We start from the raw sequence: 227,163 nt of genomic DNA on the forward strand, positions 1-227,163 counted from the left end.
CCAATCATTGGGGACGCCGACCATGGATTCGGAAACGCGCTCAATGTGATGCGGACAGTTACGGAGTTACAGAAGGCAGGCGTTGCCGCCCTGACGCTGGAAGATACGCATCTGCCCGCCAAGTACGACGAACAATCGCACGTCCTCATCAACATGGAAGAGGCCGCGAGCAAGATCTACGCCGCACGATTTGCCCGATCAGATGATGCCCTTAGCATCATCGCCAGGACGAACGTGGCCGTTACCACTTTGGAAGATTCGATTGCTCGGACTACGGCTTATGAAAAGGCTGGCGCAGACGCTATTTGCTTCGTTGGAGTAAAGGACTTGCAGCATCTGGAAGCACTCACAGCGCATCTCACCGTTCCGATCATGCTCATCAATTACGGCAATCCTGCACTGGGCGATGTTGAGAAACTGAGCGCGGCGAATGTACGGATAGTGGTCAATGGACATGCCCCGTATTTGTCCGCACTTAATGCGACCTACGAGGCGCTGCGCGAACAAAGTGGCGCAGGGGGGCGCGAGCTTTCGCTCCCGGAGCTGCTTTCAAAATACACACTTTCGGACAATTACCGCGAATGGGCAAAAACCTATTTGAAGTCGGATAACGGCTCCAATTGAACTTGAGACAGGTGGAATAAAGCGTCATGAAAAAGACAATCCTGGCCTTCAGCCGAGTCTCGCCCAGCATGCTAGAGCCTTACATAGATAAGTACGACATCGTCATCATGAGCCCTAAACTTGGTGATATGGATGTTCAGTTCGAGGCAGCCCTTCCCAACGCTCATGGACTGATCGGCGGGAATCGTCGCCTGGGCGAGGTTGAGCTGGCATCGGCTAAAAACCTTGAGATCATTTCCAGCATTTCGGTTGGTTATGACAACTATGACCTCAGCTATATCAATAGCAGGGGGATCATGTTGACCAATACACCAGATGTGCTGAACGAAACCACTGCTGATCTCGCTTTTGCCTTGATTCTAGCCACAGCGAGACGTATCCCGGAGCTTGATGCCTGGACAAAAAATGGGAATTGGTCAACGACAATCGACACCTCCTATTTTGGATGTGATGTGCACGGAAAAACCTTGGGTATTATCGGTCTGGGCAAAATCGGAGAAGCCATCGCACGCAGGGGATTTTTCGGCTTCGGCATGAATATTTTGTACAGCGGCAAAAGTCGTAAACCTCAGCTGGAACAAGAACTCGGTGCAAGATTTGTCCCGCAGGAACAGCTGTTAATTGAGTCTGATTTTGTCTGTCCGGTCGTACCATTGACAGCAGAAACCAGAAACCTCATTGGCCAAAAAGAGCTGGCACTAATCGGCGCAGAGGGCATTTTGATTAACGTTTCTCGGGGCCCGGTGGTTGATCAGGACGCGCTCATCCAAGCGCTTGAGGAAAAGACGATTCGGGGGGCCGGCCTGGATGTATACGTGGAAGAGCCGTTGACTGACTCCAGGCTTTTCAAGCTGAAAAATGTCGTGACGGTACCTCACATTGGCTCGGCAACAAATGACACTCGCGATGCGATGGCCAAGCGTGCCTTGGACAACTTGCTGATGGGGCTCGAAGGTCAGTGGCCTCGGGATCTCGTTAATTCGCATGCACTACGTCAGTCAGAATTGACTCGCTGACTGCTTGTGGATCGTCGGACACCCAGTCCCAGCCACTCTGCTGAATCGAAGGAAACCAATATGCCGCAAGTCATCGTCTACGCCGCTGCAGGTAAGACTGTTGAACAGCAACATCTGCTTTTGAAAAGGATTACCGAGGCCGTGGTGGAAAGCTACGAAATACCGGCGGAAATCGTAACTGTGCAGATCGTCGAGGCTCCAAGCCACTTGAAGGCCAAGGGCGGTATTCGCTTCTGTGATCGCTGAGTGGTACGACATCGATACGGGTACGTCAGCCCCCCTACATTCGTCATCACAGCTTAGAAGGAGAAGGCAGTAATATTTCCGTTTATGATCAGGAGCAGATCGGTCAAGTCAGTACCCTCGTTGTGCCAGTTTCATAGGTGCTAACAGTCAATTGAATCGCAGATCGGTTCTAAAAAGTATCCATGGCGAAATGCGAAAGAGTGCTGAATGACCGCAATTGGGCTGTTTTCAGCCGGCCGCCAAAGGCAGAAAACGGCCAGAGGCGGACAATCCTGGGCTGAAATTCAAGGGCAACAGGCTCCTATCGAGCAATATACATACGCCACCCACCTTGACGTCGCCGCAGCGGTTGCAGCAACGGTTGATCAACCGGTTCTTACAATAATTGCGCCTCAGAGCGTTTCCTGACCGAGGCGCAAGTACCTTTATTACTAGTCACTTTTCAATCGATGAGTTCTTTAGCAGTGGTTGCCAGCTCACTGCCAACCTGATGTTTTAACACATCAATAAAGCGAGTTATCTTTGCGTCGACAAACTGTCGAGAGGTATAGACGGCATAAACGTTGCGCTCGTACGTGTGATAGTCAGGCAAGACCCGCACCAGCTTCCCAGAGCGCAAGTCGTCGATGGCCGTGAATCCAGCCAGCAAGCCGATCCCAGCGCCCTCCCGTATGGCAACCGCCATCGCGTCCATATCATTCACGCTGAAACTTGGCCCCGTGGGCGCAAATTTCGCGTCACCCGCCTTGCTCTTCAACTGCCACTCATCCCTCACATAGTCCACAGTGCCCAGCAGCAGGCATTGGTGATCGCTGAGATCCTCTGGGGTCAGCGGGGCCGCATGCCTCTTCAGATAGTCTGGAGACGCTACCAAGACACAATGGCTGATTCCAATCTTCTGACTGACATACGCGGAATCCGGCAGCGTTCGGGCAATCAGGATCGAGACATCCAGTTGGTCTTCCAGCAGGTTGGGCATTCGTTGGGAAAGCATTAAATCCACGGTCACATCCGGAAATTCCTTGCGGTACTCCAGCACGGCGCCGGTGACCAGTTGCCTCGCCAGTCCGGGTACGCAATGCACACGTAGAGTTCCCCTGGGATTCAAGGCTGCATTGCTCGCTTCGGCTTCCGCACTCTCAAGGTCTGCCAAAATTTTCGTGCACCGCTCATAAAACCGTCGGCCCGCATCGGTCACCGAGAGACGCCGAGTCGAGCGTTGCAACAGACGGGCGTCGAGTACGTTTTCAAGTGCGGACACAGCACGCGATACGTTACCTACTGTGGAGTCCAGATGGTTTGCCACGGCAGTGAAACTGCCCATCTCGACAACCTTTACGTACACCGACATGTTCGAAAGTTTATCCATCCCGACCTTCCTGTAGATCTGACAATTACCCGTGAGAACGAGCGATTGCCCCAGATGCTACACGCTCCTCCCTGTGCTCGATATTACTTCTGGGTACAACAATGATTCCCTTTTGGCCGACTAAATCAAATGGCTCACCTTCCATAGACTTGGTTGCACAGGCCGCCTGAACAGGCCCTGCGGCACAGCCACTCAGGCGCCGATTTTCATACGAATCCCTGACAACCAACTGAAGGCCAAATCATGAACAGTTCATACGATCCGCTTTATCTTTTCATCGGTGGTGAATGGATCAGTGCCGAAGGGCGCGATACAGCCTCTGTCGTTAACCCGGCAACCGGACGTGAAATCGGACGCGTCCCCCTCGCCACCGCAGTCGACCTTGATCACGCCCTTGAAGTGGCTCGACTGAGCTTCGAAGAATGGCGCCAGACCGTACCTGACAAACGCGCAAAAATCCTGAAACGGGCCGCCGATCTGATCCTGGAACGAGCACCTCACATCGCAGCGCAGATGACACTGGAAGAAGGCAAGCCGCTGGGTGAAAGCATGGATGAGGTTACCCGTGCATCTGAGTACTTTGAGTGGTTCGCCGAAAGCGCCCGTCGTATCGATGGCCGTGTTGTACCGGCCAACCGTCCAGGCGTACTGCAACTGGTAAAACGCCAGGCCATCGGACCTGTGGCGGCATTCACACCCTGGAATTTCCCGGCCATTACTCCCGCTCGCAAACTCTCGGCAGCTTTGGCCGCCGGTTGCAGTGTCATTCTCAAGCCAGGCGAAGAAAGCCCCTCCACGGCGCTGGCCCTGGCTCGCGCCCTCGACGATGCAGGATTGCCTAAAGGTGTACTGCAAGTGGTCTTTGGCGTCCCGGATCAAGTGTCCCGTCACCTGATCGCCTCACCGATCATTCGCAAGGTGACATTTACCGGCTCAGTGCCCATCGGCAGACTCCTGTCAGCCCGAGCAGCCGAGGGCGTCAAGCCAATCACCCTTGAACTGGGTGGCCACGGACCCGTGCTGGTCTTTGAAGACGCAGACATTGAAAAGGCCGCTGTTGAGGGTGTCGCGAACCGGTTTCGAGGGACTGGCCAGGTCTGTATCTCCTCCACCCGTTTTCTGATCCAGCGTGGCGCATATGAGAGGTTTGTCGATCATTTTGTCGCTGCAACCAAAGCCCTGAGAATCGGTAATGGCCTGCATCCGCAGACGCAGGTCGGTCCGCTCGCCAACCCAAGGCAGCTGGCAAAGATGGAAGAGCTGATAGCCGATGCCGTGGAGAAAGGTGCACGAGTATTGGTCGGTGGCGAGGCCTTACCAGGTGAAGGCTTTTTCTTCCAACCCACGGTTCTGGCAAATGTCCCCATGAACGCCCGCGTCATGCACGAAGAACCCTTCGGGCCCATCGCCGTGTTGATGCCTTTCGATGACCTGACTGATGGCCTGAAAGAAGCCAACCGCTTGCCCTACGGACTTTCAGCCTACGCGTTCACCTCCAGCGCTCGAACTGCAATTGACGTCGCTGACGGCTTGGAGGCCGGGATGATCGGGATCAACCAATACCGCATCGTCGCCACCGAGCTGCCTTTCGGCGGAATGAAAGAAAGCGGTCACGGCTCGGAAGGCGGCATTGAGGGAATTGAGCACTATCTCACCAACAAATTTATCAGCCAAGTTTAAGGAAACTGTCCCATGTCCAATATCAATTTCAGCAGTCCTCGCGAAGCGGCCCGAGCGTTTACACCGAAACTGTCGCAATTCGTCGACTCAACGCTCTACCCGCAGATCTGGAGCGATCCCGCGTTGTCCCCCCGTGACCGCAGTCTGATCACCGTGGCCGCATTGATTGCCGGTGGTCACTCAGAAGAGTTGCCTGCACACCTACGGCGGGCGGTCAGCAATGGGGTGACTCATGACGAAATTGCGGCGGCGATTACCCACCTGGCGTTTTACGTGGGCTTCCCTGGCGCAATCACCGCGTCTGCTATTGCCAATGCAACGTTTACCGAATCGGAGCAAAGCTAAGATGAAAGCCATCAACATCAGAGAATTCGGCGCGGCGGACGTCCTGGAACTCGCAGATGCTCCCAATCCTGAAGTACGCCCTACCGACCTGCTAGTACGTGTCTATGCAGCGGGCGTGAACCGTGCGGATCTGACTCATCGAACCGGTGGATATGGCCATCCGAATTTCGGCGACTCGCTGATTATCGGGTTGGAAATCGCTGGTGAGGTGATTGACAAAGGTAGCGCGGTAACGGGGTTCGAGGTGGGAGATCGAGTGATGGGCGTCGTCGGAGGCGGCGCCTATGCCGAACTGGCACGCATCGACTACCGCATGGCCATGCACATCCCTGCGCAGCTCGACTATGTGCACGCGGCGGCAATTCCCGAGGTCTTCGTCACCGCCCATGAAGCGATGATGCACCTGGCCCGGCTGAAATCCGGCGACTCAGTATTGATTCACGCTGCCGCTGGAGGCGTAGGGTCTGCCGCAGTGCAATTGGCATACGCCACAGGCGCCACGGTGTATGCGACAACCGAAGGCAGCAAGTTATCGCGTGTGGAGCACTTGGGGGCCGATATCGCTATTGACTACAAGAAACAGGATTTCGCCGAAGTCATTGCCGATAAAACCGATGGTCGAGGCGTCGATGTCGTTATCGACTTTGTTGGCGAGCCCTACTTCGCACGCAACGTCGCGTCTCTTGCTCACGGTGGCCGCATGATCCAGATCGGTATCCTTGGCGGTGGCGGCAAAGTGACTGTGGAGCTGGAGCACATCCTCTACCGTCACTTGCAAATCATCGGTACGGTCATGAAGTCCCGCACGCAGCCAGAGAAACACGCCATGATCAAGCGCTTTCGCGAGCATTGGCTTGATCGCTTCGATGGCGCTGGAAGCCTGGAGCCGGTCGTTGATAGCACTTTCCCGCTGTCACAGGCTGCCGATGCCCATCGCCGGATGGAGTCATCCGAGAACGTTGGGAAAATTATCTTGACGATGCAGCCTGAAGACTTGGTTTAAGTTTGGTCGACTCGTCGATAGACATGAAAACGGTGTCATTGGAGGACACCGTTTTCGGGTGGACAACTGCCTTGCTGGGCGTTCCTGAACGGATTCAGAGCCAGAACTGCTTCTCACGAGCGGACTGAATCAAAACGCCTCTCGCTGCACAGCTCCGCCGTCGACCCTGCTCACGGAACAGGGTCGGGGGAATCGACGGCCAGTCAGGCATTGATGTCTCTGGATAGCATCGATTTTGGAATCAGCAGGATCAACACACAGCTGACGAGCAGGCAACCACCCAGGACATAGGTGCCGTTGTTCATGTCGCCGGTCAGTGTCTCGGCCATGGCTGTAATCATGGAACCGGTGAACCCGGAGAGGTTGCCGATTGCGTTGATCATGCCAATACCCGCTGCTGCAGCCACACCCGATAAAACCGTGCCGGGCAATGTCCAGAAAATTGGCATCAGGCTCAGCAACCCTGATGCGGAGATGCTGAGGAAGAAAATCGACACCGGCAGGTTATGGGCGAAGAAGGCGCTGCCAATCAGGCCCATCCCGCCAATGAATGCCGGGATGGCCGCGTGCAATCGGCGCTCACCGGTTTTATTGGAGTGCCAGGCGTTGAGGGTCATGGCGACGATGGCGGTGGCGTAGGGAATCGCGGTCAGCAAACCGATGTGCAGGGTGTTGGAAATACCGGTGGACTTGATGATCGTCGGCATCCAGAACGCCAGTCCGTAAAAACCGGTGTTGAACGTCAGCAGAATCAACACCAGTAACCACACGCGACCGTTGAAGATCACATCCCGAAGGCTGGAAGCCTTCGCCGTGTTGTCTCGGTCGAGGTTGTTTTTGAGCATGTTCTTTTCTGCCGTGCTCAACCACTTGGCATTGTCGATTTTATCGACCAGCAACGTCACCACGACAACGGCCATGATCAACGACGGGATGCCTTCGATGATCAGCATCCACTGCCAGCCGGCCATGCCATGGACACCCTGCATCGCGTCCATCAACCACCCGGAAAGAATCCCGCCCAATGTCAGGCTGATCGGCATGGCCATCAAAAAGCCCGCCATTACACGGCTTTGGCGATGCGTCGGAAACCAGTAGTTGAGGTAAAGAATCACCCCTGGGAAGAAACCGGCTTCGCAGATTCCCAGCAGGAAGCGCAGCACGTAGAACATGGTTTCCGATTCAATGTGAAAGAACTTGGCCAGCGGCACGGTAAAGGCTACCGCCATGGAGACAATGCTCCAGCTAATCATGATGCGGGCGATCCAGAGGCGTGCACCGAAGCGATGGAGGAACAGATTGCTAGGGACTTCGAAGAGGAAATAACCCCAGAAGAAAATGCTCGCGCCCAGGGCGTAGACCGTGTTGCTGAATTGCAGATCGTTGAGCATGTCCAGCTTGGCAAAGCCGATATTCACCCGATCCAGGTACGCCGCCATGTAGCAGAACAGCAGGATCGGCAGGATGCGCAGGATGACTTTGCGGTAGGTACGATCCTCGGAGGTAAGCTCCGCCGAGCCCTCTCCTTCGAGAGGACGCTGAGATACTGATTCCATGTGTTGACCTCAAGGCATGTCGTCATGCCGATTGTTTTTGTTTTTGGCTTGCGACCTTGAGTTCCTTGGGCTGACCTAGGCCAATCCACAGGGAAAAAAGACGCTGCAAGTTAGTCTGTTACCGGTAACATTTTTAATCTAGCAATTAAATTCGACGCAAAGCAAGCGCGCCCGGTTAAAAAAATTCAGGTGCTTTCGCGCGCCATGATTTTGAATTCGACGACATCGGACGCCTTCGGACGAGGCAGTCCAAGACGCTGGGCAGCGGCACTGGCAACCAGCAACTCACCTGCGCGGCGGCCAATTCCGTAGGGGTCGACCGAAACCGTGGTGATCGTCGGCGTGCAGTACCGTGAGACTTCGAAATCGCCAAAACCGGCGATCGCAATGTCCCCGGGCACCCGTCGACCTTGCCGATGGCATTCCATGATCGCGCCGAACGCTGACAGGTCACTGACGCACATGACCGCGTCTGTGTCCGGCCACTTCTCCAGCAGTCTCTTCACGGACTCTCCGCCATGGCTCATGGTGATAGGCGACTCGCCATATTCCATCACCCGGGGCTCACCTGCCCCCAACGCCGCGACAGCCTGAAGGTAGCCTTGCTGACGTTGCTGTCCTCGATGGTCGAGAACCGACGCGCCACCGATGTAACCAATTCGCCGATAGCCTTGCTGATACAGATATTCGTACAACGCCGCGGCGGCGGACACGTTACAAAATCCAACTGATTGCTCGATAGGATCGGTTGGAATATCCCAAGTCTCTACAACGGGAACCTGTGCTTGGCGTAGAAGTTTACGGGTTTCGTCCAAATGCGCGCTGCCCGTCAACATCACCCCTACCGGCCGGTGGCGTAGCAATGTGCGTACCAGCAATGCCTCCTGCTCCAAGTGGTAATCCGTGTCACCCAACAGCAGACAGAGCCCATGTTCGCTAACGGCATCATTCAGGCCGCGGACGGTGTCGGCAAAGTTCGAACTCGCCAAAGACGGCACCAGCGCAACGATAAATTCCGAACGTCCGGTGGCCAGGGTTCCTGCAGAGGCATCAGGCAGATAGCCGAGCGTTTCAATCGCCTCGTGGACCAGCTTCTGCGTGCGCTCTGAGACGTCGCGACCGGCCAGGACCCGGGAAACCGTCATTTTCGAAACACCGGCCAGTTTGGCGACGTCGGCCATTCGCGGCGGCGTGGTGGGTTTGCCTGAATCCTCGTAACTCATGAACGTCCTGTTTTCCTGAAAATGACCGGGCGGGCCCTGGAAATCAACGCCGCCAACACAGATGGTCGCTGATTATACATGGCCGTTGGCAGGCCGACCTCTGCTCCTTGCAAAGGCGTCCAGCGCCCATTCGAACATCGAGATTGGGTCTTTACAAATAAAATGTTACCGGTAACATCAAGCCATTCGAACGCCGACGGCGGTGATGATTCGCCTGTTTGTCGTCTCCTGCGGTGGTTCACTTTCCGCTGATATGCCTCTAACAAGAGATAAAAACCATGCCCGAAAACACTCCTCTGCCTCTGCGAAGTCAACAATGGTTTGACGATCCCAGTCATGCTGACATGACCGCGCTCTACGTCGAACGCTTCATGAATTACGGTATGACGCGCGAGGAGTTGCAATCGGGCCGTCCCATCATCGGCATCGCTCAAACCGGTAGCGATCTCGCGCCGTGCAACCGTCATCACCTCGAACTCGCGCAACGCACCAAAGCAGGTATTCGCGATGCCGGCGGCATTCCGATGGAGTTCCCGGTGCACCCGATGGCCGAACAAACCCGGCGTCCAACTGCCGCACTGGATCGCAACCTGGCGTACCTGGGCCTGGTCGAGATTCTTCATGGGTACCCGCTGGATGGCGTGGTGCTGACCACTGGCTGCGACAAGACCACCCCTGCCTGTCTCATGGCGGCCGCGACGGTTGATATCCCGGCGATCGTCTTGTCGGGCGGTCCAATGCTTGATGGGCACCACAAAGGCAAATTGATCGGCTCCGGCACGGTGCTGTGGCATGCGCGCAACCTGCTCTCCAGTGGAGAGATCGATTATGAAGGCTTCATGGAGATGACCACGGCGGCCTCTCCTTCGATCGGTCACTGCAACACGATGGGCACCGCGTTGTCGATGAACGCGCTGGCCGAAGCGCTGGGTATGTCCCTGCCCGGCTGTGCGAGCATTCCGGCCGCCTATCGTGAACGCGGCCAGATGGCGTATGCGACTGGCAAGCGCATCGTCGACATGGTCCGTCAGGATATTCGTCCTAGCCAAATCATGACCCGCGAAGCCTTTGAAAATGCCATTGCCGTGGCGTCGGCTTTGGGGGCGTCGACCAATTGCCCGCCGCACCTCATCGCTATCGCGCGGCACACCGGAATCGATCTCAGCCTGGAAGACTGGCAACGGATTGGCGAAGACGTGCCCCTGCTGGTCAATTGCATGCCCGCCGGGAAATACCTTGGCGAGGGTTTCCACCGCGCGGGCGGCGTTCCGGCAGTCATGCACGAACTGCAGAAAGCCGGGCGACTGCATGAAGGCTGCGACACGGTCTCAGGCAAGACCGTTGGCGAGATCGTCAGCCATACGGCCGCCAGCGATACCGATGTGATCCACGCGTACGAAAATCCCTTGATTCAACGGGCCGGGTTCATCGTGCTGAGCGGTAATTTCTTCGACAGCGCCATCATGAAGATGTCGGTGGTGGGCGAAGCATTCCGCAAAACCTACCTGTCCGAGCCGGGCGCGGAAAACAGTTTCGAAGCCAGAGCCATTGTTTTCGATGGCCCCGAGGACTATCAGGCGCGCATCAACGACCCGGCTCTGGACATCGACGAGCGTTGCATTCTGGTGATTCGGGGCTGCGGCACCGTGGGTTATCCAGGCAGCGCCGAAGTGGTCAACATGGCCCCACCCGCAGCACTGATCAAACGAGGCATTGACTCCCTGCCCTGCCTGGGTGATGGACGCCAGAGCGGGACCTCGGCCAGCCCGTCGATACTCAACATGTCCCCTGAAGCCGCGGTGGGGGGCGGCATCGGTTTGCTGGAAACTAATGATCGCCTTCGCGTCGACCTCAACGCTCGCCGCGTCGATCTACTGGTGGATGAGAGCGAAATGGCACGCCGCCAGGCGGCGTTCAAACCGTCCTTTCCAGCCTCGCAAACGCCATGGCAGGAACTCTACCGACAGCAGGTTGGCCAACTCTCGACCGGTGGTTGCCTGGAGCCCGCGACCTTGCACCTGCGGGTCATCGCACGCAGCGGCGACCCACGTCATTCCCACTGATTCGCCACTTCTGCCGAGGTTTTTTTCATGCCCCAAACAAACGTTGCCATCACATTGTCGGATTTGAACACTCCAGCCCAGGACCTCACGCAAGGCACCTGGATCGGTCGCGTGTGGATTCCTGGCGCCACGGCAGGGCCTGCCATCGTCCTGCTTAAAGACCGCGAGGTCTATGACATCAGCGTTCGGGTGGCGACCGTTTCGGCCCTGCTTGAACTCGATGACCCCGTTGCTTACCTGCGCAGCCTGCCATTGGAGCAAGCGCTAATCAGCGTCGACGCGTTACTGCGCAACAGCGATGTCTCGATGCGCGACGAAACACTGCCGTGGCTGCTGGCGCCGATTGACCTGCAAGCGATAAAAGCCGCCGGGGTGACCTTCGCAACCAGCATGCTTGAGCGGGTGGTCGAAGAGCAGGCCAAGGGCGACCCGGCCAAGGCCGATAGCATTCGCGCAACTCTGGTAGCGAGCATCGGTACTGACCTTGGGGACATCGTGCCGGGCTCTTCCCAGGCCGCCGCGCTCAAGGAAGTGCTGATCAGCCAGGGCATGTGGTCGCAGTACCTCGAAGTGGGCATCGGCCCGGACGCCGAGATATTCACCAAAGCTCAGCCGTTGTCAGCGGTGGGTTACGGATCGGACATTGGTATCCATCCGAAGTCCAGCTGGAACAATCCAGAGCCCGAAGTGGTATTGGCCGTTTCCAGTCGTGGCAAGGTGCAGGGCGCTACGTTGGGCAATGACGTCAACCTGCGCGACTTCGAAGGGCGCAGTGCGTTGTTGCTTTCCAAAGCCAAAGACAACAATGCGTCAACCGCGCTTGGGCCATTTATCCGACTGTTCGATGAAACCTTCAGCATCGAGGAGGTGCGCTCGGCAGAAGTCGCACTGCGTGTCGTAGGCGACGATGGTTTCATCATGGATGGCAGCAGCTCCATGAACCAGATCAGTCGTGACCCGCTGGATCTGGTCGCCCAGACACTCAATGAGAACCATCAGTACCCGGACGGCTTTGTGCTGTTCCTCGGCACGCTGTTTGCCCCCAAGCAAGACCGCGATATACCCGGCGGAGGCTTCACCCATAAAGAGGGTGATCTGGTCGCCATCAGCAGCGCCAGGTTCGGCACGCTGGTCAACCGCGTGACGACAAGCGATCGCGCGCCGGCCTGGCAGATGGGTTATCGCGCCCTGCTCGACAACCTACACAGCCGTGGCTTGGTTTCTGCCGCCATCAAGCCACGCTAGCCAACACGAGAATCCCTATGAACGCTTACACCGGACACAACTTTATCAACGGCGGACGCAGTGCCAAGGGGCACTCTCGCCTGCAGAGTTTCGACGCCACCACTGGGCAGGAACTGCCGGGCTACTTTACTGAAGCCACGCGAGAGGAAGTGGATGCTGCCGCCCATGCGGCGGCAGCGGCCTACCCGCAGTACCGCACCCTGCCGCCCCTTCGACGCGCGGCGTTTCTCGACGCCATCGCGGATGAACTCGACGCCCTGGGTGACGAATTCATCGCGACGGTCTGCCGCGAAACGGCGCTGCCGGCCGCACGTATTCAGAGTGAACGTGCCCGTACCAGTGGTCAGATGAGACTGTTTGCCAAGGTGTTGCGACGTGGGGATTTCTTTGGTGCACGTATCGATCGTGCCTTGCCTGACCGTCAACCGCTGCCCCGTCCCGATCTGCGCCAATACCACATCGGTATCGGCCCGGTCGCCGTATTCGGCGCCAGCAATTTCCCCCTGGCCTTCTCTACGGCGGGCGGTGATACCGCCGCTGCGCTGGCGGCGGGTTGCCCGGTGGTATTCAAGGCCCACCCCGGGCACATGGCTACGGCGGAATGGGTCGCTCTGGCAATCATTCGCGCCGCCGAACAGACCGGAATGCCGCCCGGTGTCTTCAACATGATTTACGGCGGGACGGTCGGTGCCTGGCTGGTGCAACACCCGGCAATCAAAGCCGTAGGCTTCACCGGATCGCTCAAGGGCGGCCGGGCGCTGTGTGACATGGCAGCGGCAAGACCAGAACCCATCCCGGTGTTCGCCGAGATGTCGAGTGTCAATCCGGTACTGGTGCTGCCGGAGGCCCTCAAGACCCGTGGTGCAAACATTGCGGCCGAGGTCAGCGCCTCTGTGGTTCAAGGGGCAGGACAGTTCTGCACAAAACCTGGAATGGTGATCGGAATACGCTCTCCCGAGTTCGATGCGTTTCTCGATGACCTGACCTGGCAGATCAACGCTCAGCCTGCACATACCCTGCTCAACGCCGGCGGGCTGTGCAATTACTCCGATGGCCTGACCCGCCTGCATGATCACCCGCAGATCCACCATCGAGCGGGGAATCCTCAAGCAGGTATCCAGGCTCACCCACAGCTGTTCGAAGCGGACGCCGAACTGCTGATCAACCATGACGAACTGCTGCAGCACGAGGTGTTTGGCCCGGTTGTAGTCGTCGTTGCGGTCAATGACCGGCAACAGCTGCAGCACGCGCTGCACGGTTTGCAGGGACAACTGACCGCGACCTTGATTGCCGAACCCGCGGATCTGGAGATGTTTGCCGAATTGATTCCAGTGTTGGAACTGAAGGCGGGTCGCCTTTTGCTCAATGGTTACCCGACCGGTGTGGAGGTCTGCGATGCGATGGTTCATGGCGGCCCCTACCCCGCCACCTCGGATGCCCGAGGCTCGTCCGTGGGAACGCTGTCGATCAACCGCTTCCTGCGGCCGATCTGCTTCCAGAACTACCCGGACAGTTTGCTTCCCGACGCGTTGAAAAACGCCAACCCGCTCGGCATTCAACGCCTGGTAGACGGCGCCAGCACAAATGAGCGTTTGCGTTGATGCGCCAGTTAGATCCCGCACTACGGTGATGTTAAATCGACTGTCTCCAGTGTCGAATGACTACTTCTGGCCAAACCAACCCTTCTCACCCTAAAACAATCAACCAATTGCACCCGGCACCACTATAGCGCCCTGCTGGTATTCACGGGGCGTACAGCCAAACTCGCGACGAAACACCGTGTGCAGATACTGTGCGGATTTGAATCCGCACGAGCGGGCAACGTCCGCAATCGCTGTCTCGGTATTTTCCAACTCGCTCGTCGCCGCCGCCAGTTTGAAATGCAGAATCTCATCATGCACGCTGCAGCCCCTCACAGTGCGAAAGTGCGACTCCAGCGATGAGCGCGAGACCCCGACATAAGCCGCCACTTGCGCGGTCTTGATGCCCTGGCAGGCATATTGGCGGATAAACAGCAGCGCTTGCATGACGTAGGGGTTGCCCAACGGTTGGTGCAAACTCGACACCTGCACGTTGATCGCATCCGGCGGGATCAGGATGTGCGTGCCGGTGGACGGCATGCCGTGCAGCATCTGGTGGAGCAGTTGCGCGGCAGTGCGGCCCATGGTTTCGGTGCCCTGAATGACTGAGCTCAAGGGGACCCGGGTCAGGCTGCGTGTCAGCGGATCGTTGTCGATGCCGATCAACGCTACCTGTTCCGGTACGGCGATTCCGGCGGTCAGGCAGGCCTGCAGCAACTGCCTTGCACGGGCGTCACTGACGGCGATGATACCTATGGGTTTAGGCAGGCTTTGCAGCCAGGCGATCAGTTGTTCGACGGCGCTGTCCCAGAGAGGTGCACTGGTGCCCATGCCGCGGTAGACCTCGGCATGCAAGCCGTCACGTTGCATCAGCCGTCGAAAGGCTTTTTCCCGCTCCTGCGCCCAACGATTGGCCTGCGCTTCAGGCAGGCTGAAGCAGGCAAAACGCTGCAGCCCCGCCTCGATCAAGTGCGCATAAGCCAGGGTAATCAATGCGTTATTGTCGGTGGCGACATAAGGGATTCCTTTCGGGTAGGCGCGCTCATCCTGATAAGAACCACCCACCGCGACCACCGGCAACTTGATGTCGGCCAGCGCCTCGCCAATCAGCGGATCGTCGAAGTCGGCAATGATCCCGTCACCCTGCCAGCGCTCGATCCCTTTCAACCGGCAGAGAAAGTCCTCTTCCAGGAACAGGTCCCAGGACGCGCGGGTGCTGCTCAGGTAGTTGCCGATGCCACTGATGATGCCCCGGTCATAGATCTTGCTACCGTTGAACAACAGTGCGATGCGGTGAACAGGCGGTACTGTTTTCATTTTTTTCAGGCTTGTTCCGGGGCCCCTTCTCACGGAGGCGGTTTGCACAGACTAGGCGCGCAGACCACGAATCTCAATACGCAAAATCGCACCCAGTGTTGGTGATTTTCATAATCAGCAGGCATGGCGCCGTTGCTAGTATCGAGACACCGCCAAGAACAACAAGGACATTGCCAATGCTGTACTTCCCCGATGTCGACAAGATTCGCTACGAAGGCCCTGCCAGCGATTCTGCCCTCGCCTTCCGTCACTACGACGCCGACAAAATCATCCTCGGCAAACCCATGCGCGAACACCTGCGCATGGCCGCCTGTTATTGGCACACCTTTGTCTGGCCGGGCTCCGATGTGTTCGGTGCAGGTACTTTCAAGCGCCCGTGGCAACACGCCGGCGACCCGATGGAGCTGGCGATTGGCAAGGCGGAAGCCGCGTTCGAGTTCTTCTCCAAACTGGGTTTAGACTATTACTGCTTCCACGACACGGATGTCGCCCCGGAAGGCAATTCGCTGAAGGACTACCGCAACCACTTCGCGCAAATGATTGATCATCTGGAGCGACATCAGGAGGAAAGCGGGATCAAGCTGCTTTGGGGCACCGCCAACTGCTTCAGCAATCCGCGTTTTGCCGCCGGCGCCGCCAGCAACCCGGACCCCGAAGTGTTTGCCTTCGCCGCTGCCCAGGTCTTCAGCGCCATGAACGCGACCCAACGCCTGAAAGGGTCCAACTACGTGTTGTGGGGCGGTCGCGAAGGCTACGAAACCCTGCTCAATACCGACTTGAAACGTGAACGCGAACAACTGGGCCGCTTCATGCGCATGGTGGTCGAGCACAAGTACAAGATCGGTTTCAAAGGTGACCTGCTGATCGAACCCAAGCCGCAGGAGCCGACCAAGCACCAATACGATTACGACAGCGCCACCGTGTTTGGCTTTCTCCAGCAGTTCGGCCTGGAAAAGGAAATCAAGGTCAACATCGAAGCCAACCACGCGACCCTGGCCGGTCATAGCTTTCATCACGAGATTGCGACCGCCATCTCGCTGGGGATTTTCGGCAGCATCGACGCCAACCGCGGTGATCCGCAGAACGGCTGGGACACCGATCAGTTCCCCAACAGCGTCGAAGAAATGACCCTGGCCACCTATGAAATCCTCAAGGCCGGCGGGTTTAAGAATGGCGGGTACAACTTCGACTCCAAGGTTCGCCGCCAGAGCCTCGGTGAGATCGATCTGTTCCATGGTCACGTCGGCGCAATGGATGTCCTCGCCCTGTCCCTGGAGCGGGCAGCCGCCATGGTGCAGAACGATCAGCTTCAACTGCTCAAGGATCAACGCTACGCCGGCTGGCAGCAGCCGTTCGGGCAGGCGGTGCTGACGGGTGAGTTCAACCTCCAGTCATTGGCCGAACATGCCTTCGCCAACGAACTGAATCCGCAGGCCGTCAGCGGCAGGCAGGAGATGCTCGAAAACGTCGTCAACCGGTTCATCTATCGCTGATCGCCCCGGCGTCTGCGGACGCATTAACGCTGTGACATTCGCACGACAAATCTGTGTCCGCGGCGTCTGCCGATTCTCTACAGTTCTACCAGCCCGAGACTCATCGTCAGGCAGTGTCTTTCAAACAAAAACAAAAGGACGCACCACTATGAAGAATGTGAAACGCGCGCTACTGGCCAGCGCCCTGGCGCTGCTGTCGCTACCGGTGATGGCCGATGCTGCCCACCCGAAAATCGGTTTCTCCATTGATGATCTGCGGCTGGAACGCTGGTCGCGTGACCGCGATTACTTCGTCGCGGCGGCGGAGAAAATGGACGCCAAGGTCTTTGTACAGTCGGCCGATGCCAACGAGCAAAAGCAAATTTCGCAAATCGAAAATCTCATTTCCCGTGGCGTCGATGTGATCGTCATCGTGCCCTTCAACGCCACGGTCCTGACCAATGTAGTGGCCGAAGCGAAGAAAGCCGGGATCAAAGTCGTGTCCTATGACCGCCTGATACTCAACGCGGATGTCGACGCCTACATTTCCTTCGATAACGAAAAGGTCGGCGAGATGCAGGCCAGCGGCGTGCTGCACGCAGCGCCCAAGGGCAATTACTTCCTGCTCGGTGGTGCGCCTACCGACAACAACGCAAAAGTCCTGCGCGAAGGTCAGATGAAAGTGCTGCAACCGGCCATCGACAAGGGGGATATCAAGATCGTAGGCCAACAATGGGTGAAGGAATGGAACCCGACCGAAGCGCTGAGCATTGTTGAAAACGCCTTGACCCGCAACAACAACAAAATCGACGGCATCGTCGCTTCCAACGACGCCACGGCAGGTGGCGCCATCCAGGCATTGGCCTCTCAGCAACTGGCCGGCAAGGTGCCGATTTCGGGGCAGGACGCAGACCTCGCAGCGGTCAAGCGAGTGATCTCCGGCACGCAAACCATGACCGTGTACAAACCGCTCAAACTCATCGCCTCCGAAGCCGCCAAGCTCTCGGTGCAACTGGCGCGTAACGAGAAACCCGCCTACAGCTCGCAATACGACAACGGCAGCAAAAAAGTCGACACCATCCTGCTCACCCCGACTCCGTTGACCAAGGACAACATCGACTTGCTGGAACAGGACGGGTTTTACACCAAGGCGCAGATTGCCGGGCAGTGATCATCGCCCCGTAATGCCACCTGCAGGAGCGAACTTGCTCCTGCGGGACCGGCCTCGTACCTGCCGCTTATGAGTCTCTGCCATGTCCGACTATCTGCTGCAAATGAACGGTATCGTCAAAACCTTCGGCGGTGTCACAGCGCTCAATGGCATCGACATCAAGGTTAAGCCGGGGGAATGCGTCGGGTTGTGCGGCGAGAACGGCGCAGGCAAATCCACGCTGATGAAGATCCTTTCCGCGGTCTACCCCCATGGCACCTGGGACGGTGAAATCCTCTGGGACGGTCAACCACTCAAGGCGCAATCGATCAGCGAAACGGAAGCCGCGGGCATCGTCATCATTCACCAGGAACTGACCCTGGTTCCCGACCTGTCGGTGGCCGAGAACATTTTCATGGGCCATGAACTAACGCTGCCCGGTGGACGGATGAATTACCCGGCGATGATCCACCGCGCCGAAGCCCTGATGCGTGAATTGAAAGTGCCGGACATGAACGTATCGCTGCCGGTTTCGCAGTACGGCGGCGGCTATCAGCAACTGGTGGAAATCGCCAAGGCACTGAACAAGCACGCGCGCCTACTGATCCTTGACGAGCCTTCATCGGCCCTGACCCGTTCGGAAATCGAGGTGCTGCTGGACATCATCCGCGACCTCAAGGCCAAGGGTGTTGCCTGTGTCTACATCTCCCACAAGCTCGATGAAGTGGCCGCCGTGTGCGACACCATTTCGGTGATCCGCGATGGCAAACACATCGCCACGACTGCCATGGTGGACATGGATATTCCACAGATCATCACCCAGATGGTCGGACGGGAAATGAGCAACCTCTACCCCACCGAACCACACGATATTGGCGAGGTGATTTTCGAGGCCCGCCACATCACCTGCTACGACGTCGACAACCCCCAGCGCAAACGAGTCGACGATATTTCCTTCAGCCTCAAACGCGGGGAAATCCTCGGCATCGCCGGACTGGTCGGCGCAGGCCGCACCGAACTGGTGACAGCGCTGTTCGGCGCCTACCCCGGCCGCCAGGAAGGCGAAGTCTGGCTGGACGGCCAACTCATCGACACCCGCACGCCGCTCAAGTCAATCCGTGCTGGCCTGTGCCTGGTGCCCGAAGACCGCAAGCGCCAGGGCATCATTCCAGACCTGGGCGTCGGCCAGAACATCACCCTGGCCGTGCTGGACAGCTACTCGAAACTGACCCGTATCGATGCCGAAGCCGAACTGGGCAGCATCGATCGAGAAATTTCACGCCTGCACCTCAAGACCGCGAGCCCGTTCCTGCCAATCATCAGTCTGTCCGGCGGCAATCAACAAAAAGCCGTATTGGCGAAGATGCTACTGACCAAGCCCCGGGTGCTGATTCTCGATGAGCCCACCCGAGGTGTGGATGTCGGCGCCAAGTACGAGATCTACAAGCTGATGGGGGCGCTGGCGGCCGAAGGCGTGTCGATCATCATGGTGTCGTCAGAGCTGGCCGAAGTGCTCGGCGTTTCCGACCGCGTTCTTGTGATTGGCGAAGGCCAGTTGCGGGGTGACTTCATCAACCACGGACTCACCCAGGAACAGCTGCTCGCCGCCGCACTCAGCCAGCCTGATGGCCATAACAATAATGATCGGAAATCCGCGTAAATGAACCAGGTCAAACAGCTCTTCACTCGCTACAAGATGCTCGCGCTGGTGTTTGCCGTGGCGTTTATCTGGCTGTACTTCAGTTGGCAGACCGAGGGCGGATTCCTGACACCGCGCAACCTTTCCAACCTGCTGCGCCAGATGTCCATTACCGGGATTCTCGCCTGCGGCATGGTGCTGGTCATCATCAGCGGAGAGATCGATTTGTCGGTTGGCTCATTGCTGGGCCTGCTCGGAGGCGTCGCAGCTATTCTCGACGTGGTCTACCACGTACCGTTGCTGGCGAACCTGGGCCTTGTGGCCCTGTGCGGGCTGCTGATCGGCCTCGCCAACGGCTACATGGCCGCCTACCTGCGTATTCCGTCATTCATCGTCGGGCTGGGAGGCATGCTGGCTTTCCGCGGCATTTTGCTGGGGATTACCGGCGGCACGACCATCGCCCCGGTATCGCCGGAACTCGTCTACATCGGTCAGGGTTATTTGCCCCACATAATCGGCACGGGCCTGGGCGTTCTGCTGTTCGCACTGACGTTGTTCCTGACTTGGAAACAACGACGCAATCGCGCCCTTCATGGCCTTGCGGCACATTCACTGGTGCGTGACGTCGTGCGTGTGCTGTTGATCGGCGCGGTGCTAGCCGGATTCGTCCAGACCCTCAACAGCTATGACGGCATTCCCGTGCCGGTCCTGCTTCTGCTGGTTCTGCTGGGCGGTTTCAGCTACGTGACCAGCCAGACCGTGTTCGGCCGGCGCGTATATTCCGTGGGCAGCAACATGGAAGCGACACGTCTGTCCGGTATCAATGTGCAGGCCGTGAAGCTGTGGATTTTCGGAATCATGGGCGTCATGTGCGCCCTCGCCGGCGTGGTCAACACCGCTCGCCTGGCCGCCGGTTCACCCTCGGCCGGAAGCATGGGCGAACTCGACGCCATCGCCGCCTGCTTCATCGGCGGCACCTCCATGCGCGGCGGGTCCGGCACCGTTTACGGCGCCCTCCTCGGCGCACTGGTCATTACCAGCCTGGACAACGGCATGTCCATGCTCGACGTCGACAGTTACTGGCAGATGATCGTCAAGGGCAGCATTCTGGTGTTGGCCGTGTGGGTGGATGTGAGCACTCGGACTGGGCGACGTTGATCTGCTGTGTATGAAGTGATCCGCGGCAGTCTGCGTCTAGGGAGAGCCGATTTTTCGCGACGGTTGTCATGCGGCCACCGATGGTCAGCCACCCGCCGGAGTAAGTGCGGAGATGAGCTTGAATGTTCTCGCCTGCAACTTGAAACGGGTCATGAAAATCATTGGTGCCAACGGTTTCATGAAAGCGCTGACGGCCTGAAAAAAGCTGATTTTGGCCCATTCCAGAGGCTGTAAAAACAGCGTTGGCGTGTTCCAGGCTACGACTGATATGGCCCGTGACATGACCGTGCGATCGCTCAGTCAACGAACGTCACTGTTCCACTTATTGAGGTGTCCGAAAATCATATTGCTTGGTTTCGAATTTTTGAAAAGTATGAGATTCCGCAACCCACCGGCTGTGTACTCAATTAAGTGAATGGAGCCAACCCTAATCTTAGCTTTGCGCCTGGAACCGCCTCTCAACGAGCGTTAGTGCCGACCCGATGCGACTCGGAACCGGCAGCTGCTCACAATGATCGAGTCAAGTCAGACTTCTGTGTCATTTGCTCAGGTACTCGTCAAGCTTTAAAGCACTGGTTTGTCACTGCGCGCCTTGAGATTGGCTTTGAGCTGTTCGCTCATCGGCATATTCAGATTCATTCCTTTTGGAGGAATCGGTGATTGAAACCACTTGGTGTATAGCCTTACGAATTCGCCCGACTCCATGAGACGGGTAATGGTGCCATCGACCAATTGCTTGAACTCAGGATCATCTTTGCGAAGCATGCAGCCGTAGGGTTCGACTTGCAGCGCATCACCCACGACTTCGAGCGAATCGGGATTTTTGGAGTTCGCCATGAGGCCAAAAAGCAGAATATCGTCCATGGCAAACGCCACGGCACGATCATTTTCAACCAGCGCCAAGGAGTCGTCATAGTCTTTGCCCAAGACAACCTGTACGTCTAGATTGTTGTCGGTACTGTATTGGCGGAGGACCTTCTCGTTCGTGCTGCCGACGGTGCTGGCGACAGTCTTCTTTGCGAGATCGGCGTAGTTCTTTATGCCGGAGGTCTTCTTGGTCAATAGGCGCGTGCCGGTGTAGAAATGGCTAATTGCAAAAGCCACGTCCTTGCCACGCGCAGCGTTGTTGGTTGTGGATCCGCACTCCAGATCGTATGTGCCGTTGACCAGCAACGGAATGCGGGTTTGCGAAGATACAGGAATGTAAGCCACTTCTAAGTTCGGCTTGTTGAGCTTCCTGCGCACATCATCAACGATGGCATCGGTTAAATCGACTGAGAAACCCACGGCTTCGGTAGGACTGATCAAGTAGCTGAAAGGTACCGATGCCTCCCGGTAAGACACGGTGATTTTGTTTTTATCGGCAACTTTTTCGAGTGTCTGCGAGTTGGCGGGTGCCATGGCAGACAAGCCTGCGGCGAGGATTGTCGTTGCTACGAAATATGAAGTTTTCATCGGACACCCTTTAAAGTATGAAAAAGGCAAAAACATCTCAAAAACACACTGAGAAACGTAAAGGACGTGAGCACTAATATCCGGCATGTCTACGAAACGTTATTGCAAACACTACGCCCAGGGACGGTAGATACTTTGAGCCAGATCAGAAAACCGAGTCATGTGCGAAGTCGCACAAACTCCATCGCGACGGATCGCGGGCGCTTCAGCTTAAGACGCCACGCTGCCGATTGGAGTATTTGGGGGTGCGGAAATGAGGGAAGATATTTCGCTGACACTTAGGCGCATCTAAAGCCTGCGGCTTAACGTATCGATCGATATGGGCGCCGGACGAAGAAGCCCCATCGCGAGGGGTTAGGCCAGACCTTGAATGTCTGCTCCCCACGCTGGCTACTTCAGCTTTTGGCCGACTGCTGTAACTTACCAGTGTCAGCTTTGGGTTGTTTTCTTCCTTTCGCCACCGTCAGCTAAGGGTCGATTGCTGCGCCTGGGCAGAGGCAGAAATCGGCCAAGAGGTTCCACCTCGCCAGCCACCTCAGGGACGAGCTGGTTGGGCGGCAACTGGCGAGGCGAACACATAGACAATAGCTTCCCTTGCTGAACACGCCTCACGCCGCTCATCAAATACCCCTGCTCGTCCGCCGCCTCCCTCCGCAGCTTTCGTTTAGACGTAAGCTCAACTACGGTGATTCCAAGACTGCTGTCCAACCGAGGAGCCCAGTGCATGTCCAGAATCTTCTCTCTGATGCTCGCCGGCCTGTTTCTGTACACCAGCCAGGCGATGGCAGACACCCTCAAGATCGGCGTGATCGGCGCCGGCAAACTGGACGGCAAAGTGATATTCAGCACCAGTAATCCATTCGGCGGCCGTGACGCAGGTGTCGGGCGCAAGGCGCTGGACATGGGCGTGGCCCTGGCGGATCAGCCGTATCTGCCCGGCGTGCACCTGGTGCGGGCGTTCAACGCATGGCCTGGCTTGGGGCTCCACCTTGAGCATGGCGCGCAAAAAAACCTTGGATAATTGCATCCGCTATGCCGGCCGATCCGGTGGCACGCCGACTACTTGCCAAGTGGTGTTGGCGGAGTGCAGGCATTGAAACCTATGCAAAGCCGAGGAACGACAGGATAACCACGACGACCACCACTAACCCGACGATGTAGATGATGTTGTTCATGAAACCCACCTCTCAACCAGAATAGGACTGCGGCACGAGGGCTTGCACCTTCACGGTAGTGCAGCTTTGCTCGCAATGCCATTCAGCAAGAGACGATCGGGCAAGACAGTTTCCCTTGCTCACGGACTAGAGCCGAAAATGCTGTTGCATGGCTTGGGAGAGCAAATCCACCGCTTCATCCCCATCTGAAGACGGCGATCGGATAAACACGACCTCATGCTCCGGTATGACGGGCAAACCGTCGAGAATCTGCATACTTTCCGTCACCCTGGCGCGGTCTATCAGACTGATCGCCAACCCGGCCTCCACGCAGGCGCTGACGGCCTGGTTGGACGGACTGTCCAGCACCGCGCGCCACCGGCGGCCGCTTTGTTTGAGTGATGCCACCATGGCTTGCCGATAAGGGCATTGCGCCGCATGTACGGCCAGTGGCAGCGGATCCATCGAGGCCAGCGACTTGTTTGCCGGCCCCACCCAGATCGGCGTGGTGGCGACGAGAAATTGCGCCTGCATGGTCAACTGCCCCCTGGCTTGGGCAATCACCGCGGCCTGAAGCTTTCCACGCTGGACCTGCTCACGCAGCGAATCACTGGGGGCTGTCTTCAACTCCAGCACCACGTTGGGCCAGGCAGCGGCGAATGTCGGCAGGATGTCGCGGATGACGTGGGCGGCGTATTCGTCGGGGACACCCAGGGTAATGCGTCCTGCCAGGTGGCTTCCATGCAGGTCGGCCAGCACCCGGTCATGGGTGCTCAGCAGTTCTGTCGTCGACAAAAGCAAACGCTTGCCCAGTGCGGTCAGGGAGACGGACTGATTATCGCGATTCAGCAAGCGCCCCCCGGCGACTGCCTCAAGCCGCTGGATATGCACGCTCACCGCCGCCGGGCTTTTATGCAGCTGCTCGGCCGCCGCACTGAATTTGCCAATCCGCGCCACCGCATGAAATGTACGTACCAGCTCGATATCGAGGATCGCCGTCATGATTTAATCTTCGTGAATGACTGCTGCACTTTATTTTGATTTATTAGATTAGGCCGATTTCGTAGCCTGTGGCAATGAACCAGCCCACACCGATCTCCTGTCAGCAGCAAGTCATCCCCCACTGGCGCCAGAAGGTACCGCTGCCGCTGCTCGAGGCGGCTTTGATTCTGACCTGGAGTTCCGGATTCGTCGGCGCGCGATTCTCGATGGACTATGCGTCCCCCTTGTTGGTGGTGTTTTGGCGCTGCGTCGTGGTCACGCTGATCCTGTTTCCTTTCGTCGACAGGCAATTGCGGCAAACCTCCCCTGCCGTGTTGCTGAAAAACGCCGGCATCGGTCTTCTGGCCATGGCCGGCTATCTGGCCGGCGTCATACAAGGCATAGCCCTGGGTGTACCGGCGGGCCTTGCCGCGGTGTTCGCCAACCTGCTGCCGATGGCGGTCGCATTGCTGGCCGCTGGCGTGCTGGGGCAAAGACTGGCCTGGCAAGTCTGGGCAGGGCTGGGCATCGGCCTGGTTGGGGTTGTGGTGGTGACGCTTGGCGCACTGGCCTGGGGTAGCGCGCCCCTCTGGGCGTATGGCCTGCCGGTGCTCGGTACGCTTTCGCTCGCCATCGCGACACTCTGGCAGAAGCATTTGCACGCCTCTGAATCGCTGGACCTCCTGCCCAACCTGTGGCTGCAATGTTGCGTGTCGAGTTTTGCATTCGCCCTGATCGAGGGCACGCAAGGTAGCCTGGCGCCGATACCCGGCATGGGGTTTGCGCTGAGCGTACTGTGGACGGTGGGATTGTCTACGTTAGGCGGCTACGGGCTTTATTGGGTCTGCCTGCGCCGGGCGACAGCCACACGAGTGGCCAGCGTCTTGTACCTGAGCCCGCCCGTCACGATGCTTTGGGCCTGGGCCATGTTCAACGAACCGTTGTCATGGCAAATGGTGTCAGGCATGGCAGTGTCCGGGGTCGGCATCTGGATGGTGGTTCGGTCGGAGGCTCGGCAGGCCTGGCGGTAAAGCTGATGGATGTTGCGGGGCAGAAGATGCTCTTGCCGACAGACTGCAATCGGCTGTGGATTCAACCGATCGATGCAACACATCTAAATTCTGTGTAAGCAGAAGGAGTGTTGCAGATGGCCACGCTGGTTTACCAGCCCGGTATGACATGAAAATCCCGGTCTAGCACTGGTTATTAGATTATGTGCGCGACTCGGAAGAAATGAGGAGGACCAGATCAGTATCGCCTACGTCGACACCAGCTTGTGACAGCAAAGTAGTAACTTGGCCTCGGTGATGAGTCTGGTGGTTGAAGAAATGCATGACCAAGCCATAAAAGCTCCTGTCAGCGGGGGTTCCTTTCATGCTTGTGTAATTGAGGGTGTGATCTAAATCCGCCTCTGTAATCGAGCGAGACCACTCGACAATCACCTGATCGAGCCAAACGCGATGTGCCGAAAGTGCTCGGATATTTGAGAGCTGTAACTGGTCGAGACTTGTGGGGGCCGGGAGCTGTCGAATCGGCTCCAGAGCCAAGTGATTCGCCGGGTGCCTGGCAAATCGCTTTAGCCAGATAGTGTCCCCGGCCACCAGGTGATTCAACGTCCCGAGAATAGAACCAAAGAATGCTTTCCTATCCACTGACAGCTCTTCGTCTGTCAGACTTCTGGCCGCCTCATAAACCTTTGCGTTCATCCAATCGTTATAGATAGCCATCAGGCAGATATGGTCGGTGCGGCCCATCGTGTTCATCCTTTGAGTGAATACTGGACAAGCGTTCCACGCTCATCTGGGGCCATTCTAGAGCAAGGCTTTTTGAATCACCCTTGATTTCGTAGACACGTGACCGGCTATATCGGGTCGGCTGCTGCTCTTCGCGACAGGCAACAATCGGCCAGGAGCGGCCATTGGCGTTCGTGCAAACTCCTCCGTACGCACTTTTCAAACTGCCAACGTTCGTGCAGCATGCATTGACTTTTAAGCAGAGGCTGAGCACCAGTTCAGTCACTCTCGAAGCTAACCCTACACATGGAAGCGAGACGGGAAATGAAGTTAATCGCTGCGCAGATCCTCCCTGTACCCGGGGAATATGAGAAAAACATCACCAGACACATTGATGTCATCCACCTGGCTGCAAGCCAAGGCGCCAATCTCGTGCTTTTTCCCGAGCTTTCCCTCACCGGTTACGAACCGAGGCTGGCTGAGGTCTTGGCGGTGCATCCGAGTGACGGCCGTTTTGACGAGTTCCAGAGGTTAAGCGACCTATATGGGATGACCATCGCTGTTGGCGCGCCAACGAAGGGAACTAAAGGCACCGAGATCAGCATGATCACCTTCCAACCCGGCCTGGAGCGCACGAGCTATTCAAAACAGCATCTACATTTCGACGAATTACCTTTTTTCACTCCGGGCACCGAGAAGCTTGTGCTGAGTCAGGCAAATTTTGTCCTTGCACCCGCCATTTGCTACGAGTCACTGCAACCAAGCCACGCCGCACAAGCCGCAGAGTCAGGCGCTCAGGTGTATTTGGCAAGCGTGGCCAAGTCTGAGAGAAGTATTGCATCGGCAAACAGTCATTATCCGATGATTGCTAAAAAGCATTCCATGACGGTGATGATGGCGAACTGTATAGGCACCGCCGACGACTTTGTAGCAGCAGGTTGTTCTGCCATCTGGAACAGTCACGGTGAACTCGTTTGCAGCGCCAACGCCTTTCAAGAGGCATTAGTTGCGTACGATGTACAGACTGGAGAAGCGAGCATTTTCAGCCTGGTTTGAAATCCCGCTCATGCTCACCCTCGCTGACAGCTACCTACCAACCGTTACCAGTATCGGTGAAGGTGGGACGGACTATCTATATTGGGTCGTTTTCTGCGCTCTCGCGATAGGCAGAAATCGGCCAGAAGCGGACGGTCGTCCCCGCCAATAAGCCCGTACTTGGGAAGATATTTTTTTGGTAGATGTCAGGCTTTTTCACCAACTCACAGCAGTTTGTCCTTCAGCAGCTGCTTGATCAGTCGTTCCGTCTCACACATTTCACCGAGAAATTTCTGATCATAATGACTGGTGGTTTCCAGGTAGCCTCGCGTGCAGTTCAAGAGCCCCTTCAAGCTCGCCTCCAGCTTTTGTTTTGAGCCAGTACCGATTAGCGCCAAGCTTGCCTCGTACCGCTTTAAGTAATCAGCTACGACGACTTCATCAGACGCGATGCATTTGTCTCGAATTGCAGCGATAGTTTTTTCGATTTGCTGGTTCACATTCCGCAAGCTGTCTGAAAGCACCTTTTACTCCCGCTACTATTCGCCGAATGGTCCCTGGATTTTATAGACACAAATGAACGACAGCTTTGGGTCGCTTTCTGCCTCGCGCGACTGGCAGAAAACGGCCAAAAACAGTCGTTGGAAAACTCTATGGGTCCAACAGTTTTTCCCACCATTGCTAGGTTTTCCAACTGTTCCGCGTTAGCCGTCTTCGTGCTGGCTATGCTCCATGGTAAAGCGATTCAAGCCAAGTCGGGCTTCAGTCGCGATACCCTGGACGCGGTAGTCGACCAAGCCTTGTAGCCTTGTCCATCAAAATCGACCGTTCCGTTTCGCTTAGCTCCATTGTCACGCTTCTGGATAGTTGCCAGCAAAATAAGGAACCACGTACTCACCCAGCTCCTGAACAACCTCGTGCGCAGGGCGGCGACCATATTTGAGATTCAAGCCGACATGGTTGACCCCTATCTCTCTCAACGTTTGCAGGTAATGGATCAGGAAACGATGGCCTGACCTGAATCCGAGATGAATAGGCGTGGCTGCTTCTTCCGGATCTGGCGAGAGATCAACATAAAGTGACTGCGAGAATGGCTTGAAACCTTGAGTCAACGACCGCCATTTTTTTATCGTCACTGCCTGTTGCACCACGTCCTGCGGATAGTAGAGCCAACCGTCGGCATGATTGGCGATCCACTCCAGCGATTGACGCGAGTGTCCCGTAACCATAACAGGGATGGCGCCCAGTAGAGGCTTGGGTAGCAGGTCTGCGACGGAAAGTTCTACCCTAGACGTGGAGATCCTTGGCGACTCTTCGCTCCATACACGGCGCATCACCGTCAATGCTTCCTGAAACAATTCCTGGCGTTTTTCGAGAGAGGCGTTGAAGGCCGAGAACTCGGTTGGCCGGTCCCCTGTCGCAAGACCAAGCACGAGGCGCTGTCCCGACAGTCTGTCTACCGAAGCTGCTGCCTTGGCGAGATGCAAGGGATGACGCAAGGTCGAAACGATGCTGCCCGTCGCGAGCGCGATACGGGTCGTCTGCGCCGCCACATAGCCCATGAATACCCATGGGTCATAAATGTGGCCCACATCACCGAACGAAGGAACATTCAGAGGAACATCCCTGAAATACACGGCCGAAAATCCGTAGCGTTCCGCCATTTGTGCGGTACTGATCTGTCGCGCTAAATCCATCTCCGGGATAGCCCCTGCGTAGGATTCAATCGCGAAGTAAAGCCCAAGAGTCAGGTGCCCCTCGCGGTACATGGCCGAGTATCCGCGGTGATCTTTGAAGTCATGCATGTTTGACGATTGATCCAAGTGAAGAAGTGCCGCATGCATCATCCTGGCCAAGCCTGGTTGGGCAGAAGCTTGCTACATACGCAATGTATGCAGAGCAAAATACAACATACAACCCGTATGTCAATCGACAGATTTGCCCCTTCACCACAAAAAATCCCCTGCTGCTCAATCGATTTCTACGACAACCCAGCCTTCCATCGCTCCAGGTTTTACGAAAAAGCATTCGGTATGCATGCCGCTTGACATGCGTAGCGTATGTTAAATAGCATTACTAACATACGCCACGTATGAAAAATTCCGCCGCACGGACGCCATACCTTCATCACCCGCAGAAAAGTTCCAACACCACGTAAGCCAACAGGGAGTATTCATGATCGACAGTCTCGTTGGGTACCAGTCGCCCTCCATGATTTCCGACACCGCGACCCGGGAGTCACTCAATGCCTTTATCACGAAAGTCCTGCAGGGTTTTTCCACGCCTAGCTCGGACGTCGCCAAGTACTTCACCGATCCGGACGTCGCGATCGCCGGCTCAGGCCTGGACGAGTTCTTCATGGGGACCGAAGCGGTACAAAATGGCGTGACGTGGGTGACCACCCTGAACATCCGATGGGAACCACGACTGGTGGTGTCCTGGATACGCGGTGACATTGCCTGGGCGCAGATCCGAATCGACGGCCACACGTTTGAAAACGCTGAGCCAACGGTCGTCCAGTACGTTACGACCGGGGTATTCCAGCGCAAGGGCGACGGCTGGATCTGGTTGTACTGGGGTGGCAGCGAACCGCAAAAAGTAGCTCGGCTGTAATCAGATACTGCCGCAAGTTCGACCAGATCCGAGGCCGTTAACTCCTAGCATTCCTTTACAGATGGACGACAACGGTGGTCAACAAACGAGTGGATTGCCGCCTACGGCCAAGGTTCGTAATCCCCCAACCCAGCCTGTTTACCCAACCTCGATTTCCCGTCCCCTGCCCACCATCGGTATTGCACCGGAGGCCCAGATGCCTTTTTTCAGAACCTATGCCTTCCATCTCGACAATGCTTCGCTTGAGAAGTATTGCCGACCCGCTGATTTTTTTGCCTGCGATACGTTGATGCAGGAAGAGGTCGGCGAGCTTGGCGTCCCCCACGCCAATAAAACCTGCGAACAGGATCTGCAAACGCTGAAGCCTTCAGCCAACCATCAGCCTTCTCCATTTAAACTGGAGAGAGGCTGATAGCCTTTGCCGGCTACTCCAGCTAACGCGCTCTAAACTTGGGCACTCTTTTCAGAGTGCCTTGGCCCAATCGCGCAACAAGTACTTCTGGATCTTGCCTGTCGATGTTTTCGGCAACTCGATGAACACCACGGTTTTCGGCAATTTGAAGCCCGCCAGATGTTCACGACAGAACAGGATGATATCGGCTTCCCGGGTGTTCTGATAATCGACTTTGAGCTTGATGAAGGCGCAAGGAGTTTCGCCCCACTTTTCGTCCGGACGGGCGACCACTGCGGCCTCCAGTACTGCCGGGTGACGATAGAGAACGTCTTCGACCTCGATGGTGGAAATGTTCTCGCCGCCCGAGATAATGATGTCCTTTAGGCGATCCTTGATTTCGACATAACCGTCAGGGTGACGTACCGCCAGGTCGCCGGTATGGAACCAGCCGCCTTCGAACGCTTCACTTGTCGCTTCGGTGTTCTTCAAATAGCCCTTCATGATCGTGTTCCCGCGCATGAAGATTTCGCCGACACTTGTGCCGTCCAAGGGGACCGGTTCAAGGGTTTTCGGATCGGCAACCATCAGCCCTTCCAGGGTCGGATAGCGCACGCCCTGGCGCGACTTGATCCTTGCGCGCTCATTCAGCGGTTGCTCGTCCCACTGGTCATGCCAGGCGCAAACGGTCACCGGGCCGTAAACCTCAGTCAGCCCATAAACGTGTGTGACCTTGATGCCCATCTCCTCGACCGCACCGATGACTTTGGCCGGCGGTGCGGCGCCCGCCAGCATGGCGTCGACCGGATGATCGAAGGCAGCCTTGGACGAGTCTGGCAGATTGACCAACGCATTGAGGACAATCGGCGCACCACACAAATGGCTGACCCGATGTTGATGAATCAAAGTGAGGATTTTCTGCGGATCGACCCGACGCAGGAATACATGAGTCCCAGCCAACGCAGTCACCGTCCATGGATAGCACCAGCCGTTGCAATGAAACATCGGCAAGGTCCACAAATACACCGGGTGGTGCCCCATGGCCCAAGTCATCTGATTTCCCAGTGAGTTGAGATACGCCCCGCGGTGGTGGTAAATGACCCCCTTGGGATTCCCCGTGGTGCCGGATGTGTAGTTGAGCGAGATGGCTTGCCATTCATCCTCAGGCCATTGCCAGGCGAACTGTGGATCACCTTCAGCGAGGAAGGCTTCATAGTCCAGCGTGCTAACCGCGCTGCCTTCGCCGTACTCCGGGTCGTCCACATCGACAACCAGTGGCGGATGAGAGAGCAGGCTCAAGGCTTCACGAATAACAGCGTGGAACTCCCGATCGGTGATCAACACCTTGGCTTCGCCGTGCTCAAGCATGAAGGCAATAGCTTGCGCATCCAGCCGCACGTTCAGGGTATTGAGTACAGCGCCGATCATCGGCACGCCAAAGTGGGCTTCGAGCATGGCCGGGATGTTGGGGAGCATCACTGCCACGGTATCGCCCTTGCCGATACCCCTCTGGCTTAGTGCGCCAGCCAGGCGCCGGCAACGTTCATAGGTCTCTTGCCAGTTGCGGCGAATGGCGCCGTGGATCACGGCGGGATACTCACCGTAGACAGAGGCTGTGCGCTCGATGAAGCTCAGCGGAGAAAGGGCGATATGGTTGACTGCCGAGGGCGCCAGGCCCGTTTCGAAAATCGACATGAGGTTATCCTGTGGGGGAAATCACCAGCCTGTTTTACTGTGCTGGAAACCTCCGATGGCTGATTGTTAGCTCTGATCAGGTTTCAAAACGGCCCCGCCTGATCAACGGGGCCGCTGCGTGCAAACGCCAGGTTCAAGCAGTCTGTTGCTTGGTTTTGCGCAGGTGCGCACGCCAGGTCATGGCCCAATGAGCCGGGTCTTCCAGCGGTGCGCTCTTCAACCGGTGAATAGCCTGGTTGTGCGGCGAGGTCTTGACGATCACCGGATTCGAGTAAGCCTCGTCGGATATGTGCGCAAGCACCGCAATCCAGGTGTCCAGCGCCTCTTTACCGTACATCTCGCCTGCCTCGGGGGTGAACGGCTCCGGTACCAGCCACGGGTGGTGACTGCTCCACATCGGATCAATACCGAAATCGCTCATGCGGTTTTGCACGTCATGGACGTCGACTCCGGTTTCCTCCTTGAGTTGCTCAAGGCTGTAGCGCGTCATCTCCATCCGGTGGCTTTTAGCCTCAGGGTGTGAACGAGTCACGCCACGAATCGCCAGCAAGCCTTTTTCCATGTAGTTGTTGGCCAGTACCGAAATGTCCGACGCCTCAGCCATCCCTTTTGCGCCCATGGCGCGGGACCAAGCGTAGGCCTTGAGGATGACCGGAACGTTGCCCCAGAACTCGCGGATCTTGCCGGCACTCTGCGGACGGTCGTAATCCAGGCTGTATCGTTCACCGTCAAAGGCCACCACCGGTGCCGGCAGGAACGGTGCAAGTTCTGCCGAACAACCATAGGCGCCCACTGCCGGGCCTCCCACTCCACTTTTCGGTGCGCCGAACGTCTTGTGGAGCATGAACATGCACGCGTCGAAACCGAGCTCTCGCGCACGAATCTTAGTCATCGCGCCGTTGAAGTTTGCATGGTCGTAGAAGCACAGACCGCCCGCTTCATGCACCACGCGCACCCACTCACGAATTTCCGGGTTGTACACGCCCATGTCGTCGGGGTTGTTCACCATCAGCGCTGCCGTGCGGTTGGACACGGCGGCCTTCAGGGATTCGAGCGACGGGTAACCGTTCTCTTCGATCATCAGGGTGATGACCTTGAACCCGGCGGCAGCTGCCGTCGCGGCGCTGCTGGGGTGCGTCTGGATGGTGGTGATGATCTCGTCACGCTGCTCCAGTTCGCCACGGGAAGCATGGTAGGCACGGGTCACCGCGCAACTGGTGTACGCCGCGTCAGCACCGCCGCCTGCCTGGAAGATGAACTGGTCCATCCCGGACAACTCGCGCAGAATCGTGTCCATGCCATGCACGACTTCGAGCGCGCCTTGCAGGGTGTCCTCGTCCTGATGTGGATGCACGTGAGTAATTTCGGGGCGCCATGCCATCGCCTCGTTGATCTGCGCGTTGTACTTCATGGTGCAGGTGCCGAACAGGCTGATGTTCATCATGCCCAGGGTCTGCTGCGACAGGCGCAAGTAGTGATACAACACCTCGGGCTCGGACAGTTCCGGCAACGCCGGTTTGCTGGAGCGCCGCATGTTCGCGGGAATCAAATCGACGGCGCTGCCGACAGCTGCTTGCACGTCAGCCTCAACGTCGGAAAAGATCACACCGCGACGGCCGGGATAGCCCATCTCCAGAATGACGGGTTCGCTCCAGACGGGAGCATGGTATTCCTTGAGTGGAGTGCTCATTGTGCGATTACCTCTTTAAGTGCAGCAGTCAGGCGCTGAATATCGGCTTGTGTGTGAATCTCGGTGACGCAGTACAGGGCGCTGGCCCCAAGCGCCGGAAAGTCGTGAGTCAGATCTTTGCCGCCGAAGATTCCGAGCGCGAGCAACTGCTTGTTGATGTCCTTCACGCTCAGCCCGGTGGCGTCGAAATTCACCACGAACTCCTTGAAGAAACCAGAAGGGAATGTCACTGCCAGGCCCGGAACTTCACTCAGCAACTTCGCCGCGTAGTGAGCACGTTGCAGGATGAGATTGCCTACATCCTCGAAGCCCTTTGGTCCCATCATCGCCATGTAGACGGCATTGGCGATGGCCCACATGTAGACCGAATGACCGGTCCAGTCATTGCCCTTGTCACGCAAGCCGTAGGACGATTGTTCGAACAAGCTCAGGCCAAAACCATATTCGCCGGGCTTGGTGGTTTCGGCGATGCTGATGAACAGCGTCGGGTATTGGTGGGCGTACAGTTCTTCGTCGCGGGTTGCAATGAAGCCGCTGACCCCGCCACCACAGTTCATATGCACGCCGAGCGGCTGAGTGGTACCCACCACGATGTCGGCGCCGAAATCAATCGGTGCGGCCAGCACGCCGAGGGAGATCGGATCGACCCCAACGATGACTTCGGCACCCGCTGCATGGGCAATGGCGGCGATTTCGGCCCCTTGCTGTTCGATCACACCGAAATAAGACGGTGTTTCGAAATAGACCGCAGCCGTTTGCGCACCGATCGAGGCACGGAGGTGATCAATATCGAGCAAGCCGGTTTTCGGGTCAAAGTCGACGAGTCGCACGACGATGTGGCCCGGCATTTCCACGGGTTCGCAGTAGTTGCGGATGATGGAAAGCCGCTCAGGATCGATGGCACGGACCACCGCCACTTCGCTGCGCCCGGTAATTCGGGTTGCCATGCGAATGGCGTGACCCGCAGCGCAACCCCAGCTGCGCACCGGCAGGCCGACCAGATCCATGTTCAGCAGCTCGCCGAGCTGGCTGCAGAACTCGAACCAGGCTTGATTGCGACCGTGGTCGGAGCTCGGCTCACCAAACACCGAGGTCAGCCATTCATTACGGCGCACGACTTCGTCGCACGCTGCCGGAACGTGATGCTGCCAACAGCCGGCGCCCAGGAAGTTAAGGTTTTGCTCGCAGGTCTTGTTTTTCGACAACGTGCTGAGCAGATGCCGACGCAGCTCGCTCTCGTTGAGCGCCGGCGGCAAATCAATCGGACGTTGCAGGCGGTGTTCATTGGGAATTTGCTGGAACAACTCCTCAATGCTGTCTACACCGATCGAGTCGAGCATCTCCTGTTTGAGTGCAGGAACAGAGTTCGCCATGTAGGGGTGGGCGACATGATTACTCATGGGGTTATCCTCGTTTTTATCGGATGAAACAATTGATCAGGATCGAACCCTGAAGAAGACGGACCGGTCAGGCCCTGTGTGCACGCGTATGTGGCCGCTGAGCATGGCATCGACTTCGGCGTCACCCGTGTCGACGCGCAAGCAGCCGGTATCGAGGGAAAGGAGCTTGTCCATCGAGGTGATCACGATGATGTGTTCGCGCCCTGCCCGGCGGATGACCTCGGCGCTGATCTGCTGGTTGCCACGGCCGAACAAGCTGCCGTGACCGCCCAGAACGCCAACGATGATGCGTGTCTCGTACCCTTCCATCAGACGGATCAACGCGTGTTCATTGAGGTCGGCACCCACCAGCGCACCGTCCATGACCGCGTCTACGCCCAACAGCGTCGACGGCAGGCCGAGCTCGGTCATAATGCGTCGCGTGGTGGTGCCTGGCCCCAGCAGGTATAGGCAACCGGGTTTCATGTCCCTGACAACCTGTCGGGACACGGCGTCGAGCGCCATGTTTTCGTTGGCCAAGGAACCGGCCTTGGCGTTTTGCGTCAGGTGACGTTGGTGCGGGCTGCGGGCGTAGCCATACAGCCGCGCCGACACCTGATCGTTGCGCATGGCAGCCTCGTCGATGTCCATGACCTCGGCTTCGCGAAAGCGCACCGACGAGTCGCCGGCAACGAAGCGTGCCGCAAGATGTCCAGCGTTCTGCGGATTAGTGCCGAACACGGCGGAATACATCTTCACACCCGTAGGGATACCGAGGATCGGTACGCGATCACTGACCTTTTCCAGCACATCGCGCGCGGTGCCATCTCCGCCGGCGAACAAAAGCAGATCGACCGAGGCATGCGCCATGACGAGCGCGGCATTTCGGGTGTCATCGGGCCGGCTCGCTCCCGGCGACGACGTATAGACGACAATCGGGTCGAGACCGGCGGCGCGCGCGACATCTTCGCCCAGCTCACCCGAGCCGGTGATCAGCCGGAATGGCGTCGTCGAAGCCGCCAGACGCTTGAGCGCGATCAAGGCCCGATCGCTTGAAACGGGTTGCGCACCGCGGCGCCTTGCTTCCTGCAAAACCTCGACACCGTCGGTGCCCTTTAGCCCCACGCGTCCGCCCATTCCGGCGACCGGGTTGAGGATAAATCCCAGGGTTTTCCCCTGACCTGCGGGGTGCAGTGAAATATCGGAATCGCGCTGTTCACGCATTGCTCGGTATCCTGTGCGAAATGGCGGGGCTCCCGAGGCTGAGAGCACACAGCTCAGACTCATTGCATACGCCTCGTATGTGATACACAATACGACATACGCGAAGTATGTCAACTTACATACGCAACGAATGTTAAATTCTTTATAGGGAACACGACCGATGGCGCAGAAGCGTGCGGACATGATTGCGGAGACTCGCGGCAAACTGATCAAGGCGGCGCGAGACGCATTTGCTGCGAAGGGATATGCGGAAAGTTCGATGGACGATTTCACCGCTCAAGCGGGTCTGACCCGGGGTGCGCTGTACCATCACTTTGGCGACAAAAAGGGCTTGCTACAGGCCGTCATCGCCCAGATAGATGGAGAAATGATGGAACGGTTGTCGGTCATTATCGAAGAGGCCAGCACAACCTGGGACGGCTTCATCGATGAGTCCATCGCCTACATCAAGATGTCCCTGGAACCTGAAATCCAGCGCATTCTCTTCCTCGACGGGCCAGCGGTACTGGGCGACCCGTCGCAATGGCCGAGCCAGAACGCGTGCATCCGAAGCACCCAACGCAGCATTCAAAAGCTGATTGACGAAGGAACGATCCGCGTGGTCGACACCGAAGCGACGGCGCGCCTGATCATGGGTGCCCTGCTCGGCGCTTCCTTGTGGATTGCACATGCTGAGGATCCCCAGACCGCCTCTGAAAAAGCCGTCGAAAGTTTCCGGGCATTGGCGTCCGGATTGCTGCTGTAAGGACAAGCGACAGGCGTAACGGTGCCGCACGATGCACAGGCAGACTCAACACTTCGACGAAATCATCGAACACGCCGCATCACTGGCGCACTGGTCGCAACACTACGACAAGCTGACGCCCGGTGCTTTTCACGGTGCCCTGCAGGACGTGCAACTGAACGGCGTCCGATTGTTCCGTGAAACCCTGAGCAGCGCTGTTGCCCAGCACACGCACACGCCTGCCCAGTGCATAAACCTGCTGCTGCCGGTGAACCTGCCGAGTCAGCCCGACGTGGCGCCGAATCGAAGCCTTCTTGCCGACGGGCTGAACTTCCTGCCCTACGACGACGATTTTTTCTTCGTCACACCGCCGGACACTGACTACATTGTGGTTTCGTTAAATTGCCAGGTGCTTGAACAACTGTTGGTCGCTGAGGACGTTGAACTGTTCTACCGTCGACCCAGGGGTTACGGGATGAAGCTGTGTGCCGGGGGTCTACAAGGTGCCCAGGTTGCCATGACCGGCCTGCTTGATCAGCTCCAAACCCTTGACGACCTCAATGATCAAACCCTTCAGAACTGCGTACTCGATACGCTGCTCGACTTGCTGGAGCCGCAAAACCCGGTGCGCTTACAGGGACTGGGCGGCAGCCACCAGCACATTGTCAAATACTGCCATGAGCGCGTGCTGCAAAGCCCTGCAGGGGAGTCGCTGTCGATCCTGGACTTGTGCAGGGAGTTGAAGATCCCCCGCCGCACGCTGCATTACAGCTTCGAAAAAATCGCCGGCAGCTCGCCTCTGACGTATCTGCGCGCCGTCCGTTTGAACGCCGCCCAGCGCAGCCTTACCGAGCACCCGGCCCCCAGCGTCGCCGATGTGGCGTACCGCTGGGGGTTCACCCATCAAAGCTATTTCAGCCAGGAGTACAAACGCCTGTTTGGCCATTCACCCTCGGCCCAACGGCGTTGATAGTCGGCACAGGTTTGCGATGCATAACACGATCGACCCACAGCAGAAGCAACGCCGACAGGCACATCAGCGCGCCCCCCAAAAACTGATCCAGTTGAGCACTCATGTTCCCGACACCGTGCATGTGCATCATCGAGTGACCGTGCATGGGATACAGAGGTGGACTGAGCAGCAGCATCAAACCGACCAGCACTTGCGGTAGCGCCACCCCCAGGCTGAAGCTCCACTGCTTGCGCAAGGGAACATCCGCGCGCTGGCAATAACGCCCCATTACCCGGCACAACCACAACCCACTCACGGCCATGGCCCATTTCATCAGCGCATACAGCGTGGCATCGTCCATCAATCGTTGATGCAATTGCGGCAGCATCCATACGCCGCTCATTGCACCAAACGCGATCACCACCCAAATTCGCACCGCCCTCCCTCCCTTTGTGAAACCCGCTTCACTGGCCGGCTCCCGGGCGACGGCAAACAGTAAAAGGATCGGCGCCAGGTGATGAATCAAGGCACTTTGCAGGCAGTGCAGCCAGACGCTGTGGCGCGCAGCGGCGTCCAGCGCCGGCTGCATGCCCAGCAAAAACACCAGCGCAGCACCGCCCAGCAACAACGGTTGACGCTTCCAACCCTTAGGCCCTCCGCTCACCCAGCAAACAAACACGGCTATCGGCAATAACTCCAGCCAGGCCCAACTCGAAAATCCAGACATGACAACCACCCTCGACCCAAGCGCAGAGCGCTTGGGCATTCATCGAAAGAGACCTGATCAGGCGTTGTGTTTGCAGCAACTGGCCGGCTGACCGTCCTGGACACTGGCGTGGTCCCTGCTCGCCGGCAAGTCCATGGCCGGGTTGCCGTTGAAGAAGTTATTGGGCTTGAGTTTGAACCCGACGTATTCCACCGGCATCACCGGGAAATCCTCCGGTTTGCAGATGTGGGTATGGCCAAAGGTGTGCCATACCACCAGATCCTGGTTCTGGATCTCGCGGTTGTTCTGCGTGTACAGCGGGAGGCCGTCACCCCGATGCTGGTTGGGGTAATCGCCGGAGCCGTAACGCTCGCCGGGCGCGTAAGGCGTCACCCACAGGTGCTTGCTGGCAAACCCTGCACGTCGACCAAACGAGCTGTCGGGTTGGGCGAGCATGACCGGATTGTGCTCGGCCATCAGCTTGTAGCCGGGGTGATTGCCGACGGCGTTCTTGACGTTCGGATTGATGATTTTCCAGAAGCGCCCGGTCTGGCCGTTGGCCTCACGGGCGGCGTCCAGCTCATGGGTAAACGTGGTGGTCACACTGTCGAAGACGTTGCCCCAGGTATTTCCCTCGCCTTGCGGGCGCGACTGGAAATTGGTTTCGGTCACAGAGTTGTGCTCGCCATCCACCATCATGTGCAAACGCGCACTGAAAAAATGCTGGTGGGTCGGGCCATAGAACTCGGGCGTGACCATGCCGCCCCCGCTGGCGGGGCGTTGACCGGGAGCCAACGCGGCGGTCTGGATGATCCCGGTCAGCTTGGCTTCGAGTTGAATCGTACCGTCCTGATAGAGGTACCAGAAAAACCCGTAGTCGTAGTTGGCCACGGTGCAGAAGAAGCTGATCACCAGGCGCCGGGAGCGACGCATTTCGAACACACCGGTACGAAACTCATAGTGTTTCCACAACGTGCCGTAATCTTCCTCGTGCATGCAGATAGCGTTCTTCATGACAAAAGGTTCGCCCTGATCATTGACCGAAGGCACATCGAAATAACGAATCGCCCCCAGGCAATCACAGCCCAGCTCCAGTTGGTTGGCCAGACGACCGAGCCCGTATTCGCCGCCATCGAACGCGCATTTCCAGTAATGATTGAGCTCGTTGTCCGAATAGGGAACGCCCATGTCGGTGACACTGGCGCGATAGAGGATCGGGCGCACGACGTCACCGTCCTTGTAGCCCAGTTGGTGCAGAACCAGACCTTCGCGCGGCGTGAAGCCGACGCGGAACTCCCAGTTCTGCCAACTCACTTTCCAGTCATCGACGGTGAAGCTCACGCCCTCGGGCTGCGTGATGTGCAACGGTTTGAGTCCGTCACGCGGCTGGCCCAGGGACGCGGAATCGTAGTTGATCGTGGCTTTGGGAATCGGCGTCAGACGACCGTCGTCCAACAGCTCGATGACCTCGCCTTTGTTCAGGTCGATGATAGCAACCAGTCCTTCGATCGGGTGGGCGTAACCGTTGTCGGTCAGCTTGTCACGGTAGAACGCGACACCGCGCATCAACCGCTTGCCCTGATAACGTTCATCATCGCCGAAATGCCCGAATGACCAGGGATCGATCTGTACGTTTTCAATATCGGCATCGGTGAGGCCCCGGCGCTTGACAGCCGCACGCCACGCGGGGTCGTTTTGCACAGCTTCCACGCACAGGTCGAACTCCTCAATCATGATCGGTGCATGACCCTGGGTTTCAATGTCGACCGCTTGCCAATCGACAAGGGTTTGGCTGTTCAAATCAACCAGCGCTTCGAAGGTGTTGCCCGTCAATTTGTCCAGCACCAAGGCAAATGCACGCCTGGAAAATGCCTGGTCTGGCACATGGGCCAATACCTCACGCTTATCCGGCTCGGCGAGATGCAGGTACGGGAAGCGGCATTTGTCGTGAAGGTTTTTTTCCCGTTTCAGGATGCTGCTCGCCAAAGCAAGCTCCTCTAGCGAAAGCGGGTCAAGCGGGTGGGTCGCGGTGGTTATTTTAAGATTAACGTTCATGCTTCGTACTCTTCCAGTCAAATGTACTTTTGGGTTTAAAGGCATTCAGACGATGAAGAAACTGCAGCACTGCGGTAAGTCGGCCTATAAAGACTACGACCAACTACCGCAGGCGCATTAACACAAATTGGCAGAAACATAGCGGGCACTCGCCAAACTAAAAGAGCTGGCATGTTTCTGGCTTTTTAATCGCTCAAGGCACAGCGGATAAATGATCCGGCAACGCTGCGGTCAGGTCGGCAACCCTCCTGCGCGTTCCAGTTATCCAGACTTTAGTCATCACTTCGCACTATCAAAGAGCAACCTGCACTAATGCGGTGCTTACAGCGTCCGACGGACTGTTGAATTAATTGTTCTTTGAACGGCCTTTAATCACGCCGTAAAAGAACAGCACCACCAGAAGTAATGGCGTTCCGTTCACCCAAGCGGATTCACTGCCGGTCAGCAGCCCGTAGTTCTCATAGATCAAGTAAACCGCCACGCTAAGCCCCGCCAGTGCAACCAGTGGGCTGACCAAGACTTTGAGATACTTGCGAGAGCTGACTTTCTTGAAATGGGCAACCACTGCCAGCGAAATGAATGCCTGAAGCCCGATGAGCCCAATCGTTCCCAAAGCCAGCGTCACCGGGAAAAGGAAGACAAACGCGTCGTAACCCAGCGACGATGGGACGGCGATGCAGACAGCAACCACCACCGTTACTAGAAGGCTCGCATTGGCCGGGGAGTTTTTTTGCGGATGAATGTTCGATAGCACACGCGGCAAATGTTTATCTTTGGCCAGCACATGCACGTAGCGAGTGGCCGCGTTGTGCAGCGACAACAAACAGGCAAAATTGCTGGTGCACAGCATGATCGAAACAAGGGTGGCCGTTGTGCCTCCCAGGCGTGTCGAGAACAGGTTGATGATCAGTTCGCCTTGCGCCGATGCCGCTTCGCCCTTGATCGCTTCTACCCCGATGCCACCTACAATCAGCCAGATAATCACAAAGTAAGCGACAGCCACCAAGGCTACTGCGAGACGCGTGGCACCCGGAATGGATTTTTCCGGCCGCTTGGCTTCCATCGCATACAGCGCTGCGGACTCGACACCGAGGAACGCTGCCAGCGCGACCATCATTCCGACCCCGAGGCCGGGCGACGTTATTGCATCAATCGATACCGCTTCAACTGGAAACGCAGCGAGGCCTTTATCCATGAAAATGGAGATACCGAGCAGAAACAGCATGAAGAACTCAGCAAGCACCAATGGCACCAGGATCTTCGCGGCAAAATCAATGTTCGCCCGGCCGAGATAAGATGTCAGCGCCATGAGCAACAATGTCCATGACGTCCAGCCAATATCCACGCCAAATGTTTGCAAGGTCAAATTGGTGTAGTAGCCCGACACAATGGCCAGGGCAATGGTAATTGCCAGGTAGGACGCCAATGCTACCCATGCCGCGCCCGCGCCAACTCGCGGGCCAAACACCACCGATAGATACTTGTAAAACGCGCCTGCACCCGGGATCGCGCGAATTAACTCGCCATAGCCGACCGAGAAACAAACCATCAAGAATCCGGCCACCAAAAATGTTCCGGCCAGCCCCGGACCGTTGCCGAGTTGAAAGCCGATGGGCGCGGCTGTGAGAACAGCGCCCAAAGGTGCGGCGGCGGCAATCACCAACAATGCGATCTGATAAGTACCCAGGTTGCCCTTCAGCTTTTCACTGACTATAGGCGCCTCTTCATGCAGGGATTCGGTTAGCTCTGTCATCACAAAAGCTCCACTCTTTTATTGTTATGGATCACGCCAATGGGTCGATGCAGTAGCGTCCTTGCTGAAAACCCAACGTGGGTTACATCCCGATGCTGACTGTCTCAGGCAGCGTGCTGGCACCATCGATCACGATTTGCGCACCGTTGATGTAACTGGACTCGTCGGACGCGAGGAATGCCGACAACTCACCGACTTCATCGGGCCTGCCCAGGCGTTTCATGGGAATGGCTGTGGCCAGTTCATCAAGAACCGACTTCGGATCGTCCGGATTGACTTGCCTGGCGACCTGCTCCGCCATCGGTGTCCATATGAAGCCCGGGCAAATGGCATTGACCCGAATGTGATGGGGAGCCATTTCCACCGCCAGCGCCTTGGTGAAGCCAATCAGCGCGGACTTGGACAAGGCATAGGCCACCTCACCCGGATCGGCCGTCAGGTCACCGGTGACGGACGACATGACGACCACCGCACCGCCGCCGGAGTTGATCATGTGCGGCAGAACCGCCCGGGCGGTATGCCATGCACCTTTGACGTTAACGTTGATGTGCAAGTCGAGATCGGCATCGCTGGAATCCAGAAACTTCGCCAGTCGGCAAACGCCGGCATTGCAGACCAGCGCATTCAAGCGGCCAAAACGCTGCATGCCTTTTTCGGCAATCAGGCGCATGGCCTGCGGATCGGTCACATCACCGACGTGCGCAAGTACTTCCACGCCGTAGGTATTTTGAATCTCTGCTGCCACTTCATGGATAGACTCATCAAGATCAACCAGGATCAAGCTGGCCCCATATTTTGCGTAGATGCTGGCATGAGATTTCCCCATTCCTTTTGAAGCCCCGGTAATCAAGGCCACTTTCCCGTTCAACTTACTCATGATGTCCTCCGGTTTTTTTGAACAAAAAAATCCCGTCATGCCCGGGTCGTGTCCCCGGGCATGCTGTTTCACAATCAGGTATTAAGTAATTACCGTCGAACGATGGTTCTTAAGTGTTTCGGACGGCCGTTCGCCAAACAGATGTTTGTAGTAGACGCTGAACATGCCCATATGCCAGAAGCCCCAATTGGCGGCCACTTCACTAATCAATGTTGGCTTATCGCTGGAGACAAGTTCTGCCCTGACGCCGTTCAAACGTATGTAGCGCAGATAAGTCACGGGGCTGATACCCAAGACTTTGTTGAAGGCATAATGCAGCGAACGATGACTGGTTCGCAGCCCCTCACACAAATCGGTCACCGTTAACGCTTCACTTTTTCTTGAAAGAATATAATTGCGTGCACTGTCTACAACATGGCGATGAATGAACTGCTCTGCGTGAGATTTCTTCGATACGGGCAAGTCTGCTGTCATGCCAAGGAGCAATTGCATGATGTCGAAGGTGAGTTGTTTTTTGGCTGACGCCGACTCGAGAATTGAAGGATTGTCCTCGACGGCACGGAAAAAGTTATCAAAGCCTTGCCGGAAGGCTGCACATTTTTCGGGCGCCAGTGCACTGACTTCCTTGGTCAGCGCGATGACACTCTTGTCATCAAACTCATCATCCAGCGAGTATTTCCTGAAGGCTTCAACATCGACGGATGCACCATAAATATCCGAATAGCCGGGGGTCTTGAATTTGAGTTCGGAATCCGGCCGGAGAAAGAACACGGAATCAATGCAATCGAGCTCTTTACCGCACCAGTAACCGTGGCCGCGCAACGCGATGGGAATGCCCAAGGCAAACTTGCCAGGCAGGGTTTGCCCATGTTGATCCACCGCTTGATTCATCACCTCACGGAAAATCTGCACCACACCCACGGAAATTTCAGTGACCGAACCTGCGAATTGCCCCGGGCTTATCTGCAGGTACTCTTGCTGCCACTCCGACAAAGAGTTCGCCAGCACATTGGCGTCGGTGACAGAAACGCTCTGTAATCCTGCTTGCTGAGATTTTTGCTGGACCGGTTGCGATCTCATGGCATATCTCCTGGGCGCATCAGTGTTCTTTTTATTATTCGAATGGCGGCTTTACCGACTATCGAGCCTGTGCCTCGCGTCCTATGCTCAATGGCTACAGTTTCAAATTTACACGATGCTTATTGAGCCGGGGGGCAAGGGGCCCGAGATTGCGCATTTTTTTGATAGCCGCGTCATCCGGTTGCAACGGCGGCACCACTCACTGCCCCCTCGTTCTCCCAATCCGCCAGATCAACCGGATGACTCTGCACATACCTGCCAACGGCATCGTCTAGCGTGGGAAAATCCGTGCCTCCCCCAGTAACGTGTAAACCCCGAATCGCTTGAACTCACCTTGACTGGGGTCTTTCATCTCGGTCACGCACAATGTGATGCCCGCTGCGCGCTGGGTTTCTTCCACTTCGACCAGAATGTCGGCCAAGCTCACATCCACGTAGGTTCTGGTCCGCGCCGCGTAGACGCGAGACAGTAGGTCGGTGTCGGCGAAAGAAACCAGCGCCACGGCGCAACCGACAATCAGCATGGGAACGATATTGGCGTTGGTAATCCAAGGGATGGTAAATCCCGGCATCCCTTGTGGGAGAGAGTCGAGGACCGACAGCCCGGAGCTTGCTGCAAGGTCCGGCACAGCCAAGCCAGACTTCTTTCTCCCGAGGCATCTCTTGGCTGAATTTTGCAGTTGCTGAACGTCAACTATGGGTCGATGGCTGTCCTTGGTGTCAGACAACAATCGCCCAAAAACACTCACTCACCCATGCCGCCACTAATCATAAAACGGCTCAACCGACATCCGGCTCCCGACAAAAAAGCTGTCTGCAACCAAGCGCAGCGGCTGGAGATCCAGGTCGCTGGCCTTGTCGCCAATCAACTGCTGAAAATGTCGATACACCGCCGCGTACTCGCCCTCCTCCGATACAGCCTGGCGCACGCCGTCGATACTCAACAGTGCGCCGCCGTTGTCCAGTCGCAGGATGCCTTCGGTGCAGCGAATCTCGATGCTCCAGAGTTCGTCATGACCGTGGTCGAAATCGAACTCCGCGCGGACATCGAGGTGGCGCGCGTCGGACATTTTGATGGACGCGGCGATTGGCGACTGGCAGTTGCTCGGGACGCGCAGTTCGGCAGACTCGACAAACAGCGGCAGCGCCAGCAAATGGGTGGCAATCGACAAGGCGTTGATGCCGGGATCGAAGACGCCCAGGCCGCCGGGTTGCCAGATCCATGCCTGGCCGGGGTGCCACTTGCGCACGTCTTCCTTCCAGTCGATCTGTACGCTTTGCAGGGTGCGGGTGGCCAGCCAGTCACGGGCGGCTTCGATGCCGGGCGCGTAGCGTGAATGCCAGGCAAACAGACCGCTGACGCCTTGCTCACCGACCAGATTCACCAACGCCATCGCTTCGCCCAAGGTGGCGCACGGCGGTTTTTCGACCAGCACGTGTTTGCCGGCGGCCAGCGCTTGTCGCACCAGCGCGAATCGTCCTTGCGGCGGTGTGCAAAACGCAATTGCATCCACCGGCGGGCCATTTTCGAGCAGCTCACCCAGAGACTGAAAGTTCTCTACCCCGGCGCAGGGCTGCCCTTGCGTTGCGACAGCGACCAACTGGAAGGCCGGGTTGGCGTTGATAGCGGGAACGTGTTGATCCTGGGCAATCTTGCCGTAGCCCACCAGACCGAGACGGATTGGTTGCATCAATGACTCCTGGTTTTATTCTTGTCTTGAGAAGCGGATCAGCAAGAGTACGTTTGTCTGCCGGGGAAGTCATCGAGGATGTGCCGGGTTTTCGTGATCATTCCCTTCGCGCACAAAACGTCTGACTTCAGCCTGTATGGCATAAGCCGGCGCCTCCACCGCATTGAAATCCTGTGTATAGCGCTGGGCAAAACCTTCTACTCCCCATTCCTGAAACTGCTGCACATGCTTGAGTTCATGAGCCCAGAGCACGACGTTCTGTTCTGCGGTCTGGGCATCCCGAAAAAGGATGATGTCGATCAGCGTCACGGCACCCACATCGGGGTTTTGCAGCATGGCAGTGGCGGCGCTGAACTGGCCGTTGTCGCTGACTTTGTAGTACGCGGTATCGAGAATGCCGGGGGCGTACCAGCGCAGCAGTTGCTCGCGGATGTGCGGTGGCATGGGTTGAAGGCCGGCGTTGGCTGCCTCAGCGCGGGCCTGGGTCAGCCACAGCGCCAGGGCAGGTGCCGCGATCTGATAGATGCCATCAGGCACGGGGCCGAGCACCTGCCCGAGGTCTGGCAGGCAGATGCAGCCGTCCAGGCACACTTGTTTCTCGCCAGCCGGACAGGCGTTGTTCTGGGCTGGCACTTCAAGCGCCAGGCAAAGAACCAATAGCGCCGCCAGGCGCGTGGTGATAGACGGCATTCGGACCTCCAGGGACGGAAGCAGCGCGATCAGTGGATCACAAGTGATCGACGCCACGCACCCATTGGCGCCCCCTCCTAAACAACAGCCTGCAGATGCAAATGTATCCAGACCGCCATCGCCGCCACGGCCATCAGAACCAGGATGCCTTCACGCTTGAGCATGTGCCAGGGCAGCCGCCCGACCTTCAGCTTGATTGCTCGCAATGCCCGAGCGCCCAGCGAGACCTTTCCGCCACTCAGCGCTGAATTCGTGAAATAAATCGTGCCGAGGAACACCACCACCGGGCTGAACCACCGCAGCCACGGCACATTACCGGACCAGGCGCACGCCAAGGCTGCGGGCACTGCACTGGGCAGTATGTGTCGAAGCACCAGGAGCCCGGCGCCTTGCCGGTACCAACGGCGCGGGAGTAACCATCGGCTAAGCAGCACATCCAGCCGCCCCGCCGCCACGGCCACCATGGCCCAAAACTGGTAGGCCTTCATGCCGAACCACATCAATACCGGCATCATCAGCGGCAGTATAACCACGGAGGCCAGCCCATTCCTTTTCGCCGGCACAGCAAGCAAGGAAGAAACAACCAAAGCGGACAGCGTCAGCCACAGGAAAAGATAGACCCCTCGATAGCTTGAGGCCGGCAACCAGTCCCGCCAGTTGTCGAGTGGTTGCAGCCCAAGACGTTGGGGCACCTCGGGGTATTGGCATTCGATGGTTTGAGCGAGCTGCGTAAAGCGTTGCCAGTCGAGGCCGGTAAAGTAGTCGGCCATTCCACGACGGCGGTGGTCACTCATGGGTTTGAGCAGCAAGGCGGCCGCCTGCCCATGGATTTTATCGGCGTCGAATCTGGCCAGATCGCCGCGTACGGTCTCCTCCATGGCTTGCACCTCGCACCGTCGGATCAGTCTGTCCCAACGCCAATACTCGCAAGGAAGGGTGCCCTGGGCCTCGTCCCACCCCATGACCTTGCACACGCCATCGAAGAAGGCTGGCGACCATTGCGGGGCGGATTCGAGCCAATCCAGTACGCTCTGCTCGAATTGCTGGCGGCGCTCGAAAGGTATTAGCCAGTCGCTGGCCATCCAAACGCGCAGCGCGTCCACGAGCTGACGGTCTTTACCCTCGGCCAACCACTGCTGCATTTGCCCCATGGACGGTTCCGGTGGGCTGATGGCCGGTGTGATATCGAGGCGTTCCAGGGGGATGGCTAGCGGGGAGACTTCCGCTGGCTGGGGGCATTCAGGGGTTGGCGCGCTGACGGCGATCGGGGCCTCAACGACTTCCTCATCCGCCTGCGCGCGCCAGCGAGCCTCGGCCAGCGAGGCTTCATAGGCTTCACGCAGGCGCTGGAACTCATCGGGGTTTTCGTCCGGGCGGTGGGTTTTGAGCAGCCGCGCATAGGCGCGCTTGATGCTGCGTTCGTCCGCATCCGGGGTAAGGCTGAGCAATTGCCAGTGGTTCATGGTCGCTTAACCCTCTCGCTCGAAATGAGCAAGGCGTTGAGTAATGTCGCTGCGGGCTTCGCGTATCTGGCGTTCGTCCTGAGTGTCGAGCATTTGCTGGAAATGGTTCGCCAGCCCGGCAATAAGCTGCCGGCCATCGCCGAGGCTTTCCTGATACAAGCGGTCCAGTCGGGCCAGCAGCAGGGTGTTGATCTGCTGATCGCGGGGGTGCACTTTCAGCGCTTCGAGGGCAGCCAGACGCTGGGCGACTTCTTCTGGAGCCAGTACACCCGGGTTGTTCTCGATGACCAGCCGGCGGGTTTCGCCGTTGATCGGCAGGTGCACCTGGGCTTCGAGCAAACCGTTGTTGTCGTAGGTGAAGCGGACATCCAGGGTGACTTCACCGGCCTTGCGCGGCGGCACGGAGATTTCCAGCTCACCGAGGAAAATATTGTGACTCACCAAGCGGTTTTCGCCCTGATAGATACCGAGGTTGACCACCTTCTGGTTGTCACTGAGGGTCGATACCGTACGGGAGCGGCTCACCGGCACCACGGTGTTGCGCTCGATGATCGGCAAGTAGTGGCCGCTTTGGAAACCGGCACCTGCCTGCACCGACGTCTCGATTCCCAAGGTATAAGGGCACACATCGGTGAGCACCACTTCTTCAAGGGAGGCATGGCGCGCCAGTAGCGCCGCCTGAATGGCCGCACCCTGCGCGACCACTTCGTCCGGGTTGAGCTGCATCGCCGGGATTCGCCCGAACAGCGCCGCGACCAGCTTGCGCACCAGCGGCATGCGCGTTGTGCCACCGACCAGCAATATTTCGTTCAGGTCCGCGACCTTGATCCGGGCGTCGCGGAGCGCGCGTTCGATCGGGGCGCGCAAGCGGTCCAGCAAGGGACGGAAGATGTCCGCAAGGTCGGCCTGGGTCAGTTCAATGCTCCACTCACGCGCTTGCTCGCGAAGGGTAAAGCGTGCGATCTGCGCCTGCCCCAGAGCGTGGCGAACTCGCTGCGCTTCTCGCCGCAACCGCTGTGCGGTGGCAGGGAGGGCCGTGTCTGGCAGGTCAGCGGCGCCGATTTTAGCGATGAAAAACTCCACGAGCAGGTCATCGAAGTCTTCACCGCCAAGGAAGTTGTCCCCCGCGCTGGCGCGAACTTCCATGACGCCTTCGAACAGCTCCATGACGGACACGTCAAAGGTGCCACCGCCGAGGTCGAACACCAGGAAGGTCGCCTCGTTTCGCTGTTGAAGCCCATAAGCCAGGGCTGCGGCGGTGGGTTCGTTGACCAGTTTTTCGACTTTCAGCCCCGCCAGTTCGCCGGCAATACGCGTAGCCTTGCGCTGAGCATCGCTGAAATACGCAGGCACGCTGATCACCGCTTCGTGAACAGGCTCGCCCAAGGCACGCTCGGCGTCGGCCTTGAGACTGCGCAGCAGCATCGCCGAGAGTTCTTCAGCGCGGTAGGCGCGCCCGCCGAGTAGGGTTTCACGGGCGCTGCCCATGTAGCGCTTGAACAAAGACGCGGTGAGGTGCGGGTGGGTGTGCAACCGCTCGCGGGCGATATCCCCGACCACCAGTTGGCCATGGTCGTCGAGGCCAACGACGCTCGGCGTGAGAAGGTTGCCCACGGCATTGGGGAGTATTCGGGCACGTTCGCCATCCCAGGCAGCCACGAGGCTGTTGGTGGTGCCCAGGTCGATACCAATGATCACAGTCACTTTTCCTTAAATGACGCGGCCGGGCAGCAGAGCGCATGGGTCGCAAGGTCAGTCATTACAGTCGTACCGGTGGTACGCAAGTCTATGGCTGGGGATATCGGCAACGCTGGCGCTAGCTTTAACATGCTCGAAGACGCGACGAAGCCCTCTCACTCCCTGGGCCTCGCACGCAAACCTCTGTCATCATTGAAGAACTGACAAGCCGGGTACAAACATGAATCGTCAAAAAAAAATAAAGCAGTTATTAAAGGCTCACGCCAAAAAGGCCAGCGCCAAACTGGCACCGAAAAGCAAGTCGAAATACATCAGCAAGGCTGACCGGTTGAAACTGGATGCTGAACCCAGTCAAGACTCAGACACTTCCCCTGAGAACTGATCTGCCTGGCTTGAACACCACCAACGCTATGGCAATGCTTTACCGCTCTCTGCAAGCGTGTGCCGCCGGCAGGATCGAGGTCGCCAATGCGACACCGGAACGCCAGGCGAAGCTCGATGCTGCGGGAGCGTTGATGTCTCTGTGTAGGTTCAATCAGCCGTGTCAATAACCAACACCGCGAACACCACCGGCAGCCCTGATGGATTCGCCTGTCACCCAGTGCGAGTCGTCGGACGCCAAAAACACGGCCAACGGTGCGATATCTTCGGGCTCGCCGAAGCGACCCAACGGAGTTCCCGCGAGAAGTTTTACGCCCAACTCACCGGCAAAATTTCCGTCTGTCGCGGGTGTGTTCGTGTGCCCGGGCCGGATGGCGTTGACCCGGATGCCACGCGGTCCCAGCTCCCTGGCCAATGCGAGGGTCAAGGTATCGACGGCGCCCTTGGTCGCCGAGTACACACTCGAAGCCAGGTAGGGGTCGGTGCTGAGAATTGAGCTGATATTGATAATGCTCCCCTTGGCTCCCAGCAGTTTGACAGCCTCTCGCACCGAGAGAAGGTAACCCAGCACATTCAGATTGAATTGCTTATGGAAGGCTTCCTCTGTCAGGTCATCGATCATCTGGAACACCGCGACACCTGCGTTGTTGACCAGGACATCCAAGGTCCCGAACTTCGTCCGGACCGTGTCAAACAGGCGCACAACATCGGCCGCCTGGCTCATATCAGCCTGTAGGGCGAAGGCTGAGCCGCCACGCTCCGCAATGTGAGCAACCACCGCATCGGCGTCGCCCTTACTCGAGGCATAGTTGACGATGACTGTTGCGCCCTGCGCACCCAGTGCCTTGGCAATACCGGCACCTATGCCTTTGGACGCACCAGTGACAACCGCTATTTTTCCTACGAGCTTCATAAAGTGACCTTCTTTAAGTTAAGTGATATCGCATCGAGCGTTCGCTGCTATCGCGTCAACAACGGGAATGCAACGAACCTTGTGTCATCAGTATTCCGGCAACGAAGGGGCCGACGTTTGCCGGTTACTCGCGCATCCTTGCCTATTCTTCTCAGCTGGCTTGCTATGCCCCGGCATTTAGCCCACGGTGGGCCGCATGGAAAAGTCGATGGCAGAACTGCGCAGTATCGTGATGCGCGCGCAAGACAAGTGGACGGAAACCGGATTGCCCCGGGTGGCGATGGTCCGGGCCGAGGCTTGTGCATCTCAGGTTTATCAGCCGATGTTGCATCTGGTGCTCCAGGGCACCAAGACCCTGTCCATAGGGGAAGAGATTTCCCGGTACACGGCCGGCAGCTATTTTCTGGTGCCTGTCGATATACCCGCTACGGGCCAGATTCACTCCAGCGCCGTGGATCAGCCCTATCTCGCGATCAGCCTGACCCTGAACCCCGACGTGATCGCTACACTGCTGATGGACGAAGGCAAAGCGCCAAGGGCAGCGCAAAATTCGTGTTTTGAAGCCGTGCTCGCGCCTGCTGAAATGATTGACGCGTGGCTACGCATGATGCGGCTGATGGATCGACCGCACGAGGCTGCACTACTCGCCCCGATGATTGAACGTGAGATCTTGTTCCGCGCCTTGCAGGGCCCCCTGGGGGGTATTCTCCGTGACGTTGCACGGCCAGATGGCCGGATGACGCAGATCCGCCGTACCACCCAGTGGATACGTGAGCACTACACCGAGCCTTTTCGCGTCGAACCCCTCGCGGTCATGACCGACATGAGCGTTGCAGCCTTCTACAGGCATTTCAAATCCGTGACGGCCATGACCCCGATTCAATACCAGAAGCGCTTGCGCTTGCTGAGGGCGCGCTGGTTGCTGCTGTTCGATACGCTGGATGCCACGTCCATCGCCTACCAGGTGGGTTATGAAAGCGCCTCGCAATTCAATCGCGAATACGCGCGACTGTTCGGGCTGCCGCCTGTGCGGGACGCGGCGAGATTCAGGTCTCCCCAGCCCGTAAAGAGCCCTGCCAGTGAGCTGACGACAGCCTCTTGAGCAACAGTTATCGGTCCTGGAGATCGGTAATCACCGTCCCGGCAATACTCTGGGCAAATCCACCACCGAAGACCTGCGCCGGGGTTGCAAAACCCGGCCGCCGTTCGCCATTCAAAACCCGGCGCGCTGCTTCGACGGCGGCCAGTGGCGTGAAGGAATAGCCATTCATCGTTTCAATGACCGAACGTGCGATGACGCCGTCTGCTCCCGTAACCTCCACCGCCGCACGTGCCCGATGGCCATCCCTTTCCTCTGCGGTGGGGCCATCAGGAAGTAGCGACAGGTCGCCTTCGGGGAACGCATCGCCAGAGAGATGCACGAACATCGCAATATCAGGGATACCAGTCGAATGCCAGCCCGTCACCAGGTCACCGAAAGACAGCGGCGCGCAGAGGACCGGTCCCTCACCAAAATCAAAGTGACGTGGCTGGGCCTCAGGCGTTGCAACGAGTTCGCCATCGACCCTTGCGAGCACGCCGGCACCGATGATTTCACTGACGCTCCTGGCCGAGCCACGGGACATCGACCCTGGGACCTGAAGCGCGATGTTCAGAGCGCGAGGCTGTTGGACCCGCTGAGCGACGTGCACCGCCAGCGAGTCAGTAGGGACGACGTCCCAGCCGACGCCTGGCAACAACAGGGTCTGTGCCCTGGCCGCTTCAACGTGCAGCGTTTCGGCCAGCCGGTAAACGTTGATCTCGGCGGTAATGTCCAGATAGTCGATCCCGGCCTTGATGCAGGCGCGCATCAACGCCTCTGCCGTTTGCGCAAATGGCCCCGCGAAGTTCAGCAATACCGTGATGCCAGACAAGGCATTCTCGGCATCCGGGCCCGCATCAAATACGCGAAAAGGCACGTCCAGATACGCGGCGAGTGTCGCGAGTGGCGAGTGACTGCGCCCGCCGATTTCGAAGTTCAGACCCAGCGCTTTCGCGTGTTCTGCTGCCATGCGACCGGTATAACCTGTCGCTCCGTAGATCAGAAGTGTGCTCATTGGACGTGCTGCCCTTTTTTGTAGACAAATTCCAGGCTATTCCCATCCGGGTCCAGCACATTGGCGGCGTAGTAATCGGGGTCATACTGCAAGCGTGCGGTGATACCCAATGACACCAGGGCAGCCTCGTAGAAATTCATGGAACGTGCGATGGCGCTCACCGACAGGAAAATATGATCCAGCATGTCAAACCCTCGCTTGTTCAGATGTTGTAGCCGCCTGCGACTTCGATGGTCTGGGCATTGATCCAGGCGCCCTCCTCGGACAGCAACATGGCGATCACTCGCGCGACGTCTTCCGGCTCGCCGACCCTGCCGAGCGCCGTTTGCGCCGCCAACATTGCCTCGAATTCATCATTCAGACCGCCACCCAATTCGGTGCGGATAGCGCCGGGGGACACGGCATTGGCACGGATGCGTCGTTCGCCAAACTCTTTGGCCATGTAACGGGTCAGTACTTCGAGCCCGCCCTTGAACGCCGCATAGGGTGCCACTCCGGCAGTGGCTACGCGGGTGGTGGCACTGCTCAGATTGACGATACTGGCGTGCTCCGCCAGCAAGGGCAGCAAAGCCTGGGTGAGAAAAAACGGGCCTTTGAGGTGGACATTGAACAGGCCATCGAACTGCGCTTCGCTGACGGTTGCCAAGGGGTTGAACAGGCCGTAGCCCGCGTTATTGACCAGGCCGCTCAGCGTGGTGGAGCCCCAGGTTTCCCCCAGGGCCAGGCGCACTGACTCCCGAAATGCCTCGAAGCTGCCGACATCAGACACATCGAGCTTGAGCGCAACAGCCTTGCCACCGTGTCGCTCGATGCGCCCCACGACCGTAGCGGCCGCCTGGGGGTCAGAGTTGTAGGTCAGGATGACCCCCATACCTCGTTGAGCCGCGTGTTCGGCTGTACTCGCACCGATGCCACGGCTGCCGCCAGTAATGACGATTACGCCCATATCAAATTTCCCCTGTGGTTCAAACGTGCCTCCACAGTACTCATCGTTCTCGCCAGGGACGTACCCGTTCCTGCTCGAAACCTGCCTGTTTCTGCTTTTTGCTTGCACGGCTTCGTGCTCCGCCCGCAACATGCTGCGCATGGACAATCAATTGAATGAACTCAGGTCGCTAGCGGCCAAGGCTGAAAATCGCCGCACTGAAACGGGCATCCCGCGAGTGGCCATGGTCCAGGGCAAAATCCCCGAGCACATGCTGGCGGCGGTCTATGACCCGATGATCAACCTGATCCTGCAAGGCAGCAAAAGCATGACGGTGGGCGACCGGACGCTGCGGTATGACCCGGCGACCTATTTCGTCATGTCCATTGGCTTGCCAGCGGTGGGGTCGGTGCACCCAGCGGTGTCAGGAGAGCCGTATCTGGCGGTCAGCCTGACGCTTGATCCTGCAGTGTTGTCCACGCTGTTCGCCGACCTGCCCAAACCTGCCGCACGCTACGAAAACAATGCCGGGTTTTCAGTGGCGTCGGTCACGACCGAGCTGATGGATGCGTGGGTGCGCATGCTGCGGCTGATGGGCGACCAGGATGCCATAGCCGCCCTCGCCCCGGTATACGAACGTGAAATTCTGTTCCGTGTCCTCAAGGGGCCCCATGGCTGGATGCTGCGGGATATAGCAGCGCCGGATACCGCCATGGCCCGAGTGAATATGGCTATCCAATGGATCCGCCGTGACTTTGCTGAACCCATCGGGATCGAGCGCCTGGCGGAACGCGCGTCGATGAGTGTCTCGGCGTTTCATCGCCACTTCAAGGCGGTCACCAACTTGAGCCCTTTGCAGTACCAGAAAAGGGTTCGCCTGCTCCAGGCCAGAACCCTGATGGTGGCCAGCGCGAAGAGCGTCATGGCTGCGGCCTTCGAGGTCGGCTATGAAAGCGCGACGCAATTCAGCCGAGATTACGTTCGGGTGTTCGGGCTTCCTCCCGCACAAGATGCCGGCAGAATCCTCAGGGAGACCCGAGCTTTCAGAAGTTAGTCCCGGCCTGTGACAGGCGGAACAAAACCAGGCGTGGTATTTCGACACGAGTGCCTCATACCCCGCCATCCGGAATCGACAATCAGGCTGCGGCCAGCCCTCCATCAATCAGGTAGATCGCGAAAGAAAAAGTCACGATCGACAGCACCGTACTGACCAGAATGGAGGTCGCGGCTTCACTCTGATAGGCGCCCGTCTGGTTCGCAAACATCGCCGGGATCGTCGCCGACGGCAGCGCGCAAAGCAGGATCATCTGTTGGGCGTAAAGTCCATGTGTGCCCAGCAATACAGTGGCGGCGAACATCAACACCGGGTGAATAAACAGCTTGAGCCCGAGGTTGCCCCACACTTCACCCGACATTTTCAGTTTCTCGGACGACATGATCAGTCCGAGGCACAACAGGGAGACGCCAGGCGTCGCCTTGCCGAGAAGGTTGAGTGACTCCACAGCAATGGGCGGCATTTTGACCTGCAGCAGTGAGATCAATATGCCAAGGGCCGGCGCCCACATCAGCGGACGGCGTACCGCTCCCGACAGGCTCGACACGAACGCCTGGGTGCCACTGCCCTTTCCATCGGCGATGGTCAGCAACATGGTCGTCAGCGGGATCATGACCAGGCTCGCAACCAGATTCAGCACAAGCACTGAATAGATGCTGCCGGCCCCGTACATCGTCGCGAGAATAGGGATGCCCATGAAGGCCGCGTCCGGGTAACCGTTGACGAAGCCCTTGAGCGTTGCAACCTTGAGATTGCGCGTGGTGAACCAGCCGATCGCCAGCGCTATCGTGTACATGCCCATGATGCCGATGAACGTGGCCACGACGAACTTGAAGTCGAACAACTGCTCACGGGGCGTACTCGCCATCCCGACAAACAGCAGCGCCGGGAATATCCAGCCGAGTACCAACCGGCTGATCAGCAGGCTGTCCGAATGGGTAAGCCGTCCGCGCTTGCCGGCGATATAGCCAAGCGCAATCACAAAGGCGACGGGCAAGATTGGCCCTACGATCCTGTCTAACATGTGCTCAATCCTCGTATTTATTTTTATCAAGAATGTCGTCGTGGCTGATCGAGGCCGACACGGCGGCGGCCGCATTGGCGTCGATCAAACGAGGCAATGACCTGGCGGTCTTTGCGATCAGGGTTTGAAGCGGTAGTCCTGAATGACGTCCTGGTCCGGCTCGATGCCAAGCCCCGGCCCTTGCGGTACGTCGATACGGCCATTGCGCGGAATGATGGCGTCGCCATAGAGCTGCGCTTCGAGATCGAAGTAACGCCATTCGACCAGTGACTTCGCACCGCCGAGGGCGGCACTTCCATGCACGGCGGCCAGCAGGCCTGGACCGTCATAAAAGGCGTGGACCATCACGGTGACGCCGTGGGCATTGGCCAGCGCGTAGACTTTTTGCAGTTCGGTGATGCCGCCCATTTTTGCCGGGCTGGGTTGAACGAAGTCGACTGCACCGGCTTCAAGCAGATGCTGGAAGTCCATCAGCGTCGACGCATTCTCACCGGCCGCAACCGGAATACCGCCTTGCTGACGTACCCTCGCCAGACCCGAATAGTCTTCCGGCGGCCACACCGGTTCTTCGATCCAGCGCAGGTTCAACGGGCGAAGTTTCTCGGTCATATCGAGCGCTTCGCGCACCGTCCACGGGGCGTTGACGTCGAGCGTGATTTCCACGCCAGGACCCGCGGCTTCGCACGCGGCACGGATGACATCGACATCAACCTCATGCAGCTTCAAGTGTCGAAAACCGCTGTTGACCGCGCGCTGCACATTGATGCGAATGAGCTCGGGGTCGGCATAGCGGATCAAGCTTGCATACGCCGCGAGTGAAGTAGCCTCGCTGCCGCCCAGCAGTTGGTAGACCGGTTTACCGGCCGCTTTGCCAGCGATATCCCAGAGCGCGATATCAATCGCCGACAGACCATAAATGAACGCACCGCTGCGACCGAAGACGTGGAACTTCTTCTGCAGATCGCCCTGCAATTTCTCGCGACGCGTGACATCACTGCCGATCAGCTCGGGCGCAAGGATCGTGTCGATCACGACTTTCACTGCAGGGATCGCGGTGAAACCGAAGGTCTCGCCCCAACCGACGATACCGTCATCCGTGGTGACTTTAACCACGAGGGAATCGACCATCTGAAGGTCTTCGGCCCCCAGACTCCGCCGGCCGACCGCCCGCCCGTGGTGAAGGGAATCCGAAGCGGAATGGTTTCAATGCTGGCAATTTTCATAAGGCTGCGCCTCAAGCAGGTTGCGAAGGTGATGCGGCGTTTTGGGGGGTTCGCCTACATCAGACTGAGGACAACGTACATGACGTTCTGTTGTCCTTCAACTGAACAACTGCTGCCTTACGTCGGACCTTGGCCTAGGTCAAACTTAACTTATTGTTATTAAAGTGTTTTTTATTTTATGCAGTTAATGAAATTCAGTTTTAACTGACGGGAACAAGTCGGCTGATGTAGATTAAGAAGACAAGTGAAACGGATGAACACGCATGAGTGAAATGAATGTACAACCCGTAGCGCGGCGACCTCATCTTGCCGAGCACATCGCCCGCTCGTTGAGCGACGAGATTGCATCGGGACGTCTGCGGCCGGGCGACCGTTTGCCCACCGAGCAGTTTCTGTCGCAAAACTTCGGCGTCAGCAGGAACGTCGTACGGGAAGGGATCGCGACGCTTCGAGCGCAGGGGCTGATCCAGTCTCGCCAGGGCGTTGGCGTATTCGTCTCGGCCGCGACCCAATCGCCGGAGCCTTCCCCCCAGCGCGAGAACGTGCCGTTGCTTGACGGTGACAATACGATGCGCAACATGTTCGAAGTGCGGGCCGTACTGGAAAGCCAGGCTGCCGCGCTGGCGGCGTCGCACATGACGCCCCAAAAGCTGAAAATGATCCAGGCTGCGGTCCTGCGAATGCAGTACGTAGGCGAACCGACGCTGGACACTGTCAATGCCGACCTCGACTTCCATCGGGCTGTGGCCGCAGCGTCTGGCAACGACTATCTCGAGACGATGATTCGCACGGTGCTCGAGCCGATGCGGGCACTGATCACCATGAACTTTGCGCGGCGCGGCCCGGTGTTCAGCAACATTCCGCATGCGGCACGCGGTGAGCATGAAGACCTCGTGCAGGCTTTGACCGACCGGAACGCGACGGCGGCACGTCAGATCATGGGGCAGCACATCGTCAATGCAGCCTCACGATTCGGCTACGAAATCAATTTCTTCTGACGTGCACTGCCGACGGCGGTTGTTTCGTTGTCCTACAAGAAAGACAGGGGATGACACGCCGCTATCGCGGTATCCCTAGAATGCCTTCTGCGCATCTTGCGACGCGTAAGCAGGATAATCGATGTAGCCTTGAGCGCCGCCGCCATAAAACGCTTCACGACCTGCTTCGGCCAATGGCCAGCCATGCTGCAAGCGATCGACCAGATCCGGGTTGGCAATGAACGGTCGACCGAAAACCGCCAGGTCTGCCAACCCGTCATCGATGGCTTGTTGCGCGGTTACGTGGGTGAACCCGCCCGACAGGATCAAGGTGCCGCAGTAAGCCGCGCGGATGGCTTTCTGAAAGTCTGGCGTGCCCAAGTGGCTGGCGTGCAGATGAGCGATCTCGCGTTGGGACAGGGCTCCAGCCAGTGCAAGCCACGTTGCCTCTTCTTCATCGAACGCGTGCAGATCGGCCAGCCGCGCAAAAGGCGATATGCGCACGCCCACCTTCGATCGGCCGATCTGCGCACTCACCGCGTCGACCGTTTCAAGTAACAAACGCAAGCGATTGGCAATTGTGGCGCCACCGTAACGGTCTTCACGGGTGTTGAAGCCGCCGTTGATGAACTGTTCAAACAGGTAGCCGTTACCCGCATGAATTTCGACGCCGTCAAAACCCGCGGTCATGGCATTTTTTGCGGCCAGTCGAAAGTCTGCGATGACCTGCCGAATACCCTCGGCATCCAAAGCAACGGGCGCGCTCACCGGCACCTGCGCAGGCTGACCTTCATTGTCATAAGCGTGTACCAACGTTTGCGCGGCAGTTACCGCCACAGGTGCGACCGGCGCCCTCCCCTCCAGCAAGGATGAGTGCGAGACCCGCCCCACATGCCAGAGCTGAATGACAATGCGCCCCCCGGCAAGGTGAACCGCGTCAGTGACGCGTTTCCAGCCTTCAATCTGCGCGGGTGTGTGGATCCCCGGGGTGTACAGGTAGCCACGCCCCTGCGCCGACACTTGGGCGCTTTCGGTGATGATCAGACCTGCACCCGCGCGCTGGGCATAGTAGATCGCCATATCCGCAGACGGCACGGTGTCCTTGACGCGGGCGCGGGTCATCGGCGCCATGACGATGCGATTGGGCAGTCGCTGACCCGCCAGATCGTAAGACTCAAAAAGAGATGACATGTATCGATCCTCCGAGGGTGGGCCAAACCTCAAACATGCGACGGGAAGAACGGCAAGATGTGCTCAGCGAGCTCGTCAAGAATCTCGCCGTAGGGTTGCCGGCTGACCTTGGGGTTGAGCGCGATATGCGAAATCCCGGCAGCCTGCGCTTGCTCCAGGTAATTGCGCAGACCGTTACGCCCCGCCCGGAAGCCTCCCTGGATGCGCTGGAATGGCTGGTCCGGGTTGTCGCTGAGGTCGAAATAGCCGCCTAGCCCTAACGGCTTGAAAGCATTTCGGCCTTCGATTTCACGCACTCTGGCGTGCCAGCTCTCGCCCAACGATGCCAACCGCTCGGGGCTTTGCACGCCGGCCAGATAGCCATCAAGGTGTTCAGCCAGCCACTCAATGCTCTGCTGCGCCTGGCCGACAGCAATTGAAGGGACGCGTCCAAACGGCGCTTTCGGCACCAGGTCGAGGTTTCCAGGCGAGCCGCCGAATCGCTCAGAGCGAAAGCGCGGAAAGTCCTGCTCAATCAAAGTGCGAAACACCGAGAAGGCATCACGGTAGCGATCACCACGGGTTTCATAATCGATACCCAGCATCGGGTAGTCGCTGTATCGATCGCCCGAGGACAACCCCAACACCAGGCGCCCTTCGCTCAACTGATCGAGGGACGTCGCTTGCTTGGCCAGATACATAGGCTCATGGGTAGGCAGCACGATGCCGGTGGTTCCCAGGACTATGCTGCGTGTAGCTGCGGCCAGGAAGCCGATGTAAACCAGGGGCTCAAAGATGTGCGCCACATCGTTGTAATCCGGATCGTAGAAAGGAATGTCACGCATCCACAGCGCCCCAAAACCAAGCGCCTCCGCGCGTTGCGCCATTTCCACGTGACCACGCATGGTGGGTGCCGCTCGGCCAGCATGGGTTTCGAGGGGCAAAATCAGGCCAACCGTCAGCGTCTGTGGTTGAAACAGGCGTTGAAAACCAGGGTGACGCTCAAGCGAAGGATCGGCGGTCGGTAAGGCGGCAGGTTGCACTTGTGGCGAGAGTTGGGTGGCGATAGTCATGATGGCAGTCTCGGTGAGTGACGATGACTGACATATTTATTGAATCCTCAAACCGGATAAACAACACCGGCAGACCATCACACGGTCCAATGAGTCCCCAATATGCTCAGGTTTCCCAAGGCACTCCTGATTCCCAACGCTCGATCAACAGATCGATAAATGCGCGGACACGCGGCGACAACTGACGCTTGCTCGGGTAGACAACCCGGATGGGGTCGGGCGCTGCTCGATAAGGCTTGAGTACTTCCACCAACGTTCCGTCGCGCAAGTCGTTACCGGTGATATAGGTCGGCAAGTGAATCAGGCCAATGCCCGTCAGCGCCGCTTCGCGCATGGCTTCAGAACTGTCGATGTTCAGCCGCCCGGGTTGTTCATATAAATAAAGGCCGGTGGGCGTCTGGTAACGCCAGACACTGGCCTGGCCACTGATGAACGCGATGGTGTCATGCCCTACAAGATCTGCAGGCGTTTGCGGTACACCGCAACGGGCCAGATACGAGGGCGAGGCACATGTTGCGAACTGCTGCCAACCCACGGTTCTGGTCAACAGTTGTGAATCGTCTTTGGGCGTGCCAATGCGGATGGCGATGTCGACACCCTCTTCGACGAGGTCGACAAAGCGATCGGTAAACCAGACGTCCGCACGCAGTTCAGGCCACTGTTTCAGATAAGCATCCAGAATCGGCAGGATATGGCGCTGACCGAAGGAAAGGGGCGCTGTGAGTTTAAAAGTGCCGGTCGGCCGTCCACGGCGCAAGGCCATGGTTGCATCCACCTCATCAAGATCCTCGAGAATCTGCTTCCAGCGTTCGTAGGCGACCTGCCCCTCGTCAGTCAGGCTCAGTTTGCGCGTCGTGCGATTCAGAAGCCGTGCTCCCATCCGGCCTTCAAGACGAACGATACTTTTACCGACAGCAGATCGGGTCAGACCCAGTGAAGCGGCCGCGGAGGTAAAACTTCCAGCCTTCACAGCGCAGACAAACGCGGCGATGTCACCGAATCGGTTGGCTTCCATGGGTAGCTTGACTCCAGTGCATGGATACGTTGTAGCGGGACATAAAGCCCGAAAGAGTGGTCTTTGCTGCCAGGCCGGGATCACAAATTATTACCCTGCCAAGGAGGTAATGTCACAGAATCACAAGCGGTGTCGAATCAAGACCTGTCTTGTGCTGATTGGCCATTGAGCGGTCCCTGGTGTCAGAATCCCTGAACTTGATCGTTTCGGTGACCACCATGCTTCGCGTATTTGAACAAAGACTCGACCCCTTCCCGCCCGACGAGGTACCGCCACCACCCGACGGCCTGGCTCGGTTCTTGTGGGCATGCACCCGGGGTGCGCGCGGCTACATTCTTGCGTTTGCGCTGCTCAGTGCCGCGGTATCGATCTACGAAGCCTGGCTGTTTTCTTTCCTCGGTCAGGTCGTGGACCTGCTCTCGACCTGGCAGGCCGGCGGTGAGGCGGCTGCGCAGGAAAGTCGCGTGTTGTGGGGCATGGGCATCGTGATGCTGACCAGCATCGGGCTGGTGGCGTTGCGTACCATGGTGCAACACCAGATATTGGCGATCAATCTGCCATTGCGGCTGCGGTGGGACTTCCACCGCCTGATGCTGCGGCAAAGCCTTTCGTTCTTTTCCGATGAGTTCTCCGGCCGGGTCACCACCAAGGTGATGCAGACCGCCCTGGCCGTGCGCGACGTGCTGTTCACCCTGATCGAGATCGCACCCGGAATCGGGGTGTACTTCATCGCGATCATCGCACTGGCCGGCGGCTTCGCACTGAAACTGATGCTGCCCTTCGTTGCCTGGATCGTGTTGTTCGGGCTGGCCATGCTCTACTTCGTCCCCCGCTTGGGGAAGGTCGGTCAGGAACAGGCCAACGCGCGCTCCTCGATGACCGGACGCATCTCCGATGCCTACACCAACATCACGACCGTGAAGCTGTTCTCCCATTCCAATCGTGAAGCGCACTTCGCGCGCGCGGCCATGGAGGACTTCAAGCAAACCGGCTTTCGCCAGATGCGTCTGGTCAGCCAATTCGAGATCGTCAACCAGGCGTTGGTGGTGGCGTTGATCATGGCCGCTGGCGGTTATGCCCTGTGGCTATGGCACCAAGGCGATGTCGGCGCAGGTGCCGTGGCGGCAATCACTGCCATGGCGTTGCGTATCAACGGCATGTCGCACTGGATCATGTGGCAGATGACCTCGCTGTTCGAGGGTATCGGCACGGTGCAGGATGGCATGGCCACCCTGACCCGCGGCCCCAAGGTGCAGGACGCGCCGGACGCAGGCGTGCTGGTGACCTCGGGCGGAGCAGTGACCTTCGACAACGTGAGCTTCAACTACAATGGCGAACGCCAGGTGCTCGATGGCCTGAGCCTGAACATTCGTCCGGGCGAAAAAATCGGCCTGGTGGGCCGCTCCGGCGCAGGCAAATCCACGCTCATCAACTTGCTGCTGCGCTTCTATGACGTCGACAGCGGGCAGATTCGCATTGACGGGCAAGACATTGCGCACGTGACACAAGACAGCCTGCGCAGCGCGATCGGCATGGTCACCCAGGATACGTCCCTGCTCCACCGCTCCATTCGCGACAACATTGCCTACGGTCGCCCCGATGCGACCGACGCGCAAATCCACAGTGCCGCGGCCAATGCCCAGGCCGATGAGTTCATCAGCCAACTGAGCGACCGCCAGGGACACACCGGCTACGACACCTTGGTCGGCGAGCGCGGCATCAAACTGTCGGGCGGTCAGCGTCAGCGCGTCGCCATTGCCCGAGTGATGCTCAAGAACGCCCCGATCCTGCTACTTGACGAGGCGACCAGCGCGCTGGATTCGGAAGTCGAAGTGGCCATTCAGGAAAGCCTCGATGAAATGATGAAGGGCAAAACCGTCATCGCCATCGCCCATCGGCTGTCCACGATTGCGGCGATGGATCGACTCATTGTCATGGACGATGGACGCATCATCGAACAGGGCACCCACACCGAATTGCTCGCCAGGAACGGCCTCTATGCGCGGCTGTGGCACCATCAGAGTGGCGGGTTCCTGGGAGAGGATCGGGGGGTGCCCGAGGCGATGGATCAGGTATGAGCGTGAATGCTCGGGGATGAGACCGCTCCTCGTGCTGCGGACAATGGATGTTATGGTGTTTTGGCTGTATCACGCACGACGATGCCGCGGCGATTCTCTTCCGAAGGCTCACCATTTTTTTCAACAAACGGAGTCACCTGCATGGAAGTCATCAATCAGTTGCAACCCGCAGACTGTGCGGGCATGGAGGACATCCGACGCGAAATCGACGCCCTTGATCAGGTCGTTATCAAGCTGTTAGGCAAGCGTTTTCACTACGTGCTGGCTGCCTCGAAGTTCAAGACCTCGGCGACTTCGGTGCGTGCTCCGGAGCGTTTCAAGGCCATGCTGGCGACACGTCGCGAGTGGGCCGAGGTCGAGGGACTGAACCCGGATGCAATCGAAAAGATGTACAGCGACCTGGTAAACCACTTCATTGCCGAAGAGATGAAACACTGGGTGACTCATCAATCCGAGACCTGATTCTGGTGTCCGGACTTTCCGCTTTGGGTGATGGATTTCACTCCGTCGCGACATGCAGAAAACGGCCAAAAGCGGGTGTTGGTTACCAACACTGGCAATGACCCAGAAGCGTTTCGATGGCTCACTCAGCGCAGAGGGGATCTGCTTAAAGTTTTCCGCAGGTAGCTTGCTGACGAAGGACACAAATGCTGGAACTGAGCTGTCTGGGCAATTGCGACAGGCGCTTTACCCCTATCAAGCAGTTCGTACCCGTTGGCCGTGAAAAAATCAACAGCGCTTTGGGTCAACAAATGCAGTCGGGCTGCGCCTCGGGAGACCGCGTGTTGTTCCAGTTCCGACAACACCGCTGTACCCAGTCCCGCTCCACGATGCTCCTCGCAAACGACCATAGAGCGCAGCAGGAGATCGGGGCCACTACCCTCCAACCCTCCATAAGCAACCAGTTTCCCATCCACGTCGAATCGGTAGAACTGCCGCCCGGGTTCGCTCACATCATCGCAGGGCAATCCAGCTTGACTCAAAGACGCACGGAGCTGATTCAAACCGCTCGCTCCAACTTTAATCATCTGCATCATCAGTGCTCTTATAGGCTCTCTGACACTCAATGCTAGCAGGCTCAATCCTTGTCGCCGATCAATCGACAACGGCACTTAAATTCGTCCGTTTTAGGTCGGATAGCGACGGTCGCATACTAGCAATAGTGTTCATGGCTCGTCCTCCACGTTGAGGGGAGAACAGGGGTGGATCAGTCACAATTGCTGGTGGTCGCTATTCGACCCAAAGCCGACGTCGAGGACTCTTGTTTTATGCCATTCAGAAACGGTTTAAATGGTGCCGCCAGGGAGCATGGCGAACGCTTTAGACCTGAATGAGTCGAGACGATCTGCACCGAACGCAATACGTTCAGACGCCACGAGCGTGCGGACAAAGGCAACACTGTATCGACTCCCAACGCACACCGCGCAGGGATGCTGATTAGCGTTCCTCACCACACTCTTGGAAGCATTGATCATGAAAACCTTCAGAATCGAGAACTACGAAACCAACAGCGCACAAAACCCTTCAACGCTCGGGTTCAAAACCATGGCGCTTGGCATCTACGGGGCCTATTTTGCGCTCGCCGTCATTTACTTCTGGTTCGGCGGAATGAAGTTCACACACTACGAAGCGGTCGGGCTGGTTCCGCTGGTGAGCAACAGCCCTTTCCTGGGTTGGGTTTATGAGATTTTCAGTGTCGACACCTTCTCCAATCTGCTTGGCGTTCTGGAGGTCTCGATCGGAATACTGATTGCAGGTCGCTTGCTGTCACCGAAGCTTTCTTTGGTAGGTGGCGTGCTCTCTGCCGGACTCTTTTTCACCACCTTGAGCTTCATGTTCTCGACCCCCGGCGTGATCGAACCCGGCCTCGGTTTTCCCGCTATTACGGTCGCTCCAGGTCAGTTTCTACTTAAAGACATCGGGTTACTTGCCGCTTCGATTTTCGTGGCCGGCCATTCTCTGACGGAGCTGGAACGCCGTTGAGCCGATGATCGACCACCCGGGATGGCCCGGAGCAGTTAGATGTTTCAGGCCATCGCTCCATCATCTGAACCTGCCAGGTCTTTAATCCAGTCCCGAGGACTGTAGCCCGTCTTGCGTCGAAACGCGCGCGCAAGTGCCGAAGGACTTTCATAACCGACTTCGGAGGCGATCAGTGTAATCGACCGTCCTTCACGAAGTCGCTTCTGCGCCAGGCTGATACGCCAACTCAGCAGATAATCGGCGGGCGTCTGCCCGATAACGGCCCGGAAATGCACCGCGTAGGCCGCGCGAGACATGTTCGATTCGCTCGCCAGTTCCGCAATTGACCAAGCACGATGAGGTGCGTTGTGAATCTGCACCAAAGAGCGCGACAACCGCGGGTCAGCCAGTCCAGCCATCATTCCAGTACGCAACTGGTTGTGATCAAGCAGATGTCGAAACAACAGGATGACCAGCAGTTCGAATAACCGTCCCAGCGCTGCCTCCCGGCCACAATGTGCACCCGCCGCCTCGCCGAACATCCATTTCAACGTATCGGCCAGCATTGGCAGTTCATCCAGGGACAACACCAGACAATCGGGTAACGAAGCCGACAGCGGGTTATCGACCCCACCCTCAAACTCCATTGACGCACACAACAACTGAGCTCCCTCGGACTCACCGGCAAACAATTGATGCCGGCTGGGGCGCGGCATAAAAATCAGGCTGGGCCGGATCAGCAGCAATTCCTTACGATCGGCTCCCAGTAACGTAACACTGCCAGCCTGTAGCAGATGGATATACCCACGACCGTCAGCGCCGTCGTAAGACGACAAGCCGCACAGTTTGCCACTGTAAAACAGGTTTGCGCGCACGCCGAACTGTGACAACAAGGTAGACAAGCGATCCATGGGCAATCTCTTGGCAGAAATAGACGCCCAGATCATAACACCGCCGGATTGCGCCCCATCGTGACTCAAATGCTGTATTACCTGATGGGCTAAGTTCGATCAATCTTTGCCTGAAGTGACGGCCGCTTAGCGTCGATTACTACCCGTCACGACATGCAGTAATCGGCCAGGAGCTGACACTTAAAAAGCGTCCTGAACGATCAGGTTCTCATGTCATGAAATCATCCTGCTGTCGTACCATCGGCACATCGACAGAACGGAGGTTGATATGGGAAATGGTCAGGGCAAACGAGTCGTTGTCATTGGTGCAGGCATCGTGGGCGCGTCATTGGCGTATCACTTGGCAGGTAAAGGCGCGAATGTCACCTTGGTCGAGGCTGAAGGTATAGCTTCCGGAGTGACTGGCAGCTCATTCGCCTGGATCAATACCGCACACCCCGAACCTGACCCAATTGCGCAACTGCGCGGTTCTGCCATCAAGGAGTACCGCCGGCTCGAAACGCAGCTGCCTGGTCTGAAGATACGATGGACAGGTGCCTTGTCTTACAGCGTGATGGCGAGTGGAGCGCTGCCAATCTCAGGTCACCAGGCTTCGGCAAACCTGGTGTCTCGATCGCAGATTCTCGACCTTGAACCAAATCTCAAGAACCCTCCCCAGTCTGCTCTATATGCGGCTGAAGAAGGAGCGCTGGACGCAGTACCAGCTACGCATGCGTTGATCGCAGGTGCCCAGGCGTATGGGGCGAATATTCTCACTCAGACGCGAGTGCTCGGTTTTGTAACCCAGAGTGCAACGGTGACCGGAGTCGAAACAACAATAGGCATTATCGATGCCGATATTGTCGTATTGGCAGCCGGGACAGGCATCACGAAGCTGACAGACATGCTTGGAGTGTCCCTGCCTATAGAAGCCTCGCCTGCCATTTTCATCCGTTACAAGTCACAACCCAACCTCGTGCACACCCTCATCTCCAGCCCTGAAATAGAAGTGAGGCAAAGTTCGGATGGTGCATTGCTGGCGGCAGAAGATTACCTGGACGACGCCATGGACAATCAGCCGGCAGCGATAGCGCTTCGAACTGCCAAGACAATACAGAACGAACTCCATGGTGTTGTTTCCATAGATCCGGAAAGGGCTTGTATCGGACTTAGGCCGATGCCTACCGATGGCATCCCCATCATCGGTTATCTACCCAAAGTGGGTGGCGTCTACGTTTGTGCAATGCACCCTGGAATTACTTTGGCGGCGGCAGTGGGACGTCTAGCCAGCGAGGAGATCATCGATGGCAAGACGTCCAGTGCCCTTTGGCCATGCCGGCCCGACCGATTCTTCCAAGCGTAGGGTGATCCTCTTCAGACCGCTTAGCGACTGTTAGGAGTTAACGGAGTTGATTTTTCTTATCGCGCAGGATGGGTTACCGATTGAAGTCAGGATGATACGAACAGCCATAATCACACCTACTAGAATGGCAGCAAGACCTGACGCTTCTAAAGGTGTTGGCAGCCGGCTATGAAACAACAGGCCGAGTAATGTAGCGAACAGCGATTCAAGGGAGATCAGTTGTCCAGAAAGCACCATGGGAAGGCGACGGGACGCTGCGTTCCAGGCCCAGGCCCCGACGAGTGAGGACATCATCGCAATAACGAGGCCCCAGACGTACAAATGTCCTGCCGGGGAAACACTGAAACCAAGGATTGGCAGCTTGAGAAGGTCGAGCGCCTGCACAACCGGTAACAAGCACACGGTGCCCATTCCGGCACCGGCCATCATGAGGCCTGTCCAGACACCTGACGAATTGGCCGGGAGTTTCTCCAGTGCACTCTGGTTCAGCAAGCTGAATGCGAGCCACAAGACCACGGCGCAGACAGAAAAAATCAACCCCATCAACCACGACCCATGGCCCGCAACGGGTTGATTGATACTGCTGATGTTCGTCAGCACAAGCCCGCCAGTCAAGAATGTCAGCGGTATCATCAGTCTGCGCCATGGAAGCGTTTTTTTCGTGGCGTTGCTGAGCAGTGCCAACAAGACTGGCACCATGCCAATGAACGCTGGAGTCAGCACGGGGCCGCCAAAAATAACACCGGCGGCAATGCAGGTGCTGTACCCGAGATATCCGATCACGCCCAGACCGGCGGCGAGAAATTGCTGATTGCGACGCAGGCACCGTAGCTGGGCGCGACAGAGCACCATGACAACCACGCCCAGCGCACCCGAGATCAGAAACCGGATAACCATCAAGTCATAGATGCTGTAGGCGCCAGTGACGTAAGGGGCTATGAAATTCAGAGCCCAGCTCAGGGTCGCGACCACGGCAAGGATCACTCCGGCGATGATGTTTGAGTGAGCAATGGTCATCAGGCATATCCGCGAGGTATTCAGCTCATGTTGCACAGCGCCAGGGGTATGCTACAAACGAGTTCTCGGTCTTGGATGCATAACGTCTGATTATGAATACGCTTGGGAAGTCATTGCCGCCGCTTGCCAGTTTGCTGCCCTTTGAAGCGGCTGCTCGACTGGAAAGCTTTTCGAAGGCTGCCGATGAATTGCACATCACTCAAGCGGCGATCAGCCGCCAGATCCGTGGGCTTGAAGAAAATCTTGGGTTGAAGCTTTTTTGCCGCCGCAACCGTGCAGTCTTCCTGACGCAGGAGGGGCGTGAGCTAGGGCGCGTGGTGAGCACCGCATTGCAAAGTATCAGCGACAGTGCCGTCACCCTTCGTGAATCACCCCGTAAAAACCGCGTCGTTTTACTGTGTCAGTTGTGCGAAGCGTTCTATTGGTTGATGCCGCGCCTTTCGACGTTCCACCAGCAACACCCGGAAATCGAGATCCAGGTCGCGACATCCACCAGACCGTTGACTGAATTCAATGACCATTTTGACGTGGCCTTACAAAGCACCGGACGCCCCAGCGGCTTGCATGTTCTGGCGTTTACCGCCGCTGATGAAGTGTTTCCAGTGTGCAGTCCTCATTACCTGACTGCCCGACAGTCACTCGGGATCAGTGAACTTCGCCTCCACACGCTTTTACACCATCGCGCCACGCCACCGCACTTGATGGAATGGGATAGCTGGCTGCAGGCATTTGGGCAGACATTGGAGGGTTGTTCTCAGGGCACTTTGTTTGACAGTTACCCCTTGATGCTTCAGGCCGCCGTTGAAGGGCATGGAATTGCAATGGGGTGGCGTCGAACCGCCGGGAGGCTTATTGAAAACGGTACGCTGGTGAGACCTTGCGCAGAAAGTGTCCCTTTACCTAATGCGATATCGGTTTTCAGACTGCAGGGTGGGGAAGACCGAATTGAGGTGCGCGCTCTGATTGAGTGGCTTGCAGAGGAATTACGTAATGAAAGCTAACAGATCAATTCCCCTGTTTATGACGTTTGAGTAACGACCGCTTTTGGCCGAGGCTGTGTAAAAACGTTTTTCAGTGCGACAGGTACTCAAAACCGGATTGAAAATCGCGCTTCTACGCGAAATCTACATCTGCTGACGTGCCGATAAATTTCAGATTTAACGTAGACGCGCACACTTCAATTTTGGCGAAGCTTTTTTACACACTCTGGGCCGATTGTTGCCTGTCGCGAAGAGCAGCAATCGACCCACAGCGGCCTTTCTTAAACACTGACACCACGGTCGTCACACCGCCCATTTTCCCTTATGCACTGCTCAACGTCAGAAGTTCTCGAGACTGACTTTAATGCCCGCACGGCCGGCCAACTCAATGGTCTCTTCCACCCGGTCAGCGTCAACAATAAAACCATCGTAATTTTCACCACCGGAGTCCAAGTGAAGATAACGTTTACCAAACCGAACCAACCATCGGTCGAATTCATCAAGCACCTCTGGCATTGATGAGGCACCGTTTCGCACGTAGACGTAGGGCTCTTTCAATTGGTTGGCGCTAACCAGATAAGGAGCCTGATATTCAAACACATCAAAACCTTTCCAATCCAGGCTCATTAAAACGAGGTGTTCAAGTTTTTGCGCCTTTGAACCATCCAACAATCCATCTGTGAAAGCACTACATGCGTCATCTCCCATCGCGTATCTACGCATGACGCGCCTGACAAGTCTGGCGCCTTCTTTTTCCGGAACCACCGCCAACAGCGCCTGGGCAAAAGTCTCGAGTGCCTTTTTTTGTGCGGGATCGGGTGGGCCGGGCCGTAATTCTTTCATGATCGCTGAAGCGCTGAGGTTAGTTTCCTCGGGTGGAGGCATGGTAAAGCGCCCACCAAACAACCGATCCAAAATGCCCATACCACTCCTTGGAATACCTTGGGGCAAGCGACTTTTCTTTTACCGGCGACAGTCGCTGCTTGTTTTGAGATTTGTGTTGTAGTTGAGCCTAAGGCTCCAAGTGAGGTTTGTCGATCGACCGCCTTTTTTACTGCCAAATTGGACCTGATCCGACCGTCCGCTTTTGGCCCAGAGTGTGTAAAAACGCCTTCGTGAACCCTTGCTATCAGAAATCATAGCAAGGGCTCTCGACAATGTTTTGTTCACGATTTCAGCCAAAAATAGATCCTACACTTGACCTACTCCGAATCGTGACAACAGACGCAAAGCTTGTTTCCTTCAGGGTCTCGAAAATACGCCCCATAAAAATTCGGGTGGTATTCGGGTCGCAAGCCCGGAGCGCCTTCACATGTTCCATCCAATGCCAACGCCAAGGTATGGGCGTTGTGTACGATCTGTCGATTAGGTGCCAGCAGAGCAATCATTTGCCCATTTCCTAGCGTCGCAGATTCGCCGTCGAACGGTTTGCCCACCACGAAAAGAGGGCGTGCAGTGTCGGGGTGTTTCCAGCCCGCCCATGGGCGTTCAAGTTCTGTGAACTTGAGATCAAGTCCGAGTATCTGCATGACCCCTTGATAAAACACAAATGCTCGATTGAAGTCATTCACTCCGATGAATACATGTGAAATCATTTTTTGTCCTAAAAAGAGGAAGCCTTCTCGCACCATACCAAGAATTTTTCAGGCTGTTTTCAACTCCTAGCCCGAAACATACTCCGTCGGTCTTGGAAGCTGTTTTTACACACTCTGGGGCCGAAAGCGGACGACCATGAATGCTCGCTTGTGACCAAAGCTGACGGTTGACTTGGTTAGGATTCAACTTGAGCAGGCTGGTCGCTCGCCTAACCGCTCTACCAACCTTACGAGATAACCGTCGACATCCTGAACGATGAACTCGCGCTGCCCTACTTCTACATTTTCAGCCCGATACCAGGTGTCTTTGCATTCTCGATAGAGTGGAAATCCAGCCTGATCAAGTTTTTGGATGATGGGTGCAACGGCCTCGACATCAATCTGCAGGTTGATGCCTCTTCCAAACGGTTTAGTCAACGGCGCAGTCAGCCATTGCCCGGCATTCGAATCAATCTGCTCAAGCATTACTTGAGCGCCATTTAAATCAAGGTATGCGAATCCATCTTCCGGACGTTGATAAGCTATTTTGAACCCCAGGCAAGAAACCCAAAAAGCCATACTGCTACCCAGATCGGTGACCATCAGCTCCGGCACCAGTTTGTTACGTTCGAACATGAGATGACTTCCATTTCAAAAGGCTTACATGGCGGGCTGCGGCTTTCAGCTGGCGTCCCTTCAGAATCTGGGTGCCGATACCCTTGGCTTGAAATTCGTGTGAAACCGCGATGTTCTGAATATGGATTCAGATCGTCTTTGTCCAGAACTTGAAAGTAGCCAACAGTCTGGCCGTCGACTTCAATAACCGACGTGATTGCATATGCGAATTAGGTTGCAAAATTAGAGCGCTGCCAACTTTCACCCCAGCCCCAAATTTTCTCGATGTGCCCGTGGAAAACTGCTCGATGCAAGTCAAACAGGGCTGTTCGATCACTGTCAGTTGCGGGGCGTACCGTCATATCGCTTATCAATCCCTGATAACGCATGCCCTCCAGTGCTGCGCTATATCGGCATAACTTTGATTTGTGCTGAAGTCCGGAGAGGCTAGCGCCTGTAAAAACAAACAGCAACACCACTCAATAAACCGACTGCTGAAAACACCTTTTTTGCGCGCAGCTACGCGAAATCCGAGCCCGGAATGCTCTGCTCAAAGTGAAGGTGTCAATCTCAAGCGCGTACTTCTCTACCGTCGAAACCAAGGCCGATTTTTTTCAACAGGACCCAAAGCTGCTCTTTGACCCATGCAGCCTGACTGATTGCTCATAGAAATTTTACGGAGAATTTACGGAGCCTTTAGGGTGGGCATCCGATACTGCGCGGTGCTAATTTGGAACGCTACTGTGATGTCCCTCGCAGCAATTCGGCTTATCGGCTTCATCTTAGGTATTTTTTTGATCACGCTGGCCGTGAGCATGGCTATTCCCATGATCACACTGGTGATCTATGAGCGTAGCGACGATCTCTCGGCCTTCCTCTGGTCGAGTTTGATTACCTTCATCTGTGGTCTCCTGTTGATCGTGCGGGGGCGCCCGAATACTGGCGATCTTCGGCCGAGGGACATGTACTTGCTGACTACCGCAAGCTGGGTAGTTGTGTGCACCTTCGCAGCTTTACCCATGGTGTTCATCAGCGATATCAGCTACACCGACGCATTCTTTGAAACGATGTCTGGCATCACGACCACTGGCTCGACTGTACTCACCGGTCTGGATAGCTCATCTCCCGGCTTGCTGATCTGGCGCTCCATGCTCCACTGGTTGGGTGGCATCGGCTTTATCGGCATGGCTGTGGCGATTCTTCCACTGTTGCGAGTCGGCGGCATGCGTCTGTTCCAGACAGAGTCCTCAGATTGGTCGGAGAAAGTGACACCGCGCTCCCATGTGGCAGCCAAGTACATTCTTTTGCTCTATCTGTGGCTGACGGGCATCGGAGCTCTAGCGCTCTGGCTCGCGGGAATGACGCCATTTGAAGCGGTCAACCACGCGATGTCGCTAATCTCTACCGGAGGGTTCTCAACTTCGGATTCCTCTCTCGGGCATTGGACTCAACCAGCGATTCACTGGGTGGCGGTAGTCATCATGATTCTGGGCAGCCTGCCATTCACCTTGTATGTCGCGACATTGCGGGGTAATCGGCGTGCGCTGATCAAGGATCACCAGGTACGCGGATTTATTGGATTCTTGCTCGTCACATCGCTGGCTGTTGGTACCTGGCTGTATTTTCACAGCGATTACGGATGGTGGGATGCGTTTCGTATCGTGGCTGTCAATGTGACCTCGGTCGTCACGACCACCGGAATTGCGGTTGGCGACTACACCTTGTGGGGCAGTTTCGCTGTTTTGCTGTTTTTCTATTTGACCTTCGTCGGTGGCTGTTCCGGCTCAACGGCAGGCGGTCTTAAAATCTTCCGTTTTCAGGTGGCTGCCGCTCTGCTGGTCAGCAGCTTGAAGCAGTTGATCCATCCTCGAGCCGTGATTCAGAAAAAATACAACGGTCACCCCATCGACGAGGAGATCGTGCGCTCGCTTTTGACCTTCTCGTTTTTCTTCACCATCACGATTGCCGCCATCGCTTTGGGCCTGGCTTTCATTGGGCTTGATTGGATAACCGCGTTGAGCGGTGCCGCTACGGCGGTGTGTAACGTCGGGCCAGGCCTGGGCACGATCATTGGGCCGGCAGGTAATTTCTCGTCATTACCGGATGCCGCCAAATGGCTACTCACCGTTGGAATGCTTCTGGGAAGGTTGGAAATCCTGACTGTGTTGGTGCTCGTAACTCCAGTTTTCTGGAGATATTGACCCCGCTAGTCGAGGGCAGGTTTTGGCCGATTTCATCAATGGGGCCGATGAGGTACAGGCCGTACTCGCTCGTGAAGGTCAGGAAACCGCGATAAGGGCGCAATACCTCAACAACCCCTAACCCTCAATCAACGAACTCGTCAACAACGCCTCCAACCCCATCGGCTTGGCAAAGTAATAACCCTGGGCCTGCCCTGCGCCCATTTCGCGCAGCAGGTCCAGCGTCGCTTGATCCTCGACGCCTTCGGCCACCACACTCAGGTCCAGCGATTCGGCCATCCGCACAATCGCCCGGACAATCGCGCGACTGCGAGGGCTGGCGGTCAATTCGAGGATGAACGACTTGTCGATCTTCAGGCCGCTGAAACGGTATTGATGCACATAGCTCAGGGATGAAAACCCGGCACCGAAGTCATCAAGCACCACCGACATGCCGTTGTCGGCCAATTGCTGCATGGTCAGTCGGGCAATCGCCGGTTCGGCGACCAACGCCCCTTCGGTCAACTCCAGGCAGATCCGCGACGGCTCGACCCGGTGCCGCGCCAGCAAGGCAAGCACATCACTGGCGAAGTCCGGACGCGTCATGCTGTAGCTGGAGCAATTGACGTGCACCGGCGGCCAGTTCGCGTGCTCGGGTTGCGCGAGGATCATTGCGATGCTGGTCAGCATGTACAGGTCCAGGCGACCGATCAGGCGCAAACCCTCGACGTCCGGCAAAAACTCGCCCGGCGCGATCACCCGGCCGCCCGGCTGGTGCCAGCGAATCAGCGCTTCGAGGGCAACCAGTTCGCCGCTTTCGACGCTGACGATCGGCTGGAAATACGGCAGCAATTCGTCGGTACGCTTGAGCGCGTTGCGCAAGGCCCCTTCCCGCTCGACCTGGTCCGAGACTTCACGGCGCACTTCCTGATTGAACACCGCGTAGCTGTCGCGTCCGGCACTCTTGACCCGGTACATCGCCGCATCGGCATCGCGCAGCAAGTCGGCGGGCTCCATATGAAACTGGCTGTCGGCGCTGACGATACCGATGCTGCAGGACGAAAAAACCTCATAGCCATTGATCAAAAACGGCAGGTCAAACGCCACCAGAATCCGTTCGGCGATTTCGATCACCACGTCCAGCGGCGCGTCGGGTGCCAGCACGGAAAACTCATCGCCGCCCAGGCGTGCGAGCATGTCGGTGTCGCGCAGGCAACCGCGTAAACGGTGGGCGGCCTGCCTCAACAGCAGGTCGCCAAAATGGTGGCCGAGGCTGTCGTTGACCAGTTTGAAACGGTCGAGGTCGATGAACATCACCGCCAGGTGCCCGCCTTCGCTGCCGAACTGCGACCAGGCCAGATTGAGGCGCTGTTGCAGGTAGGTACGATTCGGCAGCCCGGTCAGCGCATCGTGGGAGTTCTCGTGCTGCAACTTGGCATTGGCGTGATCGAGCTCGCGAGTGCGGTTCTGCACCCGGGCTTCCAGCTTGAGGTTGGCGGCATGGATCGCTTCGGCGGCCGTGCGGCGCGATAACGCGGTGTCGATGTGCCGCGACACGAACGTCAGCAATTCCTGGTCACGCAGGGTATAGCGCACCTGCGAGGTATAGCTTTGCACTGCCAGCACGCCACGCACCACATCGCCATCGAACAAGGGAATGCCCAGCCAGGAATAGGATTGGAAATACGCATCGGCCACTTCGATTTCACCGTGCGCAGTCAATCGCTCGGCTTCGTCGGCGTCAATCAGGCAAGGTCGGCGCTGACGGATCACGTACTCGGTCAAGCCCCGGCTCCCACGCCGTGCCACCGGGCAGGTCGTCTGCCGCTCATCAACGTAATAGGGAAAGGTCACTTCACTGGTCGCGTCGTCGAACAGCGCAATGTAGAAGTTCCGCGCGAACAACAGATCACCGACGATGCCATGCAGGGTTTGAAACAACTCAGCCATGTCGCCAGGCTGGCTGGACAGTTCAGCGATCTGGAACAGCGCGCTCTGCAGATGCTCGGCGCGCTCTCGTTCTGCCACTTCCTGCCGCAATGCGTCGTTGAGTGCCGACAGCTCCAGGGTACGACGTATCACCGTCGCTTCCAGGTCCTCTCGGTGCAGGATCCGGTCCAGCGCCATGGCCACGTGGCGTGCCACCACCAGAAACAGCGCGCGGTCCTCGGCGCTGTAGGTTCGGGAAACCTCGTAGACCTGCATCGCGAGCATGCCGAACACGTCATCCGAGGCATTTTTCAACGGTGCCCCCATCCAGAACTCGGGACGATCACCCACGCAGTAAAAACGCTCCTCGGCCTGAGCCGCGAGAATGCCTGCGGCGTCGATCAGCAACGGCTGGCCCGTGGTCAACACTTGCCCGGTCAAGGACAGGTGTGACGGGTCAAGGTATTCGTAGTGCTGGGACTCGACGGCATCAACGTCGATGATGTCGACGTAATACGGATAGTCGATCTTGCCACTGTGCGGGTCATACAACGCGAGATAAAAGTTCTCGGCATCGATCAGGCTCGCCAATAGTTGGTGAACCCCCACCAGAAACACTGACCGGTCGCGGGTCGAACTGGCCAGGTAGGTAATTTCATACAGCACACGCTGAGTAATCTGCGCACGGGCAAGCGTATTGGTCTGTACCTCAATGCCCAGGCGCTGGGCAAATTCGGCGAGCGCCGGTTCAGCGGCATCGTCGACTGGCGCAAGCAGCCAACCCAGTTCACTCTCGCCCTTGCCGGTCGGCCAGCGGTGCAATCGCCAGGTCAGGCAAAAGGCTTCGAACTCGTCATTCGCAACACTTGAAGGCCACCGCGCACGTGGATCGCCCTGCCCGACCAAATGCATTTGTTCACCGGCGCGGTAAACCACCCACGCGGTGGTGTGCCCCCAGTTGCGCGCTGAATCCAGCAATTGTTCGATCGTATTTTCGTTGCCAGCGTACGCCATGCCGACAGTCTCCGAATTTCCTTTTCGTTGAGATGCAACCACGTGGCAATCGTTCGATTGCCGCGCAGAGTCGTTGCATGGACGAACACTCATCAGCGCTCCCTGAGCCAGTAACTGGCGATACTTACTGAGTGATTGCTAGCATTGCGCCAGTGAGCATCCCGTTTAAAGCTTATAGAGCTTTTATTCAATAGATTTTTTCGGTTTGCTACACACGTTAGTCCAGGACCTGTATCTGCGTCAGCCCTACCCGCTCGGCCTGCTCTGAAATCTCCGCTGGCGTCGCATCCGCATTGGGCATGATCAGGCTGTTCTCTCCATCCCCAAAATGCAGTTGCAACAGATGCATCGCCGCCTCATGGACAGGAAGCAGAGGCTGATTGAACTCGAACACGTGAGTGCGGGGCTCGCCGTTGAACAGGTATTGCACAGTGTAGTGGCGCATGCCGGGATCCTCGTAATGGGAGAAGTGCGCACGGTTGAACTAACCTTCAATTTCCAATGATGTCCAGCATGCCCTCATTCGAGGAAGTGAATATGAAATTCGCATTCGTCGCTGCCGCAGTCGCCGTCATGCTCACCTCATCGCTTCCCGCCAATGCGGTCGCCACTGAAGAGACCGAAGCCATCCGCCCTTTTCAGATCCACGTTCCTGACCGCGATCTGGCGGATCTGCGTGAGCGCATTGCGGCGACCCGCTGGCCGGATAAAGAGACGGTTTCCGATCGGTCCCAGGGCGCTCAACTGGAACAATTGAAGGCGCTGGTTCACTACTGGGGCACGAGTTACGACTGGCGCAAAGTGGAGGCCCGGCTCAACGCCTTGCCGCAGTACGTCACGACGATCGATGGCGTGGACATCCATTTCATCTGGGTGCGCTCTCCCCGTCCGAACGCTTTGCCGTTGATCATGACCCACGGTTGGCCAGGCTCCATTCTCGAGTTTATTGATGTCGTCGGCCCGCTCTCCGACCCCGTCGCTCACGGGGGCAACGCGGCGGATGCATTTGATGTGGTGATTCCGTCGATCCCTGGCTATGGCTTCTCCGGAAAACCGACGGGGATTGGCTGGGACCCGGATCATATTGCACGGGCATGGGCGCAGTTGATGAAACGCCTCGAGTACACGCGGTACGTCGCCCAGGGTGGCGACTGGGGTGGCCCGATCACCAGCGCGATGGCGCGCCAGGCACCGGCCGGATTGCTCGGCATTCACCTCAACCTGCCGGCCACAATTCCGCCGGAAGCGACTGCGGCACTCGCTGCGGGCGGGCCGGCACCGGAGAACTTCTCCGCGCAGGAACGCGCCACCTTCGACGCCGTTGCCACACTGATCAAGCAGGGCAACCTGGCGTACAGCGCAATGATGGCCGCAAGACCGCAGATGATGGGCTACGGCGTAGCGGATTCACCGAGCTTTCTCGCGGCGCTCCTGCTCGTTCACCCGGGATTTTCAAAATGGATGTACGGCGCCGACGCTCAACAGCTGCCGACAAAGGATCAAGTGCTGGATAACTTCACGTTGTACTGGCTCACGAACAGCGCCGCTTCGGCAGGACGGCTGTATTGGGAAAACAAAGGGCGCAGCCCCCTTTCCTCTGCGGCACAGAAGACCACCGAGATTTCCCTGCCAGTGGCGGTCACAGTGTTTCCAGATGACGTTTATTTCCCTCCGGAAACCTGGGCCCGACGCGCCTACAGCCGTCTGATCTACTTCCATCAAGCCGACAAAGGCGGTCACTTTGCAGCCTGGGAACAGCCCCGCCTCTTTACTGAAGAACTTCGCACAGCGTTCAAGTCTCTGCGTTAGCGGTGCCTGGTATGTGTGAGAGGATGCTGGCGGCCAGGAGCGGACCGGTGTCCCACTGCACAATGATCCAGGTTGTTTACCAAGGAGGGAGCGTACTTATGAAGCCCGTCAGAATCAGGACTCTGGAAAGCACGGATGCTGAAGCGTTGCTGACATTTGAATTGGACAATCGCGAGTGGTTCGAGCGCCACATTGACGCGCGTGACGCTGCTTTCTACTCGACGCGGGGTGTCACCGAGCACATCACGGCTTATTTGTCCGATTATGCCGCCGGAACCTGGCACCCTTTTGTCATCGAAGACGCTGGCAGGAAAATAGTGGGTCGGGCGAACCTGAAAGGCATCGATACGGCAGAACGGTCGGCAGAAGTCGGCTATCGAATTGCTCAAAGTGCGTGTGGTCAAGGACTGGCCACGCAGGCGGTGGAGCATCTGATCCAGGAGGCGCGGTTGCGTTGGAACCTTAAACAACTGGTTGCCAATGTCTACGCCGCAAATATCGGCTCGGCAAAGGTACTTGCGCGCTGTGGCTTCTTGATCGAGCATCCATCCGGGCAAGAAGGGACAGCCCAGGAATATCGATTTGGCCTGTCGATTTAGACGAGTGGAAAAACAGCTATCGTTTATTCGCAGACAAAAAAAGCCCCGCCACCGAATGCGGTGCGGGGCAAAAAATTGGTTGGTTGCGGCCAACCAAAGGAGCTCTGTAGAAAACGTTTACGTACCGGGGTTAGATGCAGTCCTGTGCGGCGCGTTCAAAACTGGAAGGCAACAAGTTCGAGGCCAACAGATGCCGCTCGTAGATGAACACCTTGCCGCCGTTGCCGGCCTTGTAGGCTTCCAGCACGTTGTCCGCCGAGACTTTGCTCGGCACCACGATCCGGTAGCTGCGCTGGGTCTGCGAGACGGTCGGGTTGCCCTGCAATTTCGGTACGACGCATTCAGCGTATTGGGCCGGGGTCTTGCTGGTCTGCAAGGTCAGGGTCGGGTCGTTCGGCGCGGAGGCACAACCGGCGAGCAACAAGGCGCCGAAGGCCATGGCAGGCACACTTAAAAGACGCATCGGTCTCATCCTGAAAGGTTCGTTCATCAAATCACGCAAATTTTCGTGAGTGGTGTGTCGTTGGAGGTGATTTTCCGGGTATTGCGAACAAAGTAGAACTTGCGTTTCTTGATGGTCACTATTACCTCTAACAATAGTTGCGCGCCGTGCCGGCGGATGAATACTCAATCGCCACTGGAAACGATGGATGAGGAACTCTCCTTGAGAACGTTTGACTTGATTCGTGACGCTGTTTTGCCCGATTTCCGTGATCGGGTGGCCGAGTACCTGGTGCAGTACGAAACCGTACTACTGGGCAAACCGGCGCCCGACCTGAAGCTGGAGCAGGCCACCGCCAATCAGTTGCGCGGGTATTTGCGCGGGCTGAATACCACGCGGGTGCTGGGTATGGCGGATTGGGAGGAGCTGGATCGGCGGGTGGTGAATACGTGGCTTTTAACGATCGACCAATGACAGAAGCAGCACACAAAACCAAAAAGGAGTTTGCGTCATGACCGACGATTCAAAACTAAAAGGACCAGCGTCGTACTTCCCCTCTATTGAAAAAAAGTATGGGCAGCCGATCACCCACTGGCTAACCCTGCTCACAACAGTCAGCGGCAAGAAGCATATGGAAATGGTGGCCTTGCTCAAGACTGAACACGGCATGGGCCATGGCCATGCCAACGCATTGGTTGCGTACTTTTTAGCGAGCGCTAAAACCGACTGACGAGAGGGGTCGCATCGATATCGCAGCATTCGATACCAAGCCTTTGAAATGACTGTCAGGCCCTGCGCGCAGAGCAATACGCCACAATAAGCTGAGTGAACGCTGCCACTATCGCCTGGTCCGCTTCAGGTGAGGTAAACAACCGAAACTCCGCATCAGGCAACTCCGGCAACCCTTGTTCCGCCCCAAGAACCACCAGTCCTTGCCTCAACTGGCTGAGTGGCATGGGCGCTACCGCGAAGCCTGCAAGCGCCGCTGCCTGCAACCCGGCCGTGCTGCTGCATAACATGGCCGTGCGTTGGGCGATGCCCGCCTGAGCCAGTCGCTTCAGCGCTGCTTCGCGATAAGGGCACGGCTCGGGGAACAGGGCCAGCGGCAACGGCGTCGGTAGCTGCGTGACGGGTTGCGCCGACCAGGCCCACACCAGCGGTTCTTGCCATAGCAAAAGACCCGCTTCGCTGGTTTCGCACAGCGAACCGATGACCAACTCCAGATGCCCTTGCTTCATCAGCGCCAGTAACGTGCCAGGAATGCTCACTTGCACGTCGATCTCCATCCCTGGGTACTGCGCGGCGAAATCCTGAAAAGTGCGCAGCAGGCGAGATTCGACAAAATCCTCGGACACCCCGATCCGCAGTCGCCCGTGAAATGGCGTACGCGTCAGTTCTGCCCAGGCATCACGATTCAACACAAGGATCGTGCGCGCATAAGACAGCAGGCGCTCGCCATCGGGCGTCAGTTGCTGGGAGCGGGTGGTCCGCGTCAACAGCGGTTTACCAATCTGCTCTTCCAGTCGCCGCACATGGCCACTGACCGCAGATTGAGTAAGGTGCAGCTTTTCAGCTGCGCGACTGAAGCCTTCTTCATCGACGACAGCGACAAATGTTTTGAGCAGCAGGGTATCGAACATAGTTTTATACGTGATCAATCGAGTACTAATTTACGATTTATATTTCAAATACAACTATGTTGCAATGCCTCCCTACCCCACCACTCGAGGCGCGCCATGACTACTCTTCTGCATATTGAATGTTCTCCACGCAAGCAGCGTTCGGCGTCCCTTGAAGTCGCCCGCCGCTTCATCTCGCGTTATCAAGAACACATCCCGAACACCGAAATCCTCACGCTCGACCTCTGGAACATGGCGTTGCCGGAATTCGATGACCTGGCCATGGAGGCCAAATACGCAGGACTCAATGGCACCGCCTTGACCCCGGCGCAACAGGAGGCCTGGAACACTTTGAAAGACCTGGCTGCGCACTTGCACCGCGCGGATGTGCTGGTGATGTCCGTACCGCTTTGGAATTTCAGTATCCCGTACAAACTCAAGCACTTCATCGACCTGGTTTCGCAGAAAGACATCCTGTTCAGCTTCGACCCGGAACGCGGCCTGGAAGGCATGCTGCACAACAAAACCGCCGTGGTGGCGTACGCCCGCGGCCTGGATTTTTCGGCGCAGTCGATCACGCCGGCGGAGCGTTTCGACTTTCAGAAGCCTTATGTGGAAGCCTGGCTGCAATTCATCGGCGTGACCGATGTGCATTCGGTGATTGTGGAAAAAACCATTTTGGGGGAAGACGTTGATCGTGGCGCGCGCGAGGCTGCGACTCGGCAGGCCAGGAAACTGGCAGATGAGATCTGTCGCTGACGCTTCAGCATCAAGGCCCCCATCGCGACTGCATGCCCAACCCCATTCGCCCATCAACATTTGACCTATCCTTTATCCAACCCAGAACGCCGGTATCCGCCATGTCCGCCCCCGAATCCACCCTCCTCCAAAGTTGGCACCTTAATGCCCGGTCCTGGATCGAAGCCATCCGCGCCGGCACCATAGAAAGCCGCCACACGGTCACAGACCAGGCCATCCTGCTGGCGGTGCTGGGCCGTCAGCCCGAGCGCGTGCTCGACCTGGGCTGCGGTGAGGGCTGGCTGTTGCGTGCGTTGACGGAACGTTCCATCGAGGCGGTCGGTGTGGATGGCGATGCGACGCTGGTCGAAGCGGCCCGTGCGGCGGGAACTTCTGTGGTGCATTTGGCGAGTTATGAAGCGTTGGCGGAGGCAAAAGTCGATATCGGTCGTGACTACAACCTGATCTGCGCCAACTTCGCCTTGCTGCACCAGGACATCATCCCTCTGCTCGCCGCCATGCCTCCCCTGCTCGCCCCAGACGGTGCGCTGGTGATCCAGACACTGCATCCGTGGGCCGCAGCGGCGGGGGATTATCAGGATGGCTGGCGCACAGAGACCTTTGCCGGGTTCAAGGGGCAGTGGCAACCCATGCCCTGGTATTTCCGCACCTTGTCCAGCTGGCTCAATGCCTTGGACATGGCCGGTTTTCGGTTGGCCGGCCTGCAAGAGCCGCAGCACCCACAAAGTCCCGTGCCGCAGTCGTTGCTACTGATCGCCGAGCCTTCAGGCCGAGAGTAAGCGATGGCGCCCGGCATCACTTTCGCTTTTGCCGCGCCTGTTCCTCCTCCGCCAGCGCCTGACGAACCAGCGCCCTCGCCGCCCAGGCAGCGGCATCGAGTGATTCTTCAACGCTCGCGCCACTGATATCGCGCACGGCGATCAACGCTTCAGTGCCGATGACGATCGACAGCGCCTGCTTCAGACGTTTGCGCGCACGGGGTGTGAGCACGTCCTTCAGCGAGTCGACGATCGGCTCGATGTAGCTCATCCGTCGGCCCGGCCGCAGGGGTTCGTGGGTCTCGCTTTCCAGCCACACCGACATGAACGAACGTTCCATCACGTGCAGGCCGATCTCGTCGTCGATCAAGAGTGTGTTCAACGCGTTCGCGGCCAGGCCAATGCCTTTTACCGGATCGTCTCCCGGCCGCCAGAAGCTTTCCAGCGGCTTCATTTCGCGATCGGCGGCCAGCTCGCTGATCAACGCCTCGGTCGAGGGAAAGTAGCGATAGGCCGTGGCGCGCGAAACCATTGCGCGCTCGGCCACTTGCGCAACCGTCGGGTGAAGGCCCTCGTCGCGCAAGGCGACGGCGGCATCGATCAGCGCCTGGCGAGTTCGCAGCTTCTGGTTGGTGCGACCTTGCGTACCGCCGTTGGGGTTCGACGGGCTTGACTTCGGTATGGACATGGAATATATGAGACTCTGTCTTTTCGTGAGATATAGTCTCACAATAGACGTACAGCAACCAACCTGCAAGGTTGCCCATTATGTTTCAGCAACTGAACGCGCCTCAGGGCGCATGAGGTGTATGCCATGAATCACAACCTCCGTTCGCGGACCTGGTTTCGGCTCGCTGCGATCTACTTTGCGCTTGGCGTGATGCTGGGCGTGGCGATGGGCGCTTCCGGCGACCACTCGCTGTTCGCGGTACATGCCCATGTCAATCTGTTGGGATGGGTGTCGATGGCCCTGTTCGGCATCATCGGCTCCGCGCACCCGTCAATCACCGAAGGGCGCTTGGCGGCTGCTCAGTTCTGGACGTACAACGTGGGCGTCCCGGTGATGCTCGGCGCGCTGACGCTGCGCCTCAAGGGCTTTGCGTCGGTCGAGCCATTGATTGCTGGCGCATCCGTCCTGATTGGCTGCAGTGTGCTGCTGTTTGTGTGGCTGGTGTTTTCGCGCATCGGTGTCACGGCGGAGCACTTGAACAGCGCGACACGGGAATCGCGCCTGTCATAACGCGAAGGACCCGCAGGCGTTTTTGGGCAGCGTATCGGTGCGAGGGAGATTGACCTCGAATTGGCTGCTGCCCTTCTCACTTCGCCGACATCTTGCACAAAAGGTTCGAAGATAAAGGGCAGCGCGTTGGCGGAAATACCGATGCCGTTATCGCTGGGGCGCCCCTCTGAAACACTATCGAAGCTCCGCCCTCTTACTCCCTGTCTTTCGTCGAACGGATGAGATTGCCCCGCAATTTCACAATCGCCTTCTGCATTTTCACGAAGTCGTCGGGGTCAAGACCGGTTTGCGGGAAGCCCTCTTCCGAGAGCCCTTCACGCAGCTTTCGCCCCTCTTTCGTGAGGCTGATCCGCACCTGGCGTTCGTCTTCCGGGTCGCGCTGGCGCAGCACATAACCCATCGCTTCCAGCTTCTTCAGGATCGGCGTGAGGGTGTTGGACTCCAGGAACAGCTTTTCGCCGAGGCTGCCAACGGTCTGGTTGTCTTCCTCCCACAGTGCAACGAGGGTGATGTATTGCGTATAGGTCAGCCCGAGCCGTTCGAGCATTGGCTTATAAGCCTTGCCGAAGGCGAGATTGGAGGAATAGACCGCAAAACACAGGAATTCGGAGAGCTTCAGGTCGAGGGCGGCTGGCTTGTCGGTGGTTTTCATGGGGCGTTCTCTTTGGCCAATCTTGCAAGGCTGAAACTCTACATCGTATGCGATGGTATCGGAAGTGCGTCAACCATCGACGGGTGCGGCGCGGGCGTTCCAGGCCTGTAGCAGCCGACGGCCGGTTGACCGGGATGAACCGGGTGAACCGGGTGAACCGGCCGTGACTAGCATGCTGACTACTTACTCGCGCTTGCGTCACCGGGCCAAGGGGTAAGCCACGAGTCGGCACTCACCCTTCCATATCCGTCCCTTAAAGACCTGCAGCACGCCCAACCGCCGCTTCAATCGCCGCAACATCAATCTTCCCCATCGTCATCATCGCGTCGAATGCGCGCTTGGCTGTCGCTCGATCGGGATGTTTGATCGCCGCTGTCAGCACACGCGGGGTGATCTGCCATGACAGTCCCCACTTGTCCTGGCACCAGCCGCAGACGTTTTCCTGGCCGCCGTTTCCGACAATCGCGTTCCACAAGCGGTCCGTTTCGGCCTGGTCGTCGGTCGCCACCTGGAACGAGAACGCCTCGTTGTGCTTGACCCCCGACCCGCCGTTCAGCCCCAGGCACGGGATGCCCATCACCGTGAATTCGACGGTCAGGACATCGCCCTGCTTGCCCGCCGGGTAGTCGCCGGGTGCGCGAAGGACAGTGCCCACCGCGCTGTCGGGGAACGTCTTGGCGTAGAAGGTCGCGGCGTCCAGTGCGTCGCCGTCGTACCAGAGACAAATGGTGTTTTTACTGGTCATTTTGCTTCTCCAACAATGGGCTGACATTTCATTCTAGCCAAGCAGTCAGCCAGGCAAATGAAGGCGGCCAATACTGGCGCCTGTTGCTACTCAACGTCTTCGAACGTTCCGGTGCGCACCTCGCCGCTGCGCAGGTATCGGGTGATCAGTACTCCCGTCGGCGTGGTGCTCGAATGCACCAATGTGAAGGCCGATGCCACTGCAGTGTCGTCAAACAGGCGCTTGCCACGCCCCGGCACGACGGGAAAAATCATCAGCCGAAGTTCGTCCACCAACCCGGCTGCCAGCCGCCGCGAAGATGTCATAGGTGCGACGCCCCAGCAGCAACTCGAACGGCTGCGAGACTGATGAACGCGGCAACGATGAGTGTGCGCATGGGTCTTCTCCCAGTTCGTCTTCGTAAACGTTTGTGTACAGGGAACGCCGACAGGCGCAGTGACCGTGCAATGCATTCCCTGCCCCATAGTCGAACGGGAAACTGCGGGATCGACAGTGCGATATCCAGATAACGAGCCACTGCGAAAAAGAGTCTCGAACGCTACAATCACAGCCCTTAACCGCAAATCAGGCAAACCCGTCAGGCTATGGCGCTCGACCCTCCAACGATGTTGACCCTCTCGATCGCCCTGGCAGCGGCGGCCGCGCTGTATCTGGCGGTGGAGTGGCGCAGCATTCGTGAGCCCTCGCTGATGTTCTGGAGTGCGGGGTTTGCGACGATCACCGTGGGCTCGACACTTGCGTTGCTGCGCGGCAGCGGGCTTTTGCTGATCGGCATCTGGTTCGCCAACGGCCTGTTGGTGACGGCCCACTGGCTTTTTCTGCTCGGCGTGGCGCGCTTCACGCAGGTGCGTCTTTCTCGCGCCTGGTACCTGATCTTTGTCGCCTGGCTTGCCATGCTGTTGCTGCCCGACGAACCGTCCTGGTCGAAGATCATGCTGGTGGCCAACTCGCTGCTGGTCGCCCTGCCCACGCTCAGGGCCAGCTTCCTCCTGCGCCCCCACGGCAAGTCGTTGAGCGTGGGGGCGGTGCAGCTGCGTTATGTGCTGCTGACTCACGGGCTGTTCTACTTCATCAAGGCGATATCGGTTGTCGTTCCGGGCACGCTGATCGACCTGGCGGCCTTTCGTGGCGAGATCATCCAGATTTCTTTGGTCGAGGGTGCGATGGCGATCATGTTGATCGCGCTCTCGATGACCGGCACCGAGCGCTATCGGCGGGAGAAACGGATCGCCCGACTGGCCGCGCGTGATCCGTTGACCGCCCTGTACAACCGCCGTGCCCTCGAGGTACGGGCGTCGCGTCTGCTGGACGACGTCTCGAACACTCGACCGGGCGCCCTGCTGCTGATCGATATCGATAACTTCAAACTGGTCAACGACCTCTACGGCCATACCGCCGGCGACCAGTTGCTCATCGCGCTGAGCGAGATGATTCGTTCGGTGCTGCCAGAAGGCGCGCTGGCCGCGCGGTTGGGGGGTGACGAGTTCGTCATTCTGTTGAATAACACATCAAGCGAACAGATCGTGGGGCTGGGCAACGCACTGCGTGAGCAGTTTCACCACACGGCCTCACAGACATTCGCCACGCCTGAACGGGTCACCTTGAGCATCGGTGCCAACCTGTTTGACCAGTCGCCAACGAGTCTGGCGGCATTGATCGAGCAAGGCGATACCGCGCTGTATGAATCCAAGCGTGGCGGACGCGACCGCATCCGCCTGGTGGATCGGACCCTCGCGAGCAGCGAGCCGCAGCAGGCCCGTTGATTGGCCATTTGTTGCATTGCTGATACATGGAAATGCCAGATTCACACTTTCAGCGTACCTTGTCCCCCATTGAGCATCTCAACGCGGCCGCCTGGGCCTCCTCGTCAAGGAAGAACAATGATCATTGCTTCAACTTCAACGAATGCGGCGATGTCTGCCTACACCTCTGCCGTCGATGCAAAGGCTGCGGCCGATGCGCAAAAACGCGTCACGCAAGATGATCAGGCCAAGCCGCAGAACGATGATTCAGTGAGTCTGTCCAGCACCTCTACCGAGTACAGCAACTCGATCGCGGGCAACGCGCCGTTCTTCCCGGTGCGTTCGGGGATGAACGCCGATGCACTTGTCCTGGGCGCCTCCAAGCCTGGTGCGATCTCCAGTTCCAAGGACAAGACCTTTGCCGAAGTGGCCGCTGATGCCCGCAAGCGCATGGACGAAAAATACGCACTGATGACCGCCAGCGGCAAACCGTACACCGGCAGCGATGAAGACCGTAATGCGTTGATGGGCGATCTGGACCGACGTTCGCTGAACGCCGTCGCCACCAATCAGGGCGGGAAATTCACCGCGCAGGAACAAGCCTCGGCGCAAGCCTTGATGCGCCAGCAAGCCCGGCTCGCCACCGGTTATTACAGCGGCCCGGCGGATCAGCAAAAAAACTGGAAAGACCCGTTCATCAATGATCCTTTCGGTCGAGCCACAGCGGCGCTGGCTTTTATGGACAACATGAGTCCTGAAGAAAAAGCCACCCCTGAGTGGCTCTCCCAGCATTTGTCGCTGGAAGCGGCATTGAATCAGAGCGGTGGCACGGACCCTGCCGAGAAAAAGACCGGGCACTTTCACAACCTGGCTGAAATTCTTGCGGGCATCGTGACGGACGGATCTGACAGCGAAAAATCCAGTGCAGCCAAGCATGCAGATCCAAGCGTCGAGATTCTGAAGAAGCTGCAGTCGTTGACGTCGTGACACTGGTGGAACGCGGGCTTGCTGGCTGAGCGTTCCGGACATTGGCGTGACGCCCTCGCGCCTTTCGTTGCGCCCTACTCCTCAAAACGCCCCGTGCCCTCACGGTCGCGCGCGTATTTCCTCCTGAGCGGAAACGACGGCAACCAGGACTCGCGACGGGTGATCCAGCTTTCGTAAGTGGGCGTCAGTTGGTCGGGAGCATCCAGGGATCCCAGGCTCACTTCGATTTCGTCGTCGCTGCGGGCGAAAACCGAAGAGCCGCAGCGCGGACAGAAACACCGCCCGGCGTAGTCGCGAGTTTCACCGGTGATCGTCACCGCGTCCTGCGGGAATATCGCGCAAGCGTGAAACAGCGCGCCATGGTGCTTGCGGCAGTCGAGACAGTGGCACAGGCCAACCCGGTAAGGGCGTCCCGACGCTTCAATTCGAACGTTGCCGCACAGGCAACCGCCGGTAAAACGGTCCATGTTGCGCCTCCTCTCATTCGTACGGTCGCTAGGTTTATAACGATAGCAGCCTCCACTGGTCGCGATGAACTTGCTCTATAGACGCTTTTTACCTAACTTTGAATCCATGGATTCAAAAAGAGGTATTGGATATGGCCGTTGCCCTCCAGCAACAAGCCTTCAGCAAGCGCCAGTGTGTAACGGGCCTGCGGGCCGCTGTTGGCATCCTCGAAAAGTGGGGAGCGTCCAGCGATCAGGCCTGCCGTATCCTGCGCATTTCCCGCAGCACCTACACCCGCGCACGGCAGCTCGATCCCGACTGGGCCGTGGCGCTGGACGCGGACCAGATGCAACGCATCAGTTTTGTGCTCAACATCCACGCCGCCTTGCGCCTGGTGTTCGATAACCCGGAGAACGTCTACGGTTTCCCGTCGATGGCCAACGATAACGAATTCTTCAACGGTCGCTCGCCGCTCGAGATCATGGCTCAGGGCGATATGATTTCGCTGTATGAAACCTTTCGGCGCATCGACGTGCTGCGTGGTGCGCAATGGTGAGGCTGAGCGAACTGGCAGAACTTGCCGGTGAGCCATTGCAGGCCTATCGACTGGTCAATTCCAAGTTCCCGCCGGTGGCGTTGTTTGATGATGTCGCCGACGCCGACGAGTTCGAGGTGCTGTATCAGATACAGGAACTCACCAACCCCAGGTTGAAAAATGAAGTGGGTCGCCTTGAGCTGATTCGCCGCAGTGAAATCCCGTTCGGTATTCCAGGCTGCTCTTACGCCACAGCACCATTCACCCACGTCAACCCCGCGGGTTCGCGGTTCAGCGATGGCCGTTTCGGGGTGCTGTACCTGGCGGACACACTGGAAACGGCATTGGCCGAAGTGAAGCATCACCAGAGTCTGTACTGGTCGAACGTGCCGGGCCTGAACTATGAGCGGTTCGTTTTCCGGGGGTTGTCCTGCTCTTTTGTGGATGCAGGGATGAAGGATGCGACGTCCATTGCGATGACCGACCCTGTTTATGATCCGGACGATTACACGCATTCCCGGCATTTGGGGAAGTTGGTCAAAGAGGCGGGTTGTCCCGGGCTTCGTTACAACTCAGTGCGAATGCACGGCAGTCATTGCTGGGCACTGATGACGCCGAAGCCGGTTTTATCGGTTGTTCAGGCGGCGCATTACGAGATGATCTGGAATGGGCAGGTGACGAGTGTCAGTCAGATCAGTGAAGCATGACGGCGTAATGCGGGAATGAAAACGGGCGCCTTGATAGGCGCCCGTTTTTTTTGTGCGGTGATGATTACCAGCTGCCGTAGGGGATGCCGAATTGTTCGACGTAGCGTTTCGCCTTTTCACTGACTGGATAGGCGTACTGCCCCTGACTTTTTCCTTGGTCTGGGCCCAACGGTTCTATTTCTGCTTGAGCATGAGCGACCTTGATTGCCTTCATACATTTGTCCGCGACCCACACCTGAACGACGCCCCCCGGCGCTACACCGACATACACCAGCGCGACATTGCCTGCTGGTTCATCCGGCGTTGAAGGACAAGGCTCATTCAGCGTATCGCGCATGATTTGTCGGGCTTGCTCTGGAATGTCGACCCAGGCGCGGTACGTTTGTGGCTCCACGATGGACTGCCAACGGACGAAGATTCGTTTCGGTAAGTCTGCACCGACAACTTCGCGAATCCCCCCCGTAATCTCACCCCACCCTCTTGCGGACTCCGTACCATTTTCTGGCTCGCCCCCCGCTGCCGTACCGCCACCCGTGCGACGGAACAATTTGCCGTTAACGTCTTCGACCGCACTGTCTTCAACCCAGGCTTTCATGTAATACGGTTCGTTGAAACTGAGGCTCCACCATTTTCTGGTGAGCTCCGTTTCGGGCGTTGCGAGATTTGTGGCCTGGCAGCCAGAAACCAGTAACAGTCCTACAAGCAATCCCAACAAACGCATTAAAATGTTCTCCAGCTTGAATCCGGTACATGAGGGTGACGTACGCGCACACCACTTTCGGTCGGTGCATTCGTGTAGCGGAGATTCACCCCGCGCTCACGAGTCGATCCCACTGGATTGCTCCAATTGGCAGACATATGGATGTAGCGCAATCTGAGCAGTTTCTCCTCCGCAGGCATAACCTGGTAATTGCCCCCGAGGAACCTGTCGCAGAGTGGTTGAAGCTCTGATGGAACGGAATACTGAGAGGTTTTCGGAACATCCTTGAACTGCACCCCCTTCTCCTTGGCCAGTTTATGCATCAAGTGCAGATACACCACTGACAGCTTCCCACTAACCGGACGCTTGAGTTGCAAACCTGCGTACACCCGCACCTGCCTGAACCCGGATGTCTGCTCTTCCCTCGACAATGAACTCGGTTTCGGAGTCACGATTTCCAGCATTGCTTCTGGCCAGCCATTGGCGACCCAACTCGCTTTCTGCTGCTGGGCATCACGATAAATCGAAGTGGTTTGAATGTCGGTTCCCTGTCGCACCGTCATGGCCTGCATTGGGCTGACCAGTACGCACTCTTCCACTTCCTCTCGATAACCTCCACCGATATCCGAATGCACACCGGGAACGGGTATTTCCGTATGCGCGGGAATGACTGTGCTTAACGCAAAGTTGGCCCGATGCTCGTCCCGCGCAGTCAATTGAATGACATCGGTAAAGTACTTGCGGTCAAGGTACAGTTTGATCCCCGGTGCTACCGGACTTTGGATGTTACCTATGTTTGTGACCCCCGCGACCGAGGGCACGGTATCGAACAGGCCGATGAACCCCATGATGATTTCGCTGTTGTACCGGGCATCGAAACTGGAGCTGAACCCCTTGGGGTTGCTGCGGAGCACTTCGCCCAGAGGCCCTAGTTTGCAACGTACGATTTCATTGGCGAAATGTCGGGCAGCGGCGGCGCCTCGACTGAACCCGAAGGTGTCGAATGTGAGCGATGTAATCTCACCGTCAGGATTGCGATCGATTGCTTCCTTGATCAGTGCTTTCATGGCGACAAACGCTTTTTGTACCTTCCCCGCTACGCCTGCGTCTCCTCGCCCGGTCGCCGCGGCACCCATGCTGTCTTCAGCGCCCGCATCGGTGCCGATCCCGTCTACGTAGAGACTGCGCTGTACGAGTTTGGATGACGCATCGTTTCCGGCTACTTCCGCTGTCGGATAGAGCTCATACAGCTTGAAAACATTACTCACATCATTCCCATAACTCCCCTCCGGATCCGCCATATACGGCTTGCAGCTCGCATCGACGTCTTCCGGGCGAATCGGGTGATGGGCGCCGCACAATAATCCTGACGCAGAGTTACCCGCATTGTTCAGCGTTCCGTCAAAGAACACGCCAATGCGCAACGCAACTCTGAATGCGCCTTGATAGGCGCCCGTTTTTTTTGTGCGGTGATGATTACCAGCTGCCGTAGGGGATGCCGAATTGTTCGACGTAGCGTTTGGACTCGTCGGACAACGGGTAATAGTTGCCACCGGATTTTCCGAGGTGGGGTCCCAAGGGTTCTATTTCTGCTTGGGCACGAGCAACCTTGACTGACTTCAAGCATTTATCAGTCACCCACACCTGTACGATGCCGCCGGGGGCAAGTCCGAGGTAAACCATGGTTATGTAGTTGGCTGGCTCGTCGGGCGTCGCCGGGCATCGCTCATTGACCGAGGCGTGCATGATCTGCCGTGCTTCTTCGGGTATATCGACCCACCCACGATAGGTCTTCGACTCGACAACCGACTGCCATCGGACAAAGATGCGTTTCGGTAGATCTGCTCCAACTACGCCACGGATGCCGCTGCTTATATATTTACTCCAGCCACGAGCTGCTTCGGTACCGTCCTCGGAGTCATGGCTACCTGCTGTGCCTCCACCCGTTCGATTAAACCGCTTGCCGTTGATGTCTTCTACGGCAGAGTCTTCCACCCATACCTTCATGTAGGCGGGCTCAACGAAGCTGAGGCTCCACCATTGATCTTTAGGGTCGTTTTCGCTGGAAAGTGGGTCGGCTGCCTGACATCCGGCTACAAAAAACGCGCCCAGTAATATTAGGATCGAGCGCATTAAAACGTTCTCCAGTTAGAGTCAGATACATGAGGATGTCGCACCCGAATGCCATCGTCAGTGGGTGCATTGGTGTAACGAACAGTCACGCCGCGTTCGCGGCTAGCGCCAATAGGATTATTCCAATTGGCAGAAGTATGAATGTATTTGAGTTTCAATAGCTTTTCTTCACCGGGATCAAGTTGGTAATTCCCGGCGAGGATCTTGGCGCAAATTGGTTGAAGCTCAGAAGGTAAACTGTACGCGGGATCGTTCTCATCAAGCGCTTCAAACTGAACGCCGTTCTCTTTAGCCAATTTGTACATCAAGCGTAAATACACCAACGATAGTTTGCCGCTGACTGCGCGCTTGAGTTGCACTCCTGCATACACCCGTAGTTCCTTTGGTCCTAACCTCCGCTGCTCATTGTCATGTGCCAATGTTGGCTTTGGAGTGATCACATCCAGCATCGTCTCAGGCCAACCGTCGGCGACCATTTTTGCTTTTTTCTGTATTGCATCCCGGTAGATGGATGTAGTTTTGACATCGGTACCATTGGGGACCGTGAGTGCCTGCATAGGGCTGACCAGCACGCACTCCTCCACTTCCTCACGGTAACCACCGCCAATATCGGAGTGCACCCCTGGTACCGGGATTTCAGTATGCGCAGGAATCACTGTGCTCAACGCAAAATTGGCACGGCGTTCGTCACGGGCGGTAATTTGAACGACATCGGTAAAGTATTTGCGGTCCAGGTAAAGCTTGATTCCAGGAGCGACTGGACTCTGGATATTCCCAAGATTGGTGAATCCCGCGACAGAAGGAACAGTATCAAACAGACCGATGAAGCCCATCAGAATTTCGCTGTTGTACTGACCTGTAAAGCTGGCGCTAAAACCATTGGGACTGCTACGCAACACCTCTCCCAGTGGCCCCTGCTGGCAGCGCACGACCTCATTTGCAAAATGCCTGGCCGCCGCAGCTCCTCGACTGAAACCAAACGTATCGAAGGTTAGCGAAGTGATTTCACCGCAGGGGTTTTGATCGACGACTTGTTTGATCAGGACTTTCAGCCGAGAAAATGCGTTTTGGACCTTACTCGCGACACCCGTTTCACCCCGTCCGGTGGCGGCATTACCAAAGCTGTCTTTGCTCCCGCTTTCCGTACCGATGCCGTCGATGTACAGACTTCGCAACGCCAGTGTAGGCGTGCCTTCCCCCTTCACATCTTTGTTGGCTGGGTACAGTTCATACAGTCTGAAAACATTACTCAAATCATTCCCATAACTCCCCTCCGGATCCGCCATATACGGCTTGCAGCTCGCATCGACGTCTTCCGGGCGAATCGGGTGATGGGCGCCGCACAATAATCCTGACGCAGAGTTACCCGCATTGTTCAGCGTTCCGTCAAAGAACACGCCAATGCGCAACGCAACTCTGACTTTTTCCTTCGCCGTCGCCGGTGCCTTGCCGTATTTCTCATACTCGGCCCAGCGCTTGGCGTGGATGTCGACGGGTTTGGCTTCGTCGTAGCGGAAGTTTTTCGGGGGGTTGGGTACGTATCCACTCATTCCTTGATCACCTGGCTCCTTGGTGCAACGGGCGCTGAGGGTGCCACTGTGGATCCAATCAAGCAACGCGTAGCCAGGTGCCATCACTCGGACGACATGGGCCTCGTCCATCTATTGGTTTCGTCAATGGTCACCATTAATTCAATGAAGTTCTCTTAAAAATTCTGCGGCGTAACATCGCCTCCATACCAAACAACTACACCCCGGAGCACACACTCATGAAACGCCAAATCCTTCTCAGCATCGCTTTCTCGGTTTTTGCAGTTAACGCTTTCGCCGCTTCTTCTGCTCACCCGGTTGTCGCTGAAGGCGGCTCGGATCGTCTGATTGAAAGCCGTGTGGCTGAGGGTGGTTCGGATCGTCTGATCGAAAACCGCGTCGCCGAAGGAGGTTCCGACCGCCTGATCGAAAACCGCGTTGCCGAAGGTGGTTCCGACCGCCTGATCGAAAACCGCGTCGCCGAAGGTGGTTCCGACCGCCTGATCGAAAACCGCGTCGCCGAAGGTGGTTCCGACCGCCTGATCGAAAACCGCGTTGCCGAAGGTGGTTCTGACCGTCTGATCGAAAACCGCGTTGCCGAAGGTGGTTCCGACCGCCTGATCGAAAACCGCGTCGCCGAAGGTGGTTCCGACCGCCTGATCGAAAGCCGCGCTGTATGAATGAATAGCCTTAACGCAGTACTCGACAAAAAGCCCGGCCTGATCAGCCGGGCTTTTTCTTGCTCAAAATAAATGAATGTCCTTCATTGAGGTGAAGCCGCAACACGCCTCTCGCGTATCGCGCCAGCCCGATCTTGATGCCGACCAGGATGGGCCCGGCGCGCTGCGACGTTAACGATAACGCCTGCTGAATGAACGCGCTGTGAACCTCCATCGCTGGCAAGCCAGCTCCCACAGCGGATTTTTAGCGAGCATGACATGGGTGTTCACCGCCGATGACCTACTGTCGTCCGGTTGATTCGGGCTGGTGCCCACACATTCTTTCTCGGAGAAGTGCGAACCTTCAGATACTGTTCGTCTGCCGAGCCGAATTCGCCACCGGGTCACTGGTCACACCGGAATCAGCGTCAACCGCTCCGGAGATTCCCATGGCACGTTCGCATTCCCTCCCCGCCCCCGCGCAACCCCTGTTGCTCGAAGCCAACGACTGGGTGCCCAACAATCCGCGCCTGCCGCTACTCATTTACCCCAAGGCCATTGCCGTCCAGGGCAACGATCCGGCGGCGCTGTTCGAGAAAACGTTCAAGGCCAATGGCTGGCCACCGCAATGGCGTTACGGGGTCTACGACTTTCACCACTATCACACCGAAGGCCATGAAGTGCTTGGCATCGCCAGCGGTCATGCGCGTTTGATGCTGGGCGGTCCGGACGGTCATGTACTGGAAGTCAGTGCGGGTGATGTGGTGCTGCTGCCAGCGGGCACGGGCCACTGCAACCTGGGTTCAAGCGACGATTTTCTGGTAGTCGGTGCCTACCCGCCCGGGCAGCACGCCGATATTTGCCGCGAGGCACCGAGTGCCGAGCAACAGGCAAGCATCAACACGCTGCCGTTTCCCGAGCGCGATCCGGTGCAGGGCGAGGATGGTGCGGTCGGCCAGCATTGGGTCAGCCAGCATTGGGTCAGCCAGCATCAGCCATGACAACCTCGCCCTCTCCCCCGCGAGAGAGGGCGAACGCCAGCCCTAGGTGTGATGAATTTCCCGATCCTTGGTTTCCGGCAGGAAGAACGTACCGAGTATTGCAGTCAACACCGCAATGACAATCGGGTACCACAACCCGTAGTAGATATCCCCCGTGGCCGCGACCATGGCAAATGCCACCGTCGGCAGGAAGCCGCCAAACCAACCGTTGCCTATGTGGTACGGCAGCGACATCGAGGTGTAACGGATGCGCGCCGGGAAGAGTTCCACCAGCCACGCAGCGATCGGACCGTAGACCATGGTCACGTAGATCACCAGGATAGTCAGCAGTAACAACACCATCGGGTAATTGGTCTTGGCCGGGTCAGCCTTCTCGGGGTAACCGGCGTCCTTGAGGGCAGTGCCGAGGGTGGCGGTGAAGGCGTCGTTGCGGGTCTTGAAGTCGGCGGCCGGCATGCCGGTGCCTTCGAAGCTCGGGATCACTTTGTCGCCGATACGAACCTGGGCGACTGCGCCCGGCTCAGCCTTCACGTTTTTATAGGGAATGGCCCGCTTCGCCAGCACCGTTTTGGCGAGGTCGCAGGAACTGGTGAATCTGGCTTTACCCACCGGGTCGAACTGGAACGAGCACTGGTCCGGATCAGCGACCACCGTGACCGGATTCTTCTCCTGGGCGATGAACACGTCAGGGTTACCGTACTGGGTCAACGCGTGGAAGATCGGGAAGTAGGTCACCGCCGCCAGGATGCAGCCCGCCATGATGATGCCCTTGCGACCGATGCGGTCGGACAGGCTGCCGAATATCACGAAAAACGGCGTGCCGATCAGCAGGGAGCCGGCAATCAGCAAGTTGGCGGTCTGCGCGTCGATCTTCAGGGTCTGCAGCAGGAAGAACAGCGCGTAGAACTGCCCGGTGTACCAGACGACGGCCTGGCCAGCCGTACCGCCGAGCAAAGCCATGATCACAATCTTCAGGTTTTCCCAGCGAGCGAAGGATTCCGTCAGCGGCGCCTTGGACGCCTTGCCCTCAGCCTTCATCTTCAAGAACACCGGCGACTCACTGAGTTGCAGGCGGATGTACACCGAGACGATCAGCAACAGGATCGACAGCAGGAACGGAATCCGCCAGCCCCAGGCCTCGAAGGCTTCAGTGCCGAGAATCGTGCGGCAGGCGAGGATCACCAGCAGCGACAGGAACAGACCGAGGGTCGCGGTGGTTTGTATCCACGAGGTGAAATAACCGCGCCGCCCCTTCGGCGCATGCTCGGCCACGTAGGTCGCCGCCCCGCCGTATTCACCGCCCAGGGCCAGGCCTTGCAGCAGGCGCAGGGTAATCAGGATGATCGGTGCCGCCACGCCGATGGTCGCGTAGCCCGGCAGAAAACCGACGATGGCAGTGGAGACACCCATGATGACAATGGTGATCAGGAAGGTGTGCTTGCGCCCGATCATGTCGCCCAGTCGGCCGAACACAATCGCGCCGAAGGGCCGCACGGCAAACCCCGCCGCGAACGCGAGCAGCGCGAAGATGAAGGACGTGGTCTCGTTGACGCCGGCGAAAAAGTGCTTGGCGATGATCGCCGCGAGGGAACCGTAAAGGTAGAAGTCGTACCATTCGAACACAGTGCCCAGGGACGAGGCGAAGATGACTTTGCGCTCCTCCCTGGTGATCCCGTGGTTGGGCACGTTGCCCGTGGTGGTGTCGATTGCGGCCATGAGTCTTCTCCGTCTTGCTCTTGTTGTAGGCCGGAGCACCTCACTACCATCGTCGTACCCAGGCCCTGGGCTGAAGTCATCGGATTACCGATTTCATGAAGCCTGGCAACAGGCTGACCGCCTCACATCGCTGCAAGGTTTCCTGAAGCATAATCACCTTCGCGCAGATATCCACTCGCCATCCGGCTTTGTCCGCTACCCGCCGCATCGCCTGCTCCAGCACGGCCAGCGCTTCCAGGGTGTCGGCACCCGGCGCGGGCTCGCCGGTTTTCAGATCCCACAGCAGCCAGGGTGTGCGGTCGATCAAGGCTTCGGCAAACAGCGCCGCCACATCCGGATCGTCGGGAAAGGCTTTATAGACATCGCGCATCGACGCCGCGTAGGCATCGTTCCAGTCGAAAAGTTGTTCAACGCTGGCGGCCTCGTCAGCCTGATAGCGTTGCTCCAGCGCCCGGATCAGCGCCTGTTCCACCGGTTTTGCACCCTCGCCATGCGCAAGCGCGGCACGCGTCGCCAGCCGGGCCTGGGTGACGGCGTCTTTCAATTCCTGTTCGATAAACGCATCCCAGCGTTTGTTGTAATTGGGGCCGGAAGCATAGGCGATGCCCCAGTAGGCCATCGCGCAATCGTGGTCATGTTCGATCGCCTCGCGGAAACAGCGGATGGATTCGTCGTGGTTGTAGCCGTAGCACCATAACAATCCCCGGTCGAACCAGAGCTGAGCCTGTGGTGAACGGGTCGTTACGGGGCGGCTGTAAGTGCCCAAATCGTAATAGTCGTGCATCGGTTTACCCTCTCGATCAGAGCCTGGAACCTCTCAGGAAACGCCTTGCCACGGTCTGATTTCCTGGAGACCGTCGATCGTTCAAGAGATCCAGCATACCCCGCAGGTTCTGCCCCAGCACTGCAACCGACGACAGGCTGGCGCAATGGAAGTCCGAGGACCATTGCCGACGTCGATAGTCACCATCAACTCAATGAAGTTCTCATAAAAAATCCGCGGCGTAACATCAGCTCCATACCCAACAACTACACCCCGGAGCACACCATCATGAAACGCCAACTCTTCCTCAGCATCGCTTTCTCGGTTTTTGCAGTTAACGCTTTCGCCGCTTCTTCTGCTCACCCGGTTGTCGCTGAAGGCGGCTCGGATCGTCTGATTGAAAGCCGTGTGGCTGAGGGTGGTTCGGATCGTCTGATCGAAAACCGCGTGGCCGAAGGTGGCTCCGACCGCCTGATCGAAAACCGCGTCGCCGAGGGTGGCTCCGATCGTCTGATCGAAAACCGCGTCGCCGAAGGTGGCTCCGACCGCCTGATCGAAAACCGCGTCGCCGAAGGTGGCTCCGACCGCCTTATCGAAAACCGCGTCGCCGAAGGTGGCTCCGACCGCCTGATCGAAAACCGCGTCGCCGAAGGTGGCTCCGACCGTCTGATCGAAAACCGCGTGGCCGAAGGTGGCTCCGATCGTCTGATCGAAAACCGCGTGGCCGAAGGTGGTTCCGACCGTCTGATCGAAAGCCGCGCTGCATGAATGAATAGCCTTGCCGCAGTACCCGACAAAAAGCCCGGCCTGACCCGCCGGGCTTTTTCATGCACAAAAATCAGCCCCTGCTTAATGTCGCTGTCTCACTTGTGATAAATAGCACCTGATTGCGAGTCCCGTACCCAATGAGGTTTGCCCATGTTGTGTTTCCCACGCCTGCCGCTGCTGCTGACCTGCGCCCTGTCCGGTTTACTCGCTTGCGGTGCACACGCCGCCACGCCATCCCCGGCGCCCGACAGTCTGCAGCCGCTGCTGGTGACGATGAACGAACGCCTGAACATCGCTGACCTGGTGGCATTGACCAAATGGGACAGCCACAAACCGATCCAGGACAGCGTCCGGGAAGCGCAGGTCATCGCCAACGCCAGGAAGCAGGCCGTTACCCGTAATCTCGACCCGGACGAGGTCGCGGAGTTGATCGCCGCACAGATCGAAGCCAACAAGCTGGTGCAATACGGACTGCTCGCGCAATGGCAAGCGTCGGGCAAGGCGCCGGACACGCCACGGCCGGACCTTGCCCATCAAATCCGCCCACGGCTGGATGAGCTGCAAAACCGCCTGTTGCAGCACTACGCCGATTTCGCGCCTTATCGCAAAGACCCGAACTGTGCCCATTGGCTGGCCAAGGAGCGATCCGCGCTGATCAAGGATGGCCTGCATGGCCAGGCACTGATCCGCGCCACCGGGGATTTGTGCGTGACGGATTGATGGGCTACTGCGGCTGAAACGTCTGCAAGTACGCCAGCACATCCTCGATCTTCTCTGGATCGCTGAGCCCCCAGAAAATCATCCGGGTGCCCGGCACCACTTTCTTCGGCGCTTCGAGGTAAGCCGTCAGTGTCTCGCGGGTCCAGACAATGCCGGCGGATTTCATCGCGTCGGAGTACTGGTAGTCCGCCGAGCTTCCCGAAGGGCGGCCGAAGATGCCGTTGAGTGGCGGGCCGAAACCGCCCCGGGCCGACTCGCCCACTTGATGGCAGCCACCGCAGATCCGCGTGAACAGTTTCGCCCCGGCTTCAACATCCCCCGCCGCTGCCACCGGTGTGCAAAATGCCCCTGCCGTCAGTGCAAGGACGAAGGTGAGGCTTACGGCTTTCATCATGTTCGGTTCCAGTGAGGTCAATCGGCGCAGCCGGTGCATTTTCGCGCCTACCTTACCCGATTGCAGCAGCCTGACGGGCACTGGTCACTCAAGCGTCGACGGGGTGCGCGGGTCCGGCACTGATCCCGCAATCGGTCAAGACGGTGCCAGGGGCGTGCCGGATCGTTTGCGCCGGATTGGCTACACGCCTTTGATTCAGCGGGCTTGGGGTCATGTGGACTTGCAGTTTTCAACAGTAGGCTAAGCTTGGATCAGCTCATTGCTCACGATGCTCGATTCTGCAGGGTTTTGGTTTTTCTGGAGAGCGTCTGCAACAGCTATCTCAGACAGGCCCAACCCTTTCACGCAGGATTGACGTGATGACCGAGCCCCTTCTCAGTTTTGATGCGCTCAAGCGCGCTGCTGCCGCTGGTGAAATCGATACCGTACTGGTCTGCATGGTTGACATGCAGGGACGCCTGGTCGGCAAGCGCTTCCAGGTCGAGTTTTTCATCGACAGTGGTCACGAAGAAACCCACTGTTGCAACTACCTGCTGGCCGATGACATCGACATGGAACCGGTCCCCGGTTACGCCGCGGCCAGCTGGAGCAAAGGCTATGGCGACTTCGTCCTCAAGCCCGACATGTCCACGCTGCGCCGCGTGCCCTGGCTGGAATGCACGGCGCTGGTGCTGTGCGATGTGCTCGATCATCACCATCGAAAAGACTTGCCCCACAGCCCGCGGGCGATTCTGAAAAAACAGGTCGAGCGCCTGCGCGAACGCGGCTACACCGGCATGTTCGCGTCGGAACTCGAGTTCTATCTGTTCGATGAGAGCTACGAGGCGATCCACAAGCGCAATTATCACAAACCGAAAACCGCCGGCCATTACATCGAGGACTACAACATCCTGCAGACCACCCGCGAGGAGCCGGTGCTGCGGGCGATTCGCAAACATTTGCAGGCGTCGGGCATTCCCGTGGAAAACTCCAAGGGCGAATGGGGACCCGGCCAGGAAGAAATCAACATCCGTTACGCCGATGCCATGACCATGGCCGATCATCACGTCATCATCAAGCACGCCTGCAAAGAGATCGCGCAGTTGCAAGGCAAGGCGATCACGTTCATGGCCAAGTGGCGCTATGACGCCGCCGGCTCCAGCAGCCATATCCATAATTCGCTGTGGGACAAGAACGCCAAAAAGCCGCTGTTTTTCGACGCGAAAGCCGAGTTCGGCATGTCGAAACTGATGCGCGCCTGGGTCGCCGGGCAGCTCAAGTACGCCAACGACATCACCTGTTTTCTCGCGCCGTACATCAATTCATACAAGCGCTTCCAGGCCGGCACCTTCGCACCGACGCGGGCAGTGTGGAGCCGGGACAATCGCACCGCCGGCTTTCGTTTGTGCGCCGAAGCCAGCAAATCCATCCGCATCGAATGCCGCATCGGCGGCGCGGACCTCAACCCTTACCTGGCCTTCGCTGCGCTGATCGCGGCGGGCCTGGCCGGTGTCGATGAGAAGCTCGAACTCGCGGCGCCGTTCGAGGGCGATGCCTACCTCGACGAGGATCTGCCGGAAGTCTCGAAAACCCTGCGCGACGCGTGCTCCGCACTCAAGGGCTCGAGCATGTTGCGCGAGGCGTTCGGCGATGAAGTGATCGAACACTACGTGCACACCGCCGAGTGGGAGCAAAAAGAGTACGACCGGCGTATCACCGACTGGGAACTGCAGCGCGGCTTCGAGCGCTATTGAGCACATCATGACGGCCAAGGTTCAGCTTGTTTCACCGGTCGATGGCCGGTTTTTTGTCGAGCGCGATTGTGCCTCTACGGCGCAGATCGAGCAGGTCCTGTCGGCGGCCGCCACCGCCCAGGTTCTATGGCAGCGCCGATCGCTGGGCGAACGTGCTGCCTTGTGCAGCGCCGCCGTGGACGCGATGCTGTCGATGCAGGCGGACATCGTGCCGGAACTGGCCTGGCAGATGGGTCGCCCGGTGCGCTTTGGCGCGGGAGAACTGCGCGGTTTCGCCGAACGCGCCCGCCACATGATCGCGATAGCGCCTGAAGCGTTGGCACCTGTGGAACCCGATCCTGTCGCGGGTTTTCGGCGCTTTATCAAACGCGAACCGTTGGGCACGGTGCTGGTCGTTGCGCCTTGGAATTATCCGTACCTGACGGCGGTGAATACGATCATCCCGGCGCTGATGGCCGGCAACAGTGTGATCCTCAAACACGCCACGCAAACGCTGCTGGTCGGCGAACGTTTCGCCGAAGCCATGCGTCGCGCCAAGCTGCCCGACGGGCTGTTCCATAACGTGCTGCTCGACCATCAGCAGACGTCCGCGATCATTGCTTCGGGCCGCGTGCACCAGGTTAACTTCACCGGTTCGGTCGAGGCCGGCAAAGCCATGGAAGCCGCTGCCGCTGGGCGTTTCATCGGCGTGGGCCTGGAGCTCGGTGGCAAAGACCCGGCCTACGTTCGCGCCGATGCCAACCTTGAGCACGCGGTGGAGAATCTGGTGGATGGCAGCTTCTTCAATTCCGGGCAAAGCTGCTGCGCCATCGAGCGCATCTACGTCGATCAAACAATCTATCCGGCATTTGTCGAACGCTTCATCGAACTGACTGGCCACTATGTATTGGGCAATCCACTGGACGAGGCCACGACGCTGGGCCCTATGGTGACACCGGGCGCCGCCGACTTTGTTCGCGGACAAATCGCCGACGCGCTCACGCAAGGCGCCAGAGCGCTGATCGATCCAAAGACTTTCCCCGCCGATGCGCCGGGCAGCGCCTATCTGGCGCCGCAGGTATTGGTCGATGTCACTCATCAAATGTCAGTCATGCGCGACGAAAGCTTTGGCCCGGTGGTCGGCATCATGCCGGTAGCTGGTGACGACCAAGCCATCGCCCTGATGAACGACAGCGCGTTCGGCCTCAGCGCATCCCTGTGGACCCGGGACCTCGCCGCCGCCGAACGCCTCGGCAACGAGATCGCCACCGGCACCGTGTTCATGAACCGTTGCGATTACCTGGACCCGGCGCTGGCCTGGACCGGGGTCAAGAACAGTGGACGCGGCGTCACCCTCTCGCGCCTGGGCTACGAGCACCTGACCCGCGCCAAATCCTTTCATCTGCGCCACGAGGTGTAGGCCATGAACCTGACTGGAAACTGGAACTACCCCACCAGCATTCGCTTCGGTGTCGGCCGCATCGCCGAGCTGGCCGAGGTCTGTCGCAGCCAGGGTATCGAGCGACCGCTGCTGGTCACCGACAGTGGCCTGGCGCGCGCGCCGATCACCACGGCAGCGTTGGAATCCATGCGCGCTGCCGGCCTGGGCGTCGCGCTGTTTTGTGACCTCAAGCCCAATCCCATCGAGGCCAACCTCGCCGGCGGGCTCGACGCCTGGCGCGCCGGCAAGCACGACGGCGTGGTCGCCTTCGGCGGTGGCAGCGGCCTGGACATGGGCAAACTCATTGCCTTCATGAGCGGGCAGACCCGACCGGTGTGGGATTTCGAAGACATCGGCGACTACTGGACCCGCGCCGACGAAAGCAGTATCGCCCCGGTCATTGCGGTGCCGACCACGGCGGGCACCGGTTCCGAGGTCGGCCGCGCGGCGGTGATCATCGACGAAAGCACGCACACCAAACGCATCATCTTCCACCCCAAAATGATGCCGCGGGTGGTCATCAGCGACCCGGCGCTCACCGTCGGCATGCCGGCAAAAGTCACCGCCGGCACCGGCATGGATGCGTTCGCGCATTGCCTGGAGTCGTACTGTGCCCCCGGTTTTCATCCGATGGCCGACGGCATCGCGGTGGAAGGCATGCGCCTGGTGGCCAATGCCCTGGTGCGCGCCGTGCACACCCCCTCGGACCTTGAGGCGCGGGCGCAAATGCTCGCTGCCGCAGCGATGGGCGCCACCGCATTCCAGAAAGGCCTGGGCGGCATGCACGCACTTTCGCATCCGGTGGGTGCGTTGTACGACACCCATCACGGCATGACCAACGCCACGTTCATGCCCTATGTCCTGCAATTCAATCGCCCGGCCATCGAAGAGCGCATCACCCGCCTCGCGGCGTATCTGCGCCTGCCCTCCCCCGGCTTCGACAGCTTTCTGGCCTTCGTCCTCAAGCTGCGCAAGGACATCGGCGTGCCGCATACGCTGTTTGAACTGGGCGTGGATGACCGGCAGGCCGACCTGATCGCGGACATGGCAATTGTCGACCCCTCGGCCGGCGGCAACCCGCTGCCATTGACCAAGGACGGCGCGGCCCACATTTTCGATGCGGCTTTTCACGGCCGTCTCTAGATCCGGAGCAGTCAGTGGTATCGGTTGGAAAAGGAGCAGTACGACAAGGTGTTGAAGGCCAGTCCATTGCGCACACGCCAGTGGATTGAATCAAAACCTGATGGGGTACACAGCATGAACCCAGCAAGCCAGCCTGGCACCGACGCGCACGACGATGACGTCAAGGTGCTGCACAGCATGGGCTACGCCCAGCAACTCTCGCGACGAATGGGTGTTTTCTCCAACTTCGCCATTTCCTTTTCGATCATCTGCATCCTCTCCGGCGGCATCAACTCACTGGCCCAGGGCACGTCGGGTGCAGGGGGGGCGTCGATTGGCATCGGCTGGCCCATCGGGTGCCTGATCTCAGGGGTTTTTGCCCTGGCCATGGCGCAGATTTCCTCGGCCTACCCCACCGCTGGCGGGCTCTATCACTGGGGCTCGATCCTGGGTAACCGCTTTACCGGCTGGCTGACGGCCTGGTTCAATCTGTTGGGACTGATCACCGTGCTGGGCGCCATCAACGTCGGCACCTACTACTTCTTTTTCGGTGCCTTCGGACCGGCCCTCGGCATGGAAGACACCACCACGGTCAGGGTGATTTTCCTGGCGATCCTGACCGGTATCCAGGCCCTGTGTAACCACTTTGGAATCGGCCTGACCGCGAAGCTCACCGACTTCTCGGGCTACCTGATTTTTGCCACGGCGCTTGCCTTGACCCTCGTCTGCCTGATCTCCGCACCGAGCTATGAATTCGCCCGTTTGTGGACCTTCGGCAACTATTCCGGCGAAGCCGGCGGCAGCGTCTGGCCACAGGTTTCGAACGGTTGGGTGTTCATGCTCGGCCTGCTGTTGCCGATCTACACCATCACCGGTTATGACGCGTCGGCGCATACCTCCGAAGAGACCCACAACGCGGCCATGTCGGTGCCGCGCGGCATGGTCATGTCGGTGGTCTGGTCGTTGCTGTTCGGTTGGGTGATGCTCAGCTCATTCGTCCTGATGCTGCCAAGCATGGACGAAGCGGCGAAACAGGGCTGGAACGTGTTCTTCTGGGCCATGAATGCCCAGGTGAGCCCGACCATCAAACTGGCGCTTTACGTGGCGATTTTCATCTCGCAGTTTCTCTGCGGTCTGGCCACCGTGACCTCGGTGTCACGCATGATCTTCGCCTTCTCCCGGGACGGCGGCCTGCCCTGCTCGAAAGCACTGGCCTCGGTCTCGCCGAAATATCGCAGCCCGGTGGCCGCCATCTGGACCGGCGCTACCCTGGCGGTGTTGTTCGACTGGGGCTCGTCGGTGATCTCGATCGGGGCAACGCCGGTCTACACCATCGTGGTCTCGTGCACGGTGATCTTCCTGTTCTTCTCTTTCATCATCCCCATCGTGCTGGGCCTGTTCACTTACGGGACCGCGAAGTGGCCGACCATGGGGCCGTGGAACATGGGACGCGGGTTGTATTCACTGTTCGCCATCCTCTCGATCCTGTCGATGGTGGTGATCTTCGTCATCGGCATCCAGCCACCGAACGACTGGGCGCTGTACATCACCATCGGATTCCTGGTGCTGACGGCCATCGTCTGGTTCGGTTTTGAGGCTCGGCGCTTTCAGGGCCCGCCGACGGGCGATCTGATCGTCAAGCGTCAGGCGGAAATTGCGGCGACGGAGGCGGCGTTGAACAAGCAGGTGTGAAGGCTTTTACCTGTGGGGGGCGAGCTTGCTCGCTCCCGCATTTGTATCGATCTGTATTTTTTCGCGGCGATCTTACACCGCGTTACACAAGTGCCGGATCAGGACACATCCGCACTACATGAGGATGAAAAAGTGGGCCACATCGGAAACTCAGACGTTTTCCGGTGAACAGCAATGTAGAAGAGCCCAAAAACCTCAGCAGGAACCCGCCATGATCAATCAAATCGACACCGTGCTTTACACCGGCAAGACCCACACGACCGGAGGCCGTAACGGCGAGTCGCGAAGTGACGATGGACGTCTCGATATCAAGCTTTCCGCGCCTGGCTCTTCAGGCAGTGGCACCAATCCTGAACAACTGCTGGCCGCAGGCTGGTCCGCCTGCTTCATCGGCGCCATGGGTAAAGCGGCGGTTGCATTGAAAGTGACGTTGCCGACTGACGTCGCGGTCGATACCGAAGTGGACCTGGGCAAGACCGAAAATGCCTTTTTCCTTCAAGCGCGTCTCAACGTGAGCCTTCCGGGCCTCGATCCAGTTGTCGCACGTTCGCTGGTGGATGCCGCGCACCAGACCTGCCCGTATTCGAAGGCGACCCGTGGCAACATCGACGTCGTGATCAACCTGGTTTAACCGTAGCGACAAGCGCGGCCTGCCATTGCGGCAGGCTGTGCTGGTGAAAGCTTACTGAACGTTTTTCAGCTTGACCACATCACCGGACACCTTGGTGGTGTAACCGGTCAGGACCCAGGCCCAGAACCAGTTTTCCTGCACCTGGGTGTTGATCAGTGCGTCGCCGCCCTTGGCCTTGATCGCCGCGTCTTGTGCGCGAACGAAACGGTTGTTCTGGCGGATCGGGATGACACCGAACAGCATAAGGCCGGTGGCGCTCGCTTCGCTGTGGCCAACGACGGTGTATTGGCTGGCATCGTATTGCTGGGTTTTCATCGGCGCGCCGGTGCAACCTGCCAGAACCAGACCGAGCAGGGAAACGGCAACCACTTTGCTGAGGTAATTCACTGAGTAACTCCATGGAAAAACGCCCGGGATCCATCTCTCGAGCGGCGCACACTTTACCGGAGGTAGTGGCCAATTGGTATCAGATGTAGCCGCATTATCGCCCGGCGTAACGGCCGGGGGGCTTTGATTTTCCGTATGAAGCTGTCGTTCACCGTCCGGGGTCAGAAGAAACCTGTGGCGAGGGAGCTTGCTCCCGCTTGAGTGCGCAGCACTCACAAAAACCGGCGATGATTGTCAGATTTTGGAGCCGCTACGCAGCCCAACGCGAGCAACATGAACAGCATGACCCCGACACGCGGCATTGCAAAGGAAGGGGGGAAAACAACGGGCTCATCGGTTTGGCTTAATAATGAATCAGGATTGCCCCTCAAACCGCTTCAACGAAAACGCCGACAGATCCAGGTCGCTGGAGCCACGCACACACCACTGCGCCACCGCCTCGCCCAACGCCGCAGAATGTTTGAAGCCATGCCCTGAACAGGCCGAGACCACCAGGGTGTTTTTCAAGGTCGGATGCTCGTCGATGATGAAGTGCGAATCCGGCGTGACGGTATAGGCGCACACCGCTGACTTGACCACCCGCGAGGTCACACCGGCGATCCTGCCGCGCACCTGCGTCTCGAACATGTCGCACGCTTCGGCGGCGCTGACGGTGCGGTCCAGGGAGTCCGGGGAAGATGCCTCGCGGTACTGTTCCGTCGCGACTTTCAGGCTGCTCTCGCCGGGTAACGGCGGAAAGCCGTAGTAGGACTGCCCTCGCCCGTGGGTGAAGATGAACGTCGGCGAGACCTGCGCAAACCGGGCGTTCTCTTCCAGCTCGAACCAGAACAGTTTCTGCCGACACACCCGCAACAACCGGTCGAACGGTTGACCCAACAAGTCCCGGGACCACATGCCAGCACTGACCACGACTTTGTCGGCATGGATCGTTCGCTGGTCGGTGGTGAGGGTGACGCCCTGCTCGTGCGAGGTGATGCCTGTGACGGTTTCACCCTTCAGCAGCGTCGCGCCGTGTTCCTCGGCGAGCCGCAGTTGCACGGCGATGCAGCGTTCCGGCCGGACAAAACCGCCACTCGGTTCGAAGTAGCCGACGGCGCTGTCCAGCACCGGGGAGAACTGCGGGAATCGTTGGCGAATCTGTTCGGCGGACAATACCTCATGCTCGATGCCGTAGGTTTTCGCCAGTTGAAAGGTGCGGTGGGTGAAGTCGCTCGCATCATTGGCGTCATAGTCGGGGCTGGAGGTCATGACCAGCACGCCACACTGCTCGAACAGCGACTCGCCGGACAGTGCTTCGAGTTCGCGCCAGATCCGGTGGGAGTTACGGACGACAGGCAGATAAGCCGCGCCTTCCCCGACCGACAGTCGGGTGATACGCGTATCACCGTGGCTGGAGCCCTGGGTGTGGGGCGGATGGTATCGGTCGACACCGATCACCCTGACGCCGGACTTGGCCAATTGATAGGCCGTCGCAGCGCCCATCGCACCCAACCCGACCACGGCTACTTCACACCGATGTTCCATATCATCACCGTCCGCAAAATGATCATTTGAGTCTGAAAGCCGATGAAAACTCAAGGACCGAAAAAGCCCTCAGTGCAGGGTGGGATCCCGCGGCCATAAAACGCCCCGGCACTGGCAACAACCCCTTCATTGGACATACCATGCCGCGCATTCACTTCTTCCCTATCAAAACGGCGGTAACAGCATGATCGAGGTCACCGAGGTTTCCATTGCCGAACTGCGCGCGGCGCTCGAATCCGGCCAGACCACTGCAGTGGAACTGGTCCAGGCCTATCTCGCCAGAATCGACGCCTACGACGGCGCCGACACGCCCACCGCCCTCAACGCGGTGGTGGTGCGCAATCCCGAGGCGCTCAAGGAAGCGCAGGCTTCCGATAGCCGGCGAGCGCAGGGCAAAACGCTGGGGCCACTCGATGGCATTCCCTATACGGCCAAGGACAGTTACCTGGTCAAAGGGCTGACCGCCGCCTCTGGCAGTCCCGCCTTCGCCAACCTGATTGCCTATCGCGATGCGTTCACCATCGAACGGCTTCGCGCCGCCGGGGCGATCTGCCTGGGCAAGACCAACATGCCACCGATGGCGAACGGCGGCATGCAGCGCGGCGTTTATGGCCGTGCGGAAAGTCCGTACAACGCCGATTACCTCACCGCGCCTTTTGCCTCCGGTTCGTCCAACGGAGCAGGCACTGCCACCGCCGCCAGTTTCGCGGCATTCGGCCTGGCAGAAGAAACCTGGTCGAGCGGCCGCGGCCCGGCCTCGAACAATGGGCTGTGCGCCTATACGCCGTCCCGCGGGGTGATTTCAGTGCGCGGCAACTGGCCGCTGACGCCGACGATGGACGTGGTCGTGCCGTTCGCCAGAACCATGGCTGACCTGCTCGAAGTGCTCGACGTGGTGGTGGCGGAAGACCCCGATACCCGCGGCGACCTGTGGCGGATGCAGCCCTGGGTGCCGATTCCGAGTGTCACCTCGGTGCGCCCTGCTTCCTATGCCGAACTGGCGGCGAAGCCCGATGCCCTCGCCGGCAAGCGCCTGGGTGTTCCGCGCATGTTCATCAACGCCGATCCCGACGCCGGCACCAGCGAGGCGCCGGGGATCGGTGGGCCGACGGGGCAACGCATCAACACCCGGCCTTCAGTGATTGCTCTCTGGGAAGAGGCACGCAAGGCACTCGAAGCCGCGGGCGCCGAAGTGATCGAAGTCGATTTCCCGCTGGTCTCCAATTGCGAGGGTGATCGTCCGGGCGCGCCGACAGTGTTCACCCGGGGCCTGGTGTCGAAAGAGTTCCTGCATCATGAGTTGTGGGACCTGACGGCCTGGGCGTTCGATGATTTCCTGCAGGCCAACGGCGATCCGAAACTGAACCGCCTGGTCGACGTCGACGGGTCGCTGATTTTCCCCCACGACCCGGGCACCCTGCCCAACCGCGAAGGCGACCTCGTCGCGGGCATGGACGAGTACGTGCGGATGGCCGAGCGCGGCATCACGCCGTGGGACCAGATCACTACCGTTCCCGATGGGCTGCGCGGACTTGAACAGACCCGTCGCATCGACCTTGAAGACTGGATGGACCGGCTGGGCCTCGATGCGGTGCTGTTCCCAACGGTGGCTGACGTTGCGCCAGCGAATGCCGATGTCGATCCGGCCTCCGCCGACATCGCGTGGAGCAATGGTGTCTGGGTCGCCAACGGCAACCTCGCCATCCGTCACCTCGGTGTTCCAACGGTCACTGTGCCGATGGGCATCATGCCGGATATCGGCATGCCGGTCGGGCTGACCTTTGCCGGTCGTGCCTATGACGATTCGGCGCTGCTGCGTGTTGCCTCGGCGTTTGAATCGACCGGATCGAAGCGCAAAATCCCGCCTCGAACCCCACCGTTGTCGACCGGTAAATAATGGAAGAAACGGGATTGGGGCACACGCTCCAATCCCGTTTTTTTCAGCCGGTCTACGCTTCATCGACCGTGGTAATCCTCCCCCGCGACCGCACGCAGATAAGCCTCGTCGCCCTTCGTGCGCAAGTCTCGCCACTCCTCCCAATCGATGATGCCCTGGCGATCCATTTCATCCGCCTGCCGCAGCAGCTCCTCATGGTAGGCATCCGGGCAGTCCATGCGCAGCGAGCAGTTTTCGAGCGTACGGTGCCAGGCATCCAGGGCCCGAAGTTTTTGCTCCTGGGTTCTCGTCAGCAGGTTTCTGAATGAATTCATGGCGGCGGTTTCCACGGTCGTTTCTGAATGGAGCGATCGGTGCGACACAGGTTCATCACGCCCGACCAGAGGTGAGGGGGCGACTATCGTGGGCAAAAAATCTCGAACTCGTGGGTAACCGTCGCATCCAATGTGAAGGCAAACGGAGGTACGCGACATGAACAGTGATGACCGTGATAACGCACTCGAATCGCAAACGACGTCAAACGCTCCGCCCATCGATTCGTCGGGCAAACCGGTGAATGTGGTCGAGCGGGATGTGCAGGACAGAAACGGTGAAGCCGAAGGTGTCGATCAAGCCATCACGCCCTCTTCCACCCGAACCAAAGAGCAGGACGCCGAGCAACTGCAGCGCAAAATCGACGAGATAGAACGCAAGGTTGCCGACGGCAATTAGCCGCGCCGACCTGGTTGGGTCCGGCCGAATCACCGGCGGCGTAACCCGATGCAATGCCGGACATCAATCCCCTGTGACAGCTAGCCTGCTAGCTCCCACAGGGGGGAATGCGCACACATGAAGAGCCAGGTGCTGGCCCCTCGAGAGGCCATTACGTGGGGCTTTTCCAAATGACTCGCTGTAAGGCGGCCGTTACCGCAGAAACGGAGTTTCTTATTCGCCCGGCGCTTACAACAGCGACAAGGTGTAGTTGATGATAAAGCGATTCTGGTCAACATTACGCCCCGCATCAGTGTTCGACTTGCCATTGCGCACACTGAACCCAAGCCCCTTGAGCGCCCCCGACTGCAACACATAATCCAGGGTCATATCGCGTTCCCACTCTGACTGATCACCGGCGTTGCGAACCTTGATATCAGTCCCCTTCAAATACACGATCGACGCTTTCAGCCCCGGCACGCCCAAAGGCGCGAAGTCATAGGTGTACTGACCAAAGTTCGTCTGCTCACCCGCACGGGTAAAACTCTGGATCATGCGGTCCGTCGGCAGATAAACACTGCCGCCACCCGCCCCTTTATCAACCAGGCTGCCCTGGTTGGGCTGGACGAAGTTACTGCCATCACCCACCTGCTGATGGCCCAGCGACACCGAGTGCCCACCGTTCATATAAGTGATCATCGCAACCCAGGTGTTGTTGTCGATTTCACCATTGTTGTCCTCGGTGTAACCGGAAGCGCGGTAGCCTTGTGCGCGGCCAGCGGCGGAACTGTTGGCCCCGGTCGACGTGGTGCGAAAGTAACGCAGGTCAGTGGTGAACGAACTCTTGCTGTCGATCGGCAGTACATGGGTCAGACCGAAGAAATTCTGGTTATAGAAGTCCTCCATCTGCGCGAAGTAATACTGTGCTTTCAGATCCTTGGTGATGAAGTAATCACCCCCGGCGAAGTAAAACTTGTTGCTGTCCTGTGTGGCGCCCGGTACGGACAAACCGGTCCGGTCCGTCGAAGCACGACCGACCGCATGTTCAAGCACACCACTGGTCAGCATCAGCCCATCGATATCATTCGAAGTGATCTGGGCGCCGGTGAACGATTGCGGCAAGACGCGGGCATCGTTCGACAGCAGGATCGGCAGTTTCGGCAACAACGTGCCGTAGCGGAACTCCGTCTTCGCAATACGCATCTTCGCCGTGGGACCGAAGCTGCTCCAGCTTTCGGCTGCACCGTCGCCCTCCGTCGGGATCATGCCGCTACCGACGTGGCGCCCGGCACCACTGTCCAATGTCACACCCAGCAGCGCCTGAGCATCGAGCCCGAAACCGACCGTGCCTTGGGTAAACCCGGACTCGTAGCGCAGCACAAAACCCTGCGCAGCCTCCTCGGTTTTCGAGGGATCCGCCGCACCATCGCGGTTATCACTGTTGAAATACAGCGTGCGCATCGAGAGGCTGGCTTTGCTGTCTTCCAGAAAACCGTGCGCGCCAGAGTCCGCTGCCTGTGCGCAGATCGAACCGGTGGCCAACAAGAGTGCGGTGGGGATTGCTCGCTTGAACATACGATGCTCCAGGGTGATTTTTTTATGGTTTTTGAGTTTTGCCCGACCGCAATCCGCCGCTGATACCCAACACCGGCGCGCACGATGACGCGCCCAATAGGTGACCATGAGCGTTGAAACTGGAGAGCGATCGGAGGGTTCGAGCTAGATCAGATAGGAAAGACCTACGGTCAACGCAAAGGCGACCACGGAAATGATGGTCTCCAGCACGGTCCAGGTCTTGAAGGTCTGGGCGACGCTCATGTTGAAGTATTCCTTGATCAACCAGAAGCCGCCGTCGTTGACGTGGGAAAAGATCACCGACCCCGCGCCCGTCGCCAGCACCAGCAACTCCGGATGCGGATAGCCCAGCCCAATGGCCACCGGCGCGACGATGCCCGACGCGGTGGTCATGGCCACGGTGGCGGAGCCAGTGGCAATGCGCATCAGCGCGGCGAACAGCCAGCCCATCAGCAGCGGCGACAGGTGAAATTCATGGGCCAGACTGACGATCTGATCGGTCACCCCGGCGTCCACCAGAATCCGGTTCAACCCGCCGCCAGCGCCGACCAGCAGGGTGATGCTGGCGGTCGGCGCCAGGCATTCGTTGGTGAACTTGAGGATCGATTCGCGGTTGAAGCCCTGGGCGATGCCGAGGGTCCAGAAGCTCAGCAAGGTCGCCAGCAGCAAGGCGATCACCGAGTTGCCGATGAACAGCAGAAACTGGTTGAAGCCGCTGCCCGGCGTGGAAATCAGGTTGGCCCAGCCGCCGATCAGCATCAGCACCACCGGCAGCAGAATGGTCGCCATGGTGATGCCGAAACCCGGCAGGCTGTCGCGTGGTTCGCGTTCGAGGAACTGCCGCTCCAGCGGGTTTTCCGCCGGCAATTGAATGCGCGGCACGATGAACCTGGCGTACAGCGGACCGGCGATGATCGCCGTCGGAATGCCGATCAGAATCGCGTACATCAAAGTCTGCCCGACCGACGCCCCATACACCTGCACCGCCAGCATCGCCGCCGGGTGCGGCGGCACCAGGGCATGCACCACCGAGAGCCCGGCGACCATCGGCAAACCGACCATCAGGATCGACACCCCGACGCGGCGCGCCACGGTAAAGGCGATCGGTACCAGCAACACAAAACCGACCTCGAAGAACAACGGCAGCCCGACCAGGAATGCGATGCAGACCATCGCCCAGTGCGCGTTCTTCTCGCCAAAGCGATCGATCAACGTGCGCGCCACCTGCTCGGCACCGCCGGACTCGGCCATCATCTTGCCGAGCATCGTGCCCAGCGCCACCACCAGCGCGATATGCCCCAGGGTCTTGCCGACGCCGGCCTCGTACGCACCGACCACCCCGGACGGCGGCATGCCGGCCAGCAGCGCGAGGCCGATGGACACCAGGGTGATGACGATGAAGGGATTAAGCCGGTAACGGGCGATCAGAACGATCAGGGCAATGATGGCGATGGCGGCATACACCAGCAGCCAATAGCCGAAGGACAGGGTCATGCGGTACTCCTCGAAAGGGTCACGTCGAATGGGTTGTGAAACTCATAAAACATTTCGAAGAGCGATTTTCAAACGAGGCGAAAGTAATTTTCGTAGAGGGATAAGGGTTGTCGCGTAGAGGTATGGAGGGTCGTGGTTTTTGAAATTGGGTCAGGCGGATTTTCATTGCGCCTGCGCTGTTTGCGCTCGGTTTTAAGGTCTGCCAAGTGCGGTATCCGCACCGGTGGTCACCGGTTCTGAACAATCGCCACCACAGCCTTATACTTCTTCAGTTCGTCTTCTCTGTGTCAGGAAATCCCTCGACACCCGTGCGCGGTAAAGCGCGCCCGTGCCAATCGCAAACGTAACCAGCCAAGACCCCAGGCGTTGCCGTCCAGCATCAGATGACGGGTCGTGTTCAATGGCTCCATGGCTGAGGGATTGTGGAGAATGTCATGAAAAACAAACTTTTTCGGGGGTTGTATGGGTCTTGCAACAAGGGTGCTGCCCCCCGGTGCCTGGGCTGCAGCGACACGAGCCCTGGCGTCGGATGGCGCTGATCACGTCGGTGCTGTTCGTCTGGCATACTCCCGCAGTGGTATAGGATCGGATCGGGTGGCATCCTCGCTGATGGACGGCAGCTACTCCGGCCAGTTCAACAGCCCGATCGGCAATCAGTAGCGTGTCAACACTTTGAGGGGAATGACCGTCTATGACGACGCAAACCGAAACCGCCATTCTGGCCGGCGGCTGCTTCTGGGGCATGCAGGATCTGCTGCGGCGCTACCCCGGCGTGCTGTCCACACGAGTGGGTTACTCAGGAGGCGATGTGCCGAATGCGACCTATCGCAACCACGGAAACCACGCGGAAGCGATCGAGATTGTGTTCGACCCGCAGCAGATCAGTTACCGCCAGATCCTCGAGTTTTTCTTCCAGATCCATGACCCGACGACCCCGAATCGCCAAGGCAACGATGTCGGCGCCAGCTATCGCTCTGCCCTCTTCTACCTCAGCGACAAGCAGAGGGAGATTGCCGAAGACACCGTGGCTGACGTCGAAGCGTCTGGCCTCTGGCCTGGCAAAGTGGTCACCGAAATCACCCCGGCCGGACCATTCTGGGAAGCCGAACCGGAACACCAGGACTACCTCGAACGCCTGCCCGACGGCTACACCTGTCACTTCATCCGGCCAGGCTGGAAATTGCCCGTACGCGGGTAGTCACGCAACAGAGGCGGCTCGAATGAGCCGCCTCTGTTATTTCATGCCCGATCGCACGGTCTACCTCATGGGTTCCCGCGACCAAGAAACTCAAGCGTCTGCGCCGTGCTCCACAAGGCATTGGCGATGTAGCGATAGTTGATCAACGCCGCCAGATAACCATCGCCTTCAGGGGTTGTCGGGCCGGCCGTCGCGTCCCGAACCACCGCCACTTCGAAACCGAGTTCCAGCAGTTCACGAAGGTGCGACTCGACGCAGAGGTTCGCCGCCATGCCGGCCAGAATGATCTGCGAAACGCCATGTTTGCGCAGTTGCAGCGCCAGGTCGTTGGTTTCCGGGCCGTACACCTTGTGCGGTGAAGCGATAAGGGTTTTGCCATCAAGAATGTAGGGTTTGTACTCGGGCATGAAGTCGGCGCCGGAGTTTTCGAAACCGTCGAGGCTCAACGGCCCCTTGCGATCAAACATGCAGATGCTGTGCATGACCTTCTCGAGCGGCCCGCCAAAATGCCAGTCGTGGTCACACGGATAGTAGTAATGCGGGGAAACCGCGACCGTGATGCCGGCACTCTTTGCTGCAGCAAACAGCTGGCCAATGTGCTTGACGGTATCGTGCTCGACAATGCTTTTGCCAAACACGGACCAGCTGACCCCCTCGGGGCTGAGAAAGTCGATTTGCGGATCGATCACCACCAGCGCGGCGCGGCTCAGGTCCAGTTTCATGCCGGGATCCGGCAAGGCCGGTTCCAGCGGGTCTGCGTACGGGGAGGCGATGTGAGGTGAGGGGTTGCTCATGGCAGTAGACTCCAGTCGACAATCAGAAATAACGATATCGCCATGGCGCCCCTGAGGGCCGTTGTCTACCATCGGCGAGAACTTCATCCTATTGCCGCGCACAGCTTCGCTTTTGCCAGGACGTGCAGAGTCTTTACCCGGTCGTCCCTATCATGGATATCCTCTCCGAGTTCTTCGAGCGCACCCATCTCCAGGGCCGGCTGTTCTTCTCCGGCCGGGTCGACGGCACGCTCGTGCTCGACAAACCACCGGGCATGGCGTTCATCCATGTCATCAGCCAGGGCGGTATCGACATGATTCAGCCCGGCCTGCCGAAGATATCGATTGCCGAGCCCAGCGTGCTGTTTTGCCCGAGCAGTTGCCGTTACCGGTTGCGTTCCAGTTCAGCACAGGGCGCCGAGCTGGTCTGCGCCTCTTTCCAGTTCGGACGCAACACGCTCCAGCCCTTCCCCCTCGGCCTCAAGGAAACGCTGGTATTTCCCATCAGCGGCCTGGAAAACATTGCTCCGGTGATCGGCTCGCTGATCGGCGAATTCCAGGATCAGGCACCCGGCAGAACCAAGGCACTCAACCTGTTGCTCGAATACATCTTCGTACTGCTGGTGCGACGCTCCGTCGTCGAGCAAAAGATTTCCAGCGGCCTGCTCTATGCCTTGCAGGACGGGCGCCTTGGCGCAGTGTTCAATCGCATTCACCAAGAGCCCGAAGCCGCCTGGACCGTGGAAAAACTGGCAGCGCTGGCCCACATGTCCCGCTCAAAATTCTCGGCGTACTTCACCCGGATCATGGAGGTCTCACCGATGGGCTACGTCACCGCGTGGCGAATGAAAGTCGCCCAGGACTTGCTGCGCGACGGTGTACAAATCAAAGTCATCGCTGCATCGGTCGGGTACAGTTCGCAAGCGTCGTTTTCCAGAACCTTCCTGAACGTGGTGGGCTCGCCCCCCGCCGAATGGCTCAAGCGTGATAGCCGTGAGGAGATTCCCCTGGTGGTGGCGCACGTGCAGCAAATCGCGTCGGACGACGCACTTTAAAATCGCTTGATCTTCCAGCCCAAGAGAGCAAAGACATGATCACTTGTTATCTGAAATATGTACTCGATCCCTACCAGATCGCAGCGTTCGAACACTATGGAAAGTTGTGGATTCCCCTCGTTGAAAAATTCGGCGGCCAGCATCACGGCTATTTCCTGCCGTCCGAAGGCGCGAACAATATCGCCATGGCGATGTTCAGCTTTCCAAGCCTTGCCGCGTATGAGCGTTATCGCCAGGACTCGATGAAAGATCCCGAGTGCATCGCGGCGTTCAAGTTCGCCGAAGAGACAAAATGCATCCTCAGTTATGAGCGCAGTTTCTTCAGGCCCGTATTTGGCGATCAGGCGCAGCAACCGGCCTGATGTCGGTCGGCAGTGTGCAGCCCTACCCAGGAGAAATTGCATGGGTTCCTCTTACAAAACCGCACGATCCTGGCTGCAATCTCTGCTGCTCCTGACTATCGTCATTCCCGCCATGACCAGCGCCGAGCCACGGCCCGAACACATGGTCTATCTGCGCACGATCGCCCCCACCATCGAGCAGGACATCCGCTACGCCAGCGCCCACAACTTCACCGGTCATCCACTCGACGGGTACGCCGCCGCCGAGTGTCTGTTGACGCTGGATGCGGCTAAAGCGCTGGCACGGGTGCAGGCGTCATTGCAGGTGCAAGGCTATGGCTTGAAGGTGTTCGACTGTTATCGGCCCAGTCGTGCAGTCGCCGATATGGGCCGCTTCGCTTCCATGCCTGGCGACCCACGCAAGGCCGAGTTCTACCCACGCGTGGACAAGCAGGATTTCTGGCGCCTGGGGTATGTGGCACGGGTGTCGAACCACTCCCGCGGCTCCACCGTCGACCTGACACTCACCGGCCCGACAGCGATGCCCGCCGCAACCTGGTCATCCTCGGCGACGCAGGTCGATTGCACAGCGCCCTATGCCCAGCGCTGGCACGACGGCGCGCTCGACATGGGCACCGGCTTCGACTGCTTCGATGAGCGGACGCATACCGCCAACCCGACCATCAACGCGACCGCGAAGGACAATCGTCAGCGGCTAAGCCGTGCGATGGAAAAAGAAGGATTTTCCGGGTACTCGAAGGAGTGGTGGCACTTCACTTACACCGGCGCCGGAGCGCCGAACGAGGTCATGGATTTCCCGATTACACCGCTCAGCGCCAGCGAAGCGCTCGACGCCAGCCATCAGCTGATTGTGGTCACCAGCAAAAACTGGGATGACATCCAGGGCACCGCCCAACGCTACGAACGGGACGGCAAAACCTTTCGAAAATCGGGTAATGCGTTTGCGGTCGTGGTCGGCAAAAACGGCATGGCCTGGGGCAAGGGCTTGAGCAGCGATGAGCCAGGCGACGGGCCGGTCAAACGTGAAGGTGACGGCAAAGCGCCGGCCGGGGTATTCAAGCTCGGTACGGCATTTGGCTACGACAACACGACCGAAACGAAACTGCCTTACCTCGCCTTGACGCCGGCCATCGAATGCGTCGACGACAGCCACTCCGCACGCTACAACGAACTGGTCGACGGCTCGAAGATCGCAAAGGACTGGAACAGCGCCGAACGCATGCGCAGCGAGGAAGGCTATCGCAAAGGCATTGTCATCGAGCACAACACACCGGCGTCCCCCGCCTCGGGCTCGTGCATTTTCTTCCACATCTGGCGCAGCCCGACCTCACCGACGGCGGGCTGCACGGCCATGGATCAGGCGGACATTTCCCGTTTGTTCGACTGGCTCGATCCTCGCCAGTCGCCCCTGCTGGTGCAAATGCCCGAGGCGCAATACGAACACTTGCGTGAACGCTGGAATCTCCCGGAACGGTGAGGCATCAGCCTTGCTTCAAATCGAGGCAATAGGTGTAGTAACCCGTTTCGCACACGTAGCCCAATGATTCATACAAGCGTTGTGCGCCGTGATTGTCCGTGGCCGTTTCCAGCGTCATGCCTTTCGCGCCGGTGAGCAACGCGAAGGTCCGCGCGGTGTTCATCAGTTGCGTCCCGACCCCGCGGCCTCGGGCCGCGGGTGCGGTGAACAGGTCGCCGAGCAGCCAGGTGCGATGCGCGTCGATGGAGGAAAACGTCGGGAACAACTGGACGAAACCCAGTGCTTCGCCGGTGGCGTCCTGGGCGAAGAAGATCACCGACTCATCCCGGGCGATGCGCTCGGCGATAAAGTCACGCGATTGCGTCAGGTTTGAGGGTTGGCCGTAGAAACCTCGATAGGCGTCGAACAGGCTGGCAACGTTGTCGAGGTGAGTGGCGTCGGCGCGATGAACCTGGACATCCATGGGAAGGGTCTCCATGAGACAACAGTGGTGTGTCGGGCAATGTCGATAAACGGCGTGACGATGACGCTGTAAACCGTCAGGTATCTGTCGTGATCCTGTTCACCGGTGCCGAACCGGAGGGCTTCGGGTTTAGGCAAGAGCATCCACGACGGGCTCGCCTTCATCCAGGCAAGGTCATTGCCAATCACGCCGTAACCGAGAACGGTTCTTGAGTGTAGTTCCGTTTCCGGGCGCTGCACGTCCCTTTGGAGTGAAGGGCAAGCTTCACGCCGCATAATTCCGTTCACATAGATCCGGGCCCGCGCTTAAGTGAACAGCATCGCCCTCGCCACAAGGTGTGTGGCTGACGTAAAGTCAGGGGACTTTCCGGAGTCCGACATGACCAAACCCGCGCCAACGATCTACCTGTCCGATACATCTGACCGGGCGCTGTTCGATCGGATCGCCGATGAATTGAGGCAAGCACTCGACGGAACGTGGGTTGTACAGGCCAGCGGGCTGGACCAGCGTTATTGGGATCTGGAGGCCGAGGGGCAGGTCATCACGCTGCACCTGGAACATTACCTGGGGATCATGCTGCTGGTGGATGACGCCGATCCCGACTGGGTGGCATCGGAACGCTTTCAGGCGTTGGTGCAGCGGTTGCAAGTGGGTGAGTTGCCGGCGATGGTGCCCTTGGATGCGCCATCGCCGGCAAGCCAGGTTCCTGTGAAAAAACGGTTCTGGCACTGGCGCTAGAACGTGATGGCCGCCGCGGGCGTCGCGTCGATCCGCGTCACCGAGCCGGTCAAATGCGCCAGGTCCTTGTTGTGCTCGGCGATGATGTCTTCGGCGGCGAGGTTTCCATTGTCTACCGTGGAGTGAGCGTCAGCCGCCAGCACCACGTCGTACCCCAGTTTCAGCGCCTGACGCACGGTGGCGTTGACGCAATAATCGGTTTGCAAACCGCAGATGATCAGACGTTCGAAATCCTCCTTCGGCAGCAATTTTTGCAGATTGGTCTGGTAGAACGAATCCGGTGTGGTCTTGCGTACACGCCAATCCTTGGGCGAGACGTCCAGCCCCTCGGCCAGTTGCCAGCCTTTGGCGTTATGCGCCAATGGGCTGCCCGCTTCCTCATGCTGGATCAGCACCACCGGAATCCCGGCCTGTCGGGCGCGGGTGCTGAGACCGTTGATGGCGTCGATGACACGCGCAATCTCGAAACATTTGTACTCGCCAGCACAGAGCGCCTGCTGGACGTCGATGATTAACAGTGCAGTGGACATGATTCCTTCCTTGATCTGTCGGTAAGTCAGGGGACAGAAAGTAAATCCGCCCTCCTGCGAACACAACCCTTAGTAACCCAGCGACAACCCGGTGTTGCGACGCGGATCGTTCGCCCCGTAGAAGCGGTTCTTGCCCACCGGTTTACCGTCCAGCGACGGCGCTCCGACCAGAATCGCCGCGATATGGTTGGCATCCTGCGGCCCGGCGAACTTATGTCCCCAGCTTTCAAGCAGCTTCACGGTGTCCGGACTGGTGGTGAAGGTTTCCAGGTTGGTCTCTTCCGGCAACCACTGCTGGTGGAAACGCGGCGCATCCACCGCTTCCTGGATGTTCATGCCGTAGTCGATCACGTTGAGGATGGTCAGCAAGGTCGCGGTGATGATGCGGCTGCCACCCGGCGTGCCGACCACCATGACGACTTTGCCATCCTTGGTGACAATGGTCGGGCTCATGGACGACAGCGGCGCCTTGCCCGGCGCGATGGCGTTGGCCTCGCCCTGCACCAGGCCGTACATGTTCGGCACGCCGATTTTCGAGGTGAAGTCGTCCATTTCATCGTTGAGGATGACCCCGGTCTTGCTGGCCATGACGCCAGCGCCGAACCAGTCGTTCAAGGTGTAGGTCACCGAGACCGCGTTGCCCCATTTGTCGACGATCGAATAATGGGTGGTGTTGCTGCCTTCATGGGGCGCGACGCCGGGTTTGAGCTCGCGGGACACGCCGGCCTTTTGCGGATTGATGGCGGCGCGGATTTTGGTCGCGTAGTTTTTATCCAGCAGATGGGCGATCGGGTTTTTCACGAAATCCGGGTCGCCGAGGTAGCTGTTGCGGTCGACATACGCGTGGCGCATGGCTTCGATCTGGTAGTGCATGCCCTGCGCCGAGTGGTAGCCCAGGTCCTTCATCGGGTAACCGTCGAGGATGTTCATGATCTCGCAGATCACTACGCCGCCGGAGCTTGGCGGCGGTGCCGAGACCACGTGGTAGCCACGGTAATCACACTCGATGGGCGCCAGTTCGCGGGTCTTGTATTTGTCGAGATCGGCTTGGGTGATGATGCCCTTGTTGGCCTGGCTGGAAGTGACGATCGCGTCAGCCACCCACCCCTTGTAGAAGCCGTCGGCCCCCTTCTCGGAGATTTCCCGCAGGGTCTTGCCCAGGTCTTTTTGAACGAGTTTCTGCCCGACTTGCATCGGCTCGCCGTTGCTCAGGAAGATCGAGCCGGAATCCTTGATGTCCTTCTTGAACACGTCGGTGGCGTACTCCAGCAATTCGATATCGCCCTGCTCCAGTGTGAAACCGTTTTCAGCGAGCTTGATGGCCGGGGCGATCACTTCCTTGCGCGGTTTGGTGCCGTACTTGCTCAGCGCCAGCTCCATGCCGGATACCGTGCCCGGCACGCCGACGGCGAGGTGGCCACGGGTGCTGAGATCCGGCACGACATTGCCCTCTTTGTCGAGGTACATATCGGCAGTGGCGGCCAGCGGGGCTTTTTCGCGGAAGTCGAGGAAGGTCTTGCGCCCGTCCGCCAGTTGAATGGTCATGAAACCGCCGCCACCCAGGTTCCCCGCCGCGGGATACACCACCGCCAGCGCATACCCGACCGCGACCGCGGCATCGACGGCGTTGCCACCGTTCTTGAGCACATCCACACCCACGTGGCTGGCCAGGTGCTGGGCGGTGACCACCATGCCGTTTTCGGCAGCGACAGGCGCGACGGAGGCCGCGTGGGCCATCAGGCAACTGAGCGCCAAGGAGGTCGCGATGAGCGATTTGGCAAAAGGTTCGAACTTCATGAGTCGGTCTCTTTTTGTTTTTAGGGTCGGTAAAAAACAGAGAAAACGTGTCAAGAGCAGTACGCAGTATGGCTGGGATTGCGTATTGCGCCTCCCCAACGAGGCAGTATGCTTGTCCCCTGTTCACCCGTTTTGGAGTTCGCCGGCATGACGTTTACCTTCACCACCCTGGCCTCTCCGGTCGGCGAATTGAAGCTGGTCGCGAACGGTGCAAGACTCGCGGCCATCCTCTGGGAAAACGACAAACCGAACCGTGTGCGGCTTGGCCCGCTCAGCGAAGCTCCGGACAACCCGATCCTGGTTCGCGCCCGGCAGCAGTTGACGGAATACTTTGCCGGCACACGAAATCGCTTCGACCTGGAACTGGATTTCACCGGGACTGATTTTCAAAAGAAGGTGTGGCAAGCGCTGTTGACCATTCCCTTCGGCGAAACGCGCAGCTATAGCCAGATTGCCGAGCAGATCGGCAACCCGAGCGCGGTTCGCGCGGTGGGTGCGGCGAATGGCAAGAACCCGATCTCGATTGTTGCGCCGTGTCATCGGGTGATTGGCGCCTCGGGGAAACTGACGGGGTTTGCGGGTGGGCTTGAGGCGAAGGAATTGTTGCTGACGCTGGAGGGATGCGAATGGTCGGGCGCCAACAGGATGGGCGATTTGTTTTCGAATTAACGCCCGCTCCTTTGTGGCGAGGGAGCTTGCTCCCGCTCCAGTGCGCAGCACTGGCAAAATCCTGGATAAGGCTGAAGATTTTGGGACCGCTCGCAGCCCGGCGCCAGCGAGCTCGCCACAGGGAGGATGACTCACGCCGAGAAGATGTTTTTCATCGCCGCATGCTGCAACAGCATGATGGTCTTCGCATCGCAGATTTCGCCACGATAAAACGCCTCGAGCGCCGCCTCGAACGACCACTCCAGCACTTCCAGCTCTTCGGTCTCTTCCTCCAGCCCGCCACCCTCGCCGACTTTCGATGAAGCGTCGTATTCGGCGATGAAGAAGTGCAGTTTTTCAGTCACCGAGCCCGGGCTCATGTAGGCCTCAAAGACCTTCTGCACATGGTGCACGCGGTATCCGGTTTCCTCTTCCGCTTCATCGCGTATGCGCGCTTCCGGCGTGGCACCTTCAAGCAACCCCGCCGCCACTTCGATCAGCAAACCGTCGTGACCGTTGACGAACACCGGCAAGCGGAACTGCCGGGTCAGTACGACGGTTTTTTTCTCTCGGTTGAACAGCAGAATCGCCGCGCCATTGCCACGGTCGTAGACCTCGCGGGTCTGGCGCTGCCATTCGCCATTGTTGCGCTGGTAATCAAAGGTGATTTTCTTCAGCAAATACCAGTCGTGGGACAGCACCTGGGACTCGATGATGTTGACCCGTTCGGCTGTGTTCGGCATGACAAGGCGTCCTTAAATCGTCAGAAGACGCCCATCTTAGACGAAAAGACCTTCATGACAGTTGAGCCTTGTATTCCCTCTCATATTGCCCGGCGAGCGTTTCCTTCTGCTTGTCGTCGAGCAACTTGCCGGCCATCTGGAAGAACTTCTGCTCTTCCTCTTTCAAGTGGTGATGGACCTTCTCGGAGAGTTTCTTCGCGGTCGCCAGCCAGGCAGGGCTCGACATCTCGGTCTCGTCGAGCTCTTCCATCATTTCGTCCATCTCGTGGTGTTCGGAAATCGCATGGCGGCTGAGGTCGACACCGTTGTCGAATTCCATCAACGGCATATAGAAATGCCGCTCTTCAGCGGTTTCATGGGCCTGGAGTTCGGACTTGAGCTGTTTGTACGCTTCGACGCGTTCCGGGGTATCGCCGCTGGTCTTGATCAGTGCATCGGCGTAGGTGCGTTGGCGGTCATGGCTTTCGCGCAAGGCTTCAAAAATGTTCAAGGCAGGTGGCCCTCATCGGTTGCGTTCTGGAATGACGCTGTAAAGGCTAGACATCTGCGCGCTGGCGACGGTTCCTCTGTTCGTCGGGGGGATAGAACAAACGTCGCGACCCGGATACGCTCGTGCCTCACTGCCATAAGGATGTAGCCAATGACATTAAGCATCGAACTGTTGCAAAACCCGACACCGGAAGATCGCGAGGCGATCCTTGCACCGTTGCGCGCCTACAACGTCGCGCAAGCGGGTGACGGCAAGGCGCAACCGCTGGCCTTGATGGTTCGCGATGACCAGGGTGAAACCCTGGGCGGACTGTATGGCCGGTTTTTCTATCAGTGGTTGTTTATCGAATTGCTCTCGGTGCCAGAACAGGGCCGGGGACAAGGCATAGGCTCCAGGCTGATGCAGATGGCCGAAGACCTGGCGCGGGAGAAGGAGTGCGTGGGGATCTGGCTGGACACCTTCGATTTTCAGGCGCCGGAGTTTTACAAGAAGCTCGGGTATAGCGAGTTGGGCCAGATCGCTGATTACCCGCCGGGGCACAAGCGGTTCTTCTTTCAGAAGCGCCTGATTAACAACGCCTAACCTGTAGGAGCCGGTTTGCTGGCTCCTACAAAGGGTATTGCGGTGTTCAGTAAATCAGAGGCAAGTCGCCAGTGCCGCCAACCGGCGCTTGGCGACAAAATCGTCATGCCGGGCGTAATAACTCAACGTCGTACCCGAGGCATCCGCGATGATGTCCACAAAGGATTCCGCCGAACGCGTGTAAACAGTCGACCCGCCCTTCTTGCCCGGCTGCAGGTACGCGCCCGCATCGACGCCGAACACCGCCTCGTCCTGCCAGGAAAACTGCACGCACTGGGCAACGACCTTTTCCGGCTTGTCCGACGTCAGGGTTTTGTACGGGGCTCCGGTGCGGGCATCGTTCATTGCCGAACCGGCACATCCCGCCAGCAACGTTGCGGCCAGCGCCACCATCAGAATTCGCATTGCATGTGCTCATCAAGAAAAAGCGGACTGTATCACCGTGGGCAGGCGTATCGTTCTGCTTTACTTCATTTATACCGCGACACCGCGCAACGATTCGCGCACCCTGTCGCGCCAAACGCCGTATCGCCCCTATTTCCGGGCCTATTTTTTCTGGAACGTCCATGACACCCAACGCCGAGTTTTACAAACCGACCGCTGAATACGCCGACAAGCTGATCAGCCAGATCGGTCAGACGCCTTCCTGGATCGCCAAGCGAATCGGCGTCACCGACAAGCGGATCCGTTACATCCTCGATGGCGAACGCACCGTGAAGGGCGAAACCACGCCGATCCAGATGACCTACCCCGAGCAGTGGGCCCTCGAATGCCTGGCCACTGCGGCCAAGGCCAGCAAGAAGCAGTCTTCGTAACCCATTCTCAAGGAGCGACCATGGCGGCAACCGAACAGCAACACGAGCAGGCGCTGAGGAAGTTTCTCGATGAGCGCCCCGAGCTGCGCCACGAACTCGACAACCTCAACCCGCTGCTGGCCCAGGCCAAGGGTGAAACAGCGGCGCAATTTCGCGACGAACGCTTGCATGAAGCGTTCGAAGCCGAGGCCGAGCGCCTGGGCTTGTTCGCCTGGGAGCTGACGCTGCAACTGACGGCCGCGACGGCCGAGGATTATCAGGCCCAACGCATGGAAGTGCACAAGGAAGTAGCGGAAATGGCAGGGATGGACTGGCGGGACTATTGCGAGTTATATGGATTGAATCCGTAACCGTCACCGATCAAGGATCCCGCCACCGATGCTGCCTTCGTCCTCCACAACCCGCGCCAGTCCGGGGCACCTGCACACCCAGAAATGGCGCGGGCGTATCGGCCTGTCGCTGGTCGCCGCACTCTCCGTACTCGCCGGCATGACCGACGCCATCGGCTTCATGGCCAGCGGCGACTTCGTCTCCTTCATGAGCGGCAACACCACTCGCCTGGCCGTGGCGATCAGCGACGGCGACATGGGCCTGACGTTGCGCCTGCTGCTGCTCGTGGCGACGTTCATCCTCGGTAATGCCTTGGGCATTGTGGTCAGTCGTCTGGGCGGGCGTCGGGCGCTGCCGTTATTGCTGTGCATCGCCATGCTGTTGTGTGCGGCCGCGGCCTGGCCCTATGACGAACAACTGCCGGCGCTGCTGGCAGCGATCATCGCCATGGGCATGCTCAATGCGGCCGTCGAAGAAGTGAACGGTCTGCCGGTGGGGCTGACCTATGTCACCGGCGCCTTGTCGCGCTTCGGTCGCGGCCTGGGACGCTGGATGCTCGGCGAACGGCGCAACGGATGGCGGGTGCAACTGATCCCCTGGACCGGCATGTTTGCCGGCGCAGTGCTCGGTGCCGTGCTGGAACAGCATCTCGGGCTCCAGGCGCTGTTTGTCAGCGGATTGCTGGCGGGTGCGCTGGGGGCGCTGTCGTTGAAGGTTCCGCGGCGCTGGCAGTTGGGGTATATGCCGCGTTGACCCTGTATCGACTGTTCGGGCCTCATCGCGGGCTTGCCCGCGACGAGGCCCGCATAGACAACATCGATTTAGCCGCACCCGCGATAAAGCTTTATCATGGCCGCAGTTTTGCTGATCGAGTCCGTCATGAAGTTCGCCATCGCGCTGTTTTCCGCCGCCCATGCGCCCTCCTCGCGCCGCGCCTTGCTGTTCGCCCAGGCTGCGCTGGCCGGTGGGCATGAAATTGTCCGGCTGTTTTTCTATCAGGACGGTGTGTACAACGCTTCCAGCAGCGTGGTCACGCCGCAGGATGAGCTGGATTTGCCCAAGCAATGGCGCGCCTTTGTCACCGAGCACCAGCTGGACGGCGTGGTCTGCATCGCCGCCGCCCTGCGCCGTGGCGTGTTGAACGAAGAAGAAGCCGGGCGCTATCAGCGCGAGGCCATTGCCGTCGGCGCACCGTGGGAGTTGTCCGGGCTCGGCCAGTTGCATGACGCGGTGCAGGATGCCGACCGCCTGATCTGCTTCGGAGGTGCGTGACATGCCTAAATCCCTGCTGATCATCAGTCGTCAGGCACCGTGGTCCGGGCCGAGCGCGCGGGAAGCGCTGGACATCGTGCTGGCCGGCGGCGCGTTCGACCTGCCGATCGGCCTGCTGTTTCTCGATGACGGCGTGTTCCAGCTCGCCGCGAAACAGGACGCCAGGGCCCTGCAACAGAAAGACCTGAGCGCCAACCTGCAGGCGTTGCCAATGTTCGGCGTCGAAGACCTCTTCGTCTGTGGCGACAGCGCCGCTGAACGCGGTCTGGACCCGACCGGTCTGGCTCTCGAAGAAGCCCAGGTGCTGAGCGCCCACGACATCACCGCCCTCATTGACCGTTACGACCAGGTGATCACCCTCTGATGTCGACTTTGCATGTGTTGTCTCATTCCCCGTTCGGCGACGATCGCCTGACCAGTTGCCTGCGCGTGATCGGTGCAAACGATGCGCTGCTGCTGACCGGCGACGCGGTGTACGCGTTGCAGCCGGGCACCGTACCCTGCGACGCGCTGAACGCTCGCCACCCGACGCTGTTCGTGCTGGCCGAAGATGCCCGGGCGCGCGCGCTGGACATTCCTGACACCGCCAAGGCCATCGACTATCCAGCTTTCGTCGAACTGTCGATTCACTACGACAAGGTCAACAGTTGGCTATGAATTCACTGACCGTCGGCGCCCGCGCCATCGAGCTGGACAAGGATGGATTCCTGGTTGAATTGAGCGACTGGTCCGCTGAAGTAGCCAGTGCCCTCGCCGCCGCCGAAGACATCGAGTTGAGCCCTGACCATTGGGAAATCCTCGAACTGCTGCGCAGCTTCTACGCCGAATTCCAGCTGTCCCCGGCGACGCGTCCGCTGATCAAATACACCGCGTTGAAGCTCGGCCCGGAAAAAGGCAACAGCCTGCACCTGAACCGACTGTTCAAAGGCACCCCTGCCAAACTCGCCGCGAAACTGGCGGGCCTGCCCAAACCGACGAATTGCTTATGACCGACTACCCAGCGCTGACCCTCGAAACGCCCGCCGAACACCCCTTCGCCCAGTTCGTGCGGATCCTCGGCAAAGGCAAGCGCGGCGCCCGCGACCTGACCCGAGAGGAAGCACGCGAAGCCATGGGCATGGTGCTCGACGACAAGGTCGAAGACACTCAGCTCGGTGCATTTCTGATGCTGTTGCGGCACAAGGAAGAAAGTGCCGAGGAAATGGCCGGGTTCACCGAAGCCTTGCGTGATCGTTTGCAGGCACCGGCATTGAATGTCGATCTGGACTGGCCGACCTACGCCGGCAAGAAGCGTCATCTGCCGTGGTATCTGCTGGCGGCCAAGTGCCTGGCGCAGAACGGCGTGCGGATTTTCATGCACGGCGGTGGCGCGCACACCGCCGGGCGGCTGTACAGCGAGCAATTGCTGGACGAGCTGAAGATCCCGCTGTGCCGCGACTGGCAACAGGTCGGCTCGGCGCTCGATAACGGCGGCCTGGCGTTCATGCCGCTGGTGGATTGGGCACCGCAACTGCAACGCATGATCGACCTGCGCAACACCCTCGGCCTGCGTTCGCCGATCCATTCCCTGGCGCGCATTCTCAATCCGTTGCGCGCTCGATGTGGCCTGCAAAGCATTTTCCACCCCGGCTATCAGGCGGTGCACCGTGATGCCAGCGGCTTGCTCGGCGACACGGCGATCGTGGTCAAGGGCGATGGCGGCGAGATCGAGATCAACCCTGACGCCGATAGCCACTTGTACGGCACCACCGGCGGCGAGAGCTGGGATGAAGAATGGCCACAGCTGTCGAGCCAGCGCCACGTCAAACCCGCCTCGCTCGACCGCGGACATTTGAAAGCCGTATGGCGTGGCGACGTGGTCGACAGCTACCCGCAAATGGCGCTGATCGCGACCATGGCCCTCGCCTTGCGCGGCCTCGGCCACACGCGCGAGCAAGCCTTCGAAACCGCCCAGCAGTATTGGGACGCTCGGGACAGATCGATTTAACCGATCATAACCCTCCAACCTTTGCGCTTTTTTATCGAACCTATCCGAATAGACTCCTCTCCAACGCTTATCGGTTGAGGAGTCTTGAACATGGGTTTGTTAGTTGAAGGTCGCTGGCGTGACCAGTGGTACGAAAGCAGCAAGGACGGCGCATTCCAGCGTGAACAGGCGCAGCGGCGCAACTGGCTGACCGCCGACGGCAAACCCGGCCCGACCGGTGTCGGTGGCTTTGCGGCAGAAGCGGGTCGTTATCACTTGTACGTGTCCCTCGCCTGTCCGTGGGCCCATCGCACGTTGATCCTGCGCAAACTCAAAGGCCTCGAAAGCCTGATCGACGTGTCCGTGGTCAGCTGGCTGATGCTGGAAAACGGCTGGACCTTCGACCAGCATTTTGGCTCGACTGGCGACAAGCTCGATCACCTCGACTTCATGCACCAACGTTACACCGCCGATACCGCCGACTATACCGGGCGCGTCACCGTGCCGGTGCTCTGGGACAAACAGCAGAATCGCATCGTCAACAACGAGTCGGCGGAGATTATCCGCATGTTCAATGGCGCGTTCGATGAGTTGACCGGCAATGACCTGAACTTTTACCCGGCGCCGCTGCGGGGCGAGATCGATGCAATGAACGAACGGATTTATCCGGCGGTGAACAACGGTGTGTACCGCGCCGGGTTTGCCACATCGCAAAAGGCTTATGAAGAAGCGTTCGCTGAGGTGTTTGCCGAGCTGGATCGGCTGGAAGCGTTGTTAGGCGCTAATCGTTATCTGGTAGGCGAATACCTGACCGAAGCGGACATTCGGCTGTTCACCACGCTGATTCGCTTTGATGCGGTGTACTACGGACATTTCAAGTGCAACCTGCGGCGGATTGCCGATTATCCAAACCTGTCGAATTGGCTGCGCGAGATTTATCAGTGGCCGGGGATTGCCGAGACGGTGGATTTTACCCACATCAAGAACCACTACTACGGCAGCCACAAGACCATCAACCCGACAGGTATCGTGCCGAAAGGGCCGGAGCAGGATTTCAGCGCGGCCCATGATCGGGCACGGTTGAGCGGGAAAGGGGTTTGGCGCAGGGCCTGAGGTTTGTGCAATTTTAGAGGCCCCTAATCGCTAGCAGGCTAGCTCCCACACTGGATCTGTGTCGCTCACAAATCCCCTGTGGGAGCTAGCCTGCTGGCGATGCGACCGACCCGGTGTTCAGACCTGCGCCTGAGCCCCTTCAAACCACGCCAGTTTCTCGCGCAGCTGCACCACTTCCCCAACAATCACCAGCGTCGGTGCATGCACTTCATGCTCCGCCACCAGCCGTGGAAGATCGGCCAGGGTGCCGGTAAACACCCGCTGATTGACCGTGGTGCCCTGCTGGATCAACGCCGCCGGGGTATCCGCCCCGCGACCATGCTTGATCAACTGCTCGCAGATGATCGGCAAGCCCACCAGCCCCATGTAAAACACCAGGGTTTGCGCCGGTGCGACCAGATCGGCCCATGGCAAATCGGTGGAGCCGTCCTTCAGGTGCCCGGTGACGAATCGCACCGACTGTGCGTAATCGCGGTGGGTCAACGGAATCCCGGCATATGCCGCGCAACCGCTGGCCGCGGTGATCCCCGGCACGACCTGGAACGGAATGCCATGGGCCGCCAGCTCTTCGATCTCTTCACCGCCACGGCCAAAGATGAACGGATCACCGCCCTTCAGCCGCACGACGCGCTTGCCCTGCTTGGCCAGGTCCACCAATTGCTGGTTGATCTGATCCTGAGGCACCGCGTGATCGGCGCGACGCTTGCCGACGTACACCCGCTCGGCATCGCGACGGCACAAATCGAGAATCGCCGGCGCCACCAATCGGTCATACAGCACCACATCGGCTTGCTGCATCAGGCGCAAGGCGCGGAAGGTCAGCAGATCGGGATCACCCGGCCCTGCACCGACCAGATACACCTCACCGGTTTTTGTCGGCGGCTCGCCAGCGATTTTCGCCAGCAGCAAACGCTCGGCTTCAGCGCCCTGCCCGGCCAGTTGCCGATCGGCGATCGGGCCCTGAAACACATCTTCCCAGAACGCCCGACGCTGCTGCACATCCGGAAGCAGGCCTTTGACCTGGTTGCGGAAACGCGCGGCCAGACCGGCCAATTGCCCGTAGGTGGAAGGAATCCAGGTTTCGATTTTCGCCCGGATCAGCCGCGCCAGTACCGGCGCATCGCCGCCGCTGGAGATGGCAACAATCAGCGGCGACCGGTCGACAATCGCCGGAAAAATCACGCTGCACAAGGCCGGCGCATCCACCACGTTGACCGGCACGCAGCGCCGGTGAGCATCGGCAGAGACTTGCGCGTTCAGCGGTTCGTCATCGGTGGCGGCAATGATCAGCCCGCAACCGTCCAGATCCGCCTCGACGTAACCGCGCAGCAAGCACTCGCCACCGCTGCCGGTCACCAGTTCACGCAGTTGCGGTTCGATTTCAGGTGCGACCACCCGCAGCAGCGCACCGGCATCGGCCAGCAGGCGGGATTTGCGCAAGGCAATCTCCCCCCCGCCGACGACCAACACACGACTGCCGCGAAGGTTGTGAAACAGCGGCAGATAGTCCATTTAGCCGATGACCTCGAGGCCACCCATGTACGGTTTCAGCACTTCAGGCACACGGATCGAGCCGTCGGCCTGCTGGTAGTTTTCCAGCACCGCCACCAGCGTACGACCGACTGCCAGACCGGAACCGTTCAGGGTGTGAACCAGTTCAGGCTTGCCGGTTTCCGGGTTGCGGAAACGCGCTTGCATACGACGGGCCTGGAAATCGCCGCAGTTGGAGCACGACGAAATCTCGCGGTATTTGTCCTGGCTCGGAATCCACACTTCCAGGTCGTAGGTCTTGACCGCGCTGAAGCCCATGTCGCCGGTGCACAGCGCCAGGGTGCGATAAGGCAGCTCCAGCAGTTGCAGGACTTTCTCGGCGTTGGCAGTCAGGCCTTCCAGCGCTTCCATCGATGTCGAAGGCTCGACGATCTGCACCATCTCGACCTTGTCGAACTGGTGCTGACGAATCATGCCGCGGGTATCGCGACCCGATGCGCCGGCTTCGCTACGGAAGCACGGGGTGTGGGCGACAAACTTGATCGGCAGCAGCTTCGAATCGACGATCTCGCCGGCCACGATGTTGGTCAGCGACACTTCGGCGGTCGGGATCAGGTACAGATCGGCCTCGCCTTCACGAGCGATCTTGAACAGGTCTTCTTCGAATTTCGGCAACTGGCCAGTGCCTTGCAGCGCCGGCGCCTGGACCAGATAAGGCGTGTAAGCCTCTTCGTAACCGTGTTCGCTGGTGTGCAGGTTGATCATGAACTGCGCCAGGGCGCGGTGCAGACGGGCGATCGGGCCACGCAGCAAGGCGAAACGCGCGCCGGACAGCTTGGCGGCGGTTTCAAAGTCCAGCCAGCCGAACTTCTCGCCCAGAGCGACGTGGTCCAGGACCGGGAAATCGAATGCGGTCGGGGTGCCCCAGCGGCGCACTTCGACGTTGCCGTCTTCGTCATCACCGATCGGCACGGACTCGTGCGGCAGGTTAGGAATGCCGAGCAGGATCGAATCCAGTTCGGTCTGGATCCCGTCCAGCTCGACTTTACCGGCGCTCAATTCATTCGCCATGCGCTCGACGTCCGCCATCAACGGCGCGATGTCTTCGCCGCGCTGCTTGGCCTGACCGATGGATTTGGAGCGCGCATTACGTTCAGCCTGCAGTGCTTCGGTGCGGGTCTGGACGGTCTTGCGCTGTTCTTCCAGCGCTTCGATGCGCGCAACATCCAGCGTATAGCCACGGGAAGCCAGGCGGTCCGCTACGTCCTGAAGGTTGCTACGTAACAGTTTGGAATCGAGCATGTCGGTCTCTCGTTATCAAAGTTTGGTCAAGGACAGGCCAGCCCAGGTGGCGAGCAGCCCGCCGAATACGCTGATGGCAGCATAGCCCAGGGCCAGTGGCACTTGCCCGCTTTCCAGCAGGCGCACCGTATCCAGTGAAAAGGATGAAAAAGTCGTCAGGCCCCCGAGGAAACCGACAATCAGCCCGGCGCGCACTTCGAAAGGCACTTCCGGGCGAATCAGAAACAGACCGTATAGAACGCCGATCAGCAAACAGCCGACGATATTAACGGCCAGCGTCGCGGTATAGAAGTGCCGCGGCCAATTAGCGTTGACCCAATTACCGGCGGCAAAGCGCAACAGTGTGCCGGCGACACCGCCGACGGAAACCGCAACGATCAATGGAAGCACTATTTTCTCCTTTGCCGGGGGCTGAGACGGTCCAGTTGCGCAAGGTGATTGAGCTTTTCGCCGATCTTCAGCTCCAGGCCACGGGGCACTGGCTGATAGAACGGTTGTGGTTCAAGCTCTTCGGGGAAGTAATCTTCGCCGGCAGCGTAGGCGTCCGGTTCATCGTGGGCATATCGATATTCATCGCCGTAACCGAGTTGCTTCATCAGCTTGGTCGGCGCGTTGCGCAGGTGCAACGGCACTTCGAGCGAGCCATGTTCGGTGGCGCTGCGCATGGCCGCCTTGAAGCCCATGTACACCGCGTTGCTTTTCGGCGCGCAAGCCAGGTAAGTGATGGCCTGGGCCACCGCCAGTTCACCTTCCGGACTGCCGAGGCGCTCCTGCACTTCCCACGCCGCCAGGCACAGGCTCAGGGCGCGGGGGTCGGCATTGCCGATGTCTTCGCTGGCCATGCGCACCACGCGCCGGGCGAGGTACAGCGGATCACAACCGCCGTCGATCATCCGCGCGAACCAGTACAACGCGCCATCGGGATTGGAGCCGCGTACCGATTTATGCAGCGCGGAAATCTGGTCGTAGAACGCTTCGCCGCCCTTGTCGAACCGCCGACGGGTGTCGCCGAGCAGACTTTGCAGCAGATCGACGCCGATTTCACTGTTGTCTTCGGCGAGATCCGAGGCGTTTTCCAACAGATTGAGCAGGCGCCGGCCATCACCATCGGCGGCAGACAACAGCATCTGGAAACCTTCATCGCTGAGGGTCAGTTGCCGTTTGCCCAGGCCACGCTCTTCGGTCAGCGCGCGGTGCACCAGCTTGCGCAGGGCTGCATCGTCGAGGCTTTTGAGCACATAGACGCGGGCTCGGGAGAGCAACGCATTGTTGAGCTCGAATGAGGGGTTTTCCGTGGTCGCGCCGATGAAAATCAGCGTGCCGTCTTCAACGTACGGCAGAAACGCATCCTGCTGCGACTTGTTGAAACGATGCACTTCATCGACGAACAGGATGGTGCGCTTGCCATACTGTCCGGCTTGCTGCTTGGCGATTTCCACCGCCTGGCGGATTTCCTTCACACCAGCCAGGACTGCCGAGACCGTTTCGAAGTGCGCATCCGAGACTTCCGCGAGCAGCCGCGCCAGCGTGGTTTTACCCACGCCCGGCGGCCCCCAGAAAATCATCGAGTGCAGGGCACCCTGCTCGAGCGCTTCGCGCAATGGCTTGCCGCGAGCGAGCACGTGTTCCTGACCGACGTACTCATCCAGATTGGCCGCGCGCAAACGGGCGGCCAAGGGCTGGGAGATCGGGGCGCTGCGAAACAGGTCCATCACGTACGTTTAAAACCTCGGTTAAGTACAACGCTCTCAAGCCTGCCGGAAACCTGTGGCGAGGGGATTTATCCCCGTTCGGCTGCGCAGCAGTCGCGAAATCATTGCATGCAGTATTCCTGATACACCGCACTGGCAGATCTGGGGCCGCTTCGCGGCCCAACGGGGATAAATCCCCTCGCCACAAAGGCTGACCCCGCAGGCTCTGCGTTTTACTCTTGAATGACGTCCGCACCTTTAGGAATGTCGAACTTGAATTTCGACGCAGGGATCGGCTCGTTGGCCTTCACGCCGGTAAACAGGATGTTGGTGCGCTGACCGACGCTGTCGATCAGTTGCATGTCATTGACCAGGCCATTGCGGAACGACAGGCGCAGGCTGTCGAACAGGGTGTCCTTGGTTTTCGGCTTCAAGGTGAAGTCGATCACGCCGCCGGCTTCCTTGGCGCTGATGGCGAAGCTCTCGCTGATCTTGGACACATCACCGGACAGCAGCAACGCCGGCGTCTGGCTCAGGCGCAGGTCGAGGGTCTTGATGGTGGCCTGCTCCAGGTCCGGATCCCACAGTGTCACCTTCTTGCCGTCGGAAACCACGACCTGCTCGGCGGGCGCATCGGTATGCCAGTAAAACAGGCCCGGGCGCTGCAGAGACATTTCACCGGCCGTTTCCTGCAATTGCGTGCCGCTGCCATCGAGGGTCAGCTGCGAGAAACGCGCGGTCAGGGTCTGGGATTTTTCCAACAGTTGGGTCAGACGCGCCACGTCCTTGTCATCGGCGTGGGCCGAGAGCGTGGTCAAAGCCAGAACCGGCAGCAACAGCATGCGGATAAGACGCATGGGAGTCCTCATAACATTCGTGGGAGTTCGGGCGGCGCGTTACTGCGCCATCCTTTCAAATCAAATCAGTCGCGTACCGGGCCAGGGGCCAGGACTTCACGCGAGCCGTTGGTGTTCATGGATGTCACGACCCCGGCCATTTCCATGGCTTCGATCATGCGTGCGGCGCGGTTGTAGCCGATTTTCAGCTTGCGCTGAACCGCGGAGATCGACGCGCGACGGCTTTCCAGCACGAACTGCACCGCTTCGTCGTACAGCGCATCGGTTTCGGCATCGTCATCACCGCCGCCACCGCCATTCTCAAAGCCGCTGCCGGCCTCTTCGACACCCGCCAGGATCTCGTCGTTGTATTCCGGCGCACCGCGCAGTTTCCAGGCTTCAACCACCCGGTGAACCTCGTCATCGGACACGAACGCACCGTGAACCCGAATCGGCAGACTGGTGCCTGGCGGCATGTAGAGCATGTCACCGTGGCCCAACAGTTGCTCGGCGCCGCCCTGGTCGATGATGGTCCGCGAGTCGATTTTGCTCGACACCTGGAACGCCATGCGCGTCGGGATGTTCGCCTTGATCAGACCGGTGATCACGTCAACCGACGGACGCTGGGTCGCGAGGATCAAGTGGATACCGGCTGCACGGGCCTTCTGGGCGATACGGGCAATGAGCTCTTCAACCTTCTTGCCGACGATCATCATCATGTCGGCAAACTCGTCGACGACCACAACGATGGTCGGCAGTTTGGTCAGCAGCGGCGCTTCGTCGTGAATGCTTTCGCGCTTGTACAAAGGATCGGTCAGCGGCGTTCCGGCGTCCTGGGCTTCCTTGACCTTGGCGTTGAAGCCCGACAGGTTGCGCACGCCCATCTTCGCCATCAGTTTGTAGCGACGCTCCATCTCCGCCACGCTCCAGCGCAGGGCGTTGGCCGCGTCCTTCATGTCGGTCACGACCGGGCACAGCAGGTGCGGAATGCCTTCGTAGATCGACAGCTCGAGCATTTTCGGGTCGATCATGATCAGCTTGGCGTCTTCCGGGCCGGACTTGAACAGGATCGACAGGATCATCGCGTTCACACCCACCGATTTACCGGAACCGGTCGTACCGGCCACCAGTAGGTGCGGCATTTTCGCCAGGTCGGTGATGACCGGCTTGCCGCCGATGTCGTGGCCCAGGGCCAGGGTCACCGGGGATTTGAAGTTGTCGTACTCAGGGGTCGACAGCACTTCGGAGAAGCGCACAATCTGCCGGTCTTCGTTCGGAATCTCGATACCGACGGTGGTCTTGCCCGGAATCACTTCCACCACCCGCACGCTGGTCACGGCCAGGGAACGGGCGAGGTCTTTCGCCAGGTTGGCGATACGGCTGACCTTGACCCCGGCCGCAGGCTGGATTTCGTAACGGGTAATCACCGGCCCCGGGTGAATCGAATCCACCGAGACTTCGACACCGAATTCCTTGAGCTTGATTTCCAGCAAATGGCCGACGGCGGCCAGGGACTCAGGCGAGTAATTGAGTTGTTTCTTTTCTGCGGGATCGAGAATCGAGATCGGCGGCAAGGTGCCTTCGACGGCACTGTCGACGAACAGCGGCGCCTGTTTCTCTTTTTCCACGCGTTTGCTCGGCGCGGCGGGTTTCGGCGGCGCAGGGGCAATCACGGGCGGCACCTGCTTCTCGCGGTCCGACATGTGCTTGCTCAGGGCCTGCTCGCGCTCGATCAGGCGTTCCTTGACCTTGGCCTGCTCGCGCTTGTCGGTAACGGTCGGCGCGACCACGTCATGCACGCGATCGTCGACTTCACGCAACTGTGCCACCAGTTGCTTGCGTTCGACACGGGCGGCCCACCAGCGATTGGCCGCGCCCTGGAACAGTTCGAACAGGTCGAGGGTGATCTTGCCGGTGACGTCCATCACCTTGAACCACGACAGGTCGGTGAACACCGTCAGGCCGAACAGGAACAGGGCGATGAACAGCAACGTGCTGCCCTGAATGTTCAGCGCGTTCCTGGCCAGGTCGCCAAGGCTTTCACCCAGCGCACCGCCCGCACCGGCCGGCAGACCGGTCGCGGCGTGGAAATGGATGTGCGCGAGCGCAGCGCCCGACAGCACCAGGAACACCAGACCGATCAGGCGCCAGGAGAACAGCCAGCCGCTCCACTGCCACGGCTCGTGGCGTTGACGGAAGATCTGCCACGCCTTGATCGCCAGCAACAACGGGAAGATATAAGCGAAGTAACCCAGCACCATGAACAGGATGTCGGCGCTGTAGGAGCCGACCGGGCCGCCGAAGTTCTGAACATCGTCGATCTTGCTGTTATGGCTCCAGCCCGGATCGTCCTTGCCGTAAGTCAACAAGGCCATCATCAGGAACAGGCACAAGCCGCCGATGGCGATCAATGCACCTTCCTTGAGTCGGTAGTGCAAATGCTGGCGCCAAAGCGGAACGACGGCTGGTTTAGGTGCTGCGGTGGATTTCTTCAAAACGCTTCTTTTCCTGCGCCTTTGGCGCGTCCATCTGTTGAATGACTATAAAAAACTGCCCAATCCAGGCAGGTAAAAAAGTTAACAGGCGCAACTGGGACTACTTTTAACACTGCACTCCGGTTTTTATAAACACGGTGCGCACTGAATATTCAAGTGACCGGCACGCATTGTACGGGTTTGTTCGTACGATGCCATGCTGGCAGGCCATGGATCAGCATAGCCAACGGCGCGTACCTGCGATTCAATTTGAGCACGCATTCTCTTTTGTGACAAAGGCTTATGAGGTGTTTTATGAGCGAATCCAAGCATTGCCGCCTGATCATTCTGGGTTCCGGCCCAGCCGGTTACAGCGCGGCCGTTTATGCCGCCCGCGCCAACCTCAAACCGGTGGTCATCACCGGGATACAGGCAGGTGGCCAGCTCACCACCACCGTCGAAGTCGATAACTGGCCCGGCGACGTCGAAGGCCTGACCGGCCCGGTACTGATGGAACGCATGCAAAAACACGCCGAGCGCTTTGACACAGAGATCGTTTACGACCACATCCATACGGCCAAGTTGCAACAACGCCCGTTCGAACTTACCGGCGACGGCGGCACTTACACCTGCGATGCACTGATTATCGCCACCGGTGCCTCGGCGCAATACCTGGGCCTGCCATCGGAAGAGACTTTTGCGGGTAAAGGGGTGTCCGCCTGCGCGACGTGCGACGGTTTCTTCTATCGCAATCAGGTGGTCGCTGTCGTCGGTGGCGGCAATACCGCCGTTGAAGAAGCGCTGTACTTGTCCAACATCGCCAAGGAAGTTCACCTGATTCACCGACGCGACAAGTTGCGCTCGGAGAAAATCCTTCAGGACAAACTCTTCGAAAAAGCCGCCAACGGCAATATTCGCCTGCACTGGAATCAAAATCTCGACGAAGTCCTGGGCGATGCCAGCGGCGTGACCGGCGCCCGCCTTCGCGACAGCCATACCGGTGAAACTACTGAGCTGCCGCTGGCCGGCGTGTTCATCGCCATCGGTCACAAGCCCAACACCGACCTGTTCATCGGTCAACTGAACATGCGCGACGGCTATCTGCGGGTCAGGGGCGGCAGCGAGGGCGATGCCACGGCCACCGAGATCCCCGGCGTGTTCGCCGCCGGTGATGTGGCGGATCACGTTTATCGCCAGGCCGTCACTTCGGCCGGGGCCGGTTGCATGGCCGCGCTGGACGCAGAAAAATACCTCGACGACATTCCGACCGTTTGACGGCAAACTTCACGGTGGGCGCACCTGCCCACCACTGCCCTCCCCTTCTGTAAGCCCGGATGCCATGCTGACTTGGTTACAACGCAACACCCTGACGTTCCCGCCGCTGGAAAAAGCCATGCGCGATCCCAACGGATTGCTGGCTGCGGGCGGCGATCTGTCCGCCGATCGTCTGATTCAGGCTTATCGCCACGGTTGTTTTCCCTGGTTCTCGGAAGGCCAGCCGATTCTCTGGTGGTCGCCGGATCCGCGTACCGTGCTGTTTCCCGACGAACTGCATGTCTCGCGCAGCCTGAACAAGCTGCTGCGCCAGCAACGCTATCAGGTGACCTTCGATCAGGATTTTGCCGCGGTCATCCGCGCGTGCGCCGCACCCCGGGATTACGCCGACGGAACCTGGATCACCGAGGCCATGCAGAACGCCTACCTCGCACTGCACCAGCGTGGCTACGCGCATTCGGTTGAGGTCTGGGACCAGGGTGAACTGGTCGGCGGGCTGTATGGATTAGCGATGGGCCAGCTGTTTTTCGGCGAGTCCATGTTCAGCCGCGCCGACAATGCCTCCAAATTTGGCTTTGCCACCCTGGTCAAACATCTGAAAGACTCGGGTTTCGTGCTGATCGATTGCCAGATGCCCACCGACCATTTGCACAGCCTGGGCGCCCGGGCCATTCCGCGTCGCGAGTTTGCCCGCTACCTGACGCAGCATCTGGATCAGCCCAACCGCGCCAGCTGGGTTTGCTGAGCGACTTTTGCGCCGGTGGCTTACACTTAATTCAAAGCTTATCCCCGAGGGTTGATCATGACCGAGTTGGCGCGTTTGAAGTTTTATGCCACTCAGCCCCACTCTTGCAGTTATCTGCCCGAGGAGCAGGCCACGACCTTGTTCCTCGACCCTAGCCAGCCCATGGATGTGCATGTCTATGCAGACCTGTCTGAAATGGGTTTCCGCCGCAGCGGCGATCATCTTTACCGGCCTCATTGCCAGAATTGCAATGCGTGTGTGCCGGCGCGCATTCCCGTGGCGCAATTTACGCCCAACCGTCAGCAGAAACGCATTTTCAAGCGCAACGCCGACTTGCAGGTACGTCCCGCCAAACCCAAGTTCAGCGAAGAATACTTCGACCTGTACCAGCGCTACATCGAACAGCGGCATGCCGACGGCGACATGTACCCGCCGAGCCGTGACCAGTTCTCGACGTTCCTGGTGCGTGACCTGCCGTTTTCCCGTTTCTACGAATTTCGCCTGGATGGCCAACTGTTGGCGGTGGCCGTGACCGACTTGCTGCCGAACGGTCTGTCGGCGGTCTACACCTTCTACGAACCCTCTGAGGAACGACGCAGCCTGGGGCGCTATGCGATCCTCTGGCAAATCGCCGAAGCCCAGCGGCTGCAGCTGGAAGCGGTTTACCTGGGCTACTGGATCAAAAACTGCAAAAAGATGAGCTACAAGACCCAATATCGCCCCATCGAACTGCTGATTAATCAGCGCTGGGTCATCCTGAACTAGAACCCCTTGGCTTAAACCCCATTTTTCGGGCACAATGCACGCCGCTTTTGCCTGGCGCAGTTGCACCGGGCCATTCATTGGACACCGAGGGCTTTACTGCATGTCGAAAGAAGACAGCTTCGAAATGGAAGGCACTGTCGTCGACACCCTGCCCAACACCATGTTTCGCGTGGAGTTGGAAAATGGGCACGTCGTAACCGCGCATATCTCCGGCAAGATGCGCAAGAACTACATTCGTATTCTTACCGGTGACAAAGTGCGCGTCGAGCTGACGCCCTATGACTTGAGCAAAGGGCGCATCACTTACCGCGCTCGCTAATCAAGTCAATACAAGACGCCCGGCTTATGCCGGGCGTTTTTGTTTGTCCGGGATTTGACGAATTACCCATGCAGGGCAGCGTACAAACTCCAGACAGCAAAAAGGCGCCTTTCGGCGCCTTTTGCTTTATTGCGATTGAACGTCAGGCCATTTCCGCCGTGGTTTCGAACTCGAAGGTCAGCTCGCCGTCCTTCAGATCGATATGCACCACACCGCCATGGTCGGCCAGTTCGCCAAAGAGGATCTCTTCCGCCAGCGGACGCTTGATCTTGTCCTGGATCAAACGCGCCATTGGTCGAGCGCCCATTGCCGAGTCGTAGCCACCCGCCGCCAGCCAGCTGCGCGCCGCATCGCTCACTTCCAGCTGCACGCGCTTGTCTTCCAGCTGCGCCTGAAGCTCGGTAAGGAACTTGTCCACCACGCTTTTGATGACCTCATGGCTGAGGCGACCAAACTGGATAATGGTGTCCAGACGGTTACGGAACTCCGGCGTGAAGCTCTTCTTGATCACTTCCATCGCATCGGACGAGTGGTCCTGATGGGTGAAACCGATCGAAGCACGCGCTGCGGTTTCGGCACCGGCGTTGGTCGTCATGATGACGATCACGTTACGGAAGTCCGCCTTGCGCCCGTTGTTATCGGTCAGCGTACCGTGGTCCATGACCTGCAGCAGCAGGTTGAAGACTTCCGGATGCGCCTTCTCGATCTCATCGAGCAACAGCACGCAGTGAGGCTGCTTGGTGATCGCTTCGGTCAGCAGACCGCCCTGATCAAACCCGACATAGCCAGGAGGCGCACCGATCAGACGCGATACGGTGTGGCGCTCCATGTACTCGGACATGTCGAAACGAACCAGTTCGATACCCAACGCCTTGGCCAACTGACGCGCCGCTTCGGTTTTACCGACACCGGTCGGGCCTGCGAACAGGAACGAACCGACAGGCTTGTCTGGCGACTTGAGGCCGGCACGTGACAGTTTGATCGCAGTCGACAGCGAGTCGATTGCGGCATCCTGACCAAACACCGTCAGCTTCAGGTCACGCTCAAGGTTACGCAGCAGTTCTTTATCGGAACTGGTGACGTGCTTAGGCGGAATTCGCGCGATTTTCGCGACGATGTCCTCGACCTGAGGCACTTCGATGCGTTTCACGCGTTTCTCGATCGGCTGCAGACGCTGGTAGGCACCCGCCTCGTCGATGACGTCGATCGCCTTGTCCGGCATGTGCCGGTCATTGATGTAACGCGAGGCCAGTTCGGCAGCGGCGCGCAGGGCTTCATCACTGTATTCGATATTGTGATGGAGCTCGAAACGCCCTTTCAGGCCGCGCAGGATGCCAATGGTGTCCTCCACCGAAGGCTCCGACACATCGACCTTCTGGAAGCGTCGTGCCAGGGCACGGTCCTTCTCGAAGATCCCGCGGAATTCCTGAAAGGTGGTCGAACCGATGCACCGGATATCACCGGACGACAGCAGCGGCTTGAGCAGGTTCGAGGCATCCATGACGCCACCGGACGCGGCACCCGCACCGATGATGGTGTGGATCTCGTCGATGAACAGGATCGCCTGCGGACGTTTTTTCAGCTCGTTGAGCAACGCCTTGAAGCGTTTCTCGAAATCGCCACGGTATTTGGTCCCGGCCAGCAAGGCCCCCAGATCGAGGGAATACACCACGCTGTTGGCCAGCAGATCCGGCACCTGGTTGTCGACAATGCGCTTGGCCAGGCCTTCGGCAATCGCGGTTTTACCCACGCCCGCCTCGCCCACCAGCAGCGGGTTGTTTTTTCGCCGACGCGCGAGGATCTGCGCGACACGCTCGACTTCGAGCTCACGACCGACCAGCGGATCGATACGGCCCTGGCGCGCGAGTTCGTTGAGGTTGCTGGCATAAGCATCCAGAGGATTGCCTGAGGAAGAAGACTCACCGCCCTCGTCGTCCTGCATATCTTGCTCACCTTCAGAGTGATCGCCATGCCCCGGCACTTTGGAAATGCCGTGAGCGATGTAGTTGACGACATCGATGCGCGCAACGCTCTGCTGTTTCAGCAGGAACACTGCCTGACTCTCTTGCTCACTGAAGATCGCAACCAGCACGTTGGCGCCAGTCACTTCGCGTTTGCCCGAGCTCTGTACGTGGAAAACAGCACGCTGCAGGACACGTTGAAAGCCCAGGGTTGGCTGGGTCTCGCGATCCTCGTCATGAACGGGGATCAACGGCGTAGTGGAGTCGATGAACTCCTGCAGATCATGCTTGAGTTTGTCGAGGTTTGCGCCGCAGGCACGCAAAACGGTGGCGGCAGCCTCATTATCCAATAGGGCCAGCAGGAGATGTTCGACGGTCATGAACTCATGACGCTTCGAACGGGCTTCCTTGAAGGCAAGATTGAGGGTGACTTCGAGCTCGCGGTTTAACATAGCTTCACCTCATACCCAAGTGGTCGGCGATTAACCGTCCTTCTCGATTTCACAGAGTAGCGGATGCTGGCTTTCCCTGGCGTACTGGTTGACCTGCATGGCCTTGGTCTCGGCAATGTCGCGGGTAAACACTCCACATACTGCCCGCCCTTCTGTGTGGACGGCCAGCATGACCTTGGTCGCCAGCTCGCGATTCAGGTTAAAAAACACCTCGAGCACTTCGACGACGAAATCCATCGGTGTGTAGTCATCATTGAACAAAACCACCTTGTACATCGGCGGCGCCTGTAAAGCAGGCTTGGCCTCCTGAACAGCAATGCCTGCGGAATCGTCGTCGTGTAAATCAGGGCGATCCTGATTGAATGTTAGTCGAATCTGGCTGATTGCATGCATGGAAAGAAAGGTTCGTCAGTTGTGCGAATACAGTAGTGGGGACGGTCATGAACGATTTCAACACCGACTGCCTGGTCACCTTGACTATCGGCAAAACGGTGTTACAACCAATAGAGCCCACAGTGGGTAAAAAAGGTCCGCGGAGTCAATCTTATTTACAGGATCTGACTGCGGATGTACGGGATGATACTCCAGTGATGGAGTCTGTTGCAGAGGGATATGAACATGGCAGTCGGTAAGGTGAAATGGTTCAACAATGCCAAGGGATTCGGTTTCATTAACACCGACGCCAGAGAAGGTCGTGACGAGGATGGTAAAGATATCGATTTCTTTGCCCATTATTCGGCCATTGAAATGGACGGCTACAAGACCCTCAAGGCCGGGCAAATTGTAAACTTCGAGATCATCCAGGGCCCCAAAGGATTGCACGCCGTCAAGATCACGGCAGCGCCGACTGAGCATGATCACGCCAAGCCCTCCCATCATGGCCACCATGAAAAGGTATCGAACTGACGCGACCGGTCATCCAGTCATAAAAAAACCGCCCGAAGGCGGTTTTTTTTGTGCCGACTCGCTTACATATGCGAAATCAGTGCATCACCAAAGCCGGAAGAAGACACCAGTTTCGCGCCCTCCATCAGACGTTCGAAGTCATAGGTCACGGTCTTCGCGGAGATCGCGCCGTTGGTGCCCTTGATGATCAGGTCTGCGGCTTCGGTCCAACCCATGTGACGCAGCATCATCTCTGCGGACAGGATCAGCGAACCCGGGTTGACCTGGTCCTTGCCAGCGTACTTCGGCGCAGTCCCGTGGGTCGCTTCGAACATCGCAATGGTGTCAGACAGGTTGGCACCCGGTGCGATACCGATACCGCCCACTTCTGCCGCCAGGGCGTCGGAGAGGTAGTCACCGTTCAGGTTCAGCGTCGCAATCACATCGTATTCGGCCGGGCGCAGCAGGATCTGCTGGAGCATGGCATCGGCAATGGCATCCTTGACGATGACGTTCTTGCCGGTTTTCGGGTTCTTGAACTGCATCCACGGACCGCCGTCGAGCAGGGTCGCGCCGAACTCTTCAGCCGCCACTTCGTAGGCCCATTCCTTGAAGGCACCTTCGGTGAACTTCATGATGTTGCCTTTGTGCACGATGGTCAGCGAATCGCGGTCGTTGTCGACCACATACTGCAGAGCTTTTCGCGCCAGACGCTTGGTGCCTTGCAGCGAAACCGGCTTGATGCCGATACCGCAGTTTTCGTCGAAACGGATCTTGGTGACGCCCATTTCATCTTTCAGGAACTTGATGACTTTGGTCGCTTCCGGCGAACCGGCTTTCCACTCGATACCGGCGTAGATGTCTTCCGAGTTCTCACGGAAGATCGTCATGTCGACGTCACCTGGCTTCTTGACCGGGCTAGGCACGCCTTCGAACCAACGCACGGGGCGCAGGCAGACATAAAGGTCGAGTTGCTGACGCAGGGCCACGTTCAGGGAACGGATGCCACCACCGACCGGCGTGGTCAGAGGCCCCTTGATGGAAACAACGTAATCCTTGACTGCGTCCAGGGTTTCCTGAGGCAGCCAGGTGTCCTGATCGTAAACCTGAGTCGCTTTCTCCCCGGCGTAGACTTCCATCCAGGAAATTTTGCGCTCGCCGCCGTAAGCCTTCTTAACAGCAGCATCGACAACCTTGATCATGACCGGGCTGATATCAACCCCAATACCATCGCCTTCGATGAAGGGGATGATCGGGTTGTTAGGAACATTGAGAGAATGGTCCGCGTTGACGGTGATTTTGTCGCCGACTGCTGGAACCTGAATCTTCTTGTATCCCATGCTGAACTCCATTGTTTGGATTGAACATCTGGCTTCGTTCGAGCGTACCCCAGTTAAATCGGCACGCAAACCCTATGTTCCATCCATCTGCCGCAAAGCTGCATAGTTCGCGGCGTACAAGCCTGAAAGCAAAGGGAAAAGCGCCAAACTCAAGCACGGTGCAAGACTCTACGCCCCACGCTCCCCTGCGACCTTTAGACCAATGGACGAGAATCGTTGCATATGAACCATCGGCAGATTGCCAGCTACCTATGTATAATGCCGCCCGCTGACCACAGAGTCACGACGGCCGACCTCTCTAGCACGAGACTTTGGACCTGAAAAAGCAGGATTGTTATCGCAGTCCACCCGCTTGCCGCTCGACTGATGCACCCAACATCACCGCGCACAAACCTCGACATTCGGCTCATGGATGACTTTGAACGAACGCGCTTACCCGGCGCCCCTCGAGTTTCTGCGCACGCTTTAGCAAAGAAGAGAGAGTTAATCCGAATATGCCCACCCGCTCGAAGATCATCTATACCTTCACCGACGAAGCTCCCGCCCTCGCCACCTATTCACTGCTGCCTATCGTAGAAGCGTTCACCGCTTCGGCTGATATCGCCGTTGAAACCCGCGATATCTCTCTTGCAGGGCGCATCCTGGCCAGCTTCCCCGAGCAATTGGGTGATAAAGCCGTAGCCGACCACCTCGCCGAACTGGGCGACCTGGCCGTTACGCCTGAAGCCAACATCATCAAGCTGCCGAACATCAGCGCTTCGGTCCCGCAACTGCAAGCCGCGATCAAAGAGTTGCAAGCCCAGGGCTTCGCACTGCCGGACTACCCGGAAACCGTGACCAGCGATGCCGACAAAGAAGCCAAGTCGCGTTACGACAAGATCAAGGGCAGCGCCGTGAACCCGGTTCTGCGCGAAGGCAACTCCGATCGTCGCGCCCCGCTGTCGGTCAAGAACTACGCACGCAAGCACCCGCACAAAATGGGCGCCTGGGCTGCGGACTCCAAGTCCCACGTCGCGCACATGAGCACCGGTGATTTCTACGGCAGCGAAAAAGCTGCCCTGATCGACGCCGCTGACGCCGTCAAAATCGAACTGATCGCTCAAGACGGCACCACCACCGTCCTGAAAGAGAAGACCACCGTGCAAGCCGGTGAGATCCTCGATTGCGCGGTCATGAGCAAAAACGCTCTGCGCAGCTTCATCGCTGCCGAGATCGAAGACGCCAAAGCCAAGGGCGTGCTGCTGTCGGTTCACCTGAAAGCCACCATGATGAAGGTCTCCGACCCGATCATGTTCGGCCAGATCGTTGCCGAGTTCTATAAAGACGCACTGGCCAAGCACGCCGATGTGCTGGCACAGATCGGCTTCAACCTGAACAACGGCATCGGCGACCTGTACGCTCGCATCAAGGCGTTGCCTGCCGAGCAGCAAGCGCAGATCGAAGCGGACATCCAGGCGGTCTACGCCGTTCGTCCGTCGCTGGCCATGGTCAACTCCGATAAAGGCATCACCAACCTGCACGTGCCAAGCGACGTGATCGTCGACGCCTCGATGCCGGCGATGATCCGTGACTCCGGCAAGATGTGGGGCACTGACGGTCAGCTGCACGACACCAAGGCCGTGATCCCGGATCGCTGCTACGCGACCATCTACCAGGCGGTGATCGAAGACTGCAAGCTGCACGGCGCTTTCGATCCAACCACCATGGGCAGCGTGCCAAACGTTGGCCTGATGGCGAAAAAAGCCGAAGAGTACGGCTCGCACGACAAGACTTTCCAGATCAAGGCAAACGGCGTGGTTCGGGTTTCCGACGGCGCTGGTCGCGCTCTGCTGGAGCAATCGGTTGAAGCCGGCGACACCTTCCGCATGTGCCAGACCAAAGACGCGCCGATCCAGGACTGGGTCAAACTGGCCGTCAACCGCGCTCGCGCCAGCGGCACGCCAGCGATTTTCTGGCTGGACCCGATGCGCGCCCACGACGGCGTGGTGATCGAGAAAGTTCAGGCTTACCTGAAGGATCACGACACTGCCGGCCTGGACATCCAGATCATGGCGCCAGTCGACGCGATGAAGTTCACCCTGGAGCGTACTCGCGCAGGCAAGGACACCATCTCGGTGACCGGCAACGTATTGCGCGACTACCTGACTGACCTGTTCCCGATCATGGAACTGGGCACCAGCGCCAAGATGCTGTCGATCGTTCCGCTGATGAATGGCGGCGGTCTGTTCGAAACCGGCGCTGGCGGTTCGGCACCGAAGCACGTTCAACAGCTGCTGGAAGAGAACTTCCTGCGTTGGGATTCCCTGGGCGAGTTCCTGGCCCTGGCCGCGTCCCTTGAACACCTGGGTGTGACGTACAACAACCCCAAGGCGCTGGTTCTGGCCAAGACCCTGGACCAGGCCACCGGCCAGTTCCTGGACAACAACAAGTCGCCATCGCGCAAAGTCGGCAACATCGACAACCGCGGCAGCCACTTCTACCTGGCGCTGTACTGGGCTCAGGCCCTGGCCGCCCAGACCGAAGACGCTGCACTGCAAGCGCAGTTCGGCGAACTGGCCAAGACCCTGACCGAGAACGAAGCAACCATCGTTGCCGAGCTCAACGCCGTTCAGGGCAAACCAGTGGACATCGGCGGTTACTACCACGCCAATGCCGAGCTGATCAGCAAGGCCATGCGCCCGAGCAACACTTTCAACGCCGCGATCGCTGCGCTGGTTTAAGGTTGTAAGGATGCAAAGAAGCCCCGGCCCTGTGCCGGGGTTTCTGTTTTTGAAGACAACACAAAACCCTGTGAGAGCTGGCCTGCCAGCGATAGCGGCTTATCATTCAACATTGATGGTGACTGACTCATCGCAATCGCTGGCAGGCCAGCTCCCACAGGGATAGTGTTTCAACCTTTGGAATTTGAGGAAGCTTCATGGACTGGAAACCCCACATCACCGTCGCCACCATTGTCGAAGACAACGGTCGCTTCCTGATGGTCGAAGAAACCAAGCACGGACGAACGGTGCTCAATCAGCCCGCCGGTCACCTCGACCCGGACGAAACCCTGATCGAAGCCGCCGTGCGCGAAACCCTGGAAGAAACCGGCTGGGACGTCGAACCGACCGGCGTGGTGGGCATTTACCTCTACACCGCCCCCAGCAACGGCGTGACCTACCAGCGGGTCTGTTTCAGTGCAAAACCGCTCAAGCACCACCCGGACTATCAGCTGGACGACGGCATTGTCGGCGCAAAATGGCTGACGCGTGACGAACTGCTGGCACAGCGCGCAAACTGGCGCAGTGAGCTGATCATCCGCTGTATCGATGATTATCTGGACGGCCAACACTACAGTCTCGAACTGATCCGCCCTTCTCTTTAGCCTTGCGGGCTTCGGCCTGTTAGAATCGCGTCCTTTTTCAAGACACTCATTGAATCCCTATGCGTGATCCAGCCCCTTCTGACACACAAAAGAAGCGCGTCATTGTCGGCATGTCCGGCGGCGTGGACTCTTCCGTTTCCGCTCTCCTGCTGATCGAGCAGGGTTATGAGGTGGAAGGCCTGTTCATGAAGAACTGGGAAGAAGACGATGGAACGGAATACTGCACCGCCATGGACGACCTGGCGGATGCCCAGGCCGTGTGCGACAAGATTGGCATCAAGCTGCACACCGCCAACTTCGCCGCCGAGTACTGGGACAACGTGTTCGAGCACTTCCTGGCCGAATACAAGGCCGGCCGCACGCCGAACCCGGACATCCTGTGCAACCGCGAGATCAAGTTCAAGGCGTTCCTCGACTACGCCATGGTGCTCGGTGCCGACCTGATCGCCACCGGTCACTACGTACGCCGTCGCGACATCGATGGTCGTACCGAACTGCTCAAGGGCCTGGACCCGAACAAGGATCAGAGCTACTTCCTGCACGCCGTCGGCGGCGAACAGATCGCCAAGACGCTGTTCCCGGTCGGCGAACTGGAAAAACCACAGGTCCGTGCGATTGCCGAGAAATACGAACTGGCGACCGCAAAGAAAAAGGATTCCACCGGGATCTGCTTTATCGGCGAGCGCCGTTTCAGTGATTTCCTCAAGCAATACCTTCCGGCCCAGCCCGGCGAAATCAAGACCACCGAAGGTGAAGTCATCGGCCGTCACCACGGCTTGATGTACCACACCATCGGTCAGCGTCAGGGCCTCGGCATCGGCGGGCTGAAAGACGCCAGCGACGAGCCATGGTACGTGCTGATCAAAGACCTGGAGCACAACGAACTGATCGTTGGCCAGGGCAATGACCACCCTTACCTGTTTTCCCGCGCCCTGCTTGCCTCGGACATCTATTGGGTCAACCCGATCGACCTGAGCGAGCCGCGCAAGCTGACCGCCAAAGTCCGTTATCGCCAGAGCGACCAGCCTTGCACGCTGGAAAAGACCGCCACCGGCTACCGCGCGGTCTTCGATGACCCGCAACGCGCGGTCACCCCGGGTCAGTCCGTGGTGTTCTACGACGGTGAAATCTGCCTTGGCGGCGGCGTAATCGAAGTGGCGGAACCGTGGACCAGCAAAGGCTCTCTTCAAGGCGCACAGCAATGAGCCCGACTCAGGAGCAACTGACGGCGCTGGGCGGCGTGTTTCTGGCCGCCGTTCTGGTGGACAAGATCGCCAAAACCGGCCAGACCACCGAAGCCGGCCTGACGTGCATGCTCGGCAGCCTGCTGATTCGCGACCCCAAGGACACGCTGGAAGTCTACGGCGGTGACGACATCAACTTGCGCGAAGGCTATCGCGCGCTGATCGGCGCCCTCGAACGCGACCCGAGCACCCTGCAGCGCGAACCGCTGCGCTACGCCCTGGCGATGCTGGGGCTGGAGCGTCAACTGGCCAAGCGTGGCGACATGCTGGACGTGATCGGCAAGCGTCTGCCGCAGATCCAGTCTCAGGTCGAGCACTTCGGCCCGGCGCACGAAAACGTGATCGCGGCGTGTGGTGCGCTGTATCAGGATACGCTGAGCACCTTGCGCCAACGGATTCAGGTCCACGGTGATATGCGCAACCTGCAGCAACCGAGCAACGCCTCAAAGATCCGCGCGCTGTTGCTGGCGGGGATTCGTTCGGCGCGCCTGTGGCGACAGTTGGGTGGTCATCGCTGGCAGTTGGTGGTCAGCCGTCGCAAGTTGCTCAAAGAACTTTATCCGCTGATGCGCAGCAGCTGAACCGCGCCCGCGACACCGTTTTGTAGTCAGTAACGCGTAATACGCTGGTCAGTTGGCGACGGACCGGCGGATTTTTTCATGTATGATACGCGCCCCATTTCGTTGCCCGACTGTCCGAGAACACCCCATGCAGCTTTCTTCGCTCACTGCGGTTTCCCCTGTTGACGGCCGCTACGCCGGCAAAACCCAGGCCCTGCGCCCAATTTTCAGCGAATACGGTCTGATCCGTGCTCGCGTTCTGGTTGAAGTGCGCTGGCTCCAGCGTCTGGCCGCTCACCCCGCCATCAGCGAAGTGCCGGCGTTCTCCGCCGAAGCCAACGCCGTGCTGAACACCCTGGCGGAAAACTTCTCCCTTGAGCACGCCGAGCGTGTCAAAGAGATCGAGCGCACCACCAACCACGACGTCAAAGCCATCGAATACCTGCTCAAAGAGCAAGCGGCCAAGCTGCCGGAACTGGCTGCCGTCAGCGAATTCATCCACTTTGCCTGCACCAGCGAGGACATCAACAACCTGTCCCACGCCCTGATGCTGCGCGAAGGCCGTGATGACGTGATGCTGCCGCTGATGCGCCAGACCGCCGAAGCCATCCGCGAACTGGCCATCCGTTTCGCCGACGTGCCAATGCTGTCGCGCACCCACGGTCAACCGGCCTCGCCGACTACCCTGGGCAAAGAGCTGGCGAACGTGGTTTACCGCCTGGAGCGTCAGATCGCTCAAGTCGCTGCCGTTCCGCTGCTGGGCAAGATCAACGGCGCTGTCGGCAACTACAACGCTCACCTGTCGGCCTACCCTGAGATCGATTGGGAAGAAAACGCCCGCGCCTTCATCGAAGACGAGCTGGGCCTGGGCTTCAACCCGTACACCACGCAGATCGAACCGCACGACTACATTGCCGAGCTGTTCGACGCGATCGCCCGTTTCAACACGATCCTGATCGACTTCGACCGCGACATCTGGGGCTACATCTCCCTGGGTTATTTCAAACAGCGCACCATCGCTGGCGAAATCGGTTCGTCGACCATGCCGCACAAGGTCAACCCGATCGACTTCGAAAACTCCGAAGGCAACCTGGGTATCGCCAACGCACTGTTCCAGCACCTGGCCAGCAAGCTGCCAATCTCCCGCTGGCAGCGCGACCTGACCGACTCCACCGTTCTGCGCAACCTCGGTGTCGGCTTCGCCCACAGCGTGATCGCGTACGAAGCCAGCCTCAAAGGCATCAGCAAACTGGAGCTCAACGCTCAGAAAATCGCTGCCGACCTCGACGCTTGCTGGGAAGTATTGGCCGAGCCGATCCAGACCGTGATGCGTCGCTACAACATCGAAAACCCGTACGAGAAGCTGAAAGAGTTGACCCGCGGCAAGGGCATCAGCCCTGAAGCGCTGCAAACTTTCATCGACGGCCTGGACATGCCAGCCGCCGCCAAGGCCGAGCTGAAACTGCTCACCCCGGCGAACTACATCGGTAACGCTGTAGAGCAAGCCAAGCGCATCTGATCGACCGTTTTAACCGTTTGAGACGCCCGGCAGCGCCGGGCGTTTTTATTCCCGTCTGAAAAGTGCTTTTTTTCAATAGGTTACACATGAATCCTGATATTCCTCTTCAACTTCTGGGTGGCATCACGGCGCGCGAATTCCTGCGTGACTACTGGCAGAAAAAACCGCTGCTGATCCGTCAGGCAATTCCTGATTTCGAAAGCCCGATCGACGCCGACGAATTGGCCGGCCTGGCGCTGGAAGAAGAAGTTGAATCGCGCCTGGTAATCGAAAACGGCGAGCGCCCTTGGGAATTGCGTCGCGGTCCGTTCGCCGAAGACGAATTCAGCAAACTGCCGGAACGTGACTGGACCCTGCTGGTTCAAGCGGTTGACCAGTTCGTTCCGGAAGTTTCTGAGCTGCTGGAAAACTTCCGCTTCCTGCCGAGCTGGCGCGTCGACGACGTGATGATCAGCTTCGCCGCCCCGGGTGGCAGCGTCGGTCCGCACTTCGATAACTACGATGTGTTCCTGCTGCAGGGTCACGGCAAGCGCAACTGGAAAATCGGCCAGATGTGCGATTCCGAGAGCAAGTTGCTGCAACACGCGGACCTGCGCATCCTCGCTGATTTCGAAGCCACCGATGAGTGGGTCCTGGAACCTGGCGACATGCTCTACCTGCCGCCGCGCCTGGCCCACTGCGGTGTTGCGATTGATGACTGCATGACCTACTCGGTCGGCTTCCGCGCCCCGAGCGCTTCTGAAGTGCTGACTCACTTCACTGACTTCCTCAGCCAGTTCCTGACCGATGAAGAGCGCTACACCGATGCCGACGCCCTGCCGGCGGTCGATCCGCACCAGATTCAGCACGACGCCCTTGATCGCCTGAAAGCCTTGCTGGCCGAGCACATGAGCGACGAGCGCCTGCTGCTGACCTGGTTTGGCCAGTACATGACCGAGCCGCGCTACCCGGAACTCGTGGTAGGCCCGGAAGAGATCGAAGAAGACGACCTGCTTGCCAGCCTGGAGCAAGGCGCAATACTGATCCGCAACCCGAGCGCACGCCTGGCCTGGTCCGAAGTCGATGACGACCTGTTGCTGTTCGCCAGCGGCCAGAGCCGTTACCTGCCAGGCAAGCTGCGTGAGCTGTTGAAAATGATCTGCGCTGCCGACTCCCTGCACGCCGACAATCTGGGCGAGTGGCTGACCGACGAAGACAGCCGCGGCTTGCTGTGCGAACTGATCAAGCAAGGAAGCCTGGGGTTTGCTGATGAATAAAATTCACGTACGTGTCGCAGACTGGCAAAAGGATAACGCCGAGATCCGGCGCATTCGTGAGACGGTGTTCATCGCCGAGCAATCCGTTCCGCCTGAACTGGAATGGGATGCAGATGATGCAACAGCGGTGCATTTTCTGGCCTTCGAAGGCGACTTTCCGATTGGCACCGCCCGCCTGCTGCCCGACGGGCATGTTGGCCGGGTGTCGGTGCTGAAAGACTGGCGCGGCTTGAAAGTGGGCGATGCGCTGATGCAAGCGGTGATCGGTGAAGCCGAGAAGCGCGGCTTGAAGCAGCAGATGCTGAGCGCGCAGGTTCAGGCGACGGCGTTCTATGAGCGCCTGGGCTTCAGCCTGGTCAGTGAGGAATTCCTGGAAGCCGGGATTCCGCATGTGGACATGGTGCGACATTCCGCCTGAGCCCCTGTGGCGAGGGAGCTTGCTCCCTCGCCACAAAAGCTTCAAAGCACTGCACAAAACGCCCTGTCATCACACGATGTCGGGGCGTTTTGCTGTCTACGATTCAACTTGCCCCACGGCGGGCCGACAAACTGGCAAACTCAAGACATCAAGAAGTCGGAGATAACGGATATGTCCCTACGCACCCTGCTCACCACGCTGCTGTTGACCTGCAGTTTTTCGGTCATGGCCGCCACCGAGATCGTGCCGTTGAACTACCGCACCAGCGCCGACATGCTGCCGATGGCCCAGGATTTCATCGGCAAGGATGGCCAGGTCAGCGCCTATGGCAACCAGCTGATCGTCAATGCCGATCAGCGCAAGATCGACGAACTTAAAGCCCTTGTTGCCCAACTCGATACTCAGCCAAAACGCCTGCTGATTACCGTCGATACCAACGAAAACAACTTCCAGGGCGACCAGGGTTATTCAGTCAATGGCGCCAAACCGAGCCAGACCCGAATCATCAATCGCAGCACCGAAAGCCGTGACGGCGGCATTCAGCAAGTCCAGGCCAGCGAAGGCTCACCGGCACTGATCCAGGTCGGACAAAGCGTACCGCTGACCAGTACGCAGATCGACTCCTACGGCGACCTGCGCAGCCAGACCGAATACCGCAACGTCACCCAGGGTTTCTACGTTACCGCGAGCGTCACCGGCGACATCGTTCACCTGTCGATCAGTACCAACCGTGACCGCATGAGCCAGGAACGTCCCGATGTAGTGAATGTGCAAAGCACCGACACAACCGTCACCGGACGCCTGGGCGAATGGATCACCCTGGCCGGCGTGAACCGCCAGACTCAGGCCGACAAACAAGGCCTGACCCGCAGCTACTCGACCCAGGGCCGGGATGACATGACCCTGCGGGTGAAAGTCGATACTTTGGACTAAACCACCGAAAACTGACTGATTAGTCGTATTAGACCAAAGATGTAGTGCTTGAAAAAAAGCACTACAAAACGTTTGACGAGCCAAAAAAGCAAAGGCATGATGGCCTCGCTCCCGCTAATCAGGGGCCCTGGCAAGGGCCTTCGAAGCGATGCTCGCATCTACCCCGCGAGCCGTTTCGTGTCTGTACCGCCCACAAGGTGTGTTTGACGAGGTTGCCGACTGGAACGAAGTTGTCCCGAGGGACGGAAGCGTATTTAGGTAAACCCGGCATCACACTGAAGTTCGTATAGAGGCCCACGACGCCCGAATGCGCCCGCCAGTCCGCCCTTACCTGCTCACTTCCCCTCGAGCCCATCGTTCATCCTGTCGCCAATCCCGCCAAATACCCCTTGACCGCCTAAGCTTCTGGTCAGCGAGCTGCCTCATGCGCCCCTTTGAAATTGCGTGTTCGGCTGGAGCAGGAATTTTCCACCCAAGACCTATGCGACGAGGTTTATCTCCATGGCACTGACACGCGAACAGCAAATTGCAGCCCTCGAAAAAGACTGGGCTGAAAACCCACGCTGGAAAGGCGTGACACGCGCTTACTCCGCTGCTGACGTCGTCCGCCTGCGTGGCTCGGTTCAACCTGAGCACACCTTTGCAAAATTGGGCGCCGAGAAGCTTTGGAACCTGGTTACCCAGGGCGCCAAGCCGTCCTTCCGTCCTGAGAAAGATTTCGTCAACTGCATGGGCGCCCTGACCGGCGGCCAGGCTGTACAACAAGTCAAAGCCGGTATCCAGGCGATCTACCTGTCGGGCTGGCAAGTCGCGGCGGACAACAACTCCGCCGAATCGATGTACCCGGACCAGTCGCTGTACCCGGTGGATTCGGTTCCAACCGTGGTCAAGCGCATCAACAACTCGTTCCGTCGTGCTGACCAGATCCAGTGGAAAGCCGGTAAAGGCCCGGGCGACGAAGGCTACATCGACTACTTCGCTCCAATCGTGGCAGACGCTGAAGCCGGTTTCGGCGGCGTACTGAACGCTTACGAGCTGATGAAGAGCATGATCGAAGCAGGCGCCGCCGGCGTTCACTTCGAAGACCAACTGGCTTCCGTGAAAAAATGCGGCCACATGGGCGGCAAGGTACTGGTTCCTACCCAGGAAGCTGTGCAGAAGCTGACCGCCGCTCGTCTGGCAGCTGACGTTGCCGGCACGCCGACCATCATCCTGGCTCGTACCGACGCCAACGCGGCTGACCTGCTGACGTCCGATTGCGACCCGTACGACCAGCCATTCGTGACTGGCGAACGTACTCAGGAAGGTTTCTACAAAGTGCGCGCCGGTCTCGACCAGGCGATCGCTCGCGGCCTGGCTTACGCGCCGTACGCCGACCTGATCTGGTGTGAAACCGCCAAGCCGGATCTGGACGAGGCTCGTCGCTTCGCTGAAGCGATCAAAAAGGAATACCCGGACCAACTGCTGTCGTACAACTGCTCGCCTTCCTTCAACTGGAAGAAAAACCTGGACGACGCGACCATCGCCAAGTTCCAGCGCGAATTGTCCGCCATGGGTTACAAGCACCAGTTCATCACCCTGGCCGGCATTCACAACATGTGGCACAGCATGTTCAACCTGGCGCACGACTACGCCCGCAACGACATGACTGCCTACGTGAAACTGCAAGAGCAGGAATTCGCTGACGCCGCCAAGGGCTACACCTTCGTGGCTCACCAGCAGGAAGTGGGCACCGGCTACTTCGACGACATGACCACCGTGATCCAGGGTGGCTCGTCTTCGGTTACCGCGCTGACCGGTTCGACTGAAGAAGAACAGTTCCACTGATCTGACTCACCGAAACAAACGGCCGTTGCGGACCGAATAAAAGCTAACCGCAACGCCGCACATCTGACGCCCCGACTGGTTCGGGGCGTTTTTTTGCCTGTGATTTTTCACCGGCCCTGCAAAACCCTGCAGGAGTCCGGACAAAAAACCTTGATCCTGAGCATTCTCACGATCAGGAAAACACGGTAAAACGACCCTGCCCGCTACTTGCAGTAACGCGCATATAAGACAACTTTCCGGCCACCCACCCGCTAAACACTTTAAAAACCAAGACAAACAATATTGATTATCATTTAGCTGCAACTATGTTCGTTACATTCCCTACAAAACAATATTGATAAAAACCCTGCTAATGCCCGCAACGCATGGGCTGCGTGGGTTGGGAGGCTTGCTATGTCCTTATTCCGCTAAATAATTTCGCTATCTGAATTTTACTTGCACGGTGTTGTGCCATAAAATCAGCGGGATTGATTGCTGCGACATATCGTCACTGCTTTGTTTCTTTTCAAGCTCAGAGACCTTTGCTCTCTGTTAAGGATTACCAGCATGCCCGAAGCGACAGGACTCATGGCCCACAACTGGGGCTTTGCCATTTTCCTTCTGGGCGTTGTCGGCCTGTGCGCCTTCATGCTCGGCGTCTCCAGCCTCCTCGGGTCAAAAGCCTGGGGCCGCAGCAAAAACGAACCGTTCGAGTCCGGCATGCTACCTACAGGTGGCGCCCGCTTGCGGCTCTCAGCCAAATTCTATCTGGTCGCGATGCTCTTCGTGATCTTCGATATCGAAGCCCTCTTTCTCTTTGCCTGGTCTGTGTCCGTCCGCGAAAGCGGCTGGACCGGATTCGTCGAAGCTCTCGTTTTCATAGCAATTCTGTTGGCAGGTCTTGTCTACCTGTTCCGAGTGGGCGCCCTTGACTGGGCTCCGGAAGCTCGTCGCAAGCGGCAGGCGAAGCTGAAACAATGAGGCTTTGGCAATGCAATACAATCTCACCAGGATCGACCCCGATGCTCCTAACGAGCAGTATCCGATTGGCGAACGGGAAACCGTTTCCGATCCGTTAGAAGATCAAGTCCACAAAAACATCTTCATGGGCAAGCTCGAAGACGTGCTTAACGGCACGATCAACTGGGGGCGCAAGAACTCCCTGTGGCCGTATAACTTCGGTCTTTCGTGCTGCTACGTGGAAATGACCACCGCCTTCACGGCGCCCCACGACATCGCGCGCTTTGGCGCCGAGGTTATCCGGGCATCGCCGCGCCAGGCGGATTTCATGGTTATCGCCGGTACCTGCTTCATCAAGATGGCGCCGATCATCCAGCGTCTCTACGAGCAAATGCTCGAACCTAAATGGGTAATTTCCATGGGTTCGTGCGCCAACTCCGGTGGCATGTACGACATCTACTCTGTCGTTCAAGGGGTGGACAAGTTCCTGCCCGTGGACGTCTACGTGCCTGGCTGCCCGCCCCGTCCTGAAGCTTTTCTGCAAGGCTTGATGCTCTTGCAGGAGTCGATTGGACAGGAGCGTCGTCCGCTTTCCTGGGTCGTTGGTGATCAAGGCGTTTACCGCGCCGAGATGCCTTCCGAGAAGGAAAAGCGCCGCGAACAGCGAATCGCAGTCACCAACCTGCGCAGCCCCGACGAAGTCTGATCCAGATCTGCTTCTTTAATAGAACGAGACACTGGCTTCATTCTTTACGTTGACCGAAAGCGATAAATAACCATGACTACAGGCAGTGCTCTGTACATCCCGCCTTACAAGGCAGACGACCAGGATGTGGTCGTCGAACTGAACAACCGTTTTGGCCCCGAGGCATTCACCGCCCAGCCTACCCGCACCGGCATGCCGGTGCTTTGGGTTGCCCGCGCCAGACTCGTCGAAGTCCTGACCTTCCTGCGCAACCTGCCCAAGCCGTACGTCATGCTCTATGACCTGCACGGCGTGGACGAGCGTCTGCGCACAAAGCGTCAAGGGCTGCCAAGCGGCGCCGACTTCACTGTGTTCTATCACCTGATGTCGATCGAACGTAACAGTGACGTGATGATCAAGGTCGCCTTGTCCGAGAGCGACCTCAGCGTACCGACCGTCACCGGCATCTGGCCGAATGCCAACTGGTACGAACGTGAAGTCTGGGACATGTACGGCATAGACTTCAAAGGTCACCCGCACCTGACCCGCATCATGATGCCGCCGACCTGGGAAGGTCACCCGCTGCGCAAGGACTTCCCGGCCCGTGCCACCGAGTTCGACCCGTTCAGCCTGACCCTGGCCAAGCAACAGCTTGAGGAAGAGGCCGCGCGCTTCAAGCCTGAAGACTGGGGCATGAAGCGTTCCGGTGCGAACGAGGACTACATGTTCCTCAACCTCGGCCCGAACCACCCTTCTGCCCACGGAGCGTTCCGCATCATCCTGCAGCTGGACGGCGAAGAGATCGTCGACTGCGTGCCGGACGTCGGTTACCACCACCGTGGTGCCGAGAAGATGGCCGAGCGTCAGTCCTGGCACAGTTTCATCCCGTACACCGACCGTATCGACTACCTCGGCGGCGTGATGAACAACCTGCCGTACGTGCTCTCGGTCGAGAAGCTCGCCGGTATCAAGGTGCCCGAGAAGGTCGACGTCATCCGCATCATGATGGCCGAGTTCTTCCGGATCACCAGCCACCTGCTGTTCCTGGGGACTTACATCCAGGACGTCGGCGCCATGACCCCGGTATTCTTCACCTTCACCGACCGTCAGAAGGCGTACACGGTGATCGAAGCCATCACCGGTTTCCGTCTGCACCCGGCCTGGTATCGCATCGGCGGCGTCGCCCACGACCTGCCGCGCGGCTGGGAAAAACTGGTGAAGGATTTCGTCGAGTGGATGCCAAAGCGTCTGGACGAATACCAGAAAGCCGCGCTGGACAACAGCATCCTCAAAGGCCGGACCATCGGCGTCGCCGCCTACAACACCAAAGAGGCCTTCGAATGGGGCGTCACCGGTGCAGGCCTGCGTTCGACCGGTTGCGACTTCGACCTGCGTAAAGCCCGCCCGTATTCCGGGTACGAGAACTTCGAATTCGAAGTGCCACTGGCCGCCAATGGCGATGCCTACGATCGTTGCATCGTGCGTGTCGAAGAAATGCGCCAGAGCATCAAGATCATCGAGCAGTGCATGCGCAACATGCCGGAAGGCCCGTACAAGGCGGATCACCCGCTGACTACCCCGCCGCCGAAAGAACGCACGCTGCAACACATCGAGACCCTGATCACGCACTTCCTGCAAGTTTCGTGGGGCCCGGTCATGCCGGCCAACGAATCCTTCCAGATGATCGAAGCGACCAAGGGCATCAACAGTTATTACCTGACGAGCGATGGCGGCACCATGAGCTACCGCACCCGGATTCGCACCCCAAGCTTCCCGCATCTGCAGCAGATCCCTTCGGTGATCAAAGGCAGCATGGTCGCGGACTTGATCGCGTACCTGGGTAGTATCGATTTCGTTATGGCCGACGTGGACCGCTAAGCATGAACAGCACGCTTATCCAGACAGACCGTTTCACCTTGAGTGAAACCGAGCGCTCGGCCATCGAGCACGAGTTGCATCACTACGAAGACCCGCGCGCGGCGTCGATCGAAGCCCTGAAGATCGTCCAGAAGGAACGTGGCTGGGTGCCTGATGGCGCGCTCTACGCCATCGGCGAGATCCTCGGCATCCCGGCGAGCGACGTTGAAGGCGTGGCCACTTTCTATAGCCAGATCTTCCGTCAGCCGGTCGGCCGTCACATCATTCGCGTCTGCGACAGCATGGTCTGCTACATCGGCGGCCACGAGTCCGTGGTCAGCGAAATCCAGAGCAATCTGGGTATCGGCCTGGGTCAGACCACCGCCGACGGTCGCTTCACCTTGCTGCCGGTCTGCTGCCTCGGCAACTGCGACAAGGCCCCGGCGTTGATGATCGACGACGACACTTTCGGTGATGTGCAGCCTGCCGGCGTTGCCAAATTGCTCGAGGGCTACGTATGACCCTGACTTCCTTCGGTCCTGCCAACCGCATCAAGCGTTCGGCCGAGACTCACCCGCTGACCTGGCGTCTGCGTGACGACGGCGAAGCCGTATGGCTCGACGAGTACCAGGCCAAGAACGGTTACGCCGCTGCACGCAAGGCCTTCGCCGACATGGCTCAGGACGACATCGTCCAGACCGTGAAAGACGCCGGCCTCAAGGGTCGCGGCGGTGCAGGCTTCCCCACTGGCGTTAAGTGGGGCCTGATGCCAAAAGACGAATCCATCAACATCCGCTACCTGCTGTGCAACGCGGATGAAATGGAGCCGAACACCTGGAAAGACCGCATGCTGATGGAGCAACTGCCCCATCTGCTGATCGAAGGCATGCTGATCAGTGCCCGCGCGCTGAAAACCTACCGTGGCTACATCTTCCTGCGTGGCGAATACACCACCGCCGCCAAGCACCTCAACCGTGCCGTGGAAGAAGCCAAGGCAGCCGGCCTGCTGGGCAAGAACATCCTGGGCAGCGGCTTCGATTTCGAGCTGTTCGTCCACACCGGCGCCGGGCGTTACATCTGCGGTGAAGAAACCGCACTGATCAACTCCCTTGAAGGCCGCCGCGCCAACCCGCGCTCCAAGCCGCCCTTCCCTGCCGCCGTTGGCGTGTGGGGCAAGCCGACGTGCGTGAACAACGTTGAAACCCTGTGCAACGTCCCGGCGATCATTGCCGACGGCGTGGACTGGTACAAATCGTTGGCCCGCGAAGGCAGTGAAGACATGGGCACCAAGCTCATGGGCTTCTCCGGCAAGGTCAAGAACCCTGGCCTGTGGGAATTGCCGTTCGGCGTCACCGGTCGAGAGTTGTTTGAAGACTACGCCGGCGGCATGCGCGACGGTTACAAGCTCAAGTGCTGGCAGCCAGGCGGCGCCGGTACCGGTTTCCTGTTGCCGGAACACCTCGACGCACAAATGTACGCCGGCGGCATCGCCAAGGTGGGCACCCGCATGGGTACCGGCCTGGCCATGGCGGTGGACGACAGCGTCAACATGGTTTCCCTGCTGCGCAACATGGAAGAGTTCTTCTCCCGTGAGTCGTGCGGTTTCTGCACCCCGTGCCGTGACGGTTTGCCGTGGAGCGTCAAGCTGCTGCGTGCGATCGAGAACGGCGAAGGGCAAGCCGGCGATATCGAGACCCTGTTGGGTCTGGTCGGCTTCCTCGGCCCGGGCAAGACCTTCTGTGCTCACGCACCGGGCGCCGTGGAGCCGTTGGGCAGCGCAATCAAATACTTCCGCCATGAGTTCGAAGCCGGCATCGCGCCCACCAGCGCCGTCGTCCCGCCTCTGGCAAGGCCGATCGTAGTCGGCGCGTAAACGCTTAAAAAAGCGAAGGGTCCGTGCCCTTCGCTTTGTCGTGTGATGACGCCGCAAGCGGCTGAGTTGATTCATGCGAATAACAAGATTCCATTAGCCACGCCCGCTGACACCGGGCCAACGAAGAACTTTGAACCATGGCCACTATCCACGTAGACGGCAAAGAGCTCGAAGTCGATGGGGCAGACAACCTGTTACAGGCGTGTCTGTCGCTAGGCCTCGATATCCCTTATTTCTGCTGGCACCCAGCCCTAGGCAGCGTTGGCGCTTGCCGCCAGTGTGCGGTCAAGCAGTACACCGACGAGAACGACAAGCGTGGTCGGATCGTCATGTCCTGCATGACGCCCGCCACCGACGGCAGCTGGATCTCCATTGACGACGAAGAAGCGAAAGTATTCCGCGCCAGCGTCGTTGAATGGCTGATGACCAACCACCCTCACGACTGCCCGGTCTGTGAGGAAGGCGGCCACTGCCACCTGCAAGACATGACGGTGATGACCGGCCACAACGAGCGCCGTTATCGCTTCACCAAGCGTACTCACCAGAACCAGCAACTGGGCCCGTTCATTTCCCACGAGATGAACCGCTGCATCGCTTGCTACCGCTGCGTGCGCTTCTACAAGGACTACGCCGGCGGCACCGACCTCGGTGTGTTCGGCGCCCACGACAACGTGTACTTCGGTCGCGTTGAAGACGGCACCCTGGAAAGCGAGTTCTCCGGCAACCTCACCGAGGTCTGCCCGACCGGTGTGTTCACCGACAAGACTCACTCCGAGCGCTACAACCGCAAGTGGGACATGCAGTTCTCGCCGAGCATCTGCCATGGCTGCTCCAGCGGTTGCAACATTTCCCCGGGCGAGCGCTACGGTGAACTGCGTCGTATCGAAAACCGCTTCAACGGTTCGGTCAACCAGTACTTCCTGTGCGACCGTGGCCGTTTCGGCTATGGCTACGTCAACCGCGAAGACCGCCCGCGTCAGCCTCTGCTGGCCAACGGCACCAAGCTGAGCCTCGACGAAGCGCTGGATAAAGCCGCTGACCTGCTGCGCGGTCGCAACATCGTCGGTATCGGTTCGCCCCGCGCCAGCCTCGAAAGCAACCACGCGTTGCGCGAGCTGGTCGGCGCCGAGCACTTCTACTCCGGTATCGAAGCCTCCGAGCTGGAACGCATTCGCCTGGTCATGCAGGTGCTGAAAGACAGCCCGCTGCCGATCCCGAACATGCGCGACATCGAAGACCACGATGCGATTTTCGTCCTCGGTGAAGACCTGACCCAGACCGCAGCCCGTATGGCGCTGTCCCTGCGTCAATCGGTCAAGGGCAAGGCCGAAGACATGGCCGACGCCATGCGCGTTCAGCCTTGGCTCGACGCTGCGGTGAAGAACATCGGTCAGCACGAACTGAACCCGCTGTTCATCGCCAGCCTGGCTGAAACCAAGCTCGACGACATCGCCGAAGAATGCGTTCACGCCGCTCCGGACGACCTGGCCCGCATCGGTTTCGCCGTGGCTCACGCCCTCGATGCCAGCGCTCCGGCGGTCGAAGGCCTGGACTCTGAAGCCCTCGACCTGGCCAAGCGCATTGCCGACGCCCTGCTCGCGGCCAAGCGTCCGCTGATCATTGCCGGCACCTCGCTGGGTTCCAAGGCGCTGATCGAAGCCGCCGCGAACATCGCCAAAGCCCTGAAGCTGCGCGAGAAAAACGGTTCCATCAGCCTGATCGTGCCTGAGGCCAACAGCCTCGGCCTGGCCATGCTCGGTGGCGACTCGGTCGACGACGCGCTGCAGGCAGTGATCGATGGCAAGGCCGACGCCATCGTCGTGCTGGAAAACGATCTGTACACCCGTACCGACAAAGCCAAGGTTGATGCCGCACTGACCGCTGCGAAAGTGGTAATCGTCGCGGACCATCAGAAGACCGCCACCAGCGATCGCGCGCACCTGGTGCTGCCAGCCGCCAGCTTCGCTGAAGGCGACGGTACGCTGGTCAGCCAGGAAGGTCGCGCCCAGCGCTTCTTCCAGGTCTTCGACCCGAAATACATGGACGCGAGCATCCTGGTTCACGAAGGCTGGCGCTGGCTGCATGCCCTGCGCGCCACCCTGCTGAACCAGCCGATCGACTGGACCCAACTGGACCACGTCACCGCTGCCGTCGCTTCGAGCACGCCGCAACTGGCGCGTATCGTTGATGCCGCACCGTCCGCCGCGTTCCGCATCAAGGGCATGAAACTGGCCCGCGAACCGCTGCGTTACTCGGGTCGTACGGCCATGCGCGCAGACATCAGCGTGCACGAACCGCGTACCCCGCAAGACAACGACACCGCGTTCAACTTCTCGATGGAAGGTTACTCGGGCTCGGCCGAACCGCGTCAGCAAGTGCCATTTGCCTGGTCTCCGGGCTGGAACTCGCCGCAAGCCTGGAACAAGTTCCAGGACGAAGTCGGTGGCCACATCCGCGCTGGCGACCCGGGCACCCGCCTGATCGAAAGCAGCGGTGACTCGCTGAACTGGTTCGCCGCTGTCCCGAGCGCATTCAACCCGGCGCCGGGCACCTGGCAGGTCGTGCCGTTCTTCCACCTGCTCGGCAGCGAAGAGAACTCTTCGAAAGCCGCACCGGTTCAGGAACGCATTCCGGCTGCCTACGTGGCGCTGGCCAAGTCCGAAGCCGACCGTCTGGGTGTCAACGACGGTGCCATGCTGAGCTTGAACATCGCTGGCCAGACCTTGCGTCTGCCACTGCGCATCAACGAAGAGCTGGGTGCCGGTCTGGTTGCATTGCCGGCCGGTATCGCCGGCATTCCGCCCGCGATCTTTGGCAAATCCGTTGATGGTCTGCAGGAGGCAGCGCTATGACTTGGTTCACTCCTGAAGTGATCGGTGTGATCATCTCGGTCATCCAGGCCATCGTGATTCTGCTCGCCGTAGTGGTCTGCGGCGCGCTGTTGAGCTGGGTCGAGCGTCGTTTGCTCGCCCTCTGGCAGGACCGTTACGGTCCGAACCGCGTCGGCCCGTTCGGCGCGTTCCAGATCGCAGCGGACATGATCAAGATGTTCTTCAAGGAAGACTGGACGCCACCGTTCGCCGACAAGATGATCTTCACCCTGGCACCGGTCGTGGCCATGAGCGCCCTGCTGATTGCCTTCGCGATCATCCCGATCACCCCGACCTGGGGTGTGGCGGACCTGAACATCGGCATCCTGTTCTTCTTCGCCATGGCCGGTCTGTCGGTCTACGCGGTGCTGTTCGCCGGCTGGTCGAGCAACAACAAGTTCGCCCTGCTGGGCAGCTTGCGGGCTTCGGCACAAACCGTGTCGTACGAAGTGTTCATGGGCCTGTCGCTGATGGGCATCGTGATCCAGGTCGGCTCGTTCAACATGCGCGACATCGTTGATTATCAAGCCCAGAACCTGTGGTTCATCATTCCGCAGATCTTCGGTTTCCTGACCTTCTTCATCGCCGGCGTCGCCGTGACTCACCGTCACCCGTTCGACCAGCCGGAAGCGGAGCAGGAACTGGCCGACGGTTACCACATTGAATACGCCGGCATGAAATGGGGCATGTTCTTCGTCGGCGAGTACATCGGTATCGTGCTGATTTCGGCGCTGCTGGTGACCTTGTTCTTCGGTGGCTGGCACGGTCCGTTCGGCATTCTGCCGCAGATCCCGTTCATCTGGTTCGCGCTGAAAACCGCGTTCTTCATCATGATCTTCATCCTGCTGCGCGCCTCGATTCCGCGCCCACGGTATGACCAAGTGATGGATTTCAGCTGGAAGTTCTGCCTGCCGCTGACCCTCGTCAACATGCTGGTGACCGCTGCGATCGTGTTGCTCAACACGCCCGCCGTCGCGGCTCAGTGAGGATAGAGAATCATGAAGTACATATTTGACATCGTGCATGGCTTCTTCACCCAGCTTCGCAGCCTGGTGATGATCTTCGGCCATGCCTTCCGCAAGCGCGACACGCTGCAGTACCCGGAAGAAGCCGTGTACCTGCCGCCGCGCTACCGTGGCCGTATCGTCCTGACCCGCGACCCCGATGGTGAAGAGCGTTGTGTAGCCTGCAACCTGTGCGCCGTGGCGTGCCCGGTCGGCTGCATCTCGCTGCAGAAAGCTGAAACCGAAGACGGTCGCTGGTACCCGGACTTCTTCCGCATCAACTTCTCGCGCTGCATTTTCTGCGGCCTCTGCGAGGAAGCCTGCCCGACCACCGCGATCCAGCTGACACCGGATTTCGAGATGGCCGAGTTCAAACGTCAGGACCTGGTTTACGAGAAAGAAGATCTGCTGATCTCCGGCCCCGGCAAAAACCCTGATTACAACTTCTATCGTGTTGCAGGTATGGCGATTGCCGGGAAGCCGAAAGGCTCCGCGCAGAATGAAGCCCAGCCGATCAACGTGAAGAGCTTGCTGCCTTAAGGAAGAAAGATGGAATTCGCTTTCTATTTCGCATCGGGTATCGCTGTGGTGTCCACGCTTCGCGTGATCACCCACACCAACCCTGTGCACGCCCTGCTCTACCTGATCATTTCGCTGATCGCCGTGGCCATGACGTTTTTCGCCCTCGGCGCACCGTTTGCCGGTGTTCTGGAAGTGATTGCCTACGCTGGCGCCATCATGGTGCTGTTCGTGTTCGTGGTGATGATGCTGAACCTGGGCCCGGCCTCGGTTCAGCAAGAGCGCGTCTGGCTCAAGCCCGGCATCTGGCTCGGCCCGGTGATTCTCGGCAGCCTGCTGCTGGTTGAACTGCTGTACGTGCTGTTCTCCCATCAGAGCGGCCAGGCCATCGGCCACACCACCGTAGACGCCAAGGCCGTGGGCATCAGCCTGTTCGGTCCTTATCTGCTGGTGGTCGAACTCGCCTCGATGCTGCTGCTCGCCGCAGCCGTCACGGCGTTCCACTTGGGCCGCAACGAAGCCAAGGAGCAATGACGATGCCTGCTATCCCTATGGAGCATGGTCTGGCGGTCGCCGGCATCCTGTTCTGCCTCGGTCTGGTTGGCCTGATGGTCCGCCGCAACATTTTGTTTGTGTTGATGAGTCTTGAAGTGATGATGAATGCCTCTGCACTGGCCTTCATCGTTGCCGGTAGCCGCTGGGCGCAGCCGGATGGACAGATCATGTTCATCCTGGTGATCAGCCTGGCAGCCGCCGAGGCCAGTATTGGCCTGGCGATTCTGCTGCAGCTGTATCGCCGCTTCCACACTCTCGATATCGACGCTGCCAGCGAGATGCGCGGATGAATCTTCTCTATCTGACTTTCGTATTCCCTCTCATAGGTTTCCTGCTGCTGTCGTTCTCCCGTGGACGCCTCTCGGAAAACCTGTCGGCCCTGATCGGCGTCGGTTCCATCGGCTTGTCCGCCATCGTCACGGCCTACGTGATCTGGCAATTCAATGTCGCGCCACCTGAAGGCGGTCACTACACCCTGGTGTTGTGGCAGTGGATGGCGGTGGAAGGCTTCACGCCGAACTTCGCGCTGTACCTGGACGGCCTGTCCGTGACCATGCTCGGTGTGGTCGTCGGCGTCGGCTTCCTGATCCACCTGTTCGCGTCCTGGTACATGCGCGGTGAAGCCGGTTATTCGCGCTTCTTCGCCTACACCAACCTGTTTATCGCCAGCATGCTGTTCCTGGTGCTGGGCGATAACCTGTTGTTCCTGTACTTCGGCTGGGAAGGCGTGGGCCTGTGCTCGTACCTGTTGATCGGTTTCTACTACAGCAACCGCAACAACGGTAACGCCGCACTCAAAGCCTTTATCGTGACCCGCATCGGCGACGTGTTCATGGCCATCGGCCTGTTCATCCTGTTCGCGCAACTGGGCACGCTGAACGTCCAGGAACTGCTGGTGCTGGCACCGCAGAAATTCCAGGCCGGCGACTTCTGGATGGTCATGGCCACCCTGATGCTGCTGGGCGGCGCTGTCGGTAAATCCGCGCAACTGCCGCTGCAAACCTGGCTGGCGGATGCGATGGCCGGTCCTACCCCGGTTTCGGCACTGATCCACGCCGCGACCATGGTGACCGCCGGTGTCTACCTGATCGCCCGTACCCACGGTCTGTTCACCCTGGCGCCGGAGATCCTGCACCTGGTCGGCGTCGTCGGCGGCGTGACCCTGGTCCTCGCCGGTTTTGCCGCACTGGTCCAGACCGACATCAAACGTATCCTCGCCTACTCGACCATGAGCCAGATCGGCTACATGTTCCTGGCGCTGGGCGTCGGTGCCTGGGATGGCGCGATCTTCCACCTGATGACCCACGCGTTCTTCAAGGCCCTGCTGTTCCTTGCCTCCGGTGCGGTGATCGTTGCCTGCCACCACGAGCAGAACATCTTCAAGATGGGCGGCCTGTGGAAGAAACTGCCACTGGCCTACGCCAGCTTCATCGTCGGCGGCGCGGCCCTCGCGGCCTTGCCACTGGTGACTGCAGGTTTCTATTCCAAGGACGAAATCCTCTGGGAAGCGTTCGCCAGCGGCAACAACGGTCTGCTGTACGCCGGTCTGGTCGGTGCGTTCATGACGTCGCTGTACACCTTCCGCCTGATCTTCATCGCGTTCCACGGTGAAGCGAAGACCGAAGCGCACGCCGGCCACGGCATCGCTCACTGGCTGCCACTGTCAGTGCTGATCGTGTTGTCCACCGCCATTGGCGCGATGATCGTTCCGCCGCTGCACGGTGTACTGCCGCAAAGCGTCGGCCACGCCGGCGGCGAAGCCAAGCACAGTCTGGAAATCGCTTCGGGCGCCATTGCCCTGGCCGGTATCCTGCTGGCCGCGCTGCTGTTCCTCGGCAAGCGTCGTTTCGTTACTGCAATCGCCAACAGCGGCATCGGCCGCTTCCTTTCGGCCTGGTGGTTCGCTGCCTGGGGCTTCGACTGGATCTACGACAAACTGTTCGTCAAGCCATACCTTGCGATCAGCCACGTACTGCGCAAAGACCCGCTCGACCAGACCATCGGTCTGATCCCGCGTATGGCCAAAGGCGGTCACACCGCCCTGAGCCGTACCGAAACCGGTCAACTGCGTTGGTACGCGGCCTCGATGGCAGCCGGCTCCGTGCTGGTCATCGGCGCCATCGTGCTGGTAGCGGTCTGAATATGAACCTTGCGAACTTGCGAAAGGAATTGAGCCCGTCATGATTCTGCCTTGGCTAATCCTGATCCCCTTTATCGGCGGCCTGCTGTGCTGGATGGGTGAGCGCTTCGGCGCTACCCTCCCCCGCTGGATTGCGCTGATCACCATGTCCCTGTTGCTCTCCCTCGGCCTCTGGCTGTGGGCCACCGGTGACTATTCATTTGCACCAAAGCCCGGCGCCGATCCGACCTGGGCGCTTGAGTTCAAGCACATCTGGATCGAACGCTTCGGCATCAGCGTGCACCTGGCCCTCGACGGCCTGTCGCTGCTGATGATCATGCTGACCGGTCTGCTGGGCGTACTCTCGGTCCTCTGCTCGTGGAAAGAAATCCAACGTCACGTTGGCTTCTTCCACCTGAACCTGATGTGGATCCTGGGCGGTGTCGTTGGCGTGTTCCTCGCCCTCGACCTGTTCATGTTCTTCTTCTTCTGGGAAATGATGCTGGTGCCGATGTACTTCCTCATCGCGCTCTGGGGTCACAGTTCTTCGGACGGCAAGAAAACCCGGATCTACGCGGCGACCAAGTTCTTCATCTTCACTCAGGCTTCCGGCCTGATCATGCTGGTGGCGATCCTCGGTCTGGTTCTGGTCAACTTCAACGACACCGGCGTGATTACGTTCAACTACGCCGACCTGTTGAAAACCAAGATGTCGCTGACCACCGAGTACATCCTGATGCTCGGCTTCTTCATCGCCTTCGCGGTGAAGCTGCCTGTGGTGCCGTTCCACTCCTGGTTGCCTGACGCTCACGCCCAGGCGCCAACCGCGGGTTCGGTTGACCTCGCCGGTATCTTGCTGAAAACCGCTGCCTACGGTCTGCTGCGTTTCGCCCTGCCGCTGTTCCCGAATGCCTCGGCCGAGTTCGCGCCGATCGCCATGACCCTCGGTCTGATCGGGATCTTCTACGGCGCGTTCCTGGCTTTCGCACAAACCGACATCAAGCGTCTGATCGCCTTCTCGTCCGTTTCCCACATGGGTTTCGTACTGATCGGCATCTACTCCGGCAGCCAACTGGCGTTGCAGGGCGCGGTGATGCAGATGCTGGCGCACGGTCTGTCGGCCGCGGCACTGTTTATCCTGAGTGGTCAGCTGTACGAACGCACCCACACCCGCGACATGCGTGAAATGGGTGGCCTGTGGTCGAAGATCGCTTACCTGCCGGCCCTCAGCCTGTTCTTTGCAGCGGCGTCGCTGGGCTTGCCGGGCACCGGTAACTTCGTCGGCGAGTTCCTGATCCTGATCGGCACCTTCCCGGCTGCGCCTGTGGTCACCATCATCGCGACGTCGGGCCTGGTGTTCGGTTCGGTCTACTCGCTGATCATGATCCACCGTGCGTACTTCGGTCCGGCCAAATCGGACGCGGTACTGCATGGCATGGACGGTCGCGAAATGATCATGGTGGTCGGGCTTGCGGCGCTGCTGATCTACATCGGCGTGTACCCGCAACCGTTCCTCGATACCTCTGCTGCGACGATGCATGGCGTGCAGCAATGGCTCGGCACCGCCTTCACTCAACTCGCTTCGGCCCGGTAAGAGCGCTATGGAATTCACGACTCAACACTTTATCGCGCTAGCGCCGTTGTTGATCACCAGCGCCACGATCATCGTGGTGATGCTGGCGATCGCCTGGCGCCGCAACCACTCGCAGACCTTCCTGATTTCCGTGGCGGGTCTGAACCTGGCGCTGCTGTCGATCCTGCCAGCCCTGAAAGTCGCGCCACTGGCTGTGACTCCACTGCTGCAGATCGATAACTTCGCCTGCCTGTACATGGCGCTGATCCTGGTCGCCACCCTCGCCTGTGTGACCCTCGCCCACGCCTACCTCGGCGATGGTGGTTCGGGTTACCCGGGCAACCGCGAAGAACTGTACCTGCTGATCCTGATGGCCGCCGCCGGTGGCCTGGTTCTGGTCAGCGCGCAACACCTGGCCGGGTTGTTCATCGGTCTGGAACTGTTGTCGGTGCCGGTCTACGGTCTGGTGGCTTATGCCTTCTTCAACAAGCGTTCGCTGGAAGCCGGTATCAAGTACATGGTGTTGTCGGCCGCCGGCTCCGCGTTCCTGTTGTTCGGTATGGCCCTGCTCTACGCCGATTCCGGCAGCCTGAGCTTCGTCGGTATCGGCCAGGCCCTCGCGGCCACCGGCCTGCCAAGCTCGCTGGCGCAACTGGGCCTGGGCATGATGCTGATCGGCCTGGCGTTCAAACTGTCGCTGGTACCGTTCCACCTCTGGACCCCGGACGTTTACGAAGGTGCTCCGGCACCGGTGGCGGCGTTCCTGGCGACCGCGTCCAAAGTCGCGGTGTTCGCGGTGATGGTGCGTCTGTTCCAGATCTCGCCAGCGGCGAGCAGCGGTGTACTCAGCGACGTGCTGACCATCATCGCCATTGCCTCGATCCTGTTCGGTAACCTGCTGGCCCTGACCCAGAGCAACCTCAAGCGTCTGCTGGGTTACTCGTCCATCGCCCACTTCGGTTACCTGCTGATCGCCCTGGTGGCGAGCAAGGGTCTGGCCGTGGAAGCCATCGGCGTGTACCTGGTCACCTACGTGATCACCAGCCTCGGCGCGTTCGGCGTGATCACCCTGATGTCCTCGCCGTACAACGGCCGTGACGCCGATGCCCTGTACGAATACCGCGGCCTGTTCTGGCGCCGTCCGTACCTGACCGCCGTCCTGACCGTGATGATGCTGTCCCTGGCCGGTATCCCGCTGACCGCGGGCTTCATCGGCAAGTTCTACATCATCGCCACCGGTGTCGAGTCGCACCAGTGGTGGCTGGTCGGTTCCCTGGTACTGGGCAGCGCCATCGGCGTGTTCTACTACTTGCGCGTCATGGTCACCCTGTACCTGATCGAGCCAAACCTGCGTCGCCACGATGCGCAGCTGCACTGGGAACAACGTGCAGGCGGCGTGATGCTGCTGGCCATCGCCGCACTGGCGTTCTTCCTCGGTCTGTATCCGCAGCCGTTGCTGGTCCTGGTGCAACAATCGGGGTTGGCGGGTTGATCGCCTAGCGATACCCGGTAGAAAACAGAAACGGCACCTTCGGGTGCCGTTTTTGCGTTTGTGGGATTTGTTTCCGTTGCCCTGCCCTCTCCCGACAATCCCCGAAAGCTCTCGCCGTATTACCGGCCTCTTCCTACATCCAACATTGAGCAGTTGGAACGACGCATCTTTACCGCCTGCAAAAATTCTGGCTATATTTGTCCAGAATCTGAGGAGGAAGGAACCATGATCGTCGTTCCGTTAGCCGAAGCAAAAAATAATTTGTCCAAACTTGTCGACGACGCGGCAGCCGGCCAGACCATCACGATTTCCAAACATGGTCGCGCCCTTGCTCGACTGGTTCCCGTCGGGAAAACCTACGGACAGCGCATTGGAGCTATGAAGGGCAAACTTATACTTCCTCAAGACTTTGATGCTCCACTGCCCGACGAAATGCTGGATGCCTTTGAAGGAACTCACGAATGAGGGTTCTGCTCGATACCTATGTTCTGCTCTGGACCCTTAGCGATGATCCCAAGCTGTCTGGTAAAGCCAGAAAGCTCATCGAAAGCGCCGCCGACATTTACATCAGTGCGGCGACCTTCTGGGAAATGGCGATCAAGGTCGGGCTTGGGAAACTTAACGTTGATCTGGATGAAATCCGCCAATACTGTCTCGAAAGCGGGTTCATCGAGTTACCGGTAACTTCGGAGCATGCCATTGCAGTAAAAGACCTGGAACATCACCATCGAGATCCATTCGATCGCCTGATTGTTGCAACGGCCCTTACTGAACCCATGAAACTCCTTACCGCTGACTCAGTTGTTGCTCAGTACACGGATATGGCTGTTTTGGTCTGATCGCTCCACTCTAATTAATGCGCTGCCTCTAATGCCCTCATCGCGAGCAGGCTGCTCGCGACAGCGGCGGAACAGGCACTAATAAAAACGGCACCTTTCGGTGCCGTTCGCCTTTCTCGGTTCTGCGGTTTACTTACGTGCGTCCGCCCACGACTTCAGCAGTTCGTTGTAGCTCACGGTTTCGCCCTTCGGCTTCTCGTTCGCCAGTTTCGGTTTCGGTGCACCCGGTTGATCGAACCAGTATTGCGCATCGCGCTCGGGGTTCATTTTCGGGGCGCAGGTGGCTTGGGCCTTGGAGCGTTCCAGACGGGACATGATTGCGTCCTGGTCCTTGGCCAGGCCGTCGAGCGCCTGTTGCGGGGTTTTGTCGCCGCTGGCGGCTTCGGCGATGTGGCTCCACCACAATTGCGCCAAACGCGGATAGTCCGGCACGTTGGTCCCGGTCGGGGTCCATTGCACGCGGGCCGGGCTGCGGTAGAACTCGACCAGGCCACCAAGTTTCGGCGCCAGATCGGTCATCGCTTGGGAGTTGATGTCCGACTCGCGAATCGGTGTCAGGCCGACAATGGTTTTCTTCAGCGACACGGTTTTCGACGTCACGAACTGCGCATAGAGCCAGGCCGCCAGTTTCTGCTTCTCAGGCGTGGATTTCATGAACGTCCAGGAACCCACGTCCTGATACCCCAGCTTCATGCCCTCTTCCCAATACGGACCCCGTGGCGAAGGTGCCATGCGCCATTTCGGTGTGCCATCGGCGTTCACCACCGGCAGGCCCGGTTTGGTCATGTCAGCCGTGAATGCGGTGTACCAGAAGATCTGCTGGGCGATGTTGCCTTGGGACGGTACCGGGCCGGACTCGGAGAAGGTCATGCCAGCCGCTTCCGGTGGCGCGTAGGCCTTGAGCCAGTCGACGTATTTGGTGGTTGCAAAGACCGCCGCCGGGCCATTGGTGTCGCCACCGCGCGTCACGCTGGAACCGACCGGGTGGCAATCCTCGACGCGGATACCCCATTCGTCCACCGGCAAACCGTTAGGCAATCCCTTGTCGCCGCCACCCGCCATGGAGAACCAGGCATCGGTGAAACGCCAGCCCAGTGACGGGTCTTTCTTGCCGTAGTCCATGTGCCCGTAGACCCGCTTGCCGTCGATTTCCTTGACGTCTTCGCTGAAGAACTTGGCGATGTCTTCATAGGCTGACCAGTTCACCGGCACGCCCAGTTCGTAACCGTACTTTTCCTTGAATTTGGCTTTAAGGTCCGCACGCTCGAACCAGTCGGCGCGGAACCAATAGAGGTTGGCGAACTGTTGGTCGGGCAGTTGATAGAGCTTGCCGTCGGGAGCGGTGGTGAAGGAAAGGCCGATAAAATCCTTGAGGTCCAGGGTTGGCGAAGTGAAGTTCTTGCCTTCATTGGCCATCAGGTCGGTGATCGATTCCGTCTTGCCGTAGCGGAAGTGCGTACCGATCAGGTCCGAGTCATTGACCCAGCCGTCATAGATGCTCTTGTCTGACTGCATCACGGTCTGCAGCTTTTCCACCACGTCGCCTTCTTGCAGCAGGTCGTGGGTCACCTTGATCCCGGTGATCTCGGTAAAGGCCTTGGCCAGCACCTTGGACTCATATTCGTGAGTGGTCAGGGTTTCCGAGACAACCTTGATGTCCATCCCGCGAAACGGCTCGGCGGCCTTGATGAACCACTTCAGTTCCGCGAGCTGCTGATCTGCCGTCAGGGTGGACGGCTTGAACTCACTGCCTATCCATTTCTTCGCGGCGTCTTCATAGGCATCGGCCCAGGCCGAAGCGCTCAAACCGCTGAGTGCCAGCATGGCTGCCAATGAAATGCTATGTCGCAGCTTATTGTTTTTGTCGAACATAGAGACCTCCTTATTGGGTTTCGGAGCAACATTGCCGAGCGATTCGACTAGCCCCAACGCATCACAGCCAACAGCCACACCAGGGACAACGCGGACGCTACCCAGATGCTCCAGTCGGTGACGCCGATTACCAGCAAATGCAGGTAGGCGCTGCCGAGAAGACCGATAAACAGCCGATCGCCACGGGTGGTGGCAATCGGCAAGAAACCACGCCGAAGAATGCTCGGCGAACGCAATTCCCAGGTCGTCATGCCGACCAGGATCAAGGCAATGACACAGAAAAACGTTGCCGTCGGGACGGTCCAGCTCATCCATTCCATCATCAGTTCCTCATACCCGGCCCAGGGCAAAGCCCTTGGCCACGTGGTTACGGACAAACCAGATCACCAGCATGCCCGGCAGGATGGTCAGCACCCCTGCCGCCGCCAGCACACCCCAATCGATACCGGATGCCGAGACGGTGCGCGTCATGACCGCCGCAATCGGCTTGGCATTCACCGACGTCAGCGTCCGCGCCAGCAGCAACTCGACCCAGGAAAACATGAAGCAGAAAAACGCCGTCACACCGATCCCCGAGCCAATCAGCGGCACAAAAATCTTCACGAAGAACTTGGGAAAACTGTAGCCATCAATGTAGGCGGTTTCGTCGATTTCTTTCGGAACGCCAGACATGAAGCCCTCGAGAATCCACACCGCCAACGGCACGTTGAACAGGCAATGCGCCAGTGCCACCGCGATGTGCGTGTCGAACAGACCGATCGAGGAATACAGCTGGAAGAACGGCAACAGAAACACCGCCGGCGGCGCCATGCGGTTGGTCAGCAGCCAGAAGAACAGGTGCTTGTCGCCCAGGAAGCGATACCGCGAGAACGCATACGCTGCCGGCAGCGCCACGCTCAGGGAGATCACCGTGTTCAGGCTCACGTAGTACAGCGAGTTGAGGTAACCGGTGTACCAGGCCGGATCAGTGAAGATCACCTTGTAGTTGGCGAAGGTGAAATCCTGCGGAAACAGGGTCAGGCCGCTGAGGATTTCGGTGTTGCTCTTGAACGACATGTTCAGCAGCCAGTAGATCGGCACCAGCAGGAACAGGATGTAGATCAGCAGCGGAATGAGCTTTCTTTTACTCATGGCAGACCTCAGCGGTTGGCGTCAGAGTGAGTCATGGCGGTGTAGAACAGCCAGGACACCAACAGGATGATCAGGAAGTACACCAGCGAGAAAGCTGCCGCCGGGCCGAGGTCGAACTGTCCGATGGCCATCTGCGTCAGGGTCTGGCTGAGGAAGGTCGTGGCATTCCCCGGCCCGCCGCCCGTGAGCACGAACGGCTCGGTGTAGATCATGAAACTGTCCATGAACCGCAGCATCACCGCGATCAACAGCACGCTCTTGAGCTTGGGCAACTGGATGTGTCGGAAAACTGCCCAGGCCGATGCCCGATCAATCCTCGCCGCCTGGTAGTACACGTCCGGAATCGCCCGCAGGCCTGAGAAACACAACAGCGCCACCAACGACGTCCAGTGCCAGACGTCCATCACCAGCACCGTGACCCAGGCGTCCATGGTGTTGGCCGCATAGTTATAGTTGATGCCCATCGCATTGAGGCTCGACCCGAGCAAACCAATGTCGGCCCGGCCGAAAATCTGCCAGATCGTCCCGACCACGTTCCACGGAATCAGCAGTGGAATCGCCAGGATGATCAGCACCAGCGACGACCAGCGGCCCTTGGTCGGCATGGTCAAGGCGATGGCAATGCCCAGCGGGATTTCGATCAGCAATACGCAGCCGGAATAGATGAACTGACGCAGCAGCGAGTCGTGCAGCCGTGGATCGAGCAGCACCTGCTTGTACCAGTCGGCACCGACGAAGTAGCGGCTGGACTGGTCGAAGATGTCCTGCACCGAATAGTTGACCACGGTCATCATCGGGATCACCGCACTGAACGCCACCAGCAAAAACACCGGCAGGACCAGCCACCAGGCCTTGTTGTTCTGCACCTTGTTCATGGCTGCACCTCCAGCAGGTAATCGTCGGCATAGACCATCAACCACTGCGCCGGGAAGCTGATGTACGCCGTGCCTTCCGGCACCGGTTTGTCTTCGGCCAGGCGCACTTTCAACGGCGCGCCGTCGAGGTTCAGGGTCATGATCTTGTAGGTGCCCAGGTCTTCAACGTGTACGACCTGTGCCTGCATCGCGTCATCAAACGGCTCGTCCCACACATGCACGAACTCCGGACGGATGCCGACTTTCAGGGTTTTCCACTCGGACTCGGCGATGCGTTGCAATTGCGCGTCAGACAAGGGCAAGTGCGTCGAGGCGAATCCGACGCCACCGGGTTGTGGCTGCACTTCGATCAGGTTCATCCCCGGGCTGCCGATGAAGTAGCCGACAAAGGTGTGGCTCGGCCGTTCGAACAATTCTCGCGGCGTACCGAATTGCACAATCTGCCCGCCGTACATCACCGCAATCTTGTCCGCGAAGGTCGAGGCTTCGAGCTGATCGTGGGTGACGTAGACCATGGTGATGTTGAACTGCTCGTGGATCTGCTTGAGCTTGCGCCGCAGCTTCCATTTCAGGTGCGGGTCGATCACCGTCAGCGGTTCATCGAACAGAATCGCCGAGACGTCATCACGCACCAATCCGCGGCCCATGGAAACTTTCTGTTTTTCGTCGGCGGTGAGGTTGCGCGCCTTCTTGCTCAGTAGCGCCTGGAGGTCGAGGACCTCGGCAATTTCCTGCACCTTGCTGTGAATTTTCGCTTCGGCCATGCCCTGATTGCGCAGTGGGAAGGCCAGGTTGTCGAACACCGTCATGGTGTCGTAAACCACCGGAAACTGAAAAACCTGGGCAATGTTGCGCTTCTCCGGGGTCAGGTCGTTGACCGCTTTACCGTCGAACAGGACGTGGCCCTGGGACGGACTGAGCAACCCGGAAATGATATTGAGCAAGGTCGACTTGCCGCAGCCCGAAGGCCCGAGCAAGGCATAAGCACCGCCCTGCTCCCAGACGTGGTCCATCTCGCGGATCGCGTAATCCTCGGGACCGCTCGGCGTACGGGTGTAACTGTGGGCGAGGTTCTGCAAACGGATTTCGGCCATCAGGCAACCCTCGCGATACGGCGGCCGGGCGCCTGGACCAGTCGTCCCTGCGCATCGAACACAAACAGTTTATGGGTCGGAATGTAGATGCGGATCGGTGCATCAACGTCGTATTCGTGAACCCCGGGCAAATGCAGCACCAGCAGGAAATGCTCGTTGCGCACGTGCAGGAAGGTTTCCGAACCGCTGATCTCGGCGACTTCGACGGTCACCGCCAGTTCGAGGTCATCGTCGTTGCTCGGCACCAGCGAGATATGGCTGGGGCGCACGCCGAAGCGGAACTCGCCCTCGCCCACCGGGCGCAAATCCACGTTCAACGGGAAGTGCACGAAGTTGGCGAAGCTGACTTCGTTACCGGCAATCCGTCCGGGCATCAGGTTGATTGGTGGCTCGGAGAACAATTCTGCCGCCAGCACGGTTTGCGGCTGGTGATAGACCTCCGCAGCCTTGCCGCTCTGGATCACCCGGCCTTCGTGAAGAATGGTCGTGGTGCCACCGAGCGCCAGCGCTTCGTTGGGTTCGGTGGTGGCGTAGATGGCGATGGTGTGGCGCGCCTTGAACAGCTCGCGCATTTCCTGACGCAGCTCTTCGCGCAGTTTGTAGTCGAGGTTGACCAGCGGCTCATCGAACAGGATCAGTTCGGCGTCCTTCACCAGCGCCCGGGCCATGGCCGTGCGCTGTTGCTGGCCACCGGAGAGTTCCAGCGGATAGCGCTGGAGAAACTTCTCGATGCGCAGCATCTTCGCCGTTTCCAGCACCTTGCTCTGGATCAGCTCGTTGGAAACACCGCCCTGGCGCAACGGCGATGCGATGTTCTCGAACACCGTCATGGTCGGGTAATTGATGAACTGCTGATAGACCATCGACACGTTGCGCAAGCGCACCGGGCGTTGGGTGACGTCGACGCCGTTCATCAGGATGCGGCCGCTGTCGGGCTTGTCCAGACCGGCCATCAGGCGCATGAGGCTGGTTTTGCCGGACAGCGTGCGGCCGAGCAAAACGTTGAAGGAACCGGGTTCGAAACTAAGGCACGCATCGTCGATCCAGGTCTGGCCCTCGACGGTGCGGCTGACGTGCTCCAGAGTGAGTGACATGGCTCGGCCTTTTTATTATTGGAGTCAAGCGACCGGAGCTACAGAGCGACTTTCGTGCCAGAAAATGCAAGTTGTTGATCTGGCTTGAAAATCCTTCAACAAGCAAAAAAACAGGGTTCGTTGCTGAACAGAAATGAACAACCGCGACTGAACAATTGAACAGTTCAACGGTTGACAATGAACAATAGTGAACAACACTCTACGGACTGTTTACGGCCCCACAAAGTCGTGGTGTGCCAGAACCATCACGTGCGACATTCAACGTGATGTGCAAAAAAACCATAAAAACAATAAAAGCTTGCTCAGAGATCGACTGCCATGGCCGCACCCGCCTCGCCGCTCTCCCACGACGCCATCATCCAGGACTCCTGGTCCCGTTGCCGCGCGTTCGGTCTCGATCACCAAAGCGCTCCGGCATTCGACCAATTGCCGGCCGAGGGCATCGCGCAGTTGCTGGAAAGCCAGCATTCACTGGTGCAGACCACCCACCAGGAAGTCCTGCCCTACTACGAGAACATCCTGAGCAATTCCAATTGCCTGATCATGCTCGCCGACAACCAGGGCCAGGTGCTGACCTCTTGGGGCACTCAGCGCTTCATCGAGCCGAGCCTGACCCGTGGCTTCAGCGCCGGCGCCAGTTGGATGGAGCGTTGTAGCGGCACCAATGCGATCGGCACCGCGCTGGCCTGCGAGCAGGCAGTGCACATCGAGCACGATGAACATTTCCTCAAGGCCAACCGCTTCATGACCGGTTCCGCCGCGCCGATTTTCGATGCCGAACGCAAGGTGATCGCGGTGCTGGACGTGTCCAGCGACAGCTACCTGCCGCCGTCCCACACCCTCGGCATGGTCAAGATGATGAGCCAGACCGTGGAAAACCGGCTGATCCTCAACCTGTTCCATGGCCAGCATTTTCAACTGACATTCAACACCGGGTTGAACAACCTCGACAGCCAATGGGCGGGTTTGCTTATTTTCGATGAGAGCGGCCAAGTACTGTCCGCCAACCGCCGGGCCGACAATTTGCTCGGCATCAGTCTGTCGCGGGTCAGTATCGAGAGCCTGTTCAAGGTGTCGCTGCTGGAACTGCTGAATCAGCCGGACGGCTTGCCCTTCTCCCTCCAGGCCTCCGGGCGTAACCGCTTCCAGTGCCTGTTGAAACGCCCGAAACAGGCACCGATTCAGGCGCGGCTATTTTCTGAAACAAAGAGCGCCGAACCTGCCGCAAACGCGCCCGCCGCGATCAGCCTCAATACGCTGCACTTTGGCGACGGTCGCGTGGAAAAAGCCGTGCGCCAGGCCGAGCGCTTGCTGGAAAAAGACATTCCGCTGCTGATTCACGGCGAAACCGGCGTCGGCAAGGAAGTGTTCGTCAAGGCACTGCATCAGGCCAGCTCTCGCAGCAAACAGCCGTTCATTGCCGTCAACTGTGCAGCGATCCCCGCCGAACTGGTGGAATCCGAGCTGTTCGGCTACGAGAAAGGTGCGTTCACCGGCGCAAATCAGAAAGGCAGCATCGGGCTGATCCGCAAGGCTGACAAAGGCACGCTGTTCCTCGATGAGATTGGCGACATGCCACTGCCGACGCAGGCGCGACTGTTAAGGGTTTTGCAGGAACGCTGTGTTCAACCGGTGGGCAGCAGCGAGTTGTACCCGGTGGATATCCGCATCATTTCGGCCACCAACCGCTCATTGCGCGAGCAGGTTCAGTTGGGCCGTTTTCGGGAAGATCTTTATTACCGGATCGGCGGTTTGACCCTCGAATTGCCACCGCTACGGGAACGCAGTGACAAGCAGGCACTGTTCAAGCGCTTGTGGGAGCAACACCGCGAGCCGTCGCAATGGGCCGGGTTGAGTCGAGAAGTGCTCGAACTGTTCGGCCGTCATCCGTGGCCGGGAAATCTACGTCAGGTCAGCAGCGTGATGCAGGTGGCGCTGGCCATGGCCGAAGAACAACCGGTGCGGCCGGAGCATTTGCCGGATGATTTTTTTGTCGATCTGGAGATGGAGCCGGTGGATTCGCCGGAAACCCTGGCGGTGGATTTGAATGATGCCGAGGATTTGAATCGGCAGTTGCAGGCGGCTGGGGGAAATATTTCGCATTTGGCGCGACGTCTCGGAGTCAGCCGCAACACCTTATACAAGCGGTTGCGCCAGGCTGAATAACCAGCCGCCCACACTGTTTGTGTTCGACTGAAGACCATCGCGAGCAGGCTCGCTCCCACAGGGAATCTGTGCCGCGCACAGCACTCAAACATAGCTAAGATCCAATGTGGGAGCGAGCCTGCTCGCGATGACGCCAGCCTGGGCACCGCTGCACTTGCTCCGACCCAAAAACAAAAACCCGCACAAGGCGGGTTTCTGCTTTTGTAAAAGGCGTAGCAATCACAGCAATCAGTCAGCCAGACGCCAGGTCGTGCCGCCCTTGCCATCTTCCAGCACCACGCCCATGGCGGTGAGCTGGTCGCGGATCCGGTCGGATTCAGCCCAGTCTTTAGCCGCACGAGCCGCCAGGCGCGCCGCAATCAGCGCATCAACCTCAGCCGCATCGACCCGCCCTTCAGCACCGGCCTGCAGGAAGTCATCCGCCTCCAGCTGCAACACACCCAACACACTGGCCAGTTCCTTCAAGCGCGCCGCCAGGCCCGCCGCCGCGTCGAGATCGCTCTCGCGCAAACGGTTGATCTCGCGAACCATCTCGAACAGCACCGCGCAGGCTTCCGGCGTGCCGAAGTCGTCGTTCATCACCTGGGTGAAGCGCTCGACAAAGGCTTCGCCGCCAGCCGGCGCCACGCTCGGCAGGCCTTTCAACGCATGGTAGAAACGCTCGAGTGCGCCTTTGGCGTCCTTGAGGTTGTCTTCCGAATAGTTGATAGCACTGCGGTAGTGGCTCGACACCAGCAGGTAACGCACGACTTCCGGGTGGTACTTTTCCAGCACATCGCGGATGGTGAAGAAGTTGTTCAAGGACTTGGACATCTTCTCGCCATTGATGCGAATCATGCCGCAATGCATCCACGTGTTGGCGTAGGTCTTGCCGGTCGCCGCTTCGCTCTGGGCGATTTCGTTTTCGTGGTGCGGGAATTCGAGGTCGCTGCCGCCGCCATGAATGTCGAAGGTCTCGCCCAGGCAGCAGGTCGACATCACCGAGCATTCGATGTGCCAGCCCGGACGCCCGTCGCCCCACGGTGACGGCCAGCTCGGCTCGCCCGGCTTGGCGCCTTTCCACAGCACGAAGTCCAGCGGGTCCTGCTTCGACTCGTCGACTTCGATCCGCGCGCCGATGCGCAGGTCTTCGATTTTCTTGCGCGACAGCTTGCCGTAGCCCATGAACTTGGCGACGCGGTAGTACACGTCGCCATTGCCCGGTGCGTAGGCGTAACCCTTGTCGATCAGGGTCTGGATCATGGTCTGCATGCCAGCGATGTGATCGGTGGCCCGCGGCTCCATGTCCGGCTTGAGGATATTGAGGCGCGCCTCGTCCTCATGCATCGCGGTGATCATGCGTTCGGTCAGCAAATCGAACGGTTCGCCGTTCTCCCTGGCCCGGTTGATGATCTTGTCTTCAATGTCGGTGATGTTGCGCACATACGTCAGGTTATACCCGCTGAACCGCAACCAGCGGGTCACCAGGTCGAACGCGACCATGCTGCGGCCATGGCCAATGTGGCAGTAGTCGTACACGGTCATCCCGCAGACGTACATGCGCACATTGTTGCCATCCAGCGGCTTGAAGACTTCTTTGCTCTTGGTGAGCGTGTTGTAGATCGAAAGCACGTTAGAGGTTCCTTGAATCACTGGCCCCACGAATCACGCAAGGTCACGGTACGGTTGAACACCGGATGACCGGGTTTCGAGTCCTTGATATCCGCGCAGAAGTAACCTTCGCGCTCGAACTGGAAACGGTCTTCCGGCTGTGCATTGCCCAGCGAAGGCTCAGCACGACAACCGGTCAGCACTTGCAGCGAGTCAGGGTTGATGTTGTCCAGGAAACTGGCGCTGTCTTCGGCCTTCTCAGGGTTCGGCGAGCGGAACAGGCGATCGTACAGACGCACTTCGCACTCGACGCTGGCCGCGGCCGGTACCCAGTGAACCACGCCTTTGACCTTGCGGCCTTCAGGGTTCTTGCCCAATGTTTCCGGGTCGTAGGAGCAACGCAGTTCAACGATGTTGCCGTCGGCGTCCTTGATCGCTTCGTCGGCACGGATCACGTAGCTGCCGCGCAGACGCACTTCGCCGTTCGGCTCCAGGCGCTTGTAGCCCTTTGGTGGCTCTTCCATGAAGTCATCGCGGTCGATGTAGATTTCACGGGAGAACGGAAGCTTGCGCACACCCAGTTCTTCTTTTTGCGGATGACGCGGCAGTTCGAGGTGATCGACCTTGTCTTCCGGGTAGTTGGTAATCACGACCTTCAGCGGACGCAGCACGCACATGGCGCGCGGAGCGTTCTGGTCCAGATCCTGACGAATGCTGAATTCAAGCATGCCGAAGTCGACCACGCCGTCGGAACGGTTGGTGCCGACCATGTCGCAGAAGTTGCGGATCGACGCCGGCGTGTAGCCGCGGCGGCGGAAGCCGGACAGCGTGGACATGCGCGGATCGTCCCAACCGAAAACGTGCTTTTCATCGACCAGTTGCTTGAGCTTGCGCTTGCTGGTGATGGTGTAGTTCAGGTTCAGGCGGCTGAACTCGTACTGACGCGGTTTCGCCGGCACGGGCAGGTTCTCGAGGAACCATTCGTACAGCGGACGGTGGCTTTCGAACTCCAGGGTGCAGATCGAGTGGGTGATGCCTTCGATGGCGTCCGACTGACCGTGGGTGAAGTCGTAGTTCGGGTAGATGCACCACTTGTCGCCGGTCTGGTGGTGATGCGCGTGACGGATGCGGTACATGATCGGGTCGCGCAGGTTCATGTTCGGCGAGGCCATGTCGATCTTGGCCCGCAGCACGCGTGCGCCGTCCGGGAATTCGCCGGCGCGCATGCGGGCGAACCAGTCGAGGTTCTCTTCGACGCTGCGATCACGGAACGGGCTGTTCTTGCCCGGCTCGGTCAGGCTGCCACGGTATTCCTTGGCTTGCTCCGGGCTCAGGTCGTCGACGTAGGCTTTGCCGGCCTTGATCAGTTCAACGGCCCAATCGTGCAGCTGATCGAAATACTGCGAGGCGTAGCGCACTTCGCCGGACCATTCGAAGCCCAGCCATTTGACGTCGCTTTCGATCGCGTCGATGTACTCCTGGTCTTCCTTGGCCGGGTTGGTGTCGTCGAAACGCAGGTGGGTGACGCCGCCAAACTCCTGGGCCAGACCGAAGTTCACACAGATCGACTTGGCGTGACCGATGTGCAGGTAACCGTTGGGTTCAGGCGGGAAACGGGTGACGATCTGCGTGTGCTTACCCGAGTCCAGGTCCGCCTGGATGATCGGGCGCAGGAAATTGACCGGCACGGCAGGGCCGGTCTTGGAATTCGAGGTAGGGTCGACAGTGGGCTTGCTCATAGGATCCTTGAACGTACAAGTGCGCGGCCAGTTGGCCAAATCAAAGCGGCGGTTAAAACAAAGGGGCTTATCATAGCCGATGCCGTCAAGTCGCTGACAGTACAGGCCCGAAAACGGCTGCATTTAATCGGATGCAAATGAAAAACAGCCTCGAAATTCGCGCCCGGCACGCTAAACTGCGCACCTTGGCCGACACCGGCCGGACCGGTTGAGGGCTCAATAGCCCCGAAACCCACGAATTCCCAGAAAACGCAGTACCTAAAAAGAGTCCCCGATCATGACCCAAGTCAAACTGACCACCAACCATGGCGACATCGTCCTGGAACTGAATGCCGAGAAAGCCCCGATCACCGTGGCCAACTTCATCGAGTACGTCAAAGCCGGTCACTACGAAAACACCGTTTTCCACCGCGTCATCGGTAACTTCATGATCCAGGGCGGCGGTTTCGAGCCAGGCATGAAAGAAAAGAAAGACAAGCGCCCAAGCATCCAGAACGAAGCCGACAACGGTCTGCCGAACGAGAAGTACAGCGTGGCCATGGCTCGTACCATGGAGCCGCATTCGGCGTCCGCCCAGTTTTTCATCAACGTCGCTGACAACAGCTTCCTGAACCACAGCGCCAAGACCACCCAGGGCTGGGGCTACGCGGTGTTCGCCAAAGTCGTTGCCGGCACCGATGTTGTCGACAAGATCAAAGGTGTTTCCACCACCTCCAAGGCCGGCCACCAGGACGTGCCAGCAGACGACGTGATCATCGAGAAAGCCGAGATCATCGAAGCGTGATACTGCTGATTTCAGACTTGCATCTGGAAGAGGAGCGCCCGGACATCACCCGGGCGTTTCTGGATTTGCTCGCCGGACGCGCCCGTTCGGCGAGTGCGTTGTACATCCTGGGCGACTTTTTCGAGGCGTGGATTGGCGACGATGCCATGACGCCCTTTCAGCGTTCCATCTGCCAGGCCCTGCGCGACCTCAGCGACAGCGGCACGGCCATTTTTCTGATGCACGGCAATCGCGACTTCATGCTGGGCCAGGCCTTCTGCAAACAGGCCGGCTGTACGTTGCTGAAGGACCCGAGTGTCGTGCAGTTCAACGGCGAGCCGGTGCTGTTGATGCACGGCGACAGCCTCTGTACCCGCGACGAGGCTTATATGAAGCTGCGTCGCTACCTGCGCAACCCGATTACCCTGTTCATCCTGCGCCACCTGCCCCTGCGCACTCGCCATAAACTGGCGCGCAAACTGCGCAGCGAAAGCCGGACGCAGACGCGGATGAAGGCCAATGACATCGTGGATGTCACGCCGGAAGAAGTGCCGCGGATCATGCAGGAATATGGCGTGAAGACATTGATTCATGGCCATACCCATCGCCCCGCCATCCACAAGTTGCAGATTGGCGAGCAAGCGGCCAAACGCATTGTGTTGGGGGACTGGGATCGTCAGGGCTGGGCGTTACAGGTGGATGAGCACGGGTTTGCACTGGCGCCATTTGATTTCGCTACCCCTTAAGATCAAAAGATCGCAGCTAAATCAATGCCCTGCCGCCGCAGGCCCGGCCTTCGCCGCAAACGGCGGTTTCGCCAGCCACACGATCACGATCAACCCCATGAACGCCCACCCCAGCAACGTGAAGTAATCCACGGTGGAAAGCATATACGCCTGACTCGTCAGTACATGATCGAGCTGCGCGTACGCCGGGTTGCTCGCACCGCCCAGGCTGTTCAACGCCTCCCGGGTCGCGGGCTCATAAGTGCTGATGCTTTCGCTCATGTAGGCATGATGCTGATCCGCCCGGCGAATCCAGATCCAGGTCGTCAATGACGCCGCAAAACTGCCGCCCAGGGTCCGCAGGAAGGTCGCGAGGCCTGCGCCGTCGGCGATCTGGCTCGGTGGCAGGTCCGACATCAAAATGCTCAAGGTCGGCATGAAGAACAGCGCCACGCCAATGCCCATGAACAGTTGCACCAGGGCGATGTGCTGGAAATCCACTTCGTTGGTGAACCCGGCGCGCATGAAACAGCTCAGGCCAATGGCCAGGAACGCCAGGCCTGCCAATAACCGCAGGTCGAACTTGTGCGCGTACTTGCCGACAAATGGCGACATCAACACCGGTAAAATCCCGATCGGCGCCACCGCCAACCCGGCCCACGTTGCCGTGTAGCCCATCTGGGTTTGCAGCCATTGCGGCAGGATCAGGTTGATCCCGAAGAACCCGGCGTACCCCAACACCAACACAATCGTACCGATGCGGAAGTTGCGATACGCAAACAACCGCAGGTTGACCACCGGGTGCTGGTCGGTCATTTCCCAGATCACGAACACCGCCAGCGCAATCGCGGAAATGGCCGCGCCGATGAGGATGAAATTCGACTCGAACCAGTCGAGGTCGTTGCCCTTGTCGAGGATCACCTGCAACGCGCCGACACCGATGATCAGCGTGATCAGACCGACGTAATCCATCGGCTGATAACTGGTCACCACCGGCCGCGCCTTGAGCTGCGAACGCACGACCATGACCGCGAAAACCCCGATCGGCACGTTGATAAAGAAGATCCACGGCCAGCTATAACTGTCAGTGATCCAGCCCCCCAGAATCGGCCCGGCAATCGGCGCCACCACCGTGACCATCGCCAGCAACGCCAGGGCCATGCCGCGCCTCGCGGGCGGATAGACCGCGATCAGCAGCGTCTGGGTCATCGGGTACAACGGCCCGGCCACCAGGCCTTGCAGCACCCGAAAACCGATCAGCTCCGGCATCGAGGTGGAAATGCCGCAGAGAAACGAGGCCAGCACAAACAGAATGGTCGCCCAGAGAAACAGCTTCACCTCACCAAATCGCCGGCTGAGCCAACCAGTCAGCGGCAGAGCGATGGCGTTGCTCACCGCAAACGAGGTGATCACCCACGTGCCCTGCTCCGAACTCACGCCCAGGTTGCCGGAAATGGTTGGCAACGCCACGTTGGCGATGGTGGTGTCGAGCACTTGCATGAAGGTCGCCAGCGAAAGGCCGATGGTGCTGAGCAGCAGGCTGGGCGGCGTGAAAGACGCGTTATTGCTCATCGCGAATCCTTTGAAACCTGATGGGCGCTGCGCCTGTTACAGACACAGCTGACCTTGTGGGAGCGAGCTTTTGTGGCAAGGGAGCCTCTGTGGTGAGAGAGCTTTGGTGGAACAGCTTTTGTGGCAAGCCAGCTTTTTGTGGCGAGGGAGCTTGCTCCCGCCGGGTTGTGAAGCGGCCCCAAAAGCTGTGCGACTGCTTCGCAGCCGAGCGGGAGCAAGCTTCACCCCCACAGGTTCAGTGTCAGCGCTGAGCGGTTTTGCTGACCGCCGCGCTGTTGTCGTGGATCAACTGCGTGATCATGGCGTCGGCCTCTGCCAACTGCCGGTCATAGACGTTGGTGCTGAACGAAGCCTTTTGCGGCGTCTGTTGCGCCAGCACCGGACCGCTCTGGTCGCGCAGGTTCACATCGACCTGAGTCGACAGGCCAACGCGCAAAGGGTGTTTGGCCAATTCTTCGGCGTTGATGTGAATCCGCACCGGCACACGCTGCACGATCTTGATCCAGTTACCGGTGGCGTTCTGTGCCGGCAGCAGGGCAAACGCGCTGCCGGTGCCGGCGCCGAGGCTGTCGATGGTGCCGCTGAACTTCACGTCGCTGCCGTAGAGGTCGGCCTGGATATCGACCGGCTGGCCGATGCGCATGTCGCGCAGCTGGGTTTCCTTGAAGTTGGCGTCGATCCACAGCTGATCCAGCGGAATCACCGCCATCAACGCGGTGCCCGGCTGGACCCGTTGACCGAGTTGCACAGAGCGCTTGGCAACATAACCGGTCACCGGTGCAATCAAGGTGCTGCGGGAATTGTTCAGGTACGCCTGGCGCAATTGCGCGGCGGCCGACATCACGTCAGGGTGCGACGACACCACGGTGTCATCCACCAGGGCGCTGGTGGTTTTCAGTTGCTGCTTCGCATTGGCCAGGGCGTTTTGTGCCGAGATCAGGTCGTCACGAGCGTGGGACAGTTCTTCCTGGGAAATCGCCCCGCCTGCCGCGAGATTTTTCCGGCGGTTGAAGTTGTCCTGAGCCTTCTGCACTTCCGCCTGCTGAGCATTGACCTGGGCTTTCATGCCGTCGACGTTGCTGTACAAACCACGCACTTGACGCACGGTGCGAGCCAGATTGGCCTGGGCACTTTGCAGACCGACCTGTGCGTCGTTCGGGTCGAAGTTGATCAGCACCTGGCCTTCATGGACCAGGTCGCCATCGTCGGCACCAATGCTGACCACGGTGCCGGTGACCAGCGGGGTGATTTCCACCACGTTGCCGTTCACATAGGCGTCGTCAGTGCTCTCGTTCCAGCGCCCGTAGAATTCGTGATAACCCCAGACGCCGACACCGGCGAGGCTCACCACGATGGCGAGAACGACCAGCATGACCTTGCGTTTGCGCGGGTTGCTGGTGTCTTGCGCGTTGTCAGGGGTTGGGGTGTTTTCTGCAGTGGCCATGACCATCACCTTGAATTAGTTGTGCTGCGTGGCTGGGGTTGCGTTGGCCGCGGTCAGGGTGTCGCCCTGAAAACCGCCGCCCAGCGCTTGCATCAGTTGGATCGACAGGTCGATCCGCTCCGCATTCAGGTTGGCCAGCTGACGCTGGGCCTGGAGCAACTGCTGCTCGATGCTGAGCACGTCCAGGTAGTTTCCGATGCCGGAACCGTAACGCTGGACCACGGTGTTGTAAGAATCCTGGGCAATGTCGGTGGCGTGCTGCTGAGCGCCGATTTGCCGGCCGATATCGCGCAACTGATTGATGGTGTCGCTGACATCACCCAGCGCTCGCACCAGGCTTTTGTTGTACTGCGCCACCGCGAGGTCGTAATCGGCGTCCCGGGCATCGAGGTCGGCGCGCAGGCGGCCACCGTCGAAAATCGGCACCGAAATCGTCGGCGCGATGTTGAAGAAACGACTGGCCGAACCAAACATCGCGTCACCCAACAACGATTCGGCACCGGCCGCGGCGCTCAGGTTGAGATTGGGATAGAACCGGGTTTTTCCGGCATCGATGTTCTTGCTCGCCGCCTCGACGCGCCAACGTGCGGCGACCAGATCCGGACGACGACCGAGCAACTCGGCGGGCAGGACCGATGGCAACGCGACGGCGCTGGCCTGAAGGATCTTCGGCCGGGCGATGTCGTTGCCGCGGTCCGGGCCTTTGCCGAGCAACACCGCCAGGGCGATTTTCGCGCTTTGCAGGCGTTTCTCAGCGTCGATCAGACTGGCTTCGGACGTGGCCTCGAGACTTTCGGTTTGCTGGAACTGATACTGACTGTCGATCCCGGAATTCAGGCGACGCTGGCTCAGATCGAGCATTTGTCTGGTGCGCTTGAGGTCTTCCTGGGCCAGGTCGTGAACGATATGCGCCTGCCCCAGATCGCTATAGGCGCGGGCAACGTCGGCGGACAACGTCAGTTGCGCCGCTTGCTGATCGACTTCGGCAGCGCGAGCCTGGCCCAACGCCGCTTCCCAGGCGTCACGCTGACCGCCCCAAAGGTCGAAGTTGTAATTGAAACTGGCGCCGATATTACGCACGGTGGAGTACGCATCGCCCTCGCCTCGCGGGTCTTGATCCCGCGCCAGACGCGAACGGCTGACGCCGGCGCTCGCATCGAGGGTCGGCATCCGCGCCGCGTCGGCAGCGTACGCAGCAGCGCTGGCCTGATGGGCGCGGGCGTCGGCGATCTGCATGTCCGGACTGTCGTGCAACGCTTCGCGGATCAGACCGTCGAGCTGCGGGTCGCCGAGGCTTTTCCACCAGTCGCTTTTCGGCCAGGCCGCGGGCGACAGGGTCACGCCGCTGAGGGATTGCCCGGCCTTGAGGGTTTTCGCATCGAGGCTTTTGCCTTCGGTGGTCAGGCCGCTGTAGCTGGCGCAACCGGCCAGGGTCATGGCCGCCAGCACCAGGCTCAGGCCGGCACGCAAGGTTTTGCCGCTCATTGGTCACCTACCCGCAGCAGCGTGATCGAGTCACCGGCTGCCACCAGAATTTTCTTCAGGATCTGTTCCAGGGTTTTCAGCTCGTCCGGAGTGATCGCGCCAGCCAGTTCGTTCATGGCGTCGGCACCGATTTCCGGCAGACGGTCGGTCAAGCGTTGGCCTTGCTCAGTTAACACAAGCTGCACCTGACGGCGATCCGCCTCGGAACGCTGGCGGGCGAGGAAGCCTTTCTGTTCCAGACGATCGAGCATGCGGGTCATCGAACCGCTGTCCAGCGACAGGTGACGGCACAGCTCGGCCGGGGTGTCGACACCGAACTGCGCCATGATGATCAGCACTTTGAACTGCGCGGCGGTGATGCCGTGGGGTTCCATGTGCGTGTCGATGATCCGGTCCTTGAGCAGCGCAGCGCGCCCGAGCAAGAGGCCGAGATGACACGTGTGGAATTCGTCCGGGGTGAAATGCTTCATCTGACCACCAATTAGCTGCCTAGGCAGAGAATGTATTTCGAGATGTTACTGCCTAGGCAGCGAATGTCAACGTAATAGTTAGGTTGCTTTGTATTTAGCGGATAAATGGCGGATTGGAAAAACAAAAAGATCGCAGCCTTCGGCAGCGCCTACAGGTGTACACAAAACCCTGTAGGAGTTGCCGAAGGCTGCGATCTCTTGATTTTGAGGGGTCTAGAAATCCCGCTTGTAGAAGATATCCAGCGAACTGGCCACGCCACCCGCCGCTTCGAGGTAAACCTTCTTGCTCAGCTTGTAACGCAAGGCAATGGTGTTGGCCGGTTCGAACACACCAACGCCATAACGCAGGCTGAGTTTCTCGGAAATATTGCCGCTGGCCACCACGCTCGTCGTATTGCCGCTGCCTTCGGTATCGAGCTGGAAATCCTGAATTCCCAGGTCGCTGGCCAGTTTGCCGGTGACCCCGGAACTGCCCATCAAACCCAGGCCGAGTGCGGCCTGCGCCAGCATGTTGTTGTCTTCACCGGTCGTACTCAGCGGACGCCCCAGCACCAGATACGACAAGGCCTGTTCCTGACTCATCGCCGGTTCGGAGAAAATCTGCGTGGTCGGCTGCTCGGCGCTGCCGCTCAGGCGAATGCCGGCGATGACGTCGTCGGTCTGGCGAATCGCCTCGATGTCCAGATACGGCTGATCGATCGGGCCGGCAAACAGCAAGCGCGCCCGACGCACCGTCAGCCGCTGGCCATAGGCGCGATAACGCCCGTCGTTGAGCCACAGCTCGCCGCGGGTGTCCATGTTGTCGCCGATGTGCACGTGCCCTTGCAGGTTGGCGGTGAGGCCAAATCCGGCGAAGCTCAGTTTGTCCTCGCCAACTGCCACATCGATGTCCATTTTCATCGCCAGTGGCGGTGTGCCCTCTTCGGTTTGCTGACCGATGATCACCGTGTCATCGGAGACTTTGACTGTCGATGGCGGTAACTCGCGCACGGTGATTTCACCCCGCGGCACCAACACTTTGCCGGCAATGGCCAGCTCGTCGCCCTTCATCGAGATCTTCAGGTCCGGTGCGACTTCGAGCTTGGCGTACGGTTCGACCGTGACCGGCAACTGCGAGCCTTTGAGCGCCAGATCGACCACCAGCGCCTGACCCCAGGCGATACTGCCGGTCAAGCTGCCCTGCCCGCTCTTGCCGCTTTTCCAGCCGCCGTTCAATTGCACCGTTTCACCGGCGATCAGCGCTTGAAGCTGCAAGGCTTCAAGGTCCATCGGCAGCTCAGGCCCGGAGATTTCACCGTCGCTCAGTAACAGATTGCCGTTTACCAGAGGCGCCATCAGCGTGCCTGCGATCGTGCCGCTGCCATTCAGCCGTCCGGTCAGTTTCTCGACCATCGGCACAAACGGTCGCGCCACGGACAAATCGAGGCCATTGAGACGGAAAGAGCCACTCAGCGGCTTGTTCTTCGGCAGCGGATTGATCTGCGCCTGCACACTCAATTCGCCAAGCTTGCCGCCGACGAAGCTGAGGTCGGTGTCGATGCGTTTGGGCGTGAGTTTGCTGGTGAGTCTCAGGGTCTGGTACGGGAAATCCAGCCACTGATCCTTGTCCTTGATGCGCAAGGTGCCACCGCTGGCGTCGAGGCTGATCTGGCCGTCCGGGCCGCTGGCGGGCAGGTCCAGTTGCAGGTCGGCGTTGAGCCGGCCCTTCCAGGCGAAATCCTTTGGCAACCACTGCGCCAGGCTGTCGATCGGGAATTGCTTGAGGTGATATCGCAGCTTCGGCTCAGGCATCAGGCGCTGATCTTCACCGCACAGACTGGCCGGCCCGGACATCCAGCAATGGGCACCGAAGTTGATTTTGCCGTCCGCCAGCCGTTCAAGTTTCGCCGGACCTTGCAGTTTCCAGTCCTGACCGCCGGCCTGTATATCGCCACTGGCCAGACGTCCGCGCCAGTTGCCTTTGTCCAGATTGCCGTCGAAGCCAAGGGCCAACTTCAGCTGCGGGCCTTGCAGATCGAGCGCCAGTTTCTGATTCTTGATATCGCCCTGACCGCTGGCGGTCAGCGTGCCCAGCGAGGTGTCGCCCGCCTGGATGCCGCGGCCCTTGAGGTCGATTTTCGCCCGTTGCGCGCTGTCGAGGGTGGCGTCAAGGTTCAGGCTTTGCAGGCGATTGTCCTGGAACGCCAGCTGCGTGCCTTGCAGCCCGAGCTTGCCTTGCGGCGCCTTGAGCGTGCCGGCGACATCGACGCGGCCATTGAGCTGACCACGCAATTGCGGCCAGAGCTGGGCCAGGCGCGACAGCTTGATGTCGATCTGTCCGGCGAGCTTCTGTTGCAGGCTGCCCTTGCCGGTGATGCTGTTATCACCCAGACGGATTTGCAGCGCGCTGAGGTTCCATAGCTCACCGGCGCCATCGGCCTTCGCTTGCAGAACGGCCGGTTGGCCACGCAGTTTGCCCTTCAGATCGAGGTCTGCATTCAGGCTGAGCTTTTCATTCTTCATCTCGCCTTTGCTGCGCAACGGTCCGGCCAGGGTACCCGGCAACTCCCCAACCCAATACGCCGGGTTGATCGCCGAGAGGTCGAGCGCGGTGTCCCAGGCAATGCCATCGGCAAATTGCAGATTCAGGTGCCCTTCGGCCTTGCCCTGCCCGGCTTCGAGCTGGATTTGTTGCAGGTAGATTTTCGTCAGGTCACCGGCGAACGGGCTGCTCAGGCTGAACGCTCCGGCCGGGCCATCCAGCGCCGCTTTGAAGTTGCCGAGGTAGTTGCCGTCGGTGTAAGAGACCTCACCGTTGAAGCTGCGCAGGGCCACTTCCGGCTCATCGATCAGCGGATAAAGCCGGTGCCAGGGGAAATCCAGCCAGTCGATTTTCGCTGTGGCGTTCAGGCCTTTGCTCCAGTCCACAACGCCAGTGAGCTTGAGGCTTTGCTTGTCGTTGGCGGTCAGGTCCAGCGCGGCGATCTGCGCGCCGTTGGCGTCGACCTTGCCTTGCAGCGACAACGCGACCGGGCCCTGCTCGGCGGGCAGCGAGGCGTTGCCGCGCAACTGGTAGCCGTTTTTCAGGTCACCGTCGCCGGTGAGCTCCACTTGATTGAGTTGCAGCGTGTCCGGCAGATCGGCGCTGGGTTTAAAGCCGTCGGCGGTGATCCGCACCGTAGCCGGCAGATTGTCCACCAGCGGCTGCAACTCGCCGGTCAGTTGGCCGTTCAGGTAACCGCTGCTCTCGGCTTTCAGGTTCAGGGTTTTCAGCAGGTCGCCGTCAACCTTCAGGGCCAGCGCCCAGGGTTCAGGGGCTGGCAGGGTCAGTTTGCCTTCGGCCTTGATTGGCCAGTTGCCGGTGGGCTGCAGCAGACCGGACAGGTTCAGGCTCAACTCGTCTCGTTGCAGTTGCACGGAGTCGATCTGCAACCCCCGTTCGGTCCAGTGCGCCGCCAGTTGCAGGCCTTTGAGTTCTTCGCTGCCATTGAACAGCAGGCTGCCGATCTGCACATCGCCCAGTTGAATGGCCAATGGCAATTTCAAGTCCGGCAGCGTGATCGGTCCGCTGTTTTCTTCGTCGGGGCCCGGCGGGAATTGCAGGCTGACCTGATCAGCCTTCAGTTGCTCGATGCACAGGGTCATGCGCGTCAGGCACAACGGCGACCAGGCGAAAATCACTTTATCCAGCTCAACCCGACTGGTGTCCTGCTGCCAGACCAGATGGTCGGCGCTCCACTGCCCGCCCAATCGACCCTGGAAATTCTCGACGGTCAGACCCGGCACAAACCCGAGTGCCCAGCGGCTGCCGGTCGCCGTGCCCAGCACGGTGGTCACGGTCAGCAGTACCAGCATCAGCAGTGCCAGAATCGCCAGCAGCGTTACTTTCAAACCACGCTTCACAGCTCAGGCCCCATGGAAAAGTGCAGTCGAATACCGCCGTCGTCGTCCATCGCGTGGGCCAGGTCGAGGCGAATCGGCCCCACCGGTGATACCCAGCGCACGCCGATACCGACGCCGGTCTTGAGGTCGGGCAGTTCGAGTTTGTTGAAGGAGTTGCCCTGATCAATGAAGGTCGCAACCCGCCATTTTTCGGCGATGGAATATTGATACTCGACGCTGCCGGCAATCATGTAGCGGCCACCGATGCGGTCGCCGTCGGAGTTTTCCGGGGACAGGCTCTGGTAGTCGTACCCGCGCACGCTCTGATCGCCACCGGCAAAGAAGCGCAGCGACGGCGGCACCGATTTGTAGCCGTTGGTGGCGCTGCCGCCCACCTGCACCCGACCGAGAAAACGGTGTTTATCGAACACCGTGGTCAAGCCTTTCACCAGCGCCGTGCCGTACAGCAGGTTGGTGTCTGAAGCCAATCCTTCCTTGGCCACTTTGGTTTCAAATTGCAGGCGATAGCCGTTGTGCGGATCGATGCGGTTGTCGCTTTTCAGGTACGAATAGCTGACGCCGGGCATCAGCAAGGTGCTCAGCCCCGAGTCGTCGCCGAGCCGATACTCTTCGCGCTGCCATTTCAGCGACACCACCCGCTGCCAGCCGTTGGGCAACTTGCTGTGCCACTCGGGACCGAGGGTCAGCAACTTGCTCAGGCTGTCCTTGTCGGCAATTTCTTCACTTTGATAACCACCGGCGAAGCGCAGTTTGTCGGTCAGCGGCGGGTCGAGTGGAATGTCGTAGAACAGCCCGACGTTTTGGCGTGGCGCCGAGACTTCGGTTTCCCAGCCATAGCTGTGCCCTTGCGGGTTGACCCAGTGTCGGGTCCAGTTGGCCTTGACCCGTGGGCCGACGTCGGTGGAAAAACCCAGGCCGAGGCCCATTGTTCGTGGCTTGCGGGTTTCGAGTTTGACGTCCACCGGGATCACGTCGTTCCTGGACGCCGTGGGCGCGGCATCGACGCGCACGCCTTCGAAATAGCCGCTCGATTGCAGATTCTGGTTCAGTTCGGCGATCAGTTCGGAGTCATACGGCGCTCCCGCCTTGAACGGCACCATGCGTTGCAGCAGTTCTTCGTCGAATGGCGTGTCCCCCTCGAAACTGACTTTGCCGAGGGCATAACGTGGGCCGCTTTCGTAGATCAGTTCGATGTCGGCAACGCCCGCTCGCGGGTCGACCGACAGCTTCTGCCGAGTGAAGTAGCCACTGAAAAAACCGAAACGCGAAGCCTGGTTCTGGATCAGCCGCTTGGCGTCTTCGTAGCGGCCATGATTGAGCACCGCACCGGTTTTCAGCGCGTCGCTTTTCGGTACACGAAAGGATTTGAGGGAAGCGGCAGGGCCGTCGATGCGAATAGTGACATTGCGCAAATGCACCGGCTCGCCCGGATCGACATTCATGACCAGGCGCGGCGTGTTGCCGCCCTTCACGTCCGTGTCGATCTGCGGCTGGTAATAACCCAGGGCCTGGGCAGCCTTGCGCGCCTGCTCTTCGGCGCCACGACTGAAGCGCAACAAGGCTTCTTCGTCACGATCGCCGAGGCTGCCGATATAGCCTTCTATATTGGCCTTCAGTTCGTCGTTGGACGGTTTGATCCGCACATCCAATTCGCTTTGCGCCAGTGCCGCGCAGCTGGTGATCAGCATCAGCACGCCACTGGTAATTCTTCCTGGAAACTTCATAGGCGCGGATGCTATCACGAGCTTGGGAGCGTGATAGAGCCTTGCGTCCCGCGAAAGTTCTACCGTTTATGCCGAAGCGGTTTGCAACACTTGCGGATTGGCATGGAAAAACACATGTTCGCGGACCGGTCCTACGGCGACCTCGCCGATTTCTTCATAACCCTGACGCTTGTAGAACTCCAGATAACGCGGATTCCCGGTATCGAGCACCACACCTTCGGAGTGTTCATCGACCGCGCACCAGTTGTGCACCGCCTGCAACAGCTGCTCGCCGAAGTGCTTGCCCTGGAATTGCGGATGAATCCCCAGCAACGGCAGCAAGTGCACCGAGTCGGACGGCACGCACGCCATCACTGCATCGTGGTACTCGAGGTAGCGGCGCGTGCAGCGAAACCCGGTGCTGAGCACCATCCGCAGGCGCCACGCCCAGCTTTCGGTAATGCCCAGGCGACGTTGCGGCGGCGCGATCAGGGCGATGCCGATCAAGCGATCGTTGACCAGCAGGCCGATGGCCGGCAAATCCTGAAGAAAGTGCTGTTTGACCAGTTCGCGCACGGTGGCGCGGACCCGCTGTTCATAACCGGGGCGCTCGGCTTCGAAGAGGTAGCCGTAGGTCGGTTCGTGGCGGTAGGCCTGATAGAGCAGGGAGCGGGCTTCGCGGGAGTAGCCGCTGTCGAGCATGTGGATATCGGCGATGGCGGTCGAGGTTTCGGGCATAGCGGTAGATCTCCCCGGCACAGCTCGGGTGGCTGCGCTCTTATTGGTACGAGTTTGTCTGCGCCCATACAGTTCCTTGCTGATCTGGAATCAGTGCGGGTGCCTAAGTCGTCATTGCGAGCAGGCTCGCTCCCACAAGGTATAGACCAGTCTCGATAATCGGGAGGTGACACCGATCAATGTGAGAGCAGCGCTGCGACGATTCGACTTGCTCGCGAAGAGGCCAGTACTGCCAATAAAGATCTGACAGAACACAGTAATTCGCCCCACCCCACCCTAGCCCCAATCCCACAGGTCAGCTAGCATCGCCCTTTTGCCAGGACTGCCGACCATGAAGATCGTCTCCTTCAACATCAACGGGCTGCGCGCTCGCCCCCATCAGCTGGCGGCGCTGATCGAAAAGCATCAACCCGACGTGATCGGCCTGCAGGAAACCAAAGTCCATGACGACCAGTTCCCGCTGGCCGAGGTTCAGGCGCTGGGCTATCACGTGTATTTCCATGGGCAAAAGGGTCACTACGGCGTCGCCCTGCTCTCGCGCCAGGAACCGCTGGCGCTGCACAAAGGTTTCGTCACCGATGAAGAAGACGCTCAGCGCCGCTTTATCTGGGGCACTTTCGCCGATGCCAATGGCGTGCCGGTGACCATCATGAACGGCTATTTCCCACAGGGCGAAAGCCGCGACCATCCGACCAAATTCCCGGCCAAGGAGCGTTTCTACAACGATCTGCAGCACTTGCTGGAAAGCCAGTTCCACAACGAACAGCCGCTGGTGGTGATGGGCGATGTGAACATTTCCCCGGAAGATTGCGACATCGGCATCGGCCCGGACAACATGAAACGCTGGCTGAAAACCGGTAAATGCAGCTTCCTGCCGGAAGAGCGCGAGTGGATGGCCCGACTGAAGAACTGGGGCCTGGTGGACAGCTTCCGTCACCTGAACCCGGACGTGTCCGACCGTTTCAGCTGGTTCGACTACCGCAGCCGCGGCTTTGAAGATGAACCCAAGCGCGGGCTGCGGATTGACGTGATCATGGCGTCCCACGGGTTGTTGCCGCGGGTGAAGGATGCCGGCGTGGATTACGAACTGCGCGGCATGGAAAAGCCTTCGGATCATGCGCCGATCTGGCTTGAGTTGAGCTGATCCGCCGAGCATTAGCGACAAACTACTGTGGGAGCGCGCCCTTTGTGGCGAGGGAGCTTGCTCCCGCTGGACTGCGCAGCAGGCCCATTTTTCAGGGTCGCTTCGCAACCCAGCGGGAGCAAGCTCCCTCGCCACAAAGGCTCGCTCCCTTACTTAGTAACTGTCATCTTTCGGAAACCTTACTGACTTAATCTCCCGGCACTTTCTTTGTTCTTTAAAGGTACCGGCATGACGCTGCGCGTTCTATTCCTGTCAATGCTGTGCGCCGGGCTGCCAGTCACCGCGTCGGCCGGTGACTTGCCGACGCCCAAACAGGGCCCGGTTTTGCGCATCCAGGGTTCCAACACCATTGGCGCGGCATTGGGTCCGGCGCTGGTCGAGGGTTTGATGCGCGAGCAAGGCTTGCTCAAAGTCCACAGCGAAGCCCCGGACACCGCCAACGAGCTGCGCGTCGTCGGCGAAACCGCGCAGGGCCGCCGGGTCGAGGTGGAAGTCGCGGCCCACGGCTCAACCACCGGCTTCACCGCCCTGAAAAATGCCACTGCGGACCTGGCCGCCTCTTCGCGCCCGATCAAGGACAGCGAACTGCTGGCCCTGCAATCCCTCGGTGATCTGAAAAGTCCCGGCGCCGAGCAGGTCATCGCCATCGACGGCCTGGCAATCATCCTTCATCCGCAAAACCCGCTGAATCAACTCAACACCGAGCAACTGGCGCGCATCTTCAGCGGCGAAGCCCGCACTTGGGAAGAACTCGGAGGCATTGGCGGGCCGATTCACCTGTACGCGCGGGATGACCAATCGGGTACTTACGACACCTTCAAGGAAGTGGTGCTCAGCCGTCGTGGGAAAACGCTGAACAGCGCAGCGAAACGTTACGAATCCAGCGAGCAATTGTCCGACGCGGTCAGCCTCGACCCGCAAGGCATTGGCTTCATCGGCCTGCCGTACGTGCGTCAAGCCAAAGCCGTAGCAATTGTCGATGGCCAATCCCAGGCCATGATGCCGCTCAACAGCCTGATTGCCACCGAAGACTATCCGCTGTCACGCCGGCTGTTCTTTTACCTGCCGCCCAATAGCAAAAATCCCTGGGCCGAAGCCTTGGTGGCGTTCACCCAAAGCAGCAAAGGCCAGGCCATCGTCGCGGCCAACGGGTTTATTGCCCAGACCGTCCAGGCCATGGCCGTCACGCCGAATGCGCTGATGCCCGAGGGTTATCAGGCACTCAGCCGCCACGCCCAGCGCCTGACGGTGAATTTCCGCTTTGAGGAAGGCAGCGCGACGCTGGATAACAAGGCCCGGCAGGACCTGACGCGGGTGCTCGATTACATCCGGCAGAACCAGAAGACCAACCGGCAGGTGACGCTGGTGGGGTTTGGCGATGCCAAAAGCGATCCGGCGCGGGCCGACCTGCTGTCGAAACTGCGGGCCATGGCGGTGCGGCGGGAACTGGTGAAAAGCGGCGTGGTGTTTCGCGAGATTCGCGGCTTTGGCGCCGAGATGCCAGTGGCGGCCAACAGTGCGGATGAAGGGCGGATCAAGAATCGGCGGGTTGAGGTTTGGGTGTACTGACTCAAAGAGACTTTGAATGTGTAACTAACCCTGTGGCGAGCGAGCTTGCTCGCGCCGGGCTGCGTAGCGGCCCCAAAAACCTTAAGTTCATGCAGATTTTTGTGAATGCTGCGCACTCAAGCGGGAGCAAGCTCCCTCGCCACAGGTTTTCGCCAATCAGCCGAGCAATTTCTCAAGCTGCGCCGTGGTATCCACCGCGCCCAGCGTTTTAGCGGCATCCAGCGCGGACACGCCATTGGCATCCTTGGCTTTCGGATCGGCGCCTTTGCTGATCAGGTAATCAACGATTTCCACGCGGTTGAACATCGCCGCCATCATCAACGCCGTGCGACCGTCAAACGACGAGCCTTCCACTTGCGCGCCACCCTCGACCAGCGCCTTGACCACGGCCAGGTCACCCTTGAACGCCGCCCCGGCAATCGGGCTCTGGCCGTTGTCGTTGCGGATCTCCGGGTCAGCCTTGTGCTCGAGCAGGACCTTCACGGTTTCCACATGGCCGTGGTAGGCGGCCAGCATCAGCAAGGTGTCGCCCTTGTGGTTGCGCAGGTTCGGCGGCAGGCCTTTGGTCAGCAGCGCAGCCATCATGGCCGCATCGCCCTCGCGCGCCTTGTTGAAGACCTGTTCGGCAAACTCGGCAGCTTCTTCGGGGGTCATCTGGCGGCTTTGATCGGACATTGGAGACTCCACTTACAGTTATTCGCAAAGCCGACAGTTTCCCGAGCGGCCCCGACACTGTCACTTCTTTTTTCTCAAGTCGCGCCATAGCCACATTCAATAGCGGTACTTGCCACCGTGAATGTCCGCCAGCAATTGTTCAGTGACCTGCACATAAGTCTCGGTCCCCGGCAACCAGGCGTAGATCGGATCATCCCCGGTTTTGCCTGGGTCGAAGGCTTCGTCCTTGAGCCGGGTCTTCTGGTATTTGAAGGTGCCGGTGGTCTCCATTTTCACTTTCACCCGCAGAAACAACGGCACCGCATACGCCGGCATGTGCTCGCGGGCGAAGGCCAGCAGTTCGCTGAAATCCAGGGTCGCCAGGGATTCGGCCGGCGTAATCGCCGCCATCCCGGCGCGCCCGTTGGTGTTGCGCACTTCCACGCCATAGGCCACGGCTTCGGAAATGTTCGGGTGCTGCAGCAAGATGTTCTCGACCTCGGTGGTCGAGACGTTTTCGCCTTTCCAGCGGTAGGTGTCACCGAGGCGATCGACGAATTGCGCGTGACCAAACCCGATATTGCGCAGCAGGTCGCCGGTGTTGAAGTAACGGTCACCCTTTTCGAACACGTCGTGGAGCACGACTTTTTCGGTCTTCTGTGGATCGGTGTAGCCGTCCAGGGGCGCCTTGTCATCGATCTTCGCCAGCAACAGCCCCTGCTCGCCCTTGGCCACCTTGCGCATGAAACCCGAGGCATCCCGCGTCGGCGCGCCGCTGTCGTGGTCGTAGGCTGCCAGTTCCCAGGACATCAGGGAAAAACCGACGGTGTTGTCGAAGTTGAGAATGTTGGTGAACCCGATATTGCCGTCGCTGGCGGCGTACAACTCGCAGATGTGGTTCACGCCAAAGCGCGTCTTGAATTCGCGCCACGCACCGGGGCGCAGGCCGTTGCCGATCATTTTCGTCACGCTGTGCTGGCTGTCGTCGGCACTCGGTGGTTGATCGACGAGGTAGCGGCACAATTCACCGACGTAACCGAGGGTGGTCGCCCGGTAGTTGCGCACATCGCTCCAGAACTGGCTGGCGCTGAACTTGCGGCGAATGGCAAACCCCGACGCCCCGCTGATGGCCGAGCCCCAGCACACGCATAGCCCCGTGGCGTGATAGAGCGGCAACGTGCAATAGACGATGTCTTCGGGGCGCATGTCCAGCGCGATCAAGCCAAAGCTCGCGGAGCTGCGCATCCAGCGGCCATGCTTGAACACGCCGGCCTTGGGCAATCCGGTGGTGCCCGAGGTGTAGATGTAGAAGCACGGGTCATCGAGAAAAACCTGCTGGCTGCTGGCAGGGTTGTCGCAGGGGCTGTCCGCCGTCGCCGACATCAGGTTGATGAAACCGTCGGGCGCAATGCCCGGTTGGTTGTAAGTGTCTCGGTCGGCGACAAACCAGGTCCGCGCCGCGTCGATCGAAACCCGCTCGCGCACCGCGCAAAACGCCGGCACCAACTCCTCACCGACAATGATCGCCGCAGGCGCCACCAGGTTCAGGCTATGGGCCAGGGTATCGCGCGTCTGCGAGGTGTTGAGCAAGGCGCTGATCGCGCCGACCTTGGCCACCGCCAGGATCGTCACCAGCAATTCCGGGCGGTTCTCGATGAAGACCGCCACCACGTCGCCCTTGCTGATGCCTTGGGCGATCAAGTGATGGGCAATGCGGTTGGCCCACTGATTGACTTGTGAATAGCTGAGTTTCACGGCGCCCTGCAGCAATGCGGCGCCCTCGGGATTGCGCAGCGTTGCCTGCTCGAAGCTCCAGCCCAGGCCACACGGTTGGGTCGGGTCCTTGACGTTGGCGGCCTTCATGCCCTTCACCACCCGCGGGATGGCTTTGGCGATCGCAGGCAGCTTGCGGAGCATCATGCCCCAGGTGATCGTGTCGTTCGTCGTGCGGCTCATGGTGGTTCCCGTGCGATTTTTTATTGTCGGGCGACGGTGATTGAGCCCGAAAATACGTCAACGGTTCTTGAGCTGTACACGCGGTTTTTGAAATGTTTTGTATCCGCGCCGGCATCGTGATCGCCCATGCCTCGATTGGTTCAATGGAATCGTCGGCAACCTCGCAAAATGCAGGATGCACGATGGCCATTCATGCAAATTGCACGAAAACAAAAAATGGGCATAAATTTAACTATTTGATTTATAACGACTTTTAAAAATTCAGGTGCTGGCACAATCACTGCAACTACCTCTGCATGCTTGCCATTCAAGAGCTTACGGAGCTGATAGACATGAACCTGATCCAAGAAAAATTTTCGTCCCTGTTCTCCAACTTCGAAGTCACCACCCAGCCTCGTCCGGACGGCGGCATTCTGCTGACCTTGCGCAGCACCGAAGGCAAAGTGTTCAAACGTTCCATTTCCTACCAGCAATTGCATGCCGGTGATCAGCTGTCGTGGGTGATCAGCGCCATCCGCCGCGACCTGGCTGAACAGGCCAGCGAACTGCCGCAGATTTCCATGCTGCAGAGCCAGCAGCGGTTTGCATTGCCGACTTATCATTCGGCATAAACGCGCTCTCGCTGTAAACAAACAGGCCGTGACAGCTTTCGCTGCACGGCCTGAGTTGTTTCTGGAACTACACCATTCCCCTGTGGGCGGTGTTCCGACCGTTAAAACGTGGAGGGATCGATTTTGGCGAAGCTGTCCACGGTCACGTGCCCCGCCAACTCCCCGCCTTCACGGGCCAGCCCACACGTCGCCATACCCGCCGCCCGCGCCGCGTCCAGCTCTTCGACGATATCGGACAGAAACAGAATCTGCGTCGCGTCAAAGTCAATCGCCTGGGTAATGCGCTGGTATGACTGCGCCTCACGCTTGGGCCCCGACGTCGTGTCGAAATAACCGCTGAACAGTGGCGACAAGTCCCCCGCCTCCGAGCAGCCGAAAATCAGTTTCTGCGCCTGAATCGAACCGGAGGAATAAACAAACAGTTGGAAACCTTCCTGATGCCAGCGCTTCAGCGCCTCGACGGCGTCCGGGTATACGTGGCCTTTCAACTGCCCGGCCTGATAGCCCTGCGCCCAGACCATGCCCTGCAACGCCTTGAGCGGCGTGGCTTTGCGGTCTTCGGCGATCCAGCCCAGGAGGATCTCGATAACGCGCTCGACGTCCGCGTCCGGCTCATTGTTGTCCCGGCGAACGGCGGCCAGTTGCTCGGCCACATCGGCGCGCGTGGCGTGCTGGCGAACAAAGTCCGGCAGGTGTCTGGCGGCATACGGGAACAGCACGTCGAACACAAAACTCACCGCGCTGGTGGTGCCTTCGATGTCGGTGAGAATCGCTTTGATCGGCATCGACTCAGTCCTCAAGACGCGGGAAGCGGTTGGCGATGTCTTCGCCGGTGAAATTGGCCACCCAGCCTTCGGGATTGTTGAACAGGCGAATGGCGACGAAATGCGGATGCTCGCCCATGTCGAACCAGTGCGGCGTGCCGGCCGGCACCGAGATCAGGTCGTTCTTCTCGCACAGCACGGCGTAAACGTAATCGTCGATGTGCAGGGTGAACAAGCCACGGCCGGCGACGAAAAATCTTACTTCGTCTTCACCATGGCGGTGTTCGTCGAGAAACTTGGCGCGCAACTCGGCTTTTTGCGGGTGGTCGCTGTTCAGGCTGATCACATCGACGGTGATGTAGCCGCGTTCGGTCATGAGTTTGTCGATTTGCTCCTGATACGCGGCGATCACCTCTTCCTGGCTGGCGCCGGGCTGGATTTTCGCCGCCGCTTGCCAACGGTCGAAGCGCACGCCCTGCTCGGCCAGGGTCGAGGCGATGTCTTCGAAATGGGTCAGCACCTTGTTCGGGATGTCAGGGCTTGAGACGTGGTAAACGGACAGGCTGCTCATCAGGGCAACTCCTTAACGGTTCATGCTTTGCGGTTTAAAACCGAGCGGGTCTTCAACTCGCACTCGAACAAAAATTCAAAGGCTTCGATCTGCCGCAGCGCATCGCTCATGCGCGCACCCCAGGTGTAGAGGCCATGACCGCGGATCAGATAGCCGACGCAATCGGGATGGGCTTCCAGCCAAGGCTGCACCTCGGCGGCGAGGCGCGCAATATCCTGATCGTTGTCGAAAATCGGCACGCGCACCCGGGATTCGTGGGTGGATACGCCGCTGAAGGCTTTTTGCAGTTCGTAGTCTTCGAACTCGATGAAATCTTCAGGCGTCAGGCGCGACAGCACCGTGGCGTTCACCGAATGGGTGTGCAGCACCGCACCGATTTCCGGGCGCCAGTTGTAGAGCTGGGTGTGCAGCAAGGTTTCGGCGGACGGTTTCTTGCCCGGCTCCAGGCTGTTGCCGGACAGATCCGTGGCCAGCACATCATCAAGGCCCAACTGACCTTTGTGCTTGCCGGATACGGTCAGCAAGGCTTCGGTGGGCGACAGCCGGGTCGAATAGTTGCTGCTGGTGGCCGGCGACCAGCCGCGGCCATACAGAAAACGCCCGGCGTCGATGATTTCCTGGGCGAGGTGTTCACGGGTAAGGCTCATGGCCTGTCCTCTTGCATACGTGTGGCAATGATAACGGCAGCGGCGAAGGCTGCGAGACTGGCAATACTAAAGGTGAACGTGGCCCCGAGGGCATTCCAGCTGTAGCCGGAGTACAACGCGCCCAGTGCGCCGCCGGTGCCGGCCAGCGCGGCATACAACGCCTGGCCCTGCCCTTGCTGGCGCGCACCGAAGCTACGTTGCACGAACTGGATGGCAGCGGCGTGAAAGCTGCCGAATGTGGCGGCGTGCAGCACTTGGGCAAACAGCAGCACCCAGACAAATTCAGCGAACGAACCCAGCAACAGCCAACGCAGGGCCGCCAGCAGAAAACTCGCCAGCAATACGCGGCGCACCGAGAAGCGCGCAAGGATCTTGCTCATGGCCAGGAACATCAAGACTTCGGCGACTACGCCGAGCGCCCAGAGCATGCCGATCAGGCCACGGCTGTAACCCAATCGCTCAAGGTGCAAGGTCAGAAAGGTGTAATACGGGCCGTGGCTCATCTGCATCAGCGCCACGCAACCGTAGAATGCCAACACCCCGGGATGGCGCAATTGCTTGAGAAAGCCGTCACCGGCAATCCGTTCGCCCTGAACGGGCTGGGCGTTCGGCACCCACAGGCTGCTGACCACGATCCCCGCCATGATCAGCACCAGCGCCACCGGGTAAATGTCGAGGCTGAGCCACTCGAACAAACGGCCCAGCGCCACCACGGTGATGATGAAACCGATGGAGCCCCACAACCGAATCTGGCTGTAGCGCTGCGTCTGGCCCTTCAAATGCGCGAGGGTGATGACTTCGAACTGCGGCAACACGGCGTGCCAGAAAAATGCATGTAACGCCATGACCATCGCCAGCCAGGCGTAGGACTTGCTGACGAAAATCAGCGAAAACGTCAGCAACGTGCAGACCGCGCCGAAACGCACGATGGCCAGCCGCCGGCCGGTGTAGTCACCGAGCCAGCCCCAGATGTTCGGCGCGACGCAACGCATCAGCATCGGGATCGCCACCAGCTCGCCGATGCGTGCGCTGGAAAAACCCAGGTGATCGAAGTACAGCGCCAGAAACGGCGCTGTCGAACCGAGCAAGGCGAAATAGAACAGATAGAAACTGGAGAGCCGCCAGTACGGCAGCGCCGCCACGGTCATCAGACCGCAGCGACTGTGAGGTCAGCCATTAAAGCTGACCCAGCACCGGCGTGCTCACGCGCACATCGGCATTCTGCCCACGGTGCCGCAACAGGTGATCCATCAGCACGATGGCCATCATCGCTTCGGCAATCGGTGTTGCGCGGATGCCGACGCATGGATCGTGGCGCCCCTTGGTGATGACGTCCACCGGGTTGCCATGGATGTCGATGGAACGGCCCGGCGTGGTGATGCTCGAGGTGGGCTTCAGCGCCAGGTGCGCGACGATCGGCTGACCGGACGAGATACCGCCCAAAATGCCGCCGGCGTTGTTGCTGAGGAAACCTTCCGGGGTCATTTCATCGCGATGTTCGGTGCCACGCTGGGCAACGCTGGCGAAACCGGCGCCGATTTCCACACCTTTGACCGCGTTGATGCTCATCAGCGCATGGGCCAGTTCGGCGTCCAGGCGGTCGAAGATCGGCTCGCCGAGGCCCGGCATCACGCCTTCGGCGACCACGGTGATCTTCGCGCCGACCGAATCCTGGTCGCGGCGCAGCTGGTCCATATAGGCTTCCAGCTCCGGCACTTTGTCCGGGTCAGGGCTGAAAAACGCGTTCTCTTCCACCGAGTCCCAAGTCTTGAACGGGATTTCGATCGGGCCGAGCTGGCTCATGTAGCCGCGAATGACAATGCCCTGGGTGGCCAGGTATTTCTTGGCAATCGCGCCGGCCGCCACGCGCATGGCGGTTTCCCGCGCCGAGCTGCGACCGCCGCCGCGGTAATCGCGTTCGCCGTATTTGTGGTGATAGGTGTAGTCGGCGTGGGCCGGACGGAACAGATCCTTGATCGCCGAGTAGTCCTTGGACTTCTGGTCGGTGTTGCGGATCAACAGGCCGATCGAGCAACCGGTGGTGCGGCCTTCGAAAACGCCGGAGAGGATTTCGACTTCGTCCGCCTCCTGACGCTGGGTGGTGTGGCGGCTGGTGCCGGGCTTGCGGCGGTCGAGGTCGCGCTGCAAATCCTCCAGGGAAATCTCCAGACCCGGCGGGCAGCCGTCGACAATGGCGACCAACGCCGGACCATGGCTTTCGCCAGCGGTGGTGACAGTGAACAGCTTGCCGTAGGTATTGCCGGACATGCAGGACGCTCCGTGAAATGAACCTGAATACTTAATGCGCGCCAGTATACGCAGGCTACCCAAGTAGTTCATCCTCGAACCTTATGGGTGCTCGCGAGTCCAACCGGCACCTTTGTAAATGATGGCGTGATGATGCTGCGAGTTTTAGCCTTGAGCCTTACCTTGTTTACCGGCTTTGTACAGGCCACTGTCCTGCAACGGCCAATCACGCTGGATACCGGCACCGGGGAGCTTTTCGGCTCGCTGTTGCTGCCGAAATCCGACAACCCCGTGCCGGTTGTCCTGATCATTTCCGGCTCCGGTCCTACGGATCGTGACGGCAATAACCCCGACGGTGGGCGCAATGACAGCCTCAAGCGCCTCGCCTGGGTGCTGGCCAAACACAACATTGCCAGCGTGCGTTACGACAAGCGCGGCGTAGCGGCGAGCCTCGCGGCGACCCCGGACGAACGCAACCTGTCGGTGGAAGCCTATGTGGCCGACGCCGAAGCCTGGGGCCGGAAGCTCAAGACCGATCCGCGATTCGGCCAGTTGATCCTGCTGGGCCACAGCGAAGGCGCGTTGATCGCCAGCCTCGCCGCGCCGAGCGTCGATGCCGCGGCGGTGATTTCCATGTCCGGCAGTGCTCGCCCCATCGATCAAGTGCTGCGCCAACAGTTGAGCAATCGCCTGCCACCGCCGCTGATGCTGCGCAGCAATGAGTTGCTCGACAGCCTCAAGGCCGGGAAAACCGACGACAACGTGCCGCCGCAGTTGCAGGTGATTTTCCGCCCGAGTGTGCAGCCGTACCTGATTTCGCTGTTCCGCCAGGACCCGGCGGCGGCGTTTGCCAAACTGAAAATGCCGGCGCTGATCATCCAGGGCAGCAACGACATTCAGGTCGGTGTCGACGATGCCAGGTTGCTCAAGGCGGCGAAACCCGACGCCGAACTGGCACTGATCGACGGCATGAACCACGTCTTGCGCATCGTGCCCAACGACGTCAAACGGCAATTGGCCTCTTATAAAGATCCGCAATTGCCGCTGGCGGCCGAGCTCGGCACGCGAATCCTCGGCTTTATTGACGGACTTCGCTCCAGTTAAGCTCTTTTGCCCTCCAGTCCTGAAAAAAACGGCCGATAAGCCTTTGTCGCCAGCGCCAAGACTGGCGACAAGCTGAGCTTGGACAGGATCTCGCCGTTATGACTGATACCCCGACTTCACCCGACACCACCGCTGAAAAAGACGCACCGCCAGTGGTTGAGCTGCCGTGGGCGGACGTCCACGTCGAGCACCACAAGATGCTCCGCCTGGCGCCGTTGCAGACCGATCGCAATACCGGCGGGCGGCCATTGCGCTTTGTTGAATTCGGCTATGCCGAACGCAACGACAAGCAGCGCAGCCTGTTGCGCATGACCATTTCGCTGCCCGGCCAGCGGGTGCGCAAGGAACAGAATCACCTCGACGTGTGGGTCGATCACGCCACCAAGCGCGTGCATTTCGGGCCGGACAGCGGTTTGCAGATCGAGCCGATGAACCGTGGCATCGGGCGCTACATGGCGGCCCAGGGCATTACCTGGGCGAAAAAGCGCTGGCCTGGCTACACCGTCGACGGCACTGACCTGAACAACAAGGATGCGCTGAACGAAGACACGCGCCTGCGCCGCGATCGTTTTCTGAAAGCGCATGGTTTTGAGGTGGCGTATGCCGATGCCCAGCATTTGAAGGGCAGCGTCAAAGAAGTGCAGGTAGGCGACCTGCTGGCCGACTGGAACAGCGAGAAGCTGCAGCAGGTGGAAATTCTCGAAGCGGCGCAGATGCTCCAGCAGGCCGAGCAGAATCTGGCCGAGCAGGAAGTGAAGCTGAAGAAACACGAGGAAAAGGTCAGCAAGTACAAGCGTGAAGACGCGGGGCTGCGTTTCACCATTACGTGCCTGGTGGCGTTTGCGGTGTTTCAGGCGGGGTTGCTGATCTGGATTGCGACGCACCGTTGAAGGCGTGAGACCGTGGCGCGACCATTCGCGAGCAAGCCCGCTTGTATGTTTAGACTTGAAGGGGTGGGTGGGACTAAAGCTCGTCATCTGACTCCGACCAGTACAGACCGTGGGAGACTTCGTCCCACCCCTTCACCTAATGCGCCGATAAGGAATGCATCGGCTCGGACCGACGATAGAAACAAGCCAGCGCAACGGTGAACCCCGTCAAGTATCTAAACCCTAGCTCGGAGGGTGTGCCATGACAATCCTGGATTCGCAGGTGGTCGTCGGTGTGGATGTGGCGAAGGACGAGATCGTTATCTATCGATCCGACCTGGAAAAGACCCTAAATATCGCGAACAAGCGATCAACCTTGAAGCAATGGCTCAAGACGCTGCCAGCGCACAGCGCTATCGCGCTAGAAGCGACCAATATCTATCACCTTGATACAACGGAAATGGCCCATGAAATGGGCCATGACGTTTACGTCATCGATGGCAGTCGCCTCAACAAATACCGCGATGGAATAGGCATGAGGGCGAAAACAGATACGTTGGATGCCGAACTGCTGGCCCGTTACTTGAGCCGCGAATCCGACAGATTGAGGATCTGGAATCCGCCACCGAAGGCTTACACACAAATGAAAAGCCTGCTTCGCCGTCGGGCTCAGTTGGTCCGGGCCTGTGTTGCACTCAAGCAGAGCTGGAAAAACGAATCCTTGCTGAAAGAGCACTTCAACCAGCTTCTGGCCGCCATTGCCCAGTTCGAAAAGATGATTCAGAAAACGCTCAAGGAAATTGCTGAGGAAGGTGGGATTGATGATCAGGTGAAGCGTTGCCAGGCCATCGAGGGCGTAGGGCTCCTGACGGCCACTGCAGCGGCCACTGCTTTTATGCGTGGGGAATTTGCCAACAGCGACGAGTACGTCGCCTTCCTCGGCATGGATCCGCGTGTGAGGCAGTCAGGACAAAAGGATCAAAAGCGCCGACTCTCTAAACGAGGGGACTCGGAGTTCCGGCGCTTGTTTCACAATAGCGCTATGGCTGCCAGCCGTTCGCCGACTTGGAAGCCGTACTACGAACGCTATCTGGCCAGAGGTCTAAAAGGCACTCAGGCCTTGGTTATCCTGGCACGCAAGCTGGCCAGAGTGATGTTTGCCCTGATGGAAAACCAAACCGAATACAAGCCAAATTCTATGTTTGGGTGTTCCCCCCAAACATAGAATCTCCCACAGGGGATTTGTGAACAACGCAAATCCAGTGTGGGAGCGGGCTTGCTCGCGAAGCTTCAGACGATTAAACGCGGGAAGCGAATAACGCCTGATGATCGCGGCACTGCTGCGCCGTCAACATGAACACGCCATGACCGCCGCGCTCGAAATCGAGCCAGGCGAAGTCGACCTCCGGGTATAGCGCCTCGACGTGAACCTGGCTATTGCCCACTTCAACAATCAGCAAGCCCTTCTCAGTCAGGTGATCCGCCGCTTCGGCGAGCATGCGGCGCACCAGGTTCAAACCATCGTCGCCACAGGCCAGGCCCAGCTCGGGCTCGTGCTGGTACTCCTGCGGCATGTCGGCGAAATCCTCGGCATCGACGTAAGGCGGATTCGACACGATCAAGTCAAAGCGCTGCCCCGGCAAACCGTCGAACCCATCGCCCTGAACCGTGTATACCCGCTCATCGGCGCCATGACGCTCGATGTTCTTGTTGGCCACTTCCAGCGCTTCGAACGACAGGTCGGCCAGCACCACTTCGGCGTTCTGGAACTCATAGGCACACGCGATACCGATACAACCGGACCCGGTGCACAGGTCGAGAATCCGCGCAGGTTCGGCGCCGAGCCACGGTTCGAAACGCTTTTCGATCAGCTCGCCAATCGGTGAACGCGGGACCAACACACGCTCGTCGACAATGAACGACATGCCGCAGAACCAGGCCTCGCCCAGCAGGTAAGCAGTCGGGATGCGTTCCTCGATACGGCGCTTGAGCATGCGCTGCAGTTTGACGATCTCGTCCTCTTCGAGGTTGCAGTCGAGGTAACTGTCAGCAATTTCCCACGGCAGGTGTAACGCGCCCAACACCAGTTGACGGGCTTCGTCCCAGGCGTTGTCGGTCCCATGGCCGAAAAACAGATCCTCCCCATGGAAGTGGCTGACGGCCCAACGGATATGGTCGCGCAGGGTACGAAGACGGGAAGTGATCACGGGGGCAAACTCCAGAAAAAACGACTGGCGATTCTACCAGCCAAAACGCGCCACGACGACGCAGGAAAAACATCGGCTCAGAGGTAGGACACTTCCATTTTTCGCGTTTGCTATTGAACAAAACGAGTATCTTGACAACGCTGCGGGCCAGCAACGACGGCCCCTGCGATGGAAGCGATTCACAGAAGCGCTCAGCCAGAGGACAATGTCGCAAAAGCCCCACCCGAAGGAGCCCCAGAATGTCCGTTCCACAAACGATGTTTCAACTCAGCGGCCGCGGTTACGCAGCAGCCAAACTGGGTCACGCGACCCTTGTCATCATCGATGCCCAGAAAGAATACCTCAGCGGCCCCCTGGCCCTGGTCGGCATGGATGCTGCCGTCGCGAACATCAAGCAACTGGTGAGCGCTGCCCGCGCAGCCGGCCGGCCCATCGTGCATGTACGCCACCTCGGCACCGTCGGCGGGTTGTTCGACCCGCAAGGCGAACGCGGTGAGTTCATCCCGGGCCTGGAACCACAGGCCGACGAAACCATCATCGGCAAACTGCTGCCGAGTGCGTTTCACGGCACCGAGCTGCTGGAGCGCTTGCAGAACCTGGGTTCGCTGGACCTGATCGTGTGTGGTTTCATGAGTCATTCCAGCGTCAGCACCACTGTGCGCGCCGCGAAAAACCTGGGCTTTCGTTGCACCTTGGTTGAAGACGCCTGCGCAACCCGCGATTTGCCTTACAAGGGCGGCGTGTTGAGCGCAGACCACGTTCAGCAGACCGAAATGGCGATCATGGCGGATAACTTCGCCACCCTTGCCCTGACCCAAGATCTGATCTGATCGACGCTTGATGAGCGGTTCATGCCGCCGCTCATCCGCAAAAGCCTCTCATTAGCTGTAAATGTCATAGCCTCAGGAACATCCCGGTCAACTCCCGGTCGAAGGGCCGATACCCATTGAGGAAGGTCGGAATGAAGTTATCCGATGGTTTTGACGCACGCCGCTTGCGGCCCAAAGGCCAAAGCAACTGGCGTTTTCGATTCGGCGCAGCCTTTGCTGCCTTGCTGGCGACCTGCGGTGTGTTGCTGGCGATGGCCGGCGCCGCCAGCCTGCTGGGGCGCCCGCCGGCACTCGGCGAACTGAACGCCAGCCCGTTGGGCTCGGCAATCATTCTGGCGGTCGGTCTGTTCCTGCTCTACCTGGGCGTCTGGCTGTGGCGGCGTTGCCGTCGCCGCGCGCGCCAGTCGCGAGAGCTGAACATGTCCCCGCATTTGATGAAAAAACACGACTGAATTGATGGCTCGGCCCGCTTCGGGCCCCAATTGTTATCGATCGTGTCTCGACTTGGGTAAACTGGCCGCCCTTCGCGGAGGCTGACATGCAAGACGACGATTTTTCCCTGTTCAAAAGCGCGATCCAAGGCGTCAAGCCGATCAAGCACGACCGCGCCGAAACCGGCAAACCCAAGGCTGACCGCGCGCAGATCGCCAAGCTGCGCCAGGCTGCCACCGTGCGCACAGACGCCACCACCGTTGACGGTCTGTCCGATCAGTTCGTGATCGACGTGGGCCCGGAAGACGAGCTGATGTGGGCGCGCGACGGCGTTCAGGAAAGCCAGATGCGCAAGCTCAAGATCGGGCAGATCCCGTTCGAAGGCAGCCTCGACCTGCACGGCATGAGTGTGGAGAAAGCCCGGGAAACCCTCTGGGCGTTCCTGGCCGAAGCGACCAAATTCGAAATCCGCTGCGTGCGCGTCACCCACGGCAAAGCCGTGCGCCTGGACGGCAAGCGGCCAATGATCAAAAGCCACGTCAACACCTGGCTGCGCCAGCATTCACAAGTGCTCGGCTTCACCTCGTGCCAGGCCAGACACGGCGGCGCCGGAGCGGTTTATGTGATGCTTAAACGAACGATGATGGAAGGTCGCGACGAGTAAAGTCGTTGCGCCACGCTGGTTTGGCTTACGCTGACCACTCAGTACAGGGATCCCGGCTTGCAATGATATGGGAGCTCCCGTAATACTCCGCAGATGGAATTCAAAGACAGACTCAAAACAGCCCGCCAACACGCCAGGCTCAATCAGACCGAGCTGGCCGAGCGCGCAGGGCTGACGCAAACCTCAATCTCCGACCTCGAGCGCGGGAAATCGAAGGCAACAGCCTTTGTTGCCCAGATCGCTTCAGTGTGTGGCGTTTCACCAATGTGGCTGGCTGAAGGTGTCGGTGACATGCTTAAAGGCGTGTCCGATGCCGCTCCGTTGAATCGCCCCCCTCCAGGCATTTCGATGTCAGACATCGAGCCTTGGGACGACAACACCCCCCTGGATGACGATGAGGTGTATGTCCCCTTCCTGCGTGAAGTCGAGCTGGCGGCTGGTTCAGGCCGTTTCGTGATCGCAGAGAACGACAGCACCAGGCTGCGCTTCTTCAAGAAAGACCTGCGTCACAATAACGTGCAGTTCGACAACGCCAAGTGCGTGGTGGTGAGCGGGAACAGCATGCTCCCGGTTCTGCGCGACGGCGCCACCGTTGGCATGAACATCGGTAAGAACTCATTGGGCGACATCGTCGACGGCGACATGTATGCGATCAACCACAACGGCCAACTGCGCGTGAAACAAGTCTACCGACTGCCCACCGGCATCCGCTTGCGCAGCTTCAACCGTGACGAGCATCCGGACGAGGACTACACCTTCGCCGAGATCCAGGAACAGCAGATTGCGATCCTGGGCCATGTCTTTTGGTGGGCAATGTATTCGCGGTGAACCGGATTGCGGTGATGCGTGACGTTCAGTGCCATGACACTCAATACGGCAAATCGACGCCAACAAGTAGCCCGCCAAGTGCGGGCTTTTTTTGCACCTGAAATATAGGCACGGAATAAAATATGGGAATACCCGTTTACTTGGAATATGGGAAAGCCTATATTTGTTTTCAAGCCAACGGGAAATCGATCGGAGGCTGCCAACTATCACTTCTGCCCATTCACTGAGTGGGCAGTGGGATGTAGGCCTGCATCAAACACAAGGCTCACCAGAGCCAAAAGCGACATCAATGGACTGAGGCAAAAACCATGACTGTAGACATCAGCAACTTCACCATCGCTACCCCGCTGCCAATCTCCGACACCAACCCGATTGCACTTGAGCTCATCGGCTGGCGCGCGCTGATCGAATGCCCCGACGTCATCTCGATGCTTGATGATGGTTCGCTGCAGATGACGGCGCCGACACTTGGAGCCTCGAGCAAGAGCACGCATCGAACTCGCTGTGAGTGGAAGGAGCCAGGTTACTGGCTGTTCTCCAGCGCGGCGGACCACTGGAACCGCCAGGAAATGCGACTGACCAAAGTCAACTCGCTGCAGAAAGTCGTGATTGGCCAGATTCATGTGAAGGGTTCAGAACGACCTCCGGTAAAGGTGTTCTGGAACAAAGGAAAAATCACCATGGGTTTCCGATCAAGCTACCTCCAGGACGATCCGGTCAACTCGACGGTGTTGGAGAACGTACCGCTCGGCGCACTTTTCAAAATCAACATTCACGCCAACTCGAGTGGCGCCGTTTCTGTATCGGCTAGCTGTAACGGCGTCAAATCCACGTCCGCGATCATGCGTCTGGACAACACCTGGGACACGAAAACTCTCGCCTTTCACGGCGGTGTGTATAACCAGATCGATTACTCCGACACCACAGACCCGCTAGACGGTTCTGTCTGCATCATCAGCGACCTGTCGATCACCCACGGCTGATACCACCTGCTCGGCCAGATGAGCAAAACAGGTTCAGGGAATCATCACTGCTGCAGCCTGGCGACAGGTTGTAGCGGGATGCGGATAAAATCCGACAGGCCCGCGTGACCGGCAAAACACCTACGGACCGCAATGACCGATTTTGGGCTTCGCGCCCGCTGGCAATACAACTGCCGTCACACATACGCTACCATGTGCCCCATGTCGGGGATGAACCCTGCGTTTATTGCCACTCAGCTCGGTCTTGGCGTTCAGATATTGCTATCGACCTGCCCCCCGATGGAGCAACTCCAGCAGCGATTGGAGTGAACCCGGGAAGCCTGAAAAGAGCTTGATTGGCACACAATTGGTACAGACAGAAACAGTACCCCTCTGAAACCCTTATGGAATCAGCCTCTGTGACACTGGAACAGAATTACACCGCGATTCTCGGCCAATTGGGCGAGGACGTCTCCCGCGAGGGCCTGCTCGACACGCCCAAGCGTGCCGCCAAAGCCATGCAGTACCTCTGCCGCGGCTATGAACAGACACTCGAAGAAGTCACCAACGGTGCCTTGTTCAGCTCTGACAACAGCGAAATGGTGCTGGTGAAAGACATCGAGCTGTACTCGTTGTGCGAACACCACCTGCTGCCGTTCATCGGCAAGGCCCACGTTGCCTACATCCCGAGCGGCAAGGTACTGGGGCTGTCGAAAGTCGCGCGGATCGTCGATATGTACGCCCGCCGTCTGCAGATCCAGGAAAACCTCAGCCGCCAGATCGCCGATGCGGTCCAGCAAGTCACCGGCGCCCTGGGCGTTGCGGTGGTGATCGAGGCCAAGCACATGTGCATGATGATGCGCGGTGTGGAGAAGCAGAATTCGTCGATGATCACTTCGGTGATGTTGGGTGAGTTCCGCGAAAACGCGGCTACCCGCAGCGAGTTTCTCAGCCTGATCAAATAATTGGCAACACAAGGAAAACCGGCATTCATCGCCGGTTTTTTTTCGTCTGTGAAAAATCAGGTAAGCTGCGCGCCTTCTTTCGCCCCGTGAGGCTTATACCGTGTTCGTAAAAGCGCTTCGTGTCGGCCTTGGCCAACTGATCATCTTCATCGACTTCATCACCCGCCCCGGCAAGAAGCAGCGCCCCGCTGCTGCTCAGGCCCAGATCGAAACGGCCGCCAAAAGCCTGACCCTGTATCAGTTCCACGCCTGCCCGTTCTGCGTGAAAACCCGCCGCACCTTGCGTCGCTTGAACGTGCCAGTGGCGCTGCGTGATGCGAAGAACAACGAGCAGGATCGCCAGGCCCTGCTGGAACAGGGTGGCAAGATCAAGGTGCCGTGCCTGCGCATTGAAGAGAATGGCCAGACCACCTGGATGTATGAATCCAAGGTGATCATTGATTATCTGGATAAGCGGTTTGCGGCAGCCTGAGGTTTTGGCGGTGTCCTTATGGACGCCACAAAATCCAGACAAATATAAACCGGCCCAATGGCCGGTTTATTTGTTTCTACCCTCCCCTCAAGCTGCGTTCGCCGCCTGCGCCTGACGCACCACCGCCGCCAATCGCTGCAGCCCTTCATCCAGCCGCGCCGGATCGATATGGCTGAAGTTCAGCCGTAGATGCCCCGGATGGTTATCCGGCTCGGGAAAAAACGGCTCACCCGGCATGAACGCCACATCCGCGACCAACGCTGCCTTGAGCAACGTCCGCGTATCCAGCGGTTGCTTCAATGTCAGCCAGAAAAACAGCCCGCCCTGCGGCACGTTCCAATCGGCCAGATCAGAGAAATGGGTTTCCAGCCCCGACTGAAACGCGTCCCGCCGAACCCGGTAGAAGTCCCGCAACTCACTCAGATGCTGCTGGAATTTCTCTGTACCGATCCATTGCAGCGCTTGCCACTGGCCAACGCGATTGGTGTGCAAGTCGGCGGATTGCTTGAGCTTCAGCAGGTGCGGAAACAGGTCAGGACTGGCAATCAGGTAACCGACGCGCAACCCCGGCAACAGGGTTTTCGACACGGTGCCGGTGTAGATCCAGCTGGTCTTTTTCAAACGACTGACGATCGGCGTGGCACTGCCGCCGTCGAATGTCAGCTCGCGGTACGGCTCGTCTTCGATCAGGGTGACACCGAACTCATCCAGCAAGGCTGCCACGGCGTCGCGCTTGGCTTCGCTGTAGCGCACCGCCGATGGGTTCTGAAAGGTCGGGATCAAGTAGATGAACGCAGGGCGGTGCTTTTCCAGGCGCGCGCGCAGTTCAACCAGATTCGGACCATCGGCCTCCAATGGCACGGTGATGCAGTCGGCACCGAACAGTTGGAAGATCTGCAACGCGGCCAGGTATGTCGGCGCTTCAAGCAGGATCTCGGTGCCTTTGTCGATGTAGAGCTTGGCCGCCAGATCGAGGGTCTGCTGGGAACCGCTGACCACCAGCACCTGGCTGGCCTCACACGGCACACCCAATGCTCGCGCCTGCGCCGCCAACGCTTCACGCAGCGCTGGCTCGCCTTCGCTCATGCCGTATTGGCCCATGGACAGCGGCATGTCGGCCCATTCGACGGCTGGCAACATGGCTTCGGCCGGCAGGCCGCCGGCGAACGACATCACTTCCGGCCGTTGGGCTGCGGCAAGGATTTCACGGATCAGAGAACTTTTAAGGCGCGAGACACGTTCGGAAAAAGCCATGGGGGTCACCGGTAGCGAGGCCAGAGGAAAATAAGTCAAACTGGTTGACCGAAATTACGATAACCCGGACGGATACGTCAACATGCTTGACCTTAAAAATCCAATATCCCAACAGCAGGCCATGGAAGCGTTTTTCTTCGGCTACCAGGCGTTTACCGCCAAGGCCGACGAAATGCTCGAGCGTCGCGGCTTGAGTCGGGTGCATCAACGCATCGTGTTTTTCATCGCCCGCTACCCGAACCTGAGCGTCAAGGAATTGCTGGCGTTGTTGGGTGTGAGCAAGCAGGCGTTGAACATTCCATTGCGGCAGTTGGTGGAAATGCATCTGGTGGACAGCGTTGCGTCCGAGACCGACAAGCGTAAACGGTTGCTGCAACTGACCGGGGATGGCGCACGGTTTGAGCAGTCGTTGAGGCGTGAGCAAGTGAAATTGCTGGAGCGGGTGTTCGCCGAGGCTGGGGAGGTGGCGGTGAATGGGTGGTTGGCGGTGAATCTGGCTCTTGGGAAAAGTCAGGCTGTTGTTGATTGACTGTTCTGCCCCCATCGCCAGCAGGCTGCTCCCACAGTGATCTGTGGTTTACACAGAACCTGTGGGAGCCAGCCTGCTGGCGATGAGGCCCTCGAAGCCCATATATCCCTATCAGCGAACTTTTCGTCTACAAAATCAAAAACATTATTTGCATTATTTGTATACAAAAGCATAATCCACTGCGTGCGAGTTCCTGACCAACAGGTCAACAAATTCGCGAATGCCTCAAAGGGCCGCTGCCACCCTCATGGGTCCGGCCCTGGAAATAACAATAAAACTCTTGAGGAGTACTCGCTGTGGAAAGCCGCAAATCCGAAGCCCCGACGCTCGAACTCTCGCCGCCATTACGCAATGGCTGGCTGGAGCGCATCTTCAAACTCAGCTTGCACGGCACCACGGTGAAGACCGAGCTGATTGCCGGTCTGACAACCTTTATCACCATGGCTTACATCATCTTCGTCAACCCCAACATCATGGCTGACGCCGGGATCGATCACGGCGCCGCGTTCGTAGCCACCTGTATCGCCGCCGCGCTGGGCTGCCTGCTGATGGGCCTGTACGCCAACTGGCCGGTCGGCCTGGCGCCGGGGATGGGCTTGAACGCCTTCTTCACCTACACCGTGGTCGGCACCATGGGCTACAACTGGGAGACCGCCCTTGGCGCGGTGTTTGTTTCCGGGGTGTTGTTCATGATCCTGACCTTTTCCAAGATCCGTGAATGGCTGCTCAACAGCATTCCGGTGAGCCTGCGCTTTGCGATGGGCGCGGGGGTCGGTTTATTTCTCGGGCTGATCGGCTTGAAAACCGCCGGTATCGTCGTCGATAGCCCGGCCACCCTGATCAAGCTTGGCTCGTTGCGCGAACCTGGACCGCTGCTGGCCGCCATCTGCTTCCTGATGATCGCCGTGCTCAGCTACCACAAGGTGTTCGGTGCGATCCTCATCAGCATCATCACCGTGACGCTGGCCGGTTGGGGCCTGGGCCTGGTGCATTACGAAGGGATCATGTCGGCACCGCCGAGCCTGGCACCGACCTGGATGGCCATGAACGTCGCCGGCGTGTTCAACGTCAGCATGATCAGCGTGGTGCTGGCCTTCCTCTTCGTGCACATGTTCGACACCGCCGGCACCCTGATGGGCGTCGCCCAGCGCGCCAACCTGGTGAATGCGGACGGCCGGATTGAAAATCTTTCCCGTGCCATGAAAGCCGATAGCGCCTCCAGCGTATTCGGGGCGGTAGTGGGTGTTCCTCCGGTAACAAGCTATGTGGAAAGTGCCGCGGGCGTCGCCGCGGGTGGTCGGACTGGTCTTACCGCAGTGACCGTAGGCGTGCTATTTATTGCAGCCATGTTTTTCGCCCCGCTGGCTGGCATGATCCCTGCCTATGCCACCGCCGGCGCGCTGATTTATGTAGCAATGCTGATGATGGGTGGCATGGCGCACATTGAATGGGACGAAGCGACCGACAGCATTCCGGCGATCGTCACCGCGATCATGATGCCGCTGACCTTCTCGGTCGCCGACGGAATTGCGCTGGGCTTCATCACCTATGTGGCGCTGAAGGCCGGCACCGGCAAGTACAAGGAAATTTCCGTCAGTCTGTGGGTGCTTTGCGCGATCTTCATTGCCAAGTTCATTTTCTTGTAACCGTACACGATTCAAAAACAGTGGTTCAAAACAGCCTCACCCCGTCGGGTGAGGCTTTTGTGCAAATGGAGGAAAGTGATGAGTCTGGAAACCTGGCTGCTGTTCAGCGGCGCTGCGCTGGTGGTGATCCTGATCCCGGGGCCCCTGTCTTTGCTGATGATCAGCAACAGTCTGAATTACGGCTTGCGTCGATCTTACCCGGCGTTTCTGGGTGGCGTGTTTGCTTCGATCTGTTTGCTCAGTGCGTCGGCACTGGGGTTGGGTGCGTTGTTGCTGGCGTCGGAACAGCTGTTCAGCGCGCTGAAAATCGTCGGTGCGTTGTACCTGTTCTACCTCGCCTGGCAGAGCTGGCAGCAGTCGCGCCTGCCATCGGTCGGCGCTGAAGTGCCTCAGGCTGCGCCGGTTCCACGCTTCCGTGCCCTGTTCGGGCGCGCGTTCATGTTGGGTGCCAGTAATCCGAAAGACATTCTGTTCTTTGCCGCTTTCCTGCCGCAGTTCTTGAGCGCCGAGCAACCGTTCCTTCCGCAGTTGCTGGTAATGATCGCGACCTGGACCGTGCTGGATCTGCTGTGCAAATTGGCTTACGGGCTCGGTGCGCATGGTGCGGCGCGGTATCTGCGCAGTGGCAAGGGGCAGAGCTGGTTTAACCGGGTGAGTGCGGGGTTGTTCAGTGGTGCAGGGGCTGCGTCGCTGTTGAGCCGTTAAAGACCAAAGCTCGCAGCCTCCTTGCACTCGACAGCTCCTACAAGAGGAATGCGTTTCCATGTAGGCACTGTCGAGTGCAAGGAGGCTGCGAGATTTTTTCTACAGGCAAAAAAAAGCCCGCAGTGTGAGCGGGCGAAAGACCAAAGAAGCTATATGCGCAGTCGCTTCTCGGAGGAGGCAGCTGCTTGGGGGATCAGCTGCCGCGGTACGTGGAATAGCTGTAGGGCGAAATCAGCAGCGGCACGTGATAGTGATCCTGCTCCGCAGAGATGCCGAAACGCAGCACCACCACATCCAGGAACGCAGGCGTAGGCAACTGAACGCCACGGGCGCGGTAGTAATCGCCCGCATGGAACTGAACCTGATAGACCCCGGTGCGATAGTCATCGCCCTGCAACAGCGGTGCATCGACACGGCCGTCGCTGTTGGTGATCGCGCTGGCGACCAATTCCAGTTGCGAGCCCTCAACGCGGTACAGCTCGACCTTGATCGAGCTGCCCGGGCAACCGTGTGCAGCGTCCAAAACGTGTGTAGTCAAACGTCCCATTGATTCTGCGCGCCTGCCTGCGTGGAGCAGTCAGACCTCGCGCCTCCTGAAGTCAGTTGAAAAGGAGACCGCACCGATTCGGAGCACGAAAAGCTGCGGCGAGCGACTGATTAAGACACTTTTCATAAAAATTGTACACAATAAAAACGACATTTTTCGCCTGACTACCGCCATTCCGGATTTGCCAGCGAATCCGCGGGTAAACCATGCGACCCGAGGACCTTCCATCCATTAGCTGACCAATCAGGCAGGTTTCTTGCAATAACCTGTGAAGATGACAGTTGATGAAAAATGCGAAAATTCAGGCTTACAAAGTGGATATAAAGTTGTATACAATCAGCCCATCGCTGTGACGCCAGCCTGACTTCCCACTTGCAGGCACGCCACACAAACTGTCAACGAACAAGAAGGAAGACTGCAGTGAGCGCTGACTACCCACGCGACCTGATCGGTTACGGCAGTAACCCTCCTCACCCACACTGGCCGGGCAATGCCCGCATCGCCCTGTCCTTCGTCCTGAATTACGAAGAAGGCGGCGAGCGCAACATCCTGCACGGCGATAAAGAATCCGAAGCCTTCCTGTCGGAGATGGTCTCGGCGCAGCCGCTGCAAGGCGAGCGCAACATGAGCATGGAATCCCTTTACGAGTATGGCAGCCGTGCCGGCGTGTGGCGGGTTCTGAAACTGTTCAAGGAATTCGACATTCCGCTGACCATCTTCGCCGTGGCCATGGCCGCCCAGCGTCACCCGGACGTGATCCGTGCGATGGTCGATGCCGGCCATGAAATCTGCAGCCACGGTTACCGCTGGATCGACTACCAGTACATGGACGAAGCGCAGGAACGCGAGCACATGCTCGAAGCGATCCGCGTCCTCACCGAAATCACCGGCGAACGCCCACTGGGCTGGTACACCGGTCGCACCGGGCCGAACACCCGTCGCCTGGTGATGGAAGAAGGCGGTTTCCTCTACGACAGCGACACCTACGACGATGACCTGCCCTACTGGGAACCGAACAACCCGACCGGCAAGCCGCACCTGGTGATCCCCTACACCCTGGACACCAACGACATGCGCTTCACCCAGGTCCAGGGGTTCAACAAGGGCGACGATTTCTTCGAATACCTGAAAGACGCGTTCGACGTGCTGTACGCCGAAGGCGCCGAAGCGCCGAAAATGCTCTCGATCGGTCTGCACTGCCGCCTGATCGGCCGTCCAGCCCGACTGGCCTCGCTCAAGCGCTTTATCGAATACGCTAAAAGTCATGAACAGGTGTGGTTCAGCCGCCGCGTCGACATCGCTCGCCACTGGCACGAAACCCACCCGTACCAAGGGGCTGCAAAATGAGCCAGTTCCAGACACTGAAACCCTCGACCCTGAGCCGCGACGCATTCGTCGCCGCTTTCGCCGACATCTACGAACATTCGCCATGGGTGGCCGAGAAGGCCTTCGACCTGGGCCAGGACGCCTCGATCGACGAGATCGAAACCCTGCACCAGCGCATGAGCGACATCCTGTTGAGCGCCGATCAGCAAAGCCAGCTGGCCCTGATCAACGCTCACCCGGACCTGGCCGGCAAAGCTGCCGTTCAGGGCCAACTCACCGAAGCCAGCACCAATGAACAGGCAGGCGCCGGTATTCACCAATGCACGGCCGAAGAGTTCCAGCGCTTCACCGAGCTGAACGACGCCTACAAGGCCAAGTTCAAGTTTCCCTTCATCATGGCGGTAAAAGGCAGCAACCGGCATCAGATCCTCGCGGCGTTCGAAACGCGCATTCACAACTCGGCAGATACCGAATTCAAATGCGCGCTGGCGGAGATCAACAAGATCGCCCTGTTCCGATTACTGACCCTATAGCGACCTTGGCCCGAGCGACACTGAACGCATACATCGCCCAGGGCCCTGAGAGCATCCCAAGCCAACTAATTAAAGGCAGACAAGAAGAATGAAAGCTTACGCCGTACCTTTCGAGAAGTTCGTCAACCTGGCCGACGCCCGCCTGGGCACCAAAATCATCTCGGTCACCGATGACTGGTTCGCAGACGCCAACCGTCTGTTCCAACCGACCCCGGCCGTGTGGAAGGAGGGCGTGTTCGATGACAACGGCAAGTGGATGGACGGCTGGGAGTCGCGCCGCAAGCGCTTCGAAGGCTACGACAGCGCCGTGATCCGCCTGGGCGTGCCCGGCTCGATCAAAGGCGTGGACATCGACACTTCATTCTTCACCGGCAACTTCCCGCCGTCGGCCTCCCTGGAAGCCTGCTTCCTCGCTTCGGGCGAACCGGACGAAAACACTCAGTGGACTGAAGTGCTGTCGGCCGTCGAGTTGCAAGGCAACAGCCATCACTATCACGAGATCAATAACGACCAGGCCTTCAGCCACCTGCGCTTCAACATCTATCCGGATGGTGGCGTGGCCCGGCTGCGTGTGTACGGCATTCCGTTCCGCGACTGGTCCGCTGTCGGCGACAACGAGCAGGTTGACCTGGCCGCAGCCCTGAACGGTGGCCGCGCCCTCGCCTGCTCCGACGAACACTTCGGCCGCATGAGCAACATCCTCAACCCGGGCCGTGGCATCAACATGGGCGACGGCTGGGAAACCGCACGTCGCCGTACGCCGGGCAATGACTGGGTGATCGTCGCGCTGGGTCATGCCGGCGAGATCGAAAAAGTCATCGTCGACACCCTGCACTTCAAGGGCAACTACCCGGACACGTGCTCGATCCAGGGCGCGTTCGTCAAGGGCGGCACCGACAGCCAGATCGAAACCCAATCGCTGTTCTGGCGTGAACTGCTGCCGGCGCAGAAACTGGAAATGCACGCCGAACACACCTTCGCCGAGCAGATCAAGGCACTGGGCCCGATCACCCATATCCGCCTGAACGTGTTCCCGGACGGCGGTGTGAGTCGCCTGCGCGTATTGGGCAAGGTCGCTAAATAAGCGCAAACCCATCGCCAGCAGGCTGGCTCCCACATTTGGAATGCGTTCCCCTGTGGGAGCCAGCCTGCTGGCGATAGCAACAGAACCAACAACACAGAATTCGGATAAAAACAGCATGCGCACACTGACGATTGAACCGCTGACCAAAGAAGCCTTCGCCCCTTTCGGTGACGTGATCGAAACCGACGGCAGCGATCACTTCATGATCAACAACGGTTCGACCATGCGCTTTCACAAACTGGCGACGGTGGAAACCGCCACGCCAGAGGACAAGGCGATCATCAGCATTTTCCGCGCCGACGCGCAGGACATGCCGTTGACCGTCTGCATGCTGGAGCGTCACCCGCTGGGCAGCCAGGCTTTCATTCCGCTGCTCGGCAACCCCTTTCTGATCGTGGTCGCGCCACTTGGCGATGAACCTGTATCAGGCTTGGTCCGCGCCTTCGTTACCAACGGCAGGCAGGGCATTAATTACCATCGCGGCGTTTGGCACCATCCGGTGCTGACGATCGAAAAGCGGGATGACTTCCTGGTGGTTGATCGCAGTGGCACAGGCAATAACTGCGATGAGCATTTTTTCAAAGAGGATGAGCGTTTGATCCTCGCCCCCCACCAATAAGAGAAGGTCCGATCACTCGACAACAGAGTGACGGGCGAGAGGTAAAGACTGTGGAAGCACATCTGTTGGAATGGCTGAACCTGAGCGTGCGCTGGGTTCACATGATTACTGGCGTGGCCTGGATCGGTGCGTCGTTCTACTTCGTCTGGCTGGAGAACAACCTCAACCGGGTCAACCCGAAAAGCGGTCTGGCCGGTGATTTGTGGGCGATCCACGGCGGCGGTATCTACCACCTGGAAAAATACAAACTGGCCCCACCGACCATGCCGGACAACCTGCACTGGTTCAAATGGGAGGCCTACTTCACCTGGCTGTCGGGGATCGCGCTGCTGTGCGTGGTGTTCTACTCCAACCCGACGCTATATCTCTTGGCACCAGGCAGCAGCCTGACCGGCCCTGAAGGTGTTGCCCTGGGCATCGCTTCGTTGTTCGTCGGCTGGTTCGTCTACTCCTTCCTCTGCGACTCGGCCCTGGGCAAACGCCCTGCCCTGCTCGGTTTCATCCTGTTCGTGCTGATCATTGGCGCCGCCTACGGCTTCAGCAAAGTGTTCAGCGGTCGTGGTGCGTATCTGCACGTCGGCGCGATCATCGGCACCATCATGGTCGGCAACGTGTTCCGCATCATCATGCCGGCGCAACGCGCACTGGTGGCGGCGATCGCCGAGAACCGCACGCCGGATCCGGCGCTGCCGGCCAAAGGCTTGCTGCGTTCACGGCACAACAACTACTTCACCTTGCCGGTGCTGTTCATCATGATCAGCAACCACTTCCCGAGCACCTACGGCAGCCAGTACAACTGGCTGATCCTGGCCGGGATCGCGGTGCTGGCAGTGTTGGTGCGTCACTACTTCAACACCCGTCATGACAGCCACAAGTTTGCCTGGACCCTGCCCGTCGCTGCCGTGGGCATGATCTGCCTGGCTTACGTCACCGGCCCGGCGCAGATGCCGAGCGCACCGGAAGTGGCGAAGGCTCCTGGCA

General features: G+C 58.9%; 219 protein-coding genes and 4 pseudogenes (2 of these 223 running past the window's edge). 122 read left to right on the plus strand and 101 right to left on the minus strand.

The annotated features are described in order from the left end of the window. The 3 genes in view from B723_RS25035 to B723_RS25045 are tightly spaced (at most 60 nt apart) and all read left to right on the plus strand, a layout consistent with a single transcriptional unit that may run on beyond the window. Positions 1-624: the 3' portion of an isocitrate lyase/PEP mutase family protein gene (locus B723_RS25035; protein WP_017338375.1), read on the plus strand. 249 nt of this gene lie to the left of the window's left edge; only the last 624 of its 873 coding nucleotides appear in the window; its start codon lies off the left edge, out of view; the stop codon is at positions 622-624. A 26-nt stretch (positions 625-650) separates the two neighbouring features. Further along, positions 651-1,640, plus strand: coding sequence for a 2-hydroxyacid dehydrogenase (locus B723_RS25040; RefSeq protein ID WP_017338374.1), 990 nt, complete (start codon positions 651-653; stop codon positions 1,638-1,640). 60 nt (positions 1,641-1,700) lie between these two features. Beyond that, on the plus strand, positions 1,701-1,886 hold the full coding sequence (locus B723_RS25045) for a tautomerase family protein (RefSeq protein ID WP_017338373.1): 186 nt from the start codon (positions 1,701-1,703) through the stop codon (positions 1,884-1,886). Between the two features lie 442 nt (positions 1,887-2,328). On the opposite strand, the gene B723_RS25055 is transcribed toward B723_RS25045, so the two are convergent. Next, a complete protein-coding gene (locus tag B723_RS25055) occupies positions 2,329-3,255 on the minus strand; it encodes a LysR family transcriptional regulator (RefSeq protein WP_017338371.1) in 927 nt (308 codons plus the stop codon). 243 nt (positions 3,256-3,498) lie between these two features. Between B723_RS25055 and B723_RS25060 the strand changes: the two genes are divergently transcribed. The 3 genes from B723_RS25060 to B723_RS25070 are packed head-to-tail and all read left to right on the plus strand — an operon-like array spanning position 3,499 to position 6,283. Then, the gene (locus tag B723_RS25060) at positions 3,499-4,935 is read left to right on the plus strand and encodes an NAD-dependent succinate-semialdehyde dehydrogenase (protein ID WP_017338370.1); all 1,437 of its coding nucleotides are present in this window, start codon (positions 3,499-3,501) and stop codon (positions 4,933-4,935) included. A 12-nt stretch (positions 4,936-4,947) separates the two neighbouring features. Then, on the plus strand, positions 4,948-5,280 hold the full coding sequence (locus tag B723_RS25065; protein WP_017338369.1) for a carboxymuconolactone decarboxylase family protein: 333 nt from the start codon (positions 4,948-4,950) through the stop codon (positions 5,278-5,280). Position 5,281: 1 nt separating this feature from the next. Beyond that, positions 5,282-6,283, plus strand: coding sequence for an NAD(P)H-quinone oxidoreductase (locus B723_RS25070; protein WP_017338368.1), 1,002 nt, complete (start codon positions 5,282-5,284; stop codon positions 6,281-6,283). A 203-nt stretch (positions 6,284-6,486) separates the two neighbouring features. Here the strand turns inward: B723_RS25070 and B723_RS25075 are convergent, their stop codons facing one another. Both B723_RS25075 and B723_RS25080 read right to left on the minus strand, forming a co-directional pair. Then, positions 6,487-7,839 carry an MFS transporter gene (locus tag B723_RS25075; RefSeq protein ID WP_017338367.1) on the minus strand — a complete coding sequence of 451 codons (1,353 nt, stop codon included), beginning with the start codon at positions 7,837-7,839 and terminating at the stop codon, positions 6,487-6,489. 185 nt (positions 7,840-8,024) lie between these two features. Then, entirely contained in the window at positions 8,025-9,062 is a 1,038-nt protein-coding gene (locus tag B723_RS25080) for a LacI family DNA-binding transcriptional regulator (RefSeq protein WP_017338366.1), read from the minus strand. Between the two features lie 278 nt (positions 9,063-9,340). Here B723_RS25080 and B723_RS25085 point away from each other — a divergent pair, with 278 nt between their 5' ends. Genes B723_RS25085 through B723_RS25095 form a run of 3 tightly spaced genes read left to right on the plus strand, consistent with a single transcriptional unit; the run spans position 9,341 to position 13,971 of the window. Continuing rightward, positions 9,341-11,125, plus strand: a complete 1,785-nt coding sequence (locus B723_RS25085) for an IlvD/Edd family dehydratase (RefSeq protein ID WP_017338365.1) — start codon at positions 9,341-9,343, stop codon at positions 11,123-11,125. A 27-nt stretch (positions 11,126-11,152) separates the two neighbouring features. Continuing rightward, entirely contained in the window at positions 11,153-12,370 is a 1,218-nt protein-coding gene (locus B723_RS25090; protein WP_017338364.1) for a fumarylacetoacetate hydrolase family protein, read from the plus strand. 17 nt (positions 12,371-12,387) lie between these two features. Then, complete coding sequence (locus B723_RS25095; protein WP_017338363.1) at positions 12,388-13,971, plus strand: aldehyde dehydrogenase (NADP(+)); 1,584 nt, start codon at positions 12,388-12,390, stop codon at positions 13,969-13,971. 99 nt (positions 13,972-14,070) lie between these two features. Here B723_RS25095 and B723_RS25100 read toward each other — a convergent pair whose 3' ends face one another. After that, the gene (locus tag B723_RS25100; RefSeq protein WP_017338362.1) at positions 14,071-15,267 is read right to left on the minus strand and encodes a XylR family transcriptional regulator; all 1,197 of its coding nucleotides are present in this window, start codon (positions 15,265-15,267) and stop codon (positions 14,071-14,073) included. Positions 15,268-15,443: 176 nt separating this feature from the next. Here B723_RS25100 and xylA point away from each other — a divergent pair, with 176 nt between their 5' ends. The 4 genes from xylA (at position 15,444) to B723_RS25120 (ending at position 20,686) form a co-directional block, all read left to right on the plus strand. Next, positions 15,444-16,760: a xylose isomerase gene (xylA, locus tag B723_RS25105; RefSeq protein ID WP_017338361.1), complete on the plus strand. Its 1,317-nt coding sequence runs from the start codon at positions 15,444-15,446 to the stop codon at positions 16,758-16,760. A 148-nt stretch (positions 16,761-16,908) separates the two neighbouring features. Next, on the plus strand, positions 16,909-17,910 hold the full coding sequence (gene xylF, locus B723_RS25110; protein ID WP_017338360.1) for a D-xylose ABC transporter substrate-binding protein: 1,002 nt from the start codon (positions 16,909-16,911) through the stop codon (positions 17,908-17,910). A gap of 82 nt (positions 17,911-17,992) precedes the next feature. Next, positions 17,993-19,549, plus strand: a complete 1,557-nt coding sequence (gene xylG / locus B723_RS25115) for a D-xylose ABC transporter ATP-binding protein (protein WP_017338359.1) — start codon at positions 17,993-17,995, stop codon at positions 19,547-19,549. Then, complete coding sequence (locus B723_RS25120; RefSeq protein WP_017338358.1) at positions 19,550-20,686, plus strand: sugar ABC transporter permease; 1,137 nt, start codon at positions 19,550-19,552, stop codon at positions 20,684-20,686. 564 nt (positions 20,687-21,250) lie between these two features. Here the strand turns inward: B723_RS25120 and B723_RS25125 are convergent. Continuing rightward, complete coding sequence (locus B723_RS25125) at positions 21,251-22,141, minus strand: transporter substrate-binding domain-containing protein (protein ID WP_031318816.1); 891 nt, start codon at positions 22,139-22,141, stop codon at positions 21,251-21,253. 724 nt (positions 22,142-22,865) lie between these two features. Between B723_RS25125 and B723_RS25135 the strand changes: the two genes are divergently transcribed. Beyond that, positions 22,866-23,162 (plus strand): hypothetical protein, encoded by a 297-nt coding sequence (locus B723_RS25135; protein ID WP_017338355.1) that lies wholly within the window; start codon positions 22,866-22,868, stop codon positions 23,160-23,162. A 280-nt stretch (positions 23,163-23,442) separates the two neighbouring features. Here the strand turns inward: B723_RS25135 and B723_RS25140 are convergent, their stop codons facing one another. After that, positions 23,443-24,297, minus strand: coding sequence for a LysR family transcriptional regulator (locus B723_RS25140; protein WP_017338354.1), 855 nt, complete (start codon positions 24,295-24,297; stop codon positions 23,443-23,445). Between the two features lie 74 nt (positions 24,298-24,371). Between B723_RS25140 and B723_RS25145 the strand changes: the two genes are divergently transcribed. Continuing rightward, complete coding sequence (locus B723_RS25145) at positions 24,372-25,307, plus strand: DMT family transporter (RefSeq protein WP_017338353.1); 936 nt, start codon at positions 24,372-24,374, stop codon at positions 25,305-25,307. Between the two features lie 180 nt (positions 25,308-25,487). Here the strand turns inward: B723_RS25145 and B723_RS25150 are convergent, their stop codons facing one another. Continuing rightward, positions 25,488-26,030: a DinB family protein gene (locus B723_RS25150; RefSeq protein ID WP_017338352.1), complete on the minus strand. Its 543-nt coding sequence runs from the start codon at positions 26,028-26,030 to the stop codon at positions 25,488-25,490. A gap of 303 nt (positions 26,031-26,333) precedes the next feature. Between B723_RS25150 and B723_RS25155 the strand changes: the two genes are divergently transcribed. Next, entirely contained in the window at positions 26,334-27,065 is a 732-nt protein-coding gene (locus B723_RS25155; RefSeq protein WP_017338351.1) for a carbon-nitrogen hydrolase family protein, read from the plus strand. Positions 27,066-27,268: 203 nt separating this feature from the next. On the opposite strand, the gene B723_RS25160 is transcribed toward B723_RS25155, so the two are convergent. Continuing rightward, positions 27,269-27,568, minus strand: coding sequence for a hypothetical protein (locus B723_RS25160; protein WP_017338350.1), 300 nt, complete (start codon positions 27,566-27,568; stop codon positions 27,269-27,271). Positions 27,569-27,895: 327 nt separating this feature from the next. Beyond that, positions 27,896-28,849, minus strand: coding sequence for an LLM class oxidoreductase (locus tag B723_RS25165; RefSeq protein WP_031318815.1), 954 nt, complete (start codon positions 28,847-28,849; stop codon positions 27,896-27,898). Between the two features lie 370 nt (positions 28,850-29,219). Between B723_RS25165 and B723_RS25170 the strand changes: the two genes are divergently transcribed. Together B723_RS25170 and B723_RS33175 are read left to right on the plus strand one after the other, a co-directional pair. Continuing rightward, the gene (locus tag B723_RS25170; RefSeq protein WP_017338347.1) at positions 29,220-29,657 is read left to right on the plus strand and encodes a nuclear transport factor 2 family protein; all 438 of its coding nucleotides are present in this window, start codon (positions 29,220-29,222) and stop codon (positions 29,655-29,657) included. Between the two features lie 61 nt (positions 29,658-29,718). Continuing rightward, complete coding sequence (locus B723_RS33175) at positions 29,719-30,069, plus strand: hypothetical protein (protein ID WP_144425272.1); 351 nt, start codon at positions 29,719-29,721, stop codon at positions 30,067-30,069. A gap of 51 nt (positions 30,070-30,120) precedes the next feature. Here B723_RS33175 and B723_RS25180 read toward each other — a convergent pair whose 3' ends face one another. The 4 genes from B723_RS25180 to B723_RS25195 form a co-directional block, all read right to left on the minus strand. Further along, positions 30,121-31,743, minus strand: a complete 1,623-nt coding sequence (locus tag B723_RS25180) for an acyl-CoA synthetase (protein WP_017338345.1) — start codon at positions 31,741-31,743, stop codon at positions 30,121-30,123. A gap of 133 nt (positions 31,744-31,876) precedes the next feature. Continuing rightward, the gene (gene gcvPB / locus B723_RS25185; RefSeq protein WP_017338344.1) at positions 31,877-33,433 is read right to left on the minus strand and encodes an aminomethyl-transferring glycine dehydrogenase subunit GcvPB; all 1,557 of its coding nucleotides are present in this window, start codon (positions 33,431-33,433) and stop codon (positions 31,877-31,879) included. Beyond that, a complete protein-coding gene (gene gcvPA / locus B723_RS25190) occupies positions 33,430-34,833 on the minus strand; it encodes an aminomethyl-transferring glycine dehydrogenase subunit GcvPA (RefSeq protein ID WP_031318813.1) in 1,404 nt (467 codons plus the stop codon). The genes gcvPB and gcvPA overlap by 4 nt, the downstream gene beginning before the upstream one ends. Before the next feature lie 36 nt (positions 34,834-34,869). Then, positions 34,870-36,036, minus strand: coding sequence for an ATP-NAD kinase family protein (locus B723_RS25195; protein WP_017338342.1), 1,167 nt, complete (start codon positions 36,034-36,036; stop codon positions 34,870-34,872). A 160-nt stretch (positions 36,037-36,196) separates the two neighbouring features. Between B723_RS25195 and B723_RS25200 the strand changes: the two genes are divergently transcribed. After that, positions 36,197-36,781, plus strand: a complete 585-nt coding sequence (locus tag B723_RS25200; protein WP_017338341.1) for a TetR/AcrR family transcriptional regulator — start codon at positions 36,197-36,199, stop codon at positions 36,779-36,781. A gap of 31 nt (positions 36,782-36,812) precedes the next feature. Continuing rightward, the gene (locus B723_RS25205; RefSeq protein WP_017338340.1) at positions 36,813-37,730 is read left to right on the plus strand and encodes a helix-turn-helix domain-containing protein; all 918 of its coding nucleotides are present in this window, start codon (positions 36,813-36,815) and stop codon (positions 37,728-37,730) included. On the opposite strand, the gene B723_RS25210 is transcribed toward B723_RS25205, so the two are convergent. The 10 genes and pseudogenes from B723_RS25210 to B723_RS25255 all read right to left on the minus strand — a co-directional run bounded on the left by B723_RS25210 (position 37,675) and on the right by B723_RS25255 (position 49,724). After that, positions 37,675-38,439 (minus strand): cytochrome c oxidase assembly protein, encoded by a 765-nt coding sequence (locus tag B723_RS25210; protein WP_158488439.1) that lies wholly within the window; start codon positions 38,437-38,439, stop codon positions 37,675-37,677. The two genes, B723_RS25205 and B723_RS25210, sit on opposite strands and share 56 nt — an antisense overlap. A 57-nt stretch (positions 38,440-38,496) precedes the next feature. After that, positions 38,497-40,473, minus strand: coding sequence for a primary-amine oxidase (locus B723_RS25215; RefSeq protein WP_031318808.1), 1,977 nt, complete (start codon positions 40,471-40,473; stop codon positions 38,497-38,499). Between the two features lie 346 nt (positions 40,474-40,819). Beyond that, entirely contained in the window at positions 40,820-42,226 is a 1,407-nt protein-coding gene (locus B723_RS25220; protein ID WP_017338337.1) for an APC family permease, read from the minus strand. Between the two features lie 82 nt (positions 42,227-42,308). Further along, the gene (ucpA, locus tag B723_RS25225; protein ID WP_238588298.1) at positions 42,309-43,142 is read right to left on the minus strand and encodes an SDR family oxidoreductase UcpA; all 834 of its coding nucleotides are present in this window, start codon (positions 43,140-43,142) and stop codon (positions 42,309-42,311) included. 42 nt (positions 43,143-43,184) lie between these two features. Beyond that, positions 43,185-44,183 (minus strand): helix-turn-helix domain-containing protein, encoded by a 999-nt coding sequence (locus tag B723_RS25230; RefSeq protein ID WP_017338335.1) that lies wholly within the window; start codon positions 44,181-44,183, stop codon positions 43,185-43,187. 427 nt (positions 44,184-44,610) lie between these two features. Continuing rightward, positions 44,611-44,817 (minus strand): annotated as a pseudogene (locus B723_RS32575) (sodium-independent anion transporter); the annotation flags it as partial. A 129-nt stretch (positions 44,818-44,946) separates the two neighbouring features. Then, complete coding sequence (locus tag B723_RS25240; RefSeq protein WP_017338333.1) at positions 44,947-45,873, minus strand: Gfo/Idh/MocA family protein; 927 nt, start codon at positions 45,871-45,873, stop codon at positions 44,947-44,949. A 69-nt stretch (positions 45,874-45,942) separates the two neighbouring features. After that, complete coding sequence (locus B723_RS25245; RefSeq protein WP_017338332.1) at positions 45,943-46,563, minus strand: eCIS core domain-containing protein; 621 nt, start codon at positions 46,561-46,563, stop codon at positions 45,943-45,945. A gap of 77 nt (positions 46,564-46,640) precedes the next feature. Beyond that, the gene (locus B723_RS25250) at positions 46,641-48,026 is read right to left on the minus strand and encodes a J domain-containing protein (protein WP_017338331.1); all 1,386 of its coding nucleotides are present in this window, start codon (positions 48,024-48,026) and stop codon (positions 46,641-46,643) included. 6 nt (positions 48,027-48,032) lie between these two features. After that, positions 48,033-49,724, minus strand: coding sequence for an Hsp70 family protein (locus tag B723_RS25255; RefSeq protein ID WP_017338330.1), 1,692 nt, complete (start codon positions 49,722-49,724; stop codon positions 48,033-48,035). A 220-nt stretch (positions 49,725-49,944) separates the two neighbouring features. On the opposite strand from B723_RS25255, the gene B723_RS32580 reads away from it, so the two are divergent. Beyond that, entirely contained in the window at positions 49,945-50,106 is a 162-nt protein-coding gene (locus tag B723_RS32580) for a DUF2986 domain-containing protein (RefSeq protein WP_017338329.1), read from the plus strand. Positions 50,107-50,268: 162 nt separating this feature from the next. Here B723_RS32580 and B723_RS25260 read toward each other — a convergent pair whose 3' ends face one another. Beyond that, a complete protein-coding gene (locus B723_RS25260) occupies positions 50,269-51,018 on the minus strand; it encodes a glucose 1-dehydrogenase (RefSeq protein WP_017338328.1) in 750 nt (249 codons plus the stop codon). Positions 51,019-51,226: 208 nt separating this feature from the next. On the opposite strand from B723_RS25260, the gene B723_RS25265 reads away from it, so the two are divergent. Beyond that, positions 51,227-52,120 carry an AraC family transcriptional regulator N-terminal domain-containing protein gene (locus tag B723_RS25265; RefSeq protein WP_017338327.1) on the plus strand — a complete coding sequence of 298 codons (894 nt, stop codon included), beginning with the start codon at positions 51,227-51,229 and terminating at the stop codon, positions 52,118-52,120. A gap of 7 nt (positions 52,121-52,127) precedes the next feature. On the opposite strand, the gene B723_RS25270 is transcribed toward B723_RS25265, so the two are convergent. The 3 genes from B723_RS25270 to B723_RS25280 are packed head-to-tail and all read right to left on the minus strand — an operon-like array spanning position 52,128 to position 54,060. Further along, a complete protein-coding gene (locus B723_RS25270; RefSeq protein WP_017338326.1) occupies positions 52,128-53,114 on the minus strand; it encodes a saccharopine dehydrogenase family protein in 987 nt (328 codons plus the stop codon). Continuing rightward, positions 53,111-53,299, minus strand: a complete 189-nt coding sequence (locus B723_RS25275) for a hypothetical protein (RefSeq protein ID WP_017338325.1) — start codon at positions 53,297-53,299, stop codon at positions 53,111-53,113. Before B723_RS25275 ends, B723_RS25270 begins: the two co-directional genes overlap by 4 nt. A gap of 17 nt (positions 53,300-53,316) precedes the next feature. Then, positions 53,317-54,060, minus strand: coding sequence for an SDR family NAD(P)-dependent oxidoreductase (locus B723_RS25280; protein WP_017338324.1), 744 nt, complete (start codon positions 54,058-54,060; stop codon positions 53,317-53,319). A 139-nt stretch (positions 54,061-54,199) separates the two neighbouring features. Here B723_RS25280 and B723_RS25285 point away from each other — a divergent pair, with 139 nt between their 5' ends. After that, positions 54,200-55,093: an AraC family transcriptional regulator gene (locus tag B723_RS25285; RefSeq protein WP_031318805.1), complete on the plus strand. Its 894-nt coding sequence runs from the start codon at positions 54,200-54,202 to the stop codon at positions 55,091-55,093. An 82-nt stretch (positions 55,094-55,175) separates the two neighbouring features. On the opposite strand, the gene B723_RS25290 is transcribed toward B723_RS25285, so the two are convergent. After that, positions 55,176-56,117 (minus strand): AEC family transporter, encoded by a 942-nt coding sequence (locus B723_RS25290; protein ID WP_017338322.1) that lies wholly within the window; start codon positions 56,115-56,117, stop codon positions 55,176-55,178. Positions 56,118-56,234: 117 nt separating this feature from the next. Next, on the minus strand, positions 56,235-57,245 hold the full coding sequence (locus B723_RS25295; protein WP_017338320.1) for a mandelate racemase/muconate lactonizing enzyme family protein: 1,011 nt from the start codon (positions 57,243-57,245) through the stop codon (positions 56,235-56,237). Between the two features lie 358 nt (positions 57,246-57,603). Between B723_RS25295 and B723_RS25300 the strand changes: the two genes are divergently transcribed. Then, positions 57,604-58,338 carry a FadR/GntR family transcriptional regulator gene (locus B723_RS25300; protein ID WP_017338319.1) on the plus strand — a complete coding sequence of 245 codons (735 nt, stop codon included), beginning with the start codon at positions 57,604-57,606 and terminating at the stop codon, positions 58,336-58,338. A 75-nt stretch (positions 58,339-58,413) separates the two neighbouring features. Here B723_RS25300 and B723_RS25305 read toward each other — a convergent pair whose 3' ends face one another. From B723_RS25305 to B723_RS25315, 3 genes are all read right to left on the minus strand, one after another. Beyond that, the gene (locus B723_RS25305; protein ID WP_017338318.1) at positions 58,414-59,508 is read right to left on the minus strand and encodes an alkene reductase; all 1,095 of its coding nucleotides are present in this window, start codon (positions 59,506-59,508) and stop codon (positions 58,414-58,416) included. Between the two features lie 29 nt (positions 59,509-59,537). Further along, positions 59,538-60,560, minus strand: a complete 1,023-nt coding sequence (locus tag B723_RS25310) for an LLM class oxidoreductase (protein ID WP_017338317.1) — start codon at positions 60,558-60,560, stop codon at positions 59,538-59,540. A gap of 106 nt (positions 60,561-60,666) precedes the next feature. Beyond that, the gene (locus B723_RS25315) at positions 60,667-61,575 is read right to left on the minus strand and encodes a LysR family transcriptional regulator (protein ID WP_017338316.1); all 909 of its coding nucleotides are present in this window, start codon (positions 61,573-61,575) and stop codon (positions 60,667-60,669) included. A gap of 218 nt (positions 61,576-61,793) precedes the next feature. On the opposite strand from B723_RS25315, the gene B723_RS25320 reads away from it, so the two are divergent. Next, entirely contained in the window at positions 61,794-63,653 is a 1,860-nt protein-coding gene (locus B723_RS25320) for an ABC transporter ATP-binding protein (protein ID WP_031318803.1), read from the plus strand. Between the two features lie 141 nt (positions 63,654-63,794). Next, on the plus strand, positions 63,795-64,115 hold the full coding sequence (locus B723_RS25325; protein ID WP_017338313.1) for an isochorismate lyase: 321 nt from the start codon (positions 63,795-63,797) through the stop codon (positions 64,113-64,115). A gap of 125 nt (positions 64,116-64,240) precedes the next feature. On the opposite strand, the gene arsN2 is transcribed toward B723_RS25325, so the two are convergent. Continuing rightward, a complete protein-coding gene (arsN2, locus tag B723_RS32585; protein ID WP_238588299.1) occupies positions 64,241-64,690 on the minus strand; it encodes an arsenic resistance N-acetyltransferase ArsN2 in 450 nt (149 codons plus the stop codon). A 436-nt stretch (positions 64,691-65,126) separates the two neighbouring features. Between arsN2 and B723_RS25335 the strand changes: the two genes are divergently transcribed. Beyond that, complete coding sequence (locus tag B723_RS25335) at positions 65,127-65,636, plus strand: YkgB family protein (RefSeq protein ID WP_017338311.1); 510 nt, start codon at positions 65,127-65,129, stop codon at positions 65,634-65,636. A 44-nt stretch (positions 65,637-65,680) separates the two neighbouring features. Here B723_RS25335 and B723_RS25340 read toward each other — a convergent pair whose 3' ends face one another. Next, entirely contained in the window at positions 65,681-66,526 is an 846-nt protein-coding gene (locus B723_RS25340; RefSeq protein WP_017338310.1) for an AraC family transcriptional regulator, read from the minus strand. 268 nt (positions 66,527-66,794) lie between these two features. On the opposite strand from B723_RS25340, the gene B723_RS25345 reads away from it, so the two are divergent. Beyond that, the gene (locus B723_RS25345) at positions 66,795-67,868 is read left to right on the plus strand and encodes an NAD(P)/FAD-dependent oxidoreductase (RefSeq protein WP_017338309.1); all 1,074 of its coding nucleotides are present in this window, start codon (positions 66,795-66,797) and stop codon (positions 67,866-67,868) included. A gap of 30 nt (positions 67,869-67,898) precedes the next feature. Here B723_RS25345 and B723_RS25350 read toward each other — a convergent pair whose 3' ends face one another. Beyond that, positions 67,899-68,885 carry a DMT family transporter gene (locus B723_RS25350; RefSeq protein ID WP_017338308.1) on the minus strand — a complete coding sequence of 329 codons (987 nt, stop codon included), beginning with the start codon at positions 68,883-68,885 and terminating at the stop codon, positions 67,899-67,901. 92 nt (positions 68,886-68,977) lie between these two features. Here B723_RS25350 and B723_RS25355 point away from each other — a divergent pair, with 92 nt between their 5' ends. Further along, complete coding sequence (locus tag B723_RS25355; protein ID WP_017338307.1) at positions 68,978-69,886, plus strand: LysR substrate-binding domain-containing protein; 909 nt, start codon at positions 68,978-68,980, stop codon at positions 69,884-69,886. 318 nt (positions 69,887-70,204) lie between these two features. On the opposite strand, the gene B723_RS25360 is transcribed toward B723_RS25355, so the two are convergent. The 3 genes from B723_RS25360 to B723_RS25370 all read right to left on the minus strand — a co-directional run bounded on the left by B723_RS25360 (position 70,205) and on the right by B723_RS25370 (position 72,075). After that, entirely contained in the window at positions 70,205-70,789 is a 585-nt protein-coding gene (locus tag B723_RS25360) for a DUF6630 family protein (RefSeq protein ID WP_017338306.1), read from the minus strand. A 278-nt stretch (positions 70,790-71,067) separates the two neighbouring features. Beyond that, complete coding sequence (locus B723_RS25365; RefSeq protein WP_017338305.1) at positions 71,068-71,496, minus strand: VOC family protein; 429 nt, start codon at positions 71,494-71,496, stop codon at positions 71,068-71,070. A 147-nt stretch (positions 71,497-71,643) separates the two neighbouring features. Continuing rightward, on the minus strand, positions 71,644-72,075 hold the full coding sequence (locus tag B723_RS25370; RefSeq protein ID WP_017338304.1) for a bleomycin resistance protein: 432 nt from the start codon (positions 72,073-72,075) through the stop codon (positions 71,644-71,646). Between the two features lie 725 nt (positions 72,076-72,800). On the opposite strand from B723_RS25370, the gene B723_RS25375 reads away from it, so the two are divergent. After that, entirely contained in the window at positions 72,801-74,255 is a 1,455-nt protein-coding gene (locus B723_RS25375) for a TrkH family potassium uptake protein (protein WP_031318797.1), read from the plus strand. A 117-nt stretch (positions 74,256-74,372) separates the two neighbouring features. On the opposite strand, the gene B723_RS25380 is transcribed toward B723_RS25375, so the two are convergent. After that, the gene (locus B723_RS25380) at positions 74,373-77,270 is read right to left on the minus strand and encodes an EAL domain-containing protein (RefSeq protein ID WP_031318795.1); all 2,898 of its coding nucleotides are present in this window, start codon (positions 77,268-77,270) and stop codon (positions 74,373-74,375) included. A gap of 124 nt (positions 77,271-77,394) precedes the next feature. Further along, on the minus strand, positions 77,395-77,622 hold the full coding sequence (locus B723_RS25385; protein WP_017338301.1) for a hypothetical protein: 228 nt from the start codon (positions 77,620-77,622) through the stop codon (positions 77,395-77,397). 92 nt (positions 77,623-77,714) lie between these two features. Here B723_RS25385 and B723_RS25390 point away from each other — a divergent pair, with 92 nt between their 5' ends. Continuing rightward, positions 77,715-78,986, plus strand: a complete 1,272-nt coding sequence (locus B723_RS25390; protein ID WP_017338300.1) for an epoxide hydrolase family protein — start codon at positions 77,715-77,717, stop codon at positions 78,984-78,986. A gap of 98 nt (positions 78,987-79,084) precedes the next feature. Continuing rightward, positions 79,085-79,585, plus strand: coding sequence for a GNAT family N-acetyltransferase (locus B723_RS25395; protein WP_031318794.1), 501 nt, complete (start codon positions 79,085-79,087; stop codon positions 79,583-79,585). A gap of 130 nt (positions 79,586-79,715) precedes the next feature. On the opposite strand, the gene B723_RS25400 is transcribed toward B723_RS25395, so the two are convergent. After that, positions 79,716-80,048 carry a hypothetical protein gene (locus B723_RS25400; RefSeq protein WP_017338298.1) on the minus strand — a complete coding sequence of 111 codons (333 nt, stop codon included), beginning with the start codon at positions 80,046-80,048 and terminating at the stop codon, positions 79,716-79,718. Positions 80,049-80,249: 201 nt separating this feature from the next. On the opposite strand from B723_RS25400, the gene B723_RS25405 reads away from it, so the two are divergent. Together B723_RS25405 and B723_RS25410 are read left to right on the plus strand one after the other, a co-directional pair. After that, on the plus strand, positions 80,250-80,501 hold the full coding sequence (locus tag B723_RS25405) for a hypothetical protein (RefSeq protein ID WP_033037563.1): 252 nt from the start codon (positions 80,250-80,252) through the stop codon (positions 80,499-80,501). Positions 80,502-80,538: 37 nt separating this feature from the next. Next, on the plus strand, positions 80,539-80,757 hold the full coding sequence (locus tag B723_RS25410; protein ID WP_017338296.1) for a DUF4287 domain-containing protein: 219 nt from the start codon (positions 80,539-80,541) through the stop codon (positions 80,755-80,757). Between the two features lie 55 nt (positions 80,758-80,812). Here B723_RS25410 and B723_RS25415 read toward each other — a convergent pair whose 3' ends face one another. Further along, complete coding sequence (locus tag B723_RS25415; RefSeq protein WP_017338295.1) at positions 80,813-81,667, minus strand: LysR substrate-binding domain-containing protein; 855 nt, start codon at positions 81,665-81,667, stop codon at positions 80,813-80,815. Between the two features lie 96 nt (positions 81,668-81,763). Here B723_RS25415 and B723_RS25420 point away from each other — a divergent pair, with 96 nt between their 5' ends. Further along, on the plus strand, positions 81,764-82,405 hold the full coding sequence (locus B723_RS25420) for an FMN-dependent NADH-azoreductase (protein ID WP_017338294.1): 642 nt from the start codon (positions 81,764-81,766) through the stop codon (positions 82,403-82,405). A gap of 101 nt (positions 82,406-82,506) precedes the next feature. Further along, positions 82,507-83,184, plus strand: coding sequence for a class I SAM-dependent methyltransferase (locus B723_RS25425; protein ID WP_017338293.1), 678 nt, complete (start codon positions 82,507-82,509; stop codon positions 83,182-83,184). Positions 83,185-83,200: 16 nt separating this feature from the next. Here B723_RS25425 and B723_RS25430 read toward each other — a convergent pair whose 3' ends face one another. Continuing rightward, positions 83,201-83,851 (minus strand): TetR/AcrR family transcriptional regulator, encoded by a 651-nt coding sequence (locus B723_RS25430; protein WP_017338292.1) that lies wholly within the window; start codon positions 83,849-83,851, stop codon positions 83,201-83,203. Between the two features lie 126 nt (positions 83,852-83,977). Here B723_RS25430 and B723_RS25435 point away from each other — a divergent pair, with 126 nt between their 5' ends. Beyond that, positions 83,978-84,403, plus strand: a complete 426-nt coding sequence (locus tag B723_RS25435) for a DUF2871 family protein (RefSeq protein ID WP_017338291.1) — start codon at positions 83,978-83,980, stop codon at positions 84,401-84,403. Between the two features lie 193 nt (positions 84,404-84,596). Here B723_RS25435 and B723_RS25440 read toward each other — a convergent pair whose 3' ends face one another. The 3 genes and pseudogenes from B723_RS25440 to B723_RS25450 form a co-directional block, all read right to left on the minus strand. Beyond that, entirely contained in the window at positions 84,597-85,055 is a 459-nt protein-coding gene (locus tag B723_RS25440) for a MarR family winged helix-turn-helix transcriptional regulator (protein WP_017338290.1), read from the minus strand. Positions 85,056-85,308: 253 nt separating this feature from the next. Further along, a complete protein-coding gene (locus B723_RS25445; protein ID WP_017338289.1) occupies positions 85,309-85,800 on the minus strand; it encodes a VOC family protein in 492 nt (163 codons plus the stop codon). 86 nt (positions 85,801-85,886) lie between these two features. Beyond that, positions 85,887-86,087: pseudogene (locus B723_RS25450) on the minus strand (dihydrofolate reductase family protein); the annotation flags it as partial. Between the two features lie 297 nt (positions 86,088-86,384). Between B723_RS25450 and B723_RS25455 the strand changes: the two are divergent. Both B723_RS25455 and B723_RS25460 read left to right on the plus strand, forming a co-directional pair. Next, positions 86,385-87,563, plus strand: coding sequence for a GGDEF domain-containing protein (locus B723_RS25455; RefSeq protein ID WP_017338287.1), 1,179 nt, complete (start codon positions 86,385-86,387; stop codon positions 87,561-87,563). A 117-nt stretch (positions 87,564-87,680) separates the two neighbouring features. Further along, positions 87,681-88,529, plus strand: coding sequence for a hypothetical protein (locus B723_RS25460; protein ID WP_017338286.1), 849 nt, complete (start codon positions 87,681-87,683; stop codon positions 88,527-88,529). A 74-nt stretch (positions 88,530-88,603) separates the two neighbouring features. Here B723_RS25460 and B723_RS25465 read toward each other — a convergent pair whose 3' ends face one another. Beyond that, positions 88,604-88,996: a GFA family protein gene (locus B723_RS25465; RefSeq protein ID WP_017338285.1), complete on the minus strand. Its 393-nt coding sequence runs from the start codon at positions 88,994-88,996 to the stop codon at positions 88,604-88,606. A gap of 131 nt (positions 88,997-89,127) precedes the next feature. On the opposite strand from B723_RS25465, the gene B723_RS25470 reads away from it, so the two are divergent. Further along, complete coding sequence (locus tag B723_RS25470) at positions 89,128-89,532, plus strand: antitoxin Xre-like helix-turn-helix domain-containing protein (RefSeq protein WP_017338284.1); 405 nt, start codon at positions 89,128-89,130, stop codon at positions 89,530-89,532. Then, positions 89,526-90,218 (plus strand): RES family NAD+ phosphorylase, encoded by a 693-nt coding sequence (locus B723_RS25475; protein WP_017338283.1) that lies wholly within the window; start codon positions 89,526-89,528, stop codon positions 90,216-90,218. Before B723_RS25470 ends, B723_RS25475 begins: the two co-directional genes overlap by 7 nt. Positions 90,219-90,282: 64 nt before the next feature. Here B723_RS25475 and B723_RS25480 read toward each other — a convergent pair whose 3' ends face one another. The 4 genes from B723_RS25480 to B723_RS25495 are packed head-to-tail and all read right to left on the minus strand — an operon-like array spanning position 90,283 to position 94,601. Continuing rightward, complete coding sequence (locus B723_RS25480) at positions 90,283-90,939, minus strand: DUF2931 family protein (RefSeq protein ID WP_017338282.1); 657 nt, start codon at positions 90,937-90,939, stop codon at positions 90,283-90,285. Further along, positions 90,939-92,471 carry a T6SS phospholipase effector Tle1-like catalytic domain-containing protein gene (locus B723_RS25485; protein ID WP_080995157.1) on the minus strand — a complete coding sequence of 511 codons (1,533 nt, stop codon included), beginning with the start codon at positions 92,469-92,471 and terminating at the stop codon, positions 90,939-90,941. The genes B723_RS25480 and B723_RS25485 overlap by 1 nt, the downstream gene beginning before the upstream one ends. After that, entirely contained in the window at positions 92,395-93,051 is a 657-nt protein-coding gene (locus B723_RS25490; RefSeq protein ID WP_052909711.1) for a DUF2931 family protein, read from the minus strand. The genes B723_RS25485 and B723_RS25490 overlap by 77 nt, the downstream gene beginning before the upstream one ends. Then, the gene (locus B723_RS25495) at positions 93,051-94,601 is read right to left on the minus strand and encodes a T6SS phospholipase effector Tle1-like catalytic domain-containing protein (protein WP_031319018.1); all 1,551 of its coding nucleotides are present in this window, start codon (positions 94,599-94,601) and stop codon (positions 93,051-93,053) included. Before B723_RS25495 ends, B723_RS25490 begins: the two co-directional genes overlap by 1 nt. Positions 94,602-94,819: 218 nt before the next feature. On the opposite strand from B723_RS25495, the gene B723_RS25500 reads away from it, so the two are divergent. Further along, positions 94,820-95,260 carry a hypothetical protein gene (locus B723_RS25500; protein ID WP_052909712.1) on the plus strand — a complete coding sequence of 147 codons (441 nt, stop codon included), beginning with the start codon at positions 94,820-94,822 and terminating at the stop codon, positions 95,258-95,260. 428 nt (positions 95,261-95,688) lie between these two features. Further along, a complete protein-coding gene (locus B723_RS25505; RefSeq protein WP_017338437.1) occupies positions 95,689-96,240 on the plus strand; it encodes a cupin in 552 nt (183 codons plus the stop codon). A 42-nt stretch (positions 96,241-96,282) separates the two neighbouring features. Here the strand turns inward: B723_RS25505 and B723_RS25510 are convergent, their stop codons facing one another. Both B723_RS25510 and B723_RS25515 read right to left on the minus strand, forming a co-directional pair. Next, positions 96,283-97,956: an MFS transporter gene (locus B723_RS25510; RefSeq protein WP_017338438.1), complete on the minus strand. Its 1,674-nt coding sequence runs from the start codon at positions 97,954-97,956 to the stop codon at positions 96,283-96,285. Positions 97,957-98,032: 76 nt separating this feature from the next. Continuing rightward, a complete protein-coding gene (locus tag B723_RS25515) occupies positions 98,033-98,740 on the minus strand; it encodes a hypothetical protein (protein ID WP_017338439.1) in 708 nt (235 codons plus the stop codon). Between the two features lie 267 nt (positions 98,741-99,007). Here B723_RS25515 and B723_RS25520 point away from each other — a divergent pair, with 267 nt between their 5' ends. Together B723_RS25520 and B723_RS25525 are read left to right on the plus strand one after the other, a co-directional pair. Further along, positions 99,008-99,487 carry a hypothetical protein gene (locus tag B723_RS25520; protein ID WP_052909713.1) on the plus strand — a complete coding sequence of 160 codons (480 nt, stop codon included), beginning with the start codon at positions 99,008-99,010 and terminating at the stop codon, positions 99,485-99,487. 150 nt (positions 99,488-99,637) lie between these two features. Beyond that, entirely contained in the window at positions 99,638-100,207 is a 570-nt protein-coding gene (locus B723_RS25525) for a chorismate mutase (protein WP_017339303.1), read from the plus strand. Positions 100,208-100,211: 4 nt separating this feature from the next. On the opposite strand, the gene B723_RS25530 is transcribed toward B723_RS25525, so the two are convergent. Then, complete coding sequence (locus B723_RS25530; RefSeq protein ID WP_031318991.1) at positions 100,212-100,601, minus strand: c-type cytochrome; 390 nt, start codon at positions 100,599-100,601, stop codon at positions 100,212-100,214. A 359-nt stretch (positions 100,602-100,960) separates the two neighbouring features. Between B723_RS25530 and B723_RS25535 the strand changes: the two genes are divergently transcribed. From B723_RS25535 to B723_RS25555, 5 genes are all read left to right on the plus strand, one after another. After that, on the plus strand, positions 100,961-102,334 hold the full coding sequence (locus tag B723_RS25535; protein ID WP_017339305.1) for a glutamine synthetase family protein: 1,374 nt from the start codon (positions 100,961-100,963) through the stop codon (positions 102,332-102,334). 7 nt (positions 102,335-102,341) lie between these two features. Further along, the gene (locus tag B723_RS25540; protein WP_017339306.1) at positions 102,342-103,733 is read left to right on the plus strand and encodes an aldehyde dehydrogenase family protein; all 1,392 of its coding nucleotides are present in this window, start codon (positions 102,342-102,344) and stop codon (positions 103,731-103,733) included. 3 nt (positions 103,734-103,736) lie between these two features. Further along, positions 103,737-104,897 (plus strand): iron-containing alcohol dehydrogenase, encoded by a 1,161-nt coding sequence (locus B723_RS25545; protein WP_017339307.1) that lies wholly within the window; start codon positions 103,737-103,739, stop codon positions 104,895-104,897. A gap of 114 nt (positions 104,898-105,011) precedes the next feature. Continuing rightward, complete coding sequence (locus B723_RS25550) at positions 105,012-106,568, plus strand: amino acid permease (protein WP_031318992.1); 1,557 nt, start codon at positions 105,012-105,014, stop codon at positions 106,566-106,568. A gap of 211 nt (positions 106,569-106,779) precedes the next feature. Further along, positions 106,780-107,199: an organic hydroperoxide resistance protein gene (locus tag B723_RS25555; RefSeq protein ID WP_017339309.1), complete on the plus strand. Its 420-nt coding sequence runs from the start codon at positions 106,780-106,782 to the stop codon at positions 107,197-107,199. Positions 107,200-107,250: 51 nt separating this feature from the next. On the opposite strand, the gene B723_RS25560 is transcribed toward B723_RS25555, so the two are convergent. Together B723_RS25560 and solA are read right to left on the minus strand one after the other, a co-directional pair. Next, positions 107,251-107,586 (minus strand): hypothetical protein, encoded by a 336-nt coding sequence (locus tag B723_RS25560; RefSeq protein WP_017339310.1) that lies wholly within the window; start codon positions 107,584-107,586, stop codon positions 107,251-107,253. Between the two features lie 354 nt (positions 107,587-107,940). Continuing rightward, positions 107,941-109,110 carry an N-methyl-L-tryptophan oxidase gene (solA, locus tag B723_RS25565; RefSeq protein WP_017339311.1) on the minus strand — a complete coding sequence of 390 codons (1,170 nt, stop codon included), beginning with the start codon at positions 109,108-109,110 and terminating at the stop codon, positions 107,941-107,943. A gap of 184 nt (positions 109,111-109,294) precedes the next feature. Here solA and B723_RS25570 point away from each other — a divergent pair, with 184 nt between their 5' ends. Then, a complete protein-coding gene (locus tag B723_RS25570; RefSeq protein ID WP_017339312.1) occupies positions 109,295-111,007 on the plus strand; it encodes an amidase in 1,713 nt (570 codons plus the stop codon). A 59-nt stretch (positions 111,008-111,066) separates the two neighbouring features. Here B723_RS25570 and B723_RS25575 read toward each other — a convergent pair whose 3' ends face one another. Continuing rightward, the gene (locus B723_RS25575) at positions 111,067-111,321 is read right to left on the minus strand and encodes a hypothetical protein (protein ID WP_017339313.1); all 255 of its coding nucleotides are present in this window, start codon (positions 111,319-111,321) and stop codon (positions 111,067-111,069) included. A 157-nt stretch (positions 111,322-111,478) separates the two neighbouring features. Between B723_RS25575 and B723_RS25580 the strand changes: the two genes are divergently transcribed. After that, positions 111,479-111,718 (plus strand): hypothetical protein, encoded by a 240-nt coding sequence (locus B723_RS25580; RefSeq protein ID WP_017339314.1) that lies wholly within the window; start codon positions 111,479-111,481, stop codon positions 111,716-111,718. 228 nt (positions 111,719-111,946) lie between these two features. Here B723_RS25580 and B723_RS25585 read toward each other — a convergent pair whose 3' ends face one another. Further along, the gene (locus B723_RS25585; protein ID WP_017339315.1) at positions 111,947-113,272 is read right to left on the minus strand and encodes an OprD family porin; all 1,326 of its coding nucleotides are present in this window, start codon (positions 113,270-113,272) and stop codon (positions 111,947-111,949) included. 144 nt (positions 113,273-113,416) lie between these two features. Further along, a complete protein-coding gene (locus B723_RS25590; protein WP_052909684.1) occupies positions 113,417-114,766 on the minus strand; it encodes a gluconate:H+ symporter in 1,350 nt (449 codons plus the stop codon). A gap of 691 nt (positions 114,767-115,457) precedes the next feature. Here B723_RS25590 and msrA point away from each other — a divergent pair. Continuing rightward, positions 115,458-115,964: a peptide-methionine (S)-S-oxide reductase MsrA gene (gene msrA / locus B723_RS25595; protein WP_017339560.1), complete on the plus strand. Its 507-nt coding sequence runs from the start codon at positions 115,458-115,460 to the stop codon at positions 115,962-115,964. Positions 115,965-116,029: 65 nt separating this feature from the next. On the opposite strand, the gene B723_RS25600 is transcribed toward msrA, so the two are convergent. After that, on the minus strand, positions 116,030-116,758 hold the full coding sequence (locus B723_RS25600; protein ID WP_017339561.1) for a cysteine hydrolase: 729 nt from the start codon (positions 116,756-116,758) through the stop codon (positions 116,030-116,032). 152 nt (positions 116,759-116,910) lie between these two features. Here B723_RS25600 and B723_RS25605 point away from each other — a divergent pair, with 152 nt between their 5' ends. From B723_RS25605 to B723_RS25615, 3 genes are read left to right on the plus strand one after another with little or no spacing between them, the layout of a single operon-like run. Then, the gene (locus B723_RS25605; protein WP_017339562.1) at positions 116,911-117,792 is read left to right on the plus strand and encodes an AraC family transcriptional regulator; all 882 of its coding nucleotides are present in this window, start codon (positions 116,911-116,913) and stop codon (positions 117,790-117,792) included. A 35-nt stretch (positions 117,793-117,827) separates the two neighbouring features. Continuing rightward, entirely contained in the window at positions 117,828-118,154 is a 327-nt protein-coding gene (locus B723_RS25610; RefSeq protein WP_017339563.1) for an NIPSNAP family protein, read from the plus strand. A 40-nt stretch (positions 118,155-118,194) separates the two neighbouring features. Next, complete coding sequence (locus B723_RS25615; protein ID WP_017339564.1) at positions 118,195-119,631, plus strand: M15 family metallopeptidase; 1,437 nt, start codon at positions 118,195-118,197, stop codon at positions 119,629-119,631. 4 nt (positions 119,632-119,635) lie between these two features. On the opposite strand, the gene B723_RS25620 is transcribed toward B723_RS25615, so the two are convergent. Next, positions 119,636-120,094 carry a GNAT family N-acetyltransferase gene (locus B723_RS25620; protein WP_017339565.1) on the minus strand — a complete coding sequence of 153 codons (459 nt, stop codon included), beginning with the start codon at positions 120,092-120,094 and terminating at the stop codon, positions 119,636-119,638. Beyond that, positions 119,995-120,225: pseudogene (locus B723_RS33830) on the minus strand (hypothetical protein); the annotation flags it as partial. The gene B723_RS25620 and the pseudogene B723_RS33830, both read right to left, overlap by 100 nt. Before the next feature lie 247 nt (positions 120,226-120,472). Here B723_RS33830 and B723_RS25625 point away from each other — a divergent pair. Beyond that, the gene (locus B723_RS25625) at positions 120,473-120,832 is read left to right on the plus strand and encodes a DUF3630 family protein (RefSeq protein ID WP_017339566.1); all 360 of its coding nucleotides are present in this window, start codon (positions 120,473-120,475) and stop codon (positions 120,830-120,832) included. On the opposite strand, the gene B723_RS25630 is transcribed toward B723_RS25625, so the two are convergent. Continuing rightward, the gene (locus B723_RS25630; RefSeq protein WP_017339567.1) at positions 120,829-121,362 is read right to left on the minus strand and encodes a cysteine hydrolase family protein; all 534 of its coding nucleotides are present in this window, start codon (positions 121,360-121,362) and stop codon (positions 120,829-120,831) included. The two genes, B723_RS25625 and B723_RS25630, sit on opposite strands and share 4 nt — an antisense overlap. A gap of 69 nt (positions 121,363-121,431) precedes the next feature. Continuing rightward, positions 121,432-123,159 (minus strand): gamma-glutamyltransferase, encoded by a 1,728-nt coding sequence (gene ggt / locus B723_RS25635; RefSeq protein WP_017339568.1) that lies wholly within the window; start codon positions 123,157-123,159, stop codon positions 121,432-121,434. A gap of 147 nt (positions 123,160-123,306) precedes the next feature. On the opposite strand from ggt, the gene B723_RS25640 reads away from it, so the two are divergent. Then, positions 123,307-123,828: a methylated-DNA--[protein]-cysteine S-methyltransferase gene (locus B723_RS25640; RefSeq protein ID WP_017339569.1), complete on the plus strand. Its 522-nt coding sequence runs from the start codon at positions 123,307-123,309 to the stop codon at positions 123,826-123,828. 131 nt (positions 123,829-123,959) lie between these two features. Here the strand turns inward: B723_RS25640 and B723_RS25645 are convergent, their stop codons facing one another. Beyond that, the gene (locus tag B723_RS25645; protein ID WP_017339570.1) at positions 123,960-124,550 is read right to left on the minus strand and encodes an NUDIX domain-containing protein; all 591 of its coding nucleotides are present in this window, start codon (positions 124,548-124,550) and stop codon (positions 123,960-123,962) included. Positions 124,551-124,602: 52 nt separating this feature from the next. Next, the gene (locus B723_RS25650) at positions 124,603-125,040 is read right to left on the minus strand and encodes a hemerythrin domain-containing protein (protein WP_017339571.1); all 438 of its coding nucleotides are present in this window, start codon (positions 125,038-125,040) and stop codon (positions 124,603-124,605) included. A 150-nt stretch (positions 125,041-125,190) separates the two neighbouring features. Here B723_RS25650 and B723_RS25655 point away from each other — a divergent pair, with 150 nt between their 5' ends. After that, positions 125,191-125,622 (plus strand): GNAT family N-acetyltransferase, encoded by a 432-nt coding sequence (locus B723_RS25655; protein WP_017339572.1) that lies wholly within the window; start codon positions 125,191-125,193, stop codon positions 125,620-125,622. Positions 125,623-125,676: 54 nt separating this feature from the next. Here the strand turns inward: B723_RS25655 and B723_RS25660 are convergent, their stop codons facing one another. Next, a complete protein-coding gene (locus tag B723_RS25660) occupies positions 125,677-126,027 on the minus strand; it encodes a hypothetical protein (RefSeq protein WP_017339573.1) in 351 nt (116 codons plus the stop codon). Between the two features lie 161 nt (positions 126,028-126,188). On the opposite strand from B723_RS25660, the gene B723_RS25665 reads away from it, so the two are divergent. From B723_RS25665 to B723_RS25705, 9 genes are all read left to right on the plus strand, one after another. Next, positions 126,189-126,437 (plus strand): hypothetical protein, encoded by a 249-nt coding sequence (locus tag B723_RS25665; protein WP_017339574.1) that lies wholly within the window; start codon positions 126,189-126,191, stop codon positions 126,435-126,437. A 20-nt stretch (positions 126,438-126,457) separates the two neighbouring features. Then, the gene (locus tag B723_RS25670; RefSeq protein WP_017339575.1) at positions 126,458-126,787 is read left to right on the plus strand and encodes a DUF6388 family protein; all 330 of its coding nucleotides are present in this window, start codon (positions 126,458-126,460) and stop codon (positions 126,785-126,787) included. Between the two features lie 28 nt (positions 126,788-126,815). After that, a complete protein-coding gene (locus tag B723_RS25675) occupies positions 126,816-127,520 on the plus strand; it encodes a YoaK family protein (RefSeq protein ID WP_017339576.1) in 705 nt (234 codons plus the stop codon). Positions 127,521-127,646: 126 nt separating this feature from the next. After that, positions 127,647-128,039: a sulfurtransferase complex subunit TusD gene (tusD, locus tag B723_RS25680; protein WP_031319020.1), complete on the plus strand. Its 393-nt coding sequence runs from the start codon at positions 127,647-127,649 to the stop codon at positions 128,037-128,039. Position 128,040: 1 nt separating this feature from the next. Continuing rightward, positions 128,041-128,403, plus strand: a complete 363-nt coding sequence (gene tusC, locus B723_RS25685) for a sulfurtransferase complex subunit TusC (RefSeq protein ID WP_017339578.1) — start codon at positions 128,041-128,043, stop codon at positions 128,401-128,403. Next, on the plus strand, positions 128,403-128,696 hold the full coding sequence (gene tusB, locus B723_RS25690) for a sulfurtransferase complex subunit TusB (protein ID WP_017339579.1): 294 nt from the start codon (positions 128,403-128,405) through the stop codon (positions 128,694-128,696). Before tusC ends, tusB begins: the two co-directional genes overlap by 1 nt. Next, positions 128,693-129,028 carry a TusE/DsrC/DsvC family sulfur relay protein gene (locus tag B723_RS25695; RefSeq protein WP_017339580.1) on the plus strand — a complete coding sequence of 112 codons (336 nt, stop codon included), beginning with the start codon at positions 128,693-128,695 and terminating at the stop codon, positions 129,026-129,028. Before tusB ends, B723_RS25695 begins: the two co-directional genes overlap by 4 nt. Beyond that, on the plus strand, positions 129,025-130,026 hold the full coding sequence (locus tag B723_RS25700) for a glycosyl transferase family protein (protein ID WP_017339581.1): 1,002 nt from the start codon (positions 129,025-129,027) through the stop codon (positions 130,024-130,026). Before B723_RS25695 ends, B723_RS25700 begins: the two co-directional genes overlap by 4 nt. A 90-nt stretch (positions 130,027-130,116) precedes the next feature. Next, on the plus strand, positions 130,117-131,118 hold the full coding sequence (locus B723_RS25705) for a glutathione S-transferase family protein (protein WP_017339582.1): 1,002 nt from the start codon (positions 130,117-130,119) through the stop codon (positions 131,116-131,118). A gap of 117 nt (positions 131,119-131,235) precedes the next feature. Here the strand turns inward: B723_RS25705 and cysG are convergent, their stop codons facing one another. The 6 genes from cysG to B723_RS25735 all read right to left on the minus strand — a co-directional run bounded on the left by cysG (position 131,236) and on the right by B723_RS25735 (position 138,933). Then, the gene (gene cysG, locus B723_RS25710; RefSeq protein ID WP_017339583.1) at positions 131,236-132,630 is read right to left on the minus strand and encodes a siroheme synthase CysG; all 1,395 of its coding nucleotides are present in this window, start codon (positions 132,628-132,630) and stop codon (positions 131,236-131,238) included. Continuing rightward, positions 132,631-133,911, minus strand: coding sequence for a serine--tRNA ligase (gene serS / locus B723_RS25715; RefSeq protein WP_017339584.1), 1,281 nt, complete (start codon positions 133,909-133,911; stop codon positions 132,631-132,633). A 15-nt stretch (positions 133,912-133,926) separates the two neighbouring features. Then, positions 133,927-134,301, minus strand: a complete 375-nt coding sequence (crcB, locus tag B723_RS25720; RefSeq protein WP_017339585.1) for a fluoride efflux transporter CrcB — start codon at positions 134,299-134,301, stop codon at positions 133,927-133,929. Further along, entirely contained in the window at positions 134,301-135,623 is a 1,323-nt protein-coding gene (locus B723_RS25725; protein WP_017339586.1) for a replication-associated recombination protein A, read from the minus strand. The genes crcB and B723_RS25725 overlap by 1 nt, the downstream gene beginning before the upstream one ends. A 212-nt stretch (positions 135,624-135,835) precedes the next feature. Continuing rightward, on the minus strand, positions 135,836-136,459 hold the full coding sequence (lolA, locus tag B723_RS25730) for an outer membrane lipoprotein chaperone LolA (protein WP_017339587.1): 624 nt from the start codon (positions 136,457-136,459) through the stop codon (positions 135,836-135,838). A 65-nt stretch (positions 136,460-136,524) separates the two neighbouring features. Then, a complete protein-coding gene (locus B723_RS25735; protein WP_017339588.1) occupies positions 136,525-138,933 on the minus strand; it encodes a DNA translocase FtsK in 2,409 nt (802 codons plus the stop codon). A 294-nt stretch (positions 138,934-139,227) separates the two neighbouring features. Here B723_RS25735 and trxB point away from each other — a divergent pair, with 294 nt between their 5' ends. The 4 genes from trxB to infA all read left to right on the plus strand — a co-directional run bounded on the left by trxB (position 139,228) and on the right by infA (position 142,016). Continuing rightward, complete coding sequence (gene trxB / locus B723_RS25740) at positions 139,228-140,187, plus strand: thioredoxin-disulfide reductase (RefSeq protein ID WP_017339589.1); 960 nt, start codon at positions 139,228-139,230, stop codon at positions 140,185-140,187. A 64-nt stretch (positions 140,188-140,251) separates the two neighbouring features. Then, positions 140,252-140,932 (plus strand): leucyl/phenylalanyl-tRNA--protein transferase, encoded by a 681-nt coding sequence (aat, locus tag B723_RS25745; protein ID WP_017339590.1) that lies wholly within the window; start codon positions 140,252-140,254, stop codon positions 140,930-140,932. 57 nt (positions 140,933-140,989) lie between these two features. Further along, positions 140,990-141,697, plus strand: a complete 708-nt coding sequence (locus B723_RS25750; RefSeq protein ID WP_017339591.1) for an arginyltransferase — start codon at positions 140,990-140,992, stop codon at positions 141,695-141,697. A gap of 100 nt (positions 141,698-141,797) precedes the next feature. After that, a complete protein-coding gene (gene infA, locus B723_RS25755; RefSeq protein ID WP_002553999.1) occupies positions 141,798-142,016 on the plus strand; it encodes a translation initiation factor IF-1 in 219 nt (72 codons plus the stop codon). Between the two features lie 142 nt (positions 142,017-142,158). Here infA and clpA read toward each other — a convergent pair whose 3' ends face one another. Next, positions 142,159-144,429: an ATP-dependent Clp protease ATP-binding subunit ClpA gene (gene clpA, locus B723_RS25760; RefSeq protein WP_017339592.1), complete on the minus strand. Its 2,271-nt coding sequence runs from the start codon at positions 144,427-144,429 to the stop codon at positions 142,159-142,161. 30 nt (positions 144,430-144,459) lie between these two features. Beyond that, positions 144,460-144,822 (minus strand): ATP-dependent Clp protease adapter ClpS, encoded by a 363-nt coding sequence (gene clpS, locus B723_RS25765; protein ID WP_015094394.1) that lies wholly within the window; start codon positions 144,820-144,822, stop codon positions 144,460-144,462. Between the two features lie 47 nt (positions 144,823-144,869). Here clpS and B723_RS33185 point away from each other — a divergent pair, with 47 nt between their 5' ends. Next, positions 144,870-145,061 (plus strand): hypothetical protein, encoded by a 192-nt coding sequence (locus tag B723_RS33185; RefSeq protein ID WP_144425276.1) that lies wholly within the window; start codon positions 144,870-144,872, stop codon positions 145,059-145,061. Continuing rightward, a complete protein-coding gene (locus B723_RS25770) occupies positions 145,048-145,335 on the plus strand; it encodes a cold shock domain-containing protein (protein ID WP_031319021.1) in 288 nt (95 codons plus the stop codon). The genes B723_RS33185 and B723_RS25770 overlap by 14 nt, the downstream gene beginning before the upstream one ends. 62 nt (positions 145,336-145,397) lie before the next feature. Here the strand turns inward: B723_RS25770 and icd are convergent, their stop codons facing one another. Continuing rightward, positions 145,398-146,654: an NADP-dependent isocitrate dehydrogenase gene (icd, locus tag B723_RS25775; RefSeq protein ID WP_017339594.1), complete on the minus strand. Its 1,257-nt coding sequence runs from the start codon at positions 146,652-146,654 to the stop codon at positions 145,398-145,400. Positions 146,655-147,148: 494 nt separating this feature from the next. Here icd and B723_RS25780 point away from each other — a divergent pair, with 494 nt between their 5' ends. From B723_RS25780 to B723_RS25895, 24 genes are all read left to right on the plus strand, one after another. Beyond that, positions 147,149-149,374 carry an NADP-dependent isocitrate dehydrogenase gene (locus B723_RS25780; RefSeq protein WP_017339595.1) on the plus strand — a complete coding sequence of 742 codons (2,226 nt, stop codon included), beginning with the start codon at positions 147,149-147,151 and terminating at the stop codon, positions 149,372-149,374. 197 nt (positions 149,375-149,571) lie between these two features. Next, a complete protein-coding gene (locus B723_RS25785) occupies positions 149,572-150,018 on the plus strand; it encodes an NUDIX hydrolase (protein ID WP_017339596.1) in 447 nt (148 codons plus the stop codon). A gap of 59 nt (positions 150,019-150,077) precedes the next feature. Beyond that, a complete protein-coding gene (gene mnmA / locus B723_RS25790; protein WP_017339597.1) occupies positions 150,078-151,223 on the plus strand; it encodes a tRNA 2-thiouridine(34) synthase MnmA in 1,146 nt (381 codons plus the stop codon). Beyond that, positions 151,220-151,843, plus strand: coding sequence for a high frequency lysogenization protein HflD (gene hflD, locus B723_RS25795; RefSeq protein WP_017339598.1), 624 nt, complete (start codon positions 151,220-151,222; stop codon positions 151,841-151,843). Before mnmA ends, hflD begins: the two co-directional genes overlap by 4 nt. A 127-nt stretch (positions 151,844-151,970) precedes the next feature. Beyond that, on the plus strand, positions 151,971-153,341 hold the full coding sequence (gene purB, locus B723_RS25800; RefSeq protein WP_017339599.1) for an adenylosuccinate lyase: 1,371 nt from the start codon (positions 151,971-151,973) through the stop codon (positions 153,339-153,341). A gap of 86 nt (positions 153,342-153,427) precedes the next feature. Then, entirely contained in the window at positions 153,428-154,597 is a 1,170-nt protein-coding gene (locus B723_RS25805; RefSeq protein WP_017339600.1) for a cupin domain-containing protein, read from the plus strand. Further along, the gene (locus tag B723_RS25810) at positions 154,590-155,015 is read left to right on the plus strand and encodes a GNAT family N-acetyltransferase (RefSeq protein ID WP_017339601.1); all 426 of its coding nucleotides are present in this window, start codon (positions 154,590-154,592) and stop codon (positions 155,013-155,015) included. Before B723_RS25805 ends, B723_RS25810 begins: the two co-directional genes overlap by 8 nt. A gap of 171 nt (positions 155,016-155,186) precedes the next feature. Further along, positions 155,187-155,948, plus strand: a complete 762-nt coding sequence (locus B723_RS25815; RefSeq protein WP_017339602.1) for a secretin N-terminal domain-containing protein — start codon at positions 155,187-155,189, stop codon at positions 155,946-155,948. A 501-nt stretch (positions 155,949-156,449) separates the two neighbouring features. Beyond that, positions 156,450-157,775 carry an isocitrate lyase gene (aceA, locus tag B723_RS25820; protein ID WP_008032724.1) on the plus strand — a complete coding sequence of 442 codons (1,326 nt, stop codon included), beginning with the start codon at positions 156,450-156,452 and terminating at the stop codon, positions 157,773-157,775. Positions 157,776-158,321: 546 nt separating this feature from the next. Then, a complete protein-coding gene (locus B723_RS25825) occupies positions 158,322-158,735 on the plus strand; it encodes an NADH-quinone oxidoreductase subunit A (protein ID WP_003223812.1) in 414 nt (137 codons plus the stop codon). 10 nt (positions 158,736-158,745) lie between these two features. Then, positions 158,746-159,420: a NuoB/complex I 20 kDa subunit family protein gene (locus B723_RS25830; RefSeq protein ID WP_007946424.1), complete on the plus strand. Its 675-nt coding sequence runs from the start codon at positions 158,746-158,748 to the stop codon at positions 159,418-159,420. Between the two features lie 72 nt (positions 159,421-159,492). After that, on the plus strand, positions 159,493-161,277 hold the full coding sequence (gene nuoC / locus B723_RS25835) for an NADH-quinone oxidoreductase subunit C/D (RefSeq protein WP_017339603.1): 1,785 nt from the start codon (positions 159,493-159,495) through the stop codon (positions 161,275-161,277). Positions 161,278-161,279: 2 nt separating this feature from the next. Then, the gene (gene nuoE, locus B723_RS25840; protein ID WP_007946422.1) at positions 161,280-161,777 is read left to right on the plus strand and encodes an NADH-quinone oxidoreductase subunit NuoE; all 498 of its coding nucleotides are present in this window, start codon (positions 161,280-161,282) and stop codon (positions 161,775-161,777) included. Then, positions 161,774-163,129 carry an NADH-quinone oxidoreductase subunit NuoF gene (gene nuoF / locus B723_RS25845; protein WP_017339604.1) on the plus strand — a complete coding sequence of 452 codons (1,356 nt, stop codon included), beginning with the start codon at positions 161,774-161,776 and terminating at the stop codon, positions 163,127-163,129. Before nuoE ends, nuoF begins: the two co-directional genes overlap by 4 nt. Positions 163,130-163,266: 137 nt before the next feature. Then, positions 163,267-165,981, plus strand: a complete 2,715-nt coding sequence (gene nuoG / locus B723_RS25850; protein ID WP_017339605.1) for an NADH-quinone oxidoreductase subunit NuoG — start codon at positions 163,267-163,269, stop codon at positions 165,979-165,981. Continuing rightward, positions 165,978-166,985, plus strand: coding sequence for an NADH-quinone oxidoreductase subunit NuoH (gene nuoH / locus B723_RS25855; protein WP_017339606.1), 1,008 nt, complete (start codon positions 165,978-165,980; stop codon positions 166,983-166,985). The genes nuoG and nuoH overlap by 4 nt, the downstream gene beginning before the upstream one ends. A 12-nt stretch (positions 166,986-166,997) precedes the next feature. Then, on the plus strand, positions 166,998-167,543 hold the full coding sequence (gene nuoI / locus B723_RS25860; RefSeq protein WP_007946418.1) for an NADH-quinone oxidoreductase subunit NuoI: 546 nt from the start codon (positions 166,998-167,000) through the stop codon (positions 167,541-167,543). A 9-nt stretch (positions 167,544-167,552) separates the two neighbouring features. Next, entirely contained in the window at positions 167,553-168,056 is a 504-nt protein-coding gene (gene nuoJ, locus B723_RS25865) for an NADH-quinone oxidoreductase subunit J (RefSeq protein ID WP_017339607.1), read from the plus strand. Between the two features lie 2 nt (positions 168,057-168,058). After that, positions 168,059-168,367 (plus strand): NADH-quinone oxidoreductase subunit NuoK, encoded by a 309-nt coding sequence (nuoK, locus tag B723_RS25870; RefSeq protein ID WP_007946416.1) that lies wholly within the window; start codon positions 168,059-168,061, stop codon positions 168,365-168,367. Then, positions 168,364-170,217 (plus strand): NADH-quinone oxidoreductase subunit L, encoded by a 1,854-nt coding sequence (gene nuoL, locus B723_RS25875; protein ID WP_017339608.1) that lies wholly within the window; start codon positions 168,364-168,366, stop codon positions 170,215-170,217. The genes nuoK and nuoL overlap by 4 nt, the downstream gene beginning before the upstream one ends. A gap of 40 nt (positions 170,218-170,257) precedes the next feature. Further along, entirely contained in the window at positions 170,258-171,790 is a 1,533-nt protein-coding gene (gene nuoM / locus B723_RS25880; RefSeq protein ID WP_017339609.1) for an NADH-quinone oxidoreductase subunit M, read from the plus strand. 7 nt (positions 171,791-171,797) lie between these two features. After that, on the plus strand, positions 171,798-173,261 hold the full coding sequence (gene nuoN, locus B723_RS25885; protein WP_017339610.1) for an NADH-quinone oxidoreductase subunit NuoN: 1,464 nt from the start codon (positions 171,798-171,800) through the stop codon (positions 173,259-173,261). Positions 173,262-173,405: 144 nt separating this feature from the next. After that, entirely contained in the window at positions 173,406-173,726 is a 321-nt protein-coding gene (locus B723_RS25890; protein WP_238588351.1) for a type II toxin-antitoxin system Phd/YefM family antitoxin, read from the plus strand. Then, a complete protein-coding gene (locus B723_RS25895) occupies positions 173,723-174,100 on the plus strand; it encodes a type II toxin-antitoxin system VapC family toxin (RefSeq protein ID WP_017339612.1) in 378 nt (125 codons plus the stop codon). The genes B723_RS25890 and B723_RS25895 overlap by 4 nt, the downstream gene beginning before the upstream one ends. Positions 174,101-174,229: 129 nt before the next feature. Here the strand turns inward: B723_RS25895 and B723_RS25900 are convergent, their stop codons facing one another. Genes B723_RS25900 through B723_RS25925 form a run of 6 tightly spaced genes read right to left on the minus strand, consistent with a single transcriptional unit; the run spans position 174,230 to position 180,166 of the window. Next, positions 174,230-175,972 (minus strand): extracellular solute-binding protein, encoded by a 1,743-nt coding sequence (locus tag B723_RS25900; RefSeq protein ID WP_017339613.1) that lies wholly within the window; start codon positions 175,970-175,972, stop codon positions 174,230-174,232. 47 nt (positions 175,973-176,019) lie between these two features. Beyond that, positions 176,020-176,292: a DUF2160 domain-containing protein gene (locus B723_RS25905; protein WP_031319023.1), complete on the minus strand. Its 273-nt coding sequence runs from the start codon at positions 176,290-176,292 to the stop codon at positions 176,020-176,022. 10 nt (positions 176,293-176,302) lie between these two features. After that, on the minus strand, positions 176,303-177,103 hold the full coding sequence (locus B723_RS25910; protein ID WP_017339615.1) for a carbohydrate ABC transporter permease: 801 nt from the start codon (positions 177,101-177,103) through the stop codon (positions 176,303-176,305). An 8-nt stretch (positions 177,104-177,111) separates the two neighbouring features. Further along, positions 177,112-177,978 (minus strand): carbohydrate ABC transporter permease, encoded by an 867-nt coding sequence (locus B723_RS25915; protein WP_008032762.1) that lies wholly within the window; start codon positions 177,976-177,978, stop codon positions 177,112-177,114. Then, positions 177,975-179,072, minus strand: a complete 1,098-nt coding sequence (locus B723_RS25920) for an ABC transporter ATP-binding protein (RefSeq protein WP_017339616.1) — start codon at positions 179,070-179,072, stop codon at positions 177,975-177,977. The genes B723_RS25915 and B723_RS25920 overlap by 4 nt, the downstream gene beginning before the upstream one ends. Continuing rightward, positions 179,072-180,166 (minus strand): ABC transporter ATP-binding protein, encoded by a 1,095-nt coding sequence (locus B723_RS25925; RefSeq protein WP_017339617.1) that lies wholly within the window; start codon positions 180,164-180,166, stop codon positions 179,072-179,074. The genes B723_RS25920 and B723_RS25925 overlap by 1 nt, the downstream gene beginning before the upstream one ends. A gap of 318 nt (positions 180,167-180,484) precedes the next feature. On the opposite strand from B723_RS25925, the gene B723_RS25930 reads away from it, so the two are divergent. Next, positions 180,485-182,332: a sigma-54-dependent Fis family transcriptional regulator gene (locus B723_RS25930; protein WP_017339618.1), complete on the plus strand. Its 1,848-nt coding sequence runs from the start codon at positions 180,485-180,487 to the stop codon at positions 182,330-182,332. Between the two features lie 228 nt (positions 182,333-182,560). Here the strand turns inward: B723_RS25930 and cysS are convergent, their stop codons facing one another. Both cysS and B723_RS25940 read right to left on the minus strand, forming a co-directional pair. After that, entirely contained in the window at positions 182,561-183,943 is a 1,383-nt protein-coding gene (gene cysS, locus B723_RS25935) for a cysteine--tRNA ligase (protein WP_017339619.1), read from the minus strand. Positions 183,944-183,960: 17 nt separating this feature from the next. Further along, on the minus strand, positions 183,961-185,661 hold the full coding sequence (locus tag B723_RS25940) for a glutamine--tRNA ligase/YqeY domain fusion protein (RefSeq protein WP_017339620.1): 1,701 nt from the start codon (positions 185,659-185,661) through the stop codon (positions 183,961-183,963). Between the two features lie 277 nt (positions 185,662-185,938). Here B723_RS25940 and B723_RS25945 point away from each other — a divergent pair, with 277 nt between their 5' ends. Both B723_RS25945 and lpxH read left to right on the plus strand, forming a co-directional pair. Then, positions 185,939-186,445, plus strand: a complete 507-nt coding sequence (locus B723_RS25945) for a peptidylprolyl isomerase (protein WP_017339621.1) — start codon at positions 185,939-185,941, stop codon at positions 186,443-186,445. Then, positions 186,442-187,170 (plus strand): UDP-2,3-diacylglucosamine diphosphatase, encoded by a 729-nt coding sequence (gene lpxH / locus B723_RS25950; protein ID WP_017339622.1) that lies wholly within the window; start codon positions 186,442-186,444, stop codon positions 187,168-187,170. Before B723_RS25945 ends, lpxH begins: the two co-directional genes overlap by 4 nt. A 21-nt stretch (positions 187,171-187,191) precedes the next feature. On the opposite strand, the gene B723_RS25955 is transcribed toward lpxH, so the two are convergent. From B723_RS25955 to B723_RS25985, 7 genes are all read right to left on the minus strand, one after another. Then, the gene (locus B723_RS25955; protein ID WP_017339623.1) at positions 187,192-188,721 is read right to left on the minus strand and encodes a DHA2 family efflux MFS transporter permease subunit; all 1,530 of its coding nucleotides are present in this window, start codon (positions 188,719-188,721) and stop codon (positions 187,192-187,194) included. A gap of 241 nt (positions 188,722-188,962) precedes the next feature. After that, positions 188,963-190,165, minus strand: coding sequence for an efflux RND transporter periplasmic adaptor subunit (locus B723_RS25960; RefSeq protein WP_017339624.1), 1,203 nt, complete (start codon positions 190,163-190,165; stop codon positions 188,963-188,965). 15 nt (positions 190,166-190,180) lie between these two features. Beyond that, complete coding sequence (locus tag B723_RS25965; RefSeq protein ID WP_017339625.1) at positions 190,181-191,650, minus strand: efflux transporter outer membrane subunit; 1,470 nt, start codon at positions 191,648-191,650, stop codon at positions 190,181-190,183. Beyond that, the gene (locus tag B723_RS25970) at positions 191,647-192,120 is read right to left on the minus strand and encodes a MarR family winged helix-turn-helix transcriptional regulator (protein WP_017339626.1); all 474 of its coding nucleotides are present in this window, start codon (positions 192,118-192,120) and stop codon (positions 191,647-191,649) included. The genes B723_RS25965 and B723_RS25970 overlap by 4 nt, the downstream gene beginning before the upstream one ends. Before the next feature lie 213 nt (positions 192,121-192,333). Next, complete coding sequence (locus B723_RS25975) at positions 192,334-196,002, minus strand: translocation/assembly module TamB domain-containing protein (protein WP_017339627.1); 3,669 nt, start codon at positions 196,000-196,002, stop codon at positions 192,334-192,336. After that, the gene (locus tag B723_RS25980; RefSeq protein WP_017339628.1) at positions 195,999-197,726 is read right to left on the minus strand and encodes an autotransporter assembly complex protein TamA; all 1,728 of its coding nucleotides are present in this window, start codon (positions 197,724-197,726) and stop codon (positions 195,999-196,001) included. Before B723_RS25980 ends, B723_RS25975 begins: the two co-directional genes overlap by 4 nt. A gap of 66 nt (positions 197,727-197,792) precedes the next feature. After that, positions 197,793-198,443: a GNAT family N-acetyltransferase gene (locus tag B723_RS25985; RefSeq protein ID WP_017339629.1), complete on the minus strand. Its 651-nt coding sequence runs from the start codon at positions 198,441-198,443 to the stop codon at positions 197,793-197,795. Positions 198,444-198,774: 331 nt separating this feature from the next. Here B723_RS25985 and xthA point away from each other — a divergent pair, with 331 nt between their 5' ends. Both xthA and B723_RS25995 read left to right on the plus strand, forming a co-directional pair. Beyond that, the gene (gene xthA / locus B723_RS25990) at positions 198,775-199,587 is read left to right on the plus strand and encodes an exodeoxyribonuclease III (protein WP_017339630.1); all 813 of its coding nucleotides are present in this window, start codon (positions 198,775-198,777) and stop codon (positions 199,585-199,587) included. A 228-nt stretch (positions 199,588-199,815) separates the two neighbouring features. Then, a complete protein-coding gene (locus tag B723_RS25995) occupies positions 199,816-201,156 on the plus strand; it encodes a substrate-binding domain-containing protein (RefSeq protein ID WP_017339631.1) in 1,341 nt (446 codons plus the stop codon). 156 nt (positions 201,157-201,312) lie between these two features. On the opposite strand, the gene B723_RS26000 is transcribed toward B723_RS25995, so the two are convergent. Further along, positions 201,313-201,831 (minus strand): ankyrin repeat domain-containing protein, encoded by a 519-nt coding sequence (locus tag B723_RS26000; protein ID WP_017339632.1) that lies wholly within the window; start codon positions 201,829-201,831, stop codon positions 201,313-201,315. Between the two features lie 96 nt (positions 201,832-201,927). Beyond that, positions 201,928-203,766, minus strand: a complete 1,839-nt coding sequence (locus B723_RS26005) for a long-chain-acyl-CoA synthetase (RefSeq protein WP_017339633.1) — start codon at positions 203,764-203,766, stop codon at positions 201,928-201,930. A 332-nt stretch (positions 203,767-204,098) separates the two neighbouring features. Between B723_RS26005 and B723_RS26010 the strand changes: the two genes are divergently transcribed. After that, on the plus strand, positions 204,099-204,377 hold the full coding sequence (locus B723_RS26010; RefSeq protein ID WP_017339634.1) for a DUF3509 domain-containing protein: 279 nt from the start codon (positions 204,099-204,101) through the stop codon (positions 204,375-204,377). Positions 204,378-204,478: 101 nt separating this feature from the next. Here B723_RS26010 and mtnC read toward each other — a convergent pair whose 3' ends face one another. Genes mtnC through aroC form a run of 5 tightly spaced genes read right to left on the minus strand, consistent with a single transcriptional unit; the run spans position 204,479 to position 208,627 of the window. Further along, complete coding sequence (mtnC, locus tag B723_RS26015; RefSeq protein ID WP_017339635.1) at positions 204,479-205,162, minus strand: acireductone synthase; 684 nt, start codon at positions 205,160-205,162, stop codon at positions 204,479-204,481. A gap of 4 nt (positions 205,163-205,166) precedes the next feature. After that, entirely contained in the window at positions 205,167-205,712 is a 546-nt protein-coding gene (locus tag B723_RS26020) for a 1,2-dihydroxy-3-keto-5-methylthiopentene dioxygenase (protein ID WP_017339636.1), read from the minus strand. A gap of 20 nt (positions 205,713-205,732) precedes the next feature. Beyond that, positions 205,733-206,359 carry a methylthioribulose 1-phosphate dehydratase gene (locus B723_RS26025; RefSeq protein WP_017339637.1) on the minus strand — a complete coding sequence of 209 codons (627 nt, stop codon included), beginning with the start codon at positions 206,357-206,359 and terminating at the stop codon, positions 205,733-205,735. After that, complete coding sequence (locus tag B723_RS26030) at positions 206,356-207,507, minus strand: MFS transporter (protein WP_017339638.1); 1,152 nt, start codon at positions 207,505-207,507, stop codon at positions 206,356-206,358. The genes B723_RS26025 and B723_RS26030 overlap by 4 nt, the downstream gene beginning before the upstream one ends. A gap of 28 nt (positions 207,508-207,535) precedes the next feature. After that, positions 207,536-208,627 (minus strand): chorismate synthase, encoded by a 1,092-nt coding sequence (gene aroC / locus B723_RS26035; protein ID WP_007914036.1) that lies wholly within the window; start codon positions 208,625-208,627, stop codon positions 207,536-207,538. An 83-nt stretch (positions 208,628-208,710) separates the two neighbouring features. On the opposite strand from aroC, the pseudogene B723_RS26040 reads away from it, so the two are divergent. From B723_RS26040 to B723_RS26050, 3 genes and pseudogenes are all read left to right on the plus strand, one after another. Continuing rightward, a pseudogene (locus tag B723_RS26040) lies at positions 208,711-209,710 on the plus strand (alpha/beta hydrolase). 98 nt (positions 209,711-209,808) lie between these two features. Next, positions 209,809-210,600: a hypothetical protein gene (locus tag B723_RS26045; RefSeq protein WP_017339640.1), complete on the plus strand. Its 792-nt coding sequence runs from the start codon at positions 209,809-209,811 to the stop codon at positions 210,598-210,600. Positions 210,601-210,841: 241 nt separating this feature from the next. Beyond that, a complete protein-coding gene (locus tag B723_RS26050; RefSeq protein ID WP_052909714.1) occupies positions 210,842-211,804 on the plus strand; it encodes an IS110 family transposase in 963 nt (320 codons plus the stop codon). A 73-nt stretch (positions 211,805-211,877) separates the two neighbouring features. Here B723_RS26050 and prmB read toward each other — a convergent pair whose 3' ends face one another. Continuing rightward, entirely contained in the window at positions 211,878-212,786 is a 909-nt protein-coding gene (prmB, locus tag B723_RS26055; RefSeq protein WP_017339761.1) for a 50S ribosomal protein L3 N(5)-glutamine methyltransferase, read from the minus strand. A gap of 239 nt (positions 212,787-213,025) precedes the next feature. Between prmB and B723_RS26060 the strand changes: the two genes are divergently transcribed. The 7 genes from B723_RS26060 (at position 213,026) to B723_RS26090 (ending at position 217,939) form a co-directional block, all read left to right on the plus strand. Then, positions 213,026-213,616 carry a cysteine hydrolase family protein gene (locus B723_RS26060; RefSeq protein ID WP_017339762.1) on the plus strand — a complete coding sequence of 197 codons (591 nt, stop codon included), beginning with the start codon at positions 213,026-213,028 and terminating at the stop codon, positions 213,614-213,616. Positions 213,617-213,747: 131 nt separating this feature from the next. Further along, the gene (locus tag B723_RS26065; RefSeq protein ID WP_017339763.1) at positions 213,748-214,068 is read left to right on the plus strand and encodes a hypothetical protein; all 321 of its coding nucleotides are present in this window, start codon (positions 213,748-213,750) and stop codon (positions 214,066-214,068) included. Positions 214,069-214,154: 86 nt separating this feature from the next. Beyond that, entirely contained in the window at positions 214,155-214,712 is a 558-nt protein-coding gene (locus B723_RS26070) for a Smr/MutS family protein (RefSeq protein WP_017339764.1), read from the plus strand. Between the two features lie 93 nt (positions 214,713-214,805). Beyond that, entirely contained in the window at positions 214,806-215,540 is a 735-nt protein-coding gene (locus B723_RS26075; RefSeq protein WP_017339765.1) for an XRE family transcriptional regulator, read from the plus strand. A gap of 308 nt (positions 215,541-215,848) precedes the next feature. Next, positions 215,849-216,523 carry a polysaccharide lyase family 7 protein gene (locus B723_RS26080; protein ID WP_017339766.1) on the plus strand — a complete coding sequence of 225 codons (675 nt, stop codon included), beginning with the start codon at positions 215,849-215,851 and terminating at the stop codon, positions 216,521-216,523. Positions 216,524-216,921: 398 nt separating this feature from the next. Continuing rightward, entirely contained in the window at positions 216,922-217,467 is a 546-nt protein-coding gene (folE, locus tag B723_RS26085; protein WP_010456659.1) for a GTP cyclohydrolase I FolE, read from the plus strand. Between the two features lie 100 nt (positions 217,468-217,567). Continuing rightward, complete coding sequence (locus tag B723_RS26090; RefSeq protein WP_017339767.1) at positions 217,568-217,939, plus strand: glutathione S-transferase N-terminal domain-containing protein; 372 nt, start codon at positions 217,568-217,570, stop codon at positions 217,937-217,939. Positions 217,940-218,026: 87 nt separating this feature from the next. Here B723_RS26090 and B723_RS26095 read toward each other — a convergent pair whose 3' ends face one another. After that, the gene (locus B723_RS26095) at positions 218,027-219,193 is read right to left on the minus strand and encodes a PLP-dependent aminotransferase family protein (RefSeq protein WP_017339768.1); all 1,167 of its coding nucleotides are present in this window, start codon (positions 219,191-219,193) and stop codon (positions 218,027-218,029) included. Between the two features lie 82 nt (positions 219,194-219,275). Between B723_RS26095 and B723_RS26100 the strand changes: the two genes are divergently transcribed. From B723_RS26100 to B723_RS26110, 3 genes are all read left to right on the plus strand, one after another. Beyond that, positions 219,276-219,722: a MarR family winged helix-turn-helix transcriptional regulator gene (locus tag B723_RS26100; RefSeq protein ID WP_017339769.1), complete on the plus strand. Its 447-nt coding sequence runs from the start codon at positions 219,276-219,278 to the stop codon at positions 219,720-219,722. 296 nt (positions 219,723-220,018) lie between these two features. Continuing rightward, the gene (locus B723_RS26105) at positions 220,019-221,368 is read left to right on the plus strand and encodes an NCS2 family permease (RefSeq protein WP_017339770.1); all 1,350 of its coding nucleotides are present in this window, start codon (positions 220,019-220,021) and stop codon (positions 221,366-221,368) included. 78 nt (positions 221,369-221,446) lie between these two features. Further along, on the plus strand, positions 221,447-222,073 hold the full coding sequence (locus B723_RS26110; RefSeq protein ID WP_017339771.1) for a LysE family translocator: 627 nt from the start codon (positions 221,447-221,449) through the stop codon (positions 222,071-222,073). A gap of 193 nt (positions 222,074-222,266) precedes the next feature. Here B723_RS26110 and uraH read toward each other — a convergent pair whose 3' ends face one another. After that, positions 222,267-222,620, minus strand: a complete 354-nt coding sequence (gene uraH / locus B723_RS26115) for a hydroxyisourate hydrolase (protein ID WP_017339772.1) — start codon at positions 222,618-222,620, stop codon at positions 222,267-222,269. A gap of 420 nt (positions 222,621-223,040) precedes the next feature. On the opposite strand from uraH, the gene puuE reads away from it, so the two are divergent. From puuE to B723_RS26140, 5 genes are all read left to right on the plus strand, one after another. Continuing rightward, entirely contained in the window at positions 223,041-223,967 is a 927-nt protein-coding gene (gene puuE, locus B723_RS26120; protein ID WP_017339773.1) for an allantoinase PuuE, read from the plus strand. Beyond that, a complete protein-coding gene (uraD, locus tag B723_RS26125) occupies positions 223,964-224,479 on the plus strand; it encodes a 2-oxo-4-hydroxy-4-carboxy-5-ureidoimidazoline decarboxylase (protein ID WP_017339774.1) in 516 nt (171 codons plus the stop codon). The genes puuE and uraD overlap by 4 nt, the downstream gene beginning before the upstream one ends. 88 nt (positions 224,480-224,567) lie before the next feature. Then, positions 224,568-225,563: an allantoicase gene (gene alc / locus B723_RS26130; RefSeq protein WP_017339775.1), complete on the plus strand. Its 996-nt coding sequence runs from the start codon at positions 224,568-224,570 to the stop codon at positions 225,561-225,563. A 115-nt stretch (positions 225,564-225,678) separates the two neighbouring features. Continuing rightward, the gene (locus B723_RS26135) at positions 225,679-226,182 is read left to right on the plus strand and encodes an ureidoglycolate lyase (protein ID WP_007898831.1); all 504 of its coding nucleotides are present in this window, start codon (positions 225,679-225,681) and stop codon (positions 226,180-226,182) included. A gap of 50 nt (positions 226,183-226,232) precedes the next feature. After that, a protein-coding gene (locus B723_RS26140; protein ID WP_017339776.1) for a urate hydroxylase PuuD crosses the window boundary here: on the plus strand, positions 226,233-227,163 show its 5' portion. The gene runs 362 nt beyond the window's last position; only the first 931 of its 1,293 coding nucleotides appear in the window; its start codon is at positions 226,233-226,235; its stop codon lies beyond the right edge, outside the window.

Origin of the sequence: Pseudomonas fluorescens NCIMB 11764, assembly GCF_000293885.2 — a bacterium.
GTDB lineage: Bacteria > Pseudomonadota > Gammaproteobacteria > Pseudomonadales > Pseudomonadaceae > Aquipseudomonas > Aquipseudomonas fluorescens_B.

Excerpts from the sequence above, each read along its gene's own strand:
- B723_RS25655 (WP_017339572.1), top strand. The coding sequence starts at position 125,191 with ATGACATTAAGCATCGAACTGTTGCAAAACCCGACACCGGAAGATCGC.
- nuoF (WP_017339604.1), top strand. The coding sequence starts at position 161,774 with ATGACCCTGACTTCCTTCGGTCCTGCCAACCGCATCAAGCGTTCGGCC.
- B723_RS26095 (WP_017339768.1), bottom strand. The coding sequence starts at position 219,193 with ATGGCTTTTTCCGAACGTGTCTCGCGCCTTAAAAGTTCTCTGATCCGT.
- B723_RS25370 (WP_017338304.1), bottom strand. The coding sequence starts at position 72,075 with ATGTTCGAACGTAACAAACTGGTGCCGGAGCTGATGGTCACCGATCTG.
- mtnC (WP_017339635.1), bottom strand. The coding sequence starts at position 205,162 with ATGCCGATCAAAGCGATTCTCACCGACATCGAAGGCACCACCAGCGCG.
- B723_RS25435 (WP_017338291.1), top strand. The coding sequence starts at position 83,978 with ATGAATCACAACCTCCGTTCGCGGACCTGGTTTCGGCTCGCTGCGATC.
- B723_RS25555 (WP_017339309.1), top strand. The coding sequence starts at position 106,780 with ATGATCAATCAAATCGACACCGTGCTTTACACCGGCAAGACCCACACG.
- B723_RS25550 (WP_031318992.1), top strand. The coding sequence starts at position 105,012 with ATGAACCCAGCAAGCCAGCCTGGCACCGACGCGCACGACGATGACGTC.
- B723_RS26075 (WP_017339765.1), top strand. The coding sequence starts at position 214,806 with ATGGAATTCAAAGACAGACTCAAAACAGCCCGCCAACACGCCAGGCTC.
- xylA (WP_017338361.1), top strand. The coding sequence starts at position 15,444 with ATGCTGTACTTCCCCGATGTCGACAAGATTCGCTACGAAGGCCCTGCC.
- B723_RS25240 (WP_017338333.1), bottom strand. The coding sequence starts at position 45,873 with ATGCAACCAATCCGTCTCGGTCTGGTGGGCTACGGCAAGATTGCCCAG.
- B723_RS25900 (WP_017339613.1), bottom strand. The coding sequence starts at position 175,972 with ATGTTCGACAAAAACAATAAGCTGCGACATAGCATTTCATTGGCAGCC.
- lolA (WP_017339587.1), bottom strand. The coding sequence starts at position 136,459 with ATGCGTCTTATCCGCATGCTGTTGCTGCCGGTTCTGGCTTTGACCACG.
- B723_RS25505 (WP_017338437.1), top strand. The coding sequence starts at position 95,689 with ATGGCACGTTCGCATTCCCTCCCCGCCCCCGCGCAACCCCTGTTGCTC.
- B723_RS25905 (WP_031319023.1), bottom strand. The coding sequence starts at position 176,292 with ATGGAATGGATGAGCTGGACCGTCCCGACGGCAACGTTTTTCTGTGTC.
- B723_RS25270 (WP_017338326.1), bottom strand. The coding sequence starts at position 53,114 with ATGAGCACACTTCTGATCTACGGAGCGACAGGTTATACCGGTCGCATG.
- B723_RS25295 (WP_017338320.1), bottom strand. The coding sequence starts at position 57,245 with ATGGTCGATTCCCTCGTGGTTAAAGTCACCACGGATGACGGTATCGTC.
- B723_RS25380 (WP_031318795.1), bottom strand. The coding sequence starts at position 77,270 with ATGAGTGTTCGTCCATGCAACGACTCTGCGCGGCAATCGAACGATTGC.
- B723_RS25455 (WP_017338287.1), top strand. The coding sequence starts at position 86,385 with ATGGCGCTCGACCCTCCAACGATGTTGACCCTCTCGATCGCCCTGGCA.
- B723_RS25630 (WP_017339567.1), bottom strand. The coding sequence starts at position 121,362 with ATGTCCACTGCACTGTTAATCATCGACGTCCAGCAGGCGCTCTGTGCT.
- B723_RS25965 (WP_017339625.1), bottom strand. The coding sequence starts at position 191,650 with ATGAGCGGCAAAACCTTGCGTGCCGGCCTGAGCCTGGTGCTGGCGGCC.
- B723_RS25910 (WP_017339615.1), bottom strand. The coding sequence starts at position 177,103 with ATGAGTAAAAGAAAGCTCATTCCGCTGCTGATCTACATCCTGTTCCTG.
- B723_RS25350 (WP_017338308.1), bottom strand. The coding sequence starts at position 68,885 with ATGACCATTGCTCACTCAAACATCATCGCCGGAGTGATCCTTGCCGTG.
- B723_RS25530 (WP_031318991.1), bottom strand. The coding sequence starts at position 100,601 with ATGATGAAAGCCGTAAGCCTCACCTTCGTCCTTGCACTGACGGCAGGG.
- B723_RS25520 (WP_052909713.1), top strand. The coding sequence starts at position 99,008 with ATGAAACGCCAACTCTTCCTCAGCATCGCTTTCTCGGTTTTTGCAGTT.
- B723_RS25430 (WP_017338292.1), bottom strand. The coding sequence starts at position 83,851 with ATGTCCATACCGAAGTCAAGCCCGTCGAACCCCAACGGCGGTACGCAA.
- B723_RS26060 (WP_017339762.1), top strand. The coding sequence starts at position 213,026 with ATGTCCGTTCCACAAACGATGTTTCAACTCAGCGGCCGCGGTTACGCA.
- B723_RS25470 (WP_017338284.1), top strand. The coding sequence starts at position 89,128 with ATGGCCGTTGCCCTCCAGCAACAAGCCTTCAGCAAGCGCCAGTGTGTA.
- mnmA (WP_017339597.1), top strand. The coding sequence starts at position 150,078 with ATGCGTGATCCAGCCCCTTCTGACACACAAAAGAAGCGCGTCATTGTC.
- B723_RS25250 (WP_017338331.1), bottom strand. The coding sequence starts at position 48,026 with ATGAACCACTGGCAATTGCTCAGCCTTACCCCGGATGCGGACGAACGC.
- B723_RS26025 (WP_017339637.1), bottom strand. The coding sequence starts at position 206,359 with ATGAGCCTTACCCGTGAACACCTCGCCCAGGAAATCATCGACGCCGGG.
- B723_RS25165 (WP_031318815.1), bottom strand. The coding sequence starts at position 28,849 with ATGCATGACTTCAAAGATCACCGCGGATACTCGGCCATGTACCGCGAG.
- B723_RS25275 (WP_017338325.1), bottom strand. The coding sequence starts at position 53,299 with ATGCTGGATCATATTTTCCTGTCGGTGAGCGCCATCGCACGTTCCATG.
- uraD (WP_017339774.1), top strand. The coding sequence starts at position 223,964 with ATGAGCCAGTTCCAGACACTGAAACCCTCGACCCTGAGCCGCGACGCA.
- B723_RS25300 (WP_017338319.1), top strand. The coding sequence starts at position 57,604 with ATGAGTGAAATGAATGTACAACCCGTAGCGCGGCGACCTCATCTTGCC.
- alc (WP_017339775.1), top strand. The coding sequence starts at position 224,568 with ATGAAAGCTTACGCCGTACCTTTCGAGAAGTTCGTCAACCTGGCCGAC.
- B723_RS25660 (WP_017339573.1), bottom strand. The coding sequence starts at position 126,027 with ATGCGAATTCTGATGGTGGCGCTGGCCGCAACGTTGCTGGCGGGATGT.
- B723_RS25665 (WP_017339574.1), top strand. The coding sequence starts at position 126,189 with ATGACACCCAACGCCGAGTTTTACAAACCGACCGCTGAATACGCCGAC.
- B723_RS25065 (WP_017338369.1), top strand. The coding sequence starts at position 4,948 with ATGTCCAATATCAATTTCAGCAGTCCTCGCGAAGCGGCCCGAGCGTTT.
- B723_RS26065 (WP_017339763.1), top strand. The coding sequence starts at position 213,748 with ATGAAGTTATCCGATGGTTTTGACGCACGCCGCTTGCGGCCCAAAGGC.
- B723_RS25590 (WP_052909684.1), bottom strand. The coding sequence starts at position 114,766 with ATGACCCTGTCCTTCGGCTATTGGCTGCTGGTGTATGCCGCCATCGCC.
- B723_RS25140 (WP_017338354.1), bottom strand. The coding sequence starts at position 24,297 with ATGACGGCGATCCTCGATATCGAGCTGGTACGTACATTTCATGCGGTG.
- B723_RS25940 (WP_017339620.1), bottom strand. The coding sequence starts at position 185,661 with ATGAGCAAGCCCACTGTCGACCCTACCTCGAATTCCAAGACCGGCCCT.
- aat (WP_017339590.1), top strand. The coding sequence starts at position 140,252 with ATGCTGACTTGGTTACAACGCAACACCCTGACGTTCCCGCCGCTGGAA.
- B723_RS25500 (WP_052909712.1), top strand. The coding sequence starts at position 94,820 with ATGAAACGCCAAATCCTTCTCAGCATCGCTTTCTCGGTTTTTGCAGTT.
- B723_RS25570 (WP_017339312.1), top strand. The coding sequence starts at position 109,295 with ATGATCGAGGTCACCGAGGTTTCCATTGCCGAACTGCGCGCGGCGCTC.
- B723_RS25135 (WP_017338355.1), top strand. The coding sequence starts at position 22,866 with ATGTCCAGAATCTTCTCTCTGATGCTCGCCGGCCTGTTTCTGTACACC.
- B723_RS25120 (WP_017338358.1), top strand. The coding sequence starts at position 19,550 with ATGAACCAGGTCAAACAGCTCTTCACTCGCTACAAGATGCTCGCGCTG.
- B723_RS25280 (WP_017338324.1), bottom strand. The coding sequence starts at position 54,060 with ATGGGCGTAATCGTCATTACTGGCGGCAGCCGTGGCATCGGTGCGAGT.
- B723_RS25465 (WP_017338285.1), bottom strand. The coding sequence starts at position 88,996 with ATGGACCGTTTTACCGGCGGTTGCCTGTGCGGCAACGTTCGAATTGAA.
- arsN2 (WP_238588299.1), bottom strand. The coding sequence starts at position 64,690 with ATGATGCAGATGATTAAAGTTGGAGCGAGCGGTTTGAATCAGCTCCGT.
- tusD (WP_031319020.1), top strand. The coding sequence starts at position 127,647 with ATGAAGTTCGCCATCGCGCTGTTTTCCGCCGCCCATGCGCCCTCCTCG.
- B723_RS25930 (WP_017339618.1), top strand. The coding sequence starts at position 180,485 with ATGGCCGCACCCGCCTCGCCGCTCTCCCACGACGCCATCATCCAGGAC.
- B723_RS25575 (WP_017339313.1), bottom strand. The coding sequence starts at position 111,321 with ATGAATTCATTCAGAAACCTGCTGACGAGAACCCAGGAGCAAAAACTT.
- B723_RS25620 (WP_017339565.1), bottom strand. The coding sequence starts at position 120,094 with ATGGATGTCCAGGTTCATCGCGCCGACGCCACTCACCTCGACAACGTT.
- B723_RS25480 (WP_017338282.1), bottom strand. The coding sequence starts at position 90,939 with ATGCGTTTGTTGGGATTGCTTGTAGGACTGTTACTGGTTTCTGGCTGC.
- B723_RS25090 (WP_017338364.1), top strand. The coding sequence starts at position 11,153 with ATGCCCCAAACAAACGTTGCCATCACATTGTCGGATTTGAACACTCCA.
- B723_RS25955 (WP_017339623.1), bottom strand. The coding sequence starts at position 188,721 with ATGAGCAATAACGCGTCTTTCACGCCGCCCAGCCTGCTGCTCAGCACC.
- B723_RS26010 (WP_017339634.1), top strand. The coding sequence starts at position 204,099 with ATGAACCTGATCCAAGAAAAATTTTCGTCCCTGTTCTCCAACTTCGAA.
- B723_RS25995 (WP_017339631.1), top strand. The coding sequence starts at position 199,816 with ATGACGCTGCGCGTTCTATTCCTGTCAATGCTGTGCGCCGGGCTGCCA.
- B723_RS25645 (WP_017339570.1), bottom strand. The coding sequence starts at position 124,550 with ATGCCGAACACAGCCGAACGGGTCAACATCATCGAGTCCCAGGTGCTG.
- B723_RS25410 (WP_017338296.1), top strand. The coding sequence starts at position 80,539 with ATGACCGACGATTCAAAACTAAAAGGACCAGCGTCGTACTTCCCCTCT.
- B723_RS25970 (WP_017339626.1), bottom strand. The coding sequence starts at position 192,120 with ATGAAGCATTTCACCCCGGACGAATTCCACACGTGTCATCTCGGCCTC.
- B723_RS25180 (WP_017338345.1), bottom strand. The coding sequence starts at position 31,743 with ATGTCGATTTTCGAAACGGGCCTGGCGCCCTCGGCAGTCAACCATATC.
- B723_RS25365 (WP_017338305.1), bottom strand. The coding sequence starts at position 71,496 with ATGGTGCGAGAAGGCTTCCTCTTTTTAGGACAAAAAATGATTTCACAT.
- hflD (WP_017339598.1), top strand. The coding sequence starts at position 151,220 with ATGAGCCCGACTCAGGAGCAACTGACGGCGCTGGGCGGCGTGTTTCTG.
- nuoH (WP_017339606.1), top strand. The coding sequence starts at position 165,978 with ATGACTTGGTTCACTCCTGAAGTGATCGGTGTGATCATCTCGGTCATC.
- B723_RS25770 (WP_031319021.1), top strand. The coding sequence starts at position 145,048 with ATGGCAGTCGGTAAGGTGAAATGGTTCAACAATGCCAAGGGATTCGGT.
- infA (WP_002553999.1), top strand. The coding sequence starts at position 141,798 with ATGTCGAAAGAAGACAGCTTCGAAATGGAAGGCACTGTCGTCGACACC.
- B723_RS25335 (WP_017338311.1), top strand. The coding sequence starts at position 65,127 with ATGAAAACCTTCAGAATCGAGAACTACGAAACCAACAGCGCACAAAAC.
- B723_RS25385 (WP_017338301.1), bottom strand. The coding sequence starts at position 77,622 with ATGCGCCACTACACTGTGCAATACCTGTTCAACGGCGAGCCCCGCACT.
- B723_RS25615 (WP_017339564.1), top strand. The coding sequence starts at position 118,195 with ATGGGTTCCTCTTACAAAACCGCACGATCCTGGCTGCAATCTCTGCTG.
- B723_RS25345 (WP_017338309.1), top strand. The coding sequence starts at position 66,795 with ATGGGAAATGGTCAGGGCAAACGAGTCGTTGTCATTGGTGCAGGCATC.
- B723_RS26000 (WP_017339632.1), bottom strand. The coding sequence starts at position 201,831 with ATGTCCGATCAAAGCCGCCAGATGACCCCCGAAGAAGCTGCCGAGTTT.
- B723_RS25460 (WP_017338286.1), top strand. The coding sequence starts at position 87,681 with ATGATCATTGCTTCAACTTCAACGAATGCGGCGATGTCTGCCTACACC.
- B723_RS25960 (WP_017339624.1), bottom strand. The coding sequence starts at position 190,165 with ATGGCCACTGCAGAAAACACCCCAACCCCTGACAACGCGCAAGACACC.
- B723_RS25170 (WP_017338347.1), top strand. The coding sequence starts at position 29,220 with ATGATCGACAGTCTCGTTGGGTACCAGTCGCCCTCCATGATTTCCGAC.
- uraH (WP_017339772.1), bottom strand. The coding sequence starts at position 222,620 with ATGGGACGTTTGACTACACACGTTTTGGACGCTGCACACGGTTGCCCG.
- B723_RS25305 (WP_017338318.1), bottom strand. The coding sequence starts at position 59,508 with ATGTCATCTCTTTTTGAGTCTTACGATCTGGCGGGTCAGCGACTGCCC.
- nuoG (WP_017339605.1), top strand. The coding sequence starts at position 163,267 with ATGGCCACTATCCACGTAGACGGCAAAGAGCTCGAAGTCGATGGGGCA.
- xylG (WP_017338359.1), top strand. The coding sequence starts at position 17,993 with ATGTCCGACTATCTGCTGCAAATGAACGGTATCGTCAAAACCTTCGGC.
- aceA (WP_008032724.1), top strand. The coding sequence starts at position 156,450 with ATGGCACTGACACGCGAACAGCAAATTGCAGCCCTCGAAAAAGACTGG.
- nuoI (WP_007946418.1), top strand. The coding sequence starts at position 166,998 with ATGAAGTACATATTTGACATCGTGCATGGCTTCTTCACCCAGCTTCGC.
- B723_RS25700 (WP_017339581.1), top strand. The coding sequence starts at position 129,025 with ATGACCGACTACCCAGCGCTGACCCTCGAAACGCCCGCCGAACACCCC.
- nuoC (WP_017339603.1), top strand. The coding sequence starts at position 159,493 with ATGACTACAGGCAGTGCTCTGTACATCCCGCCTTACAAGGCAGACGAC.
- nuoE (WP_007946422.1), top strand. The coding sequence starts at position 161,280 with ATGAACAGCACGCTTATCCAGACAGACCGTTTCACCTTGAGTGAAACC.
- B723_RS25725 (WP_017339586.1), bottom strand. The coding sequence starts at position 135,623 with ATGGACCTGTTTCGCAGCGCCCCGATCTCCCAGCCCTTGGCCGCCCGT.
- B723_RS26020 (WP_017339636.1), bottom strand. The coding sequence starts at position 205,712 with ATGAGCAGCCTGTCCGTTTACCACGTCTCAAGCCCTGACATCCCGAAC.
- nuoJ (WP_017339607.1), top strand. The coding sequence starts at position 167,553 with ATGGAATTCGCTTTCTATTTCGCATCGGGTATCGCTGTGGTGTCCACG.
- xthA (WP_017339630.1), top strand. The coding sequence starts at position 198,775 with ATGAAGATCGTCTCCTTCAACATCAACGGGCTGCGCGCTCGCCCCCAT.
- B723_RS25980 (WP_017339628.1), bottom strand. The coding sequence starts at position 197,726 with ATGAAGTTTCCAGGAAGAATTACCAGTGGCGTGCTGATGCTGATCACC.
- B723_RS25420 (WP_017338294.1), top strand. The coding sequence starts at position 81,764 with ATGACTACTCTTCTGCATATTGAATGTTCTCCACGCAAGCAGCGTTCG.
- B723_RS26050 (WP_052909714.1), top strand. The coding sequence starts at position 210,842 with ATGACAATCCTGGATTCGCAGGTGGTCGTCGGTGTGGATGTGGCGAAG.
- B723_RS25985 (WP_017339629.1), bottom strand. The coding sequence starts at position 198,443 with ATGCCCGAAACCTCGACCGCCATCGCCGATATCCACATGCTCGACAGC.
- B723_RS25815 (WP_017339602.1), top strand. The coding sequence starts at position 155,187 with ATGTCCCTACGCACCCTGCTCACCACGCTGCTGTTGACCTGCAGTTTT.
- B723_RS25100 (WP_017338362.1), bottom strand. The coding sequence starts at position 15,267 with ATGAAAACAGTACCGCCTGTTCACCGCATCGCACTGTTGTTCAACGGT.
- solA (WP_017339311.1), bottom strand. The coding sequence starts at position 109,110 with ATGGAACATCGGTGTGAAGTAGCCGTGGTCGGGTTGGGTGCGATGGGC.
- B723_RS25340 (WP_017338310.1), bottom strand. The coding sequence starts at position 66,526 with ATGGATCGCTTGTCTACCTTGTTGTCACAGTTCGGCGTGCGCGCAAAC.
- cysG (WP_017339583.1), bottom strand. The coding sequence starts at position 132,630 with ATGGACTATCTGCCGCTGTTTCACAACCTTCGCGGCAGTCGTGTGTTG.
- B723_RS25245 (WP_017338332.1), bottom strand. The coding sequence starts at position 46,563 with ATGCCGTCTATCACCACGCGCCTGGCGGCGCTATTGGTTCTTTGCCTG.
- B723_RS25060 (WP_017338370.1), top strand. The coding sequence starts at position 3,499 with ATGAACAGTTCATACGATCCGCTTTATCTTTTCATCGGTGGTGAATGG.
- nuoN (WP_017339610.1), top strand. The coding sequence starts at position 171,798 with ATGGAATTCACGACTCAACACTTTATCGCGCTAGCGCCGTTGTTGATC.
- B723_RS25440 (WP_017338290.1), bottom strand. The coding sequence starts at position 85,055 with ATGAAAACCACCGACAAGCCAGCCGCCCTCGACCTGAAGCTCTCCGAA.
- B723_RS26070 (WP_017339764.1), top strand. The coding sequence starts at position 214,155 with ATGCAAGACGACGATTTTTCCCTGTTCAAAAGCGCGATCCAAGGCGTC.
- B723_RS25145 (WP_017338353.1), top strand. The coding sequence starts at position 24,372 with ATGAACCAGCCCACACCGATCTCCTGTCAGCAGCAAGTCATCCCCCAC.
- B723_RS25895 (WP_017339612.1), top strand. The coding sequence starts at position 173,723 with ATGAGGGTTCTGCTCGATACCTATGTTCTGCTCTGGACCCTTAGCGAT.
- B723_RS25920 (WP_017339616.1), bottom strand. The coding sequence starts at position 179,072 with ATGGCCGAAATCCGTTTGCAGAACCTCGCCCACAGTTACACCCGTACG.
- B723_RS25260 (WP_017338328.1), bottom strand. The coding sequence starts at position 51,018 with ATGAAGCTCGTAGGAAAAATAGCGGTTGTCACTGGTGCGTCCAAAGGC.
- B723_RS25780 (WP_017339595.1), top strand. The coding sequence starts at position 147,149 with ATGCCCACCCGCTCGAAGATCATCTATACCTTCACCGACGAAGCTCCC.
- B723_RS33185 (WP_144425276.1), top strand. The coding sequence starts at position 144,870 with ATGAACGATTTCAACACCGACTGCCTGGTCACCTTGACTATCGGCAAA.
- B723_RS26030 (WP_017339638.1), bottom strand. The coding sequence starts at position 207,507 with ATGACCGTGGCGGCGCTGCCGTACTGGCGGCTCTCCAGTTTCTATCTG.
- msrA (WP_017339560.1), top strand. The coding sequence starts at position 115,458 with ATGACGACGCAAACCGAAACCGCCATTCTGGCCGGCGGCTGCTTCTGG.
- B723_RS25925 (WP_017339617.1), bottom strand. The coding sequence starts at position 180,166 with ATGTCACTCACTCTGGAGCACGTCAGCCGCACCGTCGAGGGCCAGACC.
- B723_RS26135 (WP_007898831.1), top strand. The coding sequence starts at position 225,679 with ATGCGCACACTGACGATTGAACCGCTGACCAAAGAAGCCTTCGCCCCT.
- icd (WP_017339594.1), bottom strand. The coding sequence starts at position 146,654 with ATGGGATACAAGAAGATTCAGGTTCCAGCAGTCGGCGACAAAATCACC.
- B723_RS25475 (WP_017338283.1), top strand. The coding sequence starts at position 89,526 with ATGGTGAGGCTGAGCGAACTGGCAGAACTTGCCGGTGAGCCATTGCAG.
- B723_RS25670 (WP_017339575.1), top strand. The coding sequence starts at position 126,458 with ATGGCGGCAACCGAACAGCAACACGAGCAGGCGCTGAGGAAGTTTCTC.
- B723_RS25495 (WP_031319018.1), bottom strand. The coding sequence starts at position 94,601 with ATGAGTGGATACGTACCCAACCCCCCGAAAAACTTCCGCTACGACGAA.
- B723_RS25390 (WP_017338300.1), top strand. The coding sequence starts at position 77,715 with ATGAAATTCGCATTCGTCGCTGCCGCAGTCGCCGTCATGCTCACCTCA.
- B723_RS25445 (WP_017338289.1), bottom strand. The coding sequence starts at position 85,800 with ATGACCAGTAAAAACACCATTTGTCTCTGGTACGACGGCGACGCACTG.
- B723_RS25045 (WP_017338373.1), top strand. The coding sequence starts at position 1,701 with ATGCCGCAAGTCATCGTCTACGCCGCTGCAGGTAAGACTGTTGAACAG.
- B723_RS25285 (WP_031318805.1), top strand. The coding sequence starts at position 54,200 with ATGGACAATCAATTGAATGAACTCAGGTCGCTAGCGGCCAAGGCTGAA.
- B723_RS25205 (WP_017338340.1), top strand. The coding sequence starts at position 36,813 with ATGCACAGGCAGACTCAACACTTCGACGAAATCATCGAACACGCCGCA.
- aroC (WP_007914036.1), bottom strand. The coding sequence starts at position 208,627 with ATGTCCGGCAATACCTACGGCAAGCTGTTCACTGTCACCACCGCTGGC.
- B723_RS25490 (WP_052909711.1), bottom strand. The coding sequence starts at position 93,051 with ATGCGCTCGATCCTAATATTACTGGGCGCGTTTTTTGTAGCCGGATGT.
- B723_RS25200 (WP_017338341.1), top strand. The coding sequence starts at position 36,197 with ATGGCGCAGAAGCGTGCGGACATGATTGCGGAGACTCGCGGCAAACTG.
- B723_RS25535 (WP_017339305.1), top strand. The coding sequence starts at position 100,961 with ATGACCGAGCCCCTTCTCAGTTTTGATGCGCTCAAGCGCGCTGCTGCC.
- B723_RS25085 (WP_017338365.1), top strand. The coding sequence starts at position 9,341 with ATGCCCGAAAACACTCCTCTGCCTCTGCGAAGTCAACAATGGTTTGAC.
- B723_RS25195 (WP_017338342.1), bottom strand. The coding sequence starts at position 36,036 with ATGCGTGAACAGCGCGATTCCGATATTTCACTGCACCCCGCAGGTCAG.
- nuoM (WP_017339609.1), top strand. The coding sequence starts at position 170,258 with ATGATTCTGCCTTGGCTAATCCTGATCCCCTTTATCGGCGGCCTGCTG.
- trxB (WP_017339589.1), top strand. The coding sequence starts at position 139,228 with ATGAGCGAATCCAAGCATTGCCGCCTGATCATTCTGGGTTCCGGCCCA.
- tusB (WP_017339579.1), top strand. The coding sequence starts at position 128,403 with ATGTCGACTTTGCATGTGTTGTCTCATTCCCCGTTCGGCGACGATCGC.
- B723_RS26080 (WP_017339766.1), top strand. The coding sequence starts at position 215,849 with ATGACTGTAGACATCAGCAACTTCACCATCGCTACCCCGCTGCCAATC.
- B723_RS25515 (WP_017338439.1), bottom strand. The coding sequence starts at position 98,740 with ATGCACGACTATTACGATTTGGGCACTTACAGCCGCCCCGTAACGACC.
- B723_RS25585 (WP_017339315.1), bottom strand. The coding sequence starts at position 113,272 with ATGTTCAAGCGAGCAATCCCCACCGCACTCTTGTTGGCCACCGGTTCG.
- B723_RS25325 (WP_017338313.1), top strand. The coding sequence starts at position 63,795 with ATGGAAGTCATCAATCAGTTGCAACCCGCAGACTGTGCGGGCATGGAG.
- B723_RS25080 (WP_017338366.1), bottom strand. The coding sequence starts at position 9,062 with ATGAGTTACGAGGATTCAGGCAAACCCACCACGCCGCCGCGAATGGCC.
- B723_RS33175 (WP_144425272.1), top strand. The coding sequence starts at position 29,719 with ATGGACGACAACGGTGGTCAACAAACGAGTGGATTGCCGCCTACGGCC.
- B723_RS25545 (WP_017339307.1), top strand. The coding sequence starts at position 103,737 with ATGAACCTGACTGGAAACTGGAACTACCCCACCAGCATTCGCTTCGGT.
- B723_RS25810 (WP_017339601.1), top strand. The coding sequence starts at position 154,590 with ATGAATAAAATTCACGTACGTGTCGCAGACTGGCAAAAGGATAACGCC.
- B723_RS25215 (WP_031318808.1), bottom strand. The coding sequence starts at position 40,473 with ATGAACGTTAATCTTAAAATAACCACCGCGACCCACCCGCTTGACCCG.
- B723_RS25220 (WP_017338337.1), bottom strand. The coding sequence starts at position 42,226 with ATGACAGAGCTAACCGAATCCCTGCATGAAGAGGCGCCTATAGTCAGT.
- purB (WP_017339599.1), top strand. The coding sequence starts at position 151,971 with ATGCAGCTTTCTTCGCTCACTGCGGTTTCCCCTGTTGACGGCCGCTAC.
- xylF (WP_017338360.1), top strand. The coding sequence starts at position 16,909 with ATGAAGAATGTGAAACGCGCGCTACTGGCCAGCGCCCTGGCGCTGCTG.
- B723_RS25425 (WP_017338293.1), top strand. The coding sequence starts at position 82,507 with ATGTCCGCCCCCGAATCCACCCTCCTCCAAAGTTGGCACCTTAATGCC.
- serS (WP_017339584.1), bottom strand. The coding sequence starts at position 133,911 with ATGCTCGATTCCAAACTGTTACGTAGCAACCTTCAGGACGTAGCGGAC.
- B723_RS25600 (WP_017339561.1), bottom strand. The coding sequence starts at position 116,758 with ATGAGCAACCCCTCACCTCACATCGCCTCCCCGTACGCAGACCCGCTG.
- B723_RS25155 (WP_017338351.1), top strand. The coding sequence starts at position 26,334 with ATGAAGTTAATCGCTGCGCAGATCCTCCCTGTACCCGGGGAATATGAG.
- B723_RS25415 (WP_017338295.1), bottom strand. The coding sequence starts at position 81,667 with ATGTTCGATACCCTGCTGCTCAAAACATTTGTCGCTGTCGTCGATGAA.
- B723_RS25705 (WP_017339582.1), top strand. The coding sequence starts at position 130,117 with ATGGGTTTGTTAGTTGAAGGTCGCTGGCGTGACCAGTGGTACGAAAGC.
- B723_RS32580 (WP_017338329.1), top strand. The coding sequence starts at position 49,945 with ATGAATCGTCAAAAAAAAATAAAGCAGTTATTAAAGGCTCACGCCAAA.
- B723_RS25400 (WP_017338298.1), bottom strand. The coding sequence starts at position 80,048 with ATGCGTCTTTTAAGTGTGCCTGCCATGGCCTTCGGCGCCTTGTTGCTC.
- B723_RS25210 (WP_158488439.1), bottom strand. The coding sequence starts at position 38,439 with ATGTCTGGATTTTCGAGTTGGGCCTGGCTGGAGTTATTGCCGATAGCC.
- B723_RS25040 (WP_017338374.1), top strand. The coding sequence starts at position 651 with ATGAAAAAGACAATCCTGGCCTTCAGCCGAGTCTCGCCCAGCATGCTA.
- B723_RS25510 (WP_017338438.1), bottom strand. The coding sequence starts at position 97,956 with ATGGCCGCAATCGACACCACCACGGGCAACGTGCCCAACCACGGGATC.
- B723_RS25625 (WP_017339566.1), top strand. The coding sequence starts at position 120,473 with ATGACCAAACCCGCGCCAACGATCTACCTGTCCGATACATCTGACCGG.
- B723_RS25580 (WP_017339314.1), top strand. The coding sequence starts at position 111,479 with ATGAACAGTGATGACCGTGATAACGCACTCGAATCGCAAACGACGTCA.
- B723_RS25320 (WP_031318803.1), top strand. The coding sequence starts at position 61,794 with ATGCTTCGCGTATTTGAACAAAGACTCGACCCCTTCCCGCCCGACGAG.
- B723_RS25640 (WP_017339569.1), top strand. The coding sequence starts at position 123,307 with ATGACGTTTACCTTCACCACCCTGGCCTCTCCGGTCGGCGAATTGAAG.
- tusC (WP_017339578.1), top strand. The coding sequence starts at position 128,041 with ATGCCTAAATCCCTGCTGATCATCAGTCGTCAGGCACCGTGGTCCGGG.
- B723_RS26045 (WP_017339640.1), top strand. The coding sequence starts at position 209,809 with ATGACTGATACCCCGACTTCACCCGACACCACCGCTGAAAAAGACGCA.
- B723_RS25230 (WP_017338335.1), bottom strand. The coding sequence starts at position 44,183 with ATGAGATCGCAACCGGTCCAGCAAAAATCTCAGCAAGCAGGATTACAG.
- B723_RS25310 (WP_017338317.1), bottom strand. The coding sequence starts at position 60,560 with ATGACTATCGCCACCCAACTCTCGCCACAAGTGCAACCTGCCGCCTTA.
- B723_RS25095 (WP_017338363.1), top strand. The coding sequence starts at position 12,388 with ATGAACGCTTACACCGGACACAACTTTATCAACGGCGGACGCAGTGCC.
- B723_RS25290 (WP_017338322.1), bottom strand. The coding sequence starts at position 56,117 with ATGTTAGACAGGATCGTAGGGCCAATCTTGCCCGTCGCCTTTGTGATT.
- B723_RS25070 (WP_017338368.1), top strand. The coding sequence starts at position 5,282 with ATGAAAGCCATCAACATCAGAGAATTCGGCGCGGCGGACGTCCTGGAA.
- B723_RS25915 (WP_008032762.1), bottom strand. The coding sequence starts at position 177,978 with ATGAACAAGGTGCAGAACAACAAGGCCTGGTGGCTGGTCCTGCCGGTG.
- gcvPB (WP_017338344.1), bottom strand. The coding sequence starts at position 33,433 with ATGAGCACTCCACTCAAGGAATACCATGCTCCCGTCTGGAGCGAACCC.
- gcvPA (WP_031318813.1), bottom strand. The coding sequence starts at position 34,833 with ATGAGTAATCATGTCGCCCACCCCTACATGGCGAACTCTGTTCCTGCA.
- B723_RS25360 (WP_017338306.1), bottom strand. The coding sequence starts at position 70,789 with ATGGGCATTTTGGATCGGTTGTTTGGTGGGCGCTTTACCATGCCTCCA.
- B723_RS25265 (WP_017338327.1), top strand. The coding sequence starts at position 51,227 with ATGGCAGAACTGCGCAGTATCGTGATGCGCGCGCAAGACAAGTGGACG.
- B723_RS25055 (WP_017338371.1), bottom strand. The coding sequence starts at position 3,255 with ATGGATAAACTTTCGAACATGTCGGTGTACGTAAAGGTTGTCGAGATG.
- B723_RS25825 (WP_003223812.1), top strand. The coding sequence starts at position 158,322 with ATGCCCGAAGCGACAGGACTCATGGCCCACAACTGGGGCTTTGCCATT.
- B723_RS25355 (WP_017338307.1), top strand. The coding sequence starts at position 68,978 with ATGAATACGCTTGGGAAGTCATTGCCGCCGCTTGCCAGTTTGCTGCCC.
- B723_RS25610 (WP_017339563.1), top strand. The coding sequence starts at position 117,828 with ATGATCACTTGTTATCTGAAATATGTACTCGATCCCTACCAGATCGCA.
- B723_RS25805 (WP_017339600.1), top strand. The coding sequence starts at position 153,428 with ATGAATCCTGATATTCCTCTTCAACTTCTGGGTGGCATCACGGCGCGC.
- B723_RS25785 (WP_017339596.1), top strand. The coding sequence starts at position 149,572 with ATGGACTGGAAACCCCACATCACCGTCGCCACCATTGTCGAAGACAAC.
- B723_RS25695 (WP_017339580.1), top strand. The coding sequence starts at position 128,693 with ATGAATTCACTGACCGTCGGCGCCCGCGCCATCGAGCTGGACAAGGAT.
- B723_RS25605 (WP_017339562.1), top strand. The coding sequence starts at position 116,911 with ATGGATATCCTCTCCGAGTTCTTCGAGCGCACCCATCTCCAGGGCCGG.
- B723_RS26100 (WP_017339769.1), top strand. The coding sequence starts at position 219,276 with ATGCTTGACCTTAAAAATCCAATATCCCAACAGCAGGCCATGGAAGCG.
- ggt (WP_017339568.1), bottom strand. The coding sequence starts at position 123,159 with ATGAAGTTCGAACCTTTTGCCAAATCGCTCATCGCGACCTCCTTGGCG.
- B723_RS25675 (WP_017339576.1), top strand. The coding sequence starts at position 126,816 with ATGCTGCCTTCGTCCTCCACAACCCGCGCCAGTCCGGGGCACCTGCAC.
- nuoL (WP_017339608.1), top strand. The coding sequence starts at position 168,364 with ATGAATCTTCTCTATCTGACTTTCGTATTCCCTCTCATAGGTTTCCTG.
- B723_RS25375 (WP_031318797.1), top strand. The coding sequence starts at position 72,801 with ATGTCCCTCGCAGCAATTCGGCTTATCGGCTTCATCTTAGGTATTTTT.
- B723_RS25395 (WP_031318794.1), top strand. The coding sequence starts at position 79,085 with ATGAAGCCCGTCAGAATCAGGACTCTGGAAAGCACGGATGCTGAAGCG.
- B723_RS25125 (WP_031318816.1), bottom strand. The coding sequence starts at position 22,141 with ATGAAAACTTCATATTTCGTAGCAACGACAATCCTCGCCGCAGGCTTG.
- B723_RS25945 (WP_017339621.1), top strand. The coding sequence starts at position 185,939 with ATGACCCAAGTCAAACTGACCACCAACCATGGCGACATCGTCCTGGAA.
- B723_RS26005 (WP_017339633.1), bottom strand. The coding sequence starts at position 203,766 with ATGAGCCGCACGACGAACGACACGATCACCTGGGGCATGATGCTCCGC.
- B723_RS25750 (WP_017339591.1), top strand. The coding sequence starts at position 140,990 with ATGACCGAGTTGGCGCGTTTGAAGTTTTATGCCACTCAGCCCCACTCT.
- B723_RS25315 (WP_017338316.1), bottom strand. The coding sequence starts at position 61,575 with ATGGAAGCCAACCGATTCGGTGACATCGCCGCGTTTGTCTGCGCTGTG.
- ucpA (WP_238588298.1), bottom strand. The coding sequence starts at position 43,142 with ATGACGGGATTTTTTTGTTCAAAAAAACCGGAGGACATCATGAGTAAG.
- B723_RS25075 (WP_017338367.1), bottom strand. The coding sequence starts at position 7,839 with ATGGAATCAGTATCTCAGCGTCCTCTCGAAGGAGAGGGCTCGGCGGAG.
- B723_RS25540 (WP_017339306.1), top strand. The coding sequence starts at position 102,342 with ATGACGGCCAAGGTTCAGCTTGTTTCACCGGTCGATGGCCGGTTTTTT.
- clpS (WP_015094394.1), bottom strand. The coding sequence starts at position 144,822 with ATGCATGCAATCAGCCAGATTCGACTAACATTCAATCAGGATCGCCCT.
- nuoK (WP_007946416.1), top strand. The coding sequence starts at position 168,059 with ATGCCTGCTATCCCTATGGAGCATGGTCTGGCGGTCGCCGGCATCCTG.
- B723_RS26110 (WP_017339771.1), top strand. The coding sequence starts at position 221,447 with ATGAGTCTGGAAACCTGGCTGCTGTTCAGCGGCGCTGCGCTGGTGGTG.
- B723_RS25830 (WP_007946424.1), top strand. The coding sequence starts at position 158,746 with ATGCAATACAATCTCACCAGGATCGACCCCGATGCTCCTAACGAGCAG.
- B723_RS25150 (WP_017338352.1), bottom strand. The coding sequence starts at position 26,030 with ATGGGCCGCACCGACCATATCTGCCTGATGGCTATCTATAACGATTGG.
- B723_RS25525 (WP_017339303.1), top strand. The coding sequence starts at position 99,638 with ATGTTGTGTTTCCCACGCCTGCCGCTGCTGCTGACCTGCGCCCTGTCC.
- clpA (WP_017339592.1), bottom strand. The coding sequence starts at position 144,429 with ATGTTAAACCGCGAGCTCGAAGTCACCCTCAATCTTGCCTTCAAGGAA.